The sequence below is a fragment of the Clostridium sp. OM02-18AC genome (genome assembly GCF_003481825.1).
Classification (GTDB): Bacteria; Bacillota; Clostridia; order Lachnospirales; family Lachnospiraceae; genus Brotaphodocola.
Map to the genome: position 1 here is coordinate 1 of NZ_QULW01000006.1, position 167,804 is coordinate 167,804.

The 167,804-nt window shown below is 47.4% G+C and carries 169 protein-coding genes, 4 pseudogenes and 1 other annotated feature; of the genes and pseudogenes, 34 read left to right on the forward strand and 139 right to left on the reverse strand.

The genetic code is table 11. From position 1 onward, the window contains the following. Window positions 1-77: 77 nt before the first annotated feature. Window positions 78-233, forward strand: a complete 156-nt coding sequence (locus tag DXB18_RS05460) for a hypothetical protein (RefSeq protein ID WP_243103191.1) — start codon at window positions 78-80, stop codon at window positions 231-233. Window positions 234-430: 197 nt separating this feature from the next. On the opposite strand, the gene DXB18_RS05465 is transcribed toward DXB18_RS05460, so the two are convergent. The 5 genes from DXB18_RS05465 to DXB18_RS05485 all read right to left on the reverse strand — a co-directional run bounded on the left by DXB18_RS05465 (window position 431) and on the right by DXB18_RS05485 (window position 6,191). Next, window positions 431-1,102, reverse strand: a complete 672-nt coding sequence (locus tag DXB18_RS05465) for a class I SAM-dependent methyltransferase (RefSeq protein WP_118706477.1) — start codon at window positions 1,100-1,102, stop codon at window positions 431-433. Between the two features lie 24 nt (window positions 1,103-1,126). Next, a complete protein-coding gene (locus DXB18_RS05470) occupies window positions 1,127-1,942 on the reverse strand; it encodes a class I SAM-dependent methyltransferase (protein ID WP_118706479.1) in 816 nt (271 codons plus the stop codon). Between the two features lie 16 nt (window positions 1,943-1,958). Further along, complete coding sequence (locus tag DXB18_RS05475; protein WP_118706481.1) at window positions 1,959-3,692, reverse strand: ABC transporter ATP-binding protein; 1,734 nt, start codon at window positions 3,690-3,692, stop codon at window positions 1,959-1,961. Between the two features lies 1 nt (window position 3,693). Next, a complete protein-coding gene (locus DXB18_RS05480; RefSeq protein WP_118706483.1) occupies window positions 3,694-5,466 on the reverse strand; it encodes an ABC transporter ATP-binding protein in 1,773 nt (590 codons plus the stop codon). Window positions 5,467-5,576: 110 nt separating this feature from the next. Beyond that, window positions 5,577-6,191 (reverse strand): TetR/AcrR family transcriptional regulator, encoded by a 615-nt coding sequence (locus DXB18_RS05485; RefSeq protein ID WP_347560859.1) that lies wholly within the window; start codon window positions 6,189-6,191, stop codon window positions 5,577-5,579. A 245-nt stretch (window positions 6,192-6,436) separates the two neighbouring features. Here DXB18_RS05485 and DXB18_RS16520 point away from each other — a divergent pair, with 245 nt between their 5' ends. Then, entirely contained in the window at window positions 6,437-6,625 is a 189-nt protein-coding gene (locus DXB18_RS16520; protein ID WP_243103199.1) for a hypothetical protein, read from the forward strand. On the opposite strand, the gene DXB18_RS16525 is transcribed toward DXB18_RS16520, so the two are convergent. The 4 genes and pseudogenes from DXB18_RS16525 to DXB18_RS05510 form a co-directional block, all read right to left on the reverse strand. Then, the gene (locus DXB18_RS16525; RefSeq protein ID WP_243035135.1) at window positions 6,603-6,833 is read right to left on the reverse strand and encodes a hypothetical protein; all 231 of its coding nucleotides are present in this window, start codon (window positions 6,831-6,833) and stop codon (window positions 6,603-6,605) included. The two genes, DXB18_RS16520 and DXB18_RS16525, sit on opposite strands and share 23 nt — an antisense overlap. A gap of 135 nt (window positions 6,834-6,968) precedes the next feature. Continuing rightward, window positions 6,969-7,886: pseudogene (locus DXB18_RS05500) on the reverse strand (radical SAM mobile pair protein B). Beyond that, window positions 7,874-8,563 carry a radical SAM mobile pair protein A gene (locus tag DXB18_RS05505; RefSeq protein WP_118706489.1) on the reverse strand — a complete coding sequence of 230 codons (690 nt, stop codon included), beginning with the start codon at window positions 8,561-8,563 and terminating at the stop codon, window positions 7,874-7,876. Before DXB18_RS05505 ends, DXB18_RS05500 begins: the two are co-directional and overlap by 13 nt. A 28-nt stretch (window positions 8,564-8,591) precedes the next feature. Next, window positions 8,592-9,095 carry a flavin reductase family protein gene (locus tag DXB18_RS05510; protein ID WP_118706491.1) on the reverse strand — a complete coding sequence of 168 codons (504 nt, stop codon included), beginning with the start codon at window positions 9,093-9,095 and terminating at the stop codon, window positions 8,592-8,594. Between the two features lie 154 nt (window positions 9,096-9,249). Here DXB18_RS05510 and DXB18_RS05515 point away from each other — a divergent pair, with 154 nt between their 5' ends. Continuing rightward, a complete protein-coding gene (locus DXB18_RS05515) occupies window positions 9,250-9,603 on the forward strand; it encodes a helix-turn-helix domain-containing protein (protein WP_117800764.1) in 354 nt (117 codons plus the stop codon). A 178-nt stretch (window positions 9,604-9,781) separates the two neighbouring features. Here the strand turns inward: DXB18_RS05515 and DXB18_RS05520 are convergent, their stop codons facing one another. From DXB18_RS05520 to DXB18_RS05545, 6 genes are all read right to left on the reverse strand, one after another. Next, on the reverse strand, window positions 9,782-10,579 hold the full coding sequence (locus DXB18_RS05520) for an MBL fold metallo-hydrolase (RefSeq protein WP_118706493.1): 798 nt from the start codon (window positions 10,577-10,579) through the stop codon (window positions 9,782-9,784). Between the two features lie 44 nt (window positions 10,580-10,623). Continuing rightward, window positions 10,624-10,932: a TIGR04076 family protein gene (locus tag DXB18_RS05525; RefSeq protein ID WP_182430484.1), complete on the reverse strand. Its 309-nt coding sequence runs from the start codon at window positions 10,930-10,932 to the stop codon at window positions 10,624-10,626. Then, window positions 10,925-11,341 (reverse strand): hypothetical protein, encoded by a 417-nt coding sequence (locus tag DXB18_RS05530; RefSeq protein ID WP_207665765.1) that lies wholly within the window; start codon window positions 11,339-11,341, stop codon window positions 10,925-10,927. Before DXB18_RS05530 ends, DXB18_RS05525 begins: the two co-directional genes overlap by 8 nt. A 115-nt stretch (window positions 11,342-11,456) precedes the next feature. Continuing rightward, window positions 11,457-12,242, reverse strand: coding sequence for an NAD-dependent protein deacetylase, SIR2 family (locus tag DXB18_RS05535; protein WP_347560856.1), 786 nt, complete (start codon window positions 12,240-12,242; stop codon window positions 11,457-11,459). Between the two features lie 67 nt (window positions 12,243-12,309). After that, a complete protein-coding gene (locus tag DXB18_RS05540) occupies window positions 12,310-13,191 on the reverse strand; it encodes an NAD-dependent protein deacetylase, SIR2 family (protein WP_118706499.1) in 882 nt (293 codons plus the stop codon). Continuing rightward, on the reverse strand, window positions 13,188-14,168 hold the full coding sequence (locus DXB18_RS05545) for an NAD-dependent protein deacetylase (protein ID WP_182430485.1): 981 nt from the start codon (window positions 14,166-14,168) through the stop codon (window positions 13,188-13,190). Before DXB18_RS05545 ends, DXB18_RS05540 begins: the two co-directional genes overlap by 4 nt. Before the next feature lie 127 nt (window positions 14,169-14,295). On the opposite strand from DXB18_RS05545, the gene DXB18_RS05550 reads away from it, so the two are divergent. Next, window positions 14,296-14,739: an Rrf2 family transcriptional regulator gene (locus DXB18_RS05550; protein ID WP_117552916.1), complete on the forward strand. Its 444-nt coding sequence runs from the start codon at window positions 14,296-14,298 to the stop codon at window positions 14,737-14,739. A gap of 215 nt (window positions 14,740-14,954) precedes the next feature. Here DXB18_RS05550 and DXB18_RS05555 read toward each other — a convergent pair whose 3' ends face one another. The 3 genes from DXB18_RS05555 to DXB18_RS05565 are packed head-to-tail and all read right to left on the reverse strand — an operon-like array spanning window position 14,955 to window position 16,132. Continuing rightward, window positions 14,955-15,566, reverse strand: coding sequence for a class I SAM-dependent methyltransferase (locus tag DXB18_RS05555; protein WP_118540139.1), 612 nt, complete (start codon window positions 15,564-15,566; stop codon window positions 14,955-14,957). A 56-nt stretch (window positions 15,567-15,622) separates the two neighbouring features. Next, entirely contained in the window at window positions 15,623-15,904 is a 282-nt protein-coding gene (locus tag DXB18_RS05560) for a TIGR04076 family protein (RefSeq protein WP_118540140.1), read from the reverse strand. A 15-nt stretch (window positions 15,905-15,919) separates the two neighbouring features. After that, the gene (locus DXB18_RS05565; RefSeq protein WP_114000404.1) at window positions 15,920-16,132 is read right to left on the reverse strand and encodes a helix-turn-helix transcriptional regulator; all 213 of its coding nucleotides are present in this window, start codon (window positions 16,130-16,132) and stop codon (window positions 15,920-15,922) included. Between the two features lie 459 nt (window positions 16,133-16,591). Between DXB18_RS05565 and DXB18_RS16530 the strand changes: the two genes are divergently transcribed. Further along, window positions 16,592-16,945, forward strand: a complete 354-nt coding sequence (locus DXB18_RS16530; RefSeq protein ID WP_243035149.1) for a transposase — start codon at window positions 16,592-16,594, stop codon at window positions 16,943-16,945. A 311-nt stretch (window positions 16,946-17,256) separates the two neighbouring features. Here DXB18_RS16530 and DXB18_RS05575 read toward each other — a convergent pair whose 3' ends face one another. Next, complete coding sequence (locus DXB18_RS05575; protein ID WP_243035136.1) at window positions 17,257-18,174, reverse strand: DUF4300 family protein; 918 nt, start codon at window positions 18,172-18,174, stop codon at window positions 17,257-17,259. Window positions 18,175-18,674: 500 nt separating this feature from the next. On the opposite strand from DXB18_RS05575, the gene DXB18_RS05580 reads away from it, so the two are divergent. Together DXB18_RS05580 and DXB18_RS05585 are read left to right on the forward strand one after the other, a co-directional pair. Continuing rightward, on the forward strand, window positions 18,675-19,463 hold the full coding sequence (locus tag DXB18_RS05580) for a type II CAAX endopeptidase family protein (RefSeq protein ID WP_118706503.1): 789 nt from the start codon (window positions 18,675-18,677) through the stop codon (window positions 19,461-19,463). Between the two features lie 6 nt (window positions 19,464-19,469). Continuing rightward, window positions 19,470-19,931 (forward strand): annotated as a pseudogene (locus tag DXB18_RS05585) (Fic family protein); the annotation flags it as partial. 47 nt (window positions 19,932-19,978) lie between these two features. On the opposite strand, the gene DXB18_RS05590 reads toward DXB18_RS05585, so the two are convergent. From DXB18_RS05590 to thrC, 46 genes and pseudogenes are all read right to left on the reverse strand, one after another. Beyond that, on the reverse strand, window positions 19,979-20,281 hold the full coding sequence (locus tag DXB18_RS05590; RefSeq protein ID WP_118540143.1) for a hypothetical protein: 303 nt from the start codon (window positions 20,279-20,281) through the stop codon (window positions 19,979-19,981). Between the two features lie 151 nt (window positions 20,282-20,432). Next, window positions 20,433-20,513: pseudogene (locus tag DXB18_RS05595) on the reverse strand (plasmid mobilization relaxosome protein MobC); the annotation flags it as partial. A 246-nt stretch (window positions 20,514-20,759) separates the two neighbouring features. After that, entirely contained in the window at window positions 20,760-21,149 is a 390-nt protein-coding gene (gene rpsI, locus DXB18_RS05605; protein WP_118706505.1) for a 30S ribosomal protein S9, read from the reverse strand. A 28-nt stretch (window positions 21,150-21,177) separates the two neighbouring features. After that, window positions 21,178-21,612, reverse strand: coding sequence for a 50S ribosomal protein L13 (gene rplM / locus DXB18_RS05610; RefSeq protein ID WP_118533980.1), 435 nt, complete (start codon window positions 21,610-21,612; stop codon window positions 21,178-21,180). Window positions 21,613-21,816: 204 nt separating this feature from the next. Continuing rightward, on the reverse strand, window positions 21,817-23,010 hold the full coding sequence (gene truA, locus DXB18_RS05615; RefSeq protein ID WP_118706507.1) for a tRNA pseudouridine(38-40) synthase TruA: 1,194 nt from the start codon (window positions 23,008-23,010) through the stop codon (window positions 21,817-21,819). Between the two features lie 154 nt (window positions 23,011-23,164). Further along, window positions 23,165-23,959, reverse strand: coding sequence for an energy-coupling factor transporter transmembrane component T (locus tag DXB18_RS05620; protein WP_118706509.1), 795 nt, complete (start codon window positions 23,957-23,959; stop codon window positions 23,165-23,167). Continuing rightward, a complete protein-coding gene (locus DXB18_RS05625) occupies window positions 23,956-24,816 on the reverse strand; it encodes an energy-coupling factor transporter ATPase (RefSeq protein WP_118540148.1) in 861 nt (286 codons plus the stop codon). The genes DXB18_RS05620 and DXB18_RS05625 overlap by 4 nt, the downstream gene beginning before the upstream one ends. A 12-nt stretch (window positions 24,817-24,828) precedes the next feature. Continuing rightward, window positions 24,829-25,704, reverse strand: coding sequence for an energy-coupling factor transporter ATPase (locus DXB18_RS05630; RefSeq protein ID WP_118540149.1), 876 nt, complete (start codon window positions 25,702-25,704; stop codon window positions 24,829-24,831). A gap of 195 nt (window positions 25,705-25,899) precedes the next feature. Beyond that, window positions 25,900-26,445 carry a TIGR01440 family protein gene (locus DXB18_RS05635; RefSeq protein WP_243035150.1) on the reverse strand — a complete coding sequence of 182 codons (546 nt, stop codon included), beginning with the start codon at window positions 26,443-26,445 and terminating at the stop codon, window positions 25,900-25,902. 218 nt (window positions 26,446-26,663) lie between these two features. Further along, entirely contained in the window at window positions 26,664-27,914 is a 1,251-nt protein-coding gene (locus DXB18_RS05640; protein WP_182430486.1) for an N-acetylmuramoyl-L-alanine amidase family protein, read from the reverse strand. A gap of 285 nt (window positions 27,915-28,199) precedes the next feature. Beyond that, window positions 28,200-28,736 carry a L17 family ribosomal protein gene (locus tag DXB18_RS05645; RefSeq protein ID WP_118533408.1) on the reverse strand — a complete coding sequence of 179 codons (537 nt, stop codon included), beginning with the start codon at window positions 28,734-28,736 and terminating at the stop codon, window positions 28,200-28,202. Between the two features lie 211 nt (window positions 28,737-28,947). Then, the gene (locus tag DXB18_RS05650) at window positions 28,948-29,907 is read right to left on the reverse strand and encodes a DNA-directed RNA polymerase subunit alpha (protein ID WP_118706511.1); all 960 of its coding nucleotides are present in this window, start codon (window positions 29,905-29,907) and stop codon (window positions 28,948-28,950) included. Between the two features lie 53 nt (window positions 29,908-29,960). Next, the gene (gene rpsD, locus DXB18_RS05655; RefSeq protein WP_118540153.1) at window positions 29,961-30,554 is read right to left on the reverse strand and encodes a 30S ribosomal protein S4; all 594 of its coding nucleotides are present in this window, start codon (window positions 30,552-30,554) and stop codon (window positions 29,961-29,963) included. A 16-nt stretch (window positions 30,555-30,570) separates the two neighbouring features. Then, entirely contained in the window at window positions 30,571-30,972 is a 402-nt protein-coding gene (gene rpsK, locus DXB18_RS05660) for a 30S ribosomal protein S11 (protein ID WP_118533414.1), read from the reverse strand. An 88-nt stretch (window positions 30,973-31,060) separates the two neighbouring features. Beyond that, window positions 31,061-31,429, reverse strand: a complete 369-nt coding sequence (gene rpsM, locus DXB18_RS05665) for a 30S ribosomal protein S13 (protein WP_118540154.1) — start codon at window positions 31,427-31,429, stop codon at window positions 31,061-31,063. Between the two features lie 31 nt (window positions 31,430-31,460). Continuing rightward, entirely contained in the window at window positions 31,461-31,574 is a 114-nt protein-coding gene (gene rpmJ, locus DXB18_RS05670; RefSeq protein WP_003497809.1) for a 50S ribosomal protein L36, read from the reverse strand. 192 nt (window positions 31,575-31,766) lie between these two features. Continuing rightward, complete coding sequence (gene infA, locus DXB18_RS05675) at window positions 31,767-31,985, reverse strand: translation initiation factor IF-1 (RefSeq protein ID WP_118533418.1); 219 nt, start codon at window positions 31,983-31,985, stop codon at window positions 31,767-31,769. 14 nt (window positions 31,986-31,999) lie between these two features. Then, a complete protein-coding gene (locus tag DXB18_RS05680; protein ID WP_118540155.1) occupies window positions 32,000-32,251 on the reverse strand; it encodes a hypothetical protein in 252 nt (83 codons plus the stop codon). Window positions 32,252-32,263: 12 nt separating this feature from the next. Beyond that, on the reverse strand, window positions 32,264-33,013 hold the full coding sequence (gene map, locus DXB18_RS05685) for a type I methionyl aminopeptidase (protein WP_118540156.1): 750 nt from the start codon (window positions 33,011-33,013) through the stop codon (window positions 32,264-32,266). A 1-nt stretch (window position 33,014) separates the two neighbouring features. Next, window positions 33,015-33,659: an adenylate kinase gene (locus DXB18_RS05690; RefSeq protein WP_118540157.1), complete on the reverse strand. Its 645-nt coding sequence runs from the start codon at window positions 33,657-33,659 to the stop codon at window positions 33,015-33,017. A gap of 71 nt (window positions 33,660-33,730) precedes the next feature. Further along, on the reverse strand, window positions 33,731-35,050 hold the full coding sequence (gene secY / locus DXB18_RS05695; protein ID WP_118706513.1) for a preprotein translocase subunit SecY: 1,320 nt from the start codon (window positions 35,048-35,050) through the stop codon (window positions 33,731-33,733). Window position 35,051: 1 nt separating this feature from the next. Continuing rightward, entirely contained in the window at window positions 35,052-35,492 is a 441-nt protein-coding gene (rplO, locus tag DXB18_RS05700; RefSeq protein WP_118540159.1) for a 50S ribosomal protein L15, read from the reverse strand. Window positions 35,493-35,522: 30 nt separating this feature from the next. Next, window positions 35,523-35,705, reverse strand: coding sequence for a 50S ribosomal protein L30 (gene rpmD / locus DXB18_RS05705; RefSeq protein ID WP_118533430.1), 183 nt, complete (start codon window positions 35,703-35,705; stop codon window positions 35,523-35,525). 13 nt (window positions 35,706-35,718) lie between these two features. Then, complete coding sequence (gene rpsE, locus DXB18_RS05710) at window positions 35,719-36,228, reverse strand: 30S ribosomal protein S5 (RefSeq protein ID WP_118540160.1); 510 nt, start codon at window positions 36,226-36,228, stop codon at window positions 35,719-35,721. 16 nt (window positions 36,229-36,244) lie between these two features. Further along, window positions 36,245-36,613 (reverse strand): 50S ribosomal protein L18, encoded by a 369-nt coding sequence (rplR, locus tag DXB18_RS05715; protein ID WP_118540161.1) that lies wholly within the window; start codon window positions 36,611-36,613, stop codon window positions 36,245-36,247. Window positions 36,614-36,630: 17 nt separating this feature from the next. Next, window positions 36,631-37,173 (reverse strand): 50S ribosomal protein L6, encoded by a 543-nt coding sequence (rplF, locus tag DXB18_RS05720; RefSeq protein ID WP_118540162.1) that lies wholly within the window; start codon window positions 37,171-37,173, stop codon window positions 36,631-36,633. Window positions 37,174-37,266: 93 nt separating this feature from the next. Continuing rightward, the gene (rpsH, locus tag DXB18_RS05725) at window positions 37,267-37,668 is read right to left on the reverse strand and encodes a 30S ribosomal protein S8 (RefSeq protein ID WP_118540163.1); all 402 of its coding nucleotides are present in this window, start codon (window positions 37,666-37,668) and stop codon (window positions 37,267-37,269) included. Between the two features lie 264 nt (window positions 37,669-37,932). Beyond that, complete coding sequence (locus tag DXB18_RS05730) at window positions 37,933-38,118, reverse strand: type Z 30S ribosomal protein S14 (RefSeq protein WP_002566501.1); 186 nt, start codon at window positions 38,116-38,118, stop codon at window positions 37,933-37,935. A 15-nt stretch (window positions 38,119-38,133) separates the two neighbouring features. Continuing rightward, the gene (rplE, locus tag DXB18_RS05735) at window positions 38,134-38,673 is read right to left on the reverse strand and encodes a 50S ribosomal protein L5 (protein WP_118533440.1); all 540 of its coding nucleotides are present in this window, start codon (window positions 38,671-38,673) and stop codon (window positions 38,134-38,136) included. Between the two features lie 23 nt (window positions 38,674-38,696). Next, window positions 38,697-38,996: a 50S ribosomal protein L24 gene (gene rplX, locus DXB18_RS05740; RefSeq protein ID WP_118533442.1), complete on the reverse strand. Its 300-nt coding sequence runs from the start codon at window positions 38,994-38,996 to the stop codon at window positions 38,697-38,699. 13 nt (window positions 38,997-39,009) lie between these two features. Then, window positions 39,010-39,378 carry a 50S ribosomal protein L14 gene (gene rplN, locus DXB18_RS05745; RefSeq protein ID WP_118533444.1) on the reverse strand — a complete coding sequence of 123 codons (369 nt, stop codon included), beginning with the start codon at window positions 39,376-39,378 and terminating at the stop codon, window positions 39,010-39,012. A gap of 24 nt (window positions 39,379-39,402) precedes the next feature. Further along, a complete protein-coding gene (rpsQ, locus tag DXB18_RS05750; protein ID WP_118533445.1) occupies window positions 39,403-39,663 on the reverse strand; it encodes a 30S ribosomal protein S17 in 261 nt (86 codons plus the stop codon). A 16-nt stretch (window positions 39,664-39,679) separates the two neighbouring features. Beyond that, window positions 39,680-39,886, reverse strand: a complete 207-nt coding sequence (gene rpmC / locus DXB18_RS05755) for a 50S ribosomal protein L29 (RefSeq protein WP_118533447.1) — start codon at window positions 39,884-39,886, stop codon at window positions 39,680-39,682. Then, window positions 39,876-40,313: a 50S ribosomal protein L16 gene (gene rplP / locus DXB18_RS05760; protein ID WP_118540164.1), complete on the reverse strand. Its 438-nt coding sequence runs from the start codon at window positions 40,311-40,313 to the stop codon at window positions 39,876-39,878. Before rplP ends, rpmC begins: the two co-directional genes overlap by 11 nt. Continuing rightward, window positions 40,313-40,969, reverse strand: coding sequence for a 30S ribosomal protein S3 (rpsC, locus tag DXB18_RS05765; protein WP_118540165.1), 657 nt, complete (start codon window positions 40,967-40,969; stop codon window positions 40,313-40,315). The genes rplP and rpsC overlap by 1 nt, the downstream gene beginning before the upstream one ends. 12 nt (window positions 40,970-40,981) lie before the next feature. Then, window positions 40,982-41,368, reverse strand: coding sequence for a 50S ribosomal protein L22 (gene rplV, locus DXB18_RS05770; RefSeq protein ID WP_118533453.1), 387 nt, complete (start codon window positions 41,366-41,368; stop codon window positions 40,982-40,984). Between the two features lie 30 nt (window positions 41,369-41,398). After that, entirely contained in the window at window positions 41,399-41,677 is a 279-nt protein-coding gene (gene rpsS / locus DXB18_RS05775) for a 30S ribosomal protein S19 (RefSeq protein WP_006782235.1), read from the reverse strand. Between the two features lie 21 nt (window positions 41,678-41,698). Beyond that, on the reverse strand, window positions 41,699-42,544 hold the full coding sequence (gene rplB / locus DXB18_RS05780; RefSeq protein ID WP_118540166.1) for a 50S ribosomal protein L2: 846 nt from the start codon (window positions 42,542-42,544) through the stop codon (window positions 41,699-41,701). 214 nt (window positions 42,545-42,758) lie between these two features. Next, a complete protein-coding gene (gene rplW, locus DXB18_RS05785; protein ID WP_118533457.1) occupies window positions 42,759-43,058 on the reverse strand; it encodes a 50S ribosomal protein L23 in 300 nt (99 codons plus the stop codon). Then, on the reverse strand, window positions 43,058-43,678 hold the full coding sequence (rplD, locus tag DXB18_RS05790) for a 50S ribosomal protein L4 (RefSeq protein ID WP_118540167.1): 621 nt from the start codon (window positions 43,676-43,678) through the stop codon (window positions 43,058-43,060). Before rplD ends, rplW begins: the two co-directional genes overlap by 1 nt. A gap of 28 nt (window positions 43,679-43,706) precedes the next feature. Beyond that, entirely contained in the window at window positions 43,707-44,342 is a 636-nt protein-coding gene (rplC, locus tag DXB18_RS05795; RefSeq protein WP_118540168.1) for a 50S ribosomal protein L3, read from the reverse strand. Between the two features lie 51 nt (window positions 44,343-44,393). Beyond that, entirely contained in the window at window positions 44,394-44,711 is a 318-nt protein-coding gene (rpsJ, locus tag DXB18_RS05800; RefSeq protein WP_118533463.1) for a 30S ribosomal protein S10, read from the reverse strand. Window positions 44,712-45,198: 487 nt separating this feature from the next. Further along, window positions 45,199-46,572, reverse strand: coding sequence for a cell wall-binding protein (locus DXB18_RS05805; protein ID WP_118706641.1), 1,374 nt, complete (start codon window positions 46,570-46,572; stop codon window positions 45,199-45,201). A gap of 256 nt (window positions 46,573-46,828) precedes the next feature. Beyond that, window positions 46,829-48,946: a glutamine synthetase III gene (locus DXB18_RS05810; RefSeq protein ID WP_118706515.1), complete on the reverse strand. Its 2,118-nt coding sequence runs from the start codon at window positions 48,944-48,946 to the stop codon at window positions 46,829-46,831. A gap of 225 nt (window positions 48,947-49,171) precedes the next feature. Then, the gene (gene fba, locus DXB18_RS05815; protein ID WP_118706517.1) at window positions 49,172-50,035 is read right to left on the reverse strand and encodes a class II fructose-1,6-bisphosphate aldolase; all 864 of its coding nucleotides are present in this window, start codon (window positions 50,033-50,035) and stop codon (window positions 49,172-49,174) included. A gap of 147 nt (window positions 50,036-50,182) precedes the next feature. Further along, window positions 50,183-51,670 carry a threonine synthase gene (thrC, locus tag DXB18_RS05820; RefSeq protein ID WP_118706519.1) on the reverse strand — a complete coding sequence of 496 codons (1,488 nt, stop codon included), beginning with the start codon at window positions 51,668-51,670 and terminating at the stop codon, window positions 50,183-50,185. Between the two features lie 298 nt (window positions 51,671-51,968). Here thrC and DXB18_RS05825 point away from each other — a divergent pair, with 298 nt between their 5' ends. Then, entirely contained in the window at window positions 51,969-53,168 is a 1,200-nt protein-coding gene (locus tag DXB18_RS05825) for a putative ABC transporter permease (RefSeq protein ID WP_118706521.1), read from the forward strand. Window positions 53,169-53,228: 60 nt separating this feature from the next. Next, the gene (locus DXB18_RS05830) at window positions 53,229-54,191 is read left to right on the forward strand and encodes a LysR family transcriptional regulator (RefSeq protein ID WP_118540173.1); all 963 of its coding nucleotides are present in this window, start codon (window positions 53,229-53,231) and stop codon (window positions 54,189-54,191) included. Between the two features lie 105 nt (window positions 54,192-54,296). On the opposite strand, the gene proS is transcribed toward DXB18_RS05830, so the two are convergent. The 5 genes from proS to DXB18_RS05855 all read right to left on the reverse strand — a co-directional run bounded on the left by proS (window position 54,297) and on the right by DXB18_RS05855 (window position 62,140). Then, entirely contained in the window at window positions 54,297-55,730 is a 1,434-nt protein-coding gene (proS, locus tag DXB18_RS05835) for a proline--tRNA ligase (RefSeq protein ID WP_118540174.1), read from the reverse strand. Between the two features lie 58 nt (window positions 55,731-55,788). After that, window positions 55,789-56,011, reverse strand: a binding site (T-box leader). Between the two features lie 78 nt (window positions 56,012-56,089). Next, entirely contained in the window at window positions 56,090-58,402 is a 2,313-nt protein-coding gene (locus DXB18_RS05840) for a DMSO/selenate family reductase complex A subunit (RefSeq protein WP_118706523.1), read from the reverse strand. A gap of 53 nt (window positions 58,403-58,455) precedes the next feature. Beyond that, window positions 58,456-59,073: a diguanylate cyclase gene (locus DXB18_RS05845; protein WP_118706525.1), complete on the reverse strand. Its 618-nt coding sequence runs from the start codon at window positions 59,071-59,073 to the stop codon at window positions 58,456-58,458. A 234-nt stretch (window positions 59,074-59,307) separates the two neighbouring features. Next, entirely contained in the window at window positions 59,308-60,858 is a 1,551-nt protein-coding gene (locus DXB18_RS05850) for an AbgT family transporter (RefSeq protein WP_118706527.1), read from the reverse strand. Window position 60,859: 1 nt separating this feature from the next. Beyond that, window positions 60,860-62,140, reverse strand: coding sequence for an L-serine ammonia-lyase, iron-sulfur-dependent, subunit alpha (locus tag DXB18_RS05855; RefSeq protein ID WP_118540178.1), 1,281 nt, complete (start codon window positions 62,138-62,140; stop codon window positions 60,860-60,862). 177 nt (window positions 62,141-62,317) lie between these two features. Between DXB18_RS05855 and DXB18_RS05860 the strand changes: the two genes are divergently transcribed. After that, the gene (locus DXB18_RS05860; protein ID WP_118706529.1) at window positions 62,318-63,235 is read left to right on the forward strand and encodes a LysR family transcriptional regulator; all 918 of its coding nucleotides are present in this window, start codon (window positions 62,318-62,320) and stop codon (window positions 63,233-63,235) included. Window positions 63,236-63,295: 60 nt separating this feature from the next. Here the strand turns inward: DXB18_RS05860 and DXB18_RS05865 are convergent, their stop codons facing one another. The 3 genes from DXB18_RS05865 to DXB18_RS05875 all read right to left on the reverse strand — a co-directional run bounded on the left by DXB18_RS05865 (window position 63,296) and on the right by DXB18_RS05875 (window position 64,997). Continuing rightward, the gene (locus tag DXB18_RS05865; protein ID WP_118540180.1) at window positions 63,296-63,553 is read right to left on the reverse strand and encodes a TIGR03905 family TSCPD domain-containing protein; all 258 of its coding nucleotides are present in this window, start codon (window positions 63,551-63,553) and stop codon (window positions 63,296-63,298) included. A 76-nt stretch (window positions 63,554-63,629) separates the two neighbouring features. Then, window positions 63,630-63,905, reverse strand: coding sequence for a type II toxin-antitoxin system HicB family antitoxin (locus DXB18_RS05870; RefSeq protein ID WP_118533499.1), 276 nt, complete (start codon window positions 63,903-63,905; stop codon window positions 63,630-63,632). Window positions 63,906-64,238: 333 nt separating this feature from the next. Further along, window positions 64,239-64,997, reverse strand: a complete 759-nt coding sequence (locus tag DXB18_RS05875; RefSeq protein WP_118706531.1) for an RluA family pseudouridine synthase — start codon at window positions 64,995-64,997, stop codon at window positions 64,239-64,241. Window positions 64,998-65,224: 227 nt separating this feature from the next. On the opposite strand from DXB18_RS05875, the gene DXB18_RS05880 reads away from it, so the two are divergent. After that, window positions 65,225-65,875, forward strand: coding sequence for a hemolysin III family protein (locus DXB18_RS05880; protein ID WP_118540182.1), 651 nt, complete (start codon window positions 65,225-65,227; stop codon window positions 65,873-65,875). Here DXB18_RS05880 and DXB18_RS05885 read toward each other — a convergent pair. The 6 genes from DXB18_RS05885 to DXB18_RS05905 all read right to left on the reverse strand — a co-directional run bounded on the left by DXB18_RS05885 (window position 65,872) and on the right by DXB18_RS05905 (window position 70,362). Next, window positions 65,872-66,132, reverse strand: a complete 261-nt coding sequence (locus tag DXB18_RS05885; RefSeq protein WP_118540183.1) for a GIY-YIG nuclease family protein — start codon at window positions 66,130-66,132, stop codon at window positions 65,872-65,874. The two genes, DXB18_RS05880 and DXB18_RS05885, sit on opposite strands and share 4 nt — an antisense overlap. 28 nt (window positions 66,133-66,160) lie before the next feature. Beyond that, window positions 66,161-66,355, reverse strand: coding sequence for a hypothetical protein (locus DXB18_RS16045; protein WP_207665766.1), 195 nt, complete (start codon window positions 66,353-66,355; stop codon window positions 66,161-66,163). A 182-nt stretch (window positions 66,356-66,537) separates the two neighbouring features. Then, on the reverse strand, window positions 66,538-68,106 hold the full coding sequence (locus DXB18_RS05890) for an SPOCS domain-containing protein (RefSeq protein ID WP_118540185.1): 1,569 nt from the start codon (window positions 68,104-68,106) through the stop codon (window positions 66,538-66,540). 69 nt (window positions 68,107-68,175) lie between these two features. After that, a complete protein-coding gene (gene cysE / locus DXB18_RS05895; protein ID WP_118706533.1) occupies window positions 68,176-68,826 on the reverse strand; it encodes a serine O-acetyltransferase in 651 nt (216 codons plus the stop codon). A gap of 65 nt (window positions 68,827-68,891) precedes the next feature. Then, window positions 68,892-69,323, reverse strand: coding sequence for a protease complex subunit PrcB family protein (locus tag DXB18_RS05900; protein ID WP_118540187.1), 432 nt, complete (start codon window positions 69,321-69,323; stop codon window positions 68,892-68,894). 73 nt (window positions 69,324-69,396) lie between these two features. Further along, window positions 69,397-70,362, reverse strand: a complete 966-nt coding sequence (locus DXB18_RS05905; RefSeq protein WP_118706535.1) for a D-2-hydroxyacid dehydrogenase — start codon at window positions 70,360-70,362, stop codon at window positions 69,397-69,399. Between the two features lie 161 nt (window positions 70,363-70,523). On the opposite strand from DXB18_RS05905, the gene DXB18_RS05910 reads away from it, so the two are divergent. Next, window positions 70,524-71,252 (forward strand): histidine phosphatase family protein, encoded by a 729-nt coding sequence (locus DXB18_RS05910; RefSeq protein WP_118706537.1) that lies wholly within the window; start codon window positions 70,524-70,526, stop codon window positions 71,250-71,252. Between the two features lie 34 nt (window positions 71,253-71,286). Here DXB18_RS05910 and spoIIID read toward each other — a convergent pair whose 3' ends face one another. The 3 genes from spoIIID to DXB18_RS05925 all read right to left on the reverse strand — a co-directional run bounded on the left by spoIIID (window position 71,287) and on the right by DXB18_RS05925 (window position 72,860). After that, on the reverse strand, window positions 71,287-71,565 hold the full coding sequence (gene spoIIID / locus DXB18_RS05915) for a sporulation transcriptional regulator SpoIIID (RefSeq protein ID WP_118540190.1): 279 nt from the start codon (window positions 71,563-71,565) through the stop codon (window positions 71,287-71,289). 70 nt (window positions 71,566-71,635) lie between these two features. After that, the gene (locus DXB18_RS05920) at window positions 71,636-71,809 is read right to left on the reverse strand and encodes a chorismate--pyruvate lyase (protein ID WP_118540191.1); all 174 of its coding nucleotides are present in this window, start codon (window positions 71,807-71,809) and stop codon (window positions 71,636-71,638) included. After that, window positions 71,802-72,860: an FUSC family protein gene (locus DXB18_RS05925; protein ID WP_118706539.1), complete on the reverse strand. Its 1,059-nt coding sequence runs from the start codon at window positions 72,858-72,860 to the stop codon at window positions 71,802-71,804. The genes DXB18_RS05920 and DXB18_RS05925 overlap by 8 nt, the downstream gene beginning before the upstream one ends. 282 nt (window positions 72,861-73,142) lie before the next feature. Here DXB18_RS05925 and DXB18_RS05930 point away from each other — a divergent pair, with 282 nt between their 5' ends. Both DXB18_RS05930 and DXB18_RS05935 read left to right on the forward strand, forming a co-directional pair. Then, window positions 73,143-73,727 (forward strand): TetR/AcrR family transcriptional regulator, encoded by a 585-nt coding sequence (locus tag DXB18_RS05930; RefSeq protein ID WP_118540193.1) that lies wholly within the window; start codon window positions 73,143-73,145, stop codon window positions 73,725-73,727. 320 nt (window positions 73,728-74,047) lie between these two features. Continuing rightward, the gene (locus DXB18_RS05935) at window positions 74,048-75,583 is read left to right on the forward strand and encodes a sodium/proline symporter (protein ID WP_118706540.1); all 1,536 of its coding nucleotides are present in this window, start codon (window positions 74,048-74,050) and stop codon (window positions 75,581-75,583) included. Between the two features lie 99 nt (window positions 75,584-75,682). Here the strand turns inward: DXB18_RS05935 and DXB18_RS05940 are convergent, their stop codons facing one another. From DXB18_RS05940 to DXB18_RS05950, 3 genes are read right to left on the reverse strand one after another with little or no spacing between them, the layout of a single operon-like run. Next, window positions 75,683-76,816: a metallo-dependent hydrolase gene (locus DXB18_RS05940; RefSeq protein ID WP_118706542.1), complete on the reverse strand. Its 1,134-nt coding sequence runs from the start codon at window positions 76,814-76,816 to the stop codon at window positions 75,683-75,685. A gap of 18 nt (window positions 76,817-76,834) precedes the next feature. Beyond that, on the reverse strand, window positions 76,835-80,161 hold the full coding sequence (gene dctP / locus DXB18_RS16850) for a TRAP transporter substrate-binding protein DctP (protein WP_347560857.1): 3,327 nt from the start codon (window positions 80,159-80,161) through the stop codon (window positions 76,835-76,837). Further along, a complete protein-coding gene (locus tag DXB18_RS05950) occupies window positions 80,162-80,653 on the reverse strand; it encodes a TRAP transporter small permease (RefSeq protein ID WP_118706544.1) in 492 nt (163 codons plus the stop codon). 248 nt (window positions 80,654-80,901) lie between these two features. Between DXB18_RS05950 and DXB18_RS05955 the strand changes: the two genes are divergently transcribed. Further along, window positions 80,902-81,831, forward strand: a complete 930-nt coding sequence (locus DXB18_RS05955) for a LysR family transcriptional regulator (RefSeq protein ID WP_118706546.1) — start codon at window positions 80,902-80,904, stop codon at window positions 81,829-81,831. 45 nt (window positions 81,832-81,876) lie between these two features. On the opposite strand, the gene DXB18_RS05960 is transcribed toward DXB18_RS05955, so the two are convergent. From DXB18_RS05960 to ispE, 13 genes are all read right to left on the reverse strand, one after another. After that, window positions 81,877-82,854: an AEC family transporter gene (locus DXB18_RS05960; protein WP_118540197.1), complete on the reverse strand. Its 978-nt coding sequence runs from the start codon at window positions 82,852-82,854 to the stop codon at window positions 81,877-81,879. Window positions 82,855-83,081: 227 nt separating this feature from the next. Then, window positions 83,082-84,218, reverse strand: coding sequence for a glycerate kinase (locus tag DXB18_RS05965; RefSeq protein ID WP_118540198.1), 1,137 nt, complete (start codon window positions 84,216-84,218; stop codon window positions 83,082-83,084). 122 nt (window positions 84,219-84,340) lie between these two features. Continuing rightward, window positions 84,341-85,240 carry a dihydrodipicolinate synthase family protein gene (locus tag DXB18_RS05970; RefSeq protein WP_118540199.1) on the reverse strand — a complete coding sequence of 300 codons (900 nt, stop codon included), beginning with the start codon at window positions 85,238-85,240 and terminating at the stop codon, window positions 84,341-84,343. Between the two features lie 117 nt (window positions 85,241-85,357). Then, entirely contained in the window at window positions 85,358-86,242 is an 885-nt protein-coding gene (garR, locus tag DXB18_RS05975) for a 2-hydroxy-3-oxopropionate reductase (protein ID WP_118540200.1), read from the reverse strand. A gap of 331 nt (window positions 86,243-86,573) precedes the next feature. After that, window positions 86,574-87,305, reverse strand: coding sequence for an RraA family protein (locus tag DXB18_RS05980; RefSeq protein ID WP_243103209.1), 732 nt, complete (start codon window positions 87,303-87,305; stop codon window positions 86,574-86,576). A 31-nt stretch (window positions 87,306-87,336) separates the two neighbouring features. Further along, a complete protein-coding gene (locus tag DXB18_RS05985; RefSeq protein ID WP_118540201.1) occupies window positions 87,337-88,857 on the reverse strand; it encodes a tripartite tricarboxylate transporter permease in 1,521 nt (506 codons plus the stop codon). A 13-nt stretch (window positions 88,858-88,870) separates the two neighbouring features. Continuing rightward, on the reverse strand, window positions 88,871-89,365 hold the full coding sequence (locus DXB18_RS05990; RefSeq protein WP_118706548.1) for a tripartite tricarboxylate transporter TctB family protein: 495 nt from the start codon (window positions 89,363-89,365) through the stop codon (window positions 88,871-88,873). A gap of 155 nt (window positions 89,366-89,520) precedes the next feature. Beyond that, a complete protein-coding gene (locus DXB18_RS05995) occupies window positions 89,521-90,597 on the reverse strand; it encodes a tripartite tricarboxylate transporter substrate binding protein (protein ID WP_147355225.1) in 1,077 nt (358 codons plus the stop codon). A 244-nt stretch (window positions 90,598-90,841) separates the two neighbouring features. Further along, entirely contained in the window at window positions 90,842-92,770 is a 1,929-nt protein-coding gene (locus DXB18_RS06000; protein WP_118706552.1) for a PrpR N-terminal domain-containing protein, read from the reverse strand. Window positions 92,771-92,905: 135 nt separating this feature from the next. Beyond that, a complete protein-coding gene (yiaK, locus tag DXB18_RS06005) occupies window positions 92,906-93,919 on the reverse strand; it encodes a 3-dehydro-L-gulonate 2-dehydrogenase (RefSeq protein ID WP_243103214.1) in 1,014 nt (337 codons plus the stop codon). A 166-nt stretch (window positions 93,920-94,085) separates the two neighbouring features. Then, the gene (locus DXB18_RS06010; RefSeq protein WP_118706556.1) at window positions 94,086-96,017 is read right to left on the reverse strand and encodes a PrpR N-terminal domain-containing protein; all 1,932 of its coding nucleotides are present in this window, start codon (window positions 96,015-96,017) and stop codon (window positions 94,086-94,088) included. 60 nt (window positions 96,018-96,077) lie between these two features. Further along, complete coding sequence (locus DXB18_RS06015) at window positions 96,078-96,752, reverse strand: GntR family transcriptional regulator (RefSeq protein WP_118540207.1); 675 nt, start codon at window positions 96,750-96,752, stop codon at window positions 96,078-96,080. Then, entirely contained in the window at window positions 96,745-97,647 is a 903-nt protein-coding gene (gene ispE / locus DXB18_RS06020; protein ID WP_118706558.1) for a 4-(cytidine 5'-diphospho)-2-C-methyl-D-erythritol kinase, read from the reverse strand. The genes DXB18_RS06015 and ispE overlap by 8 nt, the downstream gene beginning before the upstream one ends. Before the next feature lie 402 nt (window positions 97,648-98,049). Here ispE and DXB18_RS06025 point away from each other — a divergent pair. The 8 genes and pseudogenes from DXB18_RS06025 to DXB18_RS06060 form a co-directional block, all read left to right on the forward strand. Further along, window positions 98,050-98,160: pseudogene (locus DXB18_RS06025) on the forward strand (P-II family nitrogen regulator); the annotation flags it as partial. 172 nt (window positions 98,161-98,332) lie between these two features. After that, window positions 98,333-99,235 (forward strand): LysR family transcriptional regulator, encoded by a 903-nt coding sequence (locus DXB18_RS06030; RefSeq protein ID WP_118706560.1) that lies wholly within the window; start codon window positions 98,333-98,335, stop codon window positions 99,233-99,235. A gap of 202 nt (window positions 99,236-99,437) precedes the next feature. Beyond that, entirely contained in the window at window positions 99,438-101,063 is a 1,626-nt protein-coding gene (gene nikA / locus DXB18_RS06035) for a nickel ABC transporter substrate-binding protein (RefSeq protein ID WP_118706562.1), read from the forward strand. Between the two features lie 127 nt (window positions 101,064-101,190). Then, complete coding sequence (gene opp1B / locus DXB18_RS06040; RefSeq protein ID WP_118706564.1) at window positions 101,191-102,132, forward strand: nickel/cobalt ABC transporter permease; 942 nt, start codon at window positions 101,191-101,193, stop codon at window positions 102,130-102,132. A 2-nt stretch (window positions 102,133-102,134) separates the two neighbouring features. Next, entirely contained in the window at window positions 102,135-102,956 is an 822-nt protein-coding gene (opp1C, locus tag DXB18_RS06045) for a nickel/cobalt ABC transporter permease (protein ID WP_118540213.1), read from the forward strand. A 3-nt stretch (window positions 102,957-102,959) separates the two neighbouring features. Further along, the gene (locus DXB18_RS06050) at window positions 102,960-103,898 is read left to right on the forward strand and encodes an ABC transporter ATP-binding protein (RefSeq protein ID WP_118706566.1); all 939 of its coding nucleotides are present in this window, start codon (window positions 102,960-102,962) and stop codon (window positions 103,896-103,898) included. Then, on the forward strand, window positions 103,892-104,722 hold the full coding sequence (locus DXB18_RS06055) for a dipeptide/oligopeptide/nickel ABC transporter ATP-binding protein (RefSeq protein ID WP_118706568.1): 831 nt from the start codon (window positions 103,892-103,894) through the stop codon (window positions 104,720-104,722). The genes DXB18_RS06050 and DXB18_RS06055 overlap by 7 nt, the downstream gene beginning before the upstream one ends. 32 nt (window positions 104,723-104,754) lie before the next feature. Continuing rightward, complete coding sequence (locus DXB18_RS06060) at window positions 104,755-105,831, forward strand: succinylglutamate desuccinylase/aspartoacylase family protein (protein ID WP_118706570.1); 1,077 nt, start codon at window positions 104,755-104,757, stop codon at window positions 105,829-105,831. A 39-nt stretch (window positions 105,832-105,870) separates the two neighbouring features. Here DXB18_RS06060 and DXB18_RS06065 read toward each other — a convergent pair whose 3' ends face one another. Next, window positions 105,871-106,656: an SLC13 family permease gene (locus DXB18_RS06065; protein WP_243103219.1), complete on the reverse strand. Its 786-nt coding sequence runs from the start codon at window positions 106,654-106,656 to the stop codon at window positions 105,871-105,873. A 14-nt stretch (window positions 106,657-106,670) separates the two neighbouring features. Further along, window positions 106,671-107,825: a PrpF domain-containing protein gene (locus tag DXB18_RS06070; RefSeq protein ID WP_118706572.1), complete on the reverse strand. Its 1,155-nt coding sequence runs from the start codon at window positions 107,823-107,825 to the stop codon at window positions 106,671-106,673. Between the two features lie 251 nt (window positions 107,826-108,076). Here DXB18_RS06070 and DXB18_RS06075 point away from each other — a divergent pair, with 251 nt between their 5' ends. Next, window positions 108,077-108,988: a LysR family transcriptional regulator gene (locus DXB18_RS06075; RefSeq protein WP_118706574.1), complete on the forward strand. Its 912-nt coding sequence runs from the start codon at window positions 108,077-108,079 to the stop codon at window positions 108,986-108,988. On the opposite strand, the gene DXB18_RS06080 is transcribed toward DXB18_RS06075, so the two are convergent. The 12 genes from DXB18_RS06080 to DXB18_RS06135 all read right to left on the reverse strand — a co-directional run bounded on the left by DXB18_RS06080 (window position 108,985) and on the right by DXB18_RS06135 (window position 120,172). Further along, on the reverse strand, window positions 108,985-109,464 hold the full coding sequence (locus DXB18_RS06080; RefSeq protein WP_243103222.1) for an 8-oxo-dGTP diphosphatase: 480 nt from the start codon (window positions 109,462-109,464) through the stop codon (window positions 108,985-108,987). The genes DXB18_RS06075 and DXB18_RS06080 overlap by 4 nt on opposite strands. A gap of 63 nt (window positions 109,465-109,527) precedes the next feature. Further along, the gene (locus DXB18_RS06085; protein ID WP_118706576.1) at window positions 109,528-110,340 is read right to left on the reverse strand and encodes a GNAT family N-acetyltransferase; all 813 of its coding nucleotides are present in this window, start codon (window positions 110,338-110,340) and stop codon (window positions 109,528-109,530) included. Window positions 110,341-110,358: 18 nt separating this feature from the next. Further along, the gene (locus tag DXB18_RS06090; RefSeq protein WP_118534458.1) at window positions 110,359-110,877 is read right to left on the reverse strand and encodes a peptidylprolyl isomerase; all 519 of its coding nucleotides are present in this window, start codon (window positions 110,875-110,877) and stop codon (window positions 110,359-110,361) included. A gap of 163 nt (window positions 110,878-111,040) precedes the next feature. Next, the gene (gene bilS, locus DXB18_RS06095; protein WP_118706578.1) at window positions 111,041-111,544 is read right to left on the reverse strand and encodes a flavodoxin family protein BilS; all 504 of its coding nucleotides are present in this window, start codon (window positions 111,542-111,544) and stop codon (window positions 111,041-111,043) included. A 136-nt stretch (window positions 111,545-111,680) separates the two neighbouring features. Further along, window positions 111,681-112,784 carry an IS200/IS605 family element RNA-guided endonuclease TnpB gene (gene tnpB / locus DXB18_RS06100; RefSeq protein WP_118706580.1) on the reverse strand — a complete coding sequence of 368 codons (1,104 nt, stop codon included), beginning with the start codon at window positions 112,782-112,784 and terminating at the stop codon, window positions 111,681-111,683. A gap of 18 nt (window positions 112,785-112,802) precedes the next feature. Then, complete coding sequence (gene tnpA / locus DXB18_RS06105) at window positions 112,803-113,207, reverse strand: IS200/IS605 family transposase (RefSeq protein WP_118540223.1); 405 nt, start codon at window positions 113,205-113,207, stop codon at window positions 112,803-112,805. Window positions 113,208-113,309: 102 nt separating this feature from the next. After that, window positions 113,310-113,507, reverse strand: coding sequence for a helix-turn-helix transcriptional regulator (locus tag DXB18_RS06110; RefSeq protein ID WP_118531345.1), 198 nt, complete (start codon window positions 113,505-113,507; stop codon window positions 113,310-113,312). A 111-nt stretch (window positions 113,508-113,618) separates the two neighbouring features. Continuing rightward, window positions 113,619-114,209: a hypothetical protein gene (locus DXB18_RS06115; RefSeq protein ID WP_207665768.1), complete on the reverse strand. Its 591-nt coding sequence runs from the start codon at window positions 114,207-114,209 to the stop codon at window positions 113,619-113,621. A 110-nt stretch (window positions 114,210-114,319) separates the two neighbouring features. Next, the gene (gene mgtE / locus DXB18_RS06120) at window positions 114,320-115,741 is read right to left on the reverse strand and encodes a magnesium transporter (RefSeq protein WP_243103227.1); all 1,422 of its coding nucleotides are present in this window, start codon (window positions 115,739-115,741) and stop codon (window positions 114,320-114,322) included. Window positions 115,742-116,648: 907 nt separating this feature from the next. Further along, window positions 116,649-117,485, reverse strand: a complete 837-nt coding sequence (locus DXB18_RS06125; RefSeq protein WP_182430487.1) for a YitT family protein — start codon at window positions 117,483-117,485, stop codon at window positions 116,649-116,651. A gap of 19 nt (window positions 117,486-117,504) precedes the next feature. Beyond that, window positions 117,505-118,794, reverse strand: a complete 1,290-nt coding sequence (locus DXB18_RS06130) for a 2-hydroxycarboxylate transporter family protein (RefSeq protein ID WP_118706585.1) — start codon at window positions 118,792-118,794, stop codon at window positions 117,505-117,507. Window position 118,795: 1 nt separating this feature from the next. Then, the gene (locus DXB18_RS06135; protein WP_118706587.1) at window positions 118,796-120,172 is read right to left on the reverse strand and encodes a M20/M25/M40 family metallo-hydrolase; all 1,377 of its coding nucleotides are present in this window, start codon (window positions 120,170-120,172) and stop codon (window positions 118,796-118,798) included. Window positions 120,173-120,297: 125 nt separating this feature from the next. Here DXB18_RS06135 and DXB18_RS06140 point away from each other — a divergent pair, with 125 nt between their 5' ends. After that, on the forward strand, window positions 120,298-121,296 hold the full coding sequence (locus tag DXB18_RS06140; RefSeq protein WP_118706589.1) for a LysR family transcriptional regulator: 999 nt from the start codon (window positions 120,298-120,300) through the stop codon (window positions 121,294-121,296). A 71-nt stretch (window positions 121,297-121,367) separates the two neighbouring features. On the opposite strand, the gene DXB18_RS06145 is transcribed toward DXB18_RS06140, so the two are convergent. From DXB18_RS06145 to DXB18_RS06165, 5 genes are all read right to left on the reverse strand, one after another. Continuing rightward, on the reverse strand, window positions 121,368-122,663 hold the full coding sequence (locus DXB18_RS06145; RefSeq protein ID WP_118706591.1) for a TolC family protein: 1,296 nt from the start codon (window positions 122,661-122,663) through the stop codon (window positions 121,368-121,370). Window positions 122,664-122,677: 14 nt separating this feature from the next. After that, a complete protein-coding gene (locus DXB18_RS06150; protein WP_118706593.1) occupies window positions 122,678-123,952 on the reverse strand; it encodes a TolC family protein in 1,275 nt (424 codons plus the stop codon). A 77-nt stretch (window positions 123,953-124,029) separates the two neighbouring features. Continuing rightward, window positions 124,030-127,044, reverse strand: coding sequence for an efflux RND transporter permease subunit (locus DXB18_RS06155; protein ID WP_118706595.1), 3,015 nt, complete (start codon window positions 127,042-127,044; stop codon window positions 124,030-124,032). A gap of 14 nt (window positions 127,045-127,058) precedes the next feature. After that, on the reverse strand, window positions 127,059-128,279 hold the full coding sequence (locus DXB18_RS06160) for an efflux RND transporter periplasmic adaptor subunit (protein ID WP_347560858.1): 1,221 nt from the start codon (window positions 128,277-128,279) through the stop codon (window positions 127,059-127,061). A 153-nt stretch (window positions 128,280-128,432) separates the two neighbouring features. Beyond that, on the reverse strand, window positions 128,433-128,855 hold the full coding sequence (locus tag DXB18_RS06165) for a hypothetical protein (RefSeq protein WP_118706597.1): 423 nt from the start codon (window positions 128,853-128,855) through the stop codon (window positions 128,433-128,435). Between the two features lie 243 nt (window positions 128,856-129,098). Here DXB18_RS06165 and DXB18_RS06175 point away from each other — a divergent pair, with 243 nt between their 5' ends. Further along, the gene (locus DXB18_RS06175; RefSeq protein WP_118706601.1) at window positions 129,099-129,788 is read left to right on the forward strand and encodes a response regulator transcription factor; all 690 of its coding nucleotides are present in this window, start codon (window positions 129,099-129,101) and stop codon (window positions 129,786-129,788) included. Beyond that, window positions 129,778-131,409, forward strand: a complete 1,632-nt coding sequence (locus tag DXB18_RS06180) for a HAMP domain-containing sensor histidine kinase (RefSeq protein ID WP_207665769.1) — start codon at window positions 129,778-129,780, stop codon at window positions 131,407-131,409. The genes DXB18_RS06175 and DXB18_RS06180 overlap by 11 nt, the downstream gene beginning before the upstream one ends. On the opposite strand, the gene DXB18_RS06185 is transcribed toward DXB18_RS06180, so the two are convergent. The 13 genes from DXB18_RS06185 to DXB18_RS06245 form a co-directional block, all read right to left on the reverse strand. Then, on the reverse strand, window positions 131,390-132,310 hold the full coding sequence (locus DXB18_RS06185; RefSeq protein WP_118706605.1) for an alpha/beta hydrolase: 921 nt from the start codon (window positions 132,308-132,310) through the stop codon (window positions 131,390-131,392). The two genes, DXB18_RS06180 and DXB18_RS06185, sit on opposite strands and share 20 nt — an antisense overlap. A gap of 86 nt (window positions 132,311-132,396) precedes the next feature. Next, the gene (locus DXB18_RS06190) at window positions 132,397-132,927 is read right to left on the reverse strand and encodes a 4Fe-4S dicluster domain-containing protein (protein WP_118706607.1); all 531 of its coding nucleotides are present in this window, start codon (window positions 132,925-132,927) and stop codon (window positions 132,397-132,399) included. Next, window positions 132,924-135,059 carry a molybdopterin-dependent oxidoreductase gene (locus DXB18_RS06195; protein WP_118706609.1) on the reverse strand — a complete coding sequence of 712 codons (2,136 nt, stop codon included), beginning with the start codon at window positions 135,057-135,059 and terminating at the stop codon, window positions 132,924-132,926. The genes DXB18_RS06190 and DXB18_RS06195 overlap by 4 nt, the downstream gene beginning before the upstream one ends. Then, window positions 135,052-136,311 (reverse strand): NAD(P)/FAD-dependent oxidoreductase, encoded by a 1,260-nt coding sequence (locus DXB18_RS06200; RefSeq protein WP_118706611.1) that lies wholly within the window; start codon window positions 136,309-136,311, stop codon window positions 135,052-135,054. The genes DXB18_RS06195 and DXB18_RS06200 overlap by 8 nt, the downstream gene beginning before the upstream one ends. A gap of 79 nt (window positions 136,312-136,390) precedes the next feature. Beyond that, window positions 136,391-137,704 carry an APC family permease gene (locus tag DXB18_RS06205; protein ID WP_118540240.1) on the reverse strand — a complete coding sequence of 438 codons (1,314 nt, stop codon included), beginning with the start codon at window positions 137,702-137,704 and terminating at the stop codon, window positions 136,391-136,393. Between the two features lie 56 nt (window positions 137,705-137,760). Further along, window positions 137,761-138,936, reverse strand: a complete 1,176-nt coding sequence (locus DXB18_RS06210) for a PatB family C-S lyase (RefSeq protein WP_118706613.1) — start codon at window positions 138,934-138,936, stop codon at window positions 137,761-137,763. Between the two features lie 184 nt (window positions 138,937-139,120). Then, window positions 139,121-139,852, reverse strand: a complete 732-nt coding sequence (locus DXB18_RS06215; RefSeq protein WP_182430489.1) for a GntR family transcriptional regulator — start codon at window positions 139,850-139,852, stop codon at window positions 139,121-139,123. 262 nt (window positions 139,853-140,114) lie between these two features. Further along, window positions 140,115-141,512 (reverse strand): phosphodiesterase, encoded by a 1,398-nt coding sequence (locus tag DXB18_RS06220; RefSeq protein ID WP_118706615.1) that lies wholly within the window; start codon window positions 141,510-141,512, stop codon window positions 140,115-140,117. Between the two features lie 32 nt (window positions 141,513-141,544). Then, window positions 141,545-142,348 carry a shikimate kinase gene (locus tag DXB18_RS06225; RefSeq protein WP_118706617.1) on the reverse strand — a complete coding sequence of 268 codons (804 nt, stop codon included), beginning with the start codon at window positions 142,346-142,348 and terminating at the stop codon, window positions 141,545-141,547. A gap of 202 nt (window positions 142,349-142,550) precedes the next feature. Then, on the reverse strand, window positions 142,551-143,420 hold the full coding sequence (locus DXB18_RS06230; RefSeq protein ID WP_118706619.1) for a DMT family transporter: 870 nt from the start codon (window positions 143,418-143,420) through the stop codon (window positions 142,551-142,553). 171 nt (window positions 143,421-143,591) lie between these two features. Continuing rightward, window positions 143,592-144,152, reverse strand: coding sequence for a chorismate mutase (locus tag DXB18_RS06235; protein WP_118540246.1), 561 nt, complete (start codon window positions 144,150-144,152; stop codon window positions 143,592-143,594). 76 nt (window positions 144,153-144,228) lie between these two features. Continuing rightward, entirely contained in the window at window positions 144,229-145,488 is a 1,260-nt protein-coding gene (locus DXB18_RS06240; RefSeq protein WP_118706621.1) for an FAD-dependent oxidoreductase, read from the reverse strand. 44 nt (window positions 145,489-145,532) lie between these two features. Continuing rightward, window positions 145,533-146,993, reverse strand: coding sequence for an SLC13 family permease (locus tag DXB18_RS06245; RefSeq protein WP_118540248.1), 1,461 nt, complete (start codon window positions 146,991-146,993; stop codon window positions 145,533-145,535). Between the two features lie 215 nt (window positions 146,994-147,208). On the opposite strand from DXB18_RS06245, the gene DXB18_RS06250 reads away from it, so the two are divergent. Then, window positions 147,209-148,114, forward strand: coding sequence for a LysR family transcriptional regulator (locus DXB18_RS06250; RefSeq protein WP_118706623.1), 906 nt, complete (start codon window positions 147,209-147,211; stop codon window positions 148,112-148,114). Beyond that, complete coding sequence (locus DXB18_RS06255) at window positions 148,111-149,019, forward strand: LysR family transcriptional regulator (protein WP_118706625.1); 909 nt, start codon at window positions 148,111-148,113, stop codon at window positions 149,017-149,019. Before DXB18_RS06250 ends, DXB18_RS06255 begins: the two co-directional genes overlap by 4 nt. Here DXB18_RS06255 and DXB18_RS06260 read toward each other — a convergent pair. From DXB18_RS06260 to DXB18_RS06280, 5 genes are all read right to left on the reverse strand, one after another. After that, entirely contained in the window at window positions 149,014-150,282 is a 1,269-nt protein-coding gene (locus DXB18_RS06260; protein ID WP_118706627.1) for an FAD-dependent oxidoreductase, read from the reverse strand. The genes DXB18_RS06255 and DXB18_RS06260 overlap by 6 nt on opposite strands. 55 nt (window positions 150,283-150,337) lie before the next feature. Further along, window positions 150,338-151,777, reverse strand: a complete 1,440-nt coding sequence (locus tag DXB18_RS06265) for an SLC13 family permease (RefSeq protein WP_118706629.1) — start codon at window positions 151,775-151,777, stop codon at window positions 150,338-150,340. A 234-nt stretch (window positions 151,778-152,011) separates the two neighbouring features. Next, a complete protein-coding gene (gene aroE / locus DXB18_RS06270) occupies window positions 152,012-152,884 on the reverse strand; it encodes a shikimate dehydrogenase (protein WP_118706653.1) in 873 nt (290 codons plus the stop codon). Window positions 152,885-152,987: 103 nt separating this feature from the next. After that, window positions 152,988-154,433, reverse strand: a complete 1,446-nt coding sequence (locus DXB18_RS06275) for an SLC13 family permease (protein WP_182430491.1) — start codon at window positions 154,431-154,433, stop codon at window positions 152,988-152,990. A gap of 31 nt (window positions 154,434-154,464) precedes the next feature. Continuing rightward, window positions 154,465-155,733: an FAD-dependent oxidoreductase gene (locus DXB18_RS06280; RefSeq protein WP_182430492.1), complete on the reverse strand. Its 1,269-nt coding sequence runs from the start codon at window positions 155,731-155,733 to the stop codon at window positions 154,465-154,467. Window positions 155,734-156,016: 283 nt separating this feature from the next. Between DXB18_RS06280 and DXB18_RS06285 the strand changes: the two genes are divergently transcribed. Then, window positions 156,017-156,931: a LysR family transcriptional regulator gene (locus DXB18_RS06285; protein WP_182430493.1), complete on the forward strand. Its 915-nt coding sequence runs from the start codon at window positions 156,017-156,019 to the stop codon at window positions 156,929-156,931. 38 nt (window positions 156,932-156,969) lie between these two features. Here DXB18_RS06285 and DXB18_RS06290 read toward each other — a convergent pair whose 3' ends face one another. The 4 genes from DXB18_RS06290 to DXB18_RS06305 form a co-directional block, all read right to left on the reverse strand. Then, window positions 156,970-157,881, reverse strand: a complete 912-nt coding sequence (locus DXB18_RS06290; RefSeq protein ID WP_118540250.1) for an AEC family transporter — start codon at window positions 157,879-157,881, stop codon at window positions 156,970-156,972. A 469-nt stretch (window positions 157,882-158,350) separates the two neighbouring features. Continuing rightward, entirely contained in the window at window positions 158,351-159,265 is a 915-nt protein-coding gene (locus DXB18_RS06295; protein ID WP_118540251.1) for a calcium/sodium antiporter, read from the reverse strand. 265 nt (window positions 159,266-159,530) lie between these two features. Beyond that, window positions 159,531-160,850, reverse strand: a complete 1,320-nt coding sequence (locus tag DXB18_RS06300; protein ID WP_118706637.1) for an amino acid carrier protein — start codon at window positions 160,848-160,850, stop codon at window positions 159,531-159,533. A gap of 72 nt (window positions 160,851-160,922) precedes the next feature. Next, the gene (locus tag DXB18_RS06305) at window positions 160,923-162,701 is read right to left on the reverse strand and encodes a sigma-54-dependent transcriptional regulator (protein WP_118706639.1); all 1,779 of its coding nucleotides are present in this window, start codon (window positions 162,699-162,701) and stop codon (window positions 160,923-160,925) included. Between the two features lie 244 nt (window positions 162,702-162,945). Here DXB18_RS06305 and DXB18_RS06310 point away from each other — a divergent pair, with 244 nt between their 5' ends. The 4 genes from DXB18_RS06310 (at window position 162,946) to DXB18_RS06325 (ending at window position 167,678) form a co-directional block, all read left to right on the forward strand. Continuing rightward, window positions 162,946-163,401 carry a tripartite tricarboxylate transporter TctB family protein gene (locus DXB18_RS06310; RefSeq protein ID WP_118540254.1) on the forward strand — a complete coding sequence of 152 codons (456 nt, stop codon included), beginning with the start codon at window positions 162,946-162,948 and terminating at the stop codon, window positions 163,399-163,401. 12 nt (window positions 163,402-163,413) lie between these two features. After that, a complete protein-coding gene (locus DXB18_RS06315; RefSeq protein ID WP_118540255.1) occupies window positions 163,414-164,916 on the forward strand; it encodes a tripartite tricarboxylate transporter permease in 1,503 nt (500 codons plus the stop codon). Between the two features lie 47 nt (window positions 164,917-164,963). Beyond that, window positions 164,964-166,013, forward strand: a complete 1,050-nt coding sequence (locus DXB18_RS06320) for a tripartite tricarboxylate transporter substrate-binding protein (protein ID WP_118540256.1) — start codon at window positions 164,964-164,966, stop codon at window positions 166,011-166,013. Window positions 166,014-166,100: 87 nt separating this feature from the next. Continuing rightward, window positions 166,101-167,678, forward strand: coding sequence for an alpha-amylase family glycosyl hydrolase (locus tag DXB18_RS06325; protein WP_118540257.1), 1,578 nt, complete (start codon window positions 166,101-166,103; stop codon window positions 167,676-167,678). Window positions 167,679-167,804 lie beyond the last annotated feature (126 nt).

Genomic DNA, 167,804 nt, shown 5'->3' on the forward strand with positions numbered 1-167,804 from the left:
CTACGGAGCTATGCTTCGTAATCAGATGCTCGGTAATTCAATTGCCGATGTAGTTCACGTGAATCAGGTGGTCAATTTTGTCTGATGATTGGCGGGAATCTGGATACACAGCCGAGCAGATTGCCAGTGCAATGTCCACCGACATCAACCTGGTTGCGCTGAAGGTGACGCACCTGGCAACACTTGGCTATAATCTGCACGCACTGGAACATAAGAGCAACTTTTTGAAATAACGTACCTTCGAGGAGCCTGGATTGGCTCCTCTTTTTGTTGCAAATTGTGCAGGCGGCGCTTGCATAATTATCAGCCTAACATCTGCATGTGGTAGAGCTTCACTTTTTCCTCGAACGGCAGTCCCGGATCTGTTTGTTGTAAAATAAAAATGTAGTTGCAAAAAGGACTTGCAAAAATTATTTTGTGTTAAAAAATCTTAGGTTTTTAAACAAATCATCTTTACCATCTTGAATTGATCAGAAACTGCCATACTGACCTTTGTGGATAGCTTTAAACTGTTTTTAGGGATGTAACGATAGTATGGTTCCTCCGTAATCACTTTCCCATTACCCCCGATTTTTGCTGCCAGTTCTTCCGCGGAATCCACATAAAAGAACATCTGTGCATCGGCATGGCCGACCTGTTTCATATATTTTTTCTTCATCATGGTCATGCCTCTTTTGTTCACTGTATCAAAAACAACTTCCATATTTCCAAATTGCCCAATCATACGCAGAAGGGCAATGACCTTATGTTCCTCAAAATAATGAAATAATCCGCCTGCAGTAACGAGAATAGGAGCATCAAGTACATCATTGCGAACTTTTTTGATCCAATCCTTTGCAAAGGCATCACCGGAAATATATAATTCCCTCTCTAGTTCGGGAAGAAGATCTCGCCGGTATTCGATCACATGCGGCAGATCCACGGCATACCAGTGTGCCTTTCCGTTATCACATCGGTGATAAGTTGTCTCCAGACCACAGCCCAGCTGGACAATCACACCGTCCGGTCTGCGTTCCAGAAAAGCCTGAATAATCCGATCCATATTAGCAGACCGGGAAGCAGAGGCCAAAAGGGTATCCTCCACGACTCCTAACTTGGACATAGCCAAACCTCCTGTTTTGATACATTACTTTCTGCCGACAAGCAGCCGGGAAGACCCCAGCATCATCATGGCAGCCCGACGGTGGGAGCCAAAAGCTTCCTGTGCAGTGTCAACGAGTCGTACTTCCTCATACCCCATATCTCGCAGTTTCTGCGCAAAACCTTCCATGTCACCGTACATCTTTGGTTTCATATCATCGTTGAGTGCAAAGACGCCGCCTTTTTTCAATACCCGCAGGCTTTCCAGCAGCATTTTCTGCATATCAGCACCCATAACATTATGATAGACATAGTTGCTGATGACTACATCAAAACTCTCATCAGGAAAATCCAGCTGCTTCGCATCACCGTGCTGAAATACACAGCGGGAAGCCACGCCCTCCCTGGCAGCATTCTTCTCGCAGAGTGCTTTGCTGTAATTATACACAGCGCCCCAGTAATCAACACCAATCACTTTTGCTTTCGGCCATGTCAGAGCTGAACGGATTGTCAATGCTCCGGAGCCGCAGCCTACTTCCAGAATCTTCCCTTCACCGTCATAGTCCAGATGAGAGAGAACAACTCGATGAACCTGTTCCATAATTCCGCCACCGCCAAAGGCATACTGCCGCCTGATCCATGTGATCCAGATCAGAAAAACCAAAATTGCGATTGTGATAACAGTAAACAGAACACCAAGAACAGCGACATGTAATACATAAAAAGAGAGGACAGCCAGCACAGCGGCCAAAACTCCGATTCCGCCAATGATGTAAAAGACAGGGTTGGACATCCAACTTCCATAGTCTTCTCCGTGGGTGCCAAGTCGGATATTTTCCTGCTTACCATGCTTCTTGTTCATTACATTTCCTCCTTCTTTACGCAAGTTTCCAATTCTGGCTTTCTGTCTGCAGTTTTACCATATGGGCATATACACCATTCTTTTCTTCCAGATCCTTTGGTGATCCTTCTTCTGCCACGGTGCCATCAGAAAGGACAACAATTTTATCTGCTCCTGCTACGGTACGCATCCTGTGGGCGATGACCAGAACCGTTTTATCTGCGATCAGACGGGAAAGGGCTGTCTGTATCAGAGTTTCATTCTCCACATCCAGAGAAGCAGTAGCTTCATCTAAAAGAATGATCGGCGCATTTTTCAGAAATGCACGGGCAATAGAGATACGCTGGCGCTCTCCTCCGGAAAGTTCACAGCCATTTTCCCCGATCTTGGTATGCCATCCATCCGGCAGTTTTTCCGCAAATTCATCCACATTGGCAAGTTTCGCAGCAGCAATGACCTGTTCATCTGTGGCGTCTTTGTTTCCGATTCGGATATTTTCCAGAATCGTATTGTCAAACAGTGTAACATCCTGGAATACGATGGAATACAGAGAAAGCAGTGTTTCCGGGTCAATTCGGGATACATCCATGCCTCCCACGGTAATCTTTCCTCTGTTAATATCCCAGAACCTTGCTGCAAGCCGGGATACGGTTGTTTTTCCGCCGCCAGATGGGCCAACCAAAGCCGTAACCTCTCCCTGTTTTGCCGTAAAGGAAACATCTTTCAATACGGTTTCTCCGGTATTGTAGGCAAACCCAACATGGTCAAAGACAATATCATACCCCTGATTGGAAAGCCTGTCGCTGCCCTGCTGGATCGGATGATCGAGAACTTCATTCATACGGGCAATGTTGGTTCGTGTACTGATGACTGCCGCAAGATTCTGGAGTGCGCCCTGCAGAGGGTCATATAAACGGGATACTACCAGAAGGAACATAAAGAATGTAAGCACGGAGAGGCTTCCTTGCATGAGCAGAACAGCTCCCACCAGCGCAACCGTTGCAAGACCAAGCTTCAGCACCAGTGACGCGGAAACCACAAAAGCAGCAAGACCAAATTCATTGAGGATGGAACGATGCTCCACGGCACGAATCTTCTTTTCCAGACCTTTTAAATATGCTTGCTCCGCATTGTTTGCTTTTAGGTCACGAACTGTTTCAATGCACTCCTGTATCCCGTCTGCACAGGCCATCTTCACATCCATGGCTTTCTGATTCAGATTTTCCTGAATTTTTGCGGAAAATCCTACAATCGCAAAGGCAACCGGCAGAACCCATAAGGCAGCCAGCGCCATTCTCCAGTCCGTAAAGAACAGACCAACGGAAATCAAGATCGTAGAAATGATTGAACCTGCAAGCTCAGGGATAAAATGTGAAAAACTCTGCTCTAGGAAGGTACAGTCCGCCATAATCGTACTGGTAAGATCGGCTAAATCCTTTTTCCCAAAAAAGGAAAGAGGGATTTTGCGCAGATGCTCTGCCAGAGTAATGCGGCGGATACCGCTTTCTTTGTAAGTGGCAAAATAGGTCGCATTATATTGAAAGAAAGTGGTCAGCAGAATCAGACCGATACACACCACGCAGCCTGCCACATAAAATGGAATTTTCCCACCGGGAACACCTCCGTTCATCAGATCGCTGACCATGTAATATAAAAGACCTACCGGAAACATCAAAGACAGATTCTGAAGGACACAGGCCAGGCAGCCTTTGATCAGGTCTTTTGCTCCCTGTTCAGACAGGGCATATTTTTTCTGCAGTTTTTTGATCATATCACTGCACCTCCTTTGTTACCTTCCATTGCACGGAAGTCTGGTAATTTTTCCACATACGGCTGAAAATGCCGTCTTTTGCAAGCAATTCACGGCTGTTGCCGCACTCGGCAACCTGTCCGTTGCAAATGACAAAAATCTGATCCACATTTGTTACGGTAGAAAGCCTGTGGGCAATCATAATCACGGTCTTTCCCTCGGAAAGTCTTGAGAAAGCAGCCTGTACGCGGCTTTCGTTATCCGGGTCAGCAAAGGCAGTAGCTTCATCCAGAATGATGATCGGTGCATTTTTCAGCATTACACGGGCAATGGCAATTCGCTGCTGCTCGCCGCCGGAAAGATAGACACCCTTTGTACCGATAACCGTGTCCACACCCTGTGGGAGTTTTTCCAGAATATCATCGCACTGTGCGTGATGAAGAGCAGTCAGAACTTCCTCACGGGTAGCTTCCGGTTTCCCCATACGCACATTTTCCAGAATGGACGCCTTGATCAGACGGCTGTTCTGAAATACGAAAGACACCGTATTCATGAGTTCCTCCTTCGGGATGTCTTTCACATTGACACCACCTATTGTTACCATTCCGCTCTGGGGATCAAAGAATCGGGAAATCAGGTTGGCAAGGGTTGTTTTACCACCGCCGGATGGACCGACAAAAGCTACGGTTCGTCCTTCAGGAATGGTCAGTGAAATATCTTTTAATACTTCTTTTTCTCCATCATAGCTGAAATGAACCGATTTCAGTTCCACGGAAGCGTTTTGCGGATGCATTGGGTGTTTGGTTTCCTCCAGAGGCTTCAAATGCAAAACGCTGTCAATTCTCTGTAAAGCGTCATCTACGATCATGGCATTTTCACTTTGGAACATGATGCGTGTCAGTGTAACAGAAATAACCGGCGTAATAATGATATAGAAAATGAGATCCAGTAAGAAACCGGAAGTCACACCGTCTTGTGTCAGCAACAGTCCTCCGGCGATCAGTGTGGCAAAAACTCCGTTGATCGCAGCTGTATAGAACATCATCGGTGTCCGAAGCTGCTTGGTATAGGCGATCACCCATACTTTATAGCGGTCAATGGAGTCTTTAAACTTCTTAAAGGAAAAGATCGTCTGACCAAAGGTTTTTACCACCGGAATACCGCGGACATACTCTACCGCTTCATTGGACATATCATCCAGCGCATTCTGGTATTCTTTCATCTTTTCCTGCATCTGCTTTCCGGTCATTGCCATCATAATCAGAAAGCCCAGCACAACCGGAACAAGGCTCAACAGTCCCAGTCTCCAGTCAAACACGAACAACAGCACCAAAAGACCGCAGGGGGTTGCAATGGCATTGGCTCTGTCGGGAAGCTGATGAGCGAGATAGGTTTCGGTGGCTGCACTGGATTCGTTGACGATTTTGCGCAGTTTTCCGCTGCCAAAACTCTCGGCAAATCCAAGAGGAAGCTTAACAATATGCTCCATGGTCTGGATACGCAGGTTTGTGGCAATACGAAATGCCCCTAAATGGGAACACATAAGCCCGGCTATGTAGACAAGCACCGCCAGGACAGCAAACAATACTGCCATCCAGCCATTGCCAGTCAGGTTCTGTGCCTGGCCAAAATCTGGTGCCACCTCCAGTACTTCCTTGATCATTTTCCAGATGTAATAGAATGGCACCAGAGCAATCAGGGCACTGATGGCAGAAAGCACCCAGGAAGCATAGGTCAGGTACTTATGGCTGCCTGCAATTTCCAACAGGCGTGATAAATTGGATTGTTTTTTCAAAAAAATTCCTCCTTTTCTTTGTGTTTATGATAAAGAGAACACGTCTATGTTCTTACAATATCCAAATTTAGGTTAGTTACGGCTAACTTACAAGCAAAAATTATAAGGCATTACTGCCCCATAATTTTCATCCATCCCGCTGTATAAAAGGCGCGCATTTCTCTGACGTAGTTTTCGGCATCTTTGAGCGGCATTTCGTGGATGATCAATTCAAAAAAAGTATGAAACATTCCGGTGATCAGAATATGCTCCAGCGAAGGATCGATATGCGGAGAGGGCCGTCCAAGCTGCCTTAAGACATCCTGATAGGCATGCGTCCCATCTACCTCAATCTCCACCATTTCATCAATTAGCCCGGCAAATTTTGTCCCTTCCGAACAGCAGAGGATCAGTTTACATTCCTCTAAATGTTCGTACGCATAATAGAGAATATCGTACATGCAGATTCCCGAAATATCACTCATGACTTCCGGCTGCTGGGCAGCTGGTAGTTCGGCGAACTCCTGCTGTGCCTTTATAAAACGGTTACGAATATATTCATAATGTTCACCAACGATGGCTTCAAAAAGTTCTTCTTTGCTTTTGTAATATCCGTAAAAGGCTCCGGTAGTCATTCCCACGGATTTCACAATATTCCGCAGGGAAGCGTCTTTATATCCTTTTTCTAAAAATTCTGCTTTCGCTGCCCGTTGGATATTTTCTAAAGTCGTTCCATTTCCGTTTATTTTGCACACCTCCTATATAACACTGATATATAACGCTGTTATAGTTATAATCTCTAAAAATTATTTTGTCAAGAGCAACAAGAAATAGTTGCATAAAAATAGCAATCCAAACAGCATTCTGCACTTTATTACTAATAAAATTTTTAAATACTGGTTTTGACAAAAGTTTCATTTTTTGTAACTATTCAGAACCAGCTTTACTCAAAGATGAAATCAGGGTGACCTGAGATTGCATTTTTGATTGCTTGGTAAGCATTATGTCCCCGCTTGTGTGCCGTGCCAATGTAGGACATGATTTTCAGATAATCTCTGGCACCTTCCTCAGTTCGGAAGCATCCAGATACTTTGGTCTTGACCTTTATCATCCGAAGATCACGTTCTGCCTGGTTGTTATCAAATGGGACATTGAAGTTATGGATAAAAAGGCAGACTGAGACCTTGTAATTCGCAAGGCGTTCTACAAGGGCAAGGATTTTCCCTTTTTTCTTCCGGCCACGTTTTTTTCTCCGTGGTTTCGGGAAGTGGATTTTCTTTCTGAGCCTGTTCGATAAGTTTATCATACTTTTTATCGAACTTATGATAGTGATAATAGCTCAGAAAGTCCTTACCTTTCTCTATAACTTTGTCTTTGACCTTTTTCATTTCCAGTAAAATGGACGGAGCGTAAGTCCTTCCAAGGAGGTTAAGAAAACTTCTGAATGGGTAAACATTGCATTCATGAAAAAAGGTTCTGACATTGAAGCACAGCTCCATGTCAGAACCCTTTTATTTCACAAATTATTTTTTGGGGTTGCGTCGCCCGCTGTTTTCCGAGCCACGCACTTCCTCATGGTAAAAGTAATCCACAATTACGGGGTGCCCAGGCTCTGCTCGTCCGTAGGGCAGCTCGTTATCCACGAAGGGACAGCTGTATTCTTTCGCTAGCCGTTCCGCTTGATCCTCCAAACCACAGAAGTAGCTTCTTTCTCCCTTGTTGTAGATAGCGTCGTACAGCGGAACCAAGTCAGGATATTTTTTACGTATATAGTCAAGGATGTCTTTTTTGAAGCCGCCTCGCAGGTTTAAATTTTCTAACCATATCAGGTCGCATTGATTTCTGACCTGATGGAAGATAGCCTCAAAATCCGTGATACCGGGAAAAACCGGAGCGATAAAGCACACAGTTCGGATACCTGCGTCATAAACCTGCTTCATGGCATCCAGCCGCCGCTTGATGCTGACGGCATTGTCCATATCGTTTTTGAAATCCTCGTCCAGCGTATTGATCGACCAGGAAATTGTGACCTTTCCCAGTTCTTTCAGAAGGTCGATATCACGGATTACCAAGCCTGACTTGGTACAGATGAGAATTTCCGCCTCGCTGCCCCGAAGCTGCTCAAGAAGCTTTCGGGTATTCTGAAACTGAGCCTCCTGGGGCAGATAGCCATCGGTCACAGAACCGATGACTACGCGCTGCCCTTTGTACTTTTGCGGATTTTTGATTGCCGGCCAATGCTTCACATCCAGGAATGTACCCCACGGTTCGGCGTGCCCGGTAAATCACTTCATAAACGAGGCGTAGCAGTATTTGCAGCTATGGGTACAGCCCACATAAGGATTGACGGAATAGCCGCCCACCGGCAGGGTGGATTTTGTCATAATATTTTTGGTTTCTACATCCTGAATCAGAATGCTACTATCTTTCACTTCCGCCATGTCTTCTGTTCCTCCAATACCCGGTAAAAAGCCGGGGGAAATTCTTGTACCATATGTGTTTCTCCCATGATAGGAAGTAGATCTTCCTTCATGAATACAGGGATGCCAAGCGCATGGGCCTGATGTGTCAGGTTCCACACCCATTCCGGTTTCGATACGGATTTGCCCTTCCTATGTCCGGTCTCAGTCCCAATGACGATCCACTCAATTCCGGTAAGGTCCACCATACCAACACCATCAAACATAGGTTCAAAGGTCACATGATAGTGTCCGCCATGGATATGCTCCCGCAAAGTCCGGATACGTTTTTTCTCTTTACTGGAGGTAACAGTTACACCAAACCAAGCATTCTCTAGGGTAGTGGAAAACACAATATCCTCCGGTCGCTTGGTCAAAAACAGATATTGGTGCTGCGAATTTTCAGTCATCTTGGCAAATATCTGTTCCCGCCACTCTGGCTTCCAGTGGGAAAAATCGCTCATGCCGGTGAGCAGAAAATTCTGTGGGCGCTTTTTCTCCATCAGCCGCAGCTTATTGGAAAAAAACTCTGGCTTTTCAAAGTCGTCGATCATGTGAAACCGGCGGACATTGTTTCTGGCGTAGCAGTAGCTGCAACCAATAGTACAGCCGATCACCAGATTCATGTTCTGAATACAGTCTTTAATACAAACAGCCACCGCTAACGCCTTCTTTCCGTTTTAAGATTTAGCCTTCTACCGCAGGCGCAACTTTCCCGAAGCCGTTCCAGGCATACAGCCCCTTCTTGTCCTCATCGCCCAGGAACTTGTCCACCTGACAGATGTGCAGGATATGGTCGCCAACTTCCACCGACTGCTGCAGAGTGGCCACCATCGCCAGACGAGTATCCACCGGAATCTGGATGTCACTGCCCTCCACAGCCATCATCTCGATGTTGTTGGCGGCCACCTTGTCGGTCTTGGCACCGGTAGACGCTCCGCAGGCCATCACCGACTGGGCAAGACTCTCGTCAGGAACGGTGACAATCACCTTTCCAGTCTCTCGTACCTGCTTACCGGTGTGGGACTGTTTTCCAGTGGCGAAGCCCACCATAGGCGGATTGAAGGAGAGGTAAGACACAAAGCAAATGGGAGCCAGGTTCGTAGAACCGTCCTCCTTTTTAGAGCAGATCAGTGTCAGCGGATTGGGGGAGGTCAGAACAGTAGCCTCCATAATATTCAGTTCTTTCATGTCATTCAGACCTTTCTAAGAAATTTCAGTCGTTGACTGCATGGCCAACTAGTGATATATTTATTATACCTGATAGCAATTTTTGTTCAAGTACGCAAATTATTTGTACCTGGTATCAAAAAATATACTGCAAAAGACGAGGAAAGATCCAATCATGACTTATGAAGAATTCAAAGAAAAGGTTGGCAGTGTCATTCTAACCGATGATGGAAACTGCCCGGTCACGCCGGTGGTTCAAATGCTGCAGGGCAAATGGAAACTCCAAATTCTCTATGAACTATGCATCAAGTGTCCCATGCGGTTTGGGGAACTGAAAAAAGTTCTCAAGCCCATCACCAACACAGCTCTGACCAACGCCCTGAAGGAGCTGGAAGCGGATGAATTGATCCAGCGCATCCAATATAATGAAATGCCCCTACGGGTGGAATACTCCCTCACCGAGAAAGGACGGGATCTGTTGCCTGTTTTTTATGCTATCTCTCAGTGGGGCATGAAATATATACCGTAACTCCAAATATAATGACGCCTTTTTAGAACAGGAAAGCCGGGAAGCATTGGCACTGAGCCCACTTCCCGGCTATTGTTTTTTTCATTGACAGCTGGAGTTTCATTGTCAATGGCGTTTGCTTTACATTATTTTACGGATAATATTTTATCACTTGACAAGCAAGGATGCAAACTGTGTTTTAAAACGACAAAGTTTCACCGTCGGCAGGGATCTTCACTCGAGAGAGAAGATTCTGTAATTCCAACTGCTCACTTAAAGAAGTGCGAGAAAGAGAAGCATGTGCCACATTATCCATATGACTGATAATAATATCGGCTTCTGGAGCGTGTGCGATTACTTGTGCCACATCTTCAGCATCCATAATCAGTCTGCCAAAATCAACAAGCTCCGCAGCACAAGCATTTAGTATGATAACATCAGGCTGAAACCGTCTCAAGTTTTCCTCTACCTGTTCATACCAAACGGTATCACCGGCAAGATAAAGTGTTTTTTCCTCTCCTTCCATCATAAACCCCATGGCAGAACCACAGGGAATCGTCACGCCATGTCGTGCCGGTACATTTGTCACGGTTATTTCTCCAATCGAAAGACCAGACTGCGGCAAGATTCTTACATCTTTAAATCCCGACCGAACAAAAACCTGCGCATCTTCGTCATTCTGTACCAGCACGGGTGTTTCCTTGTTTAACATATTCCCAACTGTTCCGTCCATCTCCATATCAATATGATCCGGATGGATATGAGTAACAATATAATAGTCCACATCTGCAAGAATTTCATCAACCGTTGTTGGAAGCGGACAGATGGGCATGGAAATGAATATTTTCTGAGAATCCGTCGTTTTAAAGGGAATGGATTCGGGAAGTCTGGCAAAGCAACCAAAACCGTCCTTGGGGGCGAGCCACGGATCGACTAAAAAAATCTTTCCCCCATAGTGAATTTTAATGGTTGCATTTCGTATCTGTCGAATTTGCATAATTTACCCTCCTGTTTGAATTTTAAATATCAAAATTGTATTCTTTACTCTGCCTCTAAGAGAAAAATGACCGGCCGAATTCCGTCTGGACAAGCGAACACGCCAATCGTATCATCATTCAGCCAAGTACCAGATGGCTGAACCAATTCCCCCAAGGATAACTGACGCGCCATGGGAGCAATCACCTGCCAGGCAACGCCACACATCCCATCCGGCGGATTGATGCCATCGCTGTATAATACTTGACCTTTCTGATGAAAAGGGCACATCCCCAAATTAGGAATTGCATACGGTTCTGCCAGTTCCTGATAGTATTCCGTGCGCAACACGGTGATTTTAACCTTCTTATGCATTAGCATCCCCTCTTTCAAATTGTTCCGCGTAACGGTAGAGGGATTTTCCATCGGCTGTACGAAGATAGCGGATGCCCAGCCCATTCGGTCCCAAGCGGAAGCGATCCAGCGCATCAGCATCCTTGAAGATGTGATACAGAAGAATGCCGCTCTTCTGTTCCGTCAATGCTGCCTCGCCCAAGACGTCATCCCTGTCGTGAAATGCCATGACCAGATAAACTCGGGTATCAAAAGACAGCGAATTTGTCTGACAATAGTCCCTGTAGTAATCTGCTGCTCGCTGGCCATGACCCACATCCAACCAGTCATCCTGGCGGCGGGAGTCATGGAAAACCGCGGCGGCACACAGTGCCTCCCGCTCTTTCTGGGATAAATCCATCTTGTCTGCGATCAGCAAAGTGAACAGCAATACCTGGCACAGTGTTCTTTAGTGTGTTTCTCGCTATCAGACAGCGAAAACTGTACTTCTTGTTCGAGAAAATGATACCATCTCTTATAGTCATTTTGAACTTGTTTCGGAATCGTCATGCCTCGCACGCCTCCCGGAGAGCAGGCAGCAGCTCATCCAGTCGCCCATCCAGTCCGAAGGACTTCTCTTTGATATTGTCCGCAATGTAGATCTCACCCAGATTGATGGTCACATAAGTGGCGTTTGGCTCGCTGGCCACCAGGCGCATTATCGGGGCCTTGATCAGCTGATTGCGCCAGCCAATGCCCAGCTCCAAAATCACCAGTTTCTTCCCGTGGTAGGTTTTCAGAAAGTTTTGGAACCGTGCCTGGGCAGCGGTATCCGGAATCATTCTCTGACCCGCACCCATGTGGATGTCCATGGGACCGCCGCACTTGGGACAGCGCGGCACCAATTCTGTAGGCACATGGCCGCTCTGTTCGGCAGCCGATAATTTTTCTGCCACCTCCAGACTAGGATAGATGGTGTCGTGGCAGGGGCGGGCACACTGCATAGTAAACCAGTTGCCCTCAATCTCATAGATTTTCGACGGATCGAAGCCACACAGTTCAAAGTGACCTTCTCCGTTTGATGTGACGACAAAGTAATCTTTCTCTCCCACAATGACCTTCAAATCGTTCATCACCGGCGTAGGCTGGTACTGCCCGCAGTAATGATGGATGAGTCGGGCCCAGAAGGCCCATTTTTCCTCCTCGCTGGGCCATCCAGCCATCATGCCCTGCAAAATACACCCAAGGCCATATTTCCGTTTAAAATCCCCAAACAGTCTTTCAAAGGCCGCATTGTCCGCAAACAAATGCAGTCCTTCGGTGATGGACAGTCCGTTACTGGCCCCGATCAAGATAGCGTCCGCTTCTCTGAATTTTTTCGCAATAGGGTTCCAATCAATCATATTCGTTCGCCCCTTTCTATTTTATGTTTGCTGCGATGGAGCGCTCCTGCCGGAGGGCAGCTAGAGTTTCCGCCAAATCTCCTTGCAGATACAGGCTGCGTCCCCGCAAATGCTCTGGCCTATGAGATGACTCTCGATTAAGACATGCATAAAAGATGTTTTCGTTTTTGGCAGTAAGTTCCCAGAAGGGCAGTTTGATGATACTGGGCGTCATCTCACCCACGCCAAGTTCCAACAGCAGGACTTTTTTGTCGGACTGATCCATTATCCAGCGTCGCAGGAATCTATGGTAGCGGTGCAGGTTATCCTGCCAGAAGGTTCCCTCCAGAAAGGTATCATCTCGTACCCAAGGCACCAGCACCCGCCCGCAATCCGGGCAACGAGGAACAGCTTCCTCCGGCAGGCGCACACCCACCAAGCGACCGGTCAGTTCCTTTACCAGTTCGCGGTTTTTCCAAATATCATCCCGACAGGGCTGGCTGCACTGGCAGTAGCTAAAGTCTCCCTGAAAGGCGCAGATTTGTTCCTGGGGAAATACCCGAAAAAACTGCTGATCGACATTAGTGGTCAGCACAAAGACCGGTTTATCTGCAATAATTGCTTGCAGATCCAGATAGGGCTTCCCCGTAGGGGCTTCCCATATGAAGCGCATATATTGGCTGTAATACCCCCACTGCTCCCCATAGCTGGAAAAACAATGGTAGAATCCAGCCAGCGGGGAGGTAAAGCCATACTGTTCACGAAAGGAAGCCAATGCCTCCGAAAGTGCCGGGGACCAATGGTAGTGGTCGTATCCAGCTGCGCTTGACAGGCCGGAACCGCCGCCGATCACGATGGCATCTGCCTGATCGATACGCTCGGCAAGTTCCTGAAGCGCCGCTTGGTTTCCAACCCTCATTGATCGTTATCTCCGCTTTCCATGGTGTTCCGTGCATCCCGCAGCACTTGAGCAATGTCGGCCACAATGGTCATGCCCTTATTCTCCAACTGCTTGGGCAGGAAGTCATATTTGTCGTTGATAGCAATATATCGAGCATGGGGAAAGCTGAGGGTCAGGTTCCAGAAAGGCTCCTGGATAAACATGGGAGTCATTCGGCCAACGCCCAACTCCAGGAACAGAATTTTGCTGTCTTTGTGTTCCAGTACATAGCGAGAAATTTTTTCGTACTGTTCTTCATATTTCTTTCCTTGCAGGAAATTCCCATATCCTCGCACCCAGGGGAAAGCCTCACCGCCGCAGTGCGGACACCGGGGAATGAGATCGGTGGGAATCTTCGTGCCATCCCCCATAGCGGCCACCATATCAGCCACTGGCTTTACCGCATCCCAAGTGTCATCGGTACAGCAGGCGGCACACTGGAAGAACCGGTGATCTCCCTGGATCTCCGCCACCTTCTCCTCCGGGTAGAGTTTGACAAACTGGGTATCCTGATTGGTAGTGAGGATGAAGAAGTCCTTGCCTTTCAACAAAGCGTCTAGATCCAGATAGGGATGACGCACAGGTGCGGTCTGGGTGGTGTGAAGGAAGGTGGCAAGATACCCCCAATACTCTTCCCGGGTCTCCCAGGGGTGCATCATCCCTGCAAAAGCACCTTTGAAGTGGTACTTCTCCACAAAAGGCCGGAAGTATTTCCGGTAGGAGTCGTTGTCCTCGTAGTAAAAGTCTCCGCCACCGGCAGCGGACAGGCCGGAGGCTCCGCCCACTACCACACAGTCAGCTTCCTTTACCTCCTGTACCAACCGATTGATCTGTTCGCTATACGGCAGCGGCTTTTTGTCAGTCAGCTTATAAGGCGTACTGCCGGAAGCATAGATATGATAGTACTTGGAATAATTCATCTGGGCCTGCATGACCAAATCATCATAGAAGTTCATTGTCATCATTCCTTTCGAGTGGGTGTTATTTTTATTCTTACTTCAAATCATTTTAGCATCCTCTTGCGCTGCTGTCAATATGCTGTTATAATAAAAATAACATCAAAGAAAAAAAGGAGATCAGTCCATGAAATATCCCACCCGCCTTAGCGATGCCGTTCATATTTTAGCCTTTATCGCTCTGTACCCAGACTGCGACCTGACTAGCAACAAACTGGCAGAAAGCGTTCAAACCAATCCTGCCTATGTACGCCAGCTCATGTCCGCCTTGCGGAAAGGAGGGCTGCTGGTCAGCGTGAAGGGACATCCCCGGCCTGCCCTGGCTCGTGAGCCGGAGAAAATCACTCTGCTGGATGCCTATCGGGCAGTGGAGGGCAACAAGCCCCTGCTCCACCAGGACATCCATACCAATCCAGCCTGTGGCGTGGGTGTAAATATCCAACTGGTGCTGCGGGATTTTTACTTGGACATTCAAAAAACAGCGGAACAAAAAATGCAGGAAATCACGCTGAAAGATGTGCTGGAACAATATCACATGAAGTTGGAAGGGATGCCCTTGCAGCGTTTATGACGGATTGATTTTCAGAAACTCTTCCATTTGGGACAAAAATTCTTCTGAACGGGAAATACAAGACCTCCTTGCGGTACTATACTGAGAACCGGAGAGACCTATACCCTGTATGGGTATTCCGCTTTTCAGAAAAGGAGGTTTCAAATATGCAGGAAAAGTACAATGTCACAGGCATGACTTCTGAGAATTTATTAGTTTACAAAACTGGAATTTGGCTATTTCGTTGCAACAATACTTATCCAATGATTTTTTGCATTTGAATACGTTTTGATCTCTGTAAAACCCGCTTCTTTCAAAGCGGCAACAAGTTGTTTAGATGTGTAAATCTTCATACCATTGATCATCTTTGTCCATTTTTCATCTGCGCCATTCGTTCCGTCACTCTCGTTACAAATCAGGAATATGCCTTCGCTTTTCAGCACACGGTTGACCTCGGAAAAGCATTTTACTAATCCTGGCCAAAAGTAAACTGTTTCGAAGGCAGAAACATAATCAAAAGTCGCGTCAGAAAAGGGTATAGCAGATACATCTCCTTGAACTACATTACATTTCCCTTGTTTAATGGCGAGGGCGTTCAACTTTTGAGATTCTGCCACACTAACCTCAGAATAATCCATTCCTGTCACGTGGCCACTTCTACATCTATCAAGCCAGACCGCAATATTTGCTCCGCCGCCACAGCCGATGTCCAAAACTTCAGCATCAGACTTCGCGGAGATATTTGAGAATCCCCATTGCGATAATTTGGCGTGACCGCTGTTCATCATCTTCGTCATCAATTTTCCGCCGAAGCCTTGTGGCTTACGGGTATTTTCAAAAAATCTCATTACAGAATTCCTCCTCCACAAATACCAGTTTTCTTAATTCGACAAACCGGTATTGCTCAATCGTTTTTCTCCGTTAGGAGAATATACAATCCATGCATGATGGAACCACCCTGCAATGCGGTATAAACATATCTGCTGACAGCATCCCATGCTTCGCCACAGAACTTTCCGTTCATCAGATGATAAAAATCATCCTGTTGCGGTGTCCTTTTCAAAAGAAAAGTATCTCCTGTCTTAAAACATGGACATGGTCCTGATTTTGGATCTGCCAGGTATTTTTCCTGCAGTTCAGGGAATACCTTTGTTTCCAGAACTGTTATTCTGCATTCATGCTGCATAGACTCACCTCCGTCTTATATTTCTCGCTTCACATAGGTCAGCTCTACATCGTAACCAAGCTTTTCTAACATCTGCAGGAATGTGTTATTTACAATTCCGTCTTTCTTTTTTATCAGGCGATTTACATAGGACGGCGTGGTTCCAACTTCTTCAGCCAGTTTTGCCTGCGTGGTCGCAGCTTCTATACATTTTACCTTTACATCGACCTCTATATTATTCTTCAGCATACTCCACCTCGTTTGTTTTCTAGTTGAAATATATTTCACTGTAAGTGCAATTTATTATAACGCAGAAATTGTTCTCTTTCAATTGTCGTTCCGCATTGTTTACAGTCCGAATTTTGAACGATTTTTTTAGAATCCACGCTTCTGCAAGCAGAGGGGCTGTGAAAAAACATAGCCTATAAAAAAGAAGGACCAAGGATTCATAATGAATCCAAGGTCCTCTTTTTGTGTTAAAATTAATCTGCAATGAAAAAAATAACATGCACTTATTCTAAACCCAAGCAGGCAGTTTTGCCAATACTAATTCAAGATTATCTGGCCATTTGTGATCCGGTGCTGACATTTGATCGATTTATGGGAGAAATCGATTTGGAGAAATACCTGAAGGAAATCCCGAAACATGAGGTGGGAAGACTTCGGTATAACCCGGTCAGTATGCTGAAAACAATCCTGTTCGGATTTATGACAAATGGATATATCTCTCTTCGTAAGCTGGAAGACAGCTGCAAAGTGAATCTAAGGTTCATGTATCTGATGGATCATAAAGTCCCATCCTATCGGACTTTTGGATATTTTATCAATGAGATACTCAGCGATTCTATTGAGAAACTATTCTGTGATATCAATCAAAAAATTTTGAGAAAGAACATACGGACCTGCAACATTTATATATTGACGATTCTAAGTTTGAAGCCAACGCAAACAAGTATTCCTGGGTATGGAAGAAAGCGACTGAAAAATCCAGATACCGCCTGTTTGAGAAGATCACTTCCCTGTTTCAGGAAATTAATTTTGAGCTTCAATACACGGGGATAAAGTTTAGTATTAATACGGAATACTCGCCAGAATACTTAAAGGAAGCCGCATCGAAATACGTAGAAATCTGGCAGTTGGATGAAACAACGTTTGTCGCTGGTAAAGGACATCGAAAGTCCGTCCAGCAGCGCCATTATGAAAAACTTAAGGAATATCTGTCAAAGCTGAATGAAAGTCAACAAATTTATGGGGTAAGGGGGAAATGCGCTTTTAGAGACTACTTCGTTTATAATTTTTTAGTCTAAAAGAGCGTGTAAAAAATGATTTCTCATTTTTTCACACGCCCTTATATTGGCAGCAACACGCAGTCCTTAGCCGAGCGCGGAGCTTCCGCTATCCGGGTTTGGACGCCAGCCGTCCATGAGCTTGTCATTCTCCATGATAAAGGGAGTCGCCGTATCCTGTCCCCATGAGGTGTCATATTTTCCCATAAGATAATCGCTCAGTGCCGTTCGGTTCGCAAATCGCAGCAGCCGGTACGGCTCCTGAAAGGCAACTTTTTCTACAAAGTACAGCGTCCCGTCCTCCGCCGTCAAAAGTACGCCAACATGCCCGACAAACAGCAGAGATTCCTCCTCAGTCGGCTTATCATGGAAGAATACCGTGATAAGGCGGATCCTTTCATTCTCCTGAAAAGTAACGCCGCGGGATGCCCATTCTTCTTGTACAGTTTGCACATGGCGCGGTATTTCCGTGGTATTATTCGCCTTCATAGAGGAATACAGTGCGCGGAAATCCGCAAGGCTGCTTCCTCCCAACGCAGAGGGATCTGTTTTCAGCGTCTCCTCGTCCACAAACAGCACATCTTCACCGGCATTGATTTGAGAGTCTGCGCTCACAGAGAGGAAATCCCCAAACAGGCTCATGGCGGTGATCCGGCAGTTATAGCCCGGAAACGTCCCGTTCTTCGCCGTCCATTCGTCCTGCATGGTATAAGGGTCGTATTTCGTATACAGCAGCTCCGCTTCCTCAAAGCCATCCGTAAGCCATTCCTGCTTCACGATGTCATTAAAGTGATCCAAACGGCGGAAAAAGCCCTGAATACGCCCATCTGACACGCCTGCGTCGGAGAGCAGCTCCTGCAAAAGCTCCCTCGAACCACTGTCGTTCAAGTTCGTGTATTCAATTTTTTCCAATGCCGGACGCTGCTCGGCTGCGCCGCAGCCTGCAAGTACGGCGGCAATAAGCACAACACATATAATAAAAGTGATTTCCCATCGTGATCTCATAGTTCTAATCCATCCTTTCTTTGGCGATTGCTCGATTTGCTGAGGTTATTATAGCACCGGATCATAAATCTTATGTTAAGATATACAAAGTGTTGCGGCTTTTGCAGCAAGCAACTTTCCTCACATCTCCAGGTGTTCTGCCATGAGAAGCATTATCTGGTGCAGGCGGTGTGTAGGAGTATCGAAGCAACGAACAAAAAAGTAAACAGACAACTCATGAGTGGCGAGGATAAATGGCCATGCCTTCAATGATTGCTTTCAATCTGCACCCATCACGCTCGCATCGTCCGCAACCTGCTGGGCGAACTGGCGGAGAAGAACCTGCGGCTCAAACATCTTTTAGAGAAAGGTCAAAAGGTTCGGCAAGGAAGATGAACCGCATCCCTTTGCGACACCGCTTTCGAAAGATTACAGCTTCGCCCCTTAACAAAGACTTTAAGTTAAATCTGTTATACTGCAGCAGTCCCCTCAAAAATACAGACAGGAGAAAAAATTGACCTATGATGAAAAAAAGATATTTCGCTATTCCCATTCTTGCAATCGCACTGCATTTTTTGCTGTCCAACCTGTTGTATTTCCTTGTGGAAAGACTTGTTTTGGATGTTTTTCATATCTCCCCACAGCAATTTATGAAATACTCATATTGGGGCGAGATTCTGATTTACATCGTCCTTATCCTCGTATTCTTCACCCTCTATAAACTGCTTTGGAGGAAAGAGATAAGCGAACCGCGCACAGCGACAAATTTCAAAGATGTGCTCGGCAGTCTGGTCGTGGGATTTGGCATTTGCGGAATCTCCGGTCTTTGGATCATGCTGGCAGAGCAGCTTCCCTCGCTTCAAAAAAGCGTTGAGGCAATGAACGCCGGTGCTGAAAATATTGCCGGCGGAAATGCATTTGGAACATTTATGATTGCGGTGATCGCTGCACCTGTTGTAGAAGAAATTCTATTCCGCGGCATTGTACTTCGCTCCATACGGAAATTTGCCCCCGCTTGGGGCGCGATTCTAATATCATCCGTACTCTTCGGCGTTTATCACCTGAATATCGCGCAGGCTGTCTATGCCACCCTTATGGGCATTGCCGCAGGAATCCTTTACGAGAAGAAAAGGGACCTGTTGTTTCCCATCCTCGTGCATTTCGCAAACAACCTCATTACTATGCTGCAGGGCTTTGCGCCATCCGAAGTGAATGAACTGATCAGCATTTTTATTCTGATCATGATCGCTCCGGCAGGGTATATCGTCTGCCGCTCACTCCGACAGGACAAAAGAGCAGATAGCATGTAAGGGGTTTCGATGAGGCGAAACCCTGTGATTGCTGACCTGTTTCACCGCATGAAGTACATGGAACGCCGTGGAAGTGGTCTGCGCAAAATCGTCAGTGAAACTGAAAAGCTGCCTGGATACACAGCGGCATATAAGCCTGAATTTTCCTCAACAGCGACAGATTTCAGAGTCATCTTGAAAAATGTAAACTACAACATGTGCGGTGCTTCCGTACATGATGCCGCACATGATACAGCACATGATGCCGCACATGATACATCTGTGATCAGCAAGCAAAACTTGCTATTGGAATTTTGTGCAGATCCTAAAAGTCGAGATGAAATGCAAGCATATATTGATGTTTCCAGCCGTTCTCACTTCAGCAAATATTACCTCAAGCCTTTATTATCTTCTGGTAAACTTGAAATGATGTTTCCAGACAAACCCAAAAGCAAAAACCAGAAATACACTACCGTTCATTCCAAATAACCCAGAAGCAGGGCATTGGGGCTCATCTCCCATTGTCCTGCTTCTTTTCATTCCTGTTCCTCCTTCCAACGCTCCAGATGCCGTTTGCACAGGGCATCCGCTTCTCTCTCATCATCTTCCGTCACTTCCCGTTTTCCTTTGGTCAGTTCAATCTCCAGATAAGTCCGGTAATCATCGGCTAAGAGGTCGAACAGTTCCTTGGGAGTATGGCACACCTCGCCGGTGCAATAGTGAAAGTCCTGGTCAAATTCCACCCTTACACATCCGTGACGGCTGATATAAACTTCGATGGTCTCGTCTGCGGCCAGGTAGTCCGCAAAAATCTCCAGCACCTTTTCAAAGGTCAGCATCTGTTTTCACTCCTTTGCTACGCTTCTTATTCTACTCATATTATCCGGTACGGACAGGCAAAAGACAAGGATACAGACAAAAAGAAAAAGCGGAGGAAGGTGCGGCGAAGAAACGCCGTTCCTCCCTCCGCAAATGGAGTATCTAGCCCTGTTATGAAAGTTTGGAGAGTTGGGTAAGGATTTCCTTCACACCCTCCCACAGTTGTTCCTGCCGCTGGGATATATCCTCCAAGAAGGTCTTGCCTGCCTCCTGCAACACGCGGATCGAACCAAACTCCTGGTTCTCAAACACCTCCATCATCTGCCTTGACTGTCCACCATGACTGCCCACATCGGTGTCATGGGTTTTCTGATTGAAATCCGTCATACCTGTTACCTCCTGCTCAAATTTCACCATCGGAATCAGATGATTTCAGGCATAGAAAAAGCCCGGAAAATGGCGTATTTCCGGGCTTTTTTAGCATTATTAAGCAGTCGATTATCGCTTGCTGAACTGCGGAGCGCGACGAGCTGCTTTGAGACCGTACTTCTTTCTCTCTTTCATACGCGGGTCTCTGGTCAGGAAGCCTGCTTTTTTCAGAACCGGTCTGAAATCAGCGTCTGCCTGAAGCAGTGCTCTAGAGATACCGTGACGGATTGCACCAGCCTGGCCAGTGAAGCCGCCGCCGCGAACGTTAACCAGAACGTCGAACTTGTCAACGGTCTCGGTTGCTACTAACGGCTGACGAACAACTACCTTTAAGGTCTCAAGACCAAGATACTGGTCGATGTCTCTCTTGTTGATGGTGATTTTACCGGTACCTGGTACCAGATATACTCTTGCGATAGATTTTTTTCTTCTACCTGTTCCGTAATATTTATTTGCCATGATAACTTCCTCCTTTCAGTACCTTTCCTTAGAATTTGATTTCCAGAGCTTCCGGCTTCTGAGCTGCCTGCTCATGATCCGGTCCTGCATATACATGAAGCTTGGTCATCATGCTTCTTCCTAAAGGTCCCTTCGGAAGCATACCCTTAACAGCAAGCTCGATCACACGCTCCGGCTTCTTAGCCATCATCTCACGCAGAGTGGTCTCTTTCATACCACCTACGTAATCAGAGTGATGATAGTAGATCTTCTGATCTAACTTCTTACCGGTTACTTTGATCTGATCTGCATTAACAACGATCACATAATCGCCGCAGTCGATGTGCGGGGTGTAGATCGGTTTATTTTTACCTCTTAATACTTTTGCTACTTCTGAAGCCAAACGTCCTAAAGTACATCCGGCAGCATCTACTACATACCATTTTCTCTCAATCGTCGCTGGACTAGCCATAAAACTCTTCATTGGTTAACCTCCTGTTAAACTATCTGTTCCTAACGGTCACTTACCGCAATTGTTTTGAAATGTATAGTAAAATGCCTATTCCGGGGCTTTGGCCTAAGCATTTCCACCTAACGTCACAGTTGTATATTATATTATATCCGCCGTTTCATGTCAAGCGCTTTTTCCTTGATTTTACGTGATTTTGAAGGGTTTTCCACAGTTTTTTCAATTTTGCGGTGTGTTATCCACAAGCGGAAGGGCAGTTACCCACCGCAGAGCAGTTTCCTTTGCTGATGTTTCTTCTTCCTGGGCTCTATTTCCGGAGGGCTTTGCACATTTCGCACAATCTGGACGTTCCCCGCCGCTTTGCACCAATTTTCTCAGCGCCTCTGCCTCTTCTGGTGTAAAGCAGTCTCCAGTTTCCTTCTCCGTCTCTTTCAGCACATAGCGTCCATGAACATCCCCCGCCTGTAACCGCTCCGGCTTTTCCAGATCGGTCACATAGACTTTCTCAGCCCCATTCTGGAATGCATGATGGATATTTCTCCGGAGGATTCCATCCAGTTCTTCCTCCACGCAGCGAGTGAGCACGAAAAAGGCTGTCTTCTCATCTTTTATATGGGACTGCAGAATATCATACTTCCAGTATTTGTTCTCCCGGTGATGCCAGTCCGGCAGTTCTTTCTGATATTCCATGCTGACCAGGGTCAGTCCTCTCGCCGGTGCCGTGCGTCCTGCTGCCTGGCGATCTCTTGCATCCAGAATTTCTTCCATGTGCTCCGGCGGGTACGCACCCATGCCAACTTCCAGAAGGGTTCCCGCAATGATGCGCACCATATTATAGAGGAATCCACTTCCTCTGATGCGGATGGTGATCATGTCATCCTGCTTTGTGATATCCAGACTGTAAATGGTACGCACCGTCTCTTCTGCCTGGGTCCGCACTGTACAAAAACTCTTAAAGTCATGTTCTCCGATCAGATAAGCAGCTGCCTGACGCATTTTCTCAAGATCCAGGTTAAAATAACAAAAATGAGCATATAATCGTTCTAACGGCATGGAAATTTTCCGGTTTAATACCTTGTATTCATAAGTTTTGGTGCAGTTTGCTTTCCGTGGATGCCAGTCTGCAGGCACCTCTTTTGAGCTCTGGACGCGGATATCTTCCGGCAGACGCTGGTTGAGCGCAAAGCAGATTTTATCTGCCGGCATGCGGTTTTCCGTGTCAAACACCGCTACATTTCCTCTTGCATGAACCCCGGAGTCGGTCCGGCTCGCACCGATCACAGAAATGGGTTCTTTTAACAGCGCTGTCAGTTCCCGGTTCAGCACTTCTTCTATGGTAATACCGTTTGGCTGCAGCTGCCAGCCACGATACGCGGTGCCGTCATAAGCGACCACCAGTTTTACTCGTTTCATACGTTCCTCCAGGTAGCATTCATTTTTTAGCTTGCAACATGTATCTGTAAATTTCTAAAATCCGATTCGTAAAAGTGTCACATAAGAAGCATCACATACAATGGCTGTAAATAGAAAATTGCTTTCCAAAAACGCAGGAAAGCAATCTTTTCATTTATGCACGCAGTAAGATGACAACCACCAGATAAATCACATAAACCAGATATCCGATATGATCACGCTTTGCGTATTTAAGCGGTTTCATCTTGGTCCGTCCCTCACCGCCATGATAACAGCGGGCCTCCATGGCCATAGCCAGATCCGTTGCACGGCGGAATGCTGAGATAAACAGCGGAACCAGAAGCGGAACCATGCTCTTTGCCTTCTGGATCAGATTTCCGCTCTCAAAATCAGCGCCTCTGGCCATCTGGGCTTTCATGATCTTGTCCGTTTCTTCGACCAGAATCGGAATAAAGCGAAGGGCAATGGACATCATCATGGATATCTCATGAACCGGCACTCCGACTTTATTTAAAAAGCCAAGGCTTTTTTCCAGACCATCGGTCAGTTCATTCGGTGTCGTTGTCAGGGTCATGACAGAAGAACCAATTACCAGATAGATCAGGCGCAGTGCCATAAATCCAGCGATACGCACACCTTCCTGGGTGATCTTTAAGAAACCAATCTGGAAAATTGCAGTTCCCGGTGTTAAAAATAAATTAAAGCTGACACTGATCAGCAGCAGGAATACAACGGCCTTTAAGCCCCTTACGATAAACGAAAAAGGAACCTTTGACATGCGGATCGCTGCCACCAGAAATAAGGTTGCTGCCACATAGCAGGCAATGCTGTTCGCAAAGAACAACGACACAATAAATACCAGTGTTCCAAACAGCTTGGTCCGGGGATCCATGCGGTGCAGCACCGAATCCACCGGATAATATTGTCCTAAGGTAATATCACGAATCATGCTCTTTCATCCTTCCCGAGCAGTTTCAGGATCGCATCCTTTGCCTCTGCTACTGTGGTAATATCATCGGCAATCGGCACACCATGCTCTTTCAGCCCATGCACAATGTAAGTAATCTGCGGTGCAGCAAGTCCGATTTTCTCCAGCTCCTTATAATGACGGAAGACCTCTTTCGGCGGTGCATCAAACATCTTTTCCCCGTGGTTCATCACCATGATCCGGTCTGCATAGCGTGCAATATCCTCCATGCTGTGTGAGACGAGAATAATGGTCATATGGCGTTTTTTATGAAGTTCTGAGATTTCATCCAGAATTTCATCCCGCCCTTTTGGGTCCAGTCCTGCCGTCGGCTCATCCAGGATCAGTACTTCCGGATGCATTGCCAGAACACCGGCAATGGCAACCCTTCGTTTCTGTCCGCCTGAAAGTTCAAATGGAGACTGCCTCCACAGTTTCTCATCCAGTCCAACCTGGATAAGGGCTTCTTTCGCCCGCTCTTCTACTTCTTCTTTGGAAAGTCCCTGGTTTTTCGGTCCAAAGCAGACATCAGAAAAAACGTCCACTTCAAACAGCTGGTGCTCCGGATACTGGAAAACCAGACCAACCTTACTGCGCAGCGCCTTCATATCGTAGCCGTCCTGGTAAATGTTTTCTCCATTATAATAGATTGCTCCGCTGCTGGCCCGCAAGAGACCATTCAAATGCTGGATCAGTGTGGACTTTCCGGAACCGGTATGTCCGATCAGCCCGATAAACTGTCCATCCTCAATTTCAAAACTGACATCCTTTAAGGCATACTGCTCAAAGGCTGTTCCTTCCCCATAAATATGGTTCAAATGTTCTGCCCTGATTGACATAGATGCCTCCTTCTATTTTACCTCTGGATATTTTTCATGAAACATCGGAAGAAGCTTTTCCATCAGCTCGTCCATGGTCAGAATTCCGTCCGGCAGGTCTAAGCCCGCCTGCTTTAGCTCGTAGGCAAGCTCCGTCACCTGCGGAACATCCAGCCGGTATTCCTTCAATTCCTTTACCCGTGAGAAAATCTCCCGCGGGGTTCCATCCATAACCAGTTTTCCGTCATCCATCACGATCACGCGGTCTGCGTCGATGACTTCTTCCATATAATGTGTGATCAGAAGGACCGTGATCTTCTCCTGGCGATTCAGCTCGTGAAGCGTGGCAATGACTTCCTTACGTCCATTTGGGTCCAGCATCGCTGTCGGCTCATCCAGAATGATGCACTGCGGCTTCATTGCCATAACACCTGCGATCGCCACACGCTGTTTCTGTCCACCTGACAGCTTATTTGGAGATTTTAAGCGGTATGCCGTCATGCCAACCGCTTCGAGGCTCTGGTCCACGCGTTTCCAGATCTCATCGGTCGGGACCCCAAGGTTTTCCGGTCCGAACCCGACATCTTCCTCTACAATATTACCAATGATCTGGTTGTCCGGATTTTGGAAGACCATGCCGGCTGTTTTGCGGATATCCCAGATGTGGGCATCGTCTGCGGTATTCATGCCGGAAATCCAGACCGTTCCATCCGTCGGAAGAAGAATGCCGTTCACCTGCTTGGCAAAGGTAGACTTTCCAGAGCCGTTATGCCCCAGGATTGCCACAAAATCCCCCTGTTTAATGTCCAGGGTCAGATCATCGATGGCACGCTTTACCTCTTCCACATGGTCATCTTCATCCCGGCGGATATAATCGTATATTAATTTTGAAGCTTTTATGATTCCCATAAAATTGGCTTCCTTTCCTGTATACAGCGATATCGTTTTCCTTTGTGAAAAACTGCCTTAGCTTTTTCCCCATCAAGCAGAAAAATTCCGCAGTTTTCCACCGTTTTTTCATTTTAAGCGAAATTATACACAGCGTCAACCAGAAAACACACGAGTTCCTGTTTTTCATCTCCAAATAGGCAAAATCTGGTTCCTTTAAAGAAGTGTTTCATCATAGATTGCCCGGGCTCCTCCGGTAAATTTCAGGCGGGTTCTCGCGCAGATGACTCTGGCCGCCCCGATCTGCCGTCTTTCGATCCGCACCGGAACTGCCACCTCTTTTAAATGCATGCCGATCAGGGTATCACCAATATCCATTCCGGCCGCTGCGCGGATATGCTCCACTGCCACCGGACTTTCAAAGGTATGATACGCTGCTGTCGCAAAAGAGCCTCCGGCTTTCGGCTGCGGAATCACGTTGACCTGCTCATATCCATAACGCTCGGCTGCCTCTTCCTCCAAAATCAGGGCACGGTTTAAGTGCTCGCAGCACTGGGCAGCAAGAGAAACACCTGCTTCTTTTGCTGCGCGGTAAATCCCGTCAAACAACGCCTGCCCCAGTTCCGGGCTGGAAAAGCTTCCAATCCGTTCCCCTGCCACCTCACTCGTAGAACAGCCAACCACAAAAATACTGCCCTTTTTCGGATGCGCGGCTGCGAGCAGCTGGGAAGCTGCCTCATACGCCTCGTTTTCTATTTCCATCAGTTCCTGTTTATCTGCTTTCCGATCGGATAATCCGGTTCCCATCGCTGTTTTCCTCCATTCTTCTACCCATGATGTTTCACTCATTATACGCTATCTTACCACAAAATAACAATATTGCACAGTAAGTATCAAAGGGGCGAAAGTTTCCACAGCCGCCATGCATGGCGGCTGCGGAAACTTTCGCCCCTCGTTCGTTATCGTGTGATATTGTTGCTTTAGTGTACCCACACACCCTGCTCATTCACATAAAATGTGTCGATGTTTGTATTCACGGCCTTGTTGCCCTGGCCTGGATAGAAGTAATACCAGTTGCCTTCGACCTCGTTCCAGCCTTCAGCCATATAGCCGGTGCTGTTTAAGTAATAGGTTTTTCCGTCCTTTGTCAGCCAGTGTCCACGAACCAGGCAGCCATAATACTGATCCTGAGTTTCGTTCATATAGCACCAACGGCCATTCCAGGAAACCCAACCGGTGACCATGGCACCACTTGCATCCAGATAGTACATCTGGCCATTACGTTCCTGCCAGCCAGTCAGCATTTTGCCGCTATTATCGAACACATACCATCTGCCGCCTACTTCAACCCAGCCGTTCTTTACGTAACTGCCATCTGGATAATAATAATACCAGGCATTATCGTATTTCTGCCAGCCAGCTTTGCTGTTTCCCGGAGTTCCGCTTGGTCCACCATTACTGGTGCTATTGTTTCTGCCGCTTCCGTCCGATACATCTTCCTTGGCCAGGTAGATTTCATCGGATTCTACCCATTCGCTGCTCTTACCATAATCGTCCTGTTTGGATGTTTTTGCGATGGTACGAACACGGAACTTATAAGTTCCTGCCTGCGTCATATACGGATAAAAATTGAAGGTTTTACTGGTTGTCTCGGTTGTGTAAATTTTGGTGGATCCCTTGCGAAGCTCTACCTCATACTGACCGGTTCCTCCATTGTCTGGTTCCTCCCACCGGGCAGTTCCCTTTGCATTGTCCTTCCAGTAAGCATCCTGTGGAGCTTCAAATGTGCCTTTTAATGGTTTTAACCGGGCCTTGATTACCAGATCACCGCTGCTCTTGCTGGCACTGATAAATTCGCCGCCTTTTATGGTCACATTGCTGGAACGATAGGTTCCCTTAAATGCATAACCGGAATCAATCACTTCCAACCGGATCTTTAACTCTGGCTGATATCCGACGCTTACTTCTTTGGAAGAAGAAGTCGTCCAGTCCGCTTCTTTAATCTGATAGCGGTCCGTGGAACCGGAAATTGCGATACCGCCGCCCGGTGCCGTGGTACTGTCAATGTCAATGGCTGCATCCCCGATCTTATCGCCTGGCTCTAAGTCGGTATAAATCTGTAATTTGACACTGGAGATTGTTTTGTCAGCCGCATAAGCTGTTTTCATTCCTGCGGTACTGACACACAGGGCAAATAACATTCCCCATACCGCAAACCTTTTCTTTGTCATGCTCATCCCTCGCTCTCTTATTTTCGATCATTCATGTTCTATATTCTCTTGTGCGATCTATATATTCCTGATCTCTTTTTGTAATTTCATTATAAGCGAAGTAAGTTGTCCGGTCAACTTACGTATTCCTTACCTTTCTGACACAATCCTGCCGCAAATTGAAAGATTTATGACACATCCCACAGAGCTTTTTTGTTTCATAGGCTGCAATTTCTTATGAAGCCAAAAAGCTCCCGAAGATTTCTCTTCGGGAGCCATAAGCTCATAGATTTATAAAATTATAAATTAAACAAGCTCTAACAGCACTTCCATAGCGCCGTCGCCCTTACGCTGGCCGATCTTAACGATACGGGTGTAACCACCGTTACGGGAAACGTACTTCGGAGCAACCTCATCAAAGAGTTTTGCCGGGATATCTACGGACTTGGTGTTTTTCTTCTTACCAGCAGCTGCGGTCGGAACCTCAGTTACATCGTAGAGAACTTTGAGCATCTGACGACGAGCATGAAGTCTGGACGGCTTATCTTTCTTGATTTCCTTCTGAACTTCATCATAAACGGTAACTTTCTTGCCGTTTACTACTTCTTTGACTCTCTTACCCTCAGCGTCCTTTTTAGCAACCTTAGCGGTAACAGTAACGGTCTCGAAGTTATCTTTCTCTTTCACAGCCAGTGCGATCAGACCCTCAGCAACTTTGCGGATCTCTTTTGCTCTAGCCTCAGTAGTTTTGATGCTTCCATGATACAGCAGTGCAGTTACCTGGCTGCGGATCATTGCTTTTCTCTGGCTGGAAGTTCTTCCAAGCTTTCTATAACCTGCCATTTTATTTTCCTCCATATAATGTGGAGTGCAGTCCCGTGCCCTTTGGTCTTACCGGACCACAGCTTCCAATTTTCATAATGTAGCGGCTCTCTGCCTGATGGACTTACGGAGCCGCCACTTTTTCAGTTTCTAATTGTCGAATTACTCCTCGCTGACAGGGGAAACTCAAACTCCGTTTCACTTCGTTCGAGTATCACCCAAGTTCGTCGTTTTACTCCTCACTCGGATTCAGCTGCAAACCTAATTCTTTTAACTTCGCCAGAACCTCCTCGAGGGACTTTCTGCCGAGGTTACGAACCTTCATCATATCCTCCGGAGTTCTGTTGCACAGCTCCTCCACAGTATTGATGCCGGCTCTCTTTAAGCAGTTGTAGGAACGAACAGACAGTTCCAGTTCATCGATGTTCATCTCGAGAACTTTCTCTTTCTCATTGTCCTCTTTCTCTACCATGATCTCAGCGGTCTTGGCATTCTCAGAAAGGTCAATGAACAGATTTAAGTGCTCACTCAGAACTTTCGCTGCAAGGCTTACAGCCTCGTCTGGAGCTAAGGTTCCATTGGTATACACGTCTAAGGTCAGCTTATCGTAATCGGTAACCTGTCCAACACGGGTATTCTGAATGGACATGTTGACACGCTCAACCGGTGTATAGATGGAATCCACCGCGATCACACCAACTGGCATATCTTCTGTCTTATTCTTGTCTGCGCTCACATAGCCACGGCCCTTGGTGATAGTAAGCTCCATGTAGAACTTGCTGTCTGCACCGCCGCTTAAGTGTGCGATCACCTGATCCGGATTCATGATCTCGATGTCCGGGTCAGCCTGGATATCAGCTGCAGTAATGACACCCTCACCTTCGAACTCGATGTAGGCGGTCTTTACTTCGTTGTTATCGCTGTTGTTCTTAATAGATAAGCTCTTGATGTTCATGATGATCTCAGTTACATCTTCCTTAACACCCGGAATAGAACTGAACTCATGCAAAACGCCGTCGATTTTCACCTGGCTGACAGCTGCACCCGGCAGAGAAGAAAGCATGATTCTTCTCAGGGAGTTACCCAGCGTTGTGCCATAGCCTCTCTCAAGTGGTTCAACTACAAACTTGCCATATTTCTTATCATCAGAAATCTCAACAATCTCAATGTTTGGTTTCTCAAAATCGAACACGACTCTAGCCCCTCCTTTTGGGTTCTTCTATCGAGGGAAATTGGTACTCTTAATTATTTGGAGTACAACTCGACGATAAGCATCTCGTTTACCGGAACATCAATCTCATCTCTGGTCGGCAGCTCTTTAACAGTACCGCGCAGATTCTCCTGGTCAACATCCAGCCAAGCCGGAACCAGACGTCCTGCAGTTACCTCAAGAGCATCTTTGTATCTCTGAGAAGATTTCGCCTTCTCTTTTACTTCGATTACGTCACCAGCTTTTACCAGGTAGGACGGGATGTTTACACACTTGCCGTTTACCAGGATGTGCTTGTGATCTACGATCTGTCTGGTCTCGCGTCTGGTGCGGCCGAATCCCATACGGAATACAACGTTATCCAGTCTGCGCTCCAGGAGAATCATCATGTTCTCACCAGTCTGACCTTCCATTTTCTCGGCTCTGGTGTAGTAGTTACGGAACGGTTTCTCTAATACGCCATAGATGAATTTTGCTTTCTGTTTCTCACGTAACTGGAGACCATACTCACTTACTTTTCTGTTAGCTCTTTTTAATTCTCTGTTTGATTTTTTATCAATTCCTAAATAGATCGGATCTAAACCAAGAGATCTGCATCTTTTAAGAACAGGAACTCTATCTACTGCCACTTTTAGTACCTCCTAATTAGACTCTTCTACGTTTTGGCGGGCGACATCCGTTATGTGGAACCGGAGTTACGTCCTTAATGCTAGTTACTTCAATACCGCATGCGGAAAGCGCACGAATTGCTGCTTCACGGCCTGAACCAGGTCCTTTAACCATAACGTCTACAGATTTTAAACCATGTACTAAAGCTGCTTTTGCGGCAGTTTCTGCAGCCATCTGAGCTGCATATGGAGTAGATTTCCTTGAACCTCTAAATCCCAGACCACCGGCACTTGCCCAGGACAACGCGTTACCCTGTGCATCGGTTAAGGTAACGATGGTGTTGTTAAAAGAAGACTGGATATGTGCCTGTCCGCGTTCAACGTTTTTCTTTACGCGCTTTTTTGTCACTTTTTTTGCAGTGGACACTTTTTTAGCCATTTTAAACTAACCTACTTTCTTGAATTTCCGAATCTTGTTTCCTGTTTTTAAAACATGCAACGTGATTCTACATAATGTTACGAATTACTTATTTCTTCTTGTTTGCAACAGTCTTACGAGGACCTTTGCGGGTTCTTGCATTGGTTTTGGTCTTCTGACCACGAACCGGCAGACCTTTTCTATGACGGATTCCGCGATAGCAGCCAATCTCCTGCAGTCTCTTGATGTTCATAGCGATCTCTCTACGAAGATCACCCTCAACAGTCTGGGTCTCAGCAATAACAGCTGCCAGCTTCTTTACTTCGTCATCGGTCAGATCCTTAACACGAGTGTCAGGATTAACGCCAGCCTCAGCAAGGATACGGTTTGCACTTGTTCTACCGATTCCGTAGATGTAAGTCAGACCGATTTCAACACGTTTTTCTCTTGGTAAATCAACACCTGAAATACGAGCCATTTGCGTCGTAACCTCCTATAACTTTTTGTTTTTAACCTTGTCTCTGTTTGTGCTTAGGATTTTCACAGATTACTCTGATACTGCCTTTGCGTTTGATGATTTTGCACTTTTCGCAAATCGGTTTTACTGATGATCTCACCTTCACGGCAATTCTCCTTTCTACAGTTGCATATATCTGTCCAGATATATTGGTACAGCCGGGCTGGTTTTAGACAAACTTCACCCAGCATCTCAACAAAGTCGCCATGATATTATAACATCATGGTTTCTTTTATGCAAGTGTTTTTACAAATATTTTTACAATTTTTTATTTATAAAAGCGGATGCTTTTATAAGCTTATTTATCTCTCCAGATGATTCTGCCCTTGCTTAAATCATACGGAGACATCTCAAGGGTAACCTTATCGCCCGGCAGGATACGGATATAGTTCATACGCAGCTTACCGCTGATATGAGCCAGCACCTGATGACCATTCTCTAATTCTACCTGGAACATTGCGTTCGGCAGCTTCTCAACAACAGTTCCCTCGATTTCAATAACATCTGATTTCGACATATAATCAATTCCTCCTAAATACAACCGTGGCGTTCCACCCAGGTCTTGAGCGCGTTTCGGATTTCTTCATCAGTGGGAAGACCGCGAAAAAGCGGTGTCTTCCCTGCCTGAATATGTTTCTTGTTTTTCCGCTTCGGGTCGTCCACCTTGCGGGTGGTTCCATTTGCCATGGTAACGGATTTCCCTTCATCGGATATTACGATATAATACTGGTTTTTGTCATGCCCTGCAAGAGACTTTACCGGACAGTACCGCTCTATGTTCATCGCGCACCGCCTTTACAGAGATAAGATCTCCGGCTCACCGTCAGTAATGAGAATGGTATTCTCATAATGGGCAGACAAACTGCCGTCTTTCGTCACAACGGTCCAGTCATCATCCAGCCACTCTACATTCGGGGTACCGATGTTGATCATAGGCTCAACAGCCAGTGTCATGCCAGGAACCAGTTTGATGCCTTTGCGGTTCCGGGAGAAATTTGGCACCTCCGGATCCTCATGTAAATGAGAACCGATTCCGTGACCGACCAGATCGCGGACAACACCATATCCGAAGCTTTCTGCGTAAGCCTGGATTGCCGAAGAGACATCATTGAGATGATTGCCAGCTTTCGCGAACTTAATCCCCTCAAAGAAAGATTGTCTCGTGACATCGATCAGTTTCTGTGCCTCCGGACTGATCTGACCAACCGCATGGGTTCTTGCTGCATCGGAATGATATCCTTTGTAGATCACACCAGCATCCAGACTGACAATGTCGCCCTCTTGGATGATATGATGCTTATTCGGAATACCATGTACCACTTCATTGTTCACGGATACGCAGATGGATGCCGGGTAACCGTTATAATTCTTAAAGGAAGGAACACAACCGAATTCCCGGATCAGTTTTTCGCCCAGACGGTCAATGTCCAGCGTGGACATGCCTGGCTGAATGGCTTTTCCCAGTTCTTCGTGTACCTTTGCCAGAATTCTTCCAGCTTCCCGCATGAGTTCAATCTCTCTTGCAGATTTGATCGTTACGGCCATATTACGCCTCCAGGACAGCTTCAATGTCCTCAAATACTTTATTCAGATCCTGTGTTCCATCTACGGATTTCAGAATTCCTGCTTTTTTGTAGTAGTCAATCAGCGGCTGCGTCTGGTCGTGATAGACAGTCAGACGTTTCTTCACAGTCTCCGGCTTATCGTCGTCACGAAGCACAAGATTCTGACCACATGCATCGCAGACACCTTCTACCCTGGTCGGATTGTAAACAATGTGATAAGTAGCACCGCAGGAGAGGCATGCTCTTCTGCCGGACATACGATTAATGATGGATTCATCCGGAACGTCTACATCGATTGCAAAATCCATCTTCTGTCCCAGTTTGTTCAGTGCTTCGGTAAGGCTCTCTGCCTGCGGAATGGTTCTTGGGAAACCATCGAGCACATATCCGTTCTCGCAGTCAGCTTCTGCAATACGGTCTAACAGCATACCGATGGTTACATCATCCGGTACAAGCTGTCCCTGGTCCATGTAGGATTTTGCCTTCATGCCAAGCTCTGTGCCGCCCTTAATGTTAGCACGGAAAATATCTCCGGTGGAGATGTGCGGAATTCCATATTTCGCTGCAATCTTCTTTGCCTGGGTGCCTTTTCCGGCGCCCGGAGCACCTAACATGATGATCTTCATTCTGGTCTATCCTCCTATATACAAAAGAAGCTGCTGCCCTTACGCGTGCAGCAGCTTTCTCTTACGAACGCTTAATCATTTAAAAAACCTTTGTAATTTCGAACGATCATCTGGGATTCGATAGACTTGAGTGTCTCCAGGATAACGCTGACAATAATGATCAGGGAAGTACCCATGAAAGACAGACGGCTTACCGTAAACACTCCGGAAATGATGATCGGGATAATGCTGACAATGATCAGACCAATCGCACCGATAAATACGATGTAATTTAAGATCTTGTCAAGGTATTCAGAAGTCGGTTTACCTGGGCGGATACCCGGGATGAAACCGCCGGACTTCTTCATATTGTTTGCCACTTCCAGCGGATTGAAGGTGATGGATGTGTAGAAATATGCGAAAAGCACGATCAGCACAAGATAGATCACCAGTCCCACAGAATATGCCGGCATTTCCGGTCTGAACCAGTAAGAGGAGTTCAGAACCATCAGGATCTTACCACCAATGGTAGTGTAATCCGGATGGAAAAACTGTGCGATTACAATCGGGAAGGACATGATGGAGGAAGCAAAGATTACCGGGATGACACCTGCGGTGTTCACCTTTAACGGAATATGAGAAGCCTGGCCGCCCACTAACTTTCTGCCTACCATCTTTTTTGAATACTGAACCGGGATTCTGCGCTCGCCATCCTGAAGGATGATAACGAACACAACCATAGCTGCAAGGATCGCAATCATAATCAGTACGATCAATACAGTAGATCCGATGTTCTTGCTGTTGCTTAAGAATCTGGTGTACAGGGTGTTCACATCCTGCGGAAGGGAGGATACGATATTGAACAGCAGGACGATAGAAATACCATTGCCTACGCCCTTGTCTGTGATACGCTCACCGATCCACATCAGGAATGCGCTTCCTGCAGTCATGGTAACGACTGCAATGATCACGCTCCATACATCATAATTGATCAGAAGTCCCTGACCGCCGAAACCGACTGCCATACCGATGGACTCGATCAGTGCAAGTGCAACCGTTAAATAACGGGTGTACTCTGCGATCTTCTTACGACCATCCTCGCCGTCACGCTGCATTTCTTCCAGTTTCGGAATTGCAATCGTGAGCAGCTGCATGATGATGGAAGATGTAATGTACGGGGTGATGCTCAATGCGAAAATGGACATGGAGGCGAAGGATCCGCCTGTCATCGCATTGAAAAATCCAAATGCATCAGTGGACTGATTTGCAAAAAAGTTTGCAAAAAAGTCCGTCTTTACTCCAGGAATCGGCAGTTCAGATCCAAAACGGATTACCACCAGCATAAGGAAGGTGAAGATCAGTTTCGATCTGATCTCCTTGATCTTCCATGCATTTCGGAGTGTCTTTAACATATTAGATCACCTCGCAGGTTCCACCTAAAGCTTCAATCTTAGCCTTTGCACCCTCACTGAATGCATCTGCCTTTACGGTCAGCTTTTTGGTCAGTTCTCCATTACCCAGGATCTTAACGCCATCTCTCGGATTCTTAACGATTCCGCTCTCAAGAAGAGTCTCAACAGTAACAACTGCATCGTTCTCGAAGCACTCTAAAGCGCTTACGTTGATACCAACGATCACTTTGGTGTTACGGTTCTTGAAGCCTCTCTTCGGGAGACGTCTGTATAACGGCATCTGACCACCCTCGAAACCAGGTCTGGTTGCGCCGGAACGTGCTTTCTGACCCTTGTGGCCCTTACCAGCAGTCTTTCCGTTTCCGGAACCGTGACCGCGTCCTCTTCTGAAATTATCGCTATGCTTAGAACCTACAGCAGGCTGTAAATTGGATAAATCCATTGCACTGCACCTCCTTACTTCTATAATTAATTAGATTTCTTCTACCTTAACTAAATGCTTTACGTGCCAGATCATACCTCTGACAGCCTCATTATCCGGAAGTTCAACAGTCTTGTTGACTTTCTTCAGGCCCAGAGCCTCTACGGTAGCTTTCTGCTTCGGGATAGCACCGATCGGGGATTTGACTAACGTTACTTTTAACTTCTCTGCCATTTCATTACCCTCCTTAGCCTAAGATCTCTTCAACAGATTTGCCGCGAAGTTTTGCATACTCTTCCGGAGTCTTAAGCTGAGTCAGACCGTTGATCACTGCAAGAACAACGTTGGTCTTGTTGTTGGAGCCTAAAGACTTAGCACGGATGTTCTTGATACCAGCAAGCTCCAGTACGGAACGAGCCGGGCCACCAGCGATGATACCAGTACCTTCCGGAGCCTTCTTTAACAGTACAGAAGAGCTGCCGAACTTGCAGATGTGGTCGTGCGGGATACTCTTGTTCTCGTCAACCGGAACCTCTACCAGGTTCTTCATAGCTGCTTCTCTTCCTTTGCGGATTGCTTCCGGAACTTCACCAGCTTTACCAAGACCTGCACCTACGTGACCATTGCCATCACCTACTACTACCAGAGCAGAGAATCTCATGGTACGTCCACCTTTTACGGTTTTGGATACACGCTTGATTGCTACTACATTGTCATTTAATTCAAACTGACTTGGGTCAATAATTGTACGCTTCATGCCGTTCTCCTCTCTACTAGAATTTCAGACCAGCTTCACGAGCTGCGTCTGCAAGTGCCTGGATCTTACCCTGGTAAATGAAACCGCCTCTATCGAAAACGACTTCCTCAATACCCTTCTCCAGAGCTCTCTTAGCGATCAGAGTTCCAACATAAGTTGCTGCTGCAGTGTCATTGGTGTGCTCAAGCTCAGCCTTAACTGCCTTCTCATTGGTGGATGCTGCTACCAGAGTATTGCCGACTGTGTCGTCAATAATCTGAGCATACATATGATTATTACTTCTGAAAACAGCCAGACGCGGTCTCTCTGCAGTACCTGCAAAGCGATTACGTAATCTGGTATGCTTTTTAACGCGAATTTCGCTTCTTGATTTCTTACTAACCATCTTTGTACTCTCCTTAATTATTTCTTACCAGTCTTACCAACTTTACGTCTGATAGTCTCATCAGCATACTTGATACCCTTGCCCTTATACGGCTCAGGTCTTCTCTTATCTCTGATCTCTGCAGCGTACTGGCCAACTTTTTCTTTATCGATACCTTTAACCGTGATCTTATTCTGGCCGTCCAGAACAGTCTCAAGACCTTCCGGATCTTCCATCTCTACCGGATGGGAGTAGCCCAGGTTAAGGGTTAATTTCTTGCCCTGCTTAGATGCTCTGTAACCTACACCGTTTACTTCCAGAACTTTCTCGTAGCCAGCGGTAACACCAACTACCATGTTATTGATCAGGGTTCTGGTCAGACCATGTAAAGATTTCATCTTCTTTAAGTCATTCGGTCTGGTTACAACAATATGTCCATCTTCTTCCTTGATGTCCATCTCTACCGGTAACTCTCTCTCAAGGGTTCCCTTAGGACCTTTTACAGTCACTTTATTATTCTCTGCAATCGTTACAGTTACACCTGCCGGGATTGCGATTGGCATTCTTCCGATACGTGACATGCCATTTACCTCCTACTTAAATTTTCGGAAAACGCTCTGTGCGTTTTCTGTTTTCAGTTACATAATATATAGAAGTAGCTTCGCGGCAACGAATTACCAAACGAATGCTAATACCTCTCCGCCTACGCCCAGACGACGTGCTTCCTTATCGGTGATAACGCCCTGGTTGGTAGAAATGATTGCGATTCCCAGACCGCCAAGTACTCTAGGAAGGTCCTCTTTATTAGCGTATACACGCAGACCCGGTTTGGAAATTCTCTTGATGCCGCTGATGATCTTCTCATTCTTATCTGCACCGTACTTTAAGGTGATGCGGATGGTCTTGAATGCGCCGTCCTCAACGATATCGTATTTTGCAATGTAACCCTCTTTTACCAGGATGTCTGCGATAGCAAGTTTCATCTTGGAAGACGGTACGTCAACAGTGTCATGTTTAGCAGTGTTTGCGTTACGGATTCTTGTAAGCATATCTGCGATCGGATCACTCATAGTCATGATGGATAATTCCTCCTTAATATTGTTAGTTGGTTTCCTTTTTGTTGGACCTCACTCCTTCGAAACTTACAGGCACCACAGGGGGGGCTTATAAGTTTCGGGAGGGACATCTGCTGATTTGTTTTGGCTGTGGTGTTTCCACGTGAGCCACAGCGTCACTCAACTAAGCTCATGCGGCGCTGCGTGGCAGCTTGCATTCGCTAAGATTCGTGACGGGCTTTCGCACTAAATTCGTGCTCTGCGCACTCATTAAGTGCTCAATGCCTACCAGCTTGCCTTCTTAACACCCGGGATCTGGCCCTTATATGCCAGCTCACGGAAGCAGATACGGCAGATGCCGTACTTTCTTAAATATGCATGCGGACGTCCACAGATTCTGCAACGATTGTACTCTCTGGTGGAGAACTTCGCCGGACGCTGCTGCTTAATCTTCATTGAAGTCTTAGCCATGGATCTTTCCTCCTGTTATTTTGCAAATGGCATATTGAATAATGTCAAAAGTTCACGAGCTTCTTCATCAGTCTTGGCAGTGGTAACGAAGATGATGTCCATACCTCTTACCTTGTCAACTTTATCGTATTCAATCTCAGGGAAGATCAACTGCTCTTTGATACCCAGAGCGTAGTTACCTCTGCCATCAAATGCATTCGGGTTAACACCGCGGAAGTCACGTACACGCGGCAGAGCCAGGTTGATCAGACGATCAACGAACTCGTACATCTTCTCACCACGAAGGGTAACTTTACATCCGATCGGCATACCTTCTCTGATTTTGAAGTTTGCAACGGACTTTTTAGCCTTAGTGGTAACTGCTTTCTGTCCGGTAATCAGCTCTAAATCTCTAACTGCAGAATCCAGAACCTTAGCATTGTCTTTTGCCTCACCAACGCCCATGTTGATAACGATCTTATCAAGCTTCGGGACTTCCATGATGTTCTTGTAACCAAATTTCTTAATCAGTGCGTCAACCATCTCGCTCTGATACTGTTCTTTTAATCTAGCCAACTCTCTGTTCCTCCTCTCTGCAATTAGTCGATTACTTTACCGGTTGCCTTAGCAACGCGGACTTTCTTACCATCTTTTACTTCAAAGCCAACACGGGTAGCTTTGCCATCAACAACCAGCATAACATTGGAAATGTCCATTGCTGCTTCCTGATTTACGATGCCGCCCTGCGGGTTTGCAGCGTTCGGTTTGGAGTGCTTGGTAACCATGTTGCAGCCCTCAACCAGAACTTTACCGCCCTTAACGCTCAGGACTTTACCGGTTTTGTCTTTATCTTTACCTGCGATAACCTTTACAAGGTCGTCTTTTTTAATTTTCTGCACAGCCAATACCTCCTTACAGTACTTCCGGAGCCAGAGATACGATCTTCATGAACTGCTTCTCACGTAATTCTCTTGCTACCGGTCCAAAGATACGGGTTCCTCTTGGGGTCTTGTCATCTTTGATAATAACTGCTGCGTTCTCATCGAACTTAATATAAGAACCGTCTTTTCTGCGTGCGCCCTTAACGGAACGAACAACAACGGCCTTAACAACATCGCCTTTCTTTACAACGCCGCCTGGTGTTGCATCTTTAACGGAAGCGACGATTACATCACCAATGTTAGCATATCTTCTTGTAGAGCCACCCATAACACGGATGCAAAGTAACTCTTTTGCTCCGGTGTTATCAGCAACCTTCAGTCTGGTTTCCTGCTGAATCATGCCTGATACTCCTTCCTGGATAACTTATTTAGCCTTCTCGATAATCTCAACCAGTCTCCATCTCTTGTCCTTGGACAGCGGTCTGGTTTCCATAACTTTAACGGTATCACCCTTGCCGCACTCGTTGTTCTCGTCATGAGCTTTTAACTTAACGGTCTTTTTTACGATCTTGCCGTATAAAGGATGTTTGATGTGGTCCTCGATTGCTACAACGATGGTCTTGTCCATCTTGTCGCTTACGACTTTACCTACGCGGGTTTTTCTTAAATTTCTTTCCACGGTCATGTTCTCCTTTCAAACCTTAAGCCAGTTTAGATTTCTCTGTAATAACAGTCTGAATTCTAGCGATATTCTTGCGAACCTCTTTGATTCTGCTGGTATTATCTAACTGGTTGGTTGCATTCTGGAATCTTAAGTTGAAAAGTTCTTTCTTTGCAGCTACTAATTCTTCCTGTAACTCAGCCGCTGATTTTGCCTTTAAACCTTCTACGAATTTATTAGTTTTCACTGTTATCACCGCCTTCTAAATCTGCTTTAGCAGCAATCTTACATTTGCATGGTAACTTGTGCATAGCAAGACGTAATGCCTCACGCGCGGTCTCCTCCGGAACACCAGCGATCTCGAACATTACTCTGCCCGGTTTAACAACTGCTACCCAGTACTCCAGAGCGCCCTTACCGGAACCCATTCGGGTCTCAGCCGGCTTAGCGGTTACCGGTTTGTCCGGGAAGATCTTGATCCAGACTTTACCACCACGTTTGATGTAACGGGTCATAGCAACACGGGCTGCCTCGATCTGGTTAGATTTGATCCAGCACGGCTCGGTAGCAACCAGACCGTACTCACCATAGTTAATTTTATTTCCTCTTAAAGCCTTACCGGTCATAGTTCCACGGAACTGTTTGCGGCGCTTTACTCTCTTAGGCATTAACATTATTTATCGCTCCCTTCCTTGTTTCCTCTAGTAGGAAGTACCTCGCCTTTGTAGATCCAAACCTTAACGCCAAGCTTGCCGTAGGTGGTATCTGCCTCAGCGAAACCATAGTCAATATCTGCTCTTAATGTCTGTAACGGAATGGTGCCCTCGCTGTAGAACTCGGTACGAGCGATATCAGCACCGCCAAGACGTCCGCCAACAGCAGTCTTGATTCCCTTAACGCCAGCCTTCATGGAACGACCCATGGTAGACTTCATAGCACGACGGAAGGAAACACGGTTTTCCAGCTGCTGTGCAATGTTCTCAGCTACTAACTGAGCATCGCGGTCCGGTCTCTTGATCTCTTTGATGTCGATAAATACTCTCTTGTCGGTGAGCTTCTGAACCTCTCCTCTGAGCTTCTCGATCTCTGCGCCGCCCTTACCGATTACAACGCCCGGTTTAGCGGTGAAGATGATGATCTTCACTCTGTCAGATGCTCTCTCGATCTCAATTTTGGAAACGCCAGCGCTATACAGTTTCTTCTTGAGGAATTTACGGATGTTGTAATCCTCAACGAGGCAATCAGCGAAGTTGCCTTCTGCATACCACTTGGAATCCCAGTCTTTAATAACACCGACTCTTAAGCCGTGCGGATTAACTTTCTGTCCCATAATTGCCTCCTCTTATCTCTCATTCAGCACAACAGTGATGTGGCTCATTCTCTTTTCGATTCTGTAAGCTCTGCCCTGTGCTCTCGGTTTTACTCTCTTCATGGTCGGTCCCTTGTTAGCAAAGCACTCCTCTACGTAAAGTTTTGCCGGATCCATGTTGTTGTTGTTCTCTGCATTAGCAATTGCAGATTCCAGTAATTTTTTAATTAAAGAAGAAGCATATCTTGGGTTGTAAGTTACAATACCAAGTGCGGTCTGTACATCTTTGCCTCTGATGGCATCTAATACGAAGCAAGCCTTCTGAACAGAAACACGTGCGTAAGATAACTTTGCGCTCGGTCTGGTGTCCTTCTGGGCATTTCTCTCTCTCTTAATCTGACTTCTATGTCCTTTAGCCATTGCTAATTAACCTCCTTTCAATCCTGACGATTATCGTTTGGATTTCTTCTCGTCTTTTCCATGTCCTCTGTAAGTTCTGGTAGCTACGAACTCACCCAGCTTGTGGCCAACCATATCCTCGGTAACATATACCGGAACATGCTTTCTGCCATCGTGAACTGCGATTGTATGTCCAACCATCTGCGGGAAGATTGTGGAACGGCGGGACCAGGTCTTGATTACCTGATGCTGTCCTGCTGCGTTCATTGCATCAACTTTTTTCAGTAAGTGTGCATCTGCAAATGGTCCTTTTTTTAATGAACGTGCCATAGGTTTTGTATCCTCCTTGAATTATTTAATGGTCTTGCCGTCGCGTCTTCTTACAATCAGCTTATTAGACTGCTTGTTTTTCTTTCTGGTCTTCAGACCCAGAGCAGGCTTGCCCCACGGAGTAGAAGGACCCGGACGACCGATACCAGTCTTACCTTCACCACCACCGTGTGGATGGTCATTCGGGTTCATAACGGAACCGCGAACTGTAGGACGGATACCCATATGACGTTTTCTACCAGCCTTACCAAGGTTAACAAGATTGTGCTCGCCGTTGCCAACAACACCGATGGTTGCGCGGCATACGATCGGAACCATTCTCATCTCGCCGGAAGGAAGTCTTAAGGTTGCATATTTGCCTTCTTTTGCCATAAGCTGAGCAGCGTTACCAGCGGAACGAACCAGCTGACCACCCTTGCCCGGATACAGCTCAATATTATGAATCTGCGCACCAACCGGAATGTTTGCCAGCGGTAAGCAGTTACCTACTTTAGCCTCTGCAGTCTCGCCGCTCATAACCTTCATGCCGTCGGTTAAACCAGCCGGAGCCAGGATATAAGCTTTCTCGCCGTCTGCATAGCAGATCAGTGCGATGTTTGCAGTTCTGTTCGGATCGTACTCGATACCGATAACGGTTGCCGGGATACCATCCTTGCTGTTTCTCTTGAAATCGATGATTCTGTATTTTCTTCTGGAACCGCCACCACGATGTCTAACGGTGATCTTACCCTGGTTGTTACGGCCAGCATTCTTCTTTAAAGAAGTAACCAGAGACTTCTCCGGGGTGGACTTGGTGATCTCACTGAAGTCAGAACCGGTCATATGTCTTCTGGAAGGTGTATATGGGTTGTATGTTTTAATTCCCATGACTTGAACTCCTTTCAATTCCGTACACGTCCGTGCGTTTTCAACGCACTCGCGTGTATCTCTTTATCACGGCGCAGTATATTCTTTTCACTGGCTGCCGTATAGTTTCTTTTCATTTCATCGCTCAACGAAGCTCGGCTTTCAGCCTCGCTAAGATTCGCGATGGGCTTTCGCACTAAATTCGTGCTCTGCGCACTCATTAAGTGCTCAATGCCTACAGACCTGCGAATACCTCGATCTCTTTGCTGTCCTCAGTTAACTGAACGATAGCTTTCTTGGTAGCAGCGGTCTTGCCGAAGGTCATACCACGTCTCTTGTTCTTGCCTTCGCTGTTCATGGTGTTTACACTCTTAACTTTGGTTCCCGGGAACATCTTCTCAACAGCCTCTTTGATCATGGACTTGTTCGCATCGGTGTGAACCAGGAAAGTGTATTTCTTCTCGCTCATTGCGTTCATGCTCTTCTCGGTAACAACCGGTTTCAGAATGACATCATAGTACTGAACGTTAGCCATTATGCGTACACCTCCTCGATATTTGCAACAGCAGCCTTGGTAGCTACTACGGTGTTGTATTTCAGAATGTCATATACGTTGATGGTATTGACATAAGCGGTCTTTACAGACGGGATGTTCTTAGCAGACTTAACAACGTTCTCGCTGTCCTCGCCAACTACTACCAGAGCCTTGTTAACCTTTAAGTTATTCAGAACGGTCTGGAATTTCTTGGTCTTGATCTCATCAAGTTTCAGCTCGTCAACAACGATGAACTTGTTCTCAAGCACTCTGCTGGTCAGTGCAGACTTCAGAGCAGCTCTCTTCTCTTTCTTGTTGAGTCTGATTGTGTAATCTCTTGGAGTCGGAGCGAATACGATACCGCCGCCGGTCCACTGCGGAGCTCTGGTTGAACCCTGACGTGCATGTCCGGTTCCTTTCTGTCTCCACGGTTTTCTACCGCCACCAGATACCTCAGAACGGGTTTTTGCTTTCTGAGTACCCTGACGATTGTTAGCAAGCTGTGCAACGACTGCCATGTGTACTAAGTGCTCGTTAACCTCAACACCGAATACAGCATCGTTTAAATCCATCTTGCCTACTTCATTACCTTCCATATTGTAAACAGATACGTTTGCCATCTGTGTGTTCCTCCTTTCTCGTCAAAGCTTACTTGGAAGCTTTCACTGTTTCTTTGATCGTTACTAAAGATTTCTTCGGTCCTGGAACAGCGCCCTTAACCAGAAGCAGATTGTTCTCAACGTCTACGCGGACAATCTCAAGGTTCTGAATGGTAACCTGCTTGGAACCCATATGTCCCGGCATGCCTTTACCCTTGAATACCTTGCTCGGATCAGAACAAGCACCGTTGGAACCCTGATGACGATGGAACTTAGAACCATGAGCCATAGGTCCTCTGTGCTGACCATGTCTCTTGATCGCGCCCTGGAAACCTTTACCTTTGGAAACAGCGGTTGCATCCACCTTATCGCCGTTAGCGAAGATGTCAGCTTTGATCTCGTCCTTTACAGAATACTCTTCTGCGTTCTCGAAACGGAACTCGCGGACGAATCTCTTGTAGGAAACACCTGCCTTGTCGAAGTGTCCCTTAACCGGTTTGCTAACCAGTTTTTCTCTCTTGTCTACAAAACCAACCTGAACTGCTTTGTAGCCATCGTTCTCAACGGTCTTAACCTGGGTTACTACACACGGGCCAGCCTGAAGAACGGTTACCGGAACTAACACGCCATCTTCGTTGAAGATCTGAGTCATTCCGACTTTGGTAGCTAAGATAGCTTTCTTCATTTCAATTTCCTCCTTACAGCGGATTACCTTTTACGGCAATCATACTAAAGCTTATTTCTGTTTCATTTTGATGTCGATATAAACACCAGCCGGCATTTCCAGTTTGCTCAGTGCATCAACTGTCTTCTGGCTCGGAGTGGTGATATCGATAAGTCTTTTGTGAGTTCTCTGCTCGAACTGCTCTCTGGAATCTTTGTACTTGTGTACCGCTCTCAGAATAGTTACTACCTCTTTCTTGGTCGGTAACGGTACCGGTCCGCTCACCTGAGCCCCTGTCTTCTTTACGGTCTCGATGATTTTTCCAGCAGACTGATCAACTAACTGATGATCATAAGCTTTTAATGTGATTCTCATTACTTGACTTGCCATAAAAAAAGTCGCCTCCTTTTCGCACTTTTGTTTGAAGTACGACAAGCGGTGACTGTACACATCTCCGTGTGTGTCGCGCGGACTACACACTGCGTTACTGCAATTACTCTTTTACTACAGCTGTTAAATTGGTACAGTGACTTGTCGTCAGTTTCCTAACTTGACATTCGCTCCACGGAAAACCTGCCATGTGGGCAGCAACCTCACGCTTCATCGCTATCATGTCACAGCCTTTGTATATTACCATAGTCTTTCCATAAAAGCAAGTGTTTTAGCCATTATTTTTATGTTTTTATTTGTATACAATCTGTTTCCCATTTCCCGGTCCAAACGGGTTTCTTCTATATATAATGGCATATCCGATCCATGTAAAAATGCAAAAGGGAAAGCAGCCGGTCTTTCAACTGTCCGCTTTCCCTTTTCTGGTCATTCCTGTCTAAACGCCTATCCGATGCCAGCGCTCACTTCCGGCACGTTCATGGTCCGGTTAGTCGTTATCCCATTCCGGTTCCTCCGGACTGCGGTAACTTCCACCATCCACGCTTTCGTCATCTTCTTTCACCAGAATGCCGCTGCTGTTCGTTTTGTATTTCACACCATTGCTGTCTTTCACCGTGGTGTTCTTCGCGATCTTTCCGGAGGTATTGACTACGTAGTTCTTGTAGCTGCTGCCGCTCGGAATGCTGTACACCTCATATTTACTTCCGGAATCTGCCTTCTGGAGTTTGCCCATATAATAAAGGTAATTATCGTATACCCCCGTATAGCCGCGTCCGGTGGAATTGAAATAGTAAGGCCAGGATACGCCGCCCTCCGTGATGTTGTACTTTCCCTTCAGCATACTGCTCTGAGCATAGGTTCCAAAATAATAAGCCGTATACTCACTTTCACTGCTGTTGGTATAAACCTTCTGAATGCCATAAACCGGAACACCATATTCATTAAACAGATAGGTATTGCCATTGATACGCTTCAAATCACTGCTTTTCGCGCTGCCCTTGGACGGACCAACCTCCGGAACTCCCTTGGAGTTAAAGTAGAACCATTCTACATCATGATCGTAATGCCCCTGCAGATATTCCGGCGGTTCCGTAGAATACCAGCCGGTACGAACTTTTCCATCGGTATCTACCAGACGATAATCCTCAATACTGTCCGATTCATCTCCAGTAACGCAGACCCAGCCCGTCTGGAGTGCTCCATCCTCCCGCAGGCAGTAATAAGTTCCATTGATCTTTTTCTGTTTGACGTTCGTTCCGTTTTCATTCGGCACAACTTTTTTGCCGTTCGTTCCAAAATAATACCAGTACTGGCCATCGTTTGCAGTCTCAAACGGTCCCGTGTGCTTCTCTTCATCCTGATATTCTTCCGGCGGAGTCAGTTTTTTCCATCCGGTTACCATGGCTCCGGCATCATCGCAGTAATACATATTGTCCAGGATCCATCCGGTTTCCATAACACCACTGTCTCCGAAATAATGGTACTGGCCATCGATCTGCACCCATTTGTCTTTTGCGCATTTTCCGTTGTTTCCAAAATAGTACCAGTCATAGCCGGATGTTTTCCGGCTGTTCGCTACCTGAAGCCACCTATTCGCAATCATGACACCACTGGCATCTACATAGTAATCATCGTTGTCGACCCATTTGTTTGTTGCCATGGCACCGCTGCTCTCCAGATAACGCCAGGTTCCGTCCTGAGCCTGACGCCATGCGTTCGTAACCTTACTTCCGTTATTATTATAGTATACCCAGTTACTGCCCTCCTGCGCCCAGCCGGTTGCCGCAAACGCAGTGATTCCAACTGTGCCAAAGCTCATAACCGCAGCCAGCATAACCATTGCAAAATTCTTTTTCTTCATATTATAAAGCTCCTTCGTATCATTGCGCCGCCGCTTCTTTTTGCAGGTCCATCCGAAACCGGCAATCATCCTTATTCAAGCGACCTTTATGCTTTCCATTTTAGCAATAATACACAGATTATTCAACCAATTCACACGAAATAGATTCTTACAAATTTCGGACAAATAACAATATAAGTATATGACAAGGGCCGTGTGAGTTGCCGAAAGGCAACTCACACGGCCCTATTAAAGTGAATCAAATGGTTACTCTGTTTTATACCTCAAACATCAGATCACCATAGCTCGGGAATGGCCACAGATCTTTGTCTACGATCATCTCCAGCTTATCAGCCGGTGCACGGAGTGCTGCCATAGCCGGAACAACCTTGTCATGGTAAGCACGAGCCTGTGCCTCTGCACCGGAAACACCTGCTGTTTCCTCCGTAATGTCGGTCAGTGCTGCCAGAGCCACTTTCATGTCAGACAGCAGTGCAGAAGTTTCGGTAAGCAGTTCTGTCTGCACACTGGTATCTGCCTCTGGACATGCAGCCTTGACTGCTCCCAGGGAACCTGCCAGCTGGGTTGTGTACTTGATAACTGCCGGGATGATCTGCTTGCTTGCCATATCGATCATGGTCTTTGCTTCAATGTTGATCATCTTGGAATATGCCTCGTACTCAACCTCGGCGCGGGACTCCAGCTCTGCCTTGGTGAATACGCCAAAGGATTCATACAGCTTCACAGCCTTATCGGTGGTGATAGCCGGGATTGCATCTACCATGGAGCGGATGTTCGGAAGGCCGCGTCTCTCTGCTTCTTCTACCCATGCATCGGAATAGCCGTTGCCGTTGAAGATGATGCGCTTATGATCGCGGAACAGCTTCTTGATCATGTCATGAACTGCAGTATCAAAATCCTCTGCCTTTTCGAGTTCATCTGCTGCTTCCTTAAATGCCTCAGCCACAATGGTATTCAGCACTACGTTTGCCGGAGCGACAGAATCCGAAGATCCCACCATACGGAACTCAAATTTATTTCCGGTAAATGCAAACGGTGAAGTACGGTTACGGTCGGTTGCATCTTTGTCCAGATCCGGAAGGGTTGCAACGCCGGTCTTTAAGGTACCGCCGGTCTTGGAATGGGTTGCCTCACCGGTGCTGCACAGCTGATCGATGACATCCTCCAGCTGCTCACCTAAGAATACAGAGATGATGGCTGGCGGTGCCTCATTTGCACCCAGACGATGATCGTTTCCGATATCGGCTGCGGATTCACGAAGCAGGTCTGCGTGGGTATCCACTGCCTTTAAGATGCAGGCCAGAACCAGAAGGAACTGGATATTTTCATGAGGGGTATCACCCGGATTTAACAGGTTCACGCCGTCATCGGAAGTCAGGGACCAGTTGTTATGCTTACCGGAACCATTGACACCTGCGAACGGTTTCTCATGAAGCAGGCAGGTAAGGCCCTGACGGCCGGCAACCTTCTTTAAGGTTTCCATGACCATCTGGTTGTGGTCTACTGCCAGGTTTGCCTGATCGTAGATCGGAGCCAGCTCATGCTGTGCCGGAGCAACCTCATTGTGCTGGGTCTTGGAGGTAACACCAAGCTTCCAGAGTTCCTCGTTGACTGCCTTCATGTAAGCACCGATACGCTCACGGATTGCACCAAAGTAATGGTCATCCAGTTCCTGTCCCTTAGGAGGCATTGCGCCAAATAAGGTACGGCCGGTGTAGATCAGGTCTTTTCTCTGTAAATATTTCTGGCGGTCTACGATAAAATACTCCTGCTCTGGTCCAACCGACGGGCATACACGCTTTGCGGTTGTATTGCCGAAGAGTCTTAAGATTCTTAAGGACTGCTCATCAATCGCCTGCATGGAACGAAGAAGCGGGGTCTTCTGATCCAGTGCTTCACCGGTATAAGAACAGAATGCAGTTGGGATGCAAAGAGTTACGCCACATGCATCTTCTCTTAAGAATGCCGGGGAAGTGCAGTCCCATGCGGTATAGCCTCTTGCCTCGAAGGTAGCACGCAGACCGCCTGAAGGGAAGGAAGATGCATCCGGCTCACCTTTGATCAGCTCTTTGCCGGAGAATTCCATGATTACCTTTCCCTCTGAATCTGGTGCAGAAATGAAGGAATCATGCTTCTCAGCAGTTACACCAGTCAGCGGCTGGAACCAGTGGGTATAATGGGTTGCTCCTCTTTCGATGGCCCAGTCCTTCATTGCATGTGCAACTACATCTGCAATGGATGGATCCAGCTCAGCACCATCTTCGATGGTCTTTTTCATTTTCTTGAAAACGCTCTTTGGTAAGCGTTCTCTCATAACGGTTTCGTTGAAGACGTTCTTGCCAAAAATCTCAGCTACATTTACGATTTCGCTCATAGACTTTTCCTTCCTCTCATTAGAATTGCCGTTCCCGGTTTTCTCATCCTGCCCTAACTTATTTTTATGTATACTTAATTTTCTTAAGTCGGGTTCCAGGTTAAAAAAAATGGTGTTCTTCCTTTCTGGAAGAACACCATCGTTCCCTTCTTAAAATAAACCATTAGTTTGGAAAAAGCAAGTGTTTTTTTGCATTTTCCAGTATTTTTTTCAAAGCACTGAAATTCAGGCTTTTCCAACGGAACCGAACAGTTCCATCTTCTCTTTTACAGTTGCCTTGATTGCCTCTGCTCCCGGTGCAAGCAGCTTACGCGGATCGAAGCCTTTGCCTTCCAGATCTTTGCCTGCTTCAATATACTTACGGGTTGCATCAGCAAACGATAACTGGCACTCGGTGTTTACGTTGATTTTTGCTACGCCAAGGTCAATCGCTTTCTTGATCATGTCAGCCGGGATACCGGTACCGCCATGCAGAACAAGCGGCATATCGCCAACCTTCTCTTTGACTGCTGCGAGCGTCTCAAAGCTTAAGCCCTTCCAGTTTGCCGGATATTTGCCGTGGATGTTGCCGATACCTGCTGCCAGGAAGTCTACGCCGAGATCTGCAATCATCTTACACTCGTTCGGATCTGCGCACTCGCCCATACCGATTACGCCATCTTCCTCACCACCGATGGAGCCTACCTCAGCCTCGATGGAAAGTCCCATAGCATGAGCAACTTTTACCAGTTCTTTGGTCTTCTCTACGTTCTCCTCGATTGCATAATGGGAACCATCAAACATGATGGAGGAGAAACCAGCCTTGATGCATTTGTAGCAGCCATCGTAAGTGCCGTGGTCTAAGTGCAGTGCTACCGGAACGGTAATGTTCATTTCCTCGATCATGGCTTTTACCATTGCGGAAACAGTCTTAAAGCCGGTCATATATTTGCCTGCGCCCTCGGACACGCCCAGAATAACTGGGGAGTTTAACTCCTGTGCGGTTGCAAGGATTGCCTTGGTCCACTCCAGGTTGTTGATGTTGAACTGACCTACTGCATAGTGTCCTTCTACTGCTTTTTTCAGCATTTCTGTTGCAGATACTAACATGTTCAAAACCTCCGTTTTTCTATAGTTTTGCCGCAATGCCTGTCCCAAACCAGACACCCTCTGTAACGGACTTACATTTTGTTACTGCGGCTACTGTCTCTATTATAGTACAAAAACTAATTTTTGTGAAGCATATAACAGGATTGTCTACAGCCCAAGAATTTCTGCCACATTCTTCTCCATGTCTGCCGCGTCGCACTCTCTGGTATGACGGATCTTTGCGTTGCGGATTTCTTCCACAGCACGCGGGATTGCCACACCGGATGCTTTGCACAGCGCATCGATGGATGCAAATTCATCGGTGTCTGCCTCCTTGCCTGTCACCGCTGCCATAACGCTGTGGGAGAACTTGTACGGACTTGCAGTAGACGCAATGACCGTCGGCGTCTTGTCTCCGGTTTCTTCCACATACTTTTTATATACGCAGGAAGCGACTCCGGTATGCGTATCAATGATATATCCGGTTTCATCTGCCAGATGCTTAATGCCTGCAGCATTCTCTGTCTCTGTTGCATAGCCACCCACAAAGTCTTTCATGAACGCTTTCATGGAATCCGTTACCGTGTAGGCACCCTGCGTGCTTAAATCTTCCATAAGCTTCTTATTTGCAGCCGCGTCACAGCCGGTGCTTAAGTAAATAAGGCGCTCTAAGTTGCTGGAGATCAGGATATCCATGGACGGGGAGTTGGTCAGGATAAATGCCCTCTTGCGGTCATAAGTACCGGTCTTAAAGAAGTCGTAAAGAACCTTGTTGTCGTTGGAAGCACAGATCAGGGTCTTGATCGGCACGCCCATCTGTTTTGCCAGATATGCAGCAAGAATGTTTCCAAAGTTTCCAGTCGGAACTGTCACGTTGATGAGATCGCCATTCTGGATCTCGCCGTTTAATAGCAGTTTTGCATAAGCGTAAACATAGTAAACAACCTGCGGAACCAGACGGCCAATGTTGATGGAGTTTGCAGAAGAAAGCTGGAAGCCCTTTGCTGCCAGTTTTTCCGCAAATGCCTTATCACCGAAAATTTTCTTAACACCAGTCTGGGCGTCATCGAAATTACCATGAATGGAAACAACCGCAGTATTTTCGCCTTTCTGGGTTACCATCTGCAGTTCCTGTACTTTGCTGACACCACCCTTCGGATAGAAGACAATGATGCGAGTTCCCGGTACATCTGCAAAACCTGCCATAGCAGCCTTACCGGTATCACCGGAAGTGGCCGTTAAGATTACGATCTCATTTTCCACATGATTTTTCTTTGCAGAAGTGGTCATAAGATATGGAAGAATGGACAATGCCATGTCTTTGAACGCAATCGTGCTTCCATGGAACAATTCCAGATAGTAAGCACCGTCTGCCTTTACAAGCGGAGCAATCTCCTCCGTATCGAACTTGCTGTCATATGCGTGATCGATGCAGTAACGCAGCTCTTCTTCTGTAAAGTCTGTCAAGAACTGCTTCATAACACGGTATGCCGTCTCCTGGTAAGTCATGCCAGCCAGTTCTTCCATAGATACATCCAGTTTCGGAATCGAAGTCGGCATGAATAATCCGCCATCCTCTGCCAGTCCCTTCAAAATAGCCTGGGATGCTGTCAGTCCGCTTTCGCCGCCTCTTGTGCTCTGATATGTTAAATTCATAGCTTTTTCCTTTCTCCCTTTACAAGTATGCACAGGTTTTCTGTAACGATTATTTTTTGTTGATTGTAGCACAGGCGAACAGGATTTGTCCATGATTTATTCTGGTTACAATTTAAAAAATTCCAACCGGATTTTTTCATCCCAAACCAGGAAATTATGTTTCGGAACACTTTTTTCTGGGCAATCCTGCATGAGATGTGTATTGAAGGTTCCTTTCGGATATGCTAAACTAAATGGATATTAAGAAAAACACTCAGAAACAACTTACTTTTCACTGCACAGCATGAGGAGAACTGCAATGTACACTTACGCGTGGTATCACTGGCTCACTTTCTTTTATATCTACTGTTTTTTCGGCTGGATCTTCGAATCTACCTATGTATCCCTAAAGCAGCATCGTTTTGTCAACCGGGGATTTTTACGTCTTCCCATGCTGCCTTTATACGGAACCGGCGCAGTCATGATGCTCTGGGTATCCCTTCCAGTCAAAAATAATCTGTTTCTGGTTTACTGTTCCGGCGTTGTTGCTGCCACACTTCTGGAATATGTGACCGGTTATGTGATGGAACGTCTGTTTAAGGTCCGTTACTGGGATTACAGCAATCAAAAGTTTAATCTTCATGGATATATCTGCCTGACCTCTTCCATCGCCTGGGGATTTCTTACCATCTTCATGACGGAAGTGATTCACAAGCCGATGGAACGCTTTGTACTGAACCTGCCGCCAGCACTGGAATGGTGTCTGCTGGGCGTAATCAGCGGATGCTTTGTCATGGATACCATCCAGTCCACCAAGGAAGCACTCAATCTCGCCAAGGCACTGGAACGTGTTGCAAAGCTGCGGGCCGATCTGGACGAAATGCAGGTACAGCTTGCTTTATTGAAAGCTGAAACAGCACAAAATATTGAAACCGCCAAAGAAGAGTTGCGCATGACTGTGGCTGAAAATATTGAGTCTGGCAAAGAAATAGCAGCCGCACGCAAAGAGGCTCTGGAAGAAGCCGTTGCTGCCGGAAAAGAAAAACTGGCAGAAACCGCCGCTGTTCAGAAGGAACGCCTGACCGAAGCAGCTTCCGCACGGAAAGAACGTCTGACCGAGGCGGCTTCCGCGCAGAAAGAGGCACTGGCAACCGCTGCCGAAATTCACCGGGAAGCCATTGCTGCACGGAAGGAAGAACTGGCAGAAGCAGTGGAGGCTCACAAAGAAACGATTGCCGCACGCAAAGAAGAGTTTGCAGAGGCACTGGAAGCTCACAGAGAAAACGTCGCTGCACGCAAAGAAGAACTGGCTGCAGCAATCGATCTCAAAAAAGCTTCCCTGGCAGCCCGCACCAGCAGTCTGAACGAAAAGATTGCCGACACGAACCGCCTCTTAAAAAACCAAAAAACAATTGGGCGTCCTTCTATTCTGCGCCGCAACCCATCTGCAGTTTCCAGACATTTTGCTGATGCATGGAAAGAACTGTATAAAGAATGGGATGATCAAAACCACGCTTGACCGGGATCATGATTCAACATTCCGGTTCAAATCGCCTGATTGCAGCACCGGAGGCATCTTATGGATTTAAAACAGATCGAATACATTGTAAAAATTGATGATGAACACAGCATCACACGTGCTGCGGAAAAACTTTTTGTAACCCAGTCCGCCTTAAACCAGCAGCTTCTTCGTCTGGAAAAAGAACTGGGCGCCCCGCTCTTTCATAGAAGCAAGGTGGATATGCGCCCCACGGAAATCGGTCAGGTTTATCTGGATAACGCAAGAGAAATCCTGCGGATCAAACAGCGTACCTACAACCTGATCAACGACATGACGGATGCCAAAAAGGGGCGTCTCTCCATCGGCTTCACTCCGGGTCGCGGAAGCGAAATGTTCACCCATGTCTACCCGGCATTTCACCAGTCTTACCCAAATGTCATTGTAGAACCACACGAATTAAGCGTACACCGCCAACAGCAGATGATTGCCCAGGGAAATCTGGATATCGGATTTCAGACGCTGTCCGAACGCCAGCGTACGGACAGTGAATACATAAAACTTGGTAAGGAAGAGATTTTTCTTCTGGTTCCAAGCATTCATCCGGCTGTAGAACAGCTCTCGGCAAAACCAGTTTCCCCACTCCTGCATTCAGCGCAAAACTCCGGTCAGACAGATCCAGCTTCCATTTCTTCTGCCTTTCCGATTGCCGACTTAAGCCTGTTTCAATATGAACCATTCGTGTTGATGTACAAAGAATCCACGATCCGCGCCATCACAGATGATATTTTCCGCAAATCCGGATTCACACCGAATGTTCTCTTTGAAACCTCCAGCAACAATACCGTGCTTTCCATGATCCAGGCAAATCTCTGCTGTGGAGTTGTCCCGGAACACTACGTGCGCAATCTGCCGCCCAGCGTCAGCTGTTTCGCCTTTCCGTCCCACCCATCCTGGGATATTGTGGCCAACTACCGTAAGAACGGATATCTGAGTGAAGCCGCCCGATATTTCATCGAGCTGGTGCGGAACTTCTGGAAATAGCAATTTAAGTATACGAAACAAGAAAGGGCCGAAAGCTTCCGCCCCGCCGTATGGCGGGGCAGGAACTTTCGGCCCTAATCATTGCGTTCACGGTATGGTTATATTTTAGTATGCTCTTCCCCAGTATACCATCTTTTTAGCCGGCTTGCCGCAGCATACGCACTTGTCGGAGAGGGTCTCCTGTGCGAACGGCATGCAGCGGGAAGTTGCTGCGGTATCTTCTTTGATCTTGTCTTCGCAAGCCTGATCGCCGCACCACATTGCCTTTACAAAACCAGGTTTCTCGTTGATGGTCTTTACAAACTCATCATAAGTGGTTGCCACATAGGTATGGGAATCGCGGTGTGCTCTTGCACGCTCCAGCATATCGTGCTGAATGGTGTCTAAGAGTTCGCTTACCTTTGTCTCGATTTCATCCAGGGAAACGGTTACTTTCTCATGGGTATCGCGGCGTACCAGTACCGCCTCATTGTTCTCGATATCTCTCGGTCCGATCTCAACACGTACCGGAATACCACGCATCTCAGACTCACTGAACTTCCAGCCCGGGCTCTTGTCGGAATCGTCGACTTTCACCTTAAAGTTGGAAAGAACATCTCTTAACGCAAATGCTTTGTCCAGAACGCCCTCTTTCTGCTGCTGGATCGGAACGATCACAACCTGGGTCGGAGCGATTCTCGGCGGCAGTACCAGACCATTGTTGTCACCGTGTACCATGATGATGGCACCGATCATACGGGTGGTCATACCCCAGGAAGTCTGATGGACATACTGCAGGGTATTGTCTTTTGCTGCATACTGGATGCCGAATGCCTTTGCAAATCCATCGCCGAAGTTATGGCTGGTACCGGACTGCAGTGCTTTTCCATCGTGCATCAGGGACTCGATGGTGTAGGTTGCCTCTGCTCCTGCAAATTTCTCTTTGTCGGTCTTCTGTCCGCGGATAACCGGGATTGCCAGAACCTGCTCGCAGAAATCTGCATACAGATTCAGCATCTGGATGGTTCTTGCCTCTGCTTCTTCTGCAGTTGCATGTGCGGTATGACCTTCCTGCCACAAGAACTCTCTGGAACGAAGGAACGGACGGGTGGTCTTCTCCCATCTTACAACGGAACACCACTGGTTATATACCTTCGGCAGATCGCGGTAGGAATGAATGTCTTTTGCGTAGAAATCGCAGAACAGGGTTTCCGAAGTCGGACGTACACACAGGCGCTCCTGCAGCGGCTCCAGACCACCGTGGGTTACCCATGCAACCTCCGGTGCGAAACCTTCTACGTGATCTTTCTCTTTCTCAAGCAGGCTCTCCGGAATGAAGATCGGCATATAAACATTCTGAACGCCGGTTTCTTTGAAACGGCGGTCCAGCTCATGCTGAATATTCTCCCAGATTGCGTAGCCTGCCGGTTTGATGACCATGCAGCCCTTAACGCTTGCATAATCACACAGCTCTGCTTTTTTTACCACATCCGTATACCACTGGGCGAAATCTACGTCCATGGATGTGATTGCTTCTACCATTTTTTTGTCTTTTGCCATGGTTAATCTTCCTTTCTTGAAAATATTAAAAAAGTCACCCGGTCCTTTGCCATCTCTGACAAGGGACCGAATGACCAGATAAATTCGGCGGTACCACCCTGATTAGCACTTTCTACATAAAAAGCACTCGCTCTATGCTCCGTTAACGCCGGAAACTACGCTGCAGTTCACTGCAGGACTCCAAGGCCGGTTCAGCACTCAGGGACATGAAAGTCTTGCACCAAAATGACTCTCTCTCTGAAATGTAGTGGATGCTTACTAATCCTCTTCACTGTCATATTGTCTTATAAACATCTGCCGCATACGACTCAGACGGACATCTTGAAAGCCGCTTGCACCGCATAACTGCATGCTTGATTTTAAGGCATTTTTTCTGCTTTGTCAAGGGGCTGCGCTATGCGTACCACTTCCACCAGATTCGTGTGCTGAGCATTTCCGCGCGCATAAGGGGTCGGGTGCTGTGAAGTCAGTACATTGATGCTGCCAGCCATATCGGTGCCGTCCTCATCCGGTCGGTACCAGGCTCCCTGGGAGATTGCGGTCACGCCCTGCATGATCCGCTCGGTAATGTGGACCGGCATACGAATCCTGCCGCGGTCATTGAACACTTCAACCAGATCCCCCTCACGCAGGTCACGCGCAGACGCATCAGCCGGATTCATCCACAAGGTCTGGGGATCCAGCCTGTGCATAGTCCGATTGTTGTCATGAATGCTGTGACAGCGCCGTTTGGTATGCCATCCGGTCAGCTGCAGCGGATAGCGAAGGGAAAGCGGATCCTGCGGTCCTTCCACAGGCGGAATATAACGCGGAATCGCCGGCACAAATTCCGGAAATGTTCCACGATAAACCTGTTCTGAAAAAATTTCAATTTTACCGCTCCTGGTCGGAAACGGAACCCGGTCCGGATCCTGACATTCTTTTTCAAACGCCGGATGAACCGGTTTCTTTTTGTAGCGGAACAGTGCCTGCTGCTTAAATGTCTGGTAATCCGGCAATTCTGTCTCTGTTTTTTTCAGATCTTCATATAAATATTCCAGCCATTCCGAAGATGTGCGTCCACAGGTAAACGCTTCTTTTAAACCAAGCCGCTCTGCCACTTCTGCCAACCAGTCATATTCAAACCGTCCTTCATAAAGCGGATCCAGAACTTTGTTATTAAATCCGAGGAAATTGCCGTACTGCCAGGGCATAGTGATATTCTCACACTCAAACATAGAAATGCCCGGAAGCAAAATGTCGGCAAATTTTGCACTGGCAGTCATAAACAGATCACTGCACACGATAAACTCACATTTACTCTCATCCTGTAAGATCCGCGCAGTCCGGTTGATATCGCTGTGCTGGTTGATCAGACAATTGCCTGCCAGGTTCAGGATCATCTTAATATCACGTTCCAGTTTCACCGGTTTTTCAGAACCATCCAGCCATTTCACACCATCCAGTTCTGTCATATCATGCCCATGCAGGACTGCATCGGTCCATAAAAATACCGGGATCTGACGGTTATATGGATTTTTAAGCTTGGGCCACGACGGATTTTTATGTTCGGTCCAATCAGCAGTTCCGCTCGCCCAGCCTCCGGAAATTCCCACATTTCCAGTCATACAGGCAAGTAAAATTCCGCCCCGCGTGCTCTGTTCTCCGCTTGCATTCCGCTGCGGACCATACCCCTGGATCAGGGCTGCCGGTTTTGCCTGCGCATAACGGATGGCAAGACTGCGGATGGTTTCTGCCGGTACCCCGGTGATAGTTTCTGCCCACTCCGGAGTTTTTTCCACTCCATCCTTTTCTCCGTACAAATAGGAAAGATAGCACTCCGAAGGATCCACGCCTTCCGGCATATGGTTTTGATCAAATCCGAGACAACAGCGGTCTAAAAACACCTGATCCTGCAGCTTCTCCTGCACGATGACCCACGCCATGGCATCCATCATGGCGCTGTCGGTTGCCGGGCGGATCGGGATCCACTCTGCATCCAGGCGCATGGCCGTATCGTTTTTGCGCGGATCGATCACAATGATCGGAATTCCTTTTTCCTTTGCACGAAGGAGCACATGCATCGTAATGCTGTCAAATTTCGTTTCTTCCGGATTATGCCCCCAGAGAAGTATGAGCTTCGCATTCAGCCAGTCCTCCGGATTGTGCCCGGTCTGGTTCGTGCCATACATAAGAGGCGTTGCGTGGCGGATGCACGCGGTACTGTAGGAATTATAGTAATCCAGAAAACCACCATCTAAATTCAAAAGACGTTTGGCCAGATTATTTCCCCGGTTTAAGGCGCTGATTCCGGTCGCATAGTTTACATAGCGGGAACCAGCTCCATACGTGTCACGGATACGGATCCATTCCGATGCAATGATATCCACTGCCTCGTCCCAGCTGATCCGTTCAAATTTTCCCTCCCCGCGTTTTCCCACCCGCTTCATGGGATAGCGCAGACGGTCTTCTCCGAGATAAGTCTTATGATAATTCATGCCACGCACGCACGCAGTCAGCGGAATTTCTCCATCCGGGGCATCACACGGGCGCTCCGTACTGAGATGGTCAATCTTGCCGTCTTTCATGTGAACGCAGATCACGCAGCGTCCTCCGCAGTTGTTTCTTCCCGTGGTACGGATGGTTTCTGTTGCCTGCACTTTTGTTATTTCTGTCTCTTCTGTCACTTGCATTTCTGTTCCCTTCACTTCTGCTGCTTTCGTTTCGGTTCTTTCCTTTCTGCTGTCTACGCTTCTGCTTCCCCCGCTTTTTCTGCTTTCATTTCGGTTTCTTTCATTGCTGCTGGCGGCTCTTCTGCTTCCTTCATTTCAGGTTCTTTTCTTTCTACTGGCGGCTCTTCTGCTTTCTTCATTTCAGGTTCTTTTCTTTCTGCTGACGGTGCTTTCGCTGTCTGCGTTTCTGCTGCACTTACTTCCGGGCGAGAATTTCTCCGGCGGTCATGCCCCTTCTTTTCGTAGTATTTCTTCTTATCTTCATACATTTTTGCATCTGCTTCTTTTAAAAGTGCATCGAGTGCATCGCATTCTTCTTTCCAGATTGCACCGATAGAAAGGCTGATATGATGCTGACGCGTATTCAGTTTCAGCTGCGACAGTAAAAATTCAAACTGCACTTCCAGAACATCCGGATAAACCACCACGAATTCATCGCCGCCGATCCGGTAAGTGTGTTCCGGAAAAACTGCCACGATCTGCTGGGCAGCCCGACGGATAAAGGAATCGCCCGCCTCATGTCCCTGTTCGTCATTTCCCTTCTCCACATTCTGGTATACGATAAAAAGCACCACAGCCGTCGTAACGACCATGAGCAATATCTGTAATGTTTTTCTAATCCGGCTATTCATTCTTATCCATCTTTTCTTTTCATGCGGCACATATCGTTCGATATGCGGGCGGATAAATTATAACTTTTTCATTTTATCATTGTAATAAATCCATACTACCATAATTCCACATTCTTTTCCACGAAAAAACAGGTAAAAACAATACAAAAAGAGACTATCACCCGGCAAACTTCAATTGCCTGAGTGATAATCTCTTTTTAAAACGTCACCATTCAAACCGAATGACTGTAAATTTTAGTAAAACATCAGGGATCCAGGTCCTAACGGAAGACCAAGCAGATACCATACCGCAAACATTGCGATCCAGCCAATCAGGAAAGCAAGGGAGTACGGAAGCATGGTGGAAATAACGCTTCCGATTCCTGCCTTTTTATCGTACTTCTGGAAGAATGCTACCGTCAGCACGAAGAATGGCATTAACGGAGCAATGATATTGGTACTGGAATCACCAATACGGTAAGCAACCTGGGTCAGCTCCGGAGAGAGACCAAGACGCATGAACATCGGCACGAAAATCGGTGCCATGATTGCCCATTTTGCAGAATCCACTGCAATGAAAATATTGATAAATGCAGTCAGTACAATAAAGCAGATGACCAGCGGCAGTCCGGTAAACCCTACAGACTGCAGGAAATCCGCACCGGAAACAGAAATAATGGTTCCCAGATTTGAATAGTTAAAGCATGCTGTAAACTGTGCTGCAAAGAAGATCAATACCATAAAGCTGGATAAGCCACTGATTGTTTTATTCATCAGGGCAACTACGTCTTTGTCGTTTTTGATGACGCCGGCTCCGATACCATAGGCAAGACCTGGAAGTAAGAACAGCAGCATCATAAAGAAAATGATTCCGCTCATAAACGGAGAGCTTAAGAACGAATGGGTCTCCGGATTGCGCAGCAGACCATTGGTCGGAACTACAAGGATTGCGATCAGTACGACATAAACCAGAGCTGTGATGCCTGCAAAACGCATGCCGCGTTTCTCATTTTCTGCGATATCCTGAACCTGCTCAGAAGCATCCGGAACATACGGAGTCAGACGCGGCTCGATCAGTTTGTCTGTTACCAAAGTTCCGATCACGGTGATCAGAACGGTGGATGCCATCATAAAATACCAGTTTGCAACCGGCAGAACGGTATAGTTCGGATCCAGCATCTGGGCTGCCTGGGTAGACATACCTGCAAACATCGGGTCATTGGTACCGATCAGAAGGTTTGCACTCCAGCCGCCGGATACACCGGCAAATGCTGCTGCCAGACCGGCGATCGGATGACGGCCAAATGCCATAAACAGGATTGCGCCAAGCGGAACCAGTACAACATATCCGGTAGAGGATGCGATATTGGACATGATTCCCAGGAATACAACCACTGCAGTCACCATTCCCTTCGGGGTGGATGCTGCGACTTTGCGAAGCAGTGCAGACATGAAACCGGTTCCGTCTGCAACACCAACACCGATCATAATGGTAAATACGGTTCCCAGTGCAAAGAAACCGGTAAAATTACCAACCACGGTGGTTACCATGTGGCGGATGCTGTCCGGAGCAAGCAGGCTAACTGCTGCCACTGTTTTCTGGGTGATCTGCCCGGAAGCGCTGTCCAGAAAATCATAGGTTACAGAAACTCCGCAAGCTGCACAGATTGCGGATAAAACGATAACAATTCCTGTTAAGATCAGGAAAATGGTTGCCGGATTCGGCAATCCGTTTCCGACACGTTCTACGGTATCAAGCGCCCGCAGAATAAACCCCTTTTTTTCTTTTGTTTTTGCCTGTGACATGTTACTTTTCTCCAATCATGATTTTAATAATTTCATCGTTGGTCTCTTTCATTCCCTCTTTGCCCAAGCGGCCAACATTTTTTAACGTATCCTCGACTCCTTTGGATACAATACCGTCTCCACCGTAGAACTGCTGTCCGCGGATATACATATTATATCCAAGAATCCCGGCATCTACTGCAGAAGCGATTTTTGCCGCACAGGATGCCTTTGCTCCGTCGCACACAATTCCGGAAACAATAGCCAGCGCATTCACAACTGTATGAATGACTTCCTTGTATCCGCCGCCGCAAAGATAAGCAATTCCTGCTCCTGCTCCTGCGCCCGCTCCGACTGCCCCGCAATATGCAGACAGACGTCCGATCGGTGTCTTTACATGAATGGTCGTCAGATTTGCCAGCATCAGTGCACGGTAACGCATTTCTTCACTGACTCCCAGCTCTTTGGCATATACGATCACCGGAACGGAAGTTGTGATTCCCTGGTTTCCACTGCCAGAATTGATCACGACCGGAAGCTCGCACCCGTTCATGCGGGCGTCGGAACCTGCAGCTGCCATAGCCTTTGCCCGAACCCTGACATTATCTCCATCCATGGCTAACAGCACTTTTCCGATATTCGCTCCATACTCATGCCGGATACCTTCCTCTGCAATTGCCATATTGCAGCTGATCTGCTGGTCCAGAAGTTCTTTTACATCGGCCACGTCTGCGGTCGTCGCGAATTCCCAGATATGCTCCATGTCCAGAAGACTTCTGTCTGTAAGTCCTTCCTCGCTGTCACCCGCTACCGGAAGCTGCTTCAGGATCTGTCCATCTTTTTCGATCAGCACAATATTCGTATGGAAGTTTGCAATACGTACTTTCACGTAGGATTCCCCGCGATACAGGATCACAATGATATCGAAGGTACACCCCTCGTCAATGTGCTCCACTTCGATGGAGGTTGTCTCCATAAACTGCTTCATCTGAATGATCTGCTCCGGAGTCACCTGTGCGATCACTTCCAGCTGTTTCTCCGGATCTCCGGCTATGATCCCGGCTGCAACCGCTGCATCAATGCCTTTAAGATGATCCGTATTCGGAACAATGACCGATTTTACATTCTTAATGATACTTCCACTTGCCTGAACCTTCACTCTGTCTGGCATCCCGCCAAGTGTCCTGCGGGCCACGGCACCTGCATATGCCAGTGCGATTGGCTCAGTACATCCCATAGCCGGAATCAATTCTTCTTTTAAGATCTGAATATATGCCTGATAACGCTGATCCGACTTTTTCATTCCATTTGTCCCCTTTCCTGTTTCGTATTTTTTAAATGGATCTAATTTAAAAAATAGATTCTATCATTTTGGCTTGCCTTATTGATAAAAACATCGTAACATAAAGGTGGATTAATGTAAAATTTAAAGTTTTTATTATATCGTTTAATTATTTTTAATCTTCGAACGGAGGATGTTATGGAATACCGTGAAATTAACACGTTTTTGCATATCGCACAGCAGCAAAGCTTTTCCAAAGCAGCCAAACAGCTTGGCTATTCCCAGGCCGCTGTCACGATCCAGATCAAACAACTGGAAAAAGAACTGAATGTCCATCTGTTTGACCGGATCGGGAAACAGATTTCCCTGACACACCAGGGGCAGATTTTCTATAACTACGCCATCTCGATTGTCAAAAGCATGGAAGAAGCAAAATCCGCTGTTTCCAATGTGCTGGATGTTTCCAATCTAAATGGTCAGCTCTGTCTTGGAACCATTGAATCCATCTGCGCTTCCATTTTTCCGGAACTGCTGGCAGAATACCACCATCTTTACCCAAATGTCTCCATCAGTATCATCACCGATTCTCCAGACGTGCTCCTAAACCGGATGAACGAAAATGCCATCGACATCGTGTATATTCTGGACCGCCGCATCTACGATACCCGTTGGCACAAAACACTGGAAAGCCCGGAACGCAATATCTTTGTCGCTTCTCCAAAGCATCCCCTGGCACAAAAGGATCACGAATTAGGACTGGACGAAGTCCTGCATTTTCCATTTCTCCTCACAGAAAAAAATGCAAGCTACCGCTACATGCTGGAGCAGTATCTGGCCTCAATCGACCATTCTATTCAACCCTTTCTGGAGATCGGCAACACGGAATTTATCATTCAGATGCTCTTAAAAAATATGGGGATTTCTTTTCTGCCTGAATTTACGATCCAGAAAGAACTGGAACAGGGGCAGTTAAAAGAACTGAAGGTCCGCGATTTTCACATGCAGACCTGGCGGCAGATTTTTTACCACAAGGATAAATGGGTAACCCGGGAAATGCAGGAATTTCTGAAACTGGCAGAAAAAATGGACACAAAAAAGCAGCAGAACACCAGATGATATTCTGCTGCTTTTGTCTGTACTGCATAGCGCGGATGCAACACCCGCGCGTCCGTATCTTTATTTCTGGCTTTCCTCATAACACTGGCGTACTGCCTGTGCCAGCTGGTCTGCGCAGGAAGTATCTCTGCTTCCGCAGGTATTGCCATGAAGCACATTGTAGACCTGATCAACGGTCATGCCGTCTACCAGCTTGCTGATCGCTTTTAAGTTGCCGTTGCATCCTTTTGTGAATTCTACATTCTTTACTACATCGCCCTCTAAGTCAAAAGAGAGGGAAGTCGGGCACACATTGTGTGGTTTTACGGTGTATCTCATCCTATTTTCCTCCTAATGTTTTTTGCAGGCTCCAATCGTGGAAATGGCTGCCGCAAACAGCCTCCTGCTTTTTTAATCAGTCGCTGTCTGGCAGCAGCTTGATCCGTACAATGATCCGGCGGACAAAACCGCCTTCGGGAACCTCAATATCTTCCTCATGACTCTGGGCCGGGAACTCGCCGCCCTCTTCCAGCTCCAGCATCAGCCAGTTGTAGGCTGCTTCTCTTGCATCGTCCAGGGCATCCTCCAGATCCGGTCCGTCTCCTTCGCAAAGTTCCAGATCCGGGAACACGATATGGAAACCGTCGTCATCTTTATGCGGTGTGATTACCGCAGGATAGGTAAATGTCATTTTCCTGCCTCCTGTTTCATTTTATTGCATTGTATATCGAGGAGACGCCAGTGGCGCATCCGCTGATTCCATGCAGCACTTGCACTCCGGCTACGGAAATATTTCAACAAGGCAATATCAGTATACGACATTTTTTTTCATATGTAAATGGATTATCTTCAGTCTCTTAGCCGGTTTTCCCATGGACCCACCTCTTTTTGATTTGTACTTCCTTTGTACATGTTCTAGTCTGCCCACCTGCTTTCGATCTATGCAGTCAATTTGCAGGAAATCCGAAATGCCGCCTCTTTCCCGGAAATTCCATCGCCCGTCGCAGGCACAAACCATTTTTCATCAGGAAGGAAACGCGCCAAACTGCCGGAATATACCGCCAGACGGATTCTGCCGGAACGTTAACTGCTTTCCGGTCACCGGATGGGTAAAGGTGAGTTCAAATGCTGCCAGAGCCACATCTGTCCTTGGTGCACGTCTGGGGATACGTGTTCCTGGTTCTGCCGGTTGTCTCTGTGAAAACTTCGGATTATAACGGTTGTCTCCCCAGATTGGCATTCCATGCCCGGACATCTGCACCCGGATCTGGTGATGACGTCCGGTAAGCAGTTCAATCTCCGCCAATGTCAATTGCCCATACGGAGGAATCTCCTTTGTTTCCAGGGCCCGGCAGATCAGTTCCGCACGTTTTCCACCTTTTATCCCCATATCCACAATCCGTGACACATTTTCTTTTTCATCTTTCAACAGATAATCCACATACTTTTCCACATTATCCACAGGTTTTCCACAGAGTACCGTCAGGTATTTTTTATGCATTTTCCCTTCAGAAACCTGTTTGCTCAGCGCAGCTGCTGCCTTTTTTTCTTTCGCGTACACCATAACACCGCTCACCGGTTTATCCAGCCTGTGGATAACTCCCACATACGGTTCCGTGGATTTTGTGGACAGGTTGTGATTATCCTCACGATTCTTTGTGGATAAGTATCTGCGTATTTCACTGACCATGTCTGCCTGGAAACCACGTGCCGACTGTGACTCCATCCCAACCGGTTTCCAGACAACCAGAATCGCTTCATCTTCATATAATATATTCAACATCTCATTATGCTCCTTCGCGTTTGGATTTCTTCTGTCTTGTAAATCCTGTTTTTGTATGTTTGATCTGCTTTTTCTAATTTCCGGGTAAATAGTTTGATTTTCAAAATTTTTAAAGGAAATCCCTTGCATTTTTCTCCCCAAAGCTGTATAGTATATAAAACAATTACATGTAGTTTTGAAAACTACATTCATTTTATTCTTGTTTTCCTATTTAAGGAGGGATCGTCATGACACTGAAAATCAAAGACCCGGGCAGCGCCCTGACGCATTTTATCGCCATGATTCTGGCACTGTGCGCCTCATCACCACTGATCATAAAAGCAGCACAGGAACCCGGTCTGGTCCACGTACTGGCACTTTCCATATTTATTACCAGCATGATCCTGCTTTACGCAGCAAGCACGATTTACCACACCCTGGACATTTCTCCAAAAGTTAACCGTATCCTGCGTAAGGTAGACCACATGATGATTTTTATTCTGATCGCCGGAACCTATACACCGGTCTGTCTGCTGGTTTTAGGCGACCGCACCGGCGGGATCATGCTTGGACTGGTATGGGGCATTGCCGCTGTCGGCATTCTCATCAACGCCCTGTGGATCACCTGTCCAAAATGGTTTTCTTCCCTGGTTTATATCGCCATGGGCTGGATCTGTGTTCTGGCTTTTGGAAAGATCATTGCAGCACTTCCGCGCCAGGCTTTTGGCTGGCTTCTCGCGGGCGGCATCATCTATACGGCAGGCGGTGTGATCTACGCACTGAAACTTCCCATTTTCAACCAGAAACACCGCTACTTTGGTTCCCACGAAATTTTCCACCTGTTTGTGATGGGCGGAAGTCTTTGCCACTACATCATGATGTATGCTTTCGTGGCCTAGTGGTTTTCGGACGCAGCAATCAGCTGCAGCTTTTCTTTCCGGCTCAGCTGCTTGAGAGCCCATTCCCGCTTCATGGCTTCCTGTTTTGTGCTGAATATCTCATGATATTTCAGCACAACAGGCCGGCGGGTTTTGGTGTATTTTGCGCCTTTCCCGGCATTATGGGCCTGTACACGTTTTTCCAGGTCATTCGTCCAGCCGCAATAAAGCGTTCCATCCGCACATTCCAGAATATATGTGTAATTTTGAGCTGACATTCTTTTGCCTCCGACAATTCGTCACGGTTCACAGGTTACATCGTACCATAAGAACGCCGCCCCGGCAAGGATTCCCCGCTTCGGATGCATTATATTCCAAATCGGCAAAATCGGCTGCCAGCGCGGTATCATACAGATTTTTCAATTCAAAAAATCCCGGCATGTGAGCAGTAACAAACCACCAAACTATGTAGGCAGCGCCTGCTGCTTGCAAGCACAGCATGCGCCGCCCAGGTTTCCCTGATCTATGAAAAGCACCGGCCTGATGCGGAATGCCAGGCTGTTTTCTCTTTGCAAAAATTCTTCTTTCCTTTATAAAAACCAAATCGTTCTGTACATTCCAGTTTCTCTCGAGCACCTCTATACGATAGGATACGCAGTTTTTTTATTTTTGTGCATCCGGATTCAGATTTCTTTTACCAGAATCAGACAGTCTCCGGGATTTATTTTTTCTTCCAGAAGCTCATTTGATTCCATGACCGACTCTTTTGTGGTATGAAACCGTTTTGCCACGCTCCACAGGGAATCCTGCGGCTGGACGATATAACCAACAATTCCCGGCATGCGCTTCATCTTTTCGCTATCCATCGGCTGAATCTGCGCCTGAAAAATCACTGGATACTGCTCCGGCTGCAATACGAAAACATCTAGGGAGATCACCGCCCGGATTTCCGCCTGTCCACCTCCTGCCATAACCGCAGTCAGCTGTTCCAGTCCCGGCTGCAGATGCCAGATGCTGTCCTCCCGGATTCCGGGTACTTCTGCTTCATAATGAAATGGAACGATGCGGGTAACGGCCTGCACCGGTCTCGCATCATCGTCTGTCAGATAAAGAATTTTCACCTCCAGGACGCCATCCATAACCAGTGCATTTTCCCGCACTTCTGCCGCATCCATCTTGACACTTCCGCTGCTGTGACAGATTTGAAGGACCCGCGGTTCCAGTTCCATTCCCACTTTTTCCACAAGTTTACACTTTCCGCAGTTGCGGCTTAAGATGCGGTCAAACACAGCCTCTCCGGTATCCAGTGTAATTTCCCGGTTTGTCGCATACAGATCCTGCAAAAGCATCAGCTCCTGCTCTTCATAAAGACGTACATCCAGTTCAATCACTGCATCCACAGAAAGTTCCCGCATTTCTCCGTCATAATCCGGTTTTTCTTCCAGATCCCGGTGAATCAGTTTCAAGCCAATGGCAGGAATCATCTCTGCAGCAGCGCCCTGCATCTCCACTTCTCCGGAAAATGGAATGCTTTCTTCGATCCATTGAATCTGACCACTTTCCCCGCCCTCATAAAGTGCAAAAATCAGCAGGGTGCCTTCCAGATGGATCTGACCATCCAGCGGTTTTGCCGCACTTCCGGAAAGCTTGATTTCCGTCCACAGCATCCGCTCGATCGCCGGCTTGTTTCCCGGCAGCGTCACATCCTGTTTTAAGCGCCAGGTATCTTTCCTGCGCAGGGCAATCACAGCAGCCGGCACCTGTTCTTTTTGGATTTGAAGACGTACTCCGTCTGTCTTCAGCTTTCCGGTATCTCTTATCTCCACTGCGGCCTCCGTATCATACAGTGCCTCTGCCTTTGCCTCCAGTGTCACAAGCGCCTTAATCCCCAGTTTTCTCGAATTGATCATCTCAGTATTCAGATCATCCAGCTGCCAGGATACACTCACAAAATCCTTTTCTTCCAGATCCGGTATGTTGATGATCTCCTCAAACGGGATTGCGCCGCCAAGCGTCTGCAGTCCGCCCTCTTCTTTCCGGTAAAGCACATGAAATTCCAGCTTTCCCCTCACCGTGATCCGTTCCCGCTGAATCCGGACCGGTTCCAGCGAAATCACCCCCGCATCCAGGATCACCTCACTGATATCGCTCATCGTGTCCGGAACAATAAAATCGTCATCCAGAGTCACCTGTGTCCCTGTCTGGCTTTTCAGACGGTTCCTGTGCAGATTCTGTTTTTCCAGCTCCAGCATAAAAAAGCACCCACCTTTCTTTTTGTATCGGAAACCCTTTACAAAAAGTCTATGTGGATGCTTTTTCTTTTATTCTTCTTTGAAATCTTCTGCCATTTCCCCTTTCAGTCGGGTCAGCTCTTCCTCCAGTTCTTTGATGCGCTCTTCCATTTTGCTGAAATGCTCCATAGTAACTGCTTTATTCTTGTTTTTGATCGGTACACCAGCCACCTTGACCGGGCGTGCCGGGATGCCGACTGCAGTGGTATCGTTGTCCAACGGTTTTAACAGCACTGCATTCGCAGCAATGTTACAGTTATCTCCCACTTCAAAAGCACCAAGGATCTTTGCGCCACAGCCTACGGTAACATTGTTTCCAAGCGTTGGGTGACGTTTTCCCTTGTTCAGACCAACACCGCCCAGGGTAACACCCTGGTAAATGGTACAGTTATCTCCTACTACGGTTGTTTCACCGATCACAACACCGCAGCCATGGTCAATCAGAATACCGTGACCAAGCTCTGCGCCCGGATGAATCTCGATCAGTGTGAAAAAGCGGGCAATCTGCGAGATCAGACGCGCAATAAAAAACATGTGATGTTTATAAAACCAATGCGCAAACCGGTGCCAGATCAAAGCGTGCACACCCTGGTAAAGCAAAAGTACCTCCAGGGCACTCCGCGCTGCCGGGTCACGTTCCTGTACTGCTTTCACATCGGTCCAGATATCTTTTAAAATCATAAGTTCATCCTCCGCAAGCATTTATGAATCCCATTCTATCATATGATGTCGCGGAAATACAAGTGTTACTGAAAAATGACGGGCTGTTCCAGATACTCTGTTTTTATGACGACAAAGGGATACGATTTTTCCACCCCTGTCGTTTCTCCCGTCTGCGGTCCCAGAAGTTCTGTATCTGTTACAATCGCATTTTCCGTCAGGTAAAGTTCTTTTACGGAAATACTGTAACCCCCGGTTTCCTGTTCCCCATACCCGACAACTATGTACAGATTCTGATCATCGGTATACGTCAGCTTAAACGGTCCCATCTTTTTTTCTTCGATCACATTTTTCAGTTCTTCCGGAAGATCCGTTTCACCAACCACCGTAAACTCCAGGTCGCGTACCTTTTCCAGTTCTTCTTTCTCCACGCTGCAGGCCGTTAAAAACCGCACCACGAAGACCCATGCCAGAAGAGCCACTACAACCAGCACTTTCCCACTTGTTTTCTTTCCCATAACAGCCTCCCCGAAAATATGTTTATTACTAAACTATTCTCCCCGGGAGGAATTTATACGCTGCTGTTCAAAATTATTTTCGGTTTCCGGTCTTTACATCCACCTGATTGCGCATCTGATTTTTTTCTCCAGCCAGATACTTCTCCAGATTTTCTCCGGTAATCCGCACGATGCGCTCGAAGGTTTCCTGTAAGTGGAATTTTCCGGCACTGTGCGGGGTAATGATGGCGCGCGGCGCATCCCACAGCGGATGGTCAGCCGGAAGCGGCTCCGGTTCGGTTACATCCAAAGCACAGCCCGCAAGGCTGACTCCCTCACGCAGAACTTTATTTAACGCATCACAATCTACAGCGTCGCCGCGGCCTGCATTGATCAGATAACTGCCCGGCTTCATAAGGCGCAGTCTGCGCTCATCCATGATGTGGTGGGTAGCCGGAGTGCTCGGTAAAATAAATACTGCAAAATCTACCTTCGGAAGAACCTCATCCAACTGGTCCATGGTATAGATCTCGTCGATAAAATCTGGTTTGTCCACCACATTGCGTCGGATTCCGATCACATGGCTGCCAAGCGCTTTCATGCGCTTCGCATACTCGCTTCCGATATCGCCAAGACCGGCAACCAGCGTCGTGGAATTCCAGATAGAGGTTACACTTCCCTCCTCCTTCCATGCATGATTTACCTGATTCTTCATATACAAATCCATTTTCCGGCAAAGCATCATGGACATGGCAAGCATATGCTCAGAAACAGACAGACCATAAGCACCGGTCGCACAGGTTAAGATCGTATCCGGTCCAATGATGCCCGGCTTGCAGTATTGGTCAGAACCGGCGGAATTCAGCTGTATCCACTCCAGATGGTCGTTCTGCTTCACCAGTTCCGGACTGATGTTGCCAAAAATGATGTCGGCTGCTTTGACTTCCTCAGCTGTGGCAGTTTTGATCGTGGTGTAATGAAACTTGCAGTCCGTTCCGATTTTTTCGATATAAGACTTGTGTTTGTCGCCAAACGGCATTGCTACTAATATGTTCTTCATGGGGGATCCTCCGTATTTGGTTATTTTATTGTTTCATTTTAGACCAATTCAGGAAAATACACAAGAAAAACGTTGTCGCTTGTTTTCAGAGATATGGGATGGTAAAATAAGAAAACAAAAGATACTGGCTAGGCACAATAAAACACGGAAAGGACTTTCCCATGAAACTTCTGATCGTAAGACACGCTGACCCTGACTATTCCATCGACTCCTTAACACCAACTGGCTGGAAGGAAGCACGGCTGCTCGCCGAGCGGCTTATCAAAACTCCGGCAGACGCTTACTACGTTTCCCCGCTTGGCCGGGCAAGAGATACCGCCTCCCTGACGTTAAACGAACTCGGACGCACTGCAACGGTATGCGAATGGCTGCAGGAATTTTCCCCACGCATCATAAAACCTGGCATGGACCGTACCTCCTGCATCTGGGACTGGCTTCCGGAACTCTGGACGAAAGAACCCCGCTACTATGACCCGGAAGAATGGTATCACACAGAAGCCATGTGTTCTGTCAACGCAGAGAAAGAATACAAGTGGGTTACTACAGAATTTGATCGGCTATTAGCCGCACACGGCTATGAGCGGGAAGGATTCTACTACCGGGCTGTAAAACCCAACCGCGACACCATCGTGCTTTTTTGCCATTTTGGCGTGGAATGTGTACTGTTAAGTCACCTGATGCATGTCTCCCCCATGCCACTCTGGCACAGCCTGTGCGCAGCGCCATCTTCGGTCACAACCATCTACACCGAAGAGCGCAGGCAAGGCATCGCCAGTTTCCGCGTCAGCGCATTCGGAGACACCTCACATCTTTACGTGGCAGGAGAAGAACCTTCCTTTGCAGCACGGTTCTGCGAAACCTGGGACAATGAAGAAGAGCGGCATGACTGATTGCCGCTCTTCTTTGCTTTATTTTCATTCTAATTTATTTCTGCTCTTCCCGGCTGCAGATGGCCACCCGGTGCTGATATTTCTCTCTGGTAGCCATGCCACCGCGGATATGCCGCTCAGACTTATTAATGTTCAGTACAATTCTTGCCCGGGCTGCCAGCGCCGGATTTATGTATTCCAGACGATCCGTGACATCCTTGTGGACCGTGCTCTTGCTTATCCCAAATTTTTTCGCAGTCTGACGCACCGTAGCATTGTGGTCTATGATGTAATTGGCAATGGCGATGGCCCGCTCTTCAATATACTCTTTCAAAGGAAAACCCCTCGGAATTCTTTTTTACAGTCTATGAAGCATTCTGAGGGGTTATACTATTTATTCTTAATTATGCCATACTATATTCCAGCATTTCATACGCCACGCGGCATCCTTCGCTGATCTCAGCCGGAAGCAGCGCCCTGGCTACACACTTTTCTTCTGCAGCTGCATCATCCACACGCTGCAGATACGCATAATCTCCATCAATTCTTGCTACTGTGTACTCTACTCTCTCAAACATAGCTTTCTCTCCTTTTCATCTCCCGGCCAAATAGCCGGTTTAAAATCCGGTCACATAACATCGTGTACAATGCAGCAGCCACGTTCGTAGCGATTCTTAACACAACCGCTCCTGCCAGCCCAAAAGCCCCAGATGCAATATAGAGCGCCCCAAATGTGTTGAAAACGGTCTGCCATGCATATCCGGCGGAAAACCCAACACCAATTCCACCCAGGATTCCCAGATACGGGTGCAGAGACTCAGGAAGCAGGAAATATAAAACCGTAAAAACGGTACAGCCCAAAATGTTGTACATCCCACGGGTCTTTGCTCTCGGTGCCATATCGCCGGAAAACGGCAGACACACCGACATGCAGGCAATGCCCGCCCACATGGCTCTGGGCAGTCCCAGGAGATTCATGATCAGGAGCGCTGTTGATACGGTCAGTGTCATGCGGATGTACCACCAGTTTCTCGCCGAACGAATGTGAAACTCCCGGAATAAATCCAGAAAACTCCTGCGGTATGGACGCAGCTTCTGATTTTTATAAAAAACAACCATGCAGATCAACATTCCGGCTAAAAGTCCCAATATGCGCTTTTGATAATCAGCTCCGCTTACATCGTATCCCTGCAGAAGCAGATAACTCAGTACAAACGTCGAATGGTTTGACATGATCACATTGTGGCAGCCAAGCACCATCAGGATCATGATACAGATACAGTTCACGAAAAACGCATAGCCCGGTGCCAGCATATTCGAAATGCGCGGTCCTGCCATCAATACGGCAAAGATCAGTCCGACGCAGATGAGACCATGCGATGTACGGATTCCGAAATCTGCCTGACGAAGCACCAAAAGTGCCAGCAGCACCACAACGCCTGCAATGCTGTTGACCGAACCAAACAGCACACTGAACGCGGTCACCACTGCGAAACAAAACGCAACCACCAGATATACCTTAACATTATAAATAAGGATATGACGTTTCTTTTCTTCTTTGTTTTCCGTCCGCCGGATCAGATTCTTGGAACCTGCACAGCTTAATTGCAATTCCTGATATACAGTCATAACATCCCTGCCTTTTCTCTGAATTCGTATTAAGAACTATATCCTGTACCGGCCGGAATGTCAAATGATTTGTGAAAACATTTTTGCGACCATGGAATATAATCAAAATGAACGATTGCTGAACGATTTTCATCTGTCCAGGTTGACATTGGAAACTGCCCTATTTATAATCGTTCTGATGGCTCCGGCAGCACAAATCATACAAACGCTGACATTCTTTCCAAAACTGCGGGAGCAGCAATCACACAAAATAACGACGTTTTACAGGAGGCAAATCGGGCAATGGCAAAGAAAAACGCACGCAATACCCGCGGCAAGATCGTAAATGCCGCATGGAAGCTCTTCTACGAGCAGGGCTATGAAGATACAACCGTAGAAGAGATCATTGATCTGTCCGGTACATCCAAGGGATCTTTTTACCATTACTTTGATGGCAAAGACGCGCTCCTTTCTACCTTAAGTTCCCTGTTCGATGAAAAATATGAAGAACTGATCCAGGAACTGACACCGGAAATGACTGCCATGGACCAGCTGCTATTCCTGAATCAGGAGCTGTTTCGCATGATCGAGAACAGCATTTCCCTGGATCTTCTGGCACGGCTTTACTCCACCCAGCTCACCACAAACGGAGAAAAACATCTTCTGGACCATAACCGGATCTACTATAAGCTTCTCAAAAAGATCATTGCCAAAGGACAGGCAGACGGACAGCTCAGTACCCGTTCCAATGTCAACGAGATGGTAAAGCTTTATGCACTCTGTGAGCGTGCCCTACTCTACGACTGGTGTCTCTGCTCCGGCGAATATTCCCTGGTGGAATATGCCGCAAAAGTAATGCCTGGATTTTTAAGCAGCTTTCAGCCTTAACGGGTTGGAAGCTGTTTTTTTGCTGTATTGTACCTCAGAATTTATGTGCCTTGCATCCGTTTATCAAAAATATATTTTTCGTATCGGTTTTATTTTTACAAATCGTCTAGTTACTATTCATTGTATTTAAGCCATTTTTATCATTTTAAGTTTATTTTCGTACAGTATTCATTCTATACGTTATTCTGTATTGTAGTCTAAAAAAAGCTATGTTATAATCGAGCACATCATATTGCTGGGCACATACACAAAAGCACAAATAGAATCCCGTTTCTATTTAAGCATACGCAAACAGCAATGGGAATGAGGAGGAAAAAACTATGTTATCAGGACAGATTGGAATTCTGGCTGCCATTGTGATTTATCTCGCTGCAATGGTATACGTCGGATTCTATTTCAGCAAACAGGGCAGCGGCGATTCCGCTGATGATTTTTACTTAGGAGGACGAAAGCTCGGACCATTTGTAACCGCCATGAGTGCAGAAGCCTCTGACATGAGCAGCTGGCTCTTAATGGGACTGCCAGGGGTCGCTTATCTTTCCGGTATCGCAGATGCAGGCTGGACCGCCATCGGACTTGGTCTTGGAACTTATCTAAACTGGCTGATCGTGGCACAGCGTCTTCGCCGTTACTCCGTTGTATGCAATGCCATCACAATCCCGGACTTTTTATCCAGACGTTATCACGATCATAAGAATATCCTGATGTGCATCTCCGCGATCATCATCCTGATTTTCTTTATTCCTTATACTGCTTCCGGATTTAAAGCCATCGGAACGTTATTCTCCAGCCTGTTCGGTGTGGATTATCACATGGCTATGATCGTCGGTGCGGTCGTCATTGTCGGCTATACCGTTATGGGCGGATTCCTTGCAGTATCGACCACCGACCTGATCCAGAGTATCGTTATGACCATCTCCCTAATCGTGATCGTTTTCTACGGTATCCATATGGCTGGCGGCTGGGATCAGGTTGTAGACAATGCAACTTCCCTGGCTGGTTACCTTTCCATGACACACATTCACGACCGCGCAAGCGGAAGCGCTGCACCGTACAATTTTTTAACCATTGTTTCCACACTGGCATGGGGACTTGGCTATTTTGGAATGCCGCACATTCTGCTTCGTTTCATGGCCATTGAGGACGAGAAGAAACTGGTTCTCTCCCGCCGGATCGCAACGGTATGGGTTCTGATTTCCATGTGCGTTGCAATCCTGATCGGTATCATTGGTTACGCTGCTTCCGTAGCCGGTGCAATCCCGCTCTTTACCCAGAGTTCTGAGTCCGAGACCGTCATCATCCAATTCGCTCATCTGTTGGGACAGCACCGCTTCCTGCTTTCCTTAGTCGCAGGTGTCGTTCTCGCCGGTATCCTGGCCTGCACCATGTCCACCGCAGACTCCCAGCTGTTAACCGCCGCTTCCGGTGTCTCCCAGAACCTTTTGCAGGACTTCTTAAAGATCAAAATGAGCACCGCCGCTTCCATGATGGCAGCGCGCCTGACGGTTGTCGCAATCGCGATTGTTGCAATCTTTCTGGCATGGAATCCGGACAGTTCCGTATTCTACATCGTCTCCTTCGCATGGGCCGGTTTCGGTGCCGCATTCGGACCGCTGGTACTTTTCTCCCTGTTCTGGAAACGTACGACCCTGCAGGGTGCACTTGCCGGAATGGTAGCCGGTGGCGTGATGGTGTTTGTATGGAAATATCTGGTCCGTCCGATGGGCGGTACCTGGAATATCTATGAACTGCTTCCGGCATTCATCGTATCTGCTCTCGCCATCGTGATCGTATCCCTGGCAACGAAAGCTCCGTCCGAGGAGATCTGCAGGGAATTTGATTCCATAGGAAAATAAACAATTTGCTATAGGAAACACAAAAGGGCCGAAAGCTTCCGCCCCGCCGTATGGCGAGGCAGAAACTTTCGGTCCTTGTTCATTGCGTTGATGATATTGCTACATAAAATCTGCCTGACAGTACATGATCACGCCATCCTTCATGGTCAGCTGGGGGACGATGACCTGATGACCGGTGAATGTATGTCCGGTTCTGTCGCAATAAGGCACTTCTTTTTCTTTCACTTTAAAGATCACAAGATCTGCTTCGGTTCCAGGTGCCATGGAAGCCAGGCTTTCCCGGTGCACCAGTCTTGCCGGAACACGGGTTACCGCATCCAGGACTTCACCAAGGCTCATGCCAAAATCCAGGTATTTGCTCATGATGCGCGGCAGGCTGTGCAGCGGCTGTAAAAAGAAACCGGAGGTATTGATATCCGAACTGATGATATCCGGCTTAAAGCCCTGGGCTACCGCCTTCTGTGCAACTTCAAGATCGAAATTATTGCAGCCGTTGCTGGCATCAAACAGGACACCGCGCTCTCTGGCCTTTAAGAGCCCCTCACGAACCTTTCCGTCCGGACCCAAGCAGGTTTCCCTGCCCTTTCCCTGATAAATATGACAGATCATATCGTCTTTTCGCAGGATCTCTGCCAGCTTTTCCAGATCCATCACCGGATTTGTAACGTGAACCGATACATTGCAGCCAAGCTCTTCTGCCAGATCCACGGTTGCACGGATCGATTCCTCTGCATCTTCCGGGGCAATGATACCAACAGACATGCGGCTCTTCAATCCAACCAGGTTGTCCGGATATTTCTGAAACAGTTTTTTGATCTTGGGAATATCAAAATATTTCTTTTCCAGATGTTCCGGATAGCGGTCGGTCACCTGACCGCCGCTTCCGACAAGGAGCATATTTAAGATGCGGACATCGCTGTGTGCCATGACGCTTTTCTGGTAAAGCTCATAATTTGCAGCTCCACAGCTTCCGCCATCCACTGCGGTTGTAACACCGCAGGGGAATGACGCAGCATCCGGGTTGATGCCATTTTCCGTTCCATGATTAAAATAGTGCACATGATAATCGATCCAGCCGGTTGTAACTTTACATCCAGATGCATCCACTACCTGGTACTCTCCGGACGGGATGCCGGAGATCAGCACTCCGTCTTCCACCGCAATATCCTTCTTCTCCCATTTCTGTGCAGCCGGATCATAAACTTCTCCGCCTCTGATTACAAATGCTCCCATTGAACTTGCTCCTTTTTCTTATTTTTTCGCTGCATCAATTGCTTCAAACAGCTGATTTACAATCTCATCTCCCAGGTCATCGCGAACCATTTCGTAAACCGGCTCTGCCTTTTCGCGAAGTTCGGCCAGCACAGAATCATCCAGTGTGATAATCTGGCATCCCGCATCTTCACAGGTCTTTTTGTAGCTCTTAATGCTCTCATCGGCCTTGGAGTTGCCGTACTTGGTTGCAGCTGCCGCACACTCATCAACCAGGGTCTTCACATTGTCCGGAAGGCTTCCATACAGGTCCTTATTCATATAGAAGGTAATGATATGACCCAAATGGTTCGTCTCAACCACATACTTCTGAACCTCCTGCACGTTGTTGCCGACAATGTTCATGTACGGGTTCTCCTGACCGTCGATCGTACCCTGCTGCAGACCCATGAATACTTCCGTGAACTGCATCGGAGTTGCCGCTGCGCCCAGTGCATTCCAGTATGCAATGTGGTACTTATTGGTCATAACACGGATCTTCTGACCCTTTAAGTCTGCTAACGTATGCGTTTCTTTGTTGGTCGTCAACTCACGGAATCCTGCGTCGGAATAGCCCAGCATCTGAATGCCGCCTGCGTTGCAGTACTTGTTCATAACATTTACAAAATCGCCCCGCAGTACCGCACGCATCTGTGCAGTATTGTCGAACAGGTTCGGCATGTCAAATACTGCAAACTGCGGAATAAAATCTACCAGATCCGTTGTCATTCCAGTTCCGATATCAATGGAACCGCCGATAACGGCCTCCGTAAACTCGGTGGTATTTCCTAACTGGCCACCAGGATAAATATCCACGCTGATCTTGCCGCCGGATTTTTCCTTGATCAGTTCTGCAAATTTGTCAACCATCATGTAGTTGATGGACGTGTCTGCTACCGTCATGGCTGCAGTCCAGTGATACTCTCCGTCAATATCAGCCGGGTCCACTGCGGTAATCTCATCCGCCAATGTTGCCTCATCCACAACCGTCTCTCTCACGGTATCCACTGCTGCAAGAAGCTGGTCAACGATTTCATTGCCCAGATCCTCACGGACCATATCGTATACAACAGATGCTTTCTCACGAAGTTCTGCCAGTACGGAATCATCCAGGGTGATGATCTCGCATCCTGCATCTTCACAGGTCTTCTTATACTCCGCGATGCTCTCGTCTGCACGGTCATTGCCATACTCGGTTGCTGCCTTTGCACAGGCATCTACCAGACTTCTTACGTTGTCCGGCAGACCATTGTAAAGATCAGAGTTCATATAGAACGTAATGATATGACCAAGATGATTGGTCTCTACCACATACTTCTGAACCTCCTGCACGTTGTTGCCGACAATGTTCATGTACGGATTTTCCTGTCCGTCGATCGTACCCTGCTGCAGACCCATGAATACTTCCGTAAACTGCATCGGAGTCGCTGCTGCGCCCAGTGCATTCCAGTACGCAATGTGGTACTTATTGGTCATAACACGGATCTTCTGACCCTTTAAATCTGCCAGGGAATGGGTTTCCTTATTGGTTGTCAGGACACGGAATCCTGCATCGGAGTAACCGAGCATCTGGATACCGCCTGCATTGCAGTACTTGTTGATGACATCTACAAAATCGCTCTGCAGCACTGCACGCATCTGTGCGGTGTTGTCAAACAGGTTCGGCATATCAAATACCGCAAACTGCGGGATAAAGTCTACCAGGTCAGTCGTCATTCCGGTTCCGATGTCGATGGAACCACCGATAACTGCCTCTGTGAACTCCGTGGTATTTCCAAGCTGTCCGCCCGGATAGATATCCACACTGATCTTGCCGCCGGACTTCTCTTTCACCAGTTCTGCGAACTTATCCACCATCATATAGTTGATGGACGTGTCTGCTACCGTCATGGCTGCAGTCCAGTGATACTCGCCATCGATTTCAGACGGATCCAGTGCCGGGATATCCGCACCGTAATTACTGCTGTCTGTGCTGCCCGCTCCTGCGCTGCCGCTCTTGTTTGCTGCGACCACCTTCGTCTCCTCACCGGAAAGCAGGCCCGGAAGTCCCATGGAAATCTGCGGGATATAGGTGATCAGTCCCAGCGAAACGAGGAACGCCGCGATATATGGCATGCAGGCTTTCGCCAGCTTTAGCATCGGGATCTTCGTCATACCGGAAGCAACGAACAGGTTGATGCCCATCGGCGGGGTTACCATACCGATTGCCAGGTTACAGGTCATGATGATACCAAAGTGAACCGGATCGATGCCTGCTGCCGTTGCGATCGGAACCATGATCGGGGTTAAGATCATGATGTTCGGAATGTTGTCAATGATCATGCCGCATACCAGCATGATCAGATTCATGATCAGCAGGATCACAATCTTGTTATCCGAAATCGCCAGTACCGACTCACTGATCGTCTGCGGGTAACGCAGCAGGGTCAGGCACTTTGCAAAAGCAGAAGCTGCTGCAATTACAAACAGGATGTTAACATAGGTTTTCGCACCCTCCATGAACACCTTGCCGATGTTGCGGAACGTAATGGTCTTATAAACAAAAATACATACAAATAATCCGTAAAAGACACTGATGACAGCAGACTCCGTCGGGCTGCAGACACCGGAATAAATGGTACCCAGAATGATGACCGGAGTCATCAGGGCGAAAAAGCTTTCTTTTAACAGCGGCCAGAAACCTTTTGCACGGATTTCCTTATAGCTCTTTAAAAGTTTTTCTTTATCTTCTCCGTGCTTTTTGCAGTAATAGAAGCTGTACAGCATCAGCGCAAAACCGATCAAGAGTCCTGGGAAGATACCTGCAATGAACAGCTTGGACGGTGATGCATTCGCTGCCGCTGCATATACAATATACGAAATACTTGGCGGAATGATTACGCCCAGACCACCCGCTACTGTTACGATCGAGGTAGCAAAGACCATATCGTATCCCATCTCAACAAGGAATGGAATCGTCATGGCACCAACTGCAGATACCGTTGCCGGTGAAGAACCGGAAATTGCTGCGTAAAACATACAGGTTACGATGACTGCGCACGGGAAACCGGCGGTCTTGTTGCCGATGAAATATCCGAAAAAGTTAAACAACTTTTCAGAAATACCACCCTGTGCCATGATCATACCAGACACCATGAACAGTGGCACAGCAAGCAGGGTAAAACTGTTCAAACCAGCAAACATACCACGTGCTACATCGCCTGCTGCATATGCAAAACTTGGATTTAAAAGATTTGGAAGCATCGCCATGAGTCCAAATACACCACCTACCGGCAATGCTACCACCAGCAGGATCGCCAGAATCAGGAAAAATAAACCAATTGCCATTTATTTGTCCTCCTTTTCATCGGTCTTGTTGGTCAGCACCCGGTAGATCAGCTGAATGTAACGCACAATTCCAAGTGCGATTCCGAATGCCATCGCACTGTAAATATTGGCGATCGGGATTCCCAGTGCCGGACTTGCCTGATTTACCTGCGCCGCATTGCTGATGATCTCAAATGTTCCCTTTAAAAGCCAGCACAGAAATACGACCATAACCACATCGCAGATCAGTCCGAGAATCTTCTGTGCAGACTTCGGAATCATAGTGGTAAATGTATCTACCTTGATGCTGACTCCCAGACGTACCGCACACGGCAATGCAAAAAAGGCAGACAGTGCAAGGCAGTAACAGCATACCTCATCCGACCAGCTCAGTGCATTGTGAAAACAATAGCGCATGATAACATTTGCAAACGACAGGCAGCTCATAACAACCAACATCACTGCCAGGATCATGAGCTCAAAATTCTTTTCGAGCCACTTGATTTGTTTCATAATAGCCACTCCTTGTAGTAAGTTTTGCGCAGACGATCCGGCGTCCCGAATTGTCGCATTGTTTCAAAAAGCTTTTTGTTTTTCCTGTGTTTTTATTATATCTGTGGTATAATCAGAAGTAAAATTATATTGTTTTCTATTGGTAAGAAGTTTTATTTCTTACCATTTCATTGTTTTTCACAAAAACAATGTTCTGTTTTTCTTTTTCAACAAATGTTTTTGATCATTTTTACCAACAGGAGGGTTTTATGGACTTTCGACAGCTGGAATATATTGTCGCGATTGCTGAAAATAAGAGCATCTCAAAGGCCGCAGAATCGTTATTTATTTCCCAGTCTGGTTTAAACCAGCAGCTGATCAAGCTGGAAAAGGAACTGGGACTTCAGCTTTTTGACCGGAACAAGCATTTTCTGCGTCCGACCAAAGCAGGCGAGATTTATGTAAAAAATGCGATTGAAATTTTAAAGATCAAGCGAAACACCTATACAGAACTTGGAGACTTAAAAAAAGAAGCCACAGGAGAAATCAACCTGGGGCTTACTCATGAACATGGAATCGATTTGTTTACATCCGTTTTTACTTCCTTCAACCAGCGCTATCCAGGCATTTCTTTTTCCCTGACGGAGGCAATCGTGGCGAAACAGAATGAACTGCTTTTGTCCGGTCAGCTGGACCTGGGACTGGTCATGCTGCGGGAATCCGAACGGATCAACCTGGAATATATCACACTCTTTTCGGAAGAACTGATCCTTGGTGTTCCGAAAAATCATCCGGAAGCGGCACGCGCCAATGCATTTGGCACGCCGCTTGCCACAACGGAATTAACCCGTTTTTGGAACAGCAAATTTTCCCTGATCTTCAGTGCCTCCACCATGCGCCAGCTGATTGATCCGCTGTTCCAGGAAGCCGGTTATAAACCAACGATCCTCATCGAAACCGCCATGAACCATGCACTGATCCAGCTGGTAAGCAAGGGCTTCTGCTGTACCATCGTTCCCTATTCCAGAATGCTGAACAGCCCTTACAGTGCAGACTGCGCCTGGTTCAAACTGCCTGGTCGTCCAAGCTGGCAGGTATGCTTCGCCCGCAGAAAAGACACAAGCCTAAGCGAAGCACACCGGTATCTGATCCGGCTGGCAAAGCGCTATGGAGAAACTTTAAAGAAACGCTTCATCTGATCCGGAAACGCTTTTTTGTTTTACCCCGGAGTCATCATTTCCATCTTACCCCAGGATCATCGCCCAAACCGGAATTGTCACAAGGGAAAGCAGGGTGGATACCACAATACATTTTGTTGCGAAGGTATAATCACAGCCATACTTTGCTGCCAGAATCGCAGAAGTACTTCCCGCCGGCATTCCGGTGATCAGGAGGCAGACCCCGGTCAGGAACGGATCAATGCCCGCCAGGCGGCAGCCAACCAGTACCATAGCCGGAAGAATGACCAGACGCAGCGCAGACATGAACAAGGTATTGCTGTCTAACATGCTCTTTAAGGACATGCCAGAGAACATCATACCGATCAGCACCATGGTCATCGCCGTGGTACAGCCGCCTGCGGAGCGCACACCCTTATCCAAAGCACCCAGAAGCACCTTCACCAGATCCGGAAGTACCGGGATTCCACAATTTAAAACTGCCTGATATGCCTCATTCAGTGGTGCCTGAAAGATCATCAGACCCAGGCCGATATACACTGCCACAATACACGGATGAACGACCAGTTTTTTCACCACGCTCTTCATATCCGGGCTCTCGGTAAAGCAGGCAATACCGGCGGACCACATCATGACACGCATTGGAATGATAAAAATAGATGCATACATCATGCCTTCTGCGCCATAGATTCCCTGTGCGATCGGCAGCCCCAGAAATCCAGAGTTGGAAACGATCGTGCAGTACTGCATAACACGTTTTACTTCCTTGGGTTTATGGTTATAAAGCACTTTGCTGAGGATATAGCACACCAGCTGTACCAACAGAGAAATAGCCAGGACCACGGCAAATTTTCTTAAAATTTCCAGATTAAATTCCATCCGGAAGGAATTGATGATATTACAAGGCAGAAAGAAATACAAAACGAGATCGGTCAGGATTGCCTTTGCATCATCCTTTAAAATGCCTGTACTTTTTAAAATTGCCCCGGCAGCCACCAGAAGAAACATCATGACCTGCAGGGTCCATAAATTACTGATATCCATTTTCTTTTTTGTCTCCCCTTGCTGTAATTTTGTTCTTGTTCAAACATACCTGCGCTAAACAGCGCGTCATAGTACACGTATATATACCCAGAAACAACCAATATCCACAAATAGGGCCGGTCAACAAGTGACCGGCCTCCATTCGAAGTCTGAATCTTGCAGTTTTCAGGCTGCTGTTCGTGTATGCAGAAACAGCGGCCATTCTGAACTTATTCTGTTAAAAATAATTACTTCATCTGCATGCCGACACGGATCATACGGAAAGTTCTGTCTGCTGCATTTGCGTAAAGCTCTTCTGCACGCTCCAGAGCCTCTTCAATGTCCATAGCGCCGTTGATGGTCGGAACAATGCTCTCCACGCCAAACTCGTAAATTTTCTCTGCTCCGTTGCCCATACCGCCTACGATTGCAACAGCCGGAACACCTTTTGCCTTGCAGCGCATACCAACACCGCTCGGTACCTTACCGAATGCAGACTGCCAGTCGATACGTCCCTCACCGGTTACAACCAGGTCGGTACCCTCTAACAGACCATCGAAATCGATCAGATCCAGCACGGTCTCGATACCGGACTTTAAGTTTGCCTTTAAGTAACCGCACAGAGCTGCGCCAAGTCCGCCTGCAGCACCTGCACCTGCCTGGTTCTCTACGTCCATACCCTTATCGCGCATCACTGCTGCATAATTCTTCATGCCTGCTTCCAGACGATCCAGGATTTCCGGAGTACCGCCCTTCTGCTTACCGAAGGTATAGGTTGCGCCATCCGGTCCGGTTAACGGGTTGTTTACATCACACATAACGGTGATCTCTGCCTCAGCTACTGCCGGATGAAGACCGCTCATATCGATGTCTGCTACTTTTTCCAGGTCGGAACCAACGCCAGTCAGCTCGTTTCCGTCCGCATCCAGGAAGCGAACGCCCAGTGCACGCATAGCACCCATACCACCATCGTTGGTCGCACTGCCGCCGATTGCGATGGAAAGCTTACGGTAACCGTTGTCCAGAGCGTCTTTAATCAGCTCGCCGGTACCATAGGTTGTGGTATTTAACGGGTTTCTCTTATCGGTTGGAACCATCGGAAGACCGGAAGCTGCTGCCATCTCGATGATAGCGGAATCGCCGTGGAATACACCGTAGGAAGCCTCAGTCTCCTCCATGAGCGGGCCGTGTACTTTCACCTTGCGGTAATCACCTTTGGTTACAGCGATAACTGCATCTACGGTACCCTCACCGCCATCTGCGATCGGCACGCCTACTGTCTCACAGCCCGGGAATACACGCTGTGCAGACTCATTTAACAGTTTGATGATCTGGTCAGAAGATAATGTTCCTTTGAAGGAATCGGAAGCAAACAGTAATTTCATAAATCCTCCTTATATAAATGGAATTGATGATATGGTTGGTTTTATTATAACAGAAAATGGACCGGCATTCCAGAAGAATCGCCGGTCCATCGTCAATGCCGTAATTGGTATTCAGTTAGAAATTAAAGCAGACCAGCCTTGGTCATCTCAGCTTTGATCTTGTCTAATACCGGTCCCTCCGGAGTAGCCAGGTTCGGGGTATACGGAAGACCGATGTTACGGCCGCGTAAGTTAGCCATATCCTTTGCTGCTACCGGGAAGCTTGCGCCGTCCATGGACAGACGTACCGGGTTTAATTTGAACTGAGCCTCAAGAGAACCCTGAAGATCGCCTGCAACGTACTTGTTGTATACGTCAGTGATCAGTTCCGGCATGAAGTTTGCTGCGGTACATACACCACCAACTGCGCCGTGGCACATGGAAGCGTAAAGCAGGGTATCTTTTCCGCCGAATACCTTGAAGTCAACGTCTCTGTTTCTGCGGATGAACTCAGAAGTCTGGGTGATATCACCGCTGGTATCCTTCATACCTACGATGTTCGGAACTTCATGAGCCAGTCTCTCAACCAGGTTTGCAGACAGGGTGTAGCCTACACGTCCCGGGTTGTTGTACAGCAGTACCGGAGTCTCCGGAATAGCGTCAGCGATTGCTTTGAAGTGAGTAAACAGCTCGGTCTCAGTTGGCTTTAAGAACATTGGCTGCAGAACAGAAACGCTTGCTGCGCCGTTTGCTACTGCCATCTTTGCAAGACGGATGCACTTCTTGGTGCTGATTGCACCGATACCGAAGTATACCGGAACACGTCCAGCTGCCTGATCTACAACGATCTTTAAGCCTCTCTCCATCTCGTCTTCTTCTACTACGTAGAACTCGCCGTTGCTGCCGAATAACAGGATTCCGCTAACGCCGCCATCGATTACGTAATCAACCTGGCTGCGGATTGCAGCTTCGTCGATCAGCTCATCTTTGTCGATCGGGGTGATCATCGGGACAACTACGCCCTTAATAAACTCTGTATTCATACCTATCTCCTTCCAGCGTTCTGAATTGACGCCTTATCTGACACACTGCTGCCCACGAACCCGTAAGCAGCAGTGCATGATGACTTTATTTTAAATTATTTTATCTGGTAAAGCTTATTATTTAACGATGCTGGTACCAGAAATCTTCTCGTAGTACTTAACGATGCTGGAGTGATCCTCTTTGTCGCATCCCTCAGATCTTAAGAACTGCATGATCTCCATCATCTCAGCGGTTAACGGAGCCGGAGAGCTGATTGCATGAGCTGCGTTCAGAGCGTTGTTCAGGTCTTTGATGTGAAGCTCGATACGGAAGCCCGGCTTGTAGTTGCCAGCCAGCATCATCGGAGCCTTAGCATCCATAACGGTAGAACCAGCCAGACCACCGCGGATTGCCTGGTATACTAACTCAGGATCGGTGCCAGCTTTCTTAGCGAAGGTCAGAGCCTCAGCTACAGCTGCGATGTTGATAGCTACTACCATCTGGTTAGCCAGCTTAGCTACGTTACCGGAACCAAGGTCACCAACGTAAACTACGGAACCAGCCATAACCATCAGCATGTCATAGTACTTGTCGAACAGCTCTTTCTTACCGCCGCACATAACGGAAAGGGTACCGTCGATTGCCTTCGGCTCACCACCGGATACCGGGCAGTCAAGCATATCAATGCCGTGCTTAGCCAGCTCAGCACCGATTGCCTTGCTCTCAGTTGGGTCGATGGAGCTCATGTCGATAACAACAAGACCCTCTTTAGCGCCCTCAACAACACCGTTCTCGCCCAGAATTGCTGCTCTTACGTGCGGGGAGTTCGGAACCATGGTGATAACAACGTCAACCTGGGATGCCAGGTCCTTGTTGCTCTCAGCTGCGGTTGCGCCGCAGGATACCAGGTCTGCTACAGCTTCTTTATTGAAATCGAAAACAACCAGCTCGTGACCTGCTTTAACCAGGTTCTTTGCCATCGGTCTTCCCATGATACCTAATCCGATAAATCCAATTTTCATTTTGAATTCCTCTCTTTCTTAAATAAAAAAGTAAAACATCATTTGGTTTCCCTGACAGGATTCGTGCTTTCGCATTTCTTTCTGTCAGCTTATGTCTGAATTATAATCAAACCGGTTCCGCCAAACAATAGGCAGAATATCCAAATCCGAATTCAAAAATGAGGCAAATGTGATATTTTTTCATTTTTATTGCATTATCATTTCTCTTGATTTCATTTTTATTTCTTTTTAGGTTCATAAATGCTTTCTTGCAAAGATTTTCTTGTCAGAGCGAGGTTTTTTCTCACTTTGCAGCATTGATCCGGTTCCCTTCTATTTTACGTCTTTCTTCCTATTTATAAATTCCTTTCATGATGTCTGCAAGTTCCATGGGATCTGTTGTCTGGCGCATCTTTGCCATGCGTTCATCATCGAACTTACGAAGTCTCCTGGCATTTTCCAATACTTCTTTCAGATATTTTCGTGGAAATTTTACCGCACCGCTTTCATCCATATGGACAACTTCCAGAGGTGCCACATCCATACCGCACATGCTCACCGGAACATTCACGGCTTCAATCGCCGCTGTTCCGTGCCCCGCTACCGTACCAGGGAACATACACTGGACTTTCATCGGACGCATCTCGTCAATATCTCTCGCCGGAGCATCCCCGATGACGCCTACCACACCAAGCTGTTTGAAGGCGGTCATCATATTACCTCCGATCAGGGCATTCCGGGATTTCATTTTTTCTGAGAAATTTTCTTTCAAAAGAAGAATGACCGGTCCCTCTGCTTCTGCGATTCCCAGCAGAATATCCTTAAATTCCAGACGTTTGAATGCCGGATCTACCATGCCATACACGGCGGTTACCGCATATCCACACCGTGCTCCCAATTCCGGATAAAGGCATCTTAAGTGGTTGTCCGTATACCAGTTTGCCTGCTGTGGATTGTATAAGCCCAGGCAGGAATTCATAGCCGGATAGGTTGCCACCACATTTGTGATTGTCGGCGTATCAAACGCCTCCAGTTCTTTCATGATTTTGATTTCTTCTTCCACAGTCAGCTTTTCCCGTTCCATCTTCTATTCCCCTTTCGAAATCAAACACAAATTATGCTGCAGCTTTTTCTGCTTTCGCTTTCTTGTAAGTACCATATGCAGTATAAGCAACAGCGATCACGGTACAAATCAGGAAGAATGCTGCAATTGGAGACTGGATGATCGGCAGGAAACTTCCATCGGTCTTCATCAGAGATCTTCTTAAATAGGTCTCCAGTGAAGGGGCAAGAATGAATCCAACAACCAGCGGAGCCAGCGGATATTTATGTTTCTTTAAAATGTAACCAAGTACACCAAACAGTACCATGATGAAGATATCCAGTACGTTGTTGTTTGCGCAGTAGGAACCTACGAAGCAGCATACGATAACAACCGGAAGAAGCAGGGTAGACGGAATGGACAGCATCTTGGTAAACAGCGGAAGCCCAAAGTACTCAATTAAGAAGAATGCAATATTCGCAACGATAAAGGTTGCAAGGATTGCATATACCAATGCACCACTCGTCTTAAACAGAAGCGGTCCCGGAACCACGTCATGCATCTGGAAACCAGCCAGAATGACAGAAGTTGCATTATCGCCAGGGATACCAAGCGTCAGCAGAATGATGATTGCACCACCGACGGTTGCGTTATTTGCGGTCTCAGATGCTACGACGCCATCTACAACACCAGTACCGAATTTTTCTGGATATTTAGATGTTTTCTTTGCATAAGAATATGCCATCAGGTTACTTACATTTCCGCCCAGACCTGGAAGAATACCAATAACAAGTCCGATCAGTGCACATGGGATCGCAGTCTTTAAGTGGAAAAAGAATTCTTTGACCGAAATACCAAAGCCTTTCACTTTCTTCTGAACAACCATCTCATCTGCTGCACCACCTGCAGCAACATCTGCAGTATCTTTCTTGTTCTTTGCAGTCATCATGATCTGGGATACTGCGAACAGTCCGATCAGAACCGGTACCAGGCTGAAGCCGTTTGCCAGCTTGTTAATACCAAAGGTATAACGGTAGTAAGAGCTTAAGCTGTCTGTACCAACAAAGCCGAGGGCGATACCCATAAGGCAGGACAACAGGCCTTTTGTCATACTTCCCTCAGACAGGGCAGATACCGTAGTCAAAGCAAACAGGATGATTGCAAAATAGTCGTAAGAACTGAACTTTAATGCTACACGCGCAATGTATGGTCCGACAAAGGATAATACCAGTGCGCCAAAAATACCACCAATGAAGGAAAAAAGCACCGCTGTTCCCAGCGCTTTCTTTGCCTCGCCCTTCTGAGCCATCGGATAACCATCAAAACAGGTTGCAATAGAAGACGGGGTTCCCGGGATTCCAAGTAAGATTGCGGAAATCAGACCGCCGGAACATCCGCCTACGTAAACTGCCATCAGGAAAGAAATACCATTTACCGGCTCCATTCCGAATGTAAATGGAAGCATGATCGCCAATGCGGTAAACGCAGATAATCCAGGCAGCGCACCGATAACCAGTCCACCAAATACACCGCCAATGATTAGTGCCAGTGTAACCGGATTCATAATTGACACAAATCCTTGTAATAACTCCATGACTGCTCCTCCTCTAGTAGAATAATGTGCCCTCTGGGAGCTTGATGCTGAAGACATTCCAGAATACAGTATTTAAGAATACCGGAACGATAACAGCTACCAGTACCAGAATGATCATTTTCTTCTTGTCTTTTACTTCGTCTTTTCTCATCAGTACGACGCCTTCAAAGAGCAGATATAAAATAGATGTAAGAGTGAAGCCGATGCCGAGTACCAGAAGATAGTATGCAAACAGCGCAACGGTCGTCAGGATAAACGGTTTATTCAGCTTTTTCTCTTCTTTTTCTTCTTTTACTCCGGCTGCCTTCATCTGTTTGAGTTCACCCAGCGCACTTACAAACTGCATCAGAGACAGGATTCCGATCAGGATCGCTACTGCTCTCGGGAAAAATCTGGAACCGAGAATATCTGATGTAGTTGCCGGGATCCAGTAGGATCCTACGAAAATAAATACGCCAAACAGGAAGAATACTACAGATGAGCAGACATCATTGTGCTTTTCTTTCATGGTTCTCCTCCTAAATCACCGAACATGCGCTGCATGTTCTTACTATACCTACCTCATAGCAAACTGGATGCACCATAAGCTGCTTCCCGATCTGCAATGAAAGAATAAGAGGGGCAATATCGTTTCTATCGCCCCTCCCTCATTTTAATTACGGATTACTGCTGAGCCAGGAACGCATCCTTGTACGGAAGAAGTCCGTTCTCATACATGCCGTTTGCAAAATCCTGAGCCTCTTTGCCCTTCATGAAGTTTACAGTCAGGTAGTAACCTTCTACGGTAGAAACGAACTCTGGATCCTCGCAAACCTTCTCGATTACATCTGCAAGAGCATCTACAGTCTCATCCGGAACGTCAGGACTGGTACCAACCCAGAAGAACTTGCTGAAATCAAGGTCAGCTAAACCGTAATCAGATGCCATTGGAACATCCGGAAGCAGTTCGTTCTTCTCAGAACCTAACAGACACAGCGGAATGAACTCGCCGGTGCTGAAGTAATCGGTTGCCAGTGCGTAAGAAATGTTGATCACGTCGGTCTGCTCACCAAGCAGTGCAGTCATCTTTGCTGCGTTGTTTCCAACATCTACGAATTTCAGGCCTGCATTCCACTCTTTGTTCATAGCGATGCCGCAGATCTGGTTGGAAGCACCGATCTTTCCGCCATACTCAATGCTGTCCGGAGCTGCCTGGGATGCTTTGAGTAAATCCTCAAGGGTATTCCAGCCGGAGTTCTTGTTTACTGCAAGTACGGTGGTGTTATCGATTAACGGGATTGCAACGGTCTTGAAACTGTCAATGTTGATCTCGGAGCTGCCCTGCATATACGGTACGAACATATCGGTTCCGTTTACAACCAGGGTATTTCCGTCTGGTTTTGCGTCTAAGCACTCCTGCATGCCCATTACGGTTGCACCGCCGTCTACGTTCTTGACAACAACGTTAACGCCTGCATATTTCTGCATGTACTGAGCAAGAAGACGGGTGTTTCTATCGGTATCACCGCCTGCCTTAACCGGGCAGATCAGGGTGATGGTATCTTTGAATTCATAGTCGGATGCTGCTGCCTCAGATCCTGCCTCAGAAGCTTCCTCAGCTTTGGTCTCTGCTGCTGCCTCGGTGCTCTCTGCTGCCGGTGCTGCAGTGGTCTCTGCTGCTTTCTGGGAAGAACCACAGCCAGCCAGCATGGATGCTGCCATTGCTGTTCCAAGTACTACGCTTGCGATTTTCTTTTTCATAACATTACCTCCATTGGTATAATTTCTGTAAAAACAGATATCTTTTTTTGCGATTTCTGTTCTTTTTCCCTTACACGTGCCATTATACTGTTGCGGTTTTGTCAAAACAATCGGCAAAGATACGAAAAACCTGATTTCTTGTTATTCACCTTATCTATGTTTTCAATTTTTATTTCACTGCCGTAAAAATTCATTTCACGCATGATAAGTTATATTACATTTCCGTTTTCATTTCAGTTTCCATCTAAACTTCAATCCCATATTTTTTCATGCGTCTCCATAAGGTAACCTTGCTGATTCCAAGCGCCTCCGCTGTTTTTTCACGGTTTCCACAGAAAAGCCGGAGGGTTTCCTGTATCTTGTCTGATTCTTCAGAATGAACCAACGCAGTATACGTTTCTTCCTTCTTTCCAGTCTGCAGCAGCTGTGCATAGATTGAATTTTCCGAAATCTCCCCCATGGTCTCTCCAGTCTCATCCGGATACAGATTTTTGAGAAGCGATACAATTGCAACTTCATCAAATACACGTTTTTTCGCTGTCAGCACAAGCCGATCCATGAAACTTTCAATCTGAAAAAGATTTCCCGGCCATGAGTAACGCTGCAGCACAATTTTGGCTCCCTCTGTTAAAATGTGATAATGAGAATAATGATCACAGCTCTTTTGAAATGCCTGGGTAATTTTATAACGAAGGTCTTCTTTTCTTTCTCTCAGCGGTGGAATCTCAAGTTCCAGACCAGAAAGCAAGTAAAACAGATCTTTTCTCATTTTACCGGATTTTACCAACTCATGCAGTGGCTGACTGACTGTTGCGATCACGCGGACATCCCGTTTTCGCAGGGTTCCCATTTTCGCACCATAGTAAACATGAAAACGAATCAATTGATACAGCCGATACTGGTTCGGGAAAGAAAGCTGATCTGCATCCTGCAAGAGCAGGGTGCCTCCCTGTGCCTGCTGAACTGCTCCATTTTCTCCAAAAATAACATTCCACTGTTCTGTATCATCCAAACCCTCGCATGGAATATCCAGAAATGGTCCCGTCTTTCGCTGACTGCTGTTATGAATACTTTCGGCAATGATTCGTCTTTCAGTTCCCGGCTCTCCTCTTAAAACAACCGGCTGTTCTGAATACGCAAACAGCTTAGCCATTTGGACACATTCCTGCATAACTTCCGAATACTGGATGATATCAGAAAACTGTGCCATCACCGGCGCATATTTTTTTCTATCTGCATTTGTCTCCTGTTCCGTCCGCTCCATCTGTGGTCTTCTCATCCTATGACAAGTCACAATTGCACCGTCCACACTTCCATCTACTACGATCGGGGCAACCATAGTAAACAGCTGCGTATTATTCCGTTCAGCTTGAAAGGAATAATCTTTTCCCGCAGCAAGGATTTCAAGCATTGCCTCTTTTTTGATTTCCGGGAAAATATCATAAATCAGTTTTCCGGTAATTTCTTCCTCCTGCTTCTGAATTAAGCCTTCCATCATCGCATTCGATGACACAATTATCCCATTTCCATCGATCTGAATAATCCCATTATCGGAATAATCAATCAGCGTCTCTAATTGGGCTACCGAACGTTTTTCCACACTCATGGCATAGTCCATTCGTTTTGCCATTTCCAATGCCTGATGCAACGATTCTTCCGTAGAAGACAGGTACAGAGATTTCACCTGAAGCTGCTCTGTAATTTTTAAAACCGACTCCCCGCCAATCACCAGATCACACTGTTCATTGACTGCCCTTTGCACCAGTCCGGGGATTTCGTCACTGTTATCCACAAAATACGATCGAAAGTCTACCTCATATAATTCATTAAAATGAGACATATCATTAAACATATTACGGAAACCAACCAAACCAATCCTTGGAATTTCTTTCCCAATGATACGCTTTGCCTTAACTACCAAAAGTGCCATTTCCTGAGCTGTCATCGTAATTTCGACAATCGGTATGGAAGTATACTGTTTTAACAGAGAAGCCTGCATTCCTCGTGTAATGATAATGGACACCCCATATTCCGCTACTTTTTTTGCCTCATCCAAAACCATACCGGGATTCGTTATTTTTACTTCTTCCACCTCAAGATCATAGTCCTGCAACAGATTATGTGCCTGATACAACATTTCTTCTTTTGGTAAAAACAGTGCTATTTTTCCCATATATTTCTCCTTTTCAAACGTCCTTCGCTCATTATAACGTTCTCTTTTCAGCTATGCAAGAAACGAAAAAGGCATACTGTTTTCATTTACAGTATACCTAAATCAAAATAATGCCTATTTTATTTCTAACGCATTTTAAACTGCAGCCAGCTTCTGAACCTGCGCCCAGACGGAATCATCTACATGAACACCTTCCCGCATGCTCTTTGCACGGGTTGCTAAAGTCCGCTCACCGGGGCAGGTTACATGCTCGCCCTCGGTAACCGGGTGAGCAGCGTCTGCAGCGGCAACACGGTGATTCAGCATATCCTGAATTTCTTCTTTGCTTCCAAACAGATATGGATCATAAGCAATAAAGATCTGACAACTGCCACCACAACTGCCTTTTCCATACTCATCCATGTCAGAACCACTCATGCCATTTGCCATAAGTGCTGCCGCCATGTCAAGTGCAATCGCCATGCTGCTGCCCTTCCAGTAACCGGTCGGAAGAATTCTGCGGGTTTTCTCGATAGCACCTGGATCCGTTGTCAGATTACCATTTTCATCAAAACCACCCGGATACGGAAGCTGTTTACCAGCAAGCCTGTATACACCAAGTTTTCCATATGCATACTGACTCATCGCCATGTCCAAAACAATCGGACCGGCTTCCCGTGGAATCGCAATGCAAAACGGGTTATTTCCAACACTTTGCTCATCGCTGCCCCAGAGCGGCATACAGCTTTCCGTGTTGATCCAGCTGATTCCCATATAACCTGCTTCCGCCATACGCCATGCATAAGTACCGCCTCGCATCCAGTGAGTCGTGTTTTTCAGCGCAACACAACCGATGCCATGTTCCTTTGCCAATTCCACGGCTCGATTTGCACAAAAGATTGCGTTCGTAATACCAATCCCCATATGTCCATCATAATTTTCCACAGCGCCTTTAGCACCGACAAGTTCCGGTTTTCCAGATAAATTGATCCATCCTTTTTTTACATAATCTGCAAAACGTGGGATACGGTTTAATCCATGACTTTCTACCCCGTCAGCACTGGATTCTGTGTGAATCTGTGCACAGATTTCTGCTTCTGTTTCCGTTACTCCAAGATTTAATAATGCTTGTTTTATTGTATTTTTCACTTCATCAAACGCTACTCGCATTGTATCAACCTCCCAGATTTTGTAGCATTCTGTCATCACTGTTTTTAGATTCTATCGATAAATACAAGAAATAACAAGAAACAGAATCCACAAACTCCATTGATTTTCTTATACATAGAGCATTTGATTTCATTTATTCTTTCATATTATGAAAATTTGAAATATTTTATTGCAGTCTTTTTTCACCTGCTATTCCATACTTCTTCATATGTCTCCACAAGGTTGCCTTGCTGATGCCAAGTGCCTGTGCGGTTTTCTCCCTGCTCCCACTGAATTTGTGCAGCAGTTCTTTTATTTTGACTGCCTCATCCGGAAGGCTCTGCACGGTTTCCTGCTGCATTGCTTCCTGCAGTCCGGTTCCCTGTTTTGTTTTGTTCTCCTGCCCAACTGATCGTTCCGGGTAAAGCTCTTCCAGCAGTTTTCGCACCGCGATCTCATCAATCGAACGCTTTCCTGCCATCAGGATCAGGCGCTCACAAAAGCTCTCGATCTGAAACAGATTTCCTTTCCAGGGATAATTCAGCAGAATCTCCATGGCACCTTTTGTCAGTACATGGTATCGGGAATAATGCTCACAGCAGTCGTGGAGTGTGTCTTCAATCTTTTCGAGCAGATCCTCTTTGCGTTCCCGAAGCGGTGGGACAAACAGTTCCAGTCCAGATAACAAATAATAAAGATCCGGACTGATTTTTCCTTCTTCCATCAGTTCAGAAAGCGGACAGCCGATCGTCACCATGACACGCACATCGACCTTCCGCAGGCTTCCGATATCTGCGCCATGACAAACGCGAAAACGGATCAGCTGATAGAGACGGTACTGGTTTGCCGCTGTCAGTTCTTCCACGTCACGAAGCAAAAGCGTTCCTCCCTGTACCTGGAGCACCGCGCCGCGGTTTCCGAAGATCATATTTTTCTGTTCCTCCCCGGAAAGACCTTCGCACGGTACATCCAGAAATGGTCCCTGTGCGCGGACACTGCTGTTATGGATACTTTCTGCAAGCATGCGCTTTTCTGTCCCGGGTTCTCCGATCAGAACCACCGGATGTTCGGACAGTGCATACAGGTTTGCCTTGCGGATACACTCCTGCATGGCTTTTGACTTCTGCAAAATATCTTCAAACTGGACCAGCGGCGGCAAAACACGGCTGATGTCCCGCTTCTGGCTGCTGCGGGATTTTTCCGGTGTCACCGTCTTCTTTTTCATTTTGTGGCAGGTAACAATGGCTCCGTCTACACGGGACTCATATAAGACCGGGGCAAGTACTGCGAAGATCGGAGTCTGGTTCCACTCAAAGAACAGCGAATAGTCTTCTCCTTCCTGAAATACCCGGTTCCATGCCTCTTCCCCGATCATCGGTGCTGCTTTGCGGATATTCTGACCTTTTAACTCTGCTTCTGTTTTTCCGATCATATCTTCCATGAGCGGGTTTACCGCAGTAATGATCCCGCTTCCATCCAGACGGATGACGCCGCTGTAGGAATAGTCTAACAGCGTTTCCAGCTGTGCTGCGGTTTTCTTTTCCACATTCATGGCATATTCCATGTTTTCCGCTGTGGAAAATGCCTGACGCATGGAATCCTCGGTCATGGACAAAAAGAGGGATGGAACCCCGGCTTCCGTTGCAATGGAAACCGCCGTATCACCACCGATCACGACATCTGCGCCATCGGAAATTGCTTTGCGCACCGCTACCGGAAGTTCAGCTCCCTGATCTGCAAAGTAGGTTTTCAATTCAATATTGTAAAGTTCGTCGAAATAGGCCATATCACAGAACATATTGCGGAACCCTACCACTGCAACAACCGGTTTTTCCTTCCCGGCGATCTGCTTGGCGCGCATGACAAGAAGCGCCATCTCCTGCGCAGTCAGAACAATCTCAACAACCGGTGTGTCCGTATACTGTTTGATAATGGATGCCTGAAGTCCGCGGGCAATGATAATAGTTGCCCCGTCGGCAATGGAACGGCGCGCCTCCATAACCGTATTTTCGGTATGAATCACCCGCATTTCCTGGATTTCAAATTTTTTTTCCTGCAGAATGTTATGGGCCTGGTGGATCATTTCCTCCCTGGACACCAGAAGTGCTATCTTTCCCACTCGTTTACCTCATTTTTAAAATATGCCGCCACGCCAAAACGGCGGGCGGCACAGATTTGTTTACTGCTGCTCTTTGATATTCCTGGAAACCGTGATTTCCTGATTGTCGATGTGCTCACGGATGGCTTTCTTCGCCTCTGCCACATGTCTGGAACGGATGGCTTTTAAGATATAATCATGCTCCACAACCAGGATCTGGCGTTTGTCTGCATCTTTGATGTACTCCAGGCGGTAACGGTACATCTGCTCGCGCAGATTGTTCAGGATCTGGACCAGACGGTTATTGCCGGTTCCATTGTAAATGATGTCGTGATAATGCTCATCCGTCTCTGCGATGGTCATGGCGTCTGCGCTCTGGATGGCGCTGCGGAATGCCTCCTGTGCCTCTTCCAGTTCTTTGATATCATCCTCGGTCATGCGCTGGCATGCCAGTTCGATTGCCAGTTCTTCTAAGGAACGGCGAACTTCCAGCACATCGCGCAGACTCTTTTCGGAAATTTTTGCAACCTCAGCACCTTTACGCGGAATCATGAGAACCAGTCCTTCCAGTTCCAGTTTCCGGATTGCTTCACGGATCGGGGTACGGCTGACGCCCAGACGGTCTGCAAGCTGAATCTCCATCAGGCGCTCGCCTGGCTCCAGTTCGCCTTTTAAGATTGCCTGACGCAACGTATTGAATACGACATCGCGCAGCGGCAGATATTCATTCATATTAACTTTCAGCTTGTTATCCATGATTTTTCTCCTTCTGATTGTAAAAATTCGTCAAATACACCTGTTTTGCCAGTTCCGCGGATTTTCCAAAACGTAATTCTTCATAAGCATCCTGCGCCGCCTTCGGATTTGTGAACAGTCCAAATACCGTTGGTCCGCTTCCGCTCATCAAGGAACCGACCGCGCCATATTCCAGCATCTTATCTTTGATTTCCTGAATGACCGGGTATTCCTTCACAGTAACCGTTTCCAGAACATTTCCCAGTTTTCCGGCAATCCCCATCAGATCCTGATGTTCAATTGCCTGGATCATTCCATCGATATCCGGATGTTGTTCCGGACGCAGGTCATTGGCATGCAGATTTTCATATACAAATTTTGTGGATACATTGATCCCCGGCTTTGCCACCAGGACCTGACACTGTGGAACCGGAGGAAGCTTTGTCAGTACCTCGCCAATTCCTTCGGAAAGAGCGGTTCCACGCAAAATACAATAAGGAACATCTGCCCCGATCTTTACGCCACGTTCCATCAGCTGTTTTGTTGTCAGCCCCAAACGGAACATTTTGTTTACGCCGAACAACACCGCGGCTGCGTCACTGCTTCCGCCTGCCATACCGGCTGCCACCGGAATGAATTTTTTCAAGCGGATCAGAAGACCATTCTGAACCTGAAATTCATCCATCAGAAGCTTTGCCGCCTTATAAACCAGATTGTTTTCATTTACTGGCAGATAATAGAGGTTTGTTTCGACCTGGATTCCCGGTTCCTCTTTCCAGACCAGATCCACCCGGTCAAAAATGCCGACTGTCTGCATGATCATGCGTACATCATGATAACCATCTTCCCGCCTGCGAAGTACGTCAAGGCCAAGATTAATCTTGCCGTATGCCTTGAGACTTAAATGCTTTATCATAGCTTTTCTCCGTTTGAAAGCTGCCCGTCACACCAAATTTTGCGACTGTTCACGATCCGCTCGCGTGTCTGGTAAGTGAATTTCGACGATCCGGACGACTTCTTTTGCTGATTGTATTTATCTGTTACATTGTATACAGTATATTATAGTGCGGATGCACGAAATCTGCAAGGTATTTTGCTATTCTTTTCGCTTTTGTCACTTTTTGACAAAACAGTTCAAAAATCCATCCAAAAAATGTCATTGACTTTCAAAAAAACTTTGCTATAATAAAGCACATATTTATTTCGTATATCGCAAGTGCAAGAACAAGGGCGTTCCGGTCAGTGACTGGAGCGCCCCTTTTTGTATATCGGAAATAAATATAAAAATCCCCATTACAGTGAAGGAGACTGGTTTTGTATGAAAAAGCTGGAAATCATCATCAAACCCGAAAAACTGGAAGACTTAAAAGGTATTCTGGACAGCTGCGGCGCCCATGATCTTATGATCAGTAATATTATGGGTTCCGGATTGATAAATAGAAATCGTATAATAAATGAGTTTTTTTCTCAATATGAGTTATTTTCAGGGAGACACCACCGTCTGGCGGTTGTCTCCCGTCTTTTTTTCTGCTATAGTGGTTAGCATATGCTTACTTTATTCAATACAACAATCTGCGCTCACATCGCATACGGAGGATTTTATGGAACTACGACAGTTGGAATATTTTATGATCACCTGTGAGAAAGGCAGCTTTAACCAGGCCGCGGAATGTCTTTACACCACCCAGCCCAATGTCAGCAAGGTGATCAGCTCTCTGGAAAAGGAACTGGGGCGCCCGCTTTTTGAGCGCAGCAGCCGCGGGATCCGCATCACCCCATACGGGGAAGCTGTGCGGGAATATGCCCAGAATATTCTTCACAATGTCAGCCTGATCGATTCCCTGAGTGACCACAACCAGGGAAAGAAATTCAGTCTTGCCACGTATCCCAGCAATATGATTTCCCGTCTTCTCACCGATTTTTATAAAGAAATGGGGAGTTCCTATATTGTGGAACACTCTGAGGGAACGGTGGAAGAAATCAGCAACCGGGTAGCACAGGGGCTTTCTGAGATTGGCATTGTCTATATCGCGCAGAAACAGCTGCACCAGTTCCAGCATATCCTTTCCCACAAAAAGCTGAAATTTATCCCCCTGGATGTGAAAGAAGCCTGTGTCTATGTTGGTCCGCATCATCCGCGCTACCACGATGAAAGCATTGATTTTCAGGAGCTCTCCAGCCTTTCTTTTGTGCGCGGTGTCCGTGACTTTTTCTCGGTCGAGCACCATTTAAGCCATGTCAGCCTGGGAGCGATCAGCACGGAACAGCTTCATTATTCTGTCTACACCAACAGCGACCACCTGACCATCAACCTGTTGATGAACACCGATGTCTGCAGTCTCGGCATCAATTTTCTTCATGACCAGTACAAGCAGTACGATGTGCAGCAGCTTCAGATCAATAACTGCGAACCGTTTCTGCTGATCGGCTACATCTGCCCGGAGGAAGGAAGCTTAAGTGAAGCTGCCAAGTGGTTTATCCGCAACTTTCAGGCAATCCTCTAACAAAATTTCTTCTGGTTATAACAATTTAGAATAACTAAGCCCCTCCAAATTCATCAGTAGTAAGCAACCGCTAACCTGTGTTATACTTCCAGACGTCCGCATAAGCCGGACCAATCGAAACCTAGTTGTTTGTGTTGCTGTTATCCTATACCAAACAGTGCCACGGCAATTACTTATTTTTTTACACAGGAGGAAACTGATTATGAAAAAAAGATGGGGCACTCTGCTTCTTGCAGGTCTCTTAGGCACCGCCGTATTAAGCGGCTGCGGTTCATCCGCGTCTGACTCTGCATCCACCACTGCTGCGGATTCTTCCGCAGAGACAACGGGAACTGCTGATACAAAAAAAGAAGACCTGGTCTTTGTAAACTACCGCGATATCCGCGATTTAAACCCGCATTTATATGCCGGCGAGATGTACGCACAGGAAATGCTCTACGAGGGTCTTGTCAACATCACCGCCGATGGCTTTGAAGGCTGCCTGGCGGAAAGCTGGGATGTCAGCGAGGATGGTAAGGTATACACCTTCCACATCCGCCCGGGTGTCACCTTCTCCGATGGTGAGAAATGTGACGCGTACGCGATCAAGGCAAACTTCGATGCAATCCTGGAGAATAAAGACCGCCACACCTGGCTGGAGATGATGCATCTGTTAGTCGGCGTAAGCGCTCCGGATGAAAATACTTTTGTGATCGAACTGTCTGAGCCGTATTATCCGCTCTTAACCGAACTCGGCGTTACCAGACCGTTCGCCATGATCTCTCCGAAAGCCATGAAAGACGGAAGCACCAAGGACGGCGTGGAGGCTTACATCGGTACCGGTCCGTATGTGCTGGATGAGTTCGTGACCGACGAGTATGCCGTATTCAAAGCAAACCCGACCTACTGGGGCGAGCAGCCGGCGATCAAAACCATTACCGTAAAGGTTATCCCGGATAACCAGACCCGTATCCTGGCACTGGAAAAAGGCGAGATCGATATGATCTTCGGAAAGAATATGATTGATGCAGATGCGATCAACCAGTATTTAGACAGTGATAAATTCACCGTGGAGCTCTCTGATCCGACCTCTACCAGACAGATCGTCCTGAATACCACCTCTGACATTCTCTCCGAGAAGGAAGTCCGCATTGCCCTTCAGCATGCGACCAACAAGCAGAATATCTCTGACGGTATCTTTTACGGTCTGGAAAAACCGGCTGATACCTTATTTGCCACCACAGTCCCATACTGCAACATCGATCTGGAGCCGTATGCCTACGACTTAACCCTTGCAGGACAGATTCTTGATGATGCTGGCTGGAAAATGGGTTCCGGCAATGTCCGTGAAAAAGACGGCAAGCAGTTAAACATTGACCTGCTCTACAACAGTGACAGTGTAACTGAGAAGTCCATTGCTGAGTATCTGCAGAGCGAATACCAGACCATTGGTGTTTCCTTAAATATCCACGGCGAGGAGGAACAGTCTTACCGCGATAACATGAAGGCCGGTAACTTTGACATGGTGTTCAACATCTGCTGGGGTACCCCGTACGATCCGCAGTCTTCCCTTGCGGCAATGCGCGCCCCGGTATACGGTGACTATGCAGCACAGCTTGGTCTTGAGGATAAGGCTGAGATCGACTCTGCCATTACCGAAATCCTCATCACGACCGATGAGGCACGGCGTCAGGAGCTTTACACCTACGTGCTGACCCATCTGCATGAAGATGCGGTCTACATCCCGCTGACCTACGAATGCAACAAGGCAATCTACCGCTCCGATATGAAAGGCTTCCACTTCACCCAGACCCAGTACGAGGTTCCGTTCCAGGATTTCTCCTTCTAAGGCGGATGAAAAAACTTCAAATCAGCGAAACCTATACAGGAAGCCGTCTCCTTTGAGGCGGCTTTCCTTGCATTGCATGTTGTGTCTTTGTGACTGACATATCTGTTTTTCCATGGGAGGTATTATCTTGAAACCATATATCATAAAACGGATCCTGTCTGCGATCCCGCTTCTTCTTATTATATCATTTGTATGCTTTGTATTTATCAACCTGATCCCGTCTGATCCGGCAGAGGTTGCCCTGCGTGTCCGCCAGGTCCCGATCATCACAGAGGAGGCCATTGCCGAGGTCCGCGCAGAACTGGGTCTCGACAAACCTTATCTGGTGCGCTACTTCACCTGGGTGCTTGACTGCCTGCGCGGCAATTTCGGCATCAGCTACGTCAATCCGACCCGTACCGTTGCCGGAGAACTGCTCCGCTGCATGCCTGCCACCCTGCAGCTTGCCGGAGCGTCCCTGGTCATGGTGATCCTCTTAAGCCTGCCGATTGGCTTTCTTTGTGCCGTATACAAAGATGGCTGGTTTGACCGGATCATGCGCGGCATCGTCTTTATGACTACCGCTATGCCTGCTTACTGGGTTGGACTACTCTTGATGTGGCTGGTTTCCATTAAGCTGGATCTTCTGCCGACCAGCGGAAACGGGACCCTGAAACATCTGATTCTCCCCGCTTTCACCGTATCGTTAAGCTATATTTCCACCTACATCCGTCTGATCCGCAACAACATGCTGGAAAACATGAAACAGGATTATGTACTCTACGCCAATGTGCGCGGACTTCCGCAGAAATCCATCCTGGTAAAACATATCCTGAAAAACTCCATGCACACCTGCATCGTCGCCATCGGTATGAGCATTCCGCAGCTGATCTCCGGAACCATTGTCGTGGAAAACGTGTTTGCATGGCCGGGACTTGGAACGCTTTGCATCAGTTCTATTTTCAACCGCGATTACCCGGTCATCCAGACCTATGTACTTTTGATCGGTGTTTTATTCGTTGTATTTAATCTGCTGTTCGATATCCTTCAGACAGTGTCGGATCCACGTATGAGAAAGGAGAGTCACTAATCATGCTTCATCGTTTTCTTCATAATAAAACGGCCGTCGGTACAGTCAGCCTGGTTCTGATCGTGGCCCTTATCGGAATTTTTGCTCCGGTCATTGCCCCGCACGACCCATATGCCACCAACATTCTCAACAAATTTGCGCACTTCAGCAGGGAATATCCGCTTGGAACGGACAATCTGGGACGCTGCATTCTCTCCCGCATGATCTACGGCATCCGGCCGACGCTGGGTCTGGCTGTCCTTACCATGCTTGGCACCATCGGCCTGGGCGCCCTGATGGGACTTTTAGCCGGATATTTCCGCGGGATCACGGAGGAGCTGATCATGCGCGTGGTTGATGTAATGCTTTCCTTTCCGAGCCAGATCATGGTATTTGCCGTTGTGGCACTCCTTGGCATCAACGTGCAGAACGTGATCCTGGCCAATGTCTTCATCAAGTGGGCCTGGTACGCCCGCATGATCCGCACCGGTGTCATGCAGTACCGCGACCGGAACTTTGTCCAGTTTTCCCGCTGCATCGGCACACCGGAACGTTTCATCCTCTTCCGGCATCTGGTCCCTTCCATCGCGGCTGACCTGGCTGTGCTTTCTTCCCTCGATGTCGGCTGGGCCATCATCAACATTTCTACCCTGTCCTTTCTGGGACTCGGTGTCCAGGCTCCTACCCCGGAATGGGGTGCCATGCTCAGTGAAGCGAAAAATGTCCTGACCAGCAATCCGGCGCAGATGCTGGTGCCGGGTATCGCCATTGTCATTCTGGTATCTGCCTTTAACCTGATGGGCGATGCCATCCGCGATGTGCTGGATCCAAAGGAGGTGCTGTAATCCATGTCTGCGATCTTAAAGGTTGAAAATTTAAATGTAACACTCACCCAGCGTAAAAGTTCCAAAAAGCTGGTGAAAGAGGTAAGCTTTGAAGTCCATCCCGGCGAATGTCTGGGCATTCTCGGAGAATCTGGAAGCGGAAAAAGCATGACCGTAAAGTCTGTGCTCGGTCTGCTGGACAAAAATTTCCAGATTTCCGGCCGTGCCATCTTCGACGGGCAGGATCTTTTGCGGGAATCCAAAGAAGAGCTGCGCCGTCTGCGCGGCAGCCGCATCACCATGGTGCTGCAAAATCCCATGACCTGCTTTGACCCGCTCTACCGCATCGGAAGCCAGATGGCCGAGACCTTCGCCACCCATACCACATGGAGCGCACAGGAAATCCGCTCCCACTCTCTGGAAATTCTGGCGCAGATGCGGATCCGAAACGGGGAGGAAGTACTGGAAAAATATCCGCACCAGCTCTCCGGAGGTATGCTGCAGCGTATCATGATCGGCATCGCCATGGCCTTAGAGCCGGAACTTCTGATCGCCGATGAGCCTACCACCGCCATTGATGCGATCACCCAGTACGAGATTTTAGAGGAATTTGTCCAGATCAAAAAAGAAAAACACACCGCCATGCTGTTTATCACGCATGACCTGGGTGCGATTTCAAAAGTGGCTGACCGCGTTCTGGTCATGAACAGCGGACATATCGTGGACAGCGGGACCTTCGAACACATTCTCATGCATGCCAACGATCCATACACCCGGATGCTGGTAGAAAAACGTTCTGCCGTGATGCACCGCTACCGCCAGGTTTTGCACGGAGACCCAATTTTGAGCCAAAACCAGATCCTGAATAGAAGCCAGGTTTTGAATGAAAAAGGACTTCTGAATGAGAAACAGTTTCTGGACGAAAGCCAGATTTTGAATAGAAAGGAGAATGCCGCATGCTAGAATTAAACGACATCTGTGTCAGCTTCCGCAGTGAACGCCAGGAAAAACTCTTCGGCACCAGCCGTGACCAGATTCTCTTTGATGTATCCCTGCGCGTTCCACAGGGGACCTGTCTCGGCATCCTGGGCGAATCCGGAAGCGGGAAATCCACCCTGGGCCGTGTGATCTGCGGGCTGTTAAAACCAGACCGCGGAGAAGTACGGATCCACGGCACCTCTGTCTATGCTTCCCGGAGTGGACGCAAGAATCTCCAGAAACGCTTAAGCGTCGTCTTCCAGGACTACACGACCTCCGCCAATCCACGGTTCCGGGTAAAAGAGATCATTGCAGAAGGACTTGCAGCAAGGGAACGGAACCAGAAAAACAACGGCGGCATTGCAGGCATCACGAATACCGCACAGCCTGGCACTCCGGCAAAATGGAACCGGCAGGAAGAAACCAGCCATCTTTTAGAGCTTGTCGGTCTCAATGCCTCCTATGCGGACCGCTACCCGCATGAACTCTCCGGGGGACAGCTGCAGCGTGTCTGCATTGCGCGGGCGGTGGCCTGCCAGCCGGAAATCATTCTGTTTGACGAGGCAATTTCTTCTCTCGATGCGCACACCCAGGTACAGATCATGGACCTGCTGCGCGACCTGAAAGAAAAGCTTGGCCTGACCTATATTTTCATCACACACGACCTGACTTCTGTGACCTATCTTTGTGATGATGTGCTGTTTCTTTATCATGGTCATGTTACAGAGCACATTCCGGTATCCCGCATCGCGGAAACAAAAGATGCGTATGCGCAAAAACTTTTGAGCTCTATCATTGAATTTGAGTAATGATAAATGTAGCAAAAGGAGATCTTATATCTATGAGACTGTCTGACTTAAAAGCCGGCACTGGAGCAAAACAAACACTTCTGCTGCCTGTCACCAGCCCCTATCCCATCCAAATGACCGTCATCTGCGGCAGCCACCCCGGAAAAACACTGGTGGTTACCGCCGGAGTACATGGCTGCGAATACGTCGGCATCGAAGCACTCCGCAGCCTTGGAAACGAATTAGAGCCTGACAATCTTTCTGGGCGTCTGATCCTTCTGCCTCTGGTAAACCCGGAAGGCTTCTACCACGGTGCAAAACAGATCATTCCATCCGACGGCCAGAATCTAAACCGGATGTTTCCCGGAAGTAAAGAAGAGACCTTTTCCAGCCAGCTCGCAAAGGTTCTGGAGGAAACCCTGTACCCGGAGGCGGATTTTCTGATGGATCTGCACGGCGGAGATGTCAACGAAGCACTGACTCCGCTGATTTTCTTTCCAACGGCAGTGCCGGAAAAGCTTGCAACGCAATCCGCTCTGGCCGCAGCCGCCCTCTCGGTTCCTTACCGGGTTGCCTCCACCTCAAAAAACGGTCTCTACAGCTGGGCCGCACAATGCGGGATCCCGGCCCTGCTGGTAGAGCGCGGAGAGCGCGGGCTGTGGAACAAAGAGGAAGTTGCTGCATGCAAACATAATGTATATGAGATGATGGAGCATCTTGGGATACTTTCTGTCTCACAAGCAACTGATAACCAGCAAGAGCAGACATCGCTTCGTACAAAAGCGTTTTCAAGACCAACTGAAATCAACGACTCACGTTCTGCAGAGTCACATTCCGAACAAACCGAAATCCGCGATGCGCTTTATGCAGAAGCGCCTTCCGAACAAACCGAAATCCGCGAAACACTTTATGCAGAAGCGCCTTCCGACGGTTTCTGGTATCCTGCCATGAAAAAAGCCGGAAAAACCGTTCCAAAAGGTGCCCTGCTTGGCACTCTGAACGATGTTTCCGGCAAAGAAATCTTTCGCTGCATTGCCCCGTTTGACGGTGTCATCCTCTATTTCACCTTAAGTCTCGGTGTAAAATCCGGGGATCCGCTGGTCGCATTCGGAAGGTTGGAGCATATTTAGTTGCTGGGCACGCATGCGTGAACAGTAACCATATTGGATTCAAAAGAGTCCGCCCAGTCCAAATACTCCGACTGCTGCCATAACCACGTTGACACATACATTGGCTACGGAAAGCAGGAACAGGGTGTAGAACATTTTGTTCATTTCCTCGGTGGTGGTCTCACGGGCTGCGGAGTAGGAGGACATGATGATGGCACCTCCGGTAGAAAGCGGGCTGATGGCTGCTGCGAAGGAGGTTGCCGTGATCGCTGCGATCAGTTCTACATAATTCACTCCGGCGAAGCGCTGGCAGATTTCCGCGGAGATCGGGTACAGGGTTGGCATCACCACAGCGGTGGTGGAGCTTACCCAGGACAGGATTCCGGAGGTGGCTGCCATAATCGGAGTTGCGGTATGCTCAGTCATGAAAGAAGCCAGCGTGTTGGAGATCAGGTCGATGCCGCCTAAGAGGCTGATCATGTTGACCAGTACACCTACACCGCAGATCATGATCAGGGTGCCCCACGGGATGCTCTTGATGGCTTTCTTCTCATCAGCACCTCCAAGCAGAATCAGAACCGCTGCCATGCCAAACAGGAAGGTAACACCAACCAGCGTCACAAACATAGAACTGGAAAAGCCTTTTACCACATCGCTGGCCTTTAACAGCCGCATGGTATCGCCGGATTTGATCTGCAGCTCCACTGCCATTCCCAGAAGCGCCAGCAAAAAGGCGGCTCCGATGGAAAAGAATCCGATATTGATTTTCTTTACAAATCCAACTGCGATTACCATAATTAATACCAGCAGAGAAAGCTGCGGTAAGATTGCCCGAATCATTTCCATAGTATATCCCCCCATTATCTTCTGACTGATGCAACGCCTTCCATTAACAGGTTGGCAGTGCGGAATCCAAACGTATCTTCAATAACCGGCTCCTTCTCCTCTGGCCGGTAATCCACTCCACATTCCAGTACTCCGCCCGGATGTCCAATGCGGATAAACTGAGTATCGGTGTCCGGATTTAAGACCTGCGCTACCACGCTTCCCGGCACAACTGCTGCTGCCGCCGTGCACATGGCTCCGGTCATCGCATAACTCGGATGCGTTTTCTGCATCGACATCATCCGGGAAAGCAGATCGATTTCCTCTTTCTGGATCGTTGTTCCATCTGCAGTTTCGTAAGTATCCGGCTCTGCCACAAAGGTCATCTTCGGAATCCCCGGCGTTTCCCATGCTGATTTCTTATAATCATCGATCAGACCAAGTTTCACTGCCGCAAGTCCCCGCACCGTTTCCAGAAGTTCCAGCTTCGCTGCATCCGCATTTAATTCATTCGGATTTTCTTTTCCGGTCAGCCCCAGATCCTTTGCTTTTACAAAAACAAGCGGATTTGCCGCATCAACAATGGAAACCTCCACCTCGCCGAAGTCCGGCACAGTCAGCATATCCACTGCATTTCCGGTTGGAAGCAGACCCTTTCCTAATGTTCCAGCTGGATTTATAAATTTCAGGCGGATCGGTGATGCCGTTCCCGGGACTCCGGCAATCTGAAAATCACCTGTATAATTCACGCCTTCATCCGAGGTCTTCACATCTGCCGCAATGATTTTTCCCGTATTGGTGTTGTAGATCCGCACGGTAGTCTCGTTCTCTTTCGGTGTGACCAGACCTTTTTCCAATGCAAACGGACCAACACCGGAAGAAATATTTCCGCAATTTCCTTTGTAGCTGACGATCGGCTTATCAACCGATACCTGTGCAAAGGTATAATCCACATCTGCATCTGCTCTCTGTGAGCGCTTTACGATCGCAACCTTGCTTGTTACTGACTGGGAACCGCCAAGCCCATCGATCTGTTTGGCATCCGGACTTCCCATGAGACGAAGCAGGATTTCATCCCACGCTTCCTTATCTTTTGGGAGATCGGATTCCAATATGTAAATTCCTTTGCTGGTACCTCCCCGCATGATCGTCACCGGGAGCTTATATACCTGTTCGTTCTGATTCTGCATTTCGTTTCCTCCATCACCTGTGTGTGAAGGCGGCTGGCCATGCCGCCGGTCTTTTTAACCGGTACCGTTTTATGGTTTTATCATAGCATGAGGCCAACTGTAATACAAATTCATAATTTTCATTCAAACTATTCCACGCATCTATAGTTCGTGGTATGATATGCATATCGGGTCGCAAGCAGTTCCTACACAGATTGCAAAACCGAAAACGCGATTCTATGACCATGTTAAATAATTTTGGGGGGATTTTTATGGATTTTAGAGACTTATCTTATGTCCTGGCGATCGCCAGATATCAGAATATTACCAAGGCTGCGAATTCTTTATATGTAACCCAGCCGACACTTACAAAATTTCTCCAGAACCTGGAGGCTGAGCTTGGACAAAAGCTGTTCCGGAAGCTGGGGCACCGTTTTGTTCTCACCTATGCCGGGGAACGCTATGTAGAAAAAGCGGCCGAGATCCTGAACCTGAAAAAAGAGCTGGACCAGGAAATGAACGACATCGTAAAGAACCATTACGGCTCCTTAAAGATTGCCTTTCCGACCATGCGCGGCACTTACATGCTTCCCTGTACCCTGCCGATTTTCAATTCCTTATATCCCAATGTACGGCTGGAAATTCTGGAGTCGCATTCCTATTTACTGGAAGATATGCTGTTAAACGCAGAGGCTGATCTCGCATTTTTCAATCTGCCTGTAAAAAGCCCGGATATTGACTACGAGATCATCAGCCACGAGGAACTGCTCCTGATCTTGCCGCATCATCACCCGCTTGCGGAAATGGGCGTGCAAAAGCCGGACTGCAAATACCCGTGGATGGATCTCAAATACTTAAAAGACGAGCCTTTCCTGTTCCAGACTCCGGGACAGCGGACCCAACAGACGGTAGACCAGCTTTTTAAAGCGGCCGGGATCACCCCGATCATAAAGCTGCAGACCAGCAACATTGCCGCAAAAATCCAGCTGGTAGCAAAAGGCTACGGCTGTGGTTTTGTGACTGAAACCCATTTAAAGCACATCCAGCCGCCGCCTGACATTGCCTGCTTTTCCGTCGGCCCGGGAACCTGCACCACCGTTGATTTTGTGGCAGCCTACCGGCGCGGCAGTTACCTGCCGTACCATGCGCAGGAATACATTAAAATTGTAAAAGATTTCACCTAAAGCTCCATTTCCCTGCCATCCAGAGAAGCCGATACCAGCTTATCGTGACCATCATAGACAAGCTTGAGGGAGAAGAAATCCGTGCGTTCATTCAGAAGTCGGAAGAAGATCTTATCTCCCTCCCAGATGTTTAACGTTACTACGTCTTCCTTATTGACCCATACCAGTTCGCCCTCATTGCATGCGATCGGTTCGCCGGTAAAGGCATCTGCCGTAAAAAGTGACATATATTCTGTCACGCCATTCCCGGAGACAAAGGTCACCATGGCACGGTATTTCCAGGAAGTCAGCGTATAACCGGTCTCCTCCCAGACTTCACGGAGCAGACATTCCTCCGGGCTTTCATCTGCCTCAAAATGACCTCCGACTCCAATCCATTTGTCTTTATTTACATCATTTTTCTTCACAGTGCGGTGCAGCATCAGATACTGTCCGTCTTTTTCAATATAACATAGCGTACTCAATGAGCTCTTCACTTTTTCATACCTCCGCAGATCATAGCAGATTATTTTCCAAACTGGGAATTCTTTTATTGCCGTTCACATATTACAAACAGTAAAATACGTTACCTTTAGTTTCCGAAGAAGCCGGATTGATGCCTTATTTTCTCCTGCCACGCAGGCACACACCGGACAATCCAGTTCGTTCTTTGCATAATCGAGGATCGCACGGCATGCTTCTTCGGCATAGCCCTGGCGGCGATAGGGGTGAAAGACGTGGTATCCGAGTTCCAACTCTTCTTCCGGCACATTTGCTCTTACAGCCTCCCGCTCCTTCGCATTGGATAACCCGGCTTTTCCGATGATCCTGCCATCTGTTTTTCGCACCAGTGCCCAGATCCCATACTCATAAAAGCGGTACTGACTTTTGATGTAAGCCTTTAATTTCTCCTCATCGTAAAAGACCTGGTCGGCTTCCCGTTCTTCCTGTGTAAACCAGGCATCCGGCTCCTCTGGCATAGCGCCAATATCTTCCGGGGTAAATTCCCGGATAAGCAGACGGTCTGTTTCGGCAATGATCCAGGGGAGGCTGATGTGGCGGCGCACAATGCGTTCTAAATACTCCGGGCAGATGGCGTCCGGCGTTGCCAGATACTCTGCATCCCAGATGTCATTCGCCGTCCTTCCCTCTGCTGTCTTTTCGACCGGCTGGTTTTCTGTTCGCAGAAGCTCTGATGTCTGGTTTTTCTCCGTCCGTTCTTCCTTCTGACTTCCTCCACCATGTTCCTCCAGATGAATCAGGCCAACAAAAGCTCTCCCCGCTGCTTTCGCGGCAAGGAGAGCTTTTCGTTCGTCAGAAACCACAACCGGATATGCTTTCTTTTCTACCCAAACTGTATAGTTCTGAACCATATATTCTTTTCCTCTGAATCAGCACTTCTCCGGCTCGTCATACGCTTCGCCGAAGGTATCTACGGTCATGCTCTTGATCTTCTGCTCTTTGAGCGGTCTGTCGCTGTAGTCGGTGCGGGTCTCGGCAATCTTGTTTACGACGTCCATGCCGTCAATGACCATACCGAATGCTGCGTATGCGCCGTCTAAGTGCGGAGCGTCCTTGTGCATGATGAAGAACTGGGAGCCTGCGGAGTTCGGCATCATGGAACGTGCCATGGAAAGAACGCCTGCGGTATGCTTTAAATCATTCTGGAAACCGTTCTGGCTGAACTCACCCTTGATGGAGTAACCCGGGCCGCCCATGCCGTTGCCGTTCGGACATCCGCCCTGGATCATGAAGCCCTTGATGACTCTGTGGAAAATAAGGCCATCATAGTAGCCCTTTCCTGCCAGGCTGATAAAGTTCTTTACGGTGTTCGGAGCAACCTCCGGATATAATTCTGCGCGGATCACGCCGCCGTCTTCCATAGTAATGGTAATCTCTGGATTTTTCATGGATCAAATCTCCCTTCGTGTAGTGCGTTTGGTGTCACAACGCAAACGCTAAGATGGGAAATATTATATCATAAATTCCTCTAATACGCAAATATCCAACTCATGAGGCATGTTCCGTTCTGTATACACGGGTAGTTACCGTTCAGGCAGGTGAACGAGGCCTTCACCCTGTAATCATCCTCCGCAGTCTTTCCAGATCCTCCTGATCCGGGTGGGAAAGCGCCTGATCGAAGTTCTCGATCAGCGCATCCAGATTCGGCTTCGCATCCGGCATCTCCTTCATCTTCACATAGTGGTCCCGCACCGCCTGCGGCATCCTGCCCTGGCACATGTACTCTCCGACCACCGTGTTACTTGCGTCGATGGCCGTGCGGACATTCGCGAGAATCTTCTGATAGTATGCTTCACTGCCGCCGAAGCCCGCAGTGCCAAACAGGAAAATCTTTTTGTTCCGAAGTCTGCCCAGCAGCTCCAGACACGCCTGATCCGCCGTGCCCTTGTCCGTCCAGAAACCCACATAGATCATCTCTGCATCCGGATCTGCGGATTTCGCCTCCCCGAAGTACGCACACCGCGCGTCCGGCAGTGCCCCTCGAATCATATCCGCGAGCTTCCTCGTGTTGCCCGTCCGACTGCTGAAAATGATGGCATATCTCTCTTCGCTCATCGTCCTGTCCTTCCTTTCATTCTCTTCAGTGAACTACCCATTGTCTAAAGCCAATGGGCTTCCTGCTTCACAGACCTCGTAACCTACTATCTCCACAGGCGTTAATTCGGGCAGTCCCTGCCCTATATTGTTATTTTTATGCTATTTGTCTTAATCCTTCTTCCAGTATATTCTTTGCTGCATTGATATCCCTGTCATGATTTGTTCCACAGACAGGACATATCCATTCCCTTACTGATAGATTTTTCGTCTCTGTATTTTGGTATCCACAAACTGAACACAATTGACTACTGGCATAGAATGTATCTATTTTGACATATTTTCTGCCATTCCACTTGGCCTTATATTCTAACTGTCTTGTCAGCTCATGCCATGATACATCACTTATGGACTTTGCCAAATGATGATTTTTTACCATGTTTTTTATCTGCAAATCTTCCGAAACTATCACTTGGTTTTCGCTGATAATCTCATGTGACATCTTGTGCAGATAATCTTTTCTGGTATTTGTTATTTTCTCATGGCACAATGCTATCTTTTTCTTTGTTTTGTAGTAATTTTGACTTCTTTTCTCTTTATGGGCTAACTGCCTTTGCAGTTTCACCAGTTTCTTTTCGTATTTTCTGATGATTTTGGGATTTTCGTATTTTTTTCCATCAGAAGTAATACATAACTCCTTAATACCTAAATCTATTCCGGTATTTTGATTTGTTTGTGGCAGTTCCGTGTGTTCTGTTTCCACTAAAATTGATACATAATATTTTCCACTCGGAACTTGTGATATCGTTACCGATTTTATCTGTCCACTAAAATTTCTATGCAGTTTTGCTTTTATACCTTTTAATTTAGGCAGTTTTACTCTATTGCACCCGAAATCTACTGTTATATTGCCATTCGTAAAATTTGTTGTATATGACTTATGATTATCGTGTTTACTCTTAAACTTCGGATAACCTGCATGTTCCTTAAAAAATTTCTGGTATGCAGCATCCATGTTGTAAATCGCATTTGTCAGAGCAAATTTATCCACTTCTTTCAGCCATTCATATTCTTTCTTTAATTGTCTGTTGCAGTAATTATTACAGTCGGTTTTACTAACTGATTTTTTCTCTTTCTCATATACTTCTTTCCGGTATGCCAGGGTCTGATTATACACAAAACGGCAACAGCCAAATGTTTTTGCAATCTGTATTTTCTGCTCATTATTAGGGTATATTCTGTATTTATATGCCTTTAACATCCACTGTCACCCTCTTTCTCAACCTTGATTTTCTATATATCTTTTCAGCATTTCTTCCGATACATTTCCTACACTACAGGCAAAATATCCATCTGTCCAAAAGGTATGTTCTTTCCAGAATTGTTTTCGTAAATATTGAGGATATCTTTTCCATATATGGTATGTTGTATAGCTCTTCATCAGGTTTACAATCTTACTAATAGACATTGTTGGTTCTGTCTCTATCATGTAGTGAATGTGATCTTTGTCTGTTTCCATATGTCTTATTATCACACTGTGTCTCTGACATATCTCATCCGAAAACTGTTTTATATCATCTGATATTTGCCTCGAAACCAGTAATTTCTTTCTATATTTGCAGACAAAAATAATTTGATATTGTAATAGGTATTTGTGTCTGTTTTTAGATTTCCATGTTCCCATGCCATGAGTATACAATAATTTCTGATTTTTGGCTACCTTAACCCACCGTCTAAAGCCAGTGGGATTGCGGTAGCCCTATTTCAAACACTTTTGAAGCCACCTTCACGACTCCTCCCAGAACAAGTCATCCAGTGTTCGGTTCAGTGCCCTGCAGATTGCGATGCAGAGTCGGATCGTCGGGTTATAATCGCCCTTTTCGATGGCGTTGATGGTCTGCCGCGACACACCGACGAGATCTGCCAGCTGCTGCTGTGACAGGTCCAGCGCCGCCCGTGCCGATTTCATCTTCAGGTTCTTCATTTCAGCAGACCTCCCACCGATCGACACCGTTTTTCGCGAATTTCATCTTCCCGTTTTCCATCCCACCGGGTCTCTCTCGCATATCGATATAGAATTTCATCATCCGGTTTTTCATTCCGCCGAACCTCCCCGTTTATCCACCCACGCTTTCAGCAGCAGGTTCACGATGATCAGCGCGAAGAACGCGAAGATCAGCAGATAGATGCCGCCATCCCAGGTGAGGACGCCATCGACGATCACGTCGCCAGCATTGGCATGTCCCCGGAAACCCAGGTACTGCATCACCATCACCGCCACCATGAGCACGATCGCGGCGTTCGAGCCCGACGTCTGCCGGATACCCCAGTACGCATCCTGCCAGATATCATAGAGGATGACCACCAGACATCCCACCATAAGGCAGGCCATCATGAGGAGTGAAAACTCGATCGGCAGTGCACCCACGCACTCCTCCCACAGCACCGCTGCCGCAAGCAGTGCGGCCAATGTCAAAAAGCCGTAGCGAAATGCCCTCCCGCGGATCAGCTCCTGCCGCTCATCATAGTCACTGTAGTCCTTATCCTTCTTAAACATAATGATCTTAAATACCTGAACCGCGATAAATGCAGCCGTAAATGCGAAAATATCTGACATATACACCGACCTCCTTCCAACAATATGTAAACTATATCTTACATCTACAGTATATATCAGAGGCGTCATTATGTCAAGAATACTTTACATTTTCGAAGCACCTCAATACAAGCCACAAAAAAGCTGCCCCGGCACATGCAGATGCACAGGCCAGAAACAGCTTTTCAAGTCTTATTCTTTTAATCCGCTAAATGCAGCATCTCGATCAAAAAGATCCAGGTGAGACCATAATAGGAAATAACCGCTACCAGGTCATTCACGGTGGTGATAAGCGGACCGGACGCTACCGCCGGGTCTACGCCGAATTTCTTAAACAGGATCGGGATCACGGTACCGGAAACACTGGAGATCATCATGGCCAGAAGCAGGGCCACGCCGATGCAGGCAGAGACCGCAAATCCAAAGCCCGGTGTCATGCCCTTTGCGAAAACTATATAAAGTCCGATAAATACAAAGGAAAGAACGCCAAGGATCAGTCCGTTGCACATGCCGACTCTCGCTTCCTTAAATACCAGGCCAAGTTTCTGCTTGCCATCCAGGTTCTCATCCATCAGCACACGGATGGTGACAGCCAGGGACTGGGTGCCGACGTTTCCGGCCATGTCCAGAATCAGGGACTGGAAGCAGATCACAATGGTCAGCTGCGCTACCACACCCTCAAACAGACCAACCACACTGGAAACCACAAGACCAAGGCCAAGTAAAATGATCAGCCACGGAAGACGCTTGTGCACGCTCTGGCGGATCGGCTCGTTTAATTCCTCCTCAGAAGCAAGACCTGCTAACTTTGCGTAGTCATCGCCCATCTCATCATCGACAACCTGAACGATGTCCTGCGCAGTGATGACACCGAGGATCTTGTTGTTCTCATCCAGTACCGGGATGGAATCCTCGGAGTAGTCCTTCATGCGCTCGATACAGTCTTCGATCATCTCACGGGCATACACATATGGGTAAGACTCCATGATGATATCATCCAGGCTGCTGCCCTCTCGGGCAATGATCAAATCCTTTAAGTCGATCGCACCGCAGAACGTGTGCTGGTCATCGGTTACATATAAGGTAGAAATATTATCGTTTTCTGCCGCCTGTGCAACCAGCTCCCGCATCGCTTCACGGACACTGATTCCAGCTTTGATCTCAATAAAATTCATGCTCATGCGGCTTCCGATCTCATCTTCATCGAAAGACTCCAGCATGGCAATGTCGCGCTTGGATTCATTGTCAATCAGGTCAATGAGCATATTGCGCTCCGGCTTTGCCAGGCGCTTAAGCAGCGCTGCTGCCTGATCAACTTCCATGCAGGAAAGAACCTCAACCTTCTTTCTTGCATTCAGTTCCTCAAAATAAATTTCTGCGTTATCCAGATATTCAAAAATATCAGAAAGCTGTTCCGCGTCTAAAATGCGGTATAAACGCTCTCTCTCATCTCTTGTCAGCACCTCGAAAGAGGATGCGATATCATTCTCATGGTAGTCGGAAATCCGGTCCTTTAATACACGCGGGGATACGTTGCTCCGCATGATCTGCTCCAGTTCCGTCTGGTAGTCACGTACCTGAACTGCCACGTCTTTGTTCTCGTTCTCGTTCATCTTTTCCATGTCTGCTCCTTTCTCCGTCTGCGAAAAAGTCTTTCTCTTTCTCACAGCGTTTTGTTCTCACGGCTGTCATCCGTGGAACCGGAGCATTTTTGATCTGCGCAAACCTGCTGTATTTTTCCAGAAAAATTTCCTGTATTCTTCACGTTTTCTTAACAATAGATTCAAAAAACAAGAAAGAAACAGCAGCGTGTTTCCGCAAATAAAAAATGCCATTACCGGTTTCATCTGAAAACGGGCAATGGCAGACACACGCAAATACAGCCTGATCCGTGCAGTACACCTGTGATGCAGGGACTACCGATCAGACAGCTTTCCTATCAAAATCTAAACTCAATTCGTGTGAGAAAACGGACAGCGGATTCAGACAGGCTGTCGGTCTTCTTTTCTCTTCCATTGCCGCTCATTCGCTTATAACTGTCCGCGACGTCCATTTCCTCACCTCCTTATATATGCACGATCAATATTTTCCTATATCACTATACTACAGCATTTTTTTTGCGTCAACCACTCAAATTTCCAAGTTGATATTTTTTCACTAGTCACATCACTTTTGATGTGATATATTAAATTTGTTACCGCCTCCAGACTGGTATGGAAAGGAGGTGTTCGGAATGGAATATATCTTATCCTTTATTGTCACCGTTGCGGCTGGTGTAGCTTGCCACTACATCATCAAATGGTTAGACGGTGACAAGTAGCCGGTAACTATAGCCTGTGGGCTTAAGCCTTCCCACTCCAGAAAACAGGAATAGAAAACCCCAGAAGTATGCGAGACTTCTGGGGTTTTCGTTTTGCTGTTCGCAATGGAACATCTTATCCTTTTGCCTAACGGCATTATATCATATGCGATTTTGAAAAACAATATCCTTTTTTGAATAAGATATTTTTTTAATTCTTAATCCACTTCTCAGCGCGGCAGCGTAAATCCTTTTCCCAACACCTCCTGTGTGGTATCCACCAGCACAAAGCTTTCTGCATCGACATTCTGGATCAGCTGTTTGATGTGCGGCAGACGGCGGGGCGCTGCCACACAAAGGATCGCTTTCTGGTTTTGATCTGTATACCCGGTTTCGATCGGAAACAAGGTTGCACCAACATCATTTTGCAAGAGCATTTTTTTGATGGAATCGTATTTTGAGCTGATCACCCAAAGTTTTGCCTGACTGTGTCCCATCATCAGCACCTTATCCAGTACGACAGACATGATCATGATCTGGATCAAACCATACAAAATCTGGTCCATGCTGGAAAACGGAATCTGCAGTACGACTACCACAATACTGATCCCCATCATGCAAACGCCCACCGGCACTCCGAACAAACGGTTCACGATCAGCGGCGGAATGTCCAGACCGCCAGTCGAAGAATGTGCCCGCATCACCAGACCAATGCCGATTCCTGTAAGGATTCCCGCAAACACGGCACATAAAACCAGATCATCCGATAAGCCGCCTCCGCCTGATAAAACCTCCAGCGCACGAAGCATCGGCGGAAATATGACACTGGAAAGGATCGTCGTCAGTGCAAATTCCTTTCCCAGGATCCACAAGCCCAGAAAAAAGCAGATTCCATTCACAACCGCATAGGTTCCGGACACCGGCAGACCAGTCAACGCATATACCACCTTGCCGACTCCGGTTGTTCCGCCTGTGATCAGCCCGCTCCCTTCCAAAAAAGAAACGGTAGCAAAAGCAACAATCAGATTTCCGATCAGTACCATGCCTAGTTTTTTCCAATGACTCATGAACATTTCCTCTTCTTTATTATAAAAGCCATCCGGCCAGTAAACTCTGTATTACCAAAATGATCGCACCGCCAAGGCGGGATGAAATCTGTGCAAAAGACATCAGCTCCATTCTCTCTGCTGCGGTAAGAACATAGACATCTCCATTACCACCTGCGTTGCACATGCAAAGTCCTGCAGTGATCCCTGCTTCTACAAAGAAGAATTTCACCAGCATTCCTGCTGCCCCTGCGCCAATGGTTGCTGCTGCTACTACGATCAGACACATCACGACATATCCCGGGGAAAGTACTGCAAACAGAGATGCCAGATCAAACATGCAGATTCCAACACCTGCCATGATGATCACCGTAACATTGGCACGCATAAACTGATACCACTGTACCACACAATACTCCATGCGTTCCGGCAGGATTCCGAGAATTTTTACCAGGGCTACTGCAATGATCGTAAATGCGTATGCGTGGATCATCGGAACATAGCTTGCAATGATCCGTCCGAAAATAACGAACGCTGCTGTTGCAAAACATCCAATTCCCAGATCTTCTAATCTCAATGTAAAATCATAGGTTTTTCCTGCATCTTTTTCGCTGTAGCCTTTCATCAGGGTTCCATTTCCTGTCAGCTTCGGGAATTTCCAGCCCAGATTTTTTAAAATGATGCCGCCAAAAATCGCGAACCAGTTTCCAAGCGTCATGGCCGGAAGCATTTTGGAATAAAATGTATCCGCTGCCTGGCCACTTGCATTGGCATAAATTTCGGACATTGGAACAGCTCCGGCGCCATTGCCGCCGCCCATGATCGGCCCAACAATATAAAGCACTACATCACGAAAGCTGTAGCCAAAAAATCTGCCAACCAGTCCTGCTACTCCATAAGAGACCAGGATACCGCCGGCGATTGGAACAAAATACCGGCTTCCGGCCTTAATTAACATTTTCCGGTCCATGCCAAGAATACTTCCGCACAGCAGTGCTCCTACATAAAATCCGAGCACATCTGTTTTTCCATTTATCGTATTGTTCACAATTTCAATGGCCGATTCCGGAATCAGATTCTTATAAACAAGGAATGCACAGATAAAAGGAACTGCAGCCATTCCAATTGTTTTTTGCAGGATTGATATTTTTCCTATGATAAAATATAAGAGATACCCCAGTGAAATGCAGACTGCCAGTCCTCCGATCAGGGAGTTTGGAAGCTTTTCCATATAAACTGCAACCGCGGTGATGGCCGCAAAGATTACAAAGAGCACCATTGGCATTTTCATAATGTTCATTTTACTGTTTTCATCATACTGAATCATCATATCATTCTTTCCCCCACTCGTACAAAAAAGCGATCATACATTTCAGTGAATTGAAATAATCTTCTATTGCCAGGTTTTCATTCGGTGCATGATGATTGGAGGCGGTGTTGCCCGGTCCTACGCCGATCACCGGCAATTCCGGCCACGCATTCCGAAATACAATCGCCGGCCCGGAACCCAACTGGGTCAGTTCCCGCATCATTGGTTTATAGTAAACAAGTTCGGAAGCCTTGTCCAAAACATCTGCTGCGGGAGTTTTTAATGATGTCTTCACCGGCCAGGTTCCCCCCAGATACTCCACTTCCACATCTTCAAATCCGTTCTTATCCAGATGTTTTCTCAGCTGTCCGGCGATCTTATCCGGATTCTGATCAGCTACGAGATACATGGAAATTCTCGCCCACGCCGTATGCGGAACAATGCCGCGCGGTCCATTGTACAATTCCCCGGCTTCCAATCCACAAACCGATAACGTTGGCTCCAGATAAACTCTTTTTTTCAGTTCTTCGCCGGAAGCCCCAAGCACAAACTGCTTCAGCCCCAGTTTCTGTTTTTGCTTTTCTTCATCGTATGGAAACTTTTTCAGAAACTCCAGTTCTTCCTGCGTTGGCGGTATCACATCATCATAAAAGCCCTCGATCTGTACCTTTTCATCGCTGCTTTTCAGTGTGGAAAGCGCCCAGATCAGCCGCCAGGAAGCGCTCGGCACAGTCGCGCCCATCCTTCCATGTACATCGGTTGCTGCCGTCGTAACTTTCAGATTGAACGCGCAGGCTCCGCGTACACCAAACCGGCTCCACGGATTTCCCTCCTGGTCGTGCCGTCCATTTTCCCAGAAGCAGACATCTGCTTTCGTATGCTCCTGAAATTCTTCCATATGCATATTCTGATACCGCACCATAGACGGACTGGAAGTTTCTTCATCCCCCTCAAAGAAGAACTTTACATTGACCGGCAGTTCCCCGCTTACTGCAATCAGCGCTTCCACCGCCTGAATTCTGGAAACCAAAGGTCCTTTATTATCCGATATTCCTCTGGCATACATTCTGCCGTTCTCGATTCTCACCCGGTACGGATCTCCTCCGTCCCACTTTTGCGGATCTCCCGGCTCGACCACATCGTAATGATTGTAGAAAAGAACCGTTTTATCTTTCGTTCCATTTTTCTGTGCAGCGATCATGTCATTGCCTTCTCCGCCGCCGACACGCTTTGCAGAAACTCCGGCTCTTTCCAGACGCTTCTCGATCCATGTTCTGGTATTTTCCAATGCTTCCGCATGAGCCGCCGTGCTTGGAAAACTGCAAATTTCGCCAAGATCCTTCAAATATTCTTCCCGATGTTCATCCACATAGGCAAACGCCCGCTCTAATACATCCATATGACCTCCACAAACGTTACTGGTTATTCTTGAAAAATATTTGCAAATACTTTATGGTCTCAGTATAATAGTTCCAAGAAGTTATGTCCAATGAGTCATTTTTCCATTTTCCATAACATTTTGTCATGGTTATTTCAGGAGGATTTTCTATGTTTGCCCATGCCTATGAATATGTCTGTGCGATTGCCGATTACCAGAATATTTCCAAAGCCGCACAGGCACTCTGCATCACACAGCCTGCTCTCACAAAATATATCAACCGTCTGGAGAAAGACCTTTCCATCCGACTTTTTGACCGTACGGCCAATCCGGTCGTTCTCACGGAAGCCGGGGTGCGTTTCGTCCAAAAAGCAAGGCAGATCCGGCTTTTGGAAGCCGAGCTGATGGCTGACCTCAACCAGTTCACCCATTCCAGTCACGGAACCATCCGTCTCGGCATGGGGCCTGAGTTCTGCAGCACCACGCTTCCTTACCTGATCACGGCCATGAAACAACAATATCCAAATCTCAAGCTCAAATTAACGGAAGGAAACAATAAACAGCTTTTTTCTTTCCTGGAAAAAGGAGAGATTGATTTTGCGATCTTATCTTCCCAGCAGATTCCCGACAATCTGCAAAGTAAAATCATTCAGGTTGAGCCCATTGTTCTGGCAGTCCCAACCAGCTACCCGCTCTGTCAGGGAATGGATCTGACCGCCAATTCCCCGCTAACCCCTTACTACATTTCTCCAGCCCAGGTGAAAGGAAGCGATTTTATTGTCTGCAATCCCGATGTCGGCATGGGACAAACCGCTCACGCACTCTTTGACCGCTATCACCTTTCTCCTCACATCGTAATGGAAATACAGAGAAATGAGGCAGCACTCCGCCTCGCCTCCACCGGCATTGGTATGGTTTTCGTTCCGGTACGGACCGTGCTCCGCATCCAGCTCATCGCGCCCATGGCATATTTTTCCATTTCCAATCCGCTTCATTGCCGCAATCGCTACCTTTGCTATCAGAAAGACAATCCGCTTTCCGAGCCGGCAAACTGTTTTATTTTTCTTATCTCACAACTGTTTTCCGAAGAAAATGCCTTGCTCTCCCCGGTTTGCCAATTGCTTACACAGCCATCGGTTTCCTAGGTGATTTTTTATCTGCCAAAGCTGTCGCTGACCGCTTTTCTCAGATATATAACAACGAAAAAAGGAGTGTCCTAAGACACTCCCTTCACGGTCCAGCTGTAGCTTTCCCACGCCTGATTCAATTGAATGACTGCGCTCTCTTTTGCGTCCAGCGCACTGTAATAATCGGCAACGCCCTGCAGATAATCGCTCTGGGAAAGCATTCCGGCCTGCTGTTTTTTCTGCAGCGATGCATACGTGATCGATGCGCTTTCATAAGCATTGGCTGCTCCTTCATACTGAAGCTTTGCAGCTTTTAGTTCCTCATAAAGACTCTGCATCTGGGATCGCACCGTTCCCTCTGCCTGGGTCTCCTGATCGGATTTTACGGAAATCTCCGTTGCGGTTTCCGCGCTCTGATGGCGGGCATTCTGCACGCTGGAGCTGTTGCCGACTGCCGTTTCCACATCCGCAGCGAAATCGACCGCATCGATGGCTACAAGATCCGGGAGCGGCACGCTTCCGATCGTGATCGCGGAATTATCTTCCAGTCCCAGATTGGATAACAGGTTAAACCGGACATTCGCTGCCTGCTGCCGGTATGATTCATACCGGTTTTTCGCGCTTGCCATGGTGTCAGCAGCTGCCATCACATCAGCTGCTGTCGCCATGCCTGCACTCTGTTTTTTTAACGCTGCCTGGTAACTGCTCTGGGCTGCCTCGTATTTTTTCTCTTCCGCCTGCGCCTTAGTGTTCATCTGATTATAGGTGCGCATGAGGCTCTGCGCAGTCAGAACATAGCTGTCTATCGTCTTCTGCCTGCTTACCGACTGCGTTTTCGTTTCCAGGGATTCCAGCTGTTTGGTGATCTGGGAAATGGACATGCTGAGACGGGAAGCGTTCATTTTGTAAACGGCCTTCGTTTCTGCGTCATCCTCATACTTCTCCTGCATGAATTTCATGTAGTCCCGCTCGGTTTCCAGGGTGGAAAGCATATTCTGGTAGGTTTCCTTGTTGGTGGTATAGTTTTCCAGGGAATTTTTTAAATTCCGGTTGTTTAGCACCAATTGTTCCAGGTTGTTGTAGTCTACTGAGGTTACGGACCGGGTGGTTTGTTCCGCATTTTGTTCTGCGGTTTCTGCACTCTGTCCGGAAGCAGTCTCTGCCGTCTCTTCTTCCGCAGTCTGGCCGGAACCTGTCTCTGCAACCTCTGCCCTCGCAGAAAGAGAAGTACAGGGAAGGCTGAGCATACCAAAAGCAATCGCAAGAAGCAGTGCAGTCCAGATGCCAGCCGTTTGGGGCATATGGAATCCCTGCTTCGCCTGCCGCTTCCAGCTTTGCGGACAAGACAATTCAGGCAAACGATTTTCATTTTGTTTTCTCTTCATAGACCGCTCCTTTCCTACTCTGGCGATGCCAGTCCATTTACACTCCAGTCATAATCGACCATGGCCTGAAGCAGAGACAGCTTCTGGGTCTGGGCTGTTACCTGGGCTGTGGTATAAGAAGCTTTCTGACTTTCATACGTTTTCTTCGTAATGGTTCCAGCTGCCAGCTTCGCATCTGCGGATTTCATGGAAACCTCCTGCAGAGTCAGCGCAGATTGTGCCTGCTCGTAATTGGACTGGACCAGGATCAGGGAATCATAGGCGGACTTCACGCTGTTGGAGATGGTCTCCTTCTGGTTTTTTGCAGTTTCGGTCAGCTTTTCTTTCACGGTATCGGTGCGGGCATTGGTAAGCTGCTTCTGGGTCAGGCGATAAGCGTAGCTGTTATCCAATGCCGTCTGGATGTCTGCGTTCACATCGATTGCCGCAATCTTTTCCTGGTCCGGCTCAGGAAGCTCTGCGATCTCCACATCGGCCCCATAGCTCCAGCCTAACATCAGACACAGATTTTCTTTTGTGGATGCCAGGTTGCTTTCTGCTGTCACCAGGGATGCCTCCGCCGTGGAAACGGCTTCTTTTGCGCTTAATACCTTGGACTGAGTGGACATGCCTGCTGCCAGCCGGTTTTCTTCCGACTGACAGGAAAGCTTAGCCTGCTCGATGCGGGCCTTCGCGCTGTCCAGATTGTAGTACTGGGTCCAGTAGGTGATCATCAGACCCTCCGCCTGCTTGGAAAGCCTAGCCTCAGCCTGGTCGTACTGGATCCGCATGGTTGCCTGGTCATCGGTATTTTCATCGCCCTGCTCCATCAGACTCTTTGCCTGCTGCTCATTCCGGAGTGCGGCAGCCACCCCGCTTCCGTAGTTCTCACTGTCAGAATCCGGGTACTCAATGCTGGAATAAATCTCATTGGCACGGTCATAGTACTCCTGTGCCACATCATCGCGGTTTTTGGTCAGGTAATCTTTATAACTGATCGCGTTCTGGATGACGGTCGGGTTGTATTCATGGATCAGGTCCTTGATCTCATCGAATTCCAGCTTGTTGTCCTTCAGTGTTGCCCACTTTTCTGCCGAGTAGGCAAATTCCGGGCTCTGCTGGGCGAAAGCCGGAAGCGGAAGCGCTGCAGTGACAAGAGCCGCCGCCAGGAAACTCCCCGCCAGCTTTCTTCCGGTCCGTGTCCAGTGACCACCTGCATTCTGTCTGCATGATCCCTGGGCAAACGGCCTTTTGCCTGCACGGTGCACGGTTCCAAAGCCAGCGCACCGTTTTCTATTGTTCGGAAGCATTCTATCTCCTCCTTTTTTCGAATAACAAACGCAACTATTCCGTACATAGTCACGCATCTAGTTTCAACGATCCAATCCTAAATATCCAGCACCTTCAACTCTTTCTTTCCGTTCATCAGTGCGTAGTAAACCGGCAGGATGAACAGTGCCACTGCGACACCAACGGTCAGACCACCGATGTTTACCACCGCAAGACCCTGGGTGGTAGAACCGCTGCTTCCGAATGCCATGGCCATCGGCAGCATGGAAAGAATGGTCGTTAAGCTCGTCATCATGATCGGGCGCATACGGGTCGCACCTGCCTCGATCAGCGCTTTTTTCAGCGGCATCTCCATACGGTACTGGTTCACGGTATCGACATACAGAATACCATTGTTTACGACGGTACCAACCAGGATCAAAAATCCCAGGATGGAAGTCATGGACATGCTGACTCCGGTCAGCTTCAGAAGTCCAAAGGAACCAACCAGGCTGAACGGGATCGTCGTCATAACCATGAAAGAGAACTTCGGGGACTCAAACTGCGCGGACATAACTACGAAGATCAGGAATACTGCTACCGCGATCGCATTGTACAGTCCGGAGAATTCCTCCTGCATCATACGGTCTCTGGAGTTGGTACCCCGGGTAATGGTTCCGGTTAAGTTCGGGCTGATGACCTCATTATCGATCTGGGTCTTCACAGCAGCACTGGAAGCATTATCTACATAATCTGCGCTGATCGTGATCTGGTAGGACTTATCTTCTTTCTCGATGGAGGACGGGCTGTCCTTGTAGTAGATCTCAGCGACATCAGACAATGCCACATAACCGCCGGACGGCTTCTTTAAAATCATGCGCTCTAACTGCGGCACGGTCTTATACTGGTCCTCTGGATACTCTGCCTTGACGCTGATCTCCTGTCCGTCGACTTTTAAGGTAGTGACTTCTTCGCCGTCCAGCATCTGCTTCACCATAGTACCGATCTGCGCTGCAGTCAGTCCTTCCGCGGAAGCAGTGACCGGATCTACCTTTACAGCGACAACCGGTGCCGTATTTTCAATACTGGAGTGGACATTCTTCACATCATCTCTTGCGATCAGCTCGTTTACGATCTCATTGCTGACCTCCTGAAGCTCATCGTACTGGGTTCCCTTCAAGATGGCCTCGTAGCCGCGAGACCGTCCCATCATGCTCATGGAGGTGGATGCCTCTACGGTAATGGTACAGTTCTCCAGATCTGCCATCTCATCTTCCCACTGGCTTACAACATCATCAGTGGACATCTTCCGGTCATCCTTTAAGTAAGCGGTGATGGTACCTTCATCGTTATTGTAACGGAGCATATAGGATTCCACATCCTCATGCGCTGCCACGATGGACTCAGCCTGTGCAAGGATTGCATCGGCCTGCTCGGTGATCAGCCCTGGCCGGGTCTCAATGCTGACTCTGACCGTACCAGTATCGTCGGCTGTCATCAGCTCGGTCTGCATACCGCTTGCGAGGAACAACGTCGCTGCGATGATGCCGACCGATGTAAGCATCACGATTGCTTTATGGTTTAACAGTACCGGCATCAGCTTCCGATAGCCATCCTGCAGGAAAGCCAGCGGTCGGGAAGCCGGAGCAGAAGTGCGTTCTTTTGGCTTATACATCATGTAGCACAGCGGTACGATCGCGATCGCAGACAGCAGGGATGCACACATACAAAATACGATCGTGTATCCCATGGCGCCGAACATCTGACCGCTCATACCATTTAAAAATACCAGCGGAATAAATACAACGCAGGTGGTAACCGTGGAACCTACGATGGACGATACCACGATGTTCGTTCCTTCCAACGCCGCCTTTGCATAACCAAGCGCTCCTTTGTCTTCCTGCTTATCCATGGCTCTGAAACAGCTCTCCAGCACAACGATGGAGTTATCGACCATCATGCCGACACCAAGAACCAGTCCGCTCATGGTGATGATATTTAAGGTAAATCCGGCATGCGTCATGACGATCAGGGACAACAGGATGGAGGTCGGGATGGAACTTCCGACGATCAGGGATGCCTTGAAATCACCGAAGAACAGGAAGATAATGATCATGGAAATGACAACCGCCATAACCATGGTCTCTGCCACATCCTTAAGAGAATCCAGGATGGAATCCGCCTCATCTCGCGCCACGGTAATGGTCAGGTTCTCATCATCACCCTCCAGGCTTTTGATGACCTGCTTGACCTGTTTGGAAAGATCCATGGCGGTACTGCTCTGCTGCTTGGTTAAGGAAATGGAAATAGTCTCCTCGCCATTATAGCGGGATACGCCGCCCTTCTGCTCCTCTGCATAGGAAACCACGGCAATATCCTCGAGGTAAACAATCTTATTGCCTGAAACCGTGATTGGCATCTTTAACAGATCATCCAATGTATCGTGCTCTGTTAACGTGGAAACGGATAAATCCAGATTTCCGGACTCTGCGCTTCCGGACGGGTAGGACAGGTTTGCCGCAGACATGGCGGACTTGATATCGCTGATGCTGACGTTATACTGATCCATCATATCGGACATCAGCTCGATTTTTATGTACTCAGAGGAACCACCCATGGTGGATACCTCAGCCACCGTTGTCAGTTTCTCCAGTTCCGGCACGATCTTCTGATCTACATAATCATACAGATTTTCCTGGGACGGGTTTGCAACGGTAAGCATGATGCTGGCCTGCGCGTTATTGTTCATCTCCATAACGGTCGGCTCTACGTCATCCGGCAGATCCCGGATGCTGTTTAAGCTCTTGGTCAGGTCGCTGTAGGCTTCATCCATATCGGTGTCGTAATCATACTCCAGCATGATCATGGAACGTCCCTCACTGGTGGTGGAGCTCATGCTCTTGACACCCTCGAGCGTGCTGACCTGATCCTCAATGAGCTGCGTGACCAGCTCATCCATATCCTCCGGGCTGGCGCCGGAATAGTTTGCCATAATGATCATCATCGGCTGATCCATATCCGGCATCTGCTCCAGAGTTGCATTAAATACAGAAGAAATACCGAACACGATCAGGCATAAGAGCGCCATCAGCACGGTGACCGGACGCTTCAGTACAAATTTAGTAACTCCCATTTACGTCTGCCTCCTTACTGTGCTTTCGGTGCGCCGCCCTGACTGTTTCCGTTTGCAGGTGCTGCTGCCTGGTTCTCACTGCCTGCGTTGCCTGCCTGCGCCGGAGCGCCGCCTGCTGCACCAGAAGCTTCTACCTCTGATTTCAAACGGATATCCGCGCCCTCATACAGGTTGGAGCTCCAGGTGCTGACCACCATATCGTCTGCATTCAGACCGGAAAGGATCTGCGCGTTCTCGGAATCGTAAATGCCAACCTCAACGGAAGTCATCTTCGCTTTGCCGTCTTCATACAGATACACATACGCGTTCCCGCCGCTGTAATAGATCGCATCAACCGGAACCAGCATTGCATTTTCTGCACGCTCGGTCACCAGTTCAATCTTCACAGTACTGCCGATGGCAATCTCATCGCTTCCGGTCATATCGCCTTTCACCTTAAAAAGTCCGGTGGAAGCATCGACCATGTTGCTGACCTCAGTGATGTTTCCGGTGTAGGTAGTTCCATTCTTGGAAATTTCCAGTTCATCACCGGTCTTTAAGTTCTGCATCATGCGCTGGGTCACATAAAAAGTAATGCTGTTTTGACCTTCCCCTGCGATAACGCAAAGCTGCGCAGACTGGTTTACACGGTCATACACATCCACATCGACACTCTCCACGCGTCCTGCGATCGGTGCGGTGATGGTGCTGTATTCCACCTGTTTCTCATACTGCAGCTTTGCCGATTCATACTGAAGCTCGGCAGATTTCAAATTATTCTGGTACTGCTCATATTCCTGGTCGGACAGATCGCCGCTGCCATATAAGATCTGCATTCTGTTTAAATTGCTCTGTGCCTGGGAAAGATTGACCTGTGCGGAATCCATGTTGTTTTTCGCAGACTCCACCTGCTCTGTGTTAATTTCCATCAGCACCTGCCCCTGGCTGACGATGTCACCAGCCTTCACATTCACTGCCGTTACATCGCCGCCTGCCTTGGCATAAACATAAACAACATCAGCCGCTTCCACAGTACCCGTCAGGCTGGAAGTAACGGACACATCACCGGTTGTCGGGTTTGCCGCATTGACGACGGTTACGTTCGATTCCTGCTGCATTCCGCCAGGACCTCCCATGCCGCCTGGACCTCCGTGCCCGCCTGCACCGCCTCTGCTGCTCAGGAAAAATGCTGCGCCTGCCAGAATGATCACTGCCGCGCCTGCTCCTGCCACGATCTTTTTCTTCTTATCCATCATGATGCACTACACTCCTTCACCGTTTTTTTCTAGTTTTATGTTTCATTTCATACCTGTTTTTGTATCTGTTTTCAGCCATACACAAAATGTCATTTTTGCATAACTGTCTTTTCTGCACTGAATCCGCTGACACTTCTTTGTTCTTCCTGCCTCCTAGGTTTTCCCTTCCCTTAAGATCACCACCAGAACAATGACTCCGGCTACCAGAAAGGTTCCGCCTGCAATGTATGCCAGATGCAGATTTCCTGCAATCGATTCTGGAAGGATACCGCTCTCTTCCAGGAAAGAGACCGCTGCTAAAATCCAGATTCCCGGGTGATACAGCCAGCAAAAGGTCCTGAAAAACTCTGACTGTTCTGCTCCCGGGCGGAACCGGAATAGACATGCCGACATACCAAGACCGCCAATTGCCAGATAAAGCAGGGTGTTTGCCAGAGCCCTGACCGGGAACGTCCGCGCAAGCATTCCCCCTGCACCAAGAAGGAGAAGAAGCACAAAACAGATTCCGGTATATCCCAGAATTTCTTTTTTCAAAATTCCGTCATCCGGCGGTCTTGCCGAAGATTTCTGTCCCATACAGCTGCTCCTTTCCATGCATTGACATGTTAAAGATCCTAAAAAACAAATGTGAGAAAAATGTGAGAAATTCCGCATATTTCTGTGAGGAATCTTTCGGAGGCACCGGAAAGATGCTATACTTTTGGAAGAATGTAACTGTGAAGGTACTGAACCGTTACGAGAGAAAACAAGAAAAGGCTGTTCCAGGCTTGCGGTCCTGTCTGGCAAACCGGGAACACCAAAAGAAGGAGGAAAATTTTTATGCCGCATATCCTCATTACCGACGATGATCCGCACCTGCGCCGTCTGGTGCGTACTTATGCCGAACTGGAGGGCTACGGCTGCACCGAGGCTTTTGATGGCGCCGCCGCTGTCACCGCACTCAAACAAAAAGCGTGTGACCTGGTCCTCTTAGATGTTATGATGCCGGGACCGGATGGCTTTGAAACCCTGGAGGCAATCCGCCGTTTCAGCCAGGTACCGGTCATCATGCTGACCGCACGAAATGAAGAATACGATAAATTAAACGGATTCCAGCTTGGCGTCGATGACTATGTCGCCAAACCATTCAGTCCCAAAGAACTTATGGCACGCATCGGCGCGGTACTCCGCCGCACCCAGTCACGCGCAGAAACACCGGCACCGCTAAAACAGCTTACCTTTGACGGACTTTCCATCTTTCCGGATTCCCATATCATCACGATAGACAGTCAGCGTGTAAATCTTCCGCCAAAAGAATTTGACCTGCTTTTAAAACTGGCACAGAACGAGCATATTGTCTTAAGCCGTGACCAGTTACTCGAGAGTGTATGGGGATACCAGTACTGCGGAGACGGACGCACCGTCGACACGCATATCAAATCCTTAAGGGAACACATCGGTGCTTACCGGAAGTTCATTCAGACTGTATGGGGAGTGGGGTATAAATTTGAAAAACCAGATGAAACTTAGATTTGCGGCCTTAAAAAACCGGATGGTATTCCGGCTCTGGGTCTTCATGATGATCCCGGTCATGTTCGGAATCGGCTTTATGTGGGTGGTACAGATTTTTCTTTTTGAGCAGAATTATGCCAATGCTTCTGTTAACGAAGCATTGAACCAGCTGTCTCCGATCATGGAAGATCTGCGCAGCCGCGACATCGGGGAAGATGAAAAGTTCTTATCCTTTATCAGTCACATCAACGTCAATGGCGAGCTGCTTTTACTCTCGACGGATGGCACTCTCGTAAAAATGTATTCCTCCGGTCACCTGGTACAGCCGCAGGAATGGGAAAAAACATTAAAGACGCCCAGACTGCTTAGCGATCCATCCCGGTTGGATGAGCTGATGGCCGGGCGTCCTTACAAGCATATCGAAAAAATGCACGGACAGATCATCGGCTATGAACTTGGATTTCCGGTCACCTACCAGGGAGAACGGAACTACCTGATTCTGCGCAAGGCCCTGCTCAGCCGGACGGTCCTGAATTTAAACCGCTCCCAGCTGATCGTCCTGAGCATTCTTTTAACCGGCATCGCCTCTGTCCTCGCCGCCGTTTTGTCCAAGCAGTTCACCCGCCCGATTTTTCAGATCAAGGAATCGGTCGATAAGCTGACGCAGAATGAATTTGACATCAGACCGGACCTGGACCGGCAGGATGAATTAGGGCAGCTTTCGCAGTCCGTTGGAAAGCTTGGAAAAGCGCTGCAGCGGCTGGATGTGCTGCGCCGGGAAGTCATCGCCAATGTGTCCCACGAGCTTCGTTCGCCGCTTGCCCTCATCACCGGCTATGCCGAGATGGTGCGCGACATCACCTGGAAGGACGAAGCCATGCGCAGCGAAAACTTAAACCTGATCATCAGCGAATCCAACCGCATGAGTGAGATGGTAACCGACATTCTGGACTACTCCCAGTTTTCGGCAGGCTACAGCAAGCTGAAGAAAGACTGGTATGATTTAAAAGATATCGTAAACGCGGAGCTGACCCGCTGCCGCCAGGCCGCCGCCGAGCACCATATTACCCTGACACTCCAGGCACCGGAAACAGAATTACAGTTCGAAGTCGATGCCTTAAAGATGAGTCAGGTCATGCGGAATCTCTTAAACAATGCCATCAACCATACGCCGGAAAACCAGGAAATTTTTATCCGGCTGCTGCCAGAATCGCAAATCAGCCAGAAAACTGCTGGCAGCGAACACGCTGCTGACGTCTCCCAGATATGCAATGAAGCCACTGCTGCCTCCTCAATATACAACGCAAAAAAACGCCTGGCAGACCATGTGCCAGACGCTTTCCTTAATTTTTCAGATTTTTCGATTTCCAGTTCTGTATCCGACCTGCAGTCCAGCCATGACTTCTGCCTGGTCGAGGTGATCAACCCGGGCGACCCGATTCCGGAAGAAGACCGGGAGATCATCTGGGAGCGCTACCAGCGCAGCCAGCACCAGAGCGGTCACCGCCTTGGAACCGGCATCGGACTTTCTATCGTCAGCACGATCTTAAAGGCGCATGGTATGCCTTATGGCGTGAACTGTAAGGACGGTTACAATATTTTCTGGTTCGCCGCAGTTTCTACTGATAACGAGCCATGATTTCTTTCATGAACTGGTCTGCCGCATCGACTGCTTCCGGAGTCCAGAACTCCGATCCGCCGTGGTCTGCGCCGTCTACCAGATAAAGCTTTGCTTCTTTTCCGCATTCTTTTAACTTCTGGTACAGGCGCACACTCTGGTACGGGCTGACCTTGCGGTCTTTGGTTCCGTGCATGATGAACATCGGCGGAAGCTTTGTCTCCGGACGGATGTAGGTCACGGCCGTTGCTTTCTTTGCAAGCTCCGGATGCTCTCTTAAGTTCGCGCCAACTTCTTTTCCTTCCGGACTTGTTTCCAGATGGTGTTCCAGGGTGTCCGGATAATCATCCATCTCCGTCATGCTGACTGCACCATAATAATCCAGGATTCCCATCACATCTGCAGATACGCCCGGATAAACAGAAGCATCCAGCCACGGCTCCTGATCTGCCAGTGCTGCAAATACTGCGGTATGACCGCCTGAAGAGCATCCGCCCAGGAAGAAATTCTTTCCATCCAGATGATACTCTGCGGCATGCAGGCGCATAAAGCGGACGGCATTTCTCGCATCCTGGATCGGTGCTGGGAAATGTGCAATACCCGAATGACGGTACTGGACCACTGCAACCACATAGCCGCGGGCTGCAAGTCTTGCATAATGCGGGCAGCTCTTATAAACATCCTGCGGTCCCCATGCGGAACCCTGCACAAATACAAAACACGGATGAAGCTTCTCCGGCTCATTTCTCGTGTATGGCTCCAGGATCTGGAGTACCAGCGTCTGTCCGTCTACTTCTGCGTACGGAATATCATGCCAGTGATAAACACCTGGCTCATCTCCGGTGGTCGGGATATGAACCGCTCCCTCCACCTCTTCGGTCAGTCCCGGATATTCATCGTATTCCCATGCTTTTACTTCCATTTTATATCATGTCCTCCTTCGTTGTTCTTATGGGAACCCGGAATCTCCTCAAAAACACGAACAAACGAGATTTCGGGCATGTTTCTTTAAACCTGTGATTTGAGCATACCCATACTGGTCATTCTCAGGGAATGCTCTTTTGCAATCGGCTGCTCCTCTTCCGGTGCTTCGGTATCTACCAGTTTGAGCGCTCCAAACGGACACGCCTTCACGCATGCCGGAAGCATGCCGTTGTGCACCCGCACATAACAGCCGTCGCATTTGATCATCTTACCGTTCTCTCCAAAGGATGGGATGCCGTACGGACATGCCATCGCACAGCTGTGGCAGCCGATGCAGTTGGTGGTATCATAAACGGTGAAATTCGTTTCCGGATCTTTCCGCAAGCAGGCACTCGGACATCCTGTAATGCACGGCGCATCTTCGCAGTGCATGCAGGCGAGCGATAACCGGTGATAGCTCACCTCTTCCTTCTTCTCCAGTTCCAGATCGAAAATATTTCGAAACGGGCGCTGCCCTTCTTTCACTTCATAATCATTCTGGTCCATACAGGCAACTGCGCAGGCACCACATGCCACACACTTGCTTAAATCCAGATCGATCGCGTACTTTTTCATGCCTGCACCTTCTTTCTCATTCCACACCGGGTCGAATTGTATGCCGGGAATCCGGAATAAGGATCCACATGTGTCCCGGACATCAGGGAATTGACATCTGCCTCGGAATAACCGTGATAGAAAAATACTACGGATTTTGGCACCTTATGGGTCGGTTTTGCTTTCACGCAGATGCATCCGCGCTCCGTAAAGAGTTCCATGTCATCGCCCTCTTTAATTCCAAGCTCCTTTGCATCCTCCACAGACAGTTCTGCGGTCGGATACGGACGCAGGCTGCGCGCCCATTTCACTTTATGGAAACGGGAATGGATCGCATTCGGGATTCGGCCGCCGGAACACAGACGGTACGGATACACAGCCGGATCTGCATCGTCAAGCGGCTCACAGTAAGTCGGAAGTGGATCCAGATGCCACTCCGGATGAGATGCGATCAGCTCCGAATAGAGTTCAAATTTTCCGGTCGGTGTCAGAAGTCCCCGTTCCAGATGCTCACCAGGTGCAGCATGCTTTACATTCGGCACGCGGACCGGCACATCGCTGGCCTTTAATTCTTCCACGGTAATATCCAGATCTTTCAAAATGAAGTCCAGATTCTTCTCATATCCGGCTTCCAGTTCGGCATCGCCAAGCTTTAATTCTTTTGCCAGATCACAAATGATCTCTGCATCGGACTTACTCTCGCCTACCCGGTCAATCGCCGGCTTTGTGTACCATGCATAACAGCCCGGATAGGTTTCCAGCTCCCCACGCTCATAAGAGGTACATACCGGAAGGACAATGTCCGCAAGCATCGCCGTATCCGTCATAAACAGATCGGTATCGACAAAGAAATCCAGCTTTAAAAGCGCTTTGCGGACGGTTTTGTCATCCGGGAGCATCCGGTAATTCATGCCCATCGCAAAGATCGCCTTGACCGGATATGGTTTCTCCTCCAGGATCTGTCTTGCCAGATCCACACACTGCATTTCCTTTTCCATATAATACCACAACGGGAAGCGCTCAGCCCCGACTGCTGGTTTTGTATCTTTCGGCTCAGTCACCTCCGCGAATTCCTCATCGCGGGTCGTAAAGCCTGCCATCTGGTGCGTGAAGCTGTGAAGTCCTGGAAGCTGGCCGCCCTCGCGGTCATAGTTTCCGGTCAGTGCAAGCAGCGCCATGATCGCACGATAGTTCTGGAATCCGTTTTTGTGATGCGGGATCGGTGCACTGTTCTCGTTGATGCACATGGACTTACTCTCATGGATCATGCGGCAGGCCTCGAAGACTTTCTCATACGGCACACCGGTCAGTGCTTCCACGTTGGTGCTGTTAAACTGTTTTACATATTCTTTGTACTGTGCAAAACCATGAACATATTTCTCAATATAGGGCTCATCGATCCAGCCATTCTCGATCAGGATATTTCCCATGCAGAGTGCCAGGGCCCCATCGGTTCCCGGATACGGGCGCAGATACAGATCACAAAGGCGCTCCACTGCCGGTGTGATCTTCGGATCAATGACGATCACCTTCATGCCCTTTGCACGGCGGTTTTCGATCGCCGTTGCCTTGCCATAACCAGAATAATACGGATTCAGCGCCCAGCCCAGATACAGATCGGAATGCGCCATATCCGGCCGTGCCAGCTGTCCCGCTGCCGTCTTCCACGCCATCCATCCAGCTGTCATACAGGTGCTTGACTCTGTTCCAAAATTCATGGTTCCGAAAGAATGGGCCAGGCGGCGCAACCACGGACGGTACCACTTATTATATCCGCCAAAGAACGCTACCGCATCTGCCCCGTATTCAGCCTTGATCCCGGTAAGCTTCGCGGCAATCTCCCGGTACGCCTCTTCCCAGCTGATCGGTTCAAATTTCCCTTCTCCCCGCTCACCGGTTCTTCGGAGCGGAGTTAAAATCCGGTCTTCCCGGTATGCAAACTGGCGGCCCGAAAGACCTTTTACGCAAAGGCGGCCCTTACTCTGCGGATGCTCGTCCATTCCTTCCAGTTTTACCATTTTTCCATCTTTTACATACGCGTTTACGCCGCAGTTATTCGCCGGACTGCAGATCGCGCAGACCGTATGACAGACTTTGATGCCCGTTTCCGGACATGGGATTTTTGCCTTGATTAATGCTTCCAAACTATCCATGCATCTTCTCCTCAATCTCATCAATAAACGTTTCTGACAACCCTGCCTTTTCCAGCATCGCCCGCTGGTAATCCGGCAAAGTAAACTCTTCTCCTGCAAACAAACGCAGCATATAGTTCTTTATGATACCGCTGATCCGGTAGTTATCCAGGATATTGGCACCCACAATTTTCTTTCCATCCAGTACCAGGCGGACGTAAAGGTCGCCCTCCAGACTGCCGTATTCCAATACTTCCCCCTCCAGACGGTTATCGCCAAATCCGATAAAGTCCATGTTCATGAAATGAGTGATATTGTGGAGAATATTTCCTTTGTAGGTTTCATCCTGTCCTGCCATGTTGGCTCCAGCGGTTTCTCCCTGATGGTTGGCATTCGCCCACAGACCGATGATCTGCGTCTGACCGCTCTCGATGTTATTGCCCTCACAGCAGTCCCCTGCCGCAAACACACCGGGAACTGAAGTTCTCATATGATCGTCCACAATGATGCCGCGCCCGATGGCAACCTCATCCTGAACGGTTTCGGTAATGGCTCTTGTACCAATGCAAAGCCCAACAATATCCGCCGGGATCCGGCTTCCATCGGTCAGTACCGCAATATTTTTTCCATCTTCCTGTTCCATATGGTCGATGGTCGTTCCAAATTTCAGATGAACGCCCTGCGCCTCTACACGCTTTTCAATTTCAGCAGAAACTTCCGGGTAGGCAGCAAGCGGGAAGATATGCTTTGCAAGATCCAAAAGCCAGGTCTCGATCCCGTACTTGTGAAGGACTTCCACAACCTTGATCCCCGCCATGGATGCGCCGATCACAACCGCGTGCTTCACATTCTGCTTTTTTAAACGTTCCTTGAAGCGGATGGCATCTTCCACAGTGCGCATCAGAAATGCGTCTTCCGGATCCAGCCCTTTTACCGGCGGTGCAAACGCCCTTGCCCCGGTTGCGATCAGGATGCGGTCATACGTTTTGATTCCTGCTTCTGTTTCAATGCTGTGTTCCTCTGCATGTACCTTTTTTACCGTTTCCTGGCAAAGGTGAAACGAAATTTCTTTCTGGATCTTTTCCAGATCCCCAAACGGGAATAATCCTTCAAACTCCAATTTTCCAAATGCGTAATACGTTGTCAGCATCGGATTGTACGGTGCACGGCTTGTATTACTGTATACGTCAATCTCTCCGTCCGCATCGTACTGACGGATGGTCTTTACCGCATGGTACCCGGCTGTTCCAAAGCCTACCACTGCATATTTCATGCTTCTGCCTCCTCTCATATGCCGAAAAAGCCACTGCGCAAAAAACGGTCAGTGACTCATTCGGTTCCTTGTTTGATTGTTATGCGTTCTGCTGTTCCATCTTTGCTTTTACGTTCTTATAACGCAGCAGCATGATAATGATGGAAACCAGAATGAAAATAGCAATGTACAGATAGTGTTTCGGTTTCAAACTGGACAGACTTACGAAGGAAGTTACGATGGTAACTGCCAGGCAAACACAAAGGATTGCATGCAGCTTCTTCGGGTCTGTATGCAGTACAGATTTCTCATAAGCCTCCGGGAACATCTTAGGAAGTCTCCAGCATGCACAGATGGTGAACAAACCGGTCAGCTTGCTGCATCCAGTACCCATGTTGGAAATATCCGTGGTATCCATACCGGTCAGGATCGGGATCAGGCCTACGATAAAGAAGAAGAAAAGCAGCAGAACCGGAGTGCCATTCTTATTCTCTTTTGCGCAGATTTCCGGAAGCCATCCATCCATCGCTGCTCTCTGCAGGGAACGGGTGGTCCAGGATAAGGTTCCGTTTAAGGTGGTCAACAGAGCGAACCATGCACCGCCGATAACGAAGAACAGGTAAACCGGTGCCGGGAATACTTCTTTTGCTACAACGGAAATATTCACACCTGCAATCTGGTCCAGCGGAAGTACGCAGGCTGCAACGATACCAACCAGTGCATAAAATACTGCAACAATTGCGGTAGAAAGGATCATGGCTTTCGGAATGTTCTTGCCAGGATTCTCAATCTCTCCACCGTTTTCTGCCAGGAAGCTTGCACCGCCGCAAGCAAAGGAAAGAAGGGTTGCACCCTGTAAAAAGTTCTTCACGCCATGCGGCATGATGTTGGAAGCGCTGAACTCCATTGCGGACCAGTCAACCTTCGGAAGACCGAATACGATGTAAACAAACAGAGAAATCAGCAGTAAAGATACCATGACCTTCTGAACTTTTGCAGAAGTCTTTAAACCAATCAGGTTTACGATTACGGCTGCAGTCAGTGCACCAACTGCTACGACCGTCTGGTTCACGGACGGGAAAATCACACCAACATAGCTTGCGAAACCAATTGCAAACGTGGATACCAGTACCTGCTGCAGGATGAACATGAGCAGGAATACAAATGCGATTCTCGGTCCAAGTAACTTTTTCGCGTATACATAGCTACCTCCGGTAGCCGGCATACTCGAAGAAAGAGTTGCCATCGGGATCAGGCTGATCAGAGAAATGATCGCTGCCAGAAAATATCCGTACGGTGCACCGTGACCGGTCAGACCGATCACGATTGCGGTCAGAACGAAAACACCAGATCCTACAATCTGCCCAATACAAAAGCCCATGCAATCCCAGAAATTTAATTTTTTATTCTCCATCACTTATGCCTCTTTATTGCTGTTCACGCTTTTATGTCCAGCAACACCTTTTCTTTTTATTTTCTGTGATCTGCCACAAACTGTGCCAATTTTTCCATACCTGCTTCCAGCGTTTTTCTCGGGCATCCGAAGTTGAAACGCAGGAAATGCGCACCATCACCGCCGTAGGAAGCGCCGCCGCCTACTGCAATGCCATAATGGTCTGCCAGGCACTTCTGAATCTCGTCAGAACTCATGCCAAGTGCGCTGCAGTCCAGCCACATCAGATAGGTGCCTTCCGGCTTCACCGGTTTGATTTCCGGTGCGTGTTCTGCAAGATACCGGATGATAAACTCTGCATTTTCTGTCAGATATGCGTTCTGCTCGTCGACCCACTCATCTCCATAGGTATAGCAGGCTTCAATGGCTGCGTTGCAAAGGCAGTTCGGGCTCATGAGCCATGCTTCTCTTAAGGAAGCCTCCTGCTTTTTCCGGTATTCCGGATTCGGAATGATGCTGCAGGAAGAATGCAGACCTGCCATATTGAAAGTCTTGCTGATGGCAGTGTAAACAATCATCTTGTCGTAAACATCCGCAAAGCATGCTGCGGAAGTATACTGGTTGCCGTACAGTGCCACATCCCCATGGATCTCGTCTGAGAACAGCCATACGGAATATTTCCTGCAGAGCAAAACAACCTTCTCAACCTCTTCTCTGGTCCAGATCCGTCCCACCGGATTGTGTGGGTTACAGAAGATGATCGCCTTCACACCACCTGCCAGCTTCTTCTCAAAATCTTCCCAGTCAATCTCATAGCGTCCGTCTTTGTAGAGCAGCGGGCAATCCACTTCCTTGCGATCCTGTGTGCGGATCGCTACAAAAAACGGATCATACACCGGTGTAAAGACTAAGACCTGATCACCCGGCTCGGTAAATCCACGCAGGGAAAACCAGATGGATGTCACAACACCCTCGGACGGGGAAAATGCCTCAATCGGAAGATCAACGTTGTGACGGCGCTTGTACCAGGCACGTACCGTCTCCATGGTTTTCTTGCTTGTTGATGTATAACCAAACAGCGGATGATCCAGACGCTCTTTAATTGCGGTGACTGCTGCCGGAAGTGTCGCAAAATCCGTATCTGCGATCCAGAACGGAATCAGTCCGGTCGGCACACCAAATTTAAACTGTCTGTCCCATTTGATGGAATCTGTGTTCACACGATCCCATACCTTATCGAAATCGTATTTCATGTTAGTACCTCCAACCCCTTTGAGTACTTGTAATCTATGTTCATTTCCCGGAAAAACGGGCCCTGTCCCCCTGGAAAAATGACATCTATTTCTAGCGCCGCCTGTTATAAGAAAGAATGTGCCTTGGCACATTCTCGCGGAGCGTTTTTGTTTCATAGGACACATCTTCCTATGAAATAAAAAATCAGCGGCAGAATTCTTCAAAATAATGCTTGTATGTTGCGTAAATCCAGTCACAATGCTGCAGCATATGAAAATATGCATACTCCGGATCATGGTTTTTCACCGCTTCCAGAATATTGCCATGCTGTTTGCGGATCTCCGACTTGTAGCTTTCCTGACGGACCGGTACAATGAGCGGAAGTGCGGTGATCGCATTGGACGGCGGCACCGTCGTATCCCAGATCTGCTTTAAAAGCGGATTCTTTAAAATCTCCCACAAGCATCCGTGAAAAGACTGAAGACCGGTTCCCTTTGCGATGTAGATATCCGTCTCCTCTTCACTGACTGTCTCCTTGTCATGGGCGTAAGCAAATTCCAGGTGTCGGACATCTTCCTCCGTTGCCATGATGGCTGCCTGCTTTGCAATAGACGGCTCAATCACACGCCTCGCCTTGGTGGAATACTCAAACTGACGCCAGTATTCCTCAGCCTGGTCTCTCAGTTCACCAGGGCTTAAAAGACCGTTCCAGTCAACAACCACAACGCTTCCTTTTCCTTTGTAAGTCTCAATGATGCCGCTGTCGCTCAGCAGTTTCAGTGCCTGGCGCACCGTCACACGACTGACCCCCGTCAGCTCCATCAGTTCCTTCTCACTCGGAAGAAGATTTCCCTTTTTATAGTCCCCATTGCGGACTGCATTCTTGATCTGTTCGAAGACCTGTTCATACAGCGGACTGTTGGATAATTTATTCACAATCTCATTCTCCTTTCCCGTCATCTGAATGCATTTTCAGCATACAACATATATTATAATAAGTCAAGTTTCTTTGGTTATTATTTCTGTTTATTCTCATTTTCTTTTTCATTTTCTGTCGTTTTATTCTATTCTCTCTGCGATTTTTCTCTTTTTTGTATATCTTTTCTCAACTCTTCCTAACTTGTATTAATACAGCTTAGTATCAAAAAAGCGTATGATGCTCAAAAAGGCTCATACGCTTTTCATAACAGACCGTTTTTTATCGTTTCAGTTTTTCCCGTTCCTGATCCAATATGATTTTTGTCTCATCCATGGACTTTCCCAGCACACCGGCAAGAAGCTCCTGCGGAATCGTCGGGGAATAGTAAAAGCCCTGCTGATAAATGCATCCGAATTTTTCCAGAATATCTAACTGACGCTGTGTTTCCACACCCTCAGCGATCAGACGTTTGCCCAGTTTATCGGCTGCCTTGATCAGACATTCCACGATCGGTTCCGATCTTGGATCGGTCTCCAGCTGCCACATAAACATCCGCTCAAACTTTAAGGTATCGACCGGAAGTTCCAGGATCTTGCTGATGCCGGAATAGCCGGAACCGAAATTATTTAAGATCAGCTCTACACCGAGCTCTTTCAGCTGTTCCATGACGATTTCGATGGTCACCGGAGCGGTTGTAAGTGCATATTCATCGATTTCAACTGCAAGCTTTCCGGACGGGATCTGATATTTTTCAATCATGCTCTGTACGGTTGCCACAAAATTTTCCTGGATCAGCAATACCGGAGAAACCGGAACCGCGATCGATTCATATTCCACACCTTTTCGCTCAAGCTCCGCGATTTCCTGTGCCACGCGCTCCAGCGCATAATATTCCACGCTGCTGATCTGGCCGGTATCCTCCGCGATCGGAACAAACTCTGCACTTCCTACCATGCCGACATCTTTTACAAACATGCGCATGTAATACTCGGCGCGGGTAAAACGCTCTTCCTTCGTATTATAAGTCGGGCGGAAGCGGATCTCCAATTCGTGATTTTCCAGTGCAGTGCTGATGTACTTGGCAATCACCTGTTTGCGTAAAAATGCTGCATGCAGCTTTGTATCGTAGACTGCATACTGGTTGATTCCTGTCTCAGCTGCCCTGCTGACTGCCAGATCCAGACATTTTAACAGCTGGTCTGCGCTGTCTGCATAACCCGGATAGGAGCAAAGACCGATCTGGCAGGAACACATGCAGTCTGTCCCGTCGATCTTCCAGCTCTGGGAGAAACGGTCCAGAATACTTTCTGCCAGCCGCATGGCCTGTCCCTGTGTCCTGCCCTGCAAAATGGTGATGAATTCCACACCCACATAGCGGCACACGATACTGCCGGTTTCTTCCCGGAAATACTCCAGAATCTCTTTTAACAGTTCTTCGCAGTAAGAAAATCCAAACAGTTCATTCATCTGTTTGAAATTCTCGATGTAAAATTTCATGACCACACCTTGTCCGTTTCCGGATATGGCCCGTTCTAACTGGTGACGGCAGACCATGCGGTCACTGTGCATCTCGCCTTCCTCTGTATAATCATCCGTCTGAGCTTTTGCCTCAGGCTTTGTCACTGTCGGTTCTTCCACCTGTGCGCCTGTTTTTTTTCGTCCAAATAAGCCCATCATCGAATCCCCCTTTGTATATATTTATCTCTATCTTACACATTTACTGCGCTGGTTGCAATATCCAACTGGGTCAGTTTCTCGACAATTTCGCGGCAGATTTCGTCTGGAGTCTTTCCATCCGTCGGAACGACTACATCGGCTGCGGTTTCGTACATGGTCCGTCTCTTTTCCTGAAGGTTCGCGATAAACTCCACATTCATGTTGTCATTCAGGATTGGACGCTCCGTACTGTCCTTTACACGGTTGTAAACCGTCTCCGGAGTTGCAGTCAGAAGCACAACTCTTCCGTGCTTTCTCATGTGGTCCTTGTTGTCCTCACGCACAACGACACCGCCGCCGCAGGAGACGATCGTCTGTTTGCGCTTCTGAAGTTCAATGAGCGTATTGCTCTCGAGATTTCGGAAGTATACCTCGCCGTACTCTGCAAAGATCTCGGAAATGGACATGCCCTGTTTCTCCACGATGAGCTGGTCCATCTCCACATAGTTCATCTCCAGCTGACGTTTCAGTTCTTTCGCAACCGTACTCTTTCCGGCACCCATAAAGCCGATCAGGAAAATGTTGTAATCGAACAGGGCTTTTGCCTGGATCTTACGGCTGTTCTTTACAATGTACTTGAAGATGTTGAGGATTTCTTCCTCGAATGCATTGTCACCCAGCTTCTGTTTTAAATTGTTCTCCTGCTTCTTCTCCTGTTCCGGCTGCAGGATCGGGATACCATTCTGCTTTTTATAAGCAATGATCTCCTGGATGCATTCCATACGGTCAACCAGCTGCTTGATGATGATATCGTCGCATACTCCAATTTTCTTACGGATCTCCTCAATTCTGTCCATTGCACATTCTCCTCTTCCAGCCATGACCGAAACTCCTCTTTTGACCATCCCTGACCATCCCTGGCTTTTTTCATTATAACAATTCCGGACACCCCGCAGGTCTGCCTGCGGAATATCCGGAACCTTTATTCTACTTTCTATGCAATTATATCAGCAGTTGCAGAAACGCGCAATGATTTTATCACTTTAAAGTGCTGATTTTTCATTTTTTTGTAGGTAAAAACGTTACGACAATACCGGAACAGATGAGGATTGCTCCAACCACGAACTGCCAGGTGATGACCTCATGCAGCAGCACAACACCAAGCACAGCAGAAACCAGCGGCTGTAACGGATAAAACATGGAACAGGTGCTTGCATTTAACATCTGCAGGCTCTTATTCCAGCAGGTATGTGCCACGGCGGTTCCGAATACGGCAACGAACACGCATGCCAGAAGGGCCACAGCCGTAGGATGGCTTCTTGTCATGAACACATTTTCAAAGACTGCTGCCGGAATATTTAACACCAGGGCAATCAGCATACCATAAAGCGCTGTCTGCACCGGATCATAATATCCGGAAATTTTGCGGATCGACACAGACGCAGCAGACCACAAAACAACAGAACCTGCTGAGAGTACAATGCCGACCGGATTAATGACGGATGCACCGTTTCCAAGAATAATATAAACACCGATCAGTGAAACAATGATACTCACTACATTTTTCCAGGTGATCTTCTCCTTTAAGAAGACTGCCGCAAAAATCGAAATCATGATTGGGTTTAAGGAATTAATTAAGGATGCAAGAGAACCGGAAAGCAGTGCAGTTCCGCCAAGCTGCAGGATGATTGCAGCAAAATAGCCAAGTCCGCCCAGAATCAGCAGATACGGCCAGTGTTCCTTCGCAATTTTCTTCTGTCCGCCTTTCCATTTCAGGATTCCATACAGACAGATGACAGAGATCAGATAACGGCAAAATGACACCGTAACCGGTCCCATTACGGCAAGTGCATACTTGCTCACAACATAAATGCTTCCCCAACAGAAAAAGGTGATCAGTAAATAAAGATATCCGGCATTTCGCTTCATGATAAACTTCCTTCCTTATGTACATATGATTCGTCAACTAACGCAAAAGCTGCTGCTCACGCGTTGCGTAAACAGCACAAAACCTCACACAGCCGTTCGGAACGATATCCCGAACGGCTGATGGATTGTATTGCATATCGGGGATGCGCCAGTGAGCGACGCATCCGCTGATTACTGCAGCGCAGTAATTTTAAATTCATTTGCTTCTTTGCCAAGCTGACATAACAGTCTTCTCATATCCGGCTCTTTGATATTTCCGTGCAGCTTCAGCACTACCTGTTGCTCATCGTCCCGGCTGGTTACTTCCATGGCATCGATCAGGATGTCGTTTAAACGGACCATGTTCATGTAAAGATTCAGTTTGCTGTTTTTACGGCTGTCAGTAAAGTATACCGTAATCTGTTCATGGTCTGTGTTTTCATCAAGACCAGCTGCCTGCAGGGCTTGTGCGATCACCGTTTCCTGCATTCCGGTCAGGATCCCGTACTGGTATCTGCGGCACACACTCATCAGGTGGCGCAAAAACATGTCATATTCTTTCTTCACCTTTGCGTCAACATCCGCCGTGCGTTTGGCAATGATCTCATCTTCTCTTACAGGGACAAATACATCCGATCCATTCTCCGCTTTTGCTGCTGCCACATGGTCTGCACAGGCCATGCGCTGTAAAAACAATGGCTTGATCTGGGTATCTACCCGGTCAATCTCTTTTCTTACCTCTTCTAAAGTCATCTTTCATCCTCCCATTTGCATTGCTGCAGATGTGCTGCCGTGTCCTATCTGACAGATGACGACACAATATCTTATTTTACACCAATGCCCCCTGTTTTTTCAATACTTCCTGGACATGTTTTACATCCACCGTTCCGTCCAGGGCCTGGCATGCTGCTGCAACTCCGGCTGCGTGTCCGGTTGCAAAGCAGGTTCCCATAACACGGACTGCTGCAAATGCCGCTTCATCAGAGGAAATCATACGGCCTGCGCCGTACAGGTTTTCAATATTTTCCGACTGCAGCGCACCAAGCGGAATATCAAAATAGCTTCCTTCCTTTACCTCCAGATAGGTTGCCATCTTATTGACGTCTTTATGGATCTCCGGTTTCCACCCGCCGCGCGCCACGCTGTCCGGACATTTTTTCCGGGTAAGCACATCATCCACAGTAATCGTTTCTTTTCCAACCAGCTTTCTGGTTTCCCGAAAACCGATGGACGGTCCGATCACCGCTAACTCCGCACGCTCCATGCCCGGCATATAAGTTTTTAATGCCTTCACATAGCTGAGCACCTGTTTTCTGGTCTCCCGCTCCATGCTGGTAAGGTCTGCTGCCGTCAGTCCCTCCGGGATGACACTTGGAAGCAGGACACAGACAATATCAGAATCTTCTTTTTTCAGGATAAAGCCTTTTTCTTTGGTAAGATTCGGGATACCGGCCTCTTTTGCCTTTACTACGGCGCGCTCCACGGCTGCCGGTGACATATCACAATTCGTGTCTACACCGCTTAAGCGAAACGGTAAGGTTGCCGCCTGCGGACATCCGTCTTCACCACCCCAAACCAGCTTTGCACCGGCAAGGTGGGAGAGGTTGGCATCTCCGGATGCATCCACAAAGGTTTTAGCCGTTACAGTAAAACTTCCCTCATCATCAGCACACTGGATGGATTCAATGGATCCGTTCTCCATCTTCGCACTGATCACATACGTATGTAAGAAGTAGTCCACACTTTCTTTTTCAAGCAGATTGTCCATTGCGCATTTTAAGTATTCCGGCTGGAAATTGATGTTACGGTTTCCAGTTGCGGAAATGACATAATCCACGGTCGGTCCAAGCGCCTCCATCTCGTTTAAGACGAGCTGTCCAACACCCTCCACAACACGGATTGGATTTTCTCCGCATGTAAAAAAGCCACAGAAAGCACTGACTCCGGAATGGGTTGCCTCTCCGCCAAGATAAGCATTCCGCTCTATTAAAAGTGTTTTCGCTCCTGTCTTTGCAGCTCCAACCGCAGCAGATACTCCGGCGGTTCCTCCTCCGACAACAACGACATCATACTGATACAAACGTTCCATATTGCTCTATACTCCTTTTTTTTGCCAATGATGAGGTTCTCTTTTTAACCAATGACCAATGCTCCCAGCGGGTATGCAAAGAATGTCAGGACAAGCAGTGCCATCAGTGCGAAAATACCGCCCCAGATAAACATATCTTTCGTCGTGGTCCACCCGGAACCGATTGCCACGGTGTTGATGGTACTCTGACCTGCCGGTGTCATGTTGCAGACTGCTGCTGCGATACCAACCATACATACTACAGAACCAACACTTACGCTTCCAGCCGGAAGTGCAGTTAAAACAGACAGTGCGACTGCACTTACTACGGTTGTGGTAACAATATTGGAAGAAAAGTTTGTCTCAAGCAGTGCCCACAGCATGAAGAATAAGATCATACCGGTAAGCGGAAGTGCTGCAGTCAACGGAGACAGGGATGCAGTCAGCCAGTCGCTGATACCGATATCTGCGTTGGTCAGGCAGGAACCAAGCCAGGTTGCTGCGCCGGTCATAAGGATACTTCCCCACAGAATTCCTTTGGTAACGCCTTCCTTGAAGTTTAAGATGCGCTCGCCATCCACTTTGGTGATGAACAGAAGGATGCAGCCTAATAACGGAGGCATTGCGGTAGACCAGCCATTGATGGTCTTGTAAAGATCCGGGAAGCTGCCTTTGATCAGGCTCGGACCAACCCATAAAAATACGGTTAATCCTACAACACCAAGAATGATTTTCTCTTTGGTGTCTGCCTTCGGAACCGTTCCACGCAGTCCCATTGCGTTCTCCGGTTTGATCTCATGGATATCATCCGGGCGATAAATGAACTTAAATACCAGGATCAGCAGGATAATGAGGAGAATACCGGTCGGAATTCCCATTGCCATGAACTGGAACTGATTGACATCATTTCCGGTTGCTGCATTATAATAACCAATTGCCATAGTCGGCCATACATGTCCGATTGCCGTCATACCGGAAGAAAGGCTGATGCAGAAAGCGGTTCCCATCATGATCATGTTGCCGGTCTTTCCGCCCTTCTTCACACCGAGTACCTGGAAGATATCCTCAAGGAATGGCATGAATGCAACGAACAAAACAGACGGGGATACGAATAAGCCCATGAAGGTAACTGCTGCAAACAGGAAGCAGACAAAGTACCATGGTCCCTTTCTTGCAATCTTGTTTGTGATAAAGGATACCGTACAGCGCCTTACAAAGTTTGTCTTGGAAAGCGGATATATCAGCATAAAGGTAAAGATCAAAAATGCTACCGTCGTGTTGCCAAATGCTCCTGAAAATGTTTTTGAAAAACCAAACGTTGGCAGAAAGCCAAGTGCCATTAACGTGATCATGCTCGGCCAGTCAATGGAAATGGTGATCCACATGATCAGGGAACCGAAGAATACGCCAAGTACTCCGATTGCCTCAGAGGAAAGTCCTCCAAACTCCGGGACAAACCGTGACCCGATGATGATTGCCAGCGACAGGATCAAAAAGATTGTGTCTTTGCTGCTTTTGCTTTTCATAATAAAACCCCTTTCTTTGTTGCCGTTTCCGGATTCGTCAACCTCGACCGCAACTTTATTCCTTTGTTTTTGTATTTTTTATGATACAAAGGTTATTGACATTTGTAAAATATCATAATATTATCAAATCGATAAGTTATTCCTATATCATCGTATTTTTTTAGATACATATCACAAAAATTTTATTTTTTCACGCAAAAAGGAGCTTTTTTCTCATGCAAATGCAACAATTACGCTACTTTCTTGAAATTGCCAAGGAGAAAAACATCTCTGCGGCAGCGAAAAATCTGTACCTGTCGCAGCCCTCTCTTTCCCAGCAGATCATGAAACTGGAACAGGAACTGGAGGTACCGCTTCTCATCCGCCACTCCAAATCGGTTTCCCTGACCGATGCCGGGGAACAGTTTGCCCACCATGCACAGAGAATCTTAGGCGGTGTGGACCAGCTCACAGAACTGATGCACAAGCAGAGTATCCTGGAAGCAGGAACTTTGCGAATCGGCCTGTTGTGGATCGCCGGTTATACCAACTTTTTACAGATCTTAAGTGACTATCACTGTCTCCACCCGGGCTTAAACTATTCCTTTATGGTAAACGGAAGTGCTCATCTGCAACAGATGCTTCTGGACCGTAAGATCCATGCAGCGTTCATCATCGCCACAGAAGAACAGCTCGAACAGGAGCCGGATTTCTACTACTGTAAAGTTCAGGATGATTTTTACTCCATCATCACCTCCCATCAGAGTCCACTGACACTAAAAAAGACGGTTTCTGTAGAAGACTTAAAAGATGTTCCTGTCATTATGCCTTCCCCCGCGTCCGCACTGCGAAAAAGTCTGGACCGGATCTTTGAAGAAAACAACATCACACCCAACATTCTCTGCGAAACCAGCCAATCCGATCTGGTCATCCAGCTGGCTGCCCATGATCTGGGTGTCGGTATCTCTTCCAAAAGCATTGCTACAAGCATGCAGGACGGTTCCTTTGCCATCATTCCTTTCGAAAACCGCCTGCACCGCTCTATTTATTATGTAACGTTAAAAGAGCTTCTGGATTATCCATCCATCCGCTCTTTTACCAGGTATGTGAAACGTTATCAGTTAGAAAGGAAACCGCTATGAATATCGAACAGATCCGATGCGTGATCGCCATCATGGAACATAAAACCTTTTTAGAAGCCGCGTTATCCTTAAACCGCTCCCAGTCCGCAGTCTCCAAAGAAATCCGTAAAATGGAAGAAGAACTCGGAGCTCCATTGTTTGTCCGCACTACCCGGAAAGTATATCTGACTCCGGTTGGAGAAGATTTTGTGCGCTGCGGCATGAAGATTCTCGATGCCTATGATGAAATCTGTGAGTCTGTTGCAAAACACCGGGAAGAATCCTCCCGTCAGCTTCGCCTTGGCAGTATTTACTTTGGTCAGAAAAATCCTCTGGCTCCCGCCATAGCCCACTTTATCAATCTGCATCCGTCTATTGAAATCACTGTAAAAGATGGGACCACATCGCCACTTCTCCATGCCCTCATGAAAAATGAACTGGACATCGTTTTTGTTTCCAGCATGTACGCCGATGCGATCCCCAAAAAGACCTTTGCCGATGATCCGTCCTTAAAAAGCATTTCCTGTTTCCGGGATCCCTACTATGTTGTCGTTGGGAAAGGACATCCATTCCACGGGCGCAAACACTTATCCTTTGCAGAACTGGACAAACAGGCCTTTATCTTTCCGGATTCGTCCATGGATGTTTACCAACATGCACTGCAGCAGCTGTTTGAGTATTACCATGTTACCATCCATTCTTCCATCTGCTGCAGCAGCGTACGCTCTGTCCTGCACATGGTCTCCCAGAACCTGGGCATCGCCATTCTTACCCGCCTGGTTACCGAATCCGATGACCTCGACATCATCCCATTGGAAGGCGGACTGGTTCGTGATACTCAGATGGTCATGCGCAATCATCCACAAGATGAATCCGTCAGTCTGTTCTGGAATTATATGAAACAGTCCCTCAATTCCGGTTTATAACAGTTCCTGCTTCAGGATGCGTCCATCCAGGGAAGCAGCATCTACACCCTGCTCCCTGCAGTAATATGCGGCGCGTCCTGCTGCCTCGCCCAGCCGGATGCAGGTAATCATGACACGGATGCAGGCATGCGCCTCATATTCCGTAGAGATACAGCGGCCTGCCAGGATCAGGTTTTTGCAGGCATCCGTAACCATAGAACGGTATGGAATAAAGAATACACCGGTTTTGGGCTTGATGATGGTACTGGATACCCCGTTTGTATCATGGATATCAATCGGATACGAACTCTTCGCTACTGCATCTTCGAATTCTGTTCCATTCAAAACATCTTCATTGGTCAGCACATAATTTCCCATGATGCGTCTCGAGTCGCGCAGTCCGGTAAATTCTCCGGTTGCCGTAAGGTGCGCCTGCTCAAAACCCGGCACATGTTCCTGGAAAAAGCGGCTGATCCCTTTTACCTGTTTTCTTGCCTCATACTCTGCGCGGCTCCACTGCAATGTATCAAGTGGGTTCACCTGAATCCGGCTCATATTACAATAGTAAATTCCATTCGGAAGCGGACGGGCCAGCAGGTTGTTCACATACAGGCACCCTTCTTTCAGTCCCTGCTCAGCAAGTTCCCGCTTTTCTTTCTGCGGTACCTTTGCCCAGCGTTCTGCATCCACGCCGCCCATCTCGTACATCAGCGTTCCCGGCTGCAGCTGCCCCTTCTCATTTCCTGCCTTCCATCTGCATCCTGCATCCGCTGCCACAGATGCATGGAAACTCGCATCGATCACCGTGTCGGCATAAATTCGCTGGATGCCTTCCTGATTGTGGATCAGGACTGCCTCGATTTTCGAACCGTTTGTCTCGGTTCCGATCACACGGGTATGGAGCAGGACATCCGCCCCGGACTCAAACACCATATCCTCCATCACATTTTTCATGATTTCCGGATCATACGGGATGACTGCGACATCCAGATCCGGATCACCGCACAGATAAATGGTTTCAATACCGTTGCTTCCGCCTTCTGACATCAGGCGTTCCAGAATTTCCTTTACGATTCCTTTTTTCTCTGCCTTATCTTCTCCGGCTGCAAACCCCATCAGCTGCCCGATCCTGGCTCCGGTCGCTGTACCACCAAGGCTTCCGCGTTCTTCAATCAGCAGAGTTTTCACTCCGCTTTTTGCCGCAGTAACTGCTGCTGCAAATCCGGCTGTTCCGCCGCCAACTACAATACACTCATAACGCTGTTCCCAGCTTTTGATCTCCATTTTCCAGTTTTCCTCCACACGTTTCCTTCTTATTGTTCCATCCTGTACGCATAACCTACATAAACATGGCAGCAATCGGATAGCCAACAACTGCGATCACAACTGCAGCCATCACAGAAAGAATCAGACCATATTTCAGCATCAGGTCCGTCTTTAACCAGCCAGTACCGGCTGCAACTGCTGCGTGGGCAGTAGACGGCGGAGTTGCCAGTGCTACACAGGCGCCTGCACCGATCACGCTTGCGAGTGCTCCAGGGTTTACACCCGCTACTGCTCCTCCATATACCAGCGGCAGCGCAATGCTGTAAAGCAGGGTAACTGTTACGGTATTGGATGCAAAGTTTGTCAGCATAACCGTGACAACAGAAATACATACTACAAATAACATCGGGGACATATTTCCGATCAGCGGGGAAAGTGCATCGACTACCACTGCAGTCAGACCAACTTCCTCATTGGTCAGGGCACCACCCAGAATACCGGTTGCAGCAACCATCATAACAGCCGTCCACGGAACTTTGGAAATTGCCATATTAAAGTTCATCAGCGGTTTTCCATCTACATGGATCAGACACAGTGCGACCACGCCGATCATAGCCGGAGTCGGGGTACCAAGACCACTGATAAAGGAAGCAACTCCCGGCAGCACTCCTTTGATCAGACCCGGGATCATCCATAAAAATACAACGACTGCGAAAACTGCCAGAGAGTAAGTTTCCTCACGTCCCATTTTTGTAATTCCCTGGCTCAGGATTTCCGTATCCAGTTTCTGCAGACGTTCTGTCTCCAGACGGAATACAAACTTGCACAGAAGCAGTGCAATCACGAAAATAACAATTGCAGAAACAACACCGAATATAGTATAGCTTACAAAATCGATTGGCTGACCCATATCTTTCTCATACAGAGACATCGCCAGAATCGGTACGGTATGCGCGATCGGCGTCGTAATTGTGGAAAGAGATGAAAAGAACAGGATTCCCAGCATAATTACCTGCGGGAATTTATCACCCTTTTTGTAACCAAGTTCTTCAAAGATCTGCTCTGCGATCGGTACGAACACGATAAAGGTCGGTACCGGGGACATGAAAGAACCGATTACCAGCGGAGCCAAAAACAGAAGTCCGATAAAGATCCACGGATTCTTTTTGGTAAACGGACGGGTTACAAACCAGACTGCCACACGTTTTAACAGACCAGTCTGTCCCAGCACCCAGGTCACCATGGAACTGAACAGAACAAAGGATACGATCCAGCCGCCCATAGATGCCTTCAGTGCATCCGAATAACTGTAAAGCGAAGTAAACATCAGAGCCACAATACATAACACACTTGGCCAGGAAACCGAAACAAACAGCCACAACAGCACCGTTCCCAGAAAAATACCTGCCACCTGCATGCCCAGTACCGACAAGCCAAACATCGGAGGAATATACCCCATTCCAAACATCAGGAATAAACTTACTACTACCACAACCCATTTTTTTGCATTCATAAAACACTTCTCCTTTCTTGGTCATTTGTATACCGAAGTTTTCCTTTCAAGAACCAGTATAGCCATTCCCAATTTTTCAAGCAATTCGCTTTTTTGTCGATTTATTCCATTTAAGAATAAATACTGTCAGAATTGCCGTTATGGAATAAGTGCAATACAGCAAAATGAGCGGCAGATACCAAAAAACGGATATCTGCCGCTCATTTTGCAATTGATTTTTGTCACACACCGCACTTACTCAGCGAAGTATTTCTCCATGACTTCCTGTGCCGGCATCTCCTGTCCGGTGTAAAGCTTGAACGCTTCTGCACCCTGCCAGAGCAGCATGCCGATTCCAGGAATCGTCTTGCAGCCAGCGGCGGCTGCCTCTTTTAAGAGTTTGGTCTCCCGTGGATTGTAAACCACGTCGGAAACAACCAGATCCTTGCGGAACATGCCCGGATCGGTGATCAGACTCTGGTCATCCATCGGCTTCATGCCAACACGGGTTGCATTGGTGAAGATGTCGCTGTCCGCGATTTCTTTTCGGAATGCCTCCTGGTCGTCAAGATCAAACAGGTTCACCGTGCAGGACGGAACATGTTCGCGGATCTTCTCTACCGTTGTCTCTGCGTTTGCAAAGAAAGAATCCTTTCTTGCAAAGATAGAGATTTCCCGCATGCCTTCCAGTGCTGCCGTAATCTCAATTGCAGTTGCTGCACCGCCGGAACCGGCAATGGTCATCTTCTTTCCTGTGATTTCGAAACCATGTTCACGGCAGTTTCTGACCCAGCCCAGACCGTCCGTATTGTGACCGATGAGCTTGCCATGGTCATTGACTACGGTATTGACTGCTCCGATCAGTTCTGCTGCTTTCGACAGTTCGTCGCAGCATGCCAGGGTCGCAGTTTTGCATGGCATAGTAATGTTAAAGCCTTTTACATTCAGCAGGCGAAGTGCCTTTACTGCCTCTGCAGTCTCCTCTTCCTTGATATCATAGGCAAGATAAGCATAATCCAGTCCAAGCTTCTGGAAGCTGTAATTGTACATGGCCGGGGAACCGGAATGTCCTACCGGACTTCCGATCAGGCACAGCATTTGTGTATGTCCGCTAATTTCCATCTTAATCCTCCCATTCAGCAATGATTTGTGCTTTATTTTACTCTGATTTTTGCATACTGGCAAGTCATTTATTGAGGAATCTGCGCACAGCCATTATGGGAAAATAGATTTACAGGACTGCTGCCGCGATCGGATAGCCAATGAAGGAAAGTACAAGGATACTGAAAATTGCGGCAAGACCGCCGTATTTGAACATCTCCTTTACATCAACCCATCCAGTTCCTGCAACGACTGCCATCGGCATTGTGGACGGCGGAGTTGCAAATGCGTAAGATGCTGCCGCAGCGATAACGGATGCCAGTGCAACCATGTTGACATTGCCCATTGCAATTGCGATCGGGGCAGAGATCGTGAAGAATACGGTTGCGCACACGGTGTTAGAAGAAAAGTTTGTTGCAATAATACACAGGGCAGCAATAATCAGGATGAATACGCCCTGATCCAGTCCGGAAACAACCGGTGTGATCTTTTCAATCAGGAAATTGGAGATTCCTACATCTTCCAGTGTCAGGGTTCCGCTTAAAACCAGAACTGCAGCGTTGAAAATCAGAGCGCTCCACGGTACTCCCTTTGTCGCAGACTCTTTATAATCCATGATCGGCTTTCCGTCTACTTTCCAGATACATAAAATGATGATCGCAATCATAACCGGAACTGCATTGCCAAGCGCACTCAGTTTCATATTCACAATCGGCAGTGTGAGGTTCTTAAAGCAGCTCTGAATGATCCATACTGCGATAACAGCTACAAACAGGGTTGCTGCAATTTTCTCCTGTTTTCCCATCTCCGGAAGAGACTCTCTTAAATGGGAAACATCGTAATCTTTCATACGGCTTAAATCCGGTCTGTAAAGGAAACGGTACATCAGGATCAGCAGAACAAAGATCAGGATGCCCGTTGCAAAGCCAAACAGGCTATAGGAAACAATATTTACCGATAAGCCGGTCTGCTCCAGCAGAAGCTGAATCGGGATCAGGACAATCGCATGTCCAAGCGGTGTGTTGGCAGAACCGATACCGACCGCAATGCCCAGACCTAACACGATCATCTGCGGAACGCGGTCACCTTTCTGGTACTCCAGTTCGCTGAAGATCTGCTCTGCGATCGGCAGAAAGATCAGGAGTGCTGCCGTCTGTGACATAAAGGATGCCACAAACATGGCACCAAACAGGAACATGATGACGAATGCCCACGGACCTTTCTTCGCAATCTTGTTGGTCATAAACCAGATTGCCATACGTCTGGAAAAACCAACCTGGCTCAATACATGGCTTAACATAAAGAATACCATCAGGAATGCAATGGTGGAGTTACCAAAACCGGAAGAAAAGATGGCTGCCGGTTTCATCAGTCCGATCACTGCAACCATAGCCATACACAAAAAGCTTGGCCAGTCTGTTCCTACAAAGTTCCACAAAATCATAATTCCAATAAACAGACCAATTGCCTGCATGGAAGCTGTTGTAAGCCCCTCCGGTGCCGGAATCAGCGGCGTCAGCAATATAAACGCGAACGCAACCACCATGTAAATCAGATTTTTCTTATTTTTGTCCATAACTCCTTCTCCTTTGTTATCGTGAAATGTCTCACGCACCATAATGTGCACTCAGACACGCACGTATCTCTTCTGCCTTGAGTGTATCCAAATCACTGTGATCCTTCTGGGCAAGCGCAAACAGATATCCAGCGGATTCCCCGACATTCATCATAATCGGCATTACGCGGATTGCCGCAGTTACTTTTTTCTCTGCACACAGACTTTTGCCCAAAACCAGAGTGCGGTGCAATTTCTTTGGCACCAGGCTCCGGTACGGAATGTGGTACACGCCCGGTAAAACCTTCCATATTACAGACTTTGTGACTGGATCGTGAATGTCCATCGGATAACATCCGCATGCAATGCTGTCTGCAAAATCGGTCATATTTTCCAGGTCTTCCAGTTTCAGTGTGTATGAACATTCCGCCCGGCGGCCATCACGCACACCCATAACCGGGGCAATGTTGGATACATAGGCCTGTTCCATACCAGGAACTTTTTCTTTTACAAATGCAAGAACCGATAAAATCTGCTTTCTTGCATCCACAATACTCCGGGTATACGCACCTGCATCTTCATAATCGCCCTGTGCACGCGTTACATTTAAACTCACATCCCGTGAGCCTGGAATCGGGGTAAACGCAAGAATCTTTCCTTTGAGAATTCCCTGCTCAAACCCTTCCCGGATAAGGTCCGGAATCTTTCCGCTCTCCTGATACTGCTTCAGCTTGTCCATATCAACGTTGGAAAGACGGAACATCAGGGTTGCGGTAAGCTGCTGCTCTTCCGGGGTTTTGATCGTTTCACCGCCAAGTGCACGGATCACATTGGCATTTCCGGTGGCATCCGCAAGATAATCGCTGTGCAGGGTAAACGTCTCATAAAGCGTTCTTACCGTTACTTCACACTCCGCTTCCCGCTCACAGGCACGTTCCAGTTCTGTTTCATAATAAAGATCAATGCCGGCGTCCACAGCCTTTTGTTCGAAAATGATTTTTAACATTTCCGGATCATAACGCAGACGATCTACTTTGACGTCTTTGTTGGATGACATCGGAACTGCAAAATGGTATTCTGCATGACCGCTTGCAATCAGCGCATCAAAAATTTCCTGTTCAATTCCCCGATATAAGGGTTTTGACTGAAAACCGGCAGCATTCATCTCTGTCAGACCACTGCCGCATGCCATACCACCCAGATAGGTATTCTTCTCGATGATTGCCGTTTTCAGACCGGATCTTGCAGCCGCAAGCGCACATAAAATTCCAGATGTACCGCCGCCAACTACGATCAGATTGTATTTGCTTGTTTTTGACATAATCCCCTCCATGTAAATGTTCTGTCCCGTCTGCGCATTCGGTTTTTGTTTATCCAAATTGTATCCCAAAAAAACCAAAACAACAATTCCGATTCGGAAACCATCTATTCGATATTTGAAAGTTATCGGGAAGATCCATGCCGGTTGCAGCTTGCGTTTCATTCTTTCCTAATGATATAATCAACAAAGTGAGCCAGAAAGCTGCCTGCAGATTTTTGGCAAACGGCGAAATTATTGAGTGATGAAATCACGCTATCATGTCTCAAGAAAGGCAGGAATGTCTATGCATACCGATCAATTAGAATACTTTATCGCGATCGCAGAATCACTCAGTTTTACCGAAGCTTCCTACAGTCTGATGATTTCGCAGTCATCTCTGTCCAAACAGATCACCAAACTGGAAGACGAGCTGAACGTAAAACTGTTTTCCAGAGAAAAACGGCAGCTGCAGTTAACCCCTGCCGGACACGATTTTCTTGTTTATGCACAAAATGCACTGAAAAATTATCGCACGATCAAAAGCGAACTTTCCCGGTATTCCGCCGAAAAATCCATCACGATCGGCAGCGTTGACCATCTCGGAAAAGTTGGTCTTACCGAACCCATTGCCTCTTTTATGGATCAGTTTCCAGAAGACAATCTTCACATCAATATCCAGAAAGGCTATGCCCAGCAGGTCGTCTCCTGGCTTTTGGAGGGAAAAACCGATATCTGTTTTACCGCAAAAATAGAAGACCGCGAACAGCATGTTTCCAATCTGTCGGTCTTTGACCTTACCGATTATTACTGTCGCGATCTCGTCAGCGATGAATATTTTGCAATTGTCCCAAGCAACCACCCACTTGCCGGGCGAAGCTGCATCGACTGGGCAGAATTAAAGGAGGAACGCCTGCTTATCCTAGATAAGCAAAACTCAGTCAACAGTCTGATCCGCAACCGTTTTTCCTACTACCATATCGTCCCTCATATTGCATTTGAATGCAACCAGACCGATGCGCTCTTGAAGATGGTGGAAGATGGTTATGGCATTACCTTTCTCTCCGGATTGGTTGCCACCACCACCTACGATGTGAGAAAAATCAAAATGAATCAGCCGCTTTCCCGCTATACCACCATGATCGTGAAAAACAGCCAGATGCAGAAAAAGAGCCTTGTTTCCCAGTTTGCTTCTTATGTAGAAGCTTTTTGTATCCATTAAAAGTCCAGCTTCTTCTCTTTGCCTATAACTGTTTTACACTATAAAACCAAAACCAGCGTCACCACGATGCAGACGATACTGATCATCGCAGAAAGCGTGTTGATCGCGCTGGAAAAGCCATAATCTTCGCCAAGATTCGCCGTAAAAGCCGGAACTGCAGCGGAAATCGGGCTGAACACTAAAAATGCAAGTGCCTGACGGTACTCCAGCTGGAAAGGGAGCAGACGAAAACATGCTACTGCCAGCAAAACAGAAATTCCGTAGCGAAACACAAGAATGCGCACCATGTCAGCAATCTGTTCCCGGTTTATGGACAATTCCATGCCGACGCCCAGCATCAGCATTGCCAGAAACGGGTTCGCATTTCCGATCACCCCGGCAAATGTGACAACCACCTCTGGCAGCTTTACATGAAACAGGTTCAGCGCCGTCATAATAATGTAGGTATCAAAGGGAACAGAACGCACCAAAGTACCGGCAATCTGTTTGAGATCCATTTTTCCGTCTCCATGCTTGATCATGGAAGCGATGCAGTAGGAACCGCCCAGGCACATAAACGCATTGCCGGTATCAAACAGACTGGTCGTCATCATGCCATCTGTCCCCAGAAAGCTCTGTACAAACGGCATTGTAAAAGTTCCAATATTATATCCGGAAATATTGAGCACTTTAAATGCCCGTTTTTCCTTCGGTGCGCGTAGGTTCAGCACATACATGACTGCCATATAAATCACACTGCCGCCAAATCCAAATAAACACAAAACCAGCATGGAAGGAGAAATCTCCTTTCCTGCCACACTGCTTACCAGCGCTGCCGGCAAAGTAACCTTTAAAACAAGTTTTGAAAGTACATGAAAATCTTCTTTCTGAAATACACCAATCCGGCGCAGCATGTATCCCAGCAGGATGATGGCGATAAAACATCCCGCTTTCATAAGTATTGCAGTCATAAATAACTTACCATCCTTCTTTTATCTTCCGCAGTTCATTGTGCATCAGAATTTCCCGGATAGCAAGCTGTTTTTTGTTTTATTCGGTCTTGCTATGCTGCATGGTTACTGTTCACGCACAGATCCGTAACCCTGCATTCCCTGCTTGCCCGGTTCTGTTATTCATATTTCGTTCACAATTCATTCAAAAACCTTTTACAGATTTAACATGATTTCTTCACGATTTCTCCCTATACTATAACCATAAACAACAAGAGCAAACGAGTTGTTTATAAAACGCTTAAAAGATTTTTTTCATAATACTCGAGCTGATAACGCAGGTTATCAGCTCTCCTCCCTTTTTATAACGACAAAAAGCAAGTGCATTTCCCGGCACTTGCTTTTTTTGTATCTTTTCTTCTTTTTCCCATTTGTTCAGGGCGCGAAAATAACCATGCGGGGACATTCCTGCATTTCCACGCGTTCCATGTTACCGCATACAAATATAGACCAGATACCCTGCATACATAAGCAGCATGACCACGCCTTCCATCCGGCTGATGCGCAGCTTGCTGCGGCATAAAAACCAGGTAAGCACACTGGCTACAATCAGACATGCCGTGTCGATGACCGCAAACGGTGTTACCGCGATCGGATGAACCGCTGCGGAAGCCGCAAGCACCATCAGGATATTAAAAATGTTGGAGCCGATGACATTTCCGAGCGCCAGTCCGTTTTCCCCTTTTCTGGATGCCACCACAGAAGTGACCAGCTCCGGCAGGGAAGTTCCAAGTGCTACAACCGTCAGACCAACCAGGGTCTGGGAAAGACCGAAGGAAAGTGCAATGGCTTTCGCGCTGTCGACCACCAGATTGCCGCCACATACGATCGCTGCAATGCCGCCAAAAATATAGATCACACTCCAAAGCGGGGAAAGCACGGAAATTTCTTCATCTGCCTCAGTCCGGTTTGTGAGCGCATCGCGGATTGTCAGGGCAATAAAACCGGCAAACAAGACCAGTAAAAAAACAGCTTCCGGGCGACTGATGAAGTGGTCACGGACGATCATAAAAAACAGAACCACTGCCACACCAACAGACGCTGCATAATCCCAGCGCAGCTGTACCGCGAACGGACGGATGACCCCGCAGGCTCCGAGAACCACCAGAAGGTTAAACAGGTTCGATCCGATGACATTGCCCACCGCGATCTCATTATTCCCGGTCAGCGCAGCCGTTGTGCTGACTGCCAGCTCCGGCGCGCTGGTTCCAAATGCCACAATGGTAAGACCGATAATAATACTTGGAACACGGAGTGCCCGTGCAATGGAAGAGCTCGCCTCCACAAAATAATCCGCTCCCTTGATCAGAAGCACAAAGCCGATGATCAGCCAGACGTACATCATAATCTTTCCTCCTGCCCTGTCCCCAGGTTTTTGTATTCTTTCGTGAAGTGAAATACAGTATAGGTGGTTTTGATGTACTTGTCAAGGCGGTGCCGGCTTTCTCCATGCACTTATCGAAAATCTCTTTATTCCGTGTATGCGTATCTGCATTGAGTACACCGCATAAAATGATGGCCGGTGTGACGCAGCCCACAATCATGGCTACGACATGCTGGAATGCCAGCGGGAGCAGGTCTCGTGATTGATTTTATTTTTGTCTATATAACTATTTTTTAGCTTTTATTTTTGGGAACTGTACATGGTCTGCCAGGAGCCACAGGGATAGAAGATTTGGATATGCCATCAGGCCATTCACCAGATCCGACATAAGCCAGACAAGCTCCAAACGGCAGATGCACCCCAGCCAGACTGCCAGAAGATAAAGAATGATATACAGATATTCCGTATTTACACCAGGACACAGGTACTCTGCCAGATAAGAAAACATCTGTCTTCCTATATAGTACCAGCCAACAATCGTGGCAAAAGCGAACGCAGCCATGCTGATGGACACCAGAAATCCGCCAAAACTGCCGAGAATTTTGGTAAAACAAAAGGAGGTAAGAGCAGCGCCATCCAGACCAGACTCCATTCCTGCACACAAAATCACCAGAGCCGTCAGCGTGCAGATCACCATCGTATCAACAAACACCTCAAACATGGCCCACATGCCCTGTTCCTCCGGCGTGGTATCCTCGACCGCGCCATGCAGCACCGCAAGCGTTCCAAGTCCCGCTTCGTTGGAAAACACCCCCCGGGCCAGGCCAAAACGCACACTTCGTGAAAACAGAAATCCGGCAATTCCACCGCCGGCCGCCCCTGGTGTCCAGGCTTCTTTTAAAATCTTCCCAAGCACCACCGGAATGCTGCGTCGGCACACCACCAGAACCCTCACGGAAAAGAAAAAATAAATTCCCGCAGACAGCGGAACAAACCAGGAAGTCATCCGGGAAATGCGCCGGATCCCTCCCCACACCACTGCAGCCGTCAGGGCCGTTACCAGAACTGCCGCAATTTCCTGCTTCATGCCGGCTTCATAGCAAAGCGTTTCACTGACCGCATTCGCCTGCACCATGCTTCCCATCCCCAGAGACGCCAGTACCGCAAACAGCGCATAAATCAGTCCCAGGCTCCGGCAGCCCAGTCCTCGCTCCATAGACACCATGGGACCACACTGCCACGTGCCATCCGGCCTGCGATAACGGTACTTCTGTCCCAGGCTGGTTTCCGCGTAAGCCGTGGCCATGCCGATGAGGGCTGAAATCCAGAGCCAAAACACGGCACCGGGGCCGCCGGCAGTCAGAGCCGTGGCCACTCCGACAATATTGCCTGTGCCAATGGTAGCAGCCAGCGCAGTGCAGGAGGTCTGGAATGAAGAAATCGAACCTTTTCCAAGACTTCCCACCGTCTTTTTCCACCAGTATGGTAGTTTCCGGATCTGAAATCCACCAGACTTCACGGTAAAGAACAGTCCTGTCCCCAGAAACAAAAGCATCGTCCACGGCCCCCAGACGATTTCGTGTAACAGCTGCAATGTCTGCTGCATGGTTATCTCCGGATATTAGCTTTTCTATTCATCTTATGCAGAAACGTTCCTTCTTTTGTCACCCATGAAATCTTATTTTTGCAGCATACGCCACAAGGTAGTACGACTGATCTGCAAATGCTCTACCGTTTTTGTTCGATTCATATTTTCCTGTTCAAGAACAATTTGGGCAATATCTCGATTGATTTCCTCTAGGGATTGCTCCAGATTGATTATGGCATATCCTGGCTGAAGCACCGGTACAAATAATTGTGTTTCCTGATGTAACGCTGTCCGGAGCTGATCCACTGAAATATAATCCCCATCTGTCTGTACAATTAATTCTCGTATCATTCTTTTAAACTGGGCGAGATTCTGAGACCAGCTAAAAGATCGGATCAGGTCCATGGCTCCTGATTCGAATCCTACAACCTGTTTTCCGAGTTCCGTATTTGCCTGACTGATATACAGAGTTGCAATATTAGAGAGATCTTCGACTCGTTCCCGAAGTGGAGGCAGCTGAAGCTTCAAACACAACAGTTCCGTTGTCAAATATCGAAGGATATAATTATCAGCAGCGGTGTAGGCACTGATTGTATAAGAAAACAGAAATCGGTTTTGCCTATGCCCTTCATTGCTTTTCAAATATAAAAATAGTTTCTTTGCAACCGCTTCGTTCAGTACATGAATGTCTTTGATAAAAATAGTGCTATTTAAATCATTAAATGGAGAATCCGGATGGTCCATATAATAAGACCATTTTTTATTGTTTGTAGTATTGCAATCAATGACACAATACGGATTACTTTTGTATGCACTCTGGCTTTGTATAAAAGCAGCCGCCTGATCCTTTCCGGTTCCATATTCCCCTAATATTAATACAGATTGGCGCGTATCCGCATACGATTCAAGAATCCTGCGCGTTTTGCCGATCATATTCGCATTTCCATAAGAATCGCTTTCAAAACTGATTGTTTCTTTTTCTTCCGTAGCGGAAAGAGGATCGTCATTTTTCTGCTGCGAAGCCAGCTTTCTGGTCAAAAAAATACAGAAATATTTTTTCTTTTCCACAAAAATATGTGCCGAACGGAAAGAAAGAAAAAACCGATCCGTCTGTTCTTCTAAACAAAAAGAATTGTCTGAAATAAAAGAATCCAGATGTGTTTTTATGATTTCAAAAATAGCTTTGTTATCCGAGATGTTCTGTAAATTACTGAATACACAATCAAAATCCCTATCATAAATCATTACATATTCGTGGCTTTGTGAAAAAGCAGCTTCCAACAGCTTTGCCTGATGACGGTAAAATGTTACCTGATGAGCCTTCAATAAAGCCTGCTTAAAAGCAGTTTCAATGCTCTCTCTACTGGAGGTAATCAAAATATGGTTCAAACCAAGCTCATAAGCAATATGCGAGGTACTATAATCGCAGAGGACCATTTCATATCCATCTTTCCGAAGTTCTGATATTTCAGCCTTAAAATCAGAATAATCATTCAAAGTAACCGTCTTGATATTATATTGCATGAGATTACACAATAAAGTAGCATTCTGCGTAATAGCCGAAATACCAATAATAGCAAATCTGCTGGTATAATTTTCAGCTAGCTTAATCGCACGCAGAATATCATATGTAGTAAGTTCTATTTTGACGACGGGAATATCCATGCTCTTTTGTAATCGCTCTGCTGTACCTCCGCGCGCAATGATCACATCCAGTTCATCCGGAGCATAGGACCGCGCTATTTCTACTGCCTTTTCCAAGCTGCTTATCCGGACCGTCAATTCAATATCCTCGTACTGCGTGACAATATCATTTAAAATCTGCTGCATGCCAGGATATGGAACGATTGCAAGAATACGAGTTTTCATAATTCATCTCCAATCAAAATAGTCATCTGGTTTGGTTTTGTATAAAAATCATATCACAAATCATCAAATGTTTCAATACTAAACATCTAAATATAATTATCAACAATATTTCCCTTCCAAAATTGTATAAATTGTGGAAAATATTATTATGTTTAATAATGAAACATTTTTGTCTGGTCAAAATGTTGAATTTAGCAACATTATAGTTTAAGGTGTAAGCAAATGAAGGGAGGAACAAACAACTATGAAAGGTAAGCTTAAACTGAATTTTCTTTTTCCATTAATCATGATCGTGGCATCCGCTGTATGGATTTACAAAGGAATTACAGAGTATGGATTATGGGATTCAGCTGCTGGTGCTCCAAAAGACGGTTTTTTCCCAGTTGTCATTGCAGCTGTTCTTTTAATAGCCAGCATATTTAATTTTATCAGCAGTTTTAAAGAAGAAGCTGTCACAGTAGATTGGAAAGCCTGTATTCTTCTGGGCGCGATTGTGCTGGTTTATTTCTTCACCAAATATATTGGATTTCTTCCAGCACTATTTGTCTTCTATGTATTATGGTTGAAACTGTATGCGAAAGTTAACTGGAAAACTACGATAATTGCGACAGCAGCTATGTTTGTCATTATCTATTTTGGATTCGGTCTCGGCCTAAAGATCCGGTTTCCAAAAGGCGCATGGTTGAAATTGTTAGGATAGGAGGAGACTTGTATGGAAACTTTGAATTATCTGCTTTCGGGATTTCAGACAGCATTGACATTTCAAAATGTCGGTGCTGCTGCCATCGGTGCTGTTCTTGGACTCATCGTAGGTGCAATGCCTGGTATCGGTTCCTTAGTCGGAATAGCATTATTATTACCACTGACCTACGCGTTCAACCCTACAACAGCCATTATCATGTTAGGTGCTATCTATTACGCTAATATGTTTGGCGGTGCTTTTAGTTCTATTTTGATCAATGTCCCTGGAGATGCACCTGCTATTATGACAGCTCTAGACGGTTATCCGCTGGCTCGAAAAGGAAAACCTGGTAAGGCATTAATGGTATCAAACATGTCTTCCTTTGTCGGCGGACTGATCGGCATGGTCATACTGACCTTTTTCGGCCCGGCACTGGCTGAATTCGGTTTAAAATTTGGCCCTGCTGAAATGACTACGCTGATGCTTGTGGCATTAAGTTCCATTAGCTGGCTCATTGAAGGAAATGTGTTAAAGGGACTGGCGATCACCTGCATTGGCATTCTCATTGCAACCATTGGAATCAGCACAAACACAGGAGAAGCCAGATACACATTTGGAGTTGTGCATTTGCTGAGTGGAGTCAATTTCATTCCTCTGGTCGTAGGCTTTATTGGAATGGCACAGGTATTTAACCTGGTGACACAGGAAGAACGTGAGAACGAGCTTGTCGTAAAAAAGATTGGCATAAAAGATTGCAAACTAGAAAAAGAAGATATATCCAGAATAAAATCTCCCGTTATCCGAGGTGGAATCCTTGGTTCTGTCATTGGCTTTATTCCCGGTGCTGGAGCTACAATGGCATCTATTGTGAATTATACGATTCAGAAAAAGTCAAAAAATAAAGAACCGCTTGGTACCGGTGCAATTGAAGGAATTGCCGCATCAGAAGCAGCAAATAATGGAGCAGCAGCAGGTGCATTTGGTCCGCTTCTTGCGTTAGGAATTCCCGGAAGCGGCACAACAGCTGTACTTCTTGGTGGGTTAATGATGTGGGGCTTACAGCCAGGACCAAGATTATTTATTGACTCTCCTGACTTTGCCTGGGGCTTGATTTCATCTTTATATGTTTCCAATATCATTTCATTAGTGTTTGCGCTCGTTATGATTCCAGTCATTATGAAGGTGATCTGTATCCCCAATAAAATCCTGATTCCAACTATCACAATGGTATGTTTTGTTGGATCCTATGCTTCCACAACTTCCATGTGGGGAGTTCTGATCATGATCATCGGCGGAATCCTCGGGTATCTCTTCCAGCGCTTTGGCTATTCCGCATCACCGATGCTGCTTGCCACCATTCTTTCTGTAACATTTGAGATTAATCTTCGCAGAGCATTAAATATATCGGGGGGAAGTCTTAGCATTTTCGTGGAAAAACCTTTATCACTGGTTTTCCTGTTGATTTTCATCGGTTTGATGTTTAGTCCTGTTCTCAAAAAGATTTACAAAAAAGCCAGACAGAAAAACAGATAAGAATTGCAGTAGCAATCTATATAATAATTCATTCAGGAGGAATTAACATGAAAAAATCAACCGTAGTATCTCTTGGCGCACTCTTGACCTGTGTAATGTTGGCCGGATGTGGAAGCAGCGAAACTGCATCAAAACCGGCAGCCGATACAACACAGAATGCATCTGTGTCAGAAAGCTCTGAAGAAACCGCAAAAGAAGAATCTACAGAAGAAGCAAAATCTGCGTGGGAACCTAGCGGTACGATCACATTTAACATCAGTTCTAAAGCAGGTGGAAACTCAGATTTGTTTGCCCGTACAATTGCCGATATTTGTACAAAAGAAGGACTTGTTAAGCCTACGATTGTCATTAACAACAATTCTGATGGTGGTGGAAATATCGTGAGAATTGAAACACATGATACCTCTGATCCTGACAATACATTACTTTGCTTTTCTTCCGGTGACATGCAGAGTATGTTAAGTTCAGACATCGGATTAACCATTACCGACTTTGCTCCGCTTGCAACACTGGCCGCTGATAAACAATTAATCTTCGCCAGCACAAATAGTAAATATCAAAGCTTCGATGACATTATGTCAGCAATTGAATCAGGAACAAAATTAAACGTTGGCGGAACCAAGAGTAATGAAATGACTGCCTTTAATATGTTTGCGGATGAGCTCGACAAAGCAGATGGTTTCAATTACATGATGTATGATTCTTCTTCAGAATCTATTACTGCATTGATGGGTGATCACATCGAGCTTGCAATGGGTTCTCCTGCAGCTGCAATTTCTTATGTAGAGAGCGGAGATATTACTCCAGTTGTAGCATTATCAAGCGAACGTTTTGAAGCCCCGCTTGACACTGCACCTACTATGGAAGAGCTTGGATATAAAACAGTTGAGAATCCAATGTGGAGAAGTGTGATCGCATCCGCTTCCATGAGCGAGGAGGCTCAGCAATATTGGAGTGATGTATTTAAAAAAGTGTCTGAGAGTGACGCATGGAAAGAATATCTTAGCAAATATTTATTAAGTCCATATTACAATGATTTGGAGACAACTCGCCAGATCATGACTGATGCAAACGATGCATATCTTGCAGATAAATAATCAAAAATAAAAAGTCGGCTGTGTTCTGACCAAAACTGCTTGGCATGGGAAGACCACAGCCCTTTTTCTATCAGGAGGAGTGATACTATGCCAAAATGGCTGGAAAATGCAGTATTCTATGAAATATATCCGCAAAGTTTTTGCGACAGTAACGGAGATGGAATCGGTGATATTCCTGGAATTATCAGTAAACTTGATTATATTAAAGAGCTTGGCTGCAATGCAATCTGGATGAATCCCTGTTTTGATTCTCCTTTTTTTGATGCTGGATATGATATTCGAGATTACTATAAAGTTGCGCCACGCTATGGGACGAATCAGGATATCGCCAATTTATTTGAAGAAGTACATAAAAGAGACATGCATATCATCCTGGATCTGGTTCCCGGCCATACGTCAATTGAACATCCATGGTTCAAAATCTCAGCTTCAAGCTTAAAAAATGAGTACACAGAACGATATATTTGGACTCCCTATCGAAAGGTAAAACCTCAAATAGATCAGCCTGGTGAAAATAATTATAATATTCGTGGATTTATTATTGGTTTTGGAGGCAGACCAGGATGCTGCGCTGTTAATTTCTATTCTACACAGCCTGCGTTGAATTATGGTTTTGCAAGAGTAGATGACCCCAGCTGGCAGTTGCCCATGGATGCCCCCGGTCCGCTTGCAACAAGAGATGCATTAAAAGACATCATGCGGTTTTGGTTGGAAATGGGATGTGATGGTTTCCGGGTTGATATGGCCGGAGAAGTGATAAAGAACGACCCAGATCAGGAAGGAAATGTTCGATTATGGCGATATTTTCGTGATTTTCTTGATCAGGAATTCCCAAATGCGGCCATGATCTCCGAATGGGGATATCCTTCTTACTCCATTCGTGGAGGCTTTCATATGGATTTCCTTTTAAAGAGAGGGAAGCAGCACTATTGGGAACTCTTCCGTTCTGATACCCCTTACTTTTCCAGAGCCGGAAAAGGAGATATTTCCGGTTTTGTAGAAAACTTTTGTAAAGATTATGAAATGACAGATGGAAAGGGATTAATCTGCACACCTTCCGGGAATCATGATATCAGCAGAATCCGCGAGCATTTAGATGATGAAGAAATAAAAATTGCCTTCGCATTCATTCTATCTATGCCAGGAGCACCATTTCTTTATTACGGTGATGAAATTGGAATGAAAAATCTGGACGGATTGGATTCTGTCGAAGGCAGTGAAGAAAGAACACAGTGCAGAACTCCTATGCAATGGAATACAAAAGTAAATGCCGGATTCTCCGCTGCTGGTACAGATAAATTATATGCACCAATCGATCCAGATTGCAACAGACCTACTGTAGAAGAACAGATGACTCGCCCAGATTCACTCTGGCATGAAATACAGGAACTGATTCATATTAGAAAAACACATCCTGCCTTACAGTCATGTCCATCCATCCGATTTCTGTATGCCGAAAAAGGAAAATACCCTCTTGTCTACGTAAGAGAATGCGAGACGGAGAAAGTGTTGATTGTTCTTAATCCGAAAGATAAAGAAGCAAGTTGTAAACTTACAGAAAAAGTATATGTAAAATCTGTCATTTATTCAAACCATGGAACAGCAAAAATCCAGGCAAACACTTTGACTGTCCCAGCGGCATCCGCATCATTTTTTGCAATTTAAGAGAACTGAAAAAGCACGGGCATGCAAACGGTAGAATTTACTTTTGAAAGTTTCAGCTGAAAAACACAGCTGACTTGAAAAAGTAAATTCCAGTGCAAAAGTAAATTCCACCGCTCTTTTAAAAGT

Coding starts and splice junctions, on each gene's coding strand:
- DXB18_RS05465 (WP_118706477.1), bottom strand. CDS start 1,102: ATGTCCAAGTTAGGAGTCGTGGAGGATACCCTTTTGGCCTCTGCTTCC.
- DXB18_RS05470 (WP_118706479.1), bottom strand. CDS start 1,942: ATGAACAAGAAGCATGGTAAGCAGGAAAATATCCGACTTGGCACCCAC.
- DXB18_RS05475 (WP_118706481.1), bottom strand. CDS start 3,692: ATGATCAAAAAACTGCAGAAAAAATATGCCCTGTCTGAACAGGGAGCA.
- DXB18_RS16525 (WP_243035135.1), bottom strand. CDS start 6,833: ATGAAAAAGGTCAAAGACAAAGTTATAGAGAAAGGTAAGGACTTTCTG.
- DXB18_RS05510 (WP_118706491.1), bottom strand. CDS start 9,095: ATGAAAGAACTGAATATTATGGAGGCTACTGTTCTGACCTCCCCCAAT.
- DXB18_RS05515 (WP_117800764.1), top strand. CDS start 9,250: ATGACTTATGAAGAATTCAAAGAAAAGGTTGGCAGTGTCATTCTAACC.
- DXB18_RS05520 (WP_118706493.1), bottom strand. CDS start 10,579: ATGCAAATTCGACAGATACGAAATGCAACCATTAAAATTCACTATGGG.
- DXB18_RS05525 (WP_182430484.1), bottom strand. CDS start 10,932: ATGCATAAGAAGGTTAAAATCACCGTGTTGCGCACGGAATACTATCAG.
- DXB18_RS05540 (WP_118706499.1), bottom strand. CDS start 13,191: ATGAGGGTTGGAAACCAAGCGGCGCTTCAGGAACTTGCCGAGCGTATC.
- DXB18_RS05545 (WP_182430485.1), bottom strand. CDS start 14,168: ATGAACTTCTATGATGATTTGGTCATGCAGGCCCAGATGAATTATTCC.
- DXB18_RS05550 (WP_117552916.1), top strand. CDS start 14,296: ATGAAATATCCCACCCGCCTTAGCGATGCCGTTCATATTTTAGCCTTT.
- DXB18_RS05555 (WP_118540139.1), bottom strand. CDS start 15,566: ATGAGATTTTTTGAAAATACCCGTAAGCCACAAGGCTTCGGCGGAAAA.
- DXB18_RS05560 (WP_118540140.1), bottom strand. CDS start 15,904: ATGCAGCATGAATGCAGAATAACAGTTCTGGAAACAAAGGTATTCCCT.
- DXB18_RS05565 (WP_114000404.1), bottom strand. CDS start 16,132: ATGCTGAAGAATAATATAGAGGTCGATGTAAAGGTAAAATGTATAGAA.
- DXB18_RS16530 (WP_243035149.1), top strand. CDS start 16,592: ATGACAAATGGATATATCTCTCTTCGTAAGCTGGAAGACAGCTGCAAA.
- DXB18_RS05575 (WP_243035136.1), bottom strand. CDS start 18,174: ATGAGATCACGATGGGAAATCACTTTTATTATATGTGTTGTGCTTATT.
- DXB18_RS05580 (WP_118706503.1), top strand. CDS start 18,675: ATGATGAAAAAAAGATATTTCGCTATTCCCATTCTTGCAATCGCACTG.
- DXB18_RS05590 (WP_118540143.1), bottom strand. CDS start 20,281: ATGCTGACCTTTGAAAAGGTGCTGGAGATTTTTGCGGACTACCTGGCC.
- rpsI (WP_118706505.1), bottom strand. CDS start 21,149: ATGGCAAATAAATATTACGGAACAGGTAGAAGAAAAAAATCTATCGCA.
- rplM (WP_118533980.1), bottom strand. CDS start 21,612: ATGAAGAGTTTTATGGCTAGTCCAGCGACGATTGAGAGAAAATGGTAT.
- truA (WP_118706507.1), bottom strand. CDS start 23,010: ATGAAACGAGTAAAACTGGTGGTCGCTTATGACGGCACCGCGTATCGT.
- DXB18_RS05620 (WP_118706509.1), bottom strand. CDS start 23,959: ATGATTCGTGATATTACCTTAGGACAATATTATCCGGTGGATTCGGTG.
- DXB18_RS05625 (WP_118540148.1), bottom strand. CDS start 24,816: ATGTCAATCAGGGCAGAACATTTGAACCATATTTATGGGGAAGGAACA.
- DXB18_RS05630 (WP_118540149.1), bottom strand. CDS start 25,704: ATGGGAATCATAAAAGCTTCAAAATTAATATACGATTATATCCGCCGG.
- DXB18_RS05635 (WP_243035150.1), bottom strand. CDS start 26,445: ATGGAAATAGAAAACGAGGCGTATGAGGCAGCTTCCCAGCTGCTCGCA.
- DXB18_RS05640 (WP_182430486.1), bottom strand. CDS start 27,914: ATGACAAAGAAAAGGTTTGCGGTATGGGGAATGTTATTTGCCCTGTGT.
- DXB18_RS05645 (WP_118533408.1), bottom strand. CDS start 28,736: ATGGCAGGTTATAGAAAGCTTGGAAGAACTTCCAGCCAGAGAAAAGCA.
- rpsK (WP_118533414.1), bottom strand. CDS start 30,972: ATGGCTAAAAAAGTGTCCACTGCAAAAAAAGTGACAAAAAAGCGCGTA.
- rpsM (WP_118540154.1), bottom strand. CDS start 31,429: ATGGCTCGTATTTCAGGTGTTGATTTACCAAGAGAAAAACGTGTTGAA.
- infA (WP_118533418.1), bottom strand. CDS start 31,985: ATGTCGAAATCAGATGTTATTGAAATCGAGGGAACTGTTGTTGAGAAG.
- DXB18_RS05680 (WP_118540155.1), bottom strand. CDS start 32,251: ATGAACATAGAGCGGTACTGTCCGGTAAAGTCTCTTGCAGGGCATGAC.
- map (WP_118540156.1), bottom strand. CDS start 33,013: ATGGCCGTAACGATCAAATCTGCAAGAGAGATTGAACTCATGCGGGAA.
- DXB18_RS05690 (WP_118540157.1), bottom strand. CDS start 33,659: ATGAAGATCATCATGTTAGGTGCTCCGGGCGCCGGAAAAGGCACCCAG.
- secY (WP_118706513.1), bottom strand. CDS start 35,050: ATGTTAAAGACACTCCGAAATGCATGGAAGATCAAGGAGATCAGATCG.
- rplO (WP_118540159.1), bottom strand. CDS start 35,492: ATGGATTTATCCAATTTACAGCCTGCTGTAGGTTCTAAGCATAGCGAT.
- rpmD (WP_118533430.1), bottom strand. CDS start 35,705: ATGGCAGAGAAGTTAAAAGTAACGTTAGTCAAATCCCCGATCGGTGCT.
- rpsE (WP_118540160.1), bottom strand. CDS start 36,228: ATGAAGCGTACAATTATTGACCCAAGTCAGTTTGAATTAAATGACAAT.
- rplR (WP_118540161.1), bottom strand. CDS start 36,613: ATGGTTAGTAAGAAATCAAGAAGCGAAATTCGCGTTAAAAAGCATACC.
- rplF (WP_118540162.1), bottom strand. CDS start 37,173: ATGTCACGTATCGGAAGAATGCCAATCGCAATCCCGGCAGGTGTAACT.
- rpsH (WP_118540163.1), bottom strand. CDS start 37,668: ATGACTATGAGTGATCCGATCGCAGATATGCTTACAAGAATCCGTAAC.
- DXB18_RS05730 (WP_002566501.1), bottom strand. CDS start 38,118: ATGGCTAAGACTTCAATGAAGATTAAGCAGCAGCGTCCGGCGAAGTTC.
- rplN (WP_118533444.1), bottom strand. CDS start 39,378: ATGATTCAGCAGGAAACCAGACTGAAGGTTGCTGATAACACCGGAGCA.
- rpsQ (WP_118533445.1), bottom strand. CDS start 39,663: ATGACCGTGGAAAGAAATTTAAGAAAAACCCGCGTAGGTAAAGTCGTA.
- rplP (WP_118540164.1), bottom strand. CDS start 40,313: ATGTTAATGCCTAAGAGAGTAAAGCGCCGCAAACAGTTCCGTGGAACT.
- rpsC (WP_118540165.1), bottom strand. CDS start 40,969: ATGGGACAGAAAGTTAATCCGCACGGCTTAAGAGTCGGTGTTATTAAA.
- rplV (WP_118533453.1), bottom strand. CDS start 41,368: ATGGCTAAAGGACATAGAAGTCAGATTAAGAGAGAGAGAAATGCCCAG.
- rpsS (WP_006782235.1), bottom strand. CDS start 41,677: ATGGCACGTTCATTAAAAAAAGGACCATTTGCAGATGCACACTTACTG.
- rplB (WP_118540166.1), bottom strand. CDS start 42,544: ATGGGAATTAAAACATACAACCCATATACACCTTCCAGAAGACATATG.
- rplW (WP_118533457.1), bottom strand. CDS start 43,058: ATGGCTAACGTTCAGTACTATGATGTCATTCTGAAACCGGTTGTTACC.
- rplD (WP_118540167.1), bottom strand. CDS start 43,678: ATGGCAAACGTATCTGTTTACAATATGGAAGGTAATGAAGTAGGCAAG.
- rplC (WP_118540168.1), bottom strand. CDS start 44,342: ATGAAGAAAGCTATCTTAGCTACCAAAGTCGGAATGACTCAGATCTTC.
- rpsJ (WP_118533463.1), bottom strand. CDS start 44,711: ATGGCAAGTCAAGTAATGAGAATCACATTAAAAGCTTATGATCATCAG.
- DXB18_RS05805 (WP_118706641.1), bottom strand. CDS start 46,572: ATGAAGAAAAAGAATTTTGCAATGGTTATGCTGGCTGCGGTTATGAGC.
- DXB18_RS05810 (WP_118706515.1), bottom strand. CDS start 48,946: ATGAGCGAAATCGTAAATGTAGCTGAGATTTTTGGCAAGAACGTCTTC.
- fba (WP_118706517.1), bottom strand. CDS start 50,035: ATGTTAGTATCTGCAACAGAAATGCTGAAAAAAGCAGTAGAAGGACAC.
- thrC (WP_118706519.1), bottom strand. CDS start 51,670: ATGAATTTAACATATCAGAGCACAAGAGGCGGCGAAAGCGGACTGACA.
- DXB18_RS05825 (WP_118706521.1), top strand. CDS start 51,969: ATGTACACTTACGCGTGGTATCACTGGCTCACTTTCTTTTATATCTAC.
- DXB18_RS05830 (WP_118540173.1), top strand. CDS start 53,229: ATGGATTTAAAACAGATCGAATACATTGTAAAAATTGATGATGAACAC.
- proS (WP_118540174.1), bottom strand. CDS start 55,730: ATGGCAAAAGACAAAAAAATGGTAGAAGCAATCACATCCATGGACGTA.
- DXB18_RS05840 (WP_118706523.1), bottom strand. CDS start 58,402: ATGCAAGTGACAGAAGAGACAGAAATAACAAAAGTGCAGGCAACAGAA.
- DXB18_RS05845 (WP_118706525.1), bottom strand. CDS start 59,073: ATGAATAGCCGGATTAGAAAAACATTACAGATATTGCTCATGGTCGTT.
- DXB18_RS05850 (WP_118706527.1), bottom strand. CDS start 60,858: ATGTCACAGGCAAAAACAAAAGAAAAAAAGGGGTTTATTCTGCGGGCG.
- DXB18_RS05855 (WP_118540178.1), bottom strand. CDS start 62,140: ATGAAAAAGTCGGATCAGCGTTATCAGGCATATATTCAGATCTTAAAA.
- DXB18_RS05860 (WP_118706529.1), top strand. CDS start 62,318: ATGGAATACCGTGAAATTAACACGTTTTTGCATATCGCACAGCAGCAA.
- DXB18_RS05865 (WP_118540180.1), bottom strand. CDS start 63,553: ATGAGATACACCGTAAAACCACACAATGTGTGCCCGACTTCCCTCTCT.
- DXB18_RS05870 (WP_118533499.1), bottom strand. CDS start 63,905: ATGACATTTACCTATCCTGCGGTAATCACACCGCATAAAGATGACGAC.
- DXB18_RS05875 (WP_118706531.1), bottom strand. CDS start 64,997: ATGTTGAATATATTATATGAAGATGAAGCGATTCTGGTTGTCTGGAAA.
- DXB18_RS05880 (WP_118540182.1), top strand. CDS start 65,225: ATGACACTGAAAATCAAAGACCCGGGCAGCGCCCTGACGCATTTTATC.
- DXB18_RS05885 (WP_118540183.1), bottom strand. CDS start 66,132: ATGTCAGCTCAAAATTACACATATATTCTGGAATGTGCGGATGGAACG.
- DXB18_RS16045 (WP_207665766.1), bottom strand. CDS start 66,355: ATGCTGTGCTTGCAAGCAGCAGGCGCTGCCTACATAGTTTGGTGGTTT.
- DXB18_RS05890 (WP_118540185.1), bottom strand. CDS start 68,106: ATGCTGGAGCTGGAAAAACAGAATCTGCACAGGAACCGTCTGAAAAGC.
- cysE (WP_118706533.1), bottom strand. CDS start 68,826: ATGATTTTAAAAGATATCTGGACCGATGTGAAAGCAGTACAGGAACGT.
- DXB18_RS05900 (WP_118540187.1), bottom strand. CDS start 69,323: ATGGGAAAGAAAACAAGTGGGAAAGTGCTGGTTGTAGTGGCTCTTCTG.
- DXB18_RS05905 (WP_118706535.1), bottom strand. CDS start 70,362: ATGAAGAACATATTAGTAGCAATGCCGTTTGGCGACAAACACAAGTCT.
- DXB18_RS05910 (WP_118706537.1), top strand. CDS start 70,524: ATGAAACTTCTGATCGTAAGACACGCTGACCCTGACTATTCCATCGAC.
- DXB18_RS05920 (WP_118540191.1), bottom strand. CDS start 71,809: ATGTTTGAGAGAGTAGAGTACACAGTAGCAAGAATTGATGGAGATTAT.
- DXB18_RS05925 (WP_118706539.1), bottom strand. CDS start 72,860: ATGACTGTATATCAGGAATTGCAATTAAGCTGTGCAGGTTCCAAGAAT.
- DXB18_RS05930 (WP_118540193.1), top strand. CDS start 73,143: ATGGCAAAGAAAAACGCACGCAATACCCGCGGCAAGATCGTAAATGCC.
- DXB18_RS05935 (WP_118706540.1), top strand. CDS start 74,048: ATGTTATCAGGACAGATTGGAATTCTGGCTGCCATTGTGATTTATCTC.
- DXB18_RS05940 (WP_118706542.1), bottom strand. CDS start 76,816: ATGGGAGCATTTGTAATCAGAGGCGGAGAAGTTTATGATCCGGCTGCA.
- dctP (WP_347560857.1), bottom strand. CDS start 80,161: ATGGCAATTGGTTTATTTTTCCTGATTCTGGCGATCCTGCTGGTGGTA.
- DXB18_RS05950 (WP_118706544.1), bottom strand. CDS start 80,653: ATGAAACAAATCAAGTGGCTCGAAAAGAATTTTGAGCTCATGATCCTG.
- DXB18_RS05955 (WP_118706546.1), top strand. CDS start 80,902: ATGGACTTTCGACAGCTGGAATATATTGTCGCGATTGCTGAAAATAAG.
- DXB18_RS05960 (WP_118540197.1), bottom strand. CDS start 82,854: ATGGATATCAGTAATTTATGGACCCTGCAGGTCATGATGTTTCTTCTG.
- DXB18_RS05965 (WP_118540198.1), bottom strand. CDS start 84,218: ATGAAATTACTGTTTGCTTCCGATTCCTTCAAAGGAACATTATCTTCT.
- DXB18_RS05970 (WP_118540199.1), bottom strand. CDS start 85,240: ATGAATACAGAGTTTATTAAGGGCGTAGTTGTCCCGATGATCACCCCG.
- garR (WP_118540200.1), bottom strand. CDS start 86,242: ATGAAAATTGGATTTATCGGATTAGGTATCATGGGAAGACCGATGGCA.
- DXB18_RS05980 (WP_243103209.1), bottom strand. CDS start 87,305: ATGGAACGGGAAAAGCTGACTGTGGAAGAAGAAATCAAAATCATGAAA.
- DXB18_RS05985 (WP_118540201.1), bottom strand. CDS start 88,857: ATGGAGTTATTACAAGGATTTGTGTCAATTATGAATCCGGTTACACTG.
- DXB18_RS05990 (WP_118706548.1), bottom strand. CDS start 89,365: ATGAAAGAAAAGCACAATGATGTCTGCTCATCTGTAGTATTCTTCCTG.
- DXB18_RS05995 (WP_147355225.1), bottom strand. CDS start 90,597: ATGAAAAAGAAAATCGCAAGCGTAGTACTTGGAACAGCAATGGCAGCA.
- DXB18_RS06000 (WP_118706552.1), bottom strand. CDS start 92,770: ATGGGAAAAATAGCACTGTTTTTACCAAAAGAAGAAATGTTGTATCAG.
- yiaK (WP_243103214.1), bottom strand. CDS start 93,919: ATGCGAGTAGCGTTTGATGAAGTGAAAAATACAATAAAACAAGCATTA.
- DXB18_RS06015 (WP_118540207.1), bottom strand. CDS start 96,752: ATGGATAACAAGCTGAAAGTTAATATGAATGAATATCTGCCGCTGCGC.
- ispE (WP_118706558.1), bottom strand. CDS start 97,647: ATGATAAAGCATTTAAGTCTCAAGGCATACGGCAAGATTAATCTTGGC.
- DXB18_RS06030 (WP_118706560.1), top strand. CDS start 98,333: ATGGAACTACGACAGTTGGAATATTTTATGATCACCTGTGAGAAAGGC.
- nikA (WP_118706562.1), top strand. CDS start 99,438: ATGAAAAAAAGATGGGGCACTCTGCTTCTTGCAGGTCTCTTAGGCACC.
- opp1C (WP_118540213.1), top strand. CDS start 102,135: ATGCTTCATCGTTTTCTTCATAATAAAACGGCCGTCGGTACAGTCAGC.
- DXB18_RS06050 (WP_118706566.1), top strand. CDS start 102,960: ATGTCTGCGATCTTAAAGGTTGAAAATTTAAATGTAACACTCACCCAG.
- DXB18_RS06055 (WP_118706568.1), top strand. CDS start 103,892: ATGCTAGAATTAAACGACATCTGTGTCAGCTTCCGCAGTGAACGCCAG.
- DXB18_RS06060 (WP_118706570.1), top strand. CDS start 104,755: ATGAGACTGTCTGACTTAAAAGCCGGCACTGGAGCAAAACAAACACTT.
- DXB18_RS06065 (WP_243103219.1), bottom strand. CDS start 106,656: ATGGAAATGATTCGGGCAATCTTACCGCAGCTTTCTCTGCTGGTATTA.
- DXB18_RS06070 (WP_118706572.1), bottom strand. CDS start 107,825: ATGCAGAATCAGAACGAACAGGTATATAAGCTCCCGGTGACGATCATG.
- DXB18_RS06075 (WP_118706574.1), top strand. CDS start 108,077: ATGGATTTTAGAGACTTATCTTATGTCCTGGCGATCGCCAGATATCAG.
- DXB18_RS06085 (WP_118706576.1), bottom strand. CDS start 110,340: ATGGTTCAGAACTATACAGTTTGGGTAGAAAAGAAAGCATATCCGGTT.
- DXB18_RS06090 (WP_118534458.1), bottom strand. CDS start 110,877: ATGAAAAATCCAGAGATTACCATTACTATGGAAGACGGCGGCGTGATC.
- bilS (WP_118706578.1), bottom strand. CDS start 111,544: ATGAGCGAAGAGAGATATGCCATCATTTTCAGCAGTCGGACGGGCAAC.
- tnpB (WP_118706580.1), bottom strand. CDS start 112,784: ATGTTAAAGGCATATAAATACAGAATATACCCTAATAATGAGCAGAAA.
- tnpA (WP_118540223.1), bottom strand. CDS start 113,207: ATGGGAACATGGAAATCTAAAAACAGACACAAATACCTATTACAATAT.
- DXB18_RS06110 (WP_118531345.1), bottom strand. CDS start 113,507: ATGAAGAACCTGAAGATGAAATCGGCACGGGCGGCGCTGGACCTGTCA.
- DXB18_RS06115 (WP_207665768.1), bottom strand. CDS start 114,209: ATGACGCCTCTGATATATACTGTAGATGTAAGATATAGTTTACATATT.
- mgtE (WP_243103227.1), bottom strand. CDS start 115,741: ATGGAAAAGATGAACGAGAACGAGAACAAAGACGTGGCAGTTCAGGTA.
- DXB18_RS06125 (WP_182430487.1), bottom strand. CDS start 117,485: ATGAGTCATTGGAAAAAACTAGGCATGGTACTGATCGGAAATCTGATT.
- DXB18_RS06130 (WP_118706585.1), bottom strand. CDS start 118,794: ATGATGATTCAGTATGATGAAAACAGTAAAATGAACATTATGAAAATG.
- DXB18_RS06135 (WP_118706587.1), bottom strand. CDS start 120,172: ATGGATGTATTAGAGCGGGCGTTTGCCTATGTGGATGAACATCGGGAA.
- DXB18_RS06140 (WP_118706589.1), top strand. CDS start 120,298: ATGGTTATTTCAGGAGGATTTTCTATGTTTGCCCATGCCTATGAATAT.
- DXB18_RS06145 (WP_118706591.1), bottom strand. CDS start 122,663: ATGAAGAGAAAACAAAATGAAAATCGTTTGCCTGAATTGTCTTGTCCG.
- DXB18_RS06150 (WP_118706593.1), bottom strand. CDS start 123,952: ATGCTTCCGAACAATAGAAAACGGTGCGCTGGCTTTGGAACCGTGCAC.
- DXB18_RS06155 (WP_118706595.1), bottom strand. CDS start 127,044: ATGGGAGTTACTAAATTTGTACTGAAGCGTCCGGTCACCGTGCTGATG.
- DXB18_RS06160 (WP_347560858.1), bottom strand. CDS start 128,279: ATGATGGATAAGAAGAAAAAGATCGTGGCAGGAGCAGGCGCGGCAGTG.
- DXB18_RS06165 (WP_118706597.1), bottom strand. CDS start 128,855: ATGGGACAGAAATCTTCGGCAAGACCGCCGGATGACGGAATTTTGAAA.
- DXB18_RS06175 (WP_118706601.1), top strand. CDS start 129,099: ATGCCGCATATCCTCATTACCGACGATGATCCGCACCTGCGCCGTCTG.
- DXB18_RS06180 (WP_207665769.1), top strand. CDS start 129,778: ATGAAACTTAGATTTGCGGCCTTAAAAAACCGGATGGTATTCCGGCTC.
- DXB18_RS06185 (WP_118706605.1), bottom strand. CDS start 132,310: ATGGAAGTAAAAGCATGGGAATACGATGAATATCCGGGACTGACCGAA.
- DXB18_RS06190 (WP_118706607.1), bottom strand. CDS start 132,927: ATGAAAAAGTACGCGATCGATCTGGATTTAAGCAAGTGTGTGGCATGT.
- DXB18_RS06195 (WP_118706609.1), bottom strand. CDS start 135,059: ATGGATAGTTTGGAAGCATTAATCAAGGCAAAAATCCCATGTCCGGAA.
- DXB18_RS06200 (WP_118706611.1), bottom strand. CDS start 136,311: ATGAAATATGCAGTGGTAGGCTTTGGAACAGCCGGGTACCATGCGGTA.
- DXB18_RS06205 (WP_118540240.1), bottom strand. CDS start 137,704: ATGGAGAATAAAAAATTAAATTTCTGGGATTGCATGGGCTTTTGTATT.
- DXB18_RS06210 (WP_118706613.1), bottom strand. CDS start 138,936: ATGAAATACGATTTCGATAAGGTATGGGATCGTGTGAACACAGATTCC.
- DXB18_RS06220 (WP_118706615.1), bottom strand. CDS start 141,512: ATGATGGGCTTATTTGGACGAAAAAAAACAGGCGCACAGGTGGAAGAA.
- DXB18_RS06225 (WP_118706617.1), bottom strand. CDS start 142,348: ATGGACAGAATTGAGGAGATCCGTAAGAAAATTGGAGTATGCGACGAT.
- DXB18_RS06230 (WP_118706619.1), bottom strand. CDS start 143,420: ATGAAGCGAAATGCCGGATATCTTTATTTACTGATCACCTTTTTCTGT.
- DXB18_RS06235 (WP_118540246.1), bottom strand. CDS start 144,152: ATGACTTTAGAAGAGGTAAGAAAAGAGATTGACCGGGTAGATACCCAG.
- DXB18_RS06240 (WP_118706621.1), bottom strand. CDS start 145,488: ATGGAACGTTTGTATCAGTATGATGTCGTTGTTGTCGGAGGAGGAACC.
- DXB18_RS06245 (WP_118540248.1), bottom strand. CDS start 146,993: ATGAAAAGCAAAAGCAGCAAAGACACAATCTTTTTGATCCTGTCGCTG.
- DXB18_RS06250 (WP_118706623.1), top strand. CDS start 147,209: ATGCAAATGCAACAATTACGCTACTTTCTTGAAATTGCCAAGGAGAAA.
- DXB18_RS06255 (WP_118706625.1), top strand. CDS start 148,111: ATGAATATCGAACAGATCCGATGCGTGATCGCCATCATGGAACATAAA.
- DXB18_RS06260 (WP_118706627.1), bottom strand. CDS start 150,282: ATGGAGATCAAAAGCTGGGAACAGCGTTATGAGTGTATTGTAGTTGGC.
- DXB18_RS06265 (WP_118706629.1), bottom strand. CDS start 151,777: ATGAATGCAAAAAAATGGGTTGTGGTAGTAGTAAGTTTATTCCTGATG.
- DXB18_RS06275 (WP_182430491.1), bottom strand. CDS start 154,433: ATGGACAAAAATAAGAAAAATCTGATTTACATGGTGGTTGCGTTCGCG.
- DXB18_RS06280 (WP_182430492.1), bottom strand. CDS start 155,733: ATGTCAAAAACAAGCAAATACAATCTGATCGTAGTTGGCGGCGGTACA.
- DXB18_RS06285 (WP_182430493.1), top strand. CDS start 156,017: ATGCATACCGATCAATTAGAATACTTTATCGCGATCGCAGAATCACTC.
- DXB18_RS06290 (WP_118540250.1), bottom strand. CDS start 157,881: ATGACTGCAATACTTATGAAAGCGGGATGTTTTATCGCCATCATCCTG.
- DXB18_RS06295 (WP_118540251.1), bottom strand. CDS start 159,265: ATGATGTACGTCTGGCTGATCATCGGCTTTGTGCTTCTGATCAAGGGA.
- DXB18_RS06300 (WP_118706637.1), bottom strand. CDS start 160,850: ATGCAGCAGACATTGCAGCTGTTACACGAAATCGTCTGGGGGCCGTGG.
- DXB18_RS06305 (WP_118706639.1), bottom strand. CDS start 162,701: ATGAAAACTCGTATTCTTGCAATCGTTCCATATCCTGGCATGCAGCAG.
- DXB18_RS06310 (WP_118540254.1), top strand. CDS start 162,946: ATGAAAGGTAAGCTTAAACTGAATTTTCTTTTTCCATTAATCATGATC.
- DXB18_RS06315 (WP_118540255.1), top strand. CDS start 163,414: ATGGAAACTTTGAATTATCTGCTTTCGGGATTTCAGACAGCATTGACA.
- DXB18_RS06320 (WP_118540256.1), top strand. CDS start 164,964: ATGAAAAAATCAACCGTAGTATCTCTTGGCGCACTCTTGACCTGTGTA.
- DXB18_RS06325 (WP_118540257.1), top strand. CDS start 166,101: ATGCCAAAATGGCTGGAAAATGCAGTATTCTATGAAATATATCCGCAA.